The 230,686-nt window shown below is 67.5% G+C and carries 192 protein-coding genes, 1 tRNA gene, 8 pseudogenes and 1 riboswitch (1 of these 202 cut by a window edge); of the genes and pseudogenes, 122 read left to right on the forward strand and 79 right to left on the reverse strand.

Annotated elements, in window-relative coordinates:
- Positions 1–63: 63 nt before the first annotated feature.
- Positions 64–270 carry a hypothetical protein gene (locus tag WJ35_RS21715; protein WP_224019383.1) on the reverse strand — a complete coding sequence of 69 codons (207 nt, stop codon included), beginning with the start codon at positions 268–270 and terminating at the stop codon, positions 64–66.
- Positions 271–616: 346 nt separating this feature from the next.
- Between WJ35_RS21715 and WJ35_RS21720 the strand changes: the two genes are divergently transcribed.
- Entirely contained in the window at positions 617–1,624 is a 1,008-nt protein-coding gene (locus WJ35_RS21720; protein WP_014724538.1) for an iron-containing redox enzyme family protein, read from the forward strand.
- A 269-nt stretch (positions 1,625–1,893) separates the two neighbouring features.
- On the opposite strand, the gene argG is transcribed toward WJ35_RS21720, so the two are convergent.
- The 3 genes from argG to WJ35_RS21735 form a co-directional block, all read right to left on the reverse strand.
- The gene (gene argG / locus WJ35_RS21725) at positions 1,894–3,231 is read right to left on the reverse strand and encodes an argininosuccinate synthase (RefSeq protein ID WP_069239974.1); all 1,338 of its coding nucleotides are present in this window, start codon (positions 3,229–3,231) and stop codon (positions 1,894–1,896) included.
- Positions 3,232–3,521: 290 nt separating this feature from the next.
- Positions 3,522–4,592 (reverse strand): FUSC family protein, encoded by a 1,071-nt coding sequence (locus tag WJ35_RS21730; RefSeq protein ID WP_069239975.1) that lies wholly within the window; start codon positions 4,590–4,592, stop codon positions 3,522–3,524.
- A 138-nt stretch (positions 4,593–4,730) separates the two neighbouring features.
- Entirely contained in the window at positions 4,731–6,263 is a 1,533-nt protein-coding gene (locus tag WJ35_RS21735; RefSeq protein ID WP_069239976.1) for a sensor domain-containing diguanylate cyclase, read from the reverse strand.
- Positions 6,264–6,781: 518 nt separating this feature from the next.
- On the opposite strand from WJ35_RS21735, the gene WJ35_RS21740 reads away from it, so the two are divergent.
- From WJ35_RS21740 to WJ35_RS21755, 4 genes are all read left to right on the forward strand, one after another.
- Complete coding sequence (locus WJ35_RS21740; protein WP_069239977.1) at positions 6,782–8,317, forward strand: amino acid permease; 1,536 nt, start codon at positions 6,782–6,784, stop codon at positions 8,315–8,317.
- Positions 8,318–8,611: 294 nt separating this feature from the next.
- A complete protein-coding gene (locus WJ35_RS21745) occupies positions 8,612–8,857 on the forward strand; it encodes a DUF3717 domain-containing protein (RefSeq protein WP_069240596.1) in 246 nt (81 codons plus the stop codon).
- Positions 8,858–9,072: 215 nt separating this feature from the next.
- On the forward strand, positions 9,073–9,990 hold the full coding sequence (locus WJ35_RS21750) for a LysR family transcriptional regulator (RefSeq protein WP_069239978.1): 918 nt from the start codon (positions 9,073–9,075) through the stop codon (positions 9,988–9,990).
- A gap of 81 nt (positions 9,991–10,071) precedes the next feature.
- Positions 10,072–10,875: an alpha/beta fold hydrolase gene (locus WJ35_RS21755; RefSeq protein ID WP_069239979.1), complete on the forward strand. Its 804-nt coding sequence runs from the start codon at positions 10,072–10,074 to the stop codon at positions 10,873–10,875.
- Between the two features lie 46 nt (positions 10,876–10,921).
- Here WJ35_RS21755 and WJ35_RS21760 read toward each other — a convergent pair whose 3' ends face one another.
- Complete coding sequence (locus WJ35_RS21760) at positions 10,922–11,269, reverse strand: hypothetical protein (RefSeq protein WP_069240597.1); 348 nt, start codon at positions 11,267–11,269, stop codon at positions 10,922–10,924.
- Here WJ35_RS21760 and WJ35_RS31505 point away from each other — a divergent pair.
- A complete protein-coding gene (locus tag WJ35_RS31505) occupies positions 11,259–11,408 on the forward strand; it encodes a hypothetical protein (RefSeq protein WP_155121955.1) in 150 nt (49 codons plus the stop codon). The two genes, WJ35_RS21760 and WJ35_RS31505, sit on opposite strands and share 11 nt — an antisense overlap.
- 71 nt (positions 11,409–11,479) lie before the next feature.
- Here WJ35_RS31505 and hutC read toward each other — a convergent pair whose 3' ends face one another.
- The gene (gene hutC / locus WJ35_RS21765) at positions 11,480–12,175 is read right to left on the reverse strand and encodes a histidine utilization repressor (protein ID WP_059627519.1); all 696 of its coding nucleotides are present in this window, start codon (positions 12,173–12,175) and stop codon (positions 11,480–11,482) included.
- Between the two features lie 554 nt (positions 12,176–12,729).
- Here hutC and WJ35_RS31870 point away from each other — a divergent pair.
- The 6 genes and pseudogenes from WJ35_RS31870 to WJ35_RS21785 all read left to right on the forward strand — a co-directional run bounded on the left by WJ35_RS31870 (position 12,730) and on the right by WJ35_RS21785 (position 16,058).
- Positions 12,730–12,867 (forward strand): HHHH-motif protein, encoded by a 138-nt coding sequence (locus WJ35_RS31870; RefSeq protein ID WP_014724546.1) that lies wholly within the window; start codon positions 12,730–12,732, stop codon positions 12,865–12,867.
- Positions 12,868–12,928: 61 nt separating this feature from the next.
- Positions 12,929–13,414 (forward strand): DUF3761 domain-containing protein, encoded by a 486-nt coding sequence (locus WJ35_RS21770; protein ID WP_059475514.1) that lies wholly within the window; start codon positions 12,929–12,931, stop codon positions 13,412–13,414.
- A gap of 271 nt (positions 13,415–13,685) precedes the next feature.
- Positions 13,686–14,024: a DMT family transporter gene (locus WJ35_RS21775; RefSeq protein WP_059462408.1), complete on the forward strand. Its 339-nt coding sequence runs from the start codon at positions 13,686–13,688 to the stop codon at positions 14,022–14,024.
- 319 nt (positions 14,025–14,343) lie between these two features.
- The gene (locus WJ35_RS21780) at positions 14,344–14,583 is read left to right on the forward strand and encodes a hypothetical protein (RefSeq protein WP_027792420.1); all 240 of its coding nucleotides are present in this window, start codon (positions 14,344–14,346) and stop codon (positions 14,581–14,583) included.
- Between the two features lie 51 nt (positions 14,584–14,634).
- Positions 14,635–14,868, forward strand: a pseudogene (locus tag WJ35_RS32325) (transglutaminase family protein); the annotation flags it as partial.
- Positions 14,869–15,230: 362 nt separating this feature from the next.
- Positions 15,231–16,058, forward strand: a complete 828-nt coding sequence (locus WJ35_RS21785; RefSeq protein WP_011881462.1) for a class I SAM-dependent methyltransferase — start codon at positions 15,231–15,233, stop codon at positions 16,056–16,058.
- 333 nt (positions 16,059–16,391) lie between these two features.
- Here WJ35_RS21785 and WJ35_RS21790 read toward each other — a convergent pair whose 3' ends face one another.
- From WJ35_RS21790 to WJ35_RS21800, 3 genes are all read right to left on the reverse strand, one after another.
- Complete coding sequence (locus WJ35_RS21790; RefSeq protein ID WP_059567480.1) at positions 16,392–17,351, reverse strand: hypothetical protein; 960 nt, start codon at positions 17,349–17,351, stop codon at positions 16,392–16,394.
- A 103-nt stretch (positions 17,352–17,454) separates the two neighbouring features.
- Positions 17,455–19,098 carry a DUF2334 domain-containing protein gene (locus WJ35_RS21795; RefSeq protein ID WP_014724553.1) on the reverse strand — a complete coding sequence of 548 codons (1,644 nt, stop codon included), beginning with the start codon at positions 19,096–19,098 and terminating at the stop codon, positions 17,455–17,457.
- Between the two features lie 12 nt (positions 19,099–19,110).
- A complete protein-coding gene (locus WJ35_RS21800; RefSeq protein ID WP_224056520.1) occupies positions 19,111–19,494 on the reverse strand; it encodes a hypothetical protein in 384 nt (127 codons plus the stop codon).
- An 817-nt stretch (positions 19,495–20,311) separates the two neighbouring features.
- Between WJ35_RS21800 and WJ35_RS21810 the strand changes: the two genes are divergently transcribed.
- Positions 20,312–22,270 (forward strand): glycosyl transferase family protein, encoded by a 1,959-nt coding sequence (locus WJ35_RS21810; RefSeq protein ID WP_014724560.1) that lies wholly within the window; start codon positions 20,312–20,314, stop codon positions 22,268–22,270.
- A complete protein-coding gene (locus WJ35_RS21815) occupies positions 22,267–23,961 on the forward strand; it encodes a bacteriophage N4 adsorption protein A (protein WP_059463469.1) in 1,695 nt (564 codons plus the stop codon). The genes WJ35_RS21810 and WJ35_RS21815 overlap by 4 nt, the downstream gene beginning before the upstream one ends.
- A 39-nt stretch (positions 23,962–24,000) precedes the next feature.
- Here WJ35_RS21815 and WJ35_RS21820 read toward each other — a convergent pair whose 3' ends face one another.
- Entirely contained in the window at positions 24,001–24,981 is a 981-nt protein-coding gene (locus WJ35_RS21820; RefSeq protein ID WP_014724562.1) for a hypothetical protein, read from the reverse strand.
- 479 nt (positions 24,982–25,460) lie between these two features.
- On the opposite strand from WJ35_RS21820, the gene WJ35_RS21830 reads away from it, so the two are divergent.
- Genes WJ35_RS21830 through WJ35_RS21840 form a run of 3 tightly spaced genes read left to right on the forward strand, consistent with a single transcriptional unit; the run spans position 25,461 to position 28,188 of the window.
- Complete coding sequence (locus tag WJ35_RS21830; RefSeq protein WP_069239981.1) at positions 25,461–26,705, forward strand: cyclic nucleotide-binding domain-containing protein; 1,245 nt, start codon at positions 25,461–25,463, stop codon at positions 26,703–26,705.
- Positions 26,706–26,724: 19 nt separating this feature from the next.
- Positions 26,725–27,489, forward strand: a complete 765-nt coding sequence (locus tag WJ35_RS21835) for a flagellar motor protein (RefSeq protein WP_060235389.1) — start codon at positions 26,725–26,727, stop codon at positions 27,487–27,489.
- 18 nt (positions 27,490–27,507) lie between these two features.
- Positions 27,508–28,188 carry an OmpA/MotB family protein gene (locus tag WJ35_RS21840; protein ID WP_069239982.1) on the forward strand — a complete coding sequence of 227 codons (681 nt, stop codon included), beginning with the start codon at positions 27,508–27,510 and terminating at the stop codon, positions 28,186–28,188.
- Between the two features lie 196 nt (positions 28,189–28,384).
- Here WJ35_RS21840 and wecB read toward each other — a convergent pair whose 3' ends face one another.
- Positions 28,385–29,602 carry a non-hydrolyzing UDP-N-acetylglucosamine 2-epimerase gene (wecB, locus tag WJ35_RS21845; protein WP_069239983.1) on the reverse strand — a complete coding sequence of 406 codons (1,218 nt, stop codon included), beginning with the start codon at positions 29,600–29,602 and terminating at the stop codon, positions 28,385–28,387.
- A gap of 1,015 nt (positions 29,603–30,617) precedes the next feature.
- Between wecB and glmS the strand changes: the two genes are divergently transcribed.
- Both glmS and WJ35_RS21855 read left to right on the forward strand, forming a co-directional pair.
- A complete protein-coding gene (gene glmS, locus WJ35_RS21850; protein ID WP_060233326.1) occupies positions 30,618–32,435 on the forward strand; it encodes a glutamine--fructose-6-phosphate transaminase (isomerizing) in 1,818 nt (605 codons plus the stop codon).
- Between the two features lie 239 nt (positions 32,436–32,674).
- On the forward strand, positions 32,675–33,085 hold the full coding sequence (locus WJ35_RS21855; RefSeq protein WP_069239984.1) for a TIGR02594 family protein: 411 nt from the start codon (positions 32,675–32,677) through the stop codon (positions 33,083–33,085).
- Positions 33,086–33,156: 71 nt separating this feature from the next.
- Here WJ35_RS21855 and WJ35_RS21860 read toward each other — a convergent pair whose 3' ends face one another.
- The 5 genes from WJ35_RS21860 to WJ35_RS21880 all read right to left on the reverse strand — a co-directional run bounded on the left by WJ35_RS21860 (position 33,157) and on the right by WJ35_RS21880 (position 38,809).
- On the reverse strand, positions 33,157–34,605 hold the full coding sequence (locus tag WJ35_RS21860) for an efflux transporter outer membrane subunit (protein ID WP_069239985.1): 1,449 nt from the start codon (positions 34,603–34,605) through the stop codon (positions 33,157–33,159).
- 10 nt (positions 34,606–34,615) lie between these two features.
- Positions 34,616–36,190, reverse strand: a complete 1,575-nt coding sequence (locus tag WJ35_RS21865; protein WP_060235644.1) for a DHA2 family efflux MFS transporter permease subunit — start codon at positions 36,188–36,190, stop codon at positions 34,616–34,618.
- Between the two features lie 31 nt (positions 36,191–36,221).
- The gene (locus WJ35_RS21870; RefSeq protein ID WP_069240598.1) at positions 36,222–37,313 is read right to left on the reverse strand and encodes an HlyD family secretion protein; all 1,092 of its coding nucleotides are present in this window, start codon (positions 37,311–37,313) and stop codon (positions 36,222–36,224) included.
- A 50-nt stretch (positions 37,314–37,363) separates the two neighbouring features.
- Positions 37,364–37,795 carry a MarR family winged helix-turn-helix transcriptional regulator gene (locus WJ35_RS21875; RefSeq protein ID WP_069239986.1) on the reverse strand — a complete coding sequence of 144 codons (432 nt, stop codon included), beginning with the start codon at positions 37,793–37,795 and terminating at the stop codon, positions 37,364–37,366.
- Positions 37,796–37,909: 114 nt separating this feature from the next.
- Positions 37,910–38,809 (reverse strand): LysR family transcriptional regulator, encoded by a 900-nt coding sequence (locus tag WJ35_RS21880; RefSeq protein ID WP_069239987.1) that lies wholly within the window; start codon positions 38,807–38,809, stop codon positions 37,910–37,912.
- A gap of 110 nt (positions 38,810–38,919) precedes the next feature.
- On the opposite strand from WJ35_RS21880, the gene WJ35_RS21885 reads away from it, so the two are divergent.
- The gene (locus WJ35_RS21885) at positions 38,920–39,348 is read left to right on the forward strand and encodes a MarR family winged helix-turn-helix transcriptional regulator (protein ID WP_069239988.1); all 429 of its coding nucleotides are present in this window, start codon (positions 38,920–38,922) and stop codon (positions 39,346–39,348) included.
- 383 nt (positions 39,349–39,731) lie between these two features.
- Here WJ35_RS21885 and WJ35_RS21895 read toward each other — a convergent pair whose 3' ends face one another.
- A complete protein-coding gene (locus tag WJ35_RS21895) occupies positions 39,732–40,817 on the reverse strand; it encodes an AraC family transcriptional regulator (protein WP_069239990.1) in 1,086 nt (361 codons plus the stop codon).
- A gap of 77 nt (positions 40,818–40,894) precedes the next feature.
- On the opposite strand from WJ35_RS21895, the gene WJ35_RS21900 reads away from it, so the two are divergent.
- Positions 40,895–42,928, forward strand: a complete 2,034-nt coding sequence (locus WJ35_RS21900) for an NADPH-dependent 2,4-dienoyl-CoA reductase (RefSeq protein WP_060235324.1) — start codon at positions 40,895–40,897, stop codon at positions 42,926–42,928.
- A gap of 309 nt (positions 42,929–43,237) precedes the next feature.
- On the opposite strand, the gene WJ35_RS21905 is transcribed toward WJ35_RS21900, so the two are convergent.
- Positions 43,238–43,642, reverse strand: coding sequence for a DUF2471 family protein (locus tag WJ35_RS21905; protein ID WP_069239991.1), 405 nt, complete (start codon positions 43,640–43,642; stop codon positions 43,238–43,240).
- 127 nt (positions 43,643–43,769) lie between these two features.
- Positions 43,770–44,663, reverse strand: coding sequence for a LysR family transcriptional regulator (locus WJ35_RS21910; RefSeq protein WP_069239992.1), 894 nt, complete (start codon positions 44,661–44,663; stop codon positions 43,770–43,772).
- An 88-nt stretch (positions 44,664–44,751) separates the two neighbouring features.
- Between WJ35_RS21910 and WJ35_RS21915 the strand changes: the two genes are divergently transcribed.
- On the forward strand, positions 44,752–45,606 hold the full coding sequence (locus tag WJ35_RS21915; RefSeq protein WP_069239993.1) for an NAD(P)H-dependent oxidoreductase: 855 nt from the start codon (positions 44,752–44,754) through the stop codon (positions 45,604–45,606).
- Between the two features lie 94 nt (positions 45,607–45,700).
- Here the strand turns inward: WJ35_RS21915 and catC are convergent, their stop codons facing one another.
- Genes catC through WJ35_RS21930 form a run of 3 tightly spaced genes read right to left on the reverse strand, consistent with a single transcriptional unit; the run spans position 45,701 to position 48,103 of the window.
- The gene (gene catC, locus WJ35_RS21920; protein WP_069239994.1) at positions 45,701–45,991 is read right to left on the reverse strand and encodes a muconolactone Delta-isomerase; all 291 of its coding nucleotides are present in this window, start codon (positions 45,989–45,991) and stop codon (positions 45,701–45,703) included.
- 43 nt (positions 45,992–46,034) lie between these two features.
- Positions 46,035–46,937 (reverse strand): catechol 1,2-dioxygenase, encoded by a 903-nt coding sequence (gene catA / locus WJ35_RS21925; RefSeq protein ID WP_069239995.1) that lies wholly within the window; start codon positions 46,935–46,937, stop codon positions 46,035–46,037.
- A gap of 32 nt (positions 46,938–46,969) precedes the next feature.
- Complete coding sequence (locus WJ35_RS21930; RefSeq protein WP_060233748.1) at positions 46,970–48,103, reverse strand: muconate/chloromuconate family cycloisomerase; 1,134 nt, start codon at positions 48,101–48,103, stop codon at positions 46,970–46,972.
- Positions 48,104–48,194: 91 nt separating this feature from the next.
- Here WJ35_RS21930 and WJ35_RS21935 point away from each other — a divergent pair, with 91 nt between their 5' ends.
- Positions 48,195–49,085, forward strand: coding sequence for a LysR family transcriptional regulator (locus tag WJ35_RS21935; RefSeq protein ID WP_059967176.1), 891 nt, complete (start codon positions 48,195–48,197; stop codon positions 49,083–49,085).
- A 76-nt stretch (positions 49,086–49,161) separates the two neighbouring features.
- Here WJ35_RS21935 and andR read toward each other — a convergent pair whose 3' ends face one another.
- Positions 49,162–50,121, reverse strand: coding sequence for an anthranilate 1,2-dioxygenase regulatory protein AndR (andR, locus tag WJ35_RS21940; RefSeq protein ID WP_060233750.1), 960 nt, complete (start codon positions 50,119–50,121; stop codon positions 49,162–49,164).
- A 219-nt stretch (positions 50,122–50,340) separates the two neighbouring features.
- On the opposite strand from andR, the gene andAc reads away from it, so the two are divergent.
- From andAc to WJ35_RS21965, 6 genes are read left to right on the forward strand one after another with little or no spacing between them, the layout of a single operon-like run.
- Positions 50,341–51,612 (forward strand): anthranilate 1,2-dioxygenase large subunit AndAc, encoded by a 1,272-nt coding sequence (gene andAc / locus WJ35_RS21945; protein ID WP_060233752.1) that lies wholly within the window; start codon positions 50,341–50,343, stop codon positions 51,610–51,612.
- A gap of 14 nt (positions 51,613–51,626) precedes the next feature.
- Complete coding sequence (gene andAd, locus WJ35_RS21950; protein ID WP_010089037.1) at positions 51,627–52,103, forward strand: anthranilate 1,2-dioxygenase small subunit AndAd; 477 nt, start codon at positions 51,627–51,629, stop codon at positions 52,101–52,103.
- A gap of 19 nt (positions 52,104–52,122) precedes the next feature.
- Positions 52,123–52,449 carry an anthranilate 1,2-dioxygenase ferredoxin subunit AndAb gene (andAb, locus tag WJ35_RS21955; RefSeq protein ID WP_045564530.1) on the forward strand — a complete coding sequence of 109 codons (327 nt, stop codon included), beginning with the start codon at positions 52,123–52,125 and terminating at the stop codon, positions 52,447–52,449.
- Complete coding sequence (gene andAa, locus WJ35_RS21960; protein WP_069239996.1) at positions 52,439–53,659, forward strand: anthranilate 1,2-dioxygenase system ferredoxin--NAD(+) reductase; 1,221 nt, start codon at positions 52,439–52,441, stop codon at positions 53,657–53,659. The genes andAb and andAa overlap by 11 nt, the downstream gene beginning before the upstream one ends.
- Before the next feature lie 34 nt (positions 53,660–53,693).
- Positions 53,694–53,858 (forward strand): hypothetical protein, encoded by a 165-nt coding sequence (locus WJ35_RS31510; protein ID WP_155121956.1) that lies wholly within the window; start codon positions 53,694–53,696, stop codon positions 53,856–53,858.
- Complete coding sequence (locus WJ35_RS21965; RefSeq protein ID WP_069239997.1) at positions 53,848–55,134, forward strand: DUF445 domain-containing protein; 1,287 nt, start codon at positions 53,848–53,850, stop codon at positions 55,132–55,134. The genes WJ35_RS31510 and WJ35_RS21965 overlap by 11 nt, the downstream gene beginning before the upstream one ends.
- 91 nt (positions 55,135–55,225) lie before the next feature.
- Here the strand turns inward: WJ35_RS21965 and WJ35_RS21970 are convergent, their stop codons facing one another.
- Positions 55,226–55,525 (reverse strand): addiction module antidote protein, encoded by a 300-nt coding sequence (locus WJ35_RS21970; RefSeq protein WP_069239998.1) that lies wholly within the window; start codon positions 55,523–55,525, stop codon positions 55,226–55,228.
- A 3-nt stretch (positions 55,526–55,528) separates the two neighbouring features.
- The gene (locus tag WJ35_RS21975) at positions 55,529–55,867 is read right to left on the reverse strand and encodes a type II toxin-antitoxin system RelE/ParE family toxin (protein ID WP_069239999.1); all 339 of its coding nucleotides are present in this window, start codon (positions 55,865–55,867) and stop codon (positions 55,529–55,531) included.
- Positions 55,868–56,223: 356 nt separating this feature from the next.
- Between WJ35_RS21975 and WJ35_RS21980 the strand changes: the two genes are divergently transcribed.
- The 11 genes and pseudogenes from WJ35_RS21980 (at position 56,224) to WJ35_RS22030 (ending at position 72,391) form a co-directional block, all read left to right on the forward strand.
- Entirely contained in the window at positions 56,224–57,864 is a 1,641-nt protein-coding gene (locus WJ35_RS21980; RefSeq protein WP_060233758.1) for an acetolactate synthase large subunit, read from the forward strand.
- A gap of 29 nt (positions 57,865–57,893) precedes the next feature.
- A complete protein-coding gene (locus WJ35_RS21985) occupies positions 57,894–59,327 on the forward strand; it encodes an aldehyde dehydrogenase family protein (protein WP_060233760.1) in 1,434 nt (477 codons plus the stop codon).
- Positions 59,328–59,480: 153 nt separating this feature from the next.
- Positions 59,481–61,064, forward strand: coding sequence for a Na+/H+ antiporter (locus WJ35_RS21990; RefSeq protein WP_069240000.1), 1,584 nt, complete (start codon positions 59,481–59,483; stop codon positions 61,062–61,064).
- 583 nt (positions 61,065–61,647) lie between these two features.
- On the forward strand, positions 61,648–62,739 hold the full coding sequence (locus tag WJ35_RS21995; protein ID WP_069240001.1) for a hybrid sensor histidine kinase/response regulator: 1,092 nt from the start codon (positions 61,648–61,650) through the stop codon (positions 62,737–62,739).
- Between the two features lie 162 nt (positions 62,740–62,901).
- Positions 62,902–64,578 (forward strand): methyl-accepting chemotaxis protein, encoded by a 1,677-nt coding sequence (locus tag WJ35_RS22000; protein WP_069240002.1) that lies wholly within the window; start codon positions 62,902–62,904, stop codon positions 64,576–64,578.
- Positions 64,575–65,087, forward strand: a complete 513-nt coding sequence (locus WJ35_RS22005; protein ID WP_069240003.1) for a chemotaxis protein CheW — start codon at positions 64,575–64,577, stop codon at positions 65,085–65,087. The genes WJ35_RS22000 and WJ35_RS22005 overlap by 4 nt, the downstream gene beginning before the upstream one ends.
- On the forward strand, positions 65,084–66,595 hold the full coding sequence (locus tag WJ35_RS22010) for a CheR family methyltransferase (RefSeq protein WP_069240004.1): 1,512 nt from the start codon (positions 65,084–65,086) through the stop codon (positions 66,593–66,595). The genes WJ35_RS22005 and WJ35_RS22010 overlap by 4 nt, the downstream gene beginning before the upstream one ends.
- Positions 66,596–66,640: 45 nt before the next feature.
- Positions 66,641–67,336 carry a chemotaxis protein CheW gene (locus WJ35_RS22015; protein ID WP_069240599.1) on the forward strand — a complete coding sequence of 232 codons (696 nt, stop codon included), beginning with the start codon at positions 66,641–66,643 and terminating at the stop codon, positions 67,334–67,336.
- A pseudogene (locus tag WJ35_RS22020) lies at positions 67,333–69,891 on the forward strand (hybrid sensor histidine kinase/response regulator). The gene WJ35_RS22015 and the pseudogene WJ35_RS22020 overlap by 4 nt, the downstream one beginning before the upstream one ends.
- A complete protein-coding gene (locus WJ35_RS22025) occupies positions 69,888–70,904 on the forward strand; it encodes a chemotaxis response regulator protein-glutamate methylesterase (RefSeq protein WP_069240006.1) in 1,017 nt (338 codons plus the stop codon). The pseudogene WJ35_RS22020 and the gene WJ35_RS22025 overlap by 4 nt, the downstream one beginning before the upstream one ends.
- A 51-nt stretch (positions 70,905–70,955) precedes the next feature.
- A riboswitch (Fluoride riboswitch) is annotated at positions 70,956–71,060 on the forward strand.
- An 89-nt stretch (positions 71,061–71,149) separates the two neighbouring features.
- Positions 71,150–72,391, forward strand: a complete 1,242-nt coding sequence (locus WJ35_RS22030; RefSeq protein ID WP_155121983.1) for a voltage-gated chloride channel family protein — start codon at positions 71,150–71,152, stop codon at positions 72,389–72,391.
- An 81-nt stretch (positions 72,392–72,472) separates the two neighbouring features.
- Here the strand turns inward: WJ35_RS22030 and WJ35_RS22035 are convergent, their stop codons facing one another.
- Entirely contained in the window at positions 72,473–73,186 is a 714-nt protein-coding gene (locus WJ35_RS22035; protein ID WP_011881512.1) for a riboflavin synthase, read from the reverse strand.
- Between the two features lie 137 nt (positions 73,187–73,323).
- Positions 73,324–75,186, reverse strand: coding sequence for an ABC transporter ATP-binding protein (locus WJ35_RS22040; RefSeq protein WP_069240008.1), 1,863 nt, complete (start codon positions 75,184–75,186; stop codon positions 73,324–73,326).
- A 448-nt stretch (positions 75,187–75,634) separates the two neighbouring features.
- Between WJ35_RS22040 and WJ35_RS22045 the strand changes: the two genes are divergently transcribed.
- Entirely contained in the window at positions 75,635–76,516 is an 882-nt protein-coding gene (locus tag WJ35_RS22045; RefSeq protein WP_045564543.1) for a Dyp-type peroxidase, read from the forward strand.
- 166 nt (positions 76,517–76,682) lie between these two features.
- On the opposite strand, the gene WJ35_RS22050 is transcribed toward WJ35_RS22045, so the two are convergent.
- On the reverse strand, positions 76,683–77,084 hold the full coding sequence (locus WJ35_RS22050; RefSeq protein ID WP_069240009.1) for an OsmC family protein: 402 nt from the start codon (positions 77,082–77,084) through the stop codon (positions 76,683–76,685).
- 292 nt (positions 77,085–77,376) lie between these two features.
- Complete coding sequence (locus WJ35_RS22055) at positions 77,377–78,297, reverse strand: LysR family transcriptional regulator (protein ID WP_069240010.1); 921 nt, start codon at positions 78,295–78,297, stop codon at positions 77,377–77,379.
- A 436-nt stretch (positions 78,298–78,733) separates the two neighbouring features.
- Between WJ35_RS22055 and WJ35_RS22060 the strand changes: the two genes are divergently transcribed.
- From WJ35_RS22060 to WJ35_RS22075, 4 genes are all read left to right on the forward strand, one after another.
- Positions 78,734–79,615 (forward strand): helix-turn-helix domain-containing protein, encoded by an 882-nt coding sequence (locus WJ35_RS22060; protein ID WP_230459747.1) that lies wholly within the window; start codon positions 78,734–78,736, stop codon positions 79,613–79,615.
- A 54-nt stretch (positions 79,616–79,669) separates the two neighbouring features.
- Complete coding sequence (locus WJ35_RS22065; RefSeq protein ID WP_060233775.1) at positions 79,670–80,986, forward strand: Nramp family divalent metal transporter; 1,317 nt, start codon at positions 79,670–79,672, stop codon at positions 80,984–80,986.
- A 181-nt stretch (positions 80,987–81,167) separates the two neighbouring features.
- On the forward strand, positions 81,168–81,956 hold the full coding sequence (locus WJ35_RS22070; RefSeq protein WP_060233777.1) for an SDR family oxidoreductase: 789 nt from the start codon (positions 81,168–81,170) through the stop codon (positions 81,954–81,956).
- A gap of 41 nt (positions 81,957–81,997) precedes the next feature.
- The gene (locus WJ35_RS22075) at positions 81,998–83,014 is read left to right on the forward strand and encodes an NADP-dependent oxidoreductase (protein ID WP_060233779.1); all 1,017 of its coding nucleotides are present in this window, start codon (positions 81,998–82,000) and stop codon (positions 83,012–83,014) included.
- 350 nt (positions 83,015–83,364) lie between these two features.
- Here the strand turns inward: WJ35_RS22075 and WJ35_RS22080 are convergent, their stop codons facing one another.
- The 3 genes from WJ35_RS22080 to WJ35_RS22090 all read right to left on the reverse strand — a co-directional run bounded on the left by WJ35_RS22080 (position 83,365) and on the right by WJ35_RS22090 (position 85,624).
- Positions 83,365–84,417 (reverse strand): AI-2E family transporter, encoded by a 1,053-nt coding sequence (locus WJ35_RS22080; RefSeq protein WP_010089077.1) that lies wholly within the window; start codon positions 84,415–84,417, stop codon positions 83,365–83,367.
- A 183-nt stretch (positions 84,418–84,600) separates the two neighbouring features.
- On the reverse strand, positions 84,601–85,185 hold the full coding sequence (locus WJ35_RS22085) for a YSC84-related protein (RefSeq protein WP_069240011.1): 585 nt from the start codon (positions 85,183–85,185) through the stop codon (positions 84,601–84,603).
- A 52-nt stretch (positions 85,186–85,237) separates the two neighbouring features.
- Complete coding sequence (locus WJ35_RS22090) at positions 85,238–85,624, reverse strand: DUF883 family protein (protein ID WP_069240600.1); 387 nt, start codon at positions 85,622–85,624, stop codon at positions 85,238–85,240.
- Positions 85,625–86,358: 734 nt separating this feature from the next.
- Between WJ35_RS22090 and WJ35_RS22095 the strand changes: the two genes are divergently transcribed.
- The 5 genes from WJ35_RS22095 (at position 86,359) to WJ35_RS22115 (ending at position 91,102) form a co-directional block, all read left to right on the forward strand.
- Entirely contained in the window at positions 86,359–86,712 is a 354-nt protein-coding gene (locus WJ35_RS22095) for a YciI family protein (RefSeq protein WP_069240012.1), read from the forward strand.
- A gap of 125 nt (positions 86,713–86,837) precedes the next feature.
- A complete protein-coding gene (locus tag WJ35_RS22100; RefSeq protein ID WP_069240013.1) occupies positions 86,838–87,260 on the forward strand; it encodes a YciI family protein in 423 nt (140 codons plus the stop codon).
- A 439-nt stretch (positions 87,261–87,699) separates the two neighbouring features.
- Complete coding sequence (locus tag WJ35_RS22105) at positions 87,700–88,968, forward strand: RNA polymerase sigma factor (protein ID WP_069240601.1); 1,269 nt, start codon at positions 87,700–87,702, stop codon at positions 88,966–88,968.
- A 438-nt stretch (positions 88,969–89,406) separates the two neighbouring features.
- Positions 89,407–89,697 carry a hypothetical protein gene (locus tag WJ35_RS31515; RefSeq protein ID WP_155121957.1) on the forward strand — a complete coding sequence of 97 codons (291 nt, stop codon included), beginning with the start codon at positions 89,407–89,409 and terminating at the stop codon, positions 89,695–89,697.
- 448 nt (positions 89,698–90,145) lie between these two features.
- Positions 90,146–91,102, forward strand: a complete 957-nt coding sequence (locus WJ35_RS22115; protein WP_069240014.1) for a transposase — start codon at positions 90,146–90,148, stop codon at positions 91,100–91,102.
- 127 nt (positions 91,103–91,229) lie between these two features.
- Here the strand turns inward: WJ35_RS22115 and WJ35_RS22120 are convergent, their stop codons facing one another.
- Entirely contained in the window at positions 91,230–92,756 is a 1,527-nt protein-coding gene (locus WJ35_RS22120) for a mannose-1-phosphate guanylyltransferase/mannose-6-phosphate isomerase (RefSeq protein WP_060233789.1), read from the reverse strand.
- 428 nt (positions 92,757–93,184) lie between these two features.
- On the opposite strand from WJ35_RS22120, the gene WJ35_RS22125 reads away from it, so the two are divergent.
- The 10 genes and pseudogenes from WJ35_RS22125 to WJ35_RS22170 all read left to right on the forward strand — a co-directional run bounded on the left by WJ35_RS22125 (position 93,185) and on the right by WJ35_RS22170 (position 105,927).
- The gene (locus WJ35_RS22125) at positions 93,185–94,561 is read left to right on the forward strand and encodes an undecaprenyl-phosphate glucose phosphotransferase (RefSeq protein ID WP_010089091.1); all 1,377 of its coding nucleotides are present in this window, start codon (positions 93,185–93,187) and stop codon (positions 94,559–94,561) included.
- Between the two features lie 55 nt (positions 94,562–94,616).
- On the forward strand, positions 94,617–96,029 hold the full coding sequence (locus WJ35_RS22130; RefSeq protein WP_069240015.1) for a UDP-glucose dehydrogenase family protein: 1,413 nt from the start codon (positions 94,617–94,619) through the stop codon (positions 96,027–96,029).
- A 37-nt stretch (positions 96,030–96,066) separates the two neighbouring features.
- Complete coding sequence (locus WJ35_RS22135; RefSeq protein WP_010089093.1) at positions 96,067–96,510, forward strand: low molecular weight protein-tyrosine-phosphatase; 444 nt, start codon at positions 96,067–96,069, stop codon at positions 96,508–96,510.
- Entirely contained in the window at positions 96,504–97,682 is a 1,179-nt protein-coding gene (locus WJ35_RS22140; protein ID WP_060233790.1) for a polysaccharide biosynthesis/export family protein, read from the forward strand. The genes WJ35_RS22135 and WJ35_RS22140 overlap by 7 nt, the downstream gene beginning before the upstream one ends.
- A gap of 49 nt (positions 97,683–97,731) precedes the next feature.
- Positions 97,732–99,957 (forward strand): polysaccharide biosynthesis tyrosine autokinase, encoded by a 2,226-nt coding sequence (locus WJ35_RS22145; protein ID WP_010089095.1) that lies wholly within the window; start codon positions 97,732–97,734, stop codon positions 99,955–99,957.
- Between the two features lie 18 nt (positions 99,958–99,975).
- On the forward strand, positions 99,976–100,935 hold the full coding sequence (locus WJ35_RS22150) for a glycosyltransferase family 2 protein (RefSeq protein WP_045564559.1): 960 nt from the start codon (positions 99,976–99,978) through the stop codon (positions 100,933–100,935).
- Positions 100,936–100,978: 43 nt separating this feature from the next.
- Positions 100,979–102,115: a glycosyltransferase family 4 protein gene (locus tag WJ35_RS22155; RefSeq protein ID WP_069240016.1), complete on the forward strand. Its 1,137-nt coding sequence runs from the start codon at positions 100,979–100,981 to the stop codon at positions 102,113–102,115.
- Entirely contained in the window at positions 102,112–103,578 is a 1,467-nt protein-coding gene (locus WJ35_RS22160) for a glucose-6-phosphate isomerase (RefSeq protein WP_069240017.1), read from the forward strand. The genes WJ35_RS22155 and WJ35_RS22160 overlap by 4 nt, the downstream gene beginning before the upstream one ends.
- Entirely contained in the window at positions 103,575–104,759 is a 1,185-nt protein-coding gene (locus WJ35_RS22165; RefSeq protein WP_060233793.1) for a glycosyltransferase family 4 protein, read from the forward strand. The genes WJ35_RS22160 and WJ35_RS22165 overlap by 4 nt, the downstream gene beginning before the upstream one ends.
- A pseudogene (locus WJ35_RS22170) lies at positions 104,759–105,927 on the forward strand (glycosyltransferase family 4 protein). The gene WJ35_RS22165 and the pseudogene WJ35_RS22170 overlap by 1 nt, the downstream one beginning before the upstream one ends.
- A 149-nt stretch (positions 105,928–106,076) precedes the next feature.
- On the opposite strand, the gene WJ35_RS22175 reads toward WJ35_RS22170, so the two are convergent.
- On the reverse strand, positions 106,077–107,303 hold the full coding sequence (locus WJ35_RS22175) for an MFS transporter (protein ID WP_069240018.1): 1,227 nt from the start codon (positions 107,301–107,303) through the stop codon (positions 106,077–106,079).
- 142 nt (positions 107,304–107,445) lie between these two features.
- Here WJ35_RS22175 and WJ35_RS22180 point away from each other — a divergent pair, with 142 nt between their 5' ends.
- The gene (locus WJ35_RS22180; protein WP_069240019.1) at positions 107,446–107,913 is read left to right on the forward strand and encodes a winged helix-turn-helix transcriptional regulator; all 468 of its coding nucleotides are present in this window, start codon (positions 107,446–107,448) and stop codon (positions 107,911–107,913) included.
- A 79-nt stretch (positions 107,914–107,992) separates the two neighbouring features.
- Here the strand turns inward: WJ35_RS22180 and WJ35_RS22185 are convergent, their stop codons facing one another.
- From WJ35_RS22185 to WJ35_RS22195, 3 genes are all read right to left on the reverse strand, one after another.
- Positions 107,993–109,444 (reverse strand): MFS transporter, encoded by a 1,452-nt coding sequence (locus WJ35_RS22185; RefSeq protein ID WP_011881545.1) that lies wholly within the window; start codon positions 109,442–109,444, stop codon positions 107,993–107,995.
- Positions 109,445–109,841: 397 nt separating this feature from the next.
- The gene (locus tag WJ35_RS22190) at positions 109,842–110,615 is read right to left on the reverse strand and encodes an AraC family transcriptional regulator (protein ID WP_069240020.1); all 774 of its coding nucleotides are present in this window, start codon (positions 110,613–110,615) and stop codon (positions 109,842–109,844) included.
- 32 nt (positions 110,616–110,647) lie between these two features.
- Entirely contained in the window at positions 110,648–110,989 is a 342-nt protein-coding gene (locus WJ35_RS22195) for an FKBP-type peptidyl-prolyl cis-trans isomerase (RefSeq protein ID WP_010096657.1), read from the reverse strand.
- Positions 110,990–111,424: 435 nt separating this feature from the next.
- Between WJ35_RS22195 and WJ35_RS22200 the strand changes: the two genes are divergently transcribed.
- From WJ35_RS22200 to WJ35_RS22210, 3 genes are all read left to right on the forward strand, one after another.
- Complete coding sequence (locus WJ35_RS22200) at positions 111,425–112,342, forward strand: metal-dependent hydrolase (protein ID WP_069240021.1); 918 nt, start codon at positions 111,425–111,427, stop codon at positions 112,340–112,342.
- 466 nt (positions 112,343–112,808) lie between these two features.
- Entirely contained in the window at positions 112,809–114,272 is a 1,464-nt protein-coding gene (locus WJ35_RS22205) for a sigma-54 dependent transcriptional regulator (RefSeq protein WP_069240022.1), read from the forward strand.
- A 542-nt stretch (positions 114,273–114,814) separates the two neighbouring features.
- Entirely contained in the window at positions 114,815–115,063 is a 249-nt protein-coding gene (locus WJ35_RS22210; RefSeq protein WP_014724625.1) for a hypothetical protein, read from the forward strand.
- Between the two features lie 217 nt (positions 115,064–115,280).
- On the opposite strand, the gene WJ35_RS22215 is transcribed toward WJ35_RS22210, so the two are convergent.
- Positions 115,281–116,063, reverse strand: coding sequence for an ABC transporter substrate-binding protein (locus tag WJ35_RS22215; RefSeq protein WP_010090202.1), 783 nt, complete (start codon positions 116,061–116,063; stop codon positions 115,281–115,283).
- 238 nt (positions 116,064–116,301) lie between these two features.
- Here WJ35_RS22215 and WJ35_RS22220 point away from each other — a divergent pair, with 238 nt between their 5' ends.
- Together WJ35_RS22220 and WJ35_RS22225 are read left to right on the forward strand one after the other, a co-directional pair.
- Positions 116,302–116,721 (forward strand): MbcA/ParS/Xre antitoxin family protein, encoded by a 420-nt coding sequence (locus WJ35_RS22220; protein WP_060233824.1) that lies wholly within the window; start codon positions 116,302–116,304, stop codon positions 116,719–116,721.
- On the forward strand, positions 116,712–117,419 hold the full coding sequence (locus tag WJ35_RS22225; protein WP_069240023.1) for an RES family NAD+ phosphorylase: 708 nt from the start codon (positions 116,712–116,714) through the stop codon (positions 117,417–117,419). The genes WJ35_RS22220 and WJ35_RS22225 overlap by 10 nt, the downstream gene beginning before the upstream one ends.
- Before the next feature lie 34 nt (positions 117,420–117,453).
- Here WJ35_RS22225 and WJ35_RS22230 read toward each other — a convergent pair whose 3' ends face one another.
- A complete protein-coding gene (locus WJ35_RS22230) occupies positions 117,454–118,179 on the reverse strand; it encodes a metallophosphoesterase (protein ID WP_069240024.1) in 726 nt (241 codons plus the stop codon).
- Positions 118,180–118,315: 136 nt separating this feature from the next.
- Between WJ35_RS22230 and WJ35_RS22235 the strand changes: the two genes are divergently transcribed.
- Complete coding sequence (locus tag WJ35_RS22235) at positions 118,316–118,969, forward strand: DUF1345 domain-containing protein (RefSeq protein WP_069240025.1); 654 nt, start codon at positions 118,316–118,318, stop codon at positions 118,967–118,969.
- A 9-nt stretch (positions 118,970–118,978) separates the two neighbouring features.
- Here WJ35_RS22235 and WJ35_RS22240 read toward each other — a convergent pair whose 3' ends face one another.
- Positions 118,979–119,689 carry a class I SAM-dependent methyltransferase gene (locus WJ35_RS22240; protein ID WP_060044589.1) on the reverse strand — a complete coding sequence of 237 codons (711 nt, stop codon included), beginning with the start codon at positions 119,687–119,689 and terminating at the stop codon, positions 118,979–118,981.
- A 300-nt stretch (positions 119,690–119,989) separates the two neighbouring features.
- Between WJ35_RS22240 and WJ35_RS22245 the strand changes: the two genes are divergently transcribed.
- A complete protein-coding gene (locus WJ35_RS22245) occupies positions 119,990–121,621 on the forward strand; it encodes a DUF3459 domain-containing protein (RefSeq protein ID WP_060234086.1) in 1,632 nt (543 codons plus the stop codon).
- Positions 121,622–121,650: 29 nt separating this feature from the next.
- On the opposite strand, the gene WJ35_RS22250 is transcribed toward WJ35_RS22245, so the two are convergent.
- The 5 genes from WJ35_RS22250 to WJ35_RS22270 form a co-directional block, all read right to left on the reverse strand.
- Entirely contained in the window at positions 121,651–122,235 is a 585-nt protein-coding gene (locus WJ35_RS22250; protein ID WP_060233828.1) for a thiamine phosphate synthase, read from the reverse strand.
- Positions 122,236–122,293: 58 nt separating this feature from the next.
- Positions 122,294–123,637 (reverse strand): hemolysin family protein, encoded by a 1,344-nt coding sequence (locus WJ35_RS22255; RefSeq protein ID WP_060233830.1) that lies wholly within the window; start codon positions 123,635–123,637, stop codon positions 122,294–122,296.
- Positions 123,638–123,713: 76 nt separating this feature from the next.
- Positions 123,714–124,481, reverse strand: a complete 768-nt coding sequence (locus tag WJ35_RS22260) for a sensor histidine kinase (protein ID WP_060233832.1) — start codon at positions 124,479–124,481, stop codon at positions 123,714–123,716.
- A gap of 64 nt (positions 124,482–124,545) precedes the next feature.
- On the reverse strand, positions 124,546–125,469 hold the full coding sequence (locus WJ35_RS22265; RefSeq protein WP_069240026.1) for a DMT family transporter: 924 nt from the start codon (positions 125,467–125,469) through the stop codon (positions 124,546–124,548).
- Positions 125,470–125,510: 41 nt separating this feature from the next.
- Complete coding sequence (locus tag WJ35_RS22270) at positions 125,511–126,368, reverse strand: LysR family transcriptional regulator (protein WP_060233835.1); 858 nt, start codon at positions 126,366–126,368, stop codon at positions 125,511–125,513.
- 109 nt (positions 126,369–126,477) lie between these two features.
- Here WJ35_RS22270 and WJ35_RS22275 point away from each other — a divergent pair, with 109 nt between their 5' ends.
- From WJ35_RS22275 to WJ35_RS22285, 3 genes are all read left to right on the forward strand, one after another.
- Positions 126,478–126,861 carry a tautomerase family protein gene (locus WJ35_RS22275; protein WP_010089110.1) on the forward strand — a complete coding sequence of 128 codons (384 nt, stop codon included), beginning with the start codon at positions 126,478–126,480 and terminating at the stop codon, positions 126,859–126,861.
- A gap of 124 nt (positions 126,862–126,985) precedes the next feature.
- Entirely contained in the window at positions 126,986–128,647 is a 1,662-nt protein-coding gene (locus WJ35_RS22280; protein ID WP_069240027.1) for a CHAD domain-containing protein, read from the forward strand.
- A 65-nt stretch (positions 128,648–128,712) separates the two neighbouring features.
- A complete protein-coding gene (locus WJ35_RS22285; RefSeq protein WP_069240028.1) occupies positions 128,713–129,546 on the forward strand; it encodes a TOBE domain-containing protein in 834 nt (277 codons plus the stop codon).
- Between the two features lie 39 nt (positions 129,547–129,585).
- Here WJ35_RS22285 and WJ35_RS22290 read toward each other — a convergent pair whose 3' ends face one another.
- The 4 genes from WJ35_RS22290 to WJ35_RS22305 form a co-directional block, all read right to left on the reverse strand.
- Complete coding sequence (locus WJ35_RS22290) at positions 129,586–130,287, reverse strand: sulfate/molybdate ABC transporter ATP-binding protein (protein WP_069240029.1); 702 nt, start codon at positions 130,285–130,287, stop codon at positions 129,586–129,588.
- Positions 130,288–130,369: 82 nt separating this feature from the next.
- Positions 130,370–131,047, reverse strand: a complete 678-nt coding sequence (gene modB / locus WJ35_RS22295; RefSeq protein WP_069240602.1) for a molybdate ABC transporter permease subunit — start codon at positions 131,045–131,047, stop codon at positions 130,370–130,372.
- Between the two features lie 10 nt (positions 131,048–131,057).
- The gene (modA, locus tag WJ35_RS22300; RefSeq protein WP_069240030.1) at positions 131,058–131,855 is read right to left on the reverse strand and encodes a molybdate ABC transporter substrate-binding protein; all 798 of its coding nucleotides are present in this window, start codon (positions 131,853–131,855) and stop codon (positions 131,058–131,060) included.
- A 168-nt stretch (positions 131,856–132,023) separates the two neighbouring features.
- Entirely contained in the window at positions 132,024–132,722 is a 699-nt protein-coding gene (locus tag WJ35_RS22305; protein WP_060233846.1) for a phosphatase PAP2 family protein, read from the reverse strand.
- 248 nt (positions 132,723–132,970) lie between these two features.
- Here WJ35_RS22305 and WJ35_RS22310 point away from each other — a divergent pair, with 248 nt between their 5' ends.
- Positions 132,971–134,083 carry a PHB depolymerase family esterase gene (locus tag WJ35_RS22310; RefSeq protein WP_069240031.1) on the forward strand — a complete coding sequence of 371 codons (1,113 nt, stop codon included), beginning with the start codon at positions 132,971–132,973 and terminating at the stop codon, positions 134,081–134,083.
- Between the two features lie 81 nt (positions 134,084–134,164).
- On the forward strand, positions 134,165–134,341 hold the full coding sequence (locus WJ35_RS22315; RefSeq protein ID WP_069240032.1) for a DUF3563 family protein: 177 nt from the start codon (positions 134,165–134,167) through the stop codon (positions 134,339–134,341).
- A gap of 111 nt (positions 134,342–134,452) precedes the next feature.
- On the opposite strand, the gene WJ35_RS22320 is transcribed toward WJ35_RS22315, so the two are convergent.
- The 5 genes from WJ35_RS22320 to WJ35_RS22340 all read right to left on the reverse strand — a co-directional run bounded on the left by WJ35_RS22320 (position 134,453) and on the right by WJ35_RS22340 (position 137,910).
- Positions 134,453–134,872: an organic hydroperoxide resistance protein gene (locus WJ35_RS22320; RefSeq protein WP_010089118.1), complete on the reverse strand. Its 420-nt coding sequence runs from the start codon at positions 134,870–134,872 to the stop codon at positions 134,453–134,455.
- A gap of 149 nt (positions 134,873–135,021) precedes the next feature.
- The gene (locus tag WJ35_RS22325) at positions 135,022–135,474 is read right to left on the reverse strand and encodes a MarR family winged helix-turn-helix transcriptional regulator (RefSeq protein WP_069240033.1); all 453 of its coding nucleotides are present in this window, start codon (positions 135,472–135,474) and stop codon (positions 135,022–135,024) included.
- A gap of 115 nt (positions 135,475–135,589) precedes the next feature.
- The gene (locus WJ35_RS22330) at positions 135,590–136,414 is read right to left on the reverse strand and encodes a BPSS1780 family membrane protein (protein ID WP_060233850.1); all 825 of its coding nucleotides are present in this window, start codon (positions 136,412–136,414) and stop codon (positions 135,590–135,592) included.
- On the reverse strand, positions 136,405–137,403 hold the full coding sequence (locus WJ35_RS22335; protein ID WP_060233851.1) for a homoserine kinase: 999 nt from the start codon (positions 137,401–137,403) through the stop codon (positions 136,405–136,407). Before WJ35_RS22335 ends, WJ35_RS22330 begins: the two co-directional genes overlap by 10 nt.
- A 111-nt stretch (positions 137,404–137,514) precedes the next feature.
- The gene (locus tag WJ35_RS22340; protein ID WP_010089122.1) at positions 137,515–137,910 is read right to left on the reverse strand and encodes a hypothetical protein; all 396 of its coding nucleotides are present in this window, start codon (positions 137,908–137,910) and stop codon (positions 137,515–137,517) included.
- Between the two features lie 131 nt (positions 137,911–138,041).
- Between WJ35_RS22340 and WJ35_RS22345 the strand changes: the two genes are divergently transcribed.
- The gene (locus WJ35_RS22345) at positions 138,042–139,568 is read left to right on the forward strand and encodes an AMP nucleosidase (RefSeq protein ID WP_010089123.1); all 1,527 of its coding nucleotides are present in this window, start codon (positions 138,042–138,044) and stop codon (positions 139,566–139,568) included.
- 119 nt (positions 139,569–139,687) lie between these two features.
- Here WJ35_RS22345 and WJ35_RS22350 read toward each other — a convergent pair whose 3' ends face one another.
- Together WJ35_RS22350 and WJ35_RS22355 are read right to left on the reverse strand one after the other, a co-directional pair.
- A complete protein-coding gene (locus WJ35_RS22350) occupies positions 139,688–139,978 on the reverse strand; it encodes a hypothetical protein (protein WP_060233853.1) in 291 nt (96 codons plus the stop codon).
- 390 nt (positions 139,979–140,368) lie between these two features.
- Complete coding sequence (locus tag WJ35_RS22355; protein ID WP_010089133.1) at positions 140,369–141,121, reverse strand: TIGR00730 family Rossman fold protein; 753 nt, start codon at positions 141,119–141,121, stop codon at positions 140,369–140,371.
- Between the two features lies 1 nt (position 141,122).
- Here WJ35_RS22355 and polA point away from each other — a divergent pair, with 1 nt between their 5' ends.
- The 3 genes from polA to WJ35_RS22370 all read left to right on the forward strand — a co-directional run bounded on the left by polA (position 141,123) and on the right by WJ35_RS22370 (position 146,705).
- Positions 141,123–143,876, forward strand: coding sequence for a DNA polymerase I (gene polA, locus WJ35_RS22360; protein ID WP_060233855.1), 2,754 nt, complete (start codon positions 141,123–141,125; stop codon positions 143,874–143,876).
- 278 nt (positions 143,877–144,154) lie between these two features.
- A complete protein-coding gene (locus WJ35_RS22365; RefSeq protein ID WP_069240034.1) occupies positions 144,155–145,489 on the forward strand; it encodes an NAD(P)/FAD-dependent oxidoreductase in 1,335 nt (444 codons plus the stop codon).
- A 340-nt stretch (positions 145,490–145,829) separates the two neighbouring features.
- Positions 145,830–146,705 (forward strand): dienelactone hydrolase family protein, encoded by an 876-nt coding sequence (locus WJ35_RS22370; RefSeq protein ID WP_060233857.1) that lies wholly within the window; start codon positions 145,830–145,832, stop codon positions 146,703–146,705.
- A 54-nt stretch (positions 146,706–146,759) separates the two neighbouring features.
- On the opposite strand, the gene WJ35_RS22375 is transcribed toward WJ35_RS22370, so the two are convergent.
- Positions 146,760–147,629: a sulfurtransferase gene (locus WJ35_RS22375; RefSeq protein WP_010089138.1), complete on the reverse strand. Its 870-nt coding sequence runs from the start codon at positions 147,627–147,629 to the stop codon at positions 146,760–146,762.
- Positions 147,630–147,735: 106 nt separating this feature from the next.
- Entirely contained in the window at positions 147,736–148,842 is a 1,107-nt protein-coding gene (locus WJ35_RS22380) for an aromatic ring-hydroxylating oxygenase subunit alpha (RefSeq protein ID WP_010089139.1), read from the reverse strand.
- 270 nt (positions 148,843–149,112) lie between these two features.
- On the opposite strand from WJ35_RS22380, the gene WJ35_RS22385 reads away from it, so the two are divergent.
- The 4 genes from WJ35_RS22385 to folE2 all read left to right on the forward strand — a co-directional run bounded on the left by WJ35_RS22385 (position 149,113) and on the right by folE2 (position 153,205).
- A complete protein-coding gene (locus tag WJ35_RS22385) occupies positions 149,113–149,406 on the forward strand; it encodes an exodeoxyribonuclease VII small subunit (RefSeq protein ID WP_029226105.1) in 294 nt (97 codons plus the stop codon).
- Complete coding sequence (locus WJ35_RS22390) at positions 149,403–150,287, forward strand: polyprenyl synthetase family protein (RefSeq protein WP_060233859.1); 885 nt, start codon at positions 149,403–149,405, stop codon at positions 150,285–150,287. The genes WJ35_RS22385 and WJ35_RS22390 overlap by 4 nt, the downstream gene beginning before the upstream one ends.
- A gap of 81 nt (positions 150,288–150,368) precedes the next feature.
- Complete coding sequence (gene dxs, locus WJ35_RS22395) at positions 150,369–152,273, forward strand: 1-deoxy-D-xylulose-5-phosphate synthase (protein WP_069240035.1); 1,905 nt, start codon at positions 150,369–150,371, stop codon at positions 152,271–152,273.
- Between the two features lie 149 nt (positions 152,274–152,422).
- Positions 152,423–153,205, forward strand: a complete 783-nt coding sequence (gene folE2, locus WJ35_RS22400) for a GTP cyclohydrolase FolE2 (RefSeq protein ID WP_230459762.1) — start codon at positions 152,423–152,425, stop codon at positions 153,203–153,205.
- 107 nt (positions 153,206–153,312) lie between these two features.
- On the opposite strand, the gene tsaD is transcribed toward folE2, so the two are convergent.
- A complete protein-coding gene (gene tsaD / locus WJ35_RS22405) occupies positions 153,313–154,353 on the reverse strand; it encodes a tRNA (adenosine(37)-N6)-threonylcarbamoyltransferase complex transferase subunit TsaD (protein ID WP_060233865.1) in 1,041 nt (346 codons plus the stop codon).
- 125 nt (positions 154,354–154,478) lie between these two features.
- Between tsaD and WJ35_RS22410 the strand changes: the two genes are divergently transcribed.
- The 6 genes from WJ35_RS22410 (at position 154,479) to WJ35_RS22440 (ending at position 161,294) form a co-directional block, all read left to right on the forward strand.
- Positions 154,479–155,693: an NAD(P)/FAD-dependent oxidoreductase gene (locus WJ35_RS22410; protein ID WP_069240036.1), complete on the forward strand. Its 1,215-nt coding sequence runs from the start codon at positions 154,479–154,481 to the stop codon at positions 155,691–155,693.
- A gap of 105 nt (positions 155,694–155,798) precedes the next feature.
- A complete protein-coding gene (gene rpsU / locus WJ35_RS22415; RefSeq protein ID WP_004190342.1) occupies positions 155,799–156,011 on the forward strand; it encodes a 30S ribosomal protein S21 in 213 nt (70 codons plus the stop codon).
- A gap of 163 nt (positions 156,012–156,174) precedes the next feature.
- Complete coding sequence (locus WJ35_RS22420) at positions 156,175–156,621, forward strand: GatB/YqeY domain-containing protein (protein ID WP_060233869.1); 447 nt, start codon at positions 156,175–156,177, stop codon at positions 156,619–156,621.
- A 74-nt stretch (positions 156,622–156,695) separates the two neighbouring features.
- Entirely contained in the window at positions 156,696–158,576 is a 1,881-nt protein-coding gene (dnaG, locus tag WJ35_RS22425) for a DNA primase (protein ID WP_069240037.1), read from the forward strand.
- Positions 158,577–158,664: 88 nt separating this feature from the next.
- A complete protein-coding gene (gene rpoD / locus WJ35_RS22435) occupies positions 158,665–161,076 on the forward strand; it encodes an RNA polymerase sigma factor RpoD (protein ID WP_080434861.1) in 2,412 nt (803 codons plus the stop codon).
- Positions 161,077–161,215: 139 nt separating this feature from the next.
- A tRNA-Ile gene (locus WJ35_RS22440) sits at positions 161,216–161,294 on the forward strand.
- 214 nt (positions 161,295–161,508) lie between these two features.
- Here WJ35_RS22440 and WJ35_RS22445 read toward each other — a convergent pair.
- From WJ35_RS22445 to WJ35_RS22455, 3 genes are read right to left on the reverse strand one after another with little or no spacing between them, the layout of a single operon-like run.
- The gene (locus WJ35_RS22445) at positions 161,509–162,807 is read right to left on the reverse strand and encodes a TniQ family protein (RefSeq protein ID WP_060091823.1); all 1,299 of its coding nucleotides are present in this window, start codon (positions 162,805–162,807) and stop codon (positions 161,509–161,511) included.
- Complete coding sequence (locus WJ35_RS22450) at positions 162,804–163,841, reverse strand: AAA family ATPase (RefSeq protein ID WP_060091825.1); 1,038 nt, start codon at positions 163,839–163,841, stop codon at positions 162,804–162,806. Before WJ35_RS22450 ends, WJ35_RS22445 begins: the two co-directional genes overlap by 4 nt.
- Before the next feature lie 8 nt (positions 163,842–163,849).
- The gene (locus tag WJ35_RS22455) at positions 163,850–166,555 is read right to left on the reverse strand and encodes a DDE-type integrase/transposase/recombinase (protein WP_060091827.1); all 2,706 of its coding nucleotides are present in this window, start codon (positions 166,553–166,555) and stop codon (positions 163,850–163,852) included.
- 136 nt (positions 166,556–166,691) lie between these two features.
- On the opposite strand from WJ35_RS22455, the gene WJ35_RS22460 reads away from it, so the two are divergent.
- The 4 genes from WJ35_RS22460 to istB all read left to right on the forward strand — a co-directional run bounded on the left by WJ35_RS22460 (position 166,692) and on the right by istB (position 175,894).
- Entirely contained in the window at positions 166,692–166,952 is a 261-nt protein-coding gene (locus WJ35_RS22460; protein ID WP_038742734.1) for a DUF6471 domain-containing protein, read from the forward strand.
- 986 nt (positions 166,953–167,938) lie between these two features.
- A complete protein-coding gene (locus WJ35_RS22465; protein WP_230459748.1) occupies positions 167,939–173,524 on the forward strand; it encodes a DUF3320 domain-containing protein in 5,586 nt (1,861 codons plus the stop codon).
- 101 nt (positions 173,525–173,625) lie between these two features.
- On the forward strand, positions 173,626–175,104 hold the full coding sequence (gene istA, locus WJ35_RS22470) for an IS21 family transposase (RefSeq protein WP_233621336.1): 1,479 nt from the start codon (positions 173,626–173,628) through the stop codon (positions 175,102–175,104).
- A complete protein-coding gene (gene istB / locus WJ35_RS22475; protein ID WP_011875575.1) occupies positions 175,097–175,894 on the forward strand; it encodes an IS21-like element helper ATPase IstB in 798 nt (265 codons plus the stop codon). Before istA ends, istB begins: the two co-directional genes overlap by 8 nt.
- Positions 175,895–175,943: 49 nt before the next feature.
- Here the strand turns inward: istB and WJ35_RS31520 are convergent, their stop codons facing one another.
- Positions 175,944–176,105 (reverse strand): BPSL0761 family protein, encoded by a 162-nt coding sequence (locus WJ35_RS31520; RefSeq protein ID WP_155121959.1) that lies wholly within the window; start codon positions 176,103–176,105, stop codon positions 175,944–175,946.
- Positions 176,106–176,997: 892 nt separating this feature from the next.
- Positions 176,998–177,295 (reverse strand): annotated as a pseudogene (locus WJ35_RS32335) (endopolygalacturonase); the annotation flags it as partial.
- Positions 177,296–177,745: 450 nt separating this feature from the next.
- Between WJ35_RS32335 and WJ35_RS22480 the strand changes: the two are divergent.
- Positions 177,746–179,302, forward strand: a complete 1,557-nt coding sequence (locus WJ35_RS22480; RefSeq protein ID WP_069240603.1) for a methyl-accepting chemotaxis protein — start codon at positions 177,746–177,748, stop codon at positions 179,300–179,302.
- A gap of 519 nt (positions 179,303–179,821) precedes the next feature.
- Here WJ35_RS22480 and WJ35_RS22485 read toward each other — a convergent pair.
- Both WJ35_RS22485 and WJ35_RS22490 read right to left on the reverse strand, forming a co-directional pair.
- A complete protein-coding gene (locus tag WJ35_RS22485; protein ID WP_034194994.1) occupies positions 179,822–180,811 on the reverse strand; it encodes a patatin-like phospholipase family protein in 990 nt (329 codons plus the stop codon).
- 138 nt (positions 180,812–180,949) lie between these two features.
- A complete protein-coding gene (locus tag WJ35_RS22490; protein ID WP_041494097.1) occupies positions 180,950–181,390 on the reverse strand; it encodes a hypothetical protein in 441 nt (146 codons plus the stop codon).
- Positions 181,391–181,412: 22 nt separating this feature from the next.
- Here WJ35_RS22490 and WJ35_RS22495 point away from each other — a divergent pair, with 22 nt between their 5' ends.
- Complete coding sequence (locus WJ35_RS22495) at positions 181,413–181,697, forward strand: hypothetical protein (protein WP_043292103.1); 285 nt, start codon at positions 181,413–181,415, stop codon at positions 181,695–181,697.
- A gap of 265 nt (positions 181,698–181,962) precedes the next feature.
- Here the strand turns inward: WJ35_RS22495 and WJ35_RS32340 are convergent, their stop codons facing one another.
- A complete protein-coding gene (locus tag WJ35_RS32340; RefSeq protein WP_311732193.1) occupies positions 181,963–183,633 on the reverse strand; it encodes an NERD domain-containing protein in 1,671 nt (556 codons plus the stop codon).
- On the opposite strand from WJ35_RS32340, the gene WJ35_RS22505 reads away from it, so the two are divergent.
- Positions 183,538–185,088 (forward strand): phospholipase D family protein, encoded by a 1,551-nt coding sequence (locus WJ35_RS22505; RefSeq protein WP_011881684.1) that lies wholly within the window; start codon positions 183,538–183,540, stop codon positions 185,086–185,088. The genes WJ35_RS32340 and WJ35_RS22505 overlap by 96 nt on opposite strands.
- Before the next feature lie 96 nt (positions 185,089–185,184).
- Here WJ35_RS22505 and WJ35_RS22510 read toward each other — a convergent pair whose 3' ends face one another.
- The gene (locus WJ35_RS22510; RefSeq protein ID WP_069240039.1) at positions 185,185–187,671 is read right to left on the reverse strand and encodes a mechanosensitive ion channel family protein; all 2,487 of its coding nucleotides are present in this window, start codon (positions 187,669–187,671) and stop codon (positions 185,185–185,187) included.
- Between the two features lie 263 nt (positions 187,672–187,934).
- Positions 187,935–188,894: a TIGR03571 family LLM class oxidoreductase gene (locus WJ35_RS22515; RefSeq protein ID WP_069240604.1), complete on the reverse strand. Its 960-nt coding sequence runs from the start codon at positions 188,892–188,894 to the stop codon at positions 187,935–187,937.
- 1,107 nt (positions 188,895–190,001) lie between these two features.
- On the opposite strand from WJ35_RS22515, the pseudogene WJ35_RS22520 reads away from it, so the two are divergent.
- The 5 genes and pseudogenes from WJ35_RS22520 (at position 190,002) to WJ35_RS22540 (ending at position 194,721) form a co-directional block, all read left to right on the forward strand.
- Positions 190,002–190,926, forward strand: a pseudogene (locus WJ35_RS22520) (NAD-dependent protein deacetylase).
- On the forward strand, positions 190,923–191,561 hold the full coding sequence (locus WJ35_RS22525) for a DUF938 domain-containing protein (RefSeq protein WP_060233928.1): 639 nt from the start codon (positions 190,923–190,925) through the stop codon (positions 191,559–191,561). The pseudogene WJ35_RS22520 and the gene WJ35_RS22525 overlap by 4 nt, the downstream one beginning before the upstream one ends.
- Positions 191,562–191,658: 97 nt before the next feature.
- The gene (gene gndA, locus WJ35_RS22530) at positions 191,659–193,071 is read left to right on the forward strand and encodes an NADP-dependent phosphogluconate dehydrogenase (protein ID WP_060233929.1); all 1,413 of its coding nucleotides are present in this window, start codon (positions 191,659–191,661) and stop codon (positions 193,069–193,071) included.
- Between the two features lie 199 nt (positions 193,072–193,270).
- Positions 193,271–193,612, forward strand: a complete 342-nt coding sequence (locus WJ35_RS22535) for a DUF4148 domain-containing protein (protein WP_069240040.1) — start codon at positions 193,271–193,273, stop codon at positions 193,610–193,612.
- 374 nt (positions 193,613–193,986) lie between these two features.
- The gene (locus WJ35_RS22540; protein ID WP_069240041.1) at positions 193,987–194,721 is read left to right on the forward strand and encodes a peptidoglycan DD-metalloendopeptidase family protein; all 735 of its coding nucleotides are present in this window, start codon (positions 193,987–193,989) and stop codon (positions 194,719–194,721) included.
- A gap of 49 nt (positions 194,722–194,770) precedes the next feature.
- On the opposite strand, the gene WJ35_RS22545 is transcribed toward WJ35_RS22540, so the two are convergent.
- Positions 194,771–195,409, reverse strand: a complete 639-nt coding sequence (locus WJ35_RS22545) for a Pr6Pr family membrane protein (protein WP_069240042.1) — start codon at positions 195,407–195,409, stop codon at positions 194,771–194,773.
- Positions 195,410–195,640: 231 nt separating this feature from the next.
- Here WJ35_RS22545 and WJ35_RS22550 point away from each other — a divergent pair, with 231 nt between their 5' ends.
- From WJ35_RS22550 to WJ35_RS22570, 5 genes are all read left to right on the forward strand, one after another.
- A complete protein-coding gene (locus tag WJ35_RS22550) occupies positions 195,641–196,177 on the forward strand; it encodes a cytochrome b (RefSeq protein WP_069240043.1) in 537 nt (178 codons plus the stop codon).
- 156 nt (positions 196,178–196,333) lie between these two features.
- Positions 196,334–196,702 (forward strand): DUF2946 domain-containing protein, encoded by a 369-nt coding sequence (locus tag WJ35_RS22555; RefSeq protein ID WP_069240044.1) that lies wholly within the window; start codon positions 196,334–196,336, stop codon positions 196,700–196,702.
- A gap of 81 nt (positions 196,703–196,783) precedes the next feature.
- The gene (locus WJ35_RS22560; protein WP_069240045.1) at positions 196,784–198,913 is read left to right on the forward strand and encodes a TonB-dependent copper receptor; all 2,130 of its coding nucleotides are present in this window, start codon (positions 196,784–196,786) and stop codon (positions 198,911–198,913) included.
- A gap of 227 nt (positions 198,914–199,140) precedes the next feature.
- Positions 199,141–200,235, forward strand: coding sequence for a triacylglycerol lipase (locus WJ35_RS22565; RefSeq protein WP_069240046.1), 1,095 nt, complete (start codon positions 199,141–199,143; stop codon positions 200,233–200,235).
- Between the two features lie 3 nt (positions 200,236–200,238).
- A complete protein-coding gene (locus WJ35_RS22570; protein ID WP_060233935.1) occupies positions 200,239–201,270 on the forward strand; it encodes a lipase secretion chaperone in 1,032 nt (343 codons plus the stop codon).
- A 35-nt stretch (positions 201,271–201,305) separates the two neighbouring features.
- Here WJ35_RS22570 and WJ35_RS22575 read toward each other — a convergent pair.
- Positions 201,306–202,837: pseudogene (locus tag WJ35_RS22575) on the reverse strand (PLP-dependent aminotransferase family protein).
- A 109-nt stretch (positions 202,838–202,946) separates the two neighbouring features.
- On the opposite strand from WJ35_RS22575, the gene WJ35_RS22580 reads away from it, so the two are divergent.
- The 4 genes from WJ35_RS22580 to WJ35_RS22595 all read left to right on the forward strand — a co-directional run bounded on the left by WJ35_RS22580 (position 202,947) and on the right by WJ35_RS22595 (position 207,427).
- Positions 202,947–204,065 (forward strand): ABC transporter ATP-binding protein, encoded by a 1,119-nt coding sequence (locus WJ35_RS22580; RefSeq protein WP_060233936.1) that lies wholly within the window; start codon positions 202,947–202,949, stop codon positions 204,063–204,065.
- A 71-nt stretch (positions 204,066–204,136) separates the two neighbouring features.
- Positions 204,137–205,183 carry an ABC transporter substrate-binding protein gene (locus tag WJ35_RS22585; RefSeq protein WP_060233937.1) on the forward strand — a complete coding sequence of 349 codons (1,047 nt, stop codon included), beginning with the start codon at positions 204,137–204,139 and terminating at the stop codon, positions 205,181–205,183.
- A 98-nt stretch (positions 205,184–205,281) separates the two neighbouring features.
- The gene (locus WJ35_RS22590) at positions 205,282–206,553 is read left to right on the forward strand and encodes an ABC transporter permease (protein WP_080427787.1); all 1,272 of its coding nucleotides are present in this window, start codon (positions 205,282–205,284) and stop codon (positions 206,551–206,553) included.
- Between the two features lie 34 nt (positions 206,554–206,587).
- On the forward strand, positions 206,588–207,427 hold the full coding sequence (locus WJ35_RS22595; RefSeq protein WP_069240047.1) for an ABC transporter permease: 840 nt from the start codon (positions 206,588–206,590) through the stop codon (positions 207,425–207,427).
- Positions 207,428–207,487: 60 nt separating this feature from the next.
- Here the strand turns inward: WJ35_RS22595 and WJ35_RS22600 are convergent, their stop codons facing one another.
- Positions 207,488–209,221 carry a S53 family peptidase gene (locus WJ35_RS22600; RefSeq protein ID WP_069240048.1) on the reverse strand — a complete coding sequence of 578 codons (1,734 nt, stop codon included), beginning with the start codon at positions 209,219–209,221 and terminating at the stop codon, positions 207,488–207,490.
- A 701-nt stretch (positions 209,222–209,922) separates the two neighbouring features.
- Here WJ35_RS22600 and WJ35_RS22610 point away from each other — a divergent pair.
- From WJ35_RS22610 to WJ35_RS22620, 3 genes are read left to right on the forward strand one after another with little or no spacing between them, the layout of a single operon-like run.
- Positions 209,923–210,246 carry an ArsR/SmtB family transcription factor gene (locus tag WJ35_RS22610; RefSeq protein WP_014724723.1) on the forward strand — a complete coding sequence of 108 codons (324 nt, stop codon included), beginning with the start codon at positions 209,923–209,925 and terminating at the stop codon, positions 210,244–210,246.
- A complete protein-coding gene (locus WJ35_RS22615) occupies positions 210,243–210,674 on the forward strand; it encodes an SRPBCC family protein (protein WP_046424693.1) in 432 nt (143 codons plus the stop codon). The genes WJ35_RS22610 and WJ35_RS22615 overlap by 4 nt, the downstream gene beginning before the upstream one ends.
- Positions 210,671–211,111, forward strand: a complete 441-nt coding sequence (locus WJ35_RS22620; protein ID WP_011881709.1) for a DUF1801 domain-containing protein — start codon at positions 210,671–210,673, stop codon at positions 211,109–211,111. Before WJ35_RS22615 ends, WJ35_RS22620 begins: the two co-directional genes overlap by 4 nt.
- 120 nt (positions 211,112–211,231) lie before the next feature.
- Here the strand turns inward: WJ35_RS22620 and acnA are convergent, their stop codons facing one another.
- From acnA to WJ35_RS22645, 5 genes are all read right to left on the reverse strand, one after another.
- Complete coding sequence (acnA, locus tag WJ35_RS22625; protein ID WP_060233940.1) at positions 211,232–213,949, reverse strand: aconitate hydratase AcnA; 2,718 nt, start codon at positions 213,947–213,949, stop codon at positions 211,232–211,234.
- A gap of 56 nt (positions 213,950–214,005) precedes the next feature.
- Positions 214,006–215,457 carry a bifunctional 2-methylcitrate dehydratase/aconitate hydratase gene (locus WJ35_RS22630; RefSeq protein WP_060233941.1) on the reverse strand — a complete coding sequence of 484 codons (1,452 nt, stop codon included), beginning with the start codon at positions 215,455–215,457 and terminating at the stop codon, positions 214,006–214,008.
- Positions 215,458–215,479: 22 nt separating this feature from the next.
- On the reverse strand, positions 215,480–215,992 hold the full coding sequence (locus WJ35_RS22635; RefSeq protein WP_060233942.1) for a hypothetical protein: 513 nt from the start codon (positions 215,990–215,992) through the stop codon (positions 215,480–215,482).
- A gap of 186 nt (positions 215,993–216,178) precedes the next feature.
- Complete coding sequence (locus WJ35_RS22640; protein ID WP_060233943.1) at positions 216,179–217,186, reverse strand: HpcH/HpaI aldolase/citrate lyase family protein; 1,008 nt, start codon at positions 217,184–217,186, stop codon at positions 216,179–216,181.
- A 166-nt stretch (positions 217,187–217,352) separates the two neighbouring features.
- On the reverse strand, positions 217,353–218,336 hold the full coding sequence (locus WJ35_RS22645; protein ID WP_010089177.1) for a malate dehydrogenase: 984 nt from the start codon (positions 218,334–218,336) through the stop codon (positions 217,353–217,355).
- A 298-nt stretch (positions 218,337–218,634) separates the two neighbouring features.
- Here WJ35_RS22645 and WJ35_RS22650 point away from each other — a divergent pair.
- The 7 genes and pseudogenes from WJ35_RS22650 (at position 218,635) to gltA (ending at position 224,539) form a co-directional block, all read left to right on the forward strand.
- A pseudogene (locus WJ35_RS22650) lies at positions 218,635–219,439 on the forward strand (GntR family transcriptional regulator).
- 179 nt (positions 219,440–219,618) lie between these two features.
- Positions 219,619–220,035, forward strand: coding sequence for a succinate dehydrogenase, cytochrome b556 subunit (sdhC, locus tag WJ35_RS22655; protein ID WP_010089179.1), 417 nt, complete (start codon positions 219,619–219,621; stop codon positions 220,033–220,035).
- Positions 220,036–220,038: 3 nt separating this feature from the next.
- A complete protein-coding gene (gene sdhD, locus WJ35_RS22660; protein WP_010089180.1) occupies positions 220,039–220,407 on the forward strand; it encodes a succinate dehydrogenase, hydrophobic membrane anchor protein in 369 nt (122 codons plus the stop codon).
- A gap of 3 nt (positions 220,408–220,410) precedes the next feature.
- The gene (gene sdhA / locus WJ35_RS22665) at positions 220,411–222,186 is read left to right on the forward strand and encodes a succinate dehydrogenase flavoprotein subunit (RefSeq protein WP_060049230.1); all 1,776 of its coding nucleotides are present in this window, start codon (positions 220,411–220,413) and stop codon (positions 222,184–222,186) included.
- A gap of 21 nt (positions 222,187–222,207) precedes the next feature.
- A complete protein-coding gene (locus tag WJ35_RS22670; RefSeq protein ID WP_010089182.1) occupies positions 222,208–222,909 on the forward strand; it encodes a succinate dehydrogenase iron-sulfur subunit in 702 nt (233 codons plus the stop codon).
- Between the two features lies 1 nt (position 222,910).
- Positions 222,911–223,183 (forward strand): succinate dehydrogenase assembly factor 2, encoded by a 273-nt coding sequence (locus WJ35_RS22675; RefSeq protein ID WP_010089183.1) that lies wholly within the window; start codon positions 222,911–222,913, stop codon positions 223,181–223,183.
- Positions 223,184–223,237: 54 nt separating this feature from the next.
- Positions 223,238–224,539 (forward strand): citrate synthase, encoded by a 1,302-nt coding sequence (gene gltA / locus WJ35_RS22680; RefSeq protein ID WP_010089184.1) that lies wholly within the window; start codon positions 223,238–223,240, stop codon positions 224,537–224,539.
- 90 nt (positions 224,540–224,629) lie between these two features.
- On the opposite strand, the gene WJ35_RS22685 is transcribed toward gltA, so the two are convergent.
- Positions 224,630–225,601, reverse strand: coding sequence for a helix-turn-helix domain-containing protein (locus WJ35_RS22685; protein WP_060234089.1), 972 nt, complete (start codon positions 225,599–225,601; stop codon positions 224,630–224,632).
- Positions 225,602–225,674: 73 nt separating this feature from the next.
- On the opposite strand from WJ35_RS22685, the gene WJ35_RS22690 reads away from it, so the two are divergent.
- The 3 genes from WJ35_RS22690 (at position 225,675) to iaaH (ending at position 229,120) form a co-directional block, all read left to right on the forward strand.
- A complete protein-coding gene (locus WJ35_RS22690; RefSeq protein ID WP_060234090.1) occupies positions 225,675–226,064 on the forward strand; it encodes a VOC family protein in 390 nt (129 codons plus the stop codon).
- Positions 226,065–226,171: 107 nt separating this feature from the next.
- A complete protein-coding gene (locus WJ35_RS22695) occupies positions 226,172–227,422 on the forward strand; it encodes a DUF1479 domain-containing protein (RefSeq protein ID WP_069240049.1) in 1,251 nt (416 codons plus the stop codon).
- Between the two features lie 276 nt (positions 227,423–227,698).
- Positions 227,699–229,120 (forward strand): indoleacetamide hydrolase, encoded by a 1,422-nt coding sequence (gene iaaH / locus WJ35_RS22700; RefSeq protein ID WP_080484416.1) that lies wholly within the window; start codon positions 227,699–227,701, stop codon positions 229,118–229,120.
- Between the two features lie 21 nt (positions 229,121–229,141).
- On the opposite strand, the gene WJ35_RS22705 is transcribed toward iaaH, so the two are convergent.
- Positions 229,142–230,047, reverse strand: a complete 906-nt coding sequence (locus WJ35_RS22705) for a LysR family transcriptional regulator (protein WP_069240051.1) — start codon at positions 230,045–230,047, stop codon at positions 229,142–229,144.
- 138 nt (positions 230,048–230,185) lie between these two features.
- On the opposite strand from WJ35_RS22705, the pseudogene WJ35_RS22710 reads away from it, so the two are divergent.
- Positions 230,186–230,686: pseudogene (locus WJ35_RS22710) on the forward strand (MFS transporter); it runs 881 nt beyond the window's last position.

The following is a 230,686-nucleotide window of genomic DNA, read 5'->3' on the forward strand; positions in this document are numbered from 1 at the left end:
TGCAATGTGAATATCGGATATATTCCTTTTCATCCGTCGTGCGGACGATTCCTTAACTGATATTCATCCGCACATGGTCATGAACGCGGCCCGTGCCGAAAGCGGCTGACCGTCCGCATGTTTTGCAATCGCAATCTTGAGATCGGCCCCGCCGACGATCAGCGCGTGACGATCGGCGCCGGCGCGCGGGTCGACCGTCTGCAAAGCGTCGACTTCCTTGACGGCGACCTTGGTGCCTCGTGGCACGATGACAGTAAGCGGTTCACTCATAGCAACCTCCGACGATGAGAACGGGCGCAAGCGCCCCGCCGCCATTAGCGCGGCACGCAGCCGTGCCGCGGCCAGGCGGCACCGGAGCGGCGGCATCTCCGATCTTCAAATGGGTTGGGATGATTCCAAGGAAGGGGCCCCTATTTATATTCTTGTAAAAACTAACTTTATTTTAAACGTCCGCTGATTTCTTGAATTGGCGGAATCATGGAGATAATCTAGTACAACGTTTGCGCAATACAAGATTGATTTAATCGCCCGTGCGATTATTTTCTCTTAATCAGCGCATGCGTCGATCGTTTCGAAAAATGCATCGGACGATGGTCGAACAACCGGAGACGAAGACATGGGCGAGATGACGGAAATCTGCGTGCGGCCGAGGCTGCGGCATTGCACGCTCGTGGCGCTGGCCGGCGAGCGGCTGGCGATGATCGTAGGCGACGAGCGTTTCGAGCTCGAGCAGGTGCAGGGCAGCCGCGACGCGTTCCTGCGCATGAAGCGCTACCTGGACGGGCGACATACGCTCGATGACATCGCGCAGCGTTCGGACGTGTCGATCGGCAGCGTGCGGACGATCGTCGGGCAACTGGACGAACTGGGCCTGCTGCGCCGCGAACAGCCGGCCGCCACGATCGCCGTGGCGGATTTTCTCGAGCGGGTCGAGCGCAGCACGCGGATGTGGCGCGCGCAGATCGGCTATCACCGGTTGTTCGGCATGCTCGAGCGGGGCGAGGCAAGCCGCGACCTGATCGCCGGGCTGCTGCTCGAGACCTACCACTTCGTCCGGCTCGCGCCGCGTCACGTCGGCGCTGCGATCGCGCATTGCCGCGACCAGGCGACGGCCGAGCTGCTGTGCGGCTACCTGGCCGACGAGTACGCGCATCACAGGCTGATCGCTGCGTCGGTCGAGAAGCTGGGCATTCCGCGCGAGCAGATCCGCGACGCGCATCCGGTGATCGGCACGCTGTCGCTCGTGAACATGCTGTGCGAGGTCGGCCGCGCGTCGTCGCTCGGTTACCTGTGCTGCCTGAAACTGATCGAGGCGAGCCCCGAGGACGAGGCCGGCGCGCGCGGCGCGTGGCGCGAGATCGCGCGCGCCGCCGTGCTCGATGCGGACGTGTTCGACGGCCTGATGCGCCATATGCGCATCGACGTCGGCGCGGGCCATGCGGGCCTGCTGGAGCAGGCGCTTGCGCACACAACCGACGTGTCGGCCGACGCCGCGCACGTCGCGATCAACCACATGCACGACGTGAAGCACGCGTTCGATCAGTTTCATGACCAGGTGATCCAGTACTACACCGACATGTCGAACTACGTGCCGCGGCTCAAGGTCGATTTCTTCTCGCTATGAGGCGGGGGGTGCAGGCGATGAGCCTGCGACGGTGTCGAGGTCTTCAATCTCGGCGGCGCAGCGGCCGGGTTCGGGCTGATCGGCACGACCGCGCAGTTGCCGCGTCCGAGCCGAAACGACTGCAGCGGGGTGCGCAGGAAAGCGATCGCTTTGCCGGCCGATGGGACAGCGTCTGCAACGGACGCCAATGAAGGGGAAGAAAGGGAAGAAGGAAACCACAAGCTGCCGGCCGGCTTCCCGCCGCCCGGCAGCCCACAACAACGACCGGCTTACTCGCCGCTGTCGCTCTTGATCTGCGGCAGCGCCGAAGCCTCACCCGGCGTCAGCAGCCCGACCTGCGTATAAACACGCAGCTTGTCGCGCGTATCGGTGATGTCGAGGTTACGCATCGTCAACTGCCCGATCCGATCCTTCGGCGAGAACGTCGACGCGACCTTCTCCATCGACAGACGTTCCGGGTGATACGTGAGGTTCGGCGACTTCGTGCTGAGAATCGAATAATCGTTGCCGCGACGCAGCTCGATCTTCACTTCGCCGGTAACCGCGCGCGCGACCCAGCGCTGCGCCGTTTCACGCAGCATGATCGCCTGCGGGTCGAACCAGCGGCCCTGATACAGCAGGCGGCCGAGCCGACGCCCATTCTCGCGATACTGCTCGATCGTATCCTCGTTATGGATACCGGTAACGAGACGCTCATAAGCGATATAAAGCAGCGCCAGCCCCGGAGCCTCATAAATCCCGCGGCTCTTCGCCTCGATGATCCGGTTCTCGATCTGGTCGCTCATGCCCAGGCCATGCCGCCCGCCGATGCGGTTCGCCTCGAGCAGCAGCTCGACCTGATCCTTGAACTCGACGCCGTTCAGCGCGACCGGCTGGCCGGCCTCGAACCGCACCGTCACTTCTTCCGCGGCGATCTTCACGTCATCGCGCCAGAACGCGACACCCATGATCGGGTTCACGATCTTGATGCCGCTTTCGAGGCTTTCCAGGTCCTTCGCCTCGTGCGTCGCGCCGAGCAGGTTCGAGTCGGTCGAATACGCCTTCTCGGCCGACATCTTGTACGCGAAGCCCGCCTGGTTCATGAATTCGGACATTTCCGCGCGGCCGCCGAGCTCGTCGATGAACGTCTGGTCGAGCCACGGCTTGTAGATCTTCAGGTCCGGGTTCACGAGCAGGCCGTAGCGGTAGAAGCGCTCGATGTCGTTGCCCTTGTACGTGCTGCCGTCGCCCCAGATGTTGACGCCGTCTTCCTTCATCGCGGCGACCAGCATCGTGCCCGTGACGGCACGGCCGATCGGCGTCGTGTTGAAGTACGTGACGCCGGCCGTCGTGATATGGAACGCGCCGCTCTGCAGCGCCGCGATGCCCTCGGCCACGAGCTGCGCCCGGCAGTCGATCAGTCGCGCGCCCGCCGCACCGTATTCGATCGCGCGCTTCGGGATCGAATCGTAGTCGTCTTCGTCGGGCTGGCCGAGGTTCGCCGTGTACGCGTACGGGACGGCGCCCTTGAGTTTCATCCAGTGCAGCGCGGCGCTGGTGTCCAGGCCGCCGGAGAAGGCGATACCAACCTTCTGGCCGGTCGGGAGGCTTTCGAGAATCGTGCTCATAGGAATTACCGTGGATTGAAGTCCGGGAGGGGTTGTATTTCGCGGAATATGCGAGTATCGGCTGTCCGGGAGCTTGGGGCAAGGGTTGATTTCGGGCCGACAGCCGCGTCCGGCCTGCCGCAGCGGCCTTGTGTGCCGCCGGCGGGCCTCGGAGCGGGTGTGGTTCGACGCCAGTTCAGGGGCCGGATCGGTGGCGGACGGCCGGTGCGGCGGCGCATGCAGGCGCAGATGCACCAAACGGGTGCGCAACGCCAACGCCAACGTCAACGCTCAAAAGCCGCAGCCCGGAGTCAAATATTCCACGACCGCGCGCTATCCAGCAGCCGCTCCCTTAGCTGATCCACTTCCCCGGCCAGCTTCGCCGAAATCGACACGTACCCGGACAACTGCGGCGGCGGCGCATCGTGCGGCACGTCCTGGCGTCGCCGCGCTCCGCCGAGCCGGCTCGGCGTGCCGAACTTCAGCGCGCGGCTCGCGCCGACGAGCATGTCGCGGATGTTCCGGTTCGTCGCCTTCATCGCGACGCGCAGGTAGTCGCGCGCGGCCGTATCGTCGCGGGGCGGCAGCACGCTCGACAGGATCTCGAGATAGCCGATGCACAGCCGCAGGCTGCGCTGGATCGCCTCGAGCTGCTGCATCGAGATCTCGCATTCCTTCGACACGGACGGCATCAGCGAGCGCAGCTGCACGAGCAGCGCGCTGAGCGCGGCCATCTCCTTCAGGTGCGCTTCGTCGCTGACCTGCCGGTCGCCCGCGATCCGCGCATGCACGGCGGCGCACGCGCGCAGCGCGTCGGCGAGCTTGTAGCGCCACGAGTAGGTCGCGTAGAGCGGCAGCGCGAACGAGAACGCCAGCGCGATCGCGATGCCGACCAGCACGTTCACCGCGCGCCACAGGCCGTCGACGATCTCGTTGTCGCCGTGCCCGGCGACGATCACCATCGTGATCGCCGACAGCAGCGCGATATAGCCGGCCTTGCCGATCGCGTGATACGCGCAGACGCCGCAGGCGATCGCCATCACCGCGTAGATCGCGAGCGGCGCGTGGACGGCCGAGTGCAGCAGGATCAGCAGCAGCCCGGCGAGCGCGCCGATCGACGTGCCGAGCGCGCGCTCGGCGGCCTTCTTGCGGATGTTGCCGTGATGCTGCAGGCCGCCGACGACGATCAGCACGGTGATCGTCGACCATTCGCCGTGCGGAATCCGCAGGCCGGTCGACAGGCCGATCGACACGAGGATCGCGAGCGCGACGCGTGCGGCGTGGATCAGTTTCGCGTGCCGGTAGCGGCGGTACGGGTCGAGCAGTGGACGGAGCGCTTGGCGCAGGAGCGACGGAAGTGGGGCGGGAAGCGGGGCGGTCATGACGAAGCGAGGAGGGCCGGAAAGGCGGACCGGCCTGCGCGGACCGGCGCGGGCCGCTCGCGCAGCTGGCGTTACGCTAGCCGAACGCGGCCGGCCTGTCCACGGGGACGTGGCGCGGCACGGCGGCCGGCCGCGGCGTCACGCGTCGGCCGCACTCGTCGCGGCGTCCGACACGCGATTGCGGCCGCCCGACTTCGCGCGGTACAGCGCTTCGTCGGCCAGCCGCAGCAGCGTCGCTGCGCTCACGCGGCCGCCGACGGCGGTCGCGACGCCGATGCTCACCGTCAGGTGCCCGTACGGGCTGCGCTCGTGCGCGATGTCGAGCCCGGCGATCGCGCGCCGGATCGCCTCCGCGACGACCGCCGCGCCGCGCGCGTCGGTGTCGGGCAGCGTGACCACGAATTCCTCGCCGCCATAGCGCGCGACGTGATCGCTCGGGCGCCGCAGGCAGCGCAGCGCGCATTGCGCGACCTGGCGCAGCACGTTGTCGCCCGCCTGGTGGCCGTAGTAGTCGTTGAACGATTTGAAGTGATCGACGTCGATGAACAGCACGGACAGCGGCCGGCTGCTGCGGGTGGCGTGCTGGGCCTCCTGCGCGAGCACGGCGTCGAACCGGCCGCGGTTGTCGAGGCCGGTCAGCGCGTCGGTATGCGCGAGGCGGTACAGCTTCGATTCGGCGACCTGCCGGCGCTTCAGCTCGCGCGACAGCAGCAGCGAGCCCGCCGCGATGATCGCGGTGAAGGCGGCCATCAGCACCCCGATCCAGATCGCGCGCTCGCGCCACGTCGCATAGATGTCGTCCTCGGCGGGCGCGACGTTGACGATCAGCGGCAGGTTCGCGAGGTGCTTGTACACATAGATGCGCCGCACGTCGTCGATCACGCCGACGCCGACGATCGCGCCTTCGCGGTTGCGTCGCGCTTCGATGAACAGCTGCGCGTCGCGCAGGTTCAGCCCCACCATGCGCGCGTCGTACGGCAGGCGGCACACGAGCGCGCCGTTGTCCTCGATGATCGCCGCGGTGCCCCGCTTGCCGACCGCGATGCCGTCGAGCAGCGCGCGGAAGTAGTCGATGCTCAGCGTGCCGACGACGATGCCGCCGAACGAGCCGTCGGGGCGGTCTATCCGGCGGCTGAGCGCGATCGTCAGCGCGCCGTTGCGCAGCCGGGACGCATACGGGCGGCTGATGTAAAGCCCCTGCGCGAGCCCGTCGCGATGGACGGTGAAATAATCGCGATCGGAAAAATTGCCTTGCCGCGGCGGCGAGACGCCCGAATCGATCACGATATTGCCGCGCGTATCCATCACGAAAATGGCGCCGAGATACGCGCCGTTTGCCGCGCGGTCGAACAGCATCCGATGACGCTGGGTGGCCGGCAATGCTGCCAATTCGGGATCGGCGAGCCCGTCCACGACGTTTTGCAGCGATAGATCATACAATTCGATATTGCGCGAAATATCGCGCTCGATGAGCAGCATCAGGTTGCGGGCGTTTTCGATCGCGTGGTCGTATGCGTCGCGACGTGCCTCGATCAAAAGCGATGCCGACAATCCCCAGCTGAATACCAGTAGCGCGATACCTGCGACCAGTACGCCCCGGGGCGACAGAATGCGGGACACGACCGACGGGGTATAGCGGCGCAATGCGACAAGCAGCGGGCGTAGCTTCATCCTGGAGGGGTGGGGGTGCGGGCATTTCGTCGTCGACGATTGCGCACGTTGATTATTTCGGAGTGAATCGCATTATCTCGCGAAATCGGAATTCTCGCCGCGCGAGGCAAAACATGCATCTCAACTGTCGATTTGAAAACGGTTACGCATCATTACCCTGGTCGGATGAATGACGTTGATTCAAATCAATTTTCAGTATCGGTTATTTCGTCTGATTATTGTGAATGTCCGCGGCAAAATGTCGTTTTCAGCCAGTATTTTCGCCATCGTGAAATAGGGGCGTACCACGTCCGCGGATTGCCCGCCACGCCGCGTGCAAAACGTTGACTGCGCCGCCGCGCCGGCATCGCCGCGCGTTCCGCGGCCGGGCCGTCGCGGGCGAATCAGGTAGAATCCGCGCTTCGCCGCAGCCGCGCGGCGTGCAACGCATATCGGGGCCGTATCGCAGGCGGCACACCGCGTCCCGATTCCGCATGCGCCGGCCCTGGATGCCGGCCCGCTCAACGTTCGTCCGTTTTATGTCCGCACTTCCGAATCCCGACCAACCCGGTTCGTCCGCGAACCCACCCAAGCTTCACCGCGCGCTGAAGGCGCGCCACCTGACGATGATCGCGATCGGCGGCTCGATCGGCACCGGCCTGTTCGTCGCGTCCGGCGCGTCGATCTCGCAGGCCGGCCCCGGCGGCGCGATGGTCGCGTACATGCTGATCGGCCTGATGGTCTATTTCCTGATGACGAGCCTCGGCGAGATGGCGGCGTTCATGCCGGTGTCGGGCTCGTTCGCGACCTACGGCGCGAAGTACGTCGACGAAGGCTTCGGCTTCGCGCTCGGCTGGAACTACTGGTACAACTGGGCGGTGACGATCGCGGTCGAGCTGGTGGCCGCGCAGCTCGTGATGCACTACTGGTTCCCGGACGTGCCGGGCGTCTGGTGGAGCGCGGCGTTCCTCGCGGTGATGTTCCTGCTCAACGCGCTGACGGTGCGCGGCTTCGGCGAGGCCGAATACTGGTTCGCGCTGATCAAGGTCGTCACCGTGCTCGCGTTCATCGGCGTCGGCCTGCTGATGATCTTCGGCATTCTGAAGGGCGCGCCGCACAACGGCTGGGGCAACCTGACGATCGGCGACGCGCCGTTCGCGGGCGGCTTGCCGGCGATGATGGGCGTCGCGATGATCGCGGGCTTCTCGTTCCAGGGCACCGAGCTGATCGGCGTCGCGGCCGGCGAATCGGAGAATCCGCGCACGACGATCCCGCGCGCGGTGCGCCAGGTGTTCTGGCGCATCCTGCTGTTCTACGTGCTGGCGATCTTCGTGATCGGCGTGCTGATTCCGTACACCGACCCGAACCTGCTGAAGAGCGACGTGACCGACATCGGCGTGAGCCCGTTCACGCTGGTGTTCCGCCATGCGGGCCTCGCGTTCGCGGCCGGCGTGATGAACGCGGTGATCCTGACCGCGGTGCTGTCGGCCGGCAACTCGGGCATGTATGCGTCGACGCGGATGCTGTACAACCTCGCGACCGAAGGCCGCGCGCCGAAGCTGTTCGCGAAGCTGTCGCCGGGCGGCGTGCCGCGCAACGCGCTGTACGCGACGACGGCCGTCGGCGCGCTGTGCTTCCTGACGTCGCTGTACGGCGACAAGACCGTCTACCTGTGGCTGCTGAACACGTCGGGGATGACGGGCTTCATCGCGTGGCTCGGCATCGCGGTCAGCCACTACCGGTTCCGCAAGGGCTACGTCGCGCAGGGCTATTCGCTCGACCAGATGCCGTACGAGTCGAAGTGGTTCCCGTTCGGCCCGCTGTTCGCGTTCGCGCTGTGCATCGTGATCGCGCTCGGCCAGGACTACCAGGCGTTCCTCGCGAACCGGATCGACTGGATGAGCGTCGTCGCGACCTACGTCGGCATCCCGCTGTTCCTCGCGGTGTGGGCCGGCTACCGGCTCGTCAACAAGAGCCGCTTCGTCCGCTACGAGGACATGGAGATCGCGCCGTGGATCGCCGCGAACCGCGGCGGCGTTGCGCCGCGCGTCGAGAACCGCGAGACGGTCGGCTGATTTCGCCGTCGCCGGCTGCCGCACCGTGACGCCGGCGCGGCCGTGTCGTGTGCGATACGCCACTAAAACGGGAAGCCGCACGTGCTTCCCGTTTTTTTTGTCGGCTTTCCGCTGCGCGGGGTCAAAGCCGGTTATATTTCCCGACCCTACCGGGCTCACGTCCCGGCCGGCGCGATGCGCGCCGCGCGGATCGGCATCCGGCGCGCGCGTCGGGCGGCGGCCGGCCGCGCCCGCCGTTTTCATCGTTCCGCCGCGGCCTGCACGGCCGGCGGAACGCGCAACCCAGAGGAATCCATGAGCGCATCACCCGCCGAGCGGAAGGCCGGACCTGTTTCCATCGTGCGAATCGAAGCCGCGATCAATGCGTGGCGCGCAGTGTATCCGCCGGCCCCGGACGGCGAGGACGGCTACGCGCTCGATGCCGGCAGCGACTGTCTCGCCGAGCTGTACGGCACGATGATCTGCTACCGGTTGCCCGACGTGCCGCTCGATTCGCTGAGCGACGCGCAGCGCGATGCGCTGTACGCGACCGAGGCATGACGGGCCGCCGCGCTGCTGCGTTGTCGCGGCGCGGTGTCGGTGATGGAACGGGAAGCCGCGCGGCTTCCCGTTTTGCTTTGTGCGGCGGCGCCCATTGCCCGCGCCGGCTGAGGTATCGTGACGGCATCGCGAGCGGGCGCTCACGGCGTGGCGAGCGCGGGCATCTGCGCACGGTGCCGCGCGCGTGCCCGTCGCGCGTCCGGGAGGAATCGAACATGGAGTTGAGACATCTGCGCTACTTCGTCGCGGTGGCCGAGGAGCGGAATTTCACGCGCGCGGCGGAGCGGCTGCACATCGCGCAGCCGCCGCTGAGCCGCCAGATCCAGCAGCTCGAGGAACTGCTCGGGGTGCCGCTGTTCGAGCGCAACGCGCGGCCGCTGAAGCTGACCGACGCGGGGCGCTTCTTTCATTCGCATGCGGTGCAACTGCTCGCGCAGACGGCCGAGCTGGAATCGATGACCAAGCGCGTCGGCAAGATCGAGCGCAGCCTGTCGATCGGCTTCGTCGGCTCGACGCTGTACGGGATGCTGCCGAAGATCATCCGGCGCTATCGCGACGAATTCCCGGCGGTCGAGCTGAGCCTGCAGGAGCTGTCGACGATGGACCAGATCAAGGCGCTGAAGGAAGGGCGCATCGACGTCGGGTTCGGGCGCATCCGCCACGAGGACCCGAGCGTGCGGCGCGTCGTGCTGCGCGAGGAGCGGATGATCGTCGCGCTGCCGGTCGGCCATGCGCTCGACGGCGCGAAGGAGGTGCTGTCGCTGCACGACCTCGTCAACGACACGCTGATCATTTTTCCGAAGGCGCCGCGGCCGAGCTACGCCGACCAGGTGCTCGCCGCGTTCCACGACCGCGCGCTGAAGCCGCGCAGGATCTACGAGACCCGCGAGCTGCAGATCGCGCTCGGGCTCGTCGCGGCGGGCGAGGGCATCTCGGTCGTGCCGCACAGCGTGTACGGGCTGAAGCGCGACGACATCAGCTACAAGCCGCTCGACGATCCGAACCTCGTGTCGCCGATCATCATGAGCATGCGCATGCTCGACGAATCGGAGGACATCCGCGCGATGCAGGCGCTGATCTACCGGCTGTACGACGAGTCGCAGATCGAGTATCTGCATCCGCAGCCCGAATGAGCGCGCCGCCGCCGGCGGCTTGCTCGACGCCGCGCGTGCGGCCGCCATCATGCAGACGACTGACCACCCACACGTGCACCCATGACCGACATCGTAATCGACGAAAGCTGGATCGAGACGCCGCAAGGGCGTCTCTTCGCGAAACGCTGGCGCGGCGCGCAGCCAGCCGCGCACGAGCGCGCCGCACCGGTCGTGCTGCTGCACGATTCGCTCGGCTGTGTCGAGCTTTGGCGCGACTTCCCCGCGCAGCTCGCGCGTGCCGCTGCGCGCGACGTGATCGCGTACGACCGGCTCGGCTTCGGCCGTTCGGACCGTCACCCAGGACAACTCGCCGCGACGTTCGTGCGCGACGAGGCCGAGCACGACTTCGCCGCGGTACTGGAAGGGTTCGGCGTCGACCCGTTCGTCGCGTTCGGCCACAGCGTCGGCGGCGGGATGGCGGTTGCGTGCGCGGCCGCGCATGCGCGGCGCTGCCGGGCGCTGATCACGGTCGCCGCGCAGGCATTCGTGGAAGGTCGCACGCTGGACAGCATTCGCGACGCCGCCCGGCAATTCGACGCACCGGGGCAGCTCGACCGTCTCGCGCGCCATCACGGCGACAAGGCCGAATGGGTGTTGCGCGCGTGGGTCGATACGTGGCTGTCGGCGGCGTTTCGCGACTGGAGCCTGGACGACGTGCTGCCGCACGTGCGCTGCCCGACGCTTGCGATTCACGGCGCGCAGGACGAGTACGGCTCGGATGCGCATCCGAAGCGGATCGCCGCGCGTGTGGCGGGGCCGTCGTCGTGGCTGTTACTCGACCGATGCGGGCACATCCCGCACCGCGAGCGTCCCGCCGACGTGCTCGCGGCCGTCGCGACGCTGCTGCACGACGCGCACGCGTAAGCGCGCGCCCGCTGCGACGCACGCGGCGAGCCGCGCCCGCCGACGCTCAGAACGCCAGCTGGATCGCGAGGTCGATCGCGAGCAGCGCGATCGAACAGCCGATGCCGAGGACCACATTCGGCAGCCGATGCTCGAAATCGCGGTCCCTGCGCATCGCCGCGCCGAGCAGGTACAGCGCTTCGACGACGATCTGCAGGCCGACGAACAGCAGCATCAGCAGGTATTCGTAGCCCATCTCCTTGAAGCCGGCGAAGTGCATCCCGTGATCGCGGACCCACTGGCCGACGCGCAGCAGCTCGTAGACGAACAGCAGCGCGGGGAACAGGTAGCTGACGAAATAGGTCGGCACGCTGGCGTGCCGCAGTTCGAGGTGGAAATGATGCGTGGCAGCCATCACGAATTCCTCCTTGCAATGCATGATTGCGGTCGCGACGGCGGCGCGGCGAGGTGCGGGCCAAACGGATGTCCCGATGCTGCGTGCGCAGCCGTACGTCATCAGCATACTGCTGCGCGGTGAATTTGGCATGCGCTGACGGCGTTCGTCGTAACAAACCTGTTGTGCAGTGCGCAAACGGGGTAGCGCGCGGCGAGGTCGCGTGCGTGCTCAGAAATGCCCGGTGAAGCGGTACCGGCTGCCCGGATGCCACAGATTGACCGTCGACGCGACGACGCCTTGCGACCACGTGCGCCGGTGCAGCATCAGGCACGGCTCGCGCTCGTCCATCGTCAGCAGGCGGCGCGTTTCCGCATCGGGCATCGCGGCCTCGATCCGGTATTCGACGCGCTGCAGCGGCGCGACGCGCGTCAGGTACTGGTTCGGCGTCGTCGTCGTGAAGTCCTGCAGCGCATAGTCGGGCGCGCAGGCCGGATTGACCCAGCGCTCCTCGAGCTGCACGGGCGTGTCGTTCTCGAAGTGCAGCACGCGCGAATGGAAGATCGGCTTGCCGGCGTCGAGCTGCATCTCGTCGGCGAGCTTCGCGTCGGCGATCGTCGCGCCGACCTGCAGCACCTGCGCGCGATAGCCGTGGCCGCGCGCGCCGACTTCGTCCGAGATGCTGCGGATCGCGACGAGCGTCGACTCGTACTTCGGCGTCGCGACGAAGGTGCCGGAGCCGCGGGTGCGCGTCAGCACCTGCTCGGCCGTCAGCTCGCGCAGCGCGCGGTTGACGGTCATCCGCGCGACGTTGAATTCGCGCGCGAGTTCGTTCTCCGACGGCACCTGGTCGCCTTCCGCCCATTCGCCGGCGTGGATCCGCGCCAGGATGAAGTCCTTGATTTCCTGATAGATCGGTGTGGTCATGGCATTGCTGTTCGAGAGACGGCAGCCGCGTGCCGTCGCGTGCCGGCGGTCGTCCGCGGTTCGTCCCGGGTTCATCCGGTGCCCGGGCGGAGTGTACCGGGTTCGATGCCGCGCCGGCCCGCTTGCGGGCCGGTGCTTCGGGTAAGTCCGGCGTCCACGCGATGTGCTCGCGACCGGCTGCACCGGCGGCAACAGCCGCATCGGGCACGCGGCGGCTGCAAAAGTATAGACAAATGCATGGTTGCGCCTCTGACAGGAACGCCATGAAGAAACGCGCGCTCGGTATTGCCCTTGCCTGCATCGCGGTCGGTGCGCACGCAAAGGATGGGTCGACGATCCGCTTCGTCGCCGCAGGGTGGCGACAGTCGAATGGCGGACGAGTGCGCCGTCGAAAGTATCGGAAGCCTATGTCGCGTCGATCGTTCGCTTCGTGTTGTCGTTACGTGTGGGTGTCAAACATCGTCAATTCAGTCCTGACTGGTACACCGCGTAGGGTCGGCGGGCGTTAAGCCGGTATCAGCCGAATCGGCGGCTGACCTATCCGGGAGCGTTCCATGAACCGCATCGTGAAGATTTTGACGGCCGGCGCACTCGCATGTGCCGTGCTCGTGCCGGCCCTCGCCGAAGCGCATTCGCACCGCGTGTGCCATTTCGATCATCACCACCATCGCGTGTGCCGCTGGGTGCGCTGAGCATGGCTTTGCCCGGCTACGGCCGGGATGATTTCGCGATACAGGCAATCAGGAGAGGATGATGAAAAAGACGATGTTGATCGCCGCGTTTGCCGCGAGCTTCGGCCTGTCGGGCGCTGCGTTCGCACAGGTGCAGGCGCCGGCCAGCGCGCCGGCTGGCACGACCGGCCTGTGCAAGGACGGCTCGTTCTATGCGGGCGCATCGAAGAAGGGCGCGTGCGCAGGACACAAAGGCGTGAAGGCCTGGTATGGCGCGTCGGCTGCTGCTGCGGGCAGCGCATCGGCCAGCGCATCGGCAGCAGTGCCCGCGACGGCTGCGTCGGGCGGTGCTGCGTCCGGCGCCGCGCCGGTGAAAAGCGCGTCGGCCGCCGCCGCCGCAGCCGCGCCGGGCGGCGGCGCGGGCAAGGTATGGGCCAACGACAGCACGAAGGTCTATCACTGCTCGACCGACAAGTATTACGGCAAGACCAAGCACGGCAGCTACATGTCGGAAGCCGATGCGAAGGCGAAGGGCTTTCACCCGTCGCACGGCAAAGCCTGCTCGTAAGGCGATGGCGCGGGTAGGTTCCGCGCCGAGTCCGTCGACGCGCCGTTGGGCGTCGTGCCCCGCCGTTGTGGCGGGGCTTTTTTGTTTCGTTGCGGATCGTCGGGGGCAGCCTCGGGTTGAGTCCGGAGCCATGAAGCGTCCGACGATGACACGTTGAGCATCGTTGACAACCGTTCCTCGTTTTGGGACGATATTTTCAGTCTCGGGGTACCGCTACCTCTTACGCTTGCTCTAACGTTCGGTATAAACGTTGGGCTGGCGAGGTACGTTCATGTCCCCCACCCAAGCCGCATGGCTCATTCTTGCTGCGAGCGTCGCCGCTGAATCACTCGGCACTGCAGCCCTCAATCTCTCCGTTGGCTTTACTCGCCTGCTTCCGACAGTACTGACCGTGACGTTCTACGTGGCAGCTGTCATTCTGATGGCCGTCGCGACGAAGAGAATCGAAATGAGTTTGGCATACGCAGCCTGGGCTGGAAGCAGCGTCGTGCTGACGGTAGTGATAGGTTTCGTCTGGTTTGGAGAGTCGATGAACGTCGTTAAGGCGATTGGATTGATCGCTGCGATATCCGGCATCGTTTTGCTGAACTTCAGCAGCAACGGCGCATAGCCCGCCCACGGACGCTTCGGAGAACGCTGGATGACTGCGCAGGGACGGGTTATGCGTCGTGCATGAACGCCAGTGTCCGGGCCGGTTGCCGCGCTCGGGTGTGGGGCGCAGTACGGCCAAGAACGGTCGATCGACACAGCGCCTAGATCGCTGACAATCGGGGCGCATTCACCAAATTGGTAGTTGCGGTCCTGAACGCTCCGGTACGTAGAATTTTGAATTTCACGTGGTGGCGCATGCATGACTACCTAACCGAATAGTTGCGTAGGCCGTCCGATGCTGACTCATGCTAGTCTCCGAAGACGAAAGGGAGGCTTTCATGCAACGAACGATCGCGTACCGCGGCTTCGAGATTCAGGTCGAATTGACTCCGGCTGCTGATGAGGACACCTTCGACGTGACCTTTCAGATTAAAGGCGCCACAAACCTCGAAGTGCTCGGCGCGCGGGGAGGCCGCATCTCGTTGCGCAACGGCCCTTTTACTGAGCGATGGGCCTATCTGGTAGCCGAAATCGCCGGCCAAGCTGCTATCGACGTGTTACTCGGTCCCGTCGACTGATTCAATGTTTGTTTCCCGATGCAATACTCTCAGTGATCGCATAGGGGACGGCGCTATTACACTGGCTATATCAGCGATGTGGGCTTGCCGCCCGTTGCGGCGCCGATGGATTTCGCGGGGTAGTTCGAAGCCTATGTGGGCGGTAGCTGGCCGACCTTCGATCCGCGAAACAACGCGCCGCGTAATGGACGTGTTTTGACGGCATACGGGCGCGATGCCGCGGATGTCGCGATCAGCAATGCATTCGGGGCCGCCGTGCTAACGCACTTCATGGTGCACTGCGACCAGGCAGGACCGAGCCACGATCCTGCCGACGCTGAGCCGGCGCGGAAATGTACGGATAGGATGCGTCGCGTGGCAACGTCGCCGTTCGAATCGAACGGTGAATTGCGCAGAGCTGAGCGTTCGTGGCGCAACGTCCTAAGACTGGTCAAAGCATTGAGGTCCCCCCCAGCGGCCGCTTTGGAGAAGGTTGAATGCCCGTTGTGGGTCAATCCGAGACCATCGCACGTTGCAACGCGTCTGCCGACCGCATTCGGCCATTTTGATACGTTCGACATCGCGGTGTGGTTCGTCGACAATCCGCTGGGGGGGCAGCCTCCAGCGTCACAAGTGCCCCAACTCGCGAACAATCGGATGGCGCAAGAATGACCTCGCATGCAGAAATATATTTGAGAGATTTTCATCGGCGCCGGGCGGGAGCAACGCGTCGAGCCTATGGTAATCGACCTGCCCGATCTGCGCAGGCGGCATACCCTTCCTCCTATCACGCACTGGCGAATCGTGTGCCGAATGAAGCGATGTCGCGGACTGTCCTCGACCTGGCATGTGGCGATGGGCCATTGCTGCAAATTCTGAACGACAGGGGGCATGCAGCCACGAAGCTGATTGGCATAGACATGAGCGATGGCGAGTTGAGCGTGGCTCGGGGAATATTGCCGCACGAAATACGATTGCTCAACGAGCGCGCACAAGAAATGTCGCTCGATAGCGGTTCAGTAGACTACGTGCTGTCGCACATGGCTCTCATGTTGATGGACGATATCGAACAAGTGGTCCGAGAGATCCGCCGGGTATTACGTGACGGCGGCAGTTTTTCCGCTATCGTGGGGCGGAGCTTTTTGACCGGCAAGGTCGGCGAAGTCTTTCTGGACATCTTCAAGCCAATCGCGAAGGCTCGGCTCACCGAGTTGCGACTCGGCGACGCGCGCACGCGCAGTGAAGCCGGTTGGCAAGAACTGCTAAAACGCGATTTTGTTGATGTGGCTTTTGAAGACATCGACATCGACTGGACACCTACACCCGAGCAGCTGTGGTTGGACATGCTGGACACCTACGATGCCGACCGGATGTCGGAAGCGGCGCGCGCGCAGTTCAAAAGTGAACTGTTGTCGGCGTTCGCGCCCATGCAAAGCGACGACGGTACGTTGCAAACTGGATGGGGCCTGCGTCTGGTTCAGGCCACTGCTGCCTAGCGGCGAGTTCGAGGGACGGCTCAGGTAGCACTGAGGTCGCTTGTAGATGCTCTCAGCCTGGGCTGATCTGCGACGGTCGCACGTTGCAGGGGTAACCGGCTGCATCCGACCAGACGCGAATGCTATCGGCGCCACGCCTGACGCTGAATGGCCGTTAGAGGCAAATCTGACAGGCCGCACCGTGTCGAAAGCCCACATCCACGGAACTCCACGAAGGTTACTTTTCGCCGTTTCGCGACGCGACGCGACGCGACGCGACGCGCCGCAATGCGCAATGCGCGATACGGGATACGCGATACACGACACCGACTCACCGGCACGCTAGTCACCCCCTCACTGCCCAACCCCGCCCGCCGCGACCGCTCGCGGCCGCCCCTTGCGGCCCGCGAGCTCCCGCGTAAGCGCATCCGACACATAATGCGGGCCGTCGAACAAATACACCGAATACCCGCGATAAACAGCCAATTGCGCGGCCAGCTCATCCGCAGTGGCCGCGCGAAACCCACCACGCTCCGCGGGTCGGAACGCCTCCGCGATCAGCCGCACGCGTCGCTTGCCCAGCCGCGCGGCCAAGTCATCGACGTACGTACGCGCGACATACGGTTCGCGCGCATACACGCCGCAACCGTCCTGAAACAACACACCGACATCCGCGGGCAGCCACGTGACGAGCCAGTCGGCCAGCGCCTTCCCGCCGATGTTGCTCTGGTCGTACACGCTCACCCACAGCGGTCGCGGCAACCGGTTCAGGATCGCCGCGAGCTTCGGCGCGTCCTGCCAGGTCGGATCGATTTCGACGGGGAAGTAATAGCCGGTGACATGCAGCGGAACCGGCGCGCGTGCGACCGCGACCGACTGATCGGCAAGTGCCGACAGCTGCGTGCGCGCACGCCGTTCGTCCTGGTAGCCGGCCAGGCCGAGGATCACGTTGCGGGCCCACGGCTCGCGGCCGATGCGTTGCCAGTCGGGAAGATGCGAGGCCGTGCGCATGCCGGTGCCGGCGAGATACGCGGTATCGTCGACGGCACTCCACTGGATCAACAGCTCATGCACGCCGAGCTGCTGCCAGTTGCCGGCCGGATTGATCGTCGCGTTGTCGAGCTGCCAGACGATGCCGTCGGCGTGCACGTCGTGCGCCGTCCAGCTGCAAGCGGTCATTGCCAGCGACGCGGCAACGGCCGCGAACGGCGTCGCATGCGCCACGTGCACGCGCCGGCGCGGCCCAGCGGCCTGCCGGAGCCGGCCGATACGCTGCCGAAACCTGCGCAACGCGCGGATGGCATAGATGGTCATCGCTTGCCTCCAGATAAGCCCTCCCGCGCATCATCGTAGCCCATCCGAAGCACACGCGCGATCCGCATCGTCATTGCGGATCGCGCGCTTGCGGCCAGCCGCGTTACTTGGCCGTCGTGCCGTCCACCCAGGTATAACCGAGGTTCGTGATGCCGGTCACGAGACTCTGGAAATCCTGCAATGCAGGCAGCCGGAGGTCGGGTTCGAGCCAGTACGGATGGAAGAAGAACGACGCGAAGCCGTCGCGCACGGCCAGCCCGTACTGTGCATTGGTCACGAGCTGCTGCCACGTGTACGTGATGCACGAGAACTGGTCGATACTGCAAATGTTGTACTGGATGCTGCCCAGGTTCTCCGGAATGATCCGCTGTCCGTAGTAATCGGAGTTGATGATGTACGGGAAGAACTGCCCGGCCGAAAAGTCCTGGTTGGGTGCGCCGGTGCCGAGCTGTGGATTGGTCGCCGTGTAGTAGACGGCCCGCTGGAACGTGGTCGGGAACGTCGCGGCCGTCGCCGCCGCCGCCTTGGGCGACACCTGATACTGCGGCGCAGCCCAGCCGACGATCTTGTAGCCGTTGGCCGTGAACTCGAGCAGCCCGTTCGTCATTCTGTCCTCCGCCCATTGCACCGAGTCCTCGTCGACCGGCCGGTTCTGCACCGCATACCAGAACTCATAGTCGCTGCCGCTGACGGCAGTCAGCAGATTCGGCGTCGAGTCGTACTGGTGCGTGTAGCCATGCATCACGATCGAGCCGCCGCGCGGGATTGCGTAGTTCAGCGCATTCTTGAGCCCCGTTGCCTGCGCGAGATGGATGGTCTGTGGCACGCCGCCGTTGTAATAACCGTTCGGGTCGGTATACAGCGGAATGGTCGCCATCGTGAACTTGATCCTCTTCGAGTACAGGTAGTCGGTGAGCTGCTTCATCGAACTCGTCGTCGTATAGGCGTCGAGGTCCTCGAGACGCACGAGCGCACGATGATTCACCGGTGCGTTGGTCTGCAGGATGTCGTGCAGCATGTCGCAGATCACGAGGTAGCGATCCGTCGGCCCGATGTAGGAGAACGGAACGTCGGCGAAGTACCAGAGGCGGCCCGAGCGCATCACGTACGGCGCGGTTGCGCCGCTCTGGCTGTTCTTCATCGTGACGAGCACCTGCGCCTTGGTCGCATCGACCACCTGCGTCAGGCCGACGTCCGGGTCCGCGCTGACGGCGCCGGTCGACGCGTTGTACGCGTAGTACTTCACCATCGGCAGGTTCTTGTAGGTGATCGTGTCGTAGAAGCCGGGGTTCGGATTGCTCGACGAAGGCGTCGCGTTCAGCCCGGCCAGCCCCTGAAAACTGAACCCGAAGGTCTGGTTGAACGTGTACGCCGTGTTCCATGCGAGCTGCCACAGGTTGTACTTGAACCAGACGACCGTCTTCGTGGCGGTCATCACGTCGCTCATGAACGCGGTCGGAATCGGGTTGTTGTAGTAATCGCCGATGTAGAACGTCACGTCGTGATTGCCGACCATGCCCGACGTGTAGTTCTGGATCGGAACCAGGTCCACGGTCGTATTGAAGTGGCCGAGCAGATTGCGCAACATGATGCTGTACATCAGTCCGAGCTTCGAATACGGGTCGTTGGCCGGGTTGTCGTAGAGCACGAGCGTGCGGGCAGTGGTGGTCTGCGCGTGGGCCGTGCCGGGCGTCGCGATTTGCACGAAGCCGGCCAGCAGCGCGATGACGATCAGGATCTTCTTCATGGCCGTTTCTCCCTATTCGCGTTCCACGTTGCCGCCAGCCTTCTTGACGGATTTGGGGCTGAACGGCGGGCGGCCGGTCTCCTTGTAGGCCTTTTCCCAATCCTCGTCGGACATGCCGGCCTTCACGCGCACGTGCGCGGAGCCGTTCGGCAACGGCGGTGGCTTCACCTTGCCGCTGGACGAGCTGCTGGCTTGCTGCGCGTTCGCGGCCTGGAGCGGGCCCGTCACGACGAGCGCGGACGTCAATGCAACGAGCAGCCCGACGGCGCTCACCCCGGTTCGGAAAGAGTGGTTTCGATGCGAAGGCATGGTGTTCATCCTTTGATAGGCAAATTGCGATCGCCTCGTTCGGGAAACGAGCACGACCAGCCCCCCCGATCCGTAGCTGGACTTCATGTCGTGATTTGTTGTGCGCCTGATACCGGATAAGCAAATGAAACCGGTCGGCTGTGTTTCAAGCCAGATCCATACCATCCACCGCAAACGCGCGCCGTGCCGGGACGCCGACATCAGCGCCGCGCGGCAAGCCGGAATTGCAGCGATAAACGTTGCACGCGCGTAACGCGGGCACAACGCGGGGCCCGACCGCGAGTGCCGCGGCGAACGTCGCGCGACGCACGCGCGGCGCGCTGCGCACCGCCGCGCGCGGGCCGGCTGGCGGGCGGTTCGAATGGCGGCCCATCATGCCGCCGAGCGCGCCGTGCGCGCCGTTCGTCCGAGCCGCGCGCGGTCGTGGCCGGCGTCGCTGCGCGGCCGACCTGTCGGGCGGCTTTCACGCGCGGCGCGACCGCACGTTTCAGTGCTGAAACATTTGGCCTGCCTTCGCGGTGCCGGCCGCCTGCCGCGCATGCCGGCACCCCGCGAGCGACAAGGATTGCGCGCCGATGGCGCACGACTTGCTTGACGAGTCGTGCGTGCGGACGGCGGTGTACGGGGGGCCGTGCGACGCGACCGACGCCGGCGGTTTCGCGCGGCCATGACCGCAGCAGTGTGCGGCGTCTCGTTGGAATCAGCGTCGGAAAATTTGCGCGAGCGCGTCGATGGCGCCTGATGCGTGAGCGTGCGATTCGGCCGCGCGGGCGCCGCTTCAGAGCCGCACGCGCAGCGGGCAGGAACGGAAGGGCAGTTGTACCGGGGGCGAGGTGGGGCTGCTTATCGGCCTTGCGTCGGCAGGCGCAAACAGCACTGACAAGCGACAATCGCGGAAAACATGATGAACCATACAATATGGAGTGCGTATCTGTCGGCACTCGACGTCGTCGCCATCGTGACCGCGATCGTCATCCTGATCAGCACGCTCGACGATCTCACGCTCGATGCCTGTTACTGGTCGTTCGAAATCCGCCGGGTCCTGCGTCGCGAGAAGGCGCCAGCCATCGACATCGGCATGCTGCGCGCGCTCGACGAGCGTTATCTGGCGCTGATGGTGCCGGCCTGGAAAGAGTACGACGTGATCGCGAAGATGATCGAGAACACGCTCGCGACCATCGAGTACGAACGCTATGTGATCTTCGTCGGCACCTATCACAACGATGCCGAAACTACGGCCGAAGTCGAACGGATGGTTCGACGCTACCCCGGGCGCGTCACGCGCGCGACGGTGCGCAACGACGGGCCGACCTGCAAGGCCGACTGCCTGAACTGGATTCTCGATGCGATCCTGCGTTACGAGGACGTCCACCGCATCCAGTTCGCCGGCGTCGTGATGCACGACTGCGAGGACGTGATTCACCCGGCCGAATTGAAGTACCTGAACCACGCGGTCACGCAGAGCGACCTCGTGCAGCTTCCCGTGCTGTCGTTGCCGCGCAAATGGAACGAGTTCGTCGCCGGCTGTTACCTCGACGATTTCAGCGAAACGCATCAGAAGGACGTGCCGGTGCGCGCGCGTCTGACCGGCGTCGTGCCCGGCGCGGGCGTGGCGTCGTGCTACAGCCGCCGCGCGATCGACGCGGCGATGAAGGCGAGCGGCGGCAACGCGTTCAACACCAGTTCGCTGACCGAGGACTACGACTTCAGCTTCCGGCTGAGGGACCTCGGGATGACGGAGACGTTCGCCCGCTTCCCGCTGTCGGACGTCGCGCGCGATGCGCAGGCGCGCAACGCGCGCAAAGGCGCGGCACGTGAGAACCTGCTCGCGACGCGCGAGTATTTTCCGAAGACGTTCAGAACAGCATACCGGCAGCGCGCGCGCTGGGTGCTCGGCATCGCGTTTCAAGGCTGGGAGCAGCTCGGCTGGAAAGGCGACCTGCTCACCCGCTACATGTTCTTCCACGATCGCAAGGGCATCGTGACGTCGCTGTTCTCGGTGATCGCCTACGTCGTGCTGCTCAATTTCGTGCTGCTTGCCGTCCTCGAGAAAACCGGCCATGCGCTCCCGGCCAGCGTTCATTTCGCGACGAACGGCCCGTGGATCGCGCCGCTGCTGTGGGTGAACACCTTCATGCTGGTCGCGCGCGCCGGACAGCGCGTGCACTTCGTCAGCAAGCTGAACGGCCCGCTGCAGGGGGTGCTGTCGGTCCCGCGGATGTTCGTCAACAACATGATCAACTTCTACGCGGTTTGCCGCGCGTGGCGCATCTATCTCGGCCACCTGGTGAGCGGCAAGCCGATCGCGTGGGACAAGACCAGCCACACCTATCTGTCGAACGAAGCGCTCGGGAAAGTGCGGCGCAGGATCGGCGAGATCCTGGTCGGCTGGGGCGTGCTGTCGCTCGAGCAGCTGCAGGCATGCCTCGACAAGCAAGTGACGTGCGGCAAGCGGCTCGGCGAGCTGTTGCTCGACGCGAGCATGCTGTCGACCGAATCGCTCGCCGACGCGATCGCCGAGCAGGCCGATCTGCCGCGCGTGAGCCTGGGCAACGTTGCTGTCGGCCATTTCGCGGACTCGCTGGCCTTCGAGTTGCAGTACGCGTATCGCGCGATTCCGTTTTCCACCGCCGACGACGGCACGCTGAACATCGCGGTCGGCCGCCCGCTCACTCAGGACGAACAGGAGGTCGTGCGACGCGGCGCGCGTACCAACGTCGCGTACTTCATCGCGTGCGATGCGGAAATTTCCGCCGAACTCGCGCGGCACTCGCGCTTCGTCGAGATCTCGCGGCTACGCGACGGCGACGGCGCGTCGATGCAGGCATCTGCGGCGATTCGGCCGTCGGGAGAACAGGCATGAAACGCTCGACCCGTCCGATCACCGCCGGCCTCGCGCGCTGCGCGCGGCTCAGCGCACTGGCGCTCGCCATGTCGCTCGCGTGGCAGCCGCCCGCGCACGCTGCCCGGCCGCTCGTCCCCAAAGCGTTCCGGCTGGCCGACGGCGCCTACAAGGCAATCGACGCCGGCGACCTGCCCCGCGCGGAGGCGTATGCGTTGCGCGCACTGCAGATCCAGCCGGGCAGCGAGCAGCTCGGACTGTTGCTCGTCGACGTGTACCGGCGCGAAGGCAAGGTCGACGACGCCGACGCGCTGCTCGAATCGCTGAGCACACGCTTTCCGAACAGCGCGGCCGTGCTCGCGCAGCACGGTTATCTCGCGCAGCGCCAGATGCGCTACGACGTCGCGTGCCGCGACTTCTCGGCCGCCGTGGCGGGCGGCAAGTGGAGCGCGGAGCAGCAGCGCAACCTGCGGCTCGCATGGTCGGACAGCGCGCTCGCGGCGAACCGTCCGCATGAAGCGGGCATCGCGCTGGCGCCGCTCGCCGATGAAAAATCCGCGGTGATCCAGGTGCGCATCGCGCAATTGAGCCTGCAGGCCGGCGATCACGACACGGCGATCCGGATGGCCGAACTGGCCGCCAGCGACGCGGCGACGGACACCGAACGCAACATGGCCGCCGCGATCGCCGCGCAGGCGCGGCAGGTCGATCGGCCGCCGCAGGCACCGGCCGACGACTCGGCGATGCAGCATCTGCAACACGCGTACGACCTGCTGCGCGAGCACCGCGATCGCGATGCGCTCGACGCGTTCCAGCAAGGCTTCGCCGGCGGCGCCGGCAACGCGATGAACTATGCGGATGCCGGCTATGCGGCGAAGCGGATCGGCCTGAACGACGAATCGGTGCAGATGTTCGAGCACAGTCTCGATGCCGACGAAAGCGAGCACGCGTTCGACACGCAGCGCAAGTTCGGCTATCGGCGCGAAGTCGAGCAACTGCAGCGCACGTGGGGTTTCGTGCTGAGCGCGCCGTATCAATCGGCCGCGTTCGGCCCGCAAGGAACGATCAGCGTGCTGCAGCCGGGCGTCGAGGCGTACTGGCAGCCGCCGAAGATCGGCTACCAGAACGGGCGCATCCTGCAGTTCTTCGTGCGCGGTTACGGCACCGCGTACGACGGCAACGGCAACGTGACCGGCATGCCGACGGTGCAGGGGTCGGTGGGCGTGCGCTACAAGCCGATACCGGATCAGAACGTGGTGATGACCGCCGAGCGGCTGTTCCACATCGGCAGCCTGTCGATGACGGACTGGCTGATGCGTTTGGGATATTCGTCGGAAGCGGGCACCGACCTGCGCGTGACCGAGCCGAGCTGGCGCAGCTGGCAGGCCTATGTAGAAGGCGCCTATTTCATTCACGCGGGGCGCTACATCGTTTATTCGGAGCTGCGCTACGGCCACACGTGGCGTCTGCCGATGCTCGGCAATCGTCTGACCGTCTATCCGCACGTCGCGGTGGCGGGCGATCACGACAACCGTGAGAAGGACGAGACGGCGATCGGCGTGGGGCCGGGCATCCAGTTCCGGTACTGGTTCCGCGAAGGGCGCTATACGGCGCCGGCGAGCTACGTCGATGTGACGGTGCAATACCGGTTTCCGTTGACGTCAGCGGCCCGCGCACGTGGTCTCGTGGTGCGCGCGACATTGTGGTTCTGAGCGGCTGCGCTGACGCCTGGACGGATCGCTACGACGCGATCAGCTGGGCGATTTGAGCGTGATGATCGTTTGACGCAGCAGCTTGAAGTAGCCGCTCGTCGAATACGGGAGCATCTCCTCGACGTAGTTCCACCAGAAGAACCCGCCGATGAAGCGCGGATCGGTCATGCTGTTGACCATCGGGTAGTAGGTGGTGATGAGGTTCTGCTGCACCGACGTCGGCGCGGCGATGTCCGACGTGCCGATTTCGCCGAAGCCGACCTTCGCGTTCGGGAAGATGCTTTCCAGCGCCGCGAAGTCGTTCTTCCACGACGGGCTCAGGCCCGGGCAGTCCTGATACGGGTAGTAGCTGAACAGCGCGTAGTCGGCTTGCTGGCGCACCGTGGACGACAGGAAATTCGTCGGCCAGGTCTTCCAGTAATCCTGCGGCTTCGCCCAGCAGTTGTTGCCCTTGCTGTCGTCGTTGTAGTACAGCGTGATGGCCGTCTTGCCGCCGTTCGATTTCACGATCGTATTGGCCGCGGCGACCATCTGGCCGATCTGCTGCTCTTCCGAGTTGACCACCGTGTTGGTGCCGTTCGGGTCGTTGCGCAGCCATTCGCCGTTGATTTCGTTCGCGATTTCCCACACGTCGACGGTGTTCTTCAGCTGCGACACCAGTTCCTGCGTGCGCGCCTGGTACGCCGACAGCGTCGTCGGGAAATAGTACGAATCGTAGATTTCGCCCATCACGTATGCGACCGAGTGCAGGCGCAGCAGCGGCGCGTAGTAGTCGGCCGCCGACGTGCCCGGATCGAACACGACGCGCACCGTCGGGCGGTACGGCAGGTTCTGCAGCGACGCGACGATCGCATCGAGTTTGGTCAGGTCGTCCAGCGTGACCCCATAGACGGGGTTCTTCAAAGGCTCGACCTGGGCCTGGGCCGACTGGGACAGCGGCATCAGACCGGCACAAGCCACGCATGCGGCGATTGCAGTACGCGAGATAGTTTTCGTCAGCTTAATCAAAACTCGTTCCATCCTATGTTCAGAGGAAGCGAGATTTTAGACGAAAATAAAAGCTAATTATCCGACGATATTGGAAGTAAAGGGGTTCAATGGGCTGTGGCGTCATGCGCGGATGCACGCGCGCCGAGATAAACGAAGCATCCGCAGGCGAATTCGCAAACGCGTTTTCCGCACGGTCGCGAGCGACGTTCACGCTGTGGAGCGTGTCGTCGCGAGATGCGCTGCGTGCGCGCTCGCGCGACGATCCACTGGTTCGGCTCGCCCGACGCGCACGCATGCATCGTCGAGCGCCGGCGCACGCATCGCACGAAGTGGACCGTGCGCGAGGCGGCACGCAAACGTTTGGCGTTGATCTCGGCCGGAAAACCGCAGGAAATTGCTAAAGGATGCGTGTGGCGATGACGTTAAACGGGAACGGGGAAGACTGTCGATCGCATGCCTCCGACGTGCGACGCGCAGTCCGCAACAATCAGCGCAGCAGGGGAACCAACTTGAACCGTCAGCAATCTTGGACGCGTACGGCCGCGCCCGGCGAGATCATCTACTCGGAGGGCTTCGCCGGCGAGCCCGTCATCTATCTGATCGCGGAGGGCAAGATCGAGCTGTCGACGCGTTGCGAGGACAAACGCATCGTCATCGGCACGCTCGGGCGCGGCGACTTTTTCGGCGAAGCGGCGCTGCTCGGGGCAGAGCCGCGCGCGCACACCGCGAAGGCGCTCACGTTCTGTCAGCTCACCGTCGTGCCGGCGGAGGTGCTGGACGACGAAATCGGGCGCGTGTCCGCGCTGCTTCGCCATATCGTGCGCACGATGATCCGCCGCGTGAAGCGCAAGGACGACCAGCTCGCGACCTACACGCACGCGGATTTCCTGCCCGGCGTGCTGTCCTATGCGCACGTGCTCTCGCTGATGGCGGGCGGGGAGCGCCGCGGCGGCGACGAAGCGTGGGCGCGCCGGCCGATGCAGGCGTATGCCGAGCAGGCGTCGGTGCCGCTCGCCGACGTGATCAGGAAATGCCGCGCGGTCGCCGGGCATTCGCGTCCGCACGTGATGGCGATGCTCAAGCGCATGGAGAAGCTCAATCTCGTCACGATCGAGGCCGCGCAGGCGGATCAACTGAGCGGCGGGGCCGCCGATTACGCGGCGTCCGCCGACGCGCGCCAGGTCGTGACCTTCGACGCCGCCCGCATTACCGACCGCGCGCAGCAGGTCGCGGATCACGAGCTCGACCTGTCGATCAGCAGCGAACTCGAGCTGATCGAGCTCGCCGATCTCGAATCGCTGATCGGCGTCGAGAAGAAGCTGCTGCTCAACAAGCTGTCTCACGGCGAGATCGCGGACGAAGTGTTCGCGTTCCGCAAGTCGAAGGTGCTCAATTACGTCGAGCAGAAGGGCGTCGCGTACTTTACGCGGCGCAACGTCCGGCGCGGCGGCGAGCTCAACGCGCTGGAGGACCTGGCCTGGGTCGACCAGCGCACGCTGTTCGAGGTCGTCAGCGCGTTCGATACGTACGACCTCGCGAAGCTGCTCGCGAGCGCGGACGATCAGGCGGTCGTCGACCGGCTGTTCTCGGTGATGACCGAGACGCGCCGCAACGAGGTCTCGTGGGTCATGCGCCGCGACATCAAGATCGATCCGGTCGAGGTCGGCGACATCGAACAGCGGCTGCTGGATGCCGTGCGCGCGCTCAAGGGGCCGGCCGCCGCCGCGGCGAACCTTCCCGATCAGGCGGCGTGAGCGCCGGCCGGAGAGAGACATGGATCTGTTGACGCTGTTCGGCGTCGTGTTCGGTGGCGCGGCCATCGTGTTCGGCTTTTCGCTCGAGGGCGGGCATTTCGCGACGCTGTTCCAGCTCGAGGCGTTCGTGATCGTGCTCGGCGGCACGCTCGGCGCGGTGATGATACAGAACACGTGGGCGCGCTTTTTCGATGCGGTGAAGCAGCTGCGGCTCGCGTTCGTGCAGGCGCGGCGGGTCGATCGGCAGAGCCTGACGGATCTGCTGGAGTGGGGCGACCGCGCGAAGCTGAACGGCCTGCTCGCGTTCGAATCGATGGACGTCAGCGGGATTCATCCGTTCGCGCGGCGCGGGCTCGAACTGCTGGCGAACGGGGTGTCGACCGCGGTGCTCGAAGACGCGCTGCAGCGCGAGCTCGATGCCTACGAGCGCAGCCACATGGCGGCGGCGCGCGTGTGGCAGCAGGCGGGCGGCTATGCGCCGACGTTCGGCATCCTCGGCTCGGTGATGGGACTGATCCAGGTGACGAGCCATATTCTCGAACCCGCGCAGCTCGGGCCGGGGATCGCGGTGGCGTTCGTCGCGACGCTGTACGGGCTGGCGCTCGCGAACCTCGTGTTCCTGCCGCTGTACGGCAAGCTGCGTGCGCAGGTGGACAGCGAGCTGCGGTTTCGCAAGCTCTATCTCGACGGGCTGCTGGCGATCTCGCGCAAGGAGTCGCCGCATACGATCGAGACGCGCCTGACCGGCGATATTCGCGGCCGGGCGGCCGAGTCGCTCGCGTGACGCCCGTGGAGCATCGACATGACGGCACGAACTGAGGCCGCGCGCGCGGGCGCAACGGCGACCGGTCGCGACGACGATGAAGGCGACGACGCGCAGTCCGGCCGCTGGCTGATCTCCTATGCGGATCTCGTCACCACGCTGATGGTGCTGTTTCTCGCGCTGTACGTGCTGCAGCTCGCGAAGTACAACGCGCTCGACGCGCGCTATCAGACGCTCGCGCGGCACGACGACGCCGCGCGCGGCACGGCGGCCATCACGCTGCCCGAGCGCGTGCCCGCGTGGCTCGCGTCGCTCGATGCACTGAAGACGGCCGGCCGCATCGCGCTCGTGCGCGCGCCGCACGGGATCGAGATCGGCATCAACGCGAAGATCCTGTTCAACGTCGGCGACGCGCGGCTGCTGCCGGATGCGGCGCCGGTGCTGACCCAGATCGCGCGCGCATTGAGCGAGCATGCGAGCGGCGACATCCTCGTCGAAGGCCATACGGACAGCGTGCCGATCTCGACCGCGAAGTATGAATCCAACTGGGAGTTGTCGTCGGCGCGGGCGGGGGCCGTCGTGCGGTATCTGGTCGAGCGGGGCGTCGAGCCGCATCGGCTCGCCGCGATCGGCCGCGCCGATACGCAGCCGCTCGTCACCGGCGACGACGCGGCCGCACGCGCGCGTAATCGGCGCGTGACGATCTTCGTCGCGTACTGAACGGCGGCTGCGGCTGCGGATGCGATTGCATTGCGTGTGCTGATGCTCCACATCCGAGATCGACGCCGCGTTGCTGCCGGTGCCTGCCGGTGCCTGCCGATCCGTCGAACGCACGCGCACGCGCCGCTACGCTCAATAGCGGCGACCTTCCGCGCTGCCCGGAACCGGCAGACCGAGCCCCCAGACGCCAACCCGCTCAGGGCGAGCGCAACGCCTGCAATCCGAGCGTGAGCGCGTTGAGCGGCAGTTCGGCCGCGCCCATCGAGAAGCTCGTCGTATTCGCGCTCGACGCCGGCGTATGCATCAGCGCATGGACGATCCGCTCGCACGCATGGCCGTCGCCGTACGGATTGCTCGCATGCGCCATCGCGTCGTACGCGCTGTCGCTGCCGATCAGCCGCGACGCTTCTTCCACGAGGCGCTCCGCGTCCGTGCCGACGAGCCGCGCGTTGCCGGCCTGGACCGCCTCCGGGCGCTCGCACGTGTCGCGCGTGACGAGCACCGGCTTGCCGAGCGCCGGCGCCTCCTCCTGGATGCCGCACGAGTCGGTGATGATGAAGTGCGCGCGCGACATCAGGAACACGAACGCGAGATATTCCTGCGGTTCGATCAGGTAGATGTTGGCCTCGCCGCCGAGCAGCGCGAGCGCCGGCTCCCGCACGTTCGGATTCAGGTGCAGCGGGTAGACGAACTGCGCGTCGCGATAGCGGTGCGCGAGCGTGCGCAGCGCCTCGCAGAAATTCCGGAACGGCTCACCGAAGCTCTCGCGGCGATGGCCCGTGATCAGCACCATGCGGGCCGTCGGGTCGAGGAACGGAAAGCGCGCGGCGACCTCGCGGCTGAGCGCGTCGTCGCGTTCGAGCATGTGCTTGACGTCGTGCAGCGCGTCGATCACCGTGTTGCCCGTCATCACCACCGAGCCGACCGGCACGCCTTCGCTCAACAGGTTGTCGCGCGCCTGGCCGGTCGGCGCGAAATGCCAGGTCGACACCGCGTCGGTGATGCGGCGGTTCAGCTCCTCGGGCCACGGCGACCAGATGTCGCCGCTGCGCAGGCCCGCCTCGACGTGCGCGACCGGCAGATACCGGTAGAACGCCGCGAGGCTCACGGCCAGCGTGGTGGTCGTGTCGCCATGCACGAGGACGATGTCCGGGCGCAGGTCGTCGAACACCGCGCCGATCGCATGCAGGATGCCGGTCGTCACGTCGCTGAGCGTCTGGCCCTGACGCATCAGATCGAGATCGTAGTCGGGCTCGATGTCGAACAACGACAGCACCTGATCCAGCATTTGCCGATGTTGTGCGGTGACGCACACCTTCGCGTCGACATCCGCGCGCGCCTTCAGCGCGCGCACGAGCGGCGCCATCTTGATGGCTTCCGGCCGGGTTCCGAATACAAGCAAGATCTTCTTCATTGATATCCCCGTATAGCTTTTCTGAGCGGAAGGAACCGGCTCCCGACATCGACCTGCTCGCACGCCACCGGCCGACGCACGTCGCGATTGCGTCGGTTCGCACCGCACGAGGTGCGGCGGCGTTGCAACGGCGAGCGCCGCGTGTTGGCCCGCGTGATCTGCGCCGCGCCATCGCCGGACGACCGTGGTGTCGTCGCGATTCCGGTTACGTCATGAGTGTTCTTTGCCGTGCCGTTCGTCGCGACCGCTCCCCGTTGCCAATACAGCAATATTCAAACCACCCGCCGCGTGGCCCGGCCCCGACGCCCGCGCCGCATCGGCAACGCGTCGAACGTTTCACAATTGCTACGAGCGCGGCGCGCCGGCGCGCGGCGGGGACGCTGAGTTGCACCCGTGGCGTCGCCCCGTACGACGCGTGGCGTCGTTCGTTGCGTGCGGCATCGCGTTGCATGACGGCCCGCGCGTGAAACGACCGGACGGCCGCGCGAGATCGCGAAATGTTGCGCATCTGAAACATGTGCGGTGTCCATTCGCAGCCGGCGCGACATCGCGGATGCTGACGGCACGGCGCGGCGACGCAGTCGCGATGCGATGACCGACGCCTGCGCAGCCCTTACCCCGCGCGGCTTGCAGGCCTTGCGTCGATGCGCGACGCGACGCGGTGGATCGTCTCGCCGACGGTCGAGAGCGATGATGCGGCGATGAATCAAAAACGGACGGCGCGGCGCGTCGGCGAGCGCGTCGGCGCATCGCCGGCCCTTGCCGCGTGGGCGAAGTCGGTCGATGGCTCGACGCTTGCTTGTTCGATGGTGCAGGCGTGCGGCGGCCGACGCAGCTCGGCGATACCGATACGGCGGAGCCGGAAACAGCGCTCGGTGTGCCTACGTTCGGATGTGGCGCGACGCACGAGATGCACGCGCATGTGCGCAGTTGCGACGGACCTGCGGGTGCGACCACGGTGGACGAAAAACCGCGGCGCACGGCCGATGGACGAACAGGGGCAAGGAGACGGGTCATGTGTGGGATCGTCGGCGCGGTCGCGCAACGGAACATCGTTCCGATTCTGATAGAAGGCTTACGCCGCCTCGAATACCGGGGCTACGACTCGTGCGGCGTCGCGACCGTCGTCGACGGCGCGGCGCGCCGCGAACGCAGCGTGTCGCGCGTCGCGGATCTCGAAGCGCACGTGGTGAGCGCCGGGCTTTCCGGCAGCACGGGGATCGCGCACACGCGCTGGGCGACGCACGGCGCGCCGGCGACCTGCAACGCGCACCCGATCTTCTCGCGCGACGAAATCGCGCTCGTGCACAACGGCATCATCGAGAATCACGAATCGTTGCGCTCGCAACTGTCAGACGAACATTACGAATTCGACGGCCAGACCGACACCGAGGTCGTCGCGCACCTGATCCACAGCAAGTATCGCGGCGACCTGCTCGCGGCGGTGCGCGACGCGACCTCGCAACTGCACGGCGCGTATGCGATCGCGGTGTTCAGCAAGTCCGAGCCGCAGCGGCTCGTCGGCGCGCGGGTCGGCTCGCCGCTCGTCGTCGGGCTGAAGGACGGCGAGTGCTTCGTCGCGTCGGACGCGCTCGCGCTCGCCGGCATCACCGACCGCTTCATCTTCCTCGAGGAAGGCGACATCGTCGAACTGACCGCCGGCCACGCGCGGATCTTCGACCGCAACGGCGTGCAGGTCGAGCGCCCGGTGCAGACGGTGACGTCGGGCGACGGCTTGGTCGAGCTCGGCCCGTATCGCCACTTCATGCAGAAGGAGATCTTCGAGCAGCCGCACGCGGTCGCGGCGACGATTCCCGATGCGGGCCTGTTCGATCCCGCGGTGTTCGGGCCGGACGCGCGGCGCATCTTCGAGCAGATCGACAACGTGCTGATCCTCGCGTGCGGCACGAGCCATTACTCGGGGCTCACCGCGCGCCGCTGGCTGGAGACGATCGCGCGGCTGCCCGCGCAGGTCGAGATCGCGAGCGAATACCGCTACAGCGACGCGCTCGCGCTGCCGAACACGCTGGTGGTCGTCGTGTCGCAATCGGGCGAGACGGCCGACACGCTCGCGGCGCTCAAGTATGCGCAATCGCTCGGCCATCCGGACACGCTCGCGATCTGCAACGTGCCGACCAGCGCGATGATGCGGCAGACCAGCCTGCGCTTCCTCACGCGCGCGGGCCCGGAGATCGGCGTCGCGTCGACGAAGGCGTTCACGACGCAGCTCGTCGCGCTGTTCATCCTGTCGGTCACGCTCGGGCGGCTGCGCGGCTGCGTCGACGACGCGCAGCTCGCGCGCTATGCGACGCAGCTGCGGCGGCTGCCCGACGCGCTCGCCGACGTGCTCGCGCTCGAGCCGCAGATCGAACGCTGGGCGGAGGAATTCGCGTGCCACGAGAACGCGCTGTTCCTCGGGCGCGGGCTGCATTATCCGATCGCGCTCGAAGGCGCGCTGAAGCTGAAGGAGATCTCGTACATCCACGCGGAGGCGTATCCGGCGGGCGAACTGAAGCACGGGCCGCTCGCGCTCGTCACGCACACGATGCCGGTCGCGACGATCGCGCCGAACGACATGCTGCTCGAAAAGCTGAAGTCGAACATGCAGGAAGTGAGGGCGCGCGGCGGGCAGCTGTACGTGTTCGCGGATGCCGATACGCGCATCGACAACGGCGACGGCGTGTCGGTGCTGAGGATGCCGGATTACTACGGGCTGCTGTCGCCGATCCTGCACGTCGTGCCGCTGCAGTTGCTCGCGTATCACGCGGCATGCGTGCGCGGCGCGGATATCGACAAGCCGAGGAATCTGGCGAAGTCGGTGACGGTGGAGTGACGGGGACGGGCGGTGCGTGTGCGGCGCCTCAGAGCGGAGCGGTAAGCGTGTTGCGGCCGTGGGCGCAGGCGATGAAGTCGTTCGCATGTTTCGTTACCGGGGCCGCGAGCCGCAAAACGCCGCTGCGACGGCCGCCCGATTCATGCGAAGATTGGCCGACCGTTCCGAGAACCGAACCCGAGGCCCCCGTGAACCGATCGAATCCCGAACGCAACGCACACACCGGCCACCCGCCGTGGATGCACATCGCTTTGGCCGAGCTCGGCATCCGCCGCTTCCCGCCCGGCAGCAGCAACCCGCGCATCGTCGAGTACAACAACCACACGAACCTCGTCGGCTATGACGACAAGATTTCGTGGTGCTCGTCATTCCTGAACTGGTGCATGGCGCATGCGGGCTTGCGCGGCACCGGCTCCGCGCTCGCGCGCTCGTGGCTCGAATGGGGCAGGGCGCTGGAGCGGCCGGTCTACGGCTGCGTCGCCGTGCTGACGCGAGACGATCCGGCGAGCTGGAAGGGGCACGTCGGGTTCTATCTGCGTCACGACGACGAGAACGTCTACCTGTTCGGCGGCAACCAGCTCGAAGAAGTGCGCGAGCTCGCGTATCCGGTGAGCGAGGTGATCGGATACCGGTGGCCTGACGTCGGCTGAATGCGCGGCATCGCCGAGTCGACGGGCGGGCGTGGAGCGTTTCGATGCGGCGAAGGTCGCCGGCGCACCGGTCAGCGGGCCGCAGCGGTGGCCGCGACGGCTTCCGGCTCCGTCCCGCCCGCCGCATCGTTGCGGCTCCAGCCGCCACCGAGCGACCGATACAGCGCAACCGCCGACAGCGCGTGCTCGCGCCGCACCTGATTCAGCGCGTCCGAATCGCGCAGATACACTTCCTGCGCCGACAGCACGTCCAGGAAATCCGTCGCGCCGCCCTTGTAAAGCTGGTTCGCGAGACCGAGCGCGTGATTGGACGCCGACAGCGCGCTCGCGAGCCGCTGCGTTGCCGCGTCGCTGCTGACGAGATCCGCGCGCGCATCCTCGATTTCACGCAGCGCCTGCAGCATCGTCTGCCGCAAGCCGAGCTCCGATTCGCGCATGCGGCTTTCGCTCCGAGCGATGTCGGCGGTGATGCGCCCGGCGTTGAAGATCGGGCTCGTTGCGCTCAGCGCCGCGCTGAACAGGTTGTCGGTCAGCGTCGGCAGGCCGAGATAGGACGCGGCGAGGAGGCCGTCGGTCAGGTTCAGCGAGAACTTCGGATAGCGCTCGGCCTTCGCGACGCCGACCTGGGCCGCGCGCTGCTCGACGCGCGCGTAGGCGCTCAGCACGTCGGGGCGGCGCAGCAGCGCCTGCGACGGCAGCGTGGCGGGCGATCCGTCCGGCGGCGCGGGGATGTCGCCGGCCTGCGCGAGCACGAGCTTGTCGACCGACTCGGGCGTGCGCCCCGAATACACGGCGATCAGGTTGAGCTGGTGCGAGATCTGCGCCTGCGTCGGCGGAATCCGCGCTTCGAGCGCATCGAGCTGGTTCTGCGCGCGCGTGACGTCGAGCTCGGTCGACAGCCCGAACGCCTGACGCTTGCGCGTGAGGTCGAGCGCGCGTTGGCGGATCCGCGCGTTGTCCTGCAGGATCCGCAGTTCCTGCTGCGCCCACCGCAGGTCGACGTAGGCCGACGCGGTGTCCGCCGCGAGCGCGAGCCGCATCGCGTCTTCCGCGTGCTTCTGCCCGACGAGTTCGGCTTGCGCGGCGAGCAGGTCGAGCCGTTCGCCGCCGAACACGTCCGGCGACCAGCTCAGCGCGAGGCCCGCGCCGGCCTGCTTCACGTAGCCGAGCGGCGGCGGCGTGTTCTGGCGCGCGTAAGCGCCGTGCGCGTTCGCGTCCAGTTCCGGCAGCAGCGCCGAGCGCTTCTGCACCGTCAGCGCCTGCGCCTGCTTCACGCGCTCGGCGGCCGCCTGCAGGTCGAGGTTGGCGTCGAGCACGGTGGCGATCAATGCGTCGAGCACCGGGTCGTGGAACTGCGCCCACCACGTTGCGGCGTCGACGTCCGCGCGCGGCACGTCCGTGTCCCACGCGTGCGGCGCGAGCGATTCGACCGATTCATGCAGCGCGGGATGCTGCGCGGGCTGCACCGCGCAGCCGGCAGCGAGCGCGCTGACGGCGAGGGCGACGAGAAGCTTTTTCATGACGATGACCTCAGTGCGCGTCCGGCGGCGGCGCGCTCGTGGAAATGGGTTTGGAAAACAGCACCGCGATCAGCGCGACGAGGAAACACAACGCCAGCGCGTAGAACGCGTCCGCGTAAGTGAGCGTCAGCGCTTCGCGAAAGATCAGCCGGTGCAGGTTCGCGAGGCCGGCCTGCGCGGCGTTCAGCGTGTCGCCGGCTGCGGCCGTCCAGTGCGCGGCCTGCCCGTCGAGCAGCGCCGCGACCTGCGGCTGGCCGGCACTCACGTGCTCGTTGAGGCGCAGGTAGTGGAAATTCAGCCGGTCGTTGAGCATCGTCGCGCTGACCGCGATGCCGATCGCGCCGCCGAGGTTGCGCATCAGGTTGAACAGGCCGCTCGCCGATTTCAGCCGCGACTGCGGCAGCGAGCCGAGCGCCATCGTCACGATCGGCGGCACGCTGAACTGCTGGCCGATGCCGCGCAGCGCCTGCGGCAGCAGCAGTTCGCGCCAGCCCCAGTCGTGCGTGATCGGCGTGTACAGGTAGACGCCGAGGCCGAAGCAGGCGAGCCCGAACACCAGCAGCACCCGCATGCTGAAGAAGCGCGTCGCGAACGCATACGCGCCGAGCGCGAGCATCTGGAACGCGCCGACCGACAGCAGCGCGATGCCGATCTGCAGCGAGCTGAAGCCGCGCACCTGCGCGAGAAAGAGCGGCGTCAGGAACACCGACACGAAGATGCCGATCCCGGTCACGAACGACAGCAGGCTGCCGATCCCGAAGTTGCGCACGACGAGCGCGCGCAGGTCGACGATCGGGTCCTTCGCGGTCAGCGCGTGGACGAGGAACAGGAAGCCGCAGATCGCGGAGATCCACGTGCACAGCACGATGACGTCGTCGCCGAACCAGTTCTTGCGCGGGCCTTCCTCGAGCACGTATTCGAGGCAGCCGAGGAAGCCGGACATCAGCGCGATGCCGGGATAGTCGCCGCGCTTGAGCAGGCCGAGGTCGGGCTGGTCGATATGCACGTAGCGCGGCACCAGCGCGGCCACGACGATGCCCGGCGCGAGGTTCAGGTAGAACAGCCAGTGCCACGACCACTGGTCGGTGATCCAGCCGCCGATCACCGGGCCGATTGCCGGCGCGAGCGACGCGAGCGCGCCGATGGTCGTCGATGCGACCAGCCGCTGCTTGCCGGGAAACAGCACGAACGCGGTCGTGAACACGGTCGGGATCATCGCCGCGCCGAGCGCGCCCTGCAGCCCGCGAAACAGGATCATCGAGTTGATGTCCCACGCGAGGCCGCACAGCATGCTGGTGATCGTGAAGCCGACCGCGGACGCGACGAACAGCCAGCGCGTCGACAGCACCTTCGACAGCCAGCCCGACATCGGGATCACAAGGATCTCCGCGATCAGGTACGCGGTCTGCACCCACGACAGCTCGTCCTGGCTCGCGGACAGCCCGCCGCCGATGTCGCGCAGCGACGACGCGACGATCTGGATGTCGAGGGTCGCCATGAAGAACCCGACGCACATCAGCGCGAACGCGAACACGCGCTGCCGCATCGGTTGCGACGCCGGGTTGCCGATAAAGCCTGTAGTCATGATCCGCTCCGTCATTCGCTCGGCATGCCGCTCAGTCCGCGCGCGCCGTATGCACGGTCACGACCGCGGACAGGCCGGGACGCAGCACGTTCTCGAGGCCCGGCTGCGCATCGAGATGCACGCGCACCGGCACGCGCTGCACGATCTTCGTGAAGTTGCCGGTCGCGTTCTCCGGCGGCAGCACGCTGAAGGTCGCGCCGGTCGCGGGCGCGAGGCTCTCGACGCGGCCGTGCACGCGCAGGCTCGATGCGTCGAGCGACACGTCGACGCGGTCGCCCGGGCGTATCTTCTTCAGCTGGTCTTCCTTGAAGTTCGCGTCGATCCACAGGCCCGACGCGGGCACGATCGTCAAGAGCGGCACGCCGACGTTCGCGAGCATCCCGACCCGGCCGGTGCGGTTGCCGACGTAGCCGTCGACCGGCGAGCGGATCGTCGTGTATTCGACGTTGAGCGCCGCGACCCGCTGCGCGGCGAGCGCGGTGTTGACGCGCGCGCGGGCGTCGGCGAGCTGCGCGCCGAGCACGTCGAGCTGCCGCTTCGCGGCGAGCAGTGCGGCGTCGCTGCGGTCGACCGCGGCGCTCGCCTTCGAATAATCGGCATCGGCCCGCTCGACGATCTGGTTCGACACCGCGTCGGACTTCACGAGCTCGCGGTAGCGCACCTTGTCGGACGATGCGCGCGTCAGTTCGGCAGCCGACGCGCTTTTCTCCGCGGTTTGTTGGCCGATCACCGCGTACTGAAGCTGCTGCTTCGCTTCGAGTTCGGCCACCGCGGCGCGCGCGCCTTCGACGTCGGCCGTCGCCTGCGCGAGCTTCGCGTCGTAGTCGCGCGCGTCGAGCCGCACCAGCACGTCGCCGGCCTTCACGCGCTGGTTGTCGGTTACGAGGATCTCGTCGACGAAGCCGTTCACCTTCGGCGCGAGCACCGTGACGTTGCCGCCGACGTACGCATCGTCGGTGCTCTGCTCGAAGCGCAGCACGAACAGCCAGTCGAGCGTCGCGGCCGCGACCGCGACGACCACCGCCGCGACCGCGATCCGCATCCACGGCACGCGGCGTTGCTGCTTCGCGGGCCGGTCGGCTGTAGCCGCGTCGCGCGACGCAGCGGTTTGGGTCGTTTCCATCGATGCATCCATGTATATGCACGTATCGGGGCGATCGGCGAGGTCGTCGATCAGCGCGTCGCCAGGTCGTGCGTGATCGTGAACAGTTCGTCTCTGAGGCGTGCCGCGCGTGCTGTGCCGAAGCGTTGCTCGAATGCGTGCTGGGCGGCGCGCCAGTGCACCTGTGCTGCGGCGATCTTCGCTTCGCCCTCTGCGGTCAACGAGAACGTTCGGCGGCGGCACCGCGGCTCGACGCGGCCGCTGACGAGCGCCGCGCCGACGAGCGGCTTGAGCGCGCGCAGCAGCGCGGTGCGCTCGATCACCAGCACGGCCGACAGCGCCGCCATCGTCAGGCCGGGGCGTTCGCGCAGCAGCGCGAGGATGCTGTACTGCGACGCGGTGACGCCCGCCTGCGACAGGTAACGCTCGTAGAACTGCGAGATCCGGCGGGCGGCCTGCCGGACAGCGAAGCAATCGTCGTCGCTGAGTGGGGTGTTGTGCATGTGCACATGCTAGGGCGCGGCGCGCCGCGAAGCGAGCAGCCGCGCGGGATCAGATTGGTGTCGCGGCCGTACCAATCGGGCGCGCGATGCGCGGCGCGTGCGCGCCGGCACCCATCAGCGTGCGCCGTCGCCGTAGGCGGCTGCGTAGTCGATGAACGCCTTCACCTTCGCCGGCAGCAGCGCGCGGTTCGCATAGGCGAGCTTGATCTCGACGAACGCGTCGACGAGGTCGGCATCCTCGAGCAGCCGGACGAGCGCGCCGGACGCGAGCTCCGTCTCGACCAGCGCGCGCGGCACCACGCCGATTCCGAAGTGGCGCAACACCATCTCCCGGTTGAACACGGGGCTGTTGGACGCGACGTCGAAGCGCAACGGCACGGTCAGCGTGTCGCCGCCGACGCGGAACGCCAGCGCGGGCCGGCGCAACGACGGCGACATCGGCACGAACGCGTGGCCGGCGAGTGCGGCGGGAGTCTCGGGCCGCGGATGCGTGCGCAGATACGCGGGCGTCGCGACGATCACCACCGGGATGCGTTCCACGAGCCGCACGACGGTCGTCTCGCTCGTCAGCATGTAGGGCACGACGATGCCGATGTCGAAGCCTTCGCCGACCAGATCGACCGGGCGCTCGGTCAGCGTCACGTCGAGGCGCACTTTCGGATGCGCGGCCTTGAAGCCGGCGATCAGCGGCACGAGGCGGTTCAGCGCGACGGTCGTGTGCGCGACGAGCCGCAGCAGGCCGTCCGGCTCGCGGGTCTGCGTCTGGGCTTCCGCCTCGAGCGCGTCGAGTTCGTCGAGCACGGCCGCGCACCGCTCGTACAGGCGCTCGGCCGTTTCGGTCAGCGACACCTGCCGCGTCGTGCGGTGCAGCAGGCGGCTGCCGAAGCGCGCCTCCAGCTCGGCGATCGCGCGCGACACGACCGGGCGCGCGAGGCCATGCACGTCGGCGGCGCGGGTGAAGCTGCGCAGTTCCACCACCGACCGGAAAAGCCGCAGCTTGTCGAAGTAGTCCATGCCCGTTTCCTCGAAGCGATGGCGGGGCACGTGACGTACGCGGCCGGCCCAGCCATGTCACGGCGCAGTGTACATTGACTTTATGCATATGCACATATAGATTGCCGTGCATGAACGACACCCAGATTGTGCAGGCCTGCAACTGTCTCGCGCTGCGGCAGGCCGCGCGCTTCGTCACGCAACTCTATGAGCGGCATCTCGCGCCGGTCGGAGTCACGGCCGCGCAATTCGCGATCATGGCCAATCTGTCGCACCGTCCCGAGCAGCGGATGAGCGAGCTGGCGGACACGCTGGTGATGGATCGCACGACGCTGCTGCGCGCGCTGAAGCCGCTGCAGCGCGACGGGCTCGTCGCGGCGGGCGCGTCCGAGCACGACGCGCGCGCGCATGCACTGAGCCTCACGGCCGCCGGCCGGCGTACCTACGCGCGCGCGAAAATCGCGTGGCAGGCTGCGCAGGACGAGTTCGAGGCGCAGTTCGGCCGTGCGCGCGCGAAGGCGCTGCGCAGCGAGTTGTTCGGCGTAATCGGGCAGCGATAGGGCGCGGGTGCGGCGGGCTGCGAAGGCGCCGGGCCGCACGCGCGGTGCGATGTCGTGACTGCACCGCGCGGGCGCGCAGATGCGCCGATGCGATGTCGCGCGTGGTCGATGACGTTGCGCGCGCGATGCGCCGGTCGCTGTTGCGTTGGTCGGGTCGGGCACGTGGGTCCAGTCGGTCAAGCCGATGAGGTCGCTCGAACCACTCGAACCACTCGAACCACTCGAACCGCTCGAACCGCTCGAACCGCTCGAACCGCTCGAACCGCTCGAACCGCTCGAACCGCTCGAACCGCTCGAACCGCTCGAACCGCTCGAACCGCTCGAACCACTCGAACCACTCGAACCACTCGAACGCGCCCGCGTGCCGGCACGCATAGTCCGGCTCAATCCTGCGTCGTATCGCCCGCAGCCGCTTGCCGAAACGCGCTCGGTGTCTGCCCGGCCCAGCGCCGGAACGCGCGCGTGAAATTCGCCGGGTCGGTGAACTGCAGGCGCTCGGCGATCGTCTTCAGGTCGAGGTCCGACGCCGCGAGCAACTGCTTCGCATCCCGATAGCGCGCCTCGTCGAGCAATTGCCGGTAGCTCGCGCCGGCTTCCTCGAGCCGCCGCCTGAACGTGCGCGTCGATACGAGCAGCTGCTGCGCGAGCGTCTCCGGCCCCGGATAGCCGCCTGCCGCGTGCGCCAGCTCCGCCCGCACGCGCTCGACGAGATCGCCTTCCTCCTGCCGGACCTGCGCGTATTCCCGCTCGACCTGCACCAGCGCCTGCCGGTGCGCGACCTCGTCGGCCAGCGGCAGCGGCCAGTCCAGCACGTCGCGCGCGATCCACAGCGCGTTGGCCGCGCAGCCGAAGCGCACCGGCGGCAACTGGCGCCGGTAACGGGCGAAGTAGGCGGGCTCCGGCCACGCGAACTGCAGTGCGATGTCCGGCGACGCGCGCCCGGACAGTTGCGCGATGTTCCGCGCGAGCCCGGACAGCACGAATTCGAACATCACGTGATGCTGCAGCACGGGGCTCGCCTGCACACCGTGCAGTTCGAGCGTCGCGCCGTTTTCGTCCTCGGCATAGGTCAGGCGATATTGGCGGTTGCGCATCCGGAAGTAGCGGATCGTCACCTGCAGCGACGCGCGGATGTCCCGCGCGGTCAGCGTCGCGTAGCCGAGAAAGCCGTGCACGGTCGGCTTGAGCTGCAGCCCGAACGCGAGACCGATGCCCGGATCGCCGCCGATTTCGATCGCGTTCAGCACGAGCCGCCCCCATTGCGACGGCGCGACGCGCGCGTCCGGCTCGGCCAGCACCGCGTCGCGCAGGCCCGTGCCGGCGCGCACCGCGGCAAGGTCGACGCCGCGGGCGTCGAGCACCTGCAGCAGCAGGCGCGGATAGGCGACCGGAATCGTCGGCCGGCGCAGCCCGAGGCGGTCCTTGGCAAGCGGGGAAGTCATGTCTGTTTGGCCGGAAATGACAAGCATTATGGCTGTTTGCCCCCTCACGTTCAACGTCGTGCGCGCCCTACGATGACGCTCACCGCTTTTCCGGCCACGCCATCATGACGACATCGTTTCCCCACCTGCTTGCCCCGCTCGACCTCGGTTTCACGACGCTGAAGAACCGCGTGCTGATGGGCTCGATGCACACGGGTCTCGAGGACAGCCGCAAGACGCTGCCGCGCCTTGCCGAATACTTCGCGGAACGCGCGCGCGGCGGCGTCGGCCTGATGGTCACCGGCGGCTTCGCGCCGAACGTGGCCGGCTGGACCAAGCCGTTCGGCGGCACGCTGATGACGTCGTCGGCCGCGCGCCGGCACCGCGCGATTCCCCGCGCCGTGCACGCCGAGGGCGGCAAGATCGCGCTGCAGATCCTCCACACCGGCCGCTACGGCTATCACCCGTTCGCAGTCGCGCCGTCGAAGATCAAGTCGCCGATCTCGCCGTTCACGCCGCACGAACTGACCGCGCGCGGCGTCGAGCGGCAGATCGGCGCGTTCGTGCGCTGCGCGACGCTGGCGCGCGAAGCGGGCTACGACGGCGTCGAGATCATGGGCTCCGAGGGCTACCTGATCAACCAGTTCATCTCGCTGCATACCAACAAGCGCACCGACCAGTGGGGCGGCGCGTACGAGAACCGCATCCGCCTGCCGATCGAGATCATCGAGCGCACCCGCGAGGCGGTCGGCCGCGATTTCATCCTGATCTACCGGCTGTCGATGCTCGACCTGATCCCGGACGGCAGCGACTGGCGCGAGGTCGTGCAGCTCGCGAAGGCGGTCGAGCGCGCGGGCGCGACGATCATCAACACGGGGATCGGCTGGCACGAAGCGCGCGTGCCGACGATCGCGACGTCGGTGCCGCGCGGCGCGTTCGCGTGGGTGACGAAGAAGATGAAGGGCGAGGTCGGCATTCCGCTCGTGACGACCAACCGGATCAACCGGCCGGAAGTCGCCGAGCAGATCCTCGCGGACGGCTGCGCGGACATGGTGTCGATGGCGCGCCCGCTGCTCGCCGATGCCGAGTTCGTGAACAAGGCCGCACGGGGCCGTGCGGACGAGATCAACACCTGCATCGGCTGCAACCAGGCGTGCCTCGATCATGCGTTCAAGAACCGGATCGCGTCGTGCCTGCTGAACCCGCGCGCGTGCCACGAGACGGAACTGACATACACGCCCGCGCCGAAGGCGAAGCGCATCGCGGTGGTCGGCGCGGGGCCGGCCGGGCTCGCGTGCTCGACCGTGCTCGCGCAGCGCGGCCATCGCGTCGACCTGTTCGACGCGGCGGCCGACATCGGCGGCCAGTTCAACATGGCGAAGCGGATTCCCGGCAAGGAGGAGTTCCATGAGGCGTTACGCTATTTCCGTCGCCAGATCGAGCTGACGGGCGTGGCGCTGCACCTGAACCGGCGTGTCGACGCGAACGACCTGATCGCGGGCGGCTACGACGAGATCGTGCTCGCGACCGGCGTCGCGCCGCGCGATCCGAAGATTCCGGGGCAGGACGGGCCGAACGTGCTCAGCTACATCGACGTGCTCGCGGGCAACCAGCCGGTCGGCAAGCGGGTCGCGGTGGTCGGCGCGGGCGGGATCGGCTTCGACGTCGCCGAGTTCCTGGTGCAGGACGGCGCGTCGCCCGCGCTCGATCTCGACGAATGGAAGGCGGAGTGGGGCGTGACCGATCCGGCCGCGACGCGCGGCGGCGTGACGCGTGCGCAGGTCGCGCCGCCGGCCCGCGAGGTGACGCTGCTGCAGCGCAAGGCCGCGCCGCTCGGCAAGGGGCTCGGCAAGACGACCGGCTGGATCCACCGCGCGACGCTGAAGATGAAGCAGGTGAAGATGATCGGCGGCGTGAACTACGAGCGGATCGATGCCCGCGGGCTGCATGTGTCGTACGGCGAGAAGCGCACCGATCCGGCGCTGATCGAGGTCGACACGATCGTGCTGTGCACCGGGCAGGAGCCGCAGCGCGCGCTCGTCGAGCCGCTGCGGGCGGCGGGGCGCGCGGTGCACCTGATCGGCGGCGCGGAACTGGCCGCCGAGCTCGACGCGAAGCGCGCGATCGATCAGGGCGCGCGGCTGGCGGCGCGGCTGTAATCGGCGCTCGGTTCGACGTTTCGATGGCGCGCGCGGCGGTGCGGCGGTTTGGCTGGGCGATGGGCGCGCGTTTGTTTCGATGAAGCGGCGATCTCCGCGCAGGGCGGTGGCGCGGATTGGCACCGTCGCGGCGCCGCGCGATACGGAGCAGCGCACGCAATACGCGCAATTCGGCCAACTCAGCCCCGGCCCCAACTCGGCTAACTCGGCCCGACACGGCCCACGCCCGCGATGCCGAGCGCGACCGACCCACTCTCGGCGCGTTCTGCCCGCCGGCTTCCCGCCAGCCCGACCGACCCGCCACCCGCCTTACGCCGCTTCGGCCCGCTCTTCCCGTTCCGCTTCGAGCATCGCCTTGACGATCAGGTAGACGGCCGGCAGGTCGTCGTCGTCGCGGCGCCAGTCGACCGGCTCGTCGACATCCGCGGCCACCATCCGGCTGTCGCGCAGCCGGATGAACGCGTCGACCACCGCCGGATCGTTCCGGTTCAGAAACCCCGCATTGGAGAACGCCAGGTCCTCGACGTCGAGCAGCGCCTGCCAGCTGAGCGTGCGGACCGCGGCCGGGTGGGTGCGACGGCGCAGGCCGAGCGCGCGCTGCGCGGGCCCGCCGACGACGCGTTGCAGGTCGACGGCTGCCCGCTGCGCGGCGCGCTCGAAGTGGACGGGATTGAAGCCGGGTTGTTCGGGATCGAAAGCGGATGGCTGGAACATGGTCGCCTCACAAAAGTCCGTCCGCCATGGTTGACGGAATTCGGGTCGAATGATGCAAAAACACTGTGAATATATACAGTGTTCGATCCGGTTTCAAGTCCTTCGTGCGGGCAGTGGTACGACCGTGTCACACCGCCGCGGCGATCGTCTCGCGCAGCCACTGGTGCGCCGGATCGCGATGCGAGCGTTCGTGCCACAGCATCGACATTTCATAGCCGGGTACCTCGACCGGCGCGTCGACGACTCGCAGCGCGGGTGCGTCGCGCACGAGACGCTCGGGCAGCATCGCGACGAGGTCGGTGTTCGCGACGGCCGACATCACGAACAGGAAATGCGGCACGGACAGCACGACGCGGCGCGTGGCGCCGCGCTTCGCGAGCGCGTCATCCGTCACGCCGACGAAGCCGCCGCCGTCGGGCGACACGATCACGTGTTCGAGCGTGCCGAACTGCGCGAGCGTGGGCCGGCGCCTGAGCTTCGGATGCCCGGCGCGGCCGACGAGCACGTAGCGCTCGACGAACAGCGGCAGACGCCGCATGCCCGCCGGCGAACCTTCGGTCGTGTGAAACGCCAGGTCGATTTCGCTGCGTTCCGCCTGTTTCTCGATGCGTGGCGGCGCGAGCTCGACGACCGCGAGCCGCGTGCCGGGCGCGGCGGACCGCAGCGTGGCGAGCGCCGGCAGCACGATCGTCGATTCGCCGTAGTCGGTGGCGGCCACGTTCCAGGTGTGCGTCGCGGTCGCGGGATCGAACGGCGTGGCGGGCAGCACCGCGCGTTCGACCGCGTCGAGCGCTTCCCGCAGCGGTTCGCGCAGCGCCTCGGCGCGCGCGGTCGGCCGCATCCCGCGCGGGCCGGGCAGCAGCAGCGGATCGCCGAACACGTCGCGCAGCTTCTGCAGCTGCACGCTGACCGACGGCTGCGACATGCTCAGCTTTTCGGCCGCGCGCGTGACGTTGTGCTCGGACAGCAGCACGTCGAGCGTGACGAGCAGGTTCAGGTCCAGTCGTCTGAGATTGTTCATCGCTATACCTGGAATTCCGGAAATTCATTTCCAATATACCTGGCGGCGCGGCATCCTGCCGACATTCAAGCAACGGAGTGTCTTGGCCATGAACGTGCTGATCGTTTATGCCCATCCCGAACCGCGGTCGCTGAACGGCGCGCTGCGGGATTTCGCCGTGCAGCGTCTCGAGGCTGCCGGGCATGCGGTGCAGGTGTCCGACCTGTACGTGATGAACTGGAAGGCGACGCTCGACGGCGACGATGTCACGGACCGGCCGCCCGCCGCGCGTTTCGATCCGTCGCTCGATTCGAAGCGCGCATTCGCGCAAGGGACGCAGCGGGACGACATCGCGCGCGAACAGGCGAAGCTGAAGTGGGCCGATGCGGTGATCCTGCAGTTTCCGATGTGGTGGTTCTCGATGCCGGCGATCATGAAGGGCTGGGTGGAGCGCGTGTATGCGTACGGGTTCGCGTATGGCGTCGGCGAGCACTCGGATACGCATTGGGGCGACCGGTACGGCGAAGGGTCGCTCGCGGGCAAGCGCGCGATGCTGGTCGTCACGACAGGCGGGTGGGAGTCGCACTACGGCCCGCGCGGCATCAACGGGCCGATCGACGACGTGCTGTTTCCGATTCAGCACGGGATCCTGTATTACCCGGGGTTCGACGTGCTGCCGCCGTTCGCGATCCACCGTACCGGAAAGATGAACGACGTGCGCTTCGACGAAACACGCGCGGCGCTCGGCAAGCGTCTCGATGAGCTATGGACCGCGCAGCCGATTCCGTTCCGGCGGCAGAACGCGGGGGACTACGAGATTCCGGCGCTGACGCTGAAGGCGGAGATCGCGCCCGGCAGCGTGGGGTTCGCGGTGCACGTCGCGCACGAGGAGGCGCACGATGCACCCGACGCGCCGCCCAACAACGCGCGCGATCCCGCGTCCGCAGCGGCGAACGCCGCGTGAGGCAGGCGTTCGTCGGGTCGTAACGGACTGCGGCCCGTGCGCCGCCGGACAAGCGCCGGCACGGGCAGCACGGGCTTCACGGGCTGCACGGATCTCAGCGATCGTCGTCCCGAACCGACGACGGATGCCGGCACAGCGCCCGCACCTCGACGCTCATATACGGAAACAGCGGCAACTGGCTCAACACGTCATGCAGCTGCTGCACGCTCTCGACGTCGAAAATGCTGACGTTCGCATATTGCCCCGCGATCCGCCACAGATGCCGCCAGACGCCGTCCTGCATCAGGCGCTGGCACATCGCCTTCTCTTCGGCCTTCAACGTAGCCGCCTTCACCGGGTCCATGTCGTGCGGCAGGTTGACGGTCATTTCCACATGAAACAGCATCCTGCGCTCCTTGTATTGTCGGTTCGTCGAACGTTACGGCCGCTCAGGCCTGCGCGCGTGCGCGTTCGACATCGCTCGCCGGTACGTGCTGCCGTTCCTTGACCAGCGTGAAGTCGAAGTCGATCAGCGCGAACTGGCCATCGACGTCGTAAGGCTTGCCTTCCGCGCCTTCGGCCTGCTTGATCTTCGGGATCAGCCCTTCGCGCGTCGCGAATGCGAAGTCGTCCCAGATGTGCGGATCGCCTTCGATGTTGATCTGCGTCGTCAGCTTGCGATAGCCGTCCGCGGAAACGAAGAAGTGAATGTGCGCGGGACGATGGCCGTGGCGCCCGAGCTGGTCGAGCAGCTGCTCGGTCTTGCTGCCCGGCGGCACGCTGTAGCCGACCGGCAGCACGCTGCGGAAGCTGTAGCGGCCCTCGGCATCGGTGCGGATCGAGCGGCGCAGGTTGAACGCCGGCTGCGACTGATCGAAGTACGAGTAGTTGCCGAGATGGTTCGCGTGCCACACCTCGACGAGCGCGTTCGCGAGCGGCTTGCCGTCGTCGCCGAGCACCCGGCCGCGCATCACGAGCGTCTGGCCCGGATCGGTGCCGTCGTCGAGGCGCGCATGGCCGACCGATTCCGGCGCGCCCGCGACATACAGCGGCCCTTCGATCGTGCGCGGCGTGCCGCCGTGGATGCCGGCCTTCGCTTCGGCCTCGTCCATCCGCACGTCGAGGAAGCGCTCGAGGCCGAGGCCCGCGGCGATCAGGCCGAATTCGCTGCCGGCTTCGTTCAGGTAGTTGAGCGCGGTCCAGAACTCGCTCGGCTGCACGTCGAAATCCTCGATCGTGTAGCACAGGTCCTTCACGATCCGGTTGACGATCGCGCGCACGCGCGGGTTGCCGGGCTTCTCGGCGGCATCGTCGAAGGTCTTCAGCAGCGCGTCGATGGCGTCCTTGTTCATGCGTGTCTCCAATATCGGTGTATGGCGGGGGATCAGCGGGCGCCGCGTCGCATCCGTTCGATGCGGGCCCAGTCGAAGGTGATGCCGAGGCCGGGCGCAGCCGGCAGGTGCAGCTTGAAATCCTCGTAACGCAACGGCTCGACGAGAATCTCCTCGGTCAGCAGCAGCGGGCCGAACAGCTCGGTGCCCCATTGCAGCGCGCCGAACGTGCTGAACAGCTGCGCGGACGCCATCGTGCCGGCCGCGCCTTCGAGCATCGTGCCGCCGTACAGCGCGATGCCGGCCGCCGCCGCGATCGCCGCGACGCTCGCCGCGCCCTGCAGGCCGCCCGACTGCGCGATCTTCACCGCGAACACGTCGGCGGCGCGGTCCTGCGCGAGCGCGAACGCGTCGACGGGGCCGTGCAGCGCCTCGTCGGCCATGACCGGTATCTGCGCGAGCTGCGTGAGGCGCTTCAGGCCCGCGCGGTTGGTCGCGGCGATCGGCTGCTCGACGAGGCTCACGCCGGCTTCCGCGAGACGCGGGCCGGCCCAGATCGCATCGGTTTCGGTCCACGCCTGGTTCACGTCGATCCGCACATCGCCGCGCTCGCCGAGCGCGCGCTTGATCGCGATCACGTGCGCGACGTCGTCGGCCACCGCGTTCGAGCCGATCTTCAGCTTGAACGCGCGATGGCGGCGCGCTTCGAGCATCGCTTCGGCTTCCGCGATGTCGCGCTGCGTGTCGCCGCTCGCGAGCGTCCACGCGACGTCCACCGCATCGGTCGTGCGGCCGCCGAACAGCTCGGAGAGCGGCACCCCGAGGCGGCGCGCCTGCGCGTCGAACAGCGCGGTCTCGAGCGCGCACTTCGCGAAGCGGTTGCCCTGGAACAGCTTGCGCACGCGCGCCATCGCGGCGCCCGGACGGGTCGCGTCCATGCCCTGCAGCAGCGGTGCGAAATAGGTGTCGATGTTGACCTTGATGCTTTCCGGGCTTTCCTCGCCGTACGCGAGGCCGCCGATCGTGGTCGCTTCGCCGACGCCTTCGATACCGTCCGAGCATCGAACCCGGACCAGCACGAGGGTCTGGCAATTCATCGTGGCGACCGACAGCTTGTGCGGGCGGATCGTCGGCACGTCGACGAGCAGCGTCTCGACGCGCTCGATGGTGGCGGCAGTTGCTATCATGCGATTCCTCCTGTTGGTGCACATGGTAGGAACTTCCGCCCGGCGGCGTCCAACACTCTTTCCGACTACTTCCATACTTTCGAGGTATGCAATGGAATTGCGTCAGCTCCGGTATTTCATTGCCGTCGCCGAGGAAATGAACATCACGCGGGCCGCTGAGCGCCTGCACATGACGCAGCCGCCGTTGAGCCGCCAGCTGCAGGCGATCGAGGACGAAATCGGCCTGCCGCTGTTCGAGCGGGGCGCGCGGCCGCTGAAGCTGACCGAGGCGGGCCGGGTGTTCTACGCGCAGGCGAAGCGCCTCGTCGACCAGGCGGACGAGCTCGGGCCCTTGACGCGGCGGCTCGCGCAGATGTCGGAGCGGATCGTGATCGGCTTCGTGCCTTCGACGCTGTACGGCGCGCTGCCGGACGTGATTCGCGCGTTCCGCGAGACGCGGCCGGACGTCGAGCTGTCGCTGATCGAAATGTTCACGCTCGAGCAGCTCGGCGCGCTGAAAGGCGGGCGGATCGACGTCGGGTTCGGCCGCCTGCGGTTCGACGACGATCAGCTCGTGCGCGAGGCGCTGATCGAGGAGAAGCTGATCGCGGCGCTGCCGGCCGGGCATCCGCTCGCCGATCCGGATCGGCCGCTCGCGCTGGCCGACGTCGCGAACGAGACGCTGATCGTCTATCCGAGCACGCCGCGGCCGAGTTTCGCGGACCAGCAGTTGTCCGCGCTGCGCGACGGCGGGCTCGCGCCGGCCGGCGTGCACGAGGTGCGCGAATTGCAGACGGCGCTCGGGCTCGTCGCCGCGGAAGTCGGCGTGTCGCTGGTGCCGGAAAGTGTCGAGGGCGTGCGGGTGAAGGGCGTCGTCTACCGGCGGCTGCCGGAGCCGGTCGCGACGTCGCCGATCATCATGAGCCGCCGCGTGCATGACGAAAGCCCCGCGACGGCGGCGTTCTGCGCGATCGCCCGCACGATGATCGCGCCGGCGGGCTGACGACCGCTGTTGCGCCGTATACCGCAACTAACGGTCGATTTCGGAGCCCTGCGCAGGCGCAGCCACGGACGCCGCCTCAGCGCTTTCCGTCGAGCGTCTCCGACGGCAATTCGCCGAACGTCTCCCGATACGCGATCGCAAACCGGCCGAGGTGCGTGAAGCCGCAATCGAGCGCGATGTCGGCGATCCGCCGCTCGCTGCCCGCGGCGCGCAGCAGGTCACGCGCATGCTCGAGCCGTGCGTGGCGCAGGTACTGCATCGGACTCATCCCGCGAAACTGGATGAACGCATCGCGCAGCGTGCGCTCCGGCACGCCGGCCGCGCCGACGATGTCGGCGAGCTGCAGCGGCTGCGCGTAGTGGGCCGCGACGAATTCCTGCGCGCGCCGCATGAAGCCGGGCACGGGGTCGTGGCGCGACGGGGGAACGACCGACGGCGGATGCCCTTCGATCAGCAGGTCGATCAGCAGGTGTTCGAGTTGCGATGCGACGCGCGGATTCGCGCTCGCGCGTTCGAGCAGGGCCGGCGAGCCCGCGACCAGCATCAACTGCTGCCGCCACGCGGCGAGCGCCGCGTCGCTCACGCGCAGCACGGGGTCGAGCATTGCGCGCGGATCGCCGGTCAGCGCGCCGACGGTGGCCGCATCGATGCGCAGCACGAACTGCTCGCAGTCGGCCGACAGCTGCGCGTCGAAGCGCTCGCCGGGCGCGCACAGCACGCCGGTCTGCCCGTCGACGCCGACCTGCCGGCCCATCGCACGCACGTCGGCCTGTCCGGACAGGCAGAACATCAGCAGGTAATAGCCGTCGACCGCGTCGACCTGCACGCGCATCGGTTCGCCGAACGCGATCGTGCCGATCCCGAGCCCGCCGATCCGCACGAAATCCATATGCGACGCGCCGTGCACGCGGCCGCTCGGCAGCAGCGCGTGCGGCTGCATCACGCGCGAAATCCGCTCGCGCGTCTCGTCGAGATCGCGGGATTCGAACAGCCGGTGCGCACGCAGCGCGAGCGGCTCGAACGACGTTGGGGGCATGGGCATCAGTCTGGTTTTGGGGCGCGTGCTTCGATCCGACGAATGGGGCGGGATCGCGTGCCGGCGTCACGCGTGCCGCCATCCTAGCGCAGAAACCTGCCGGAAGTGGATACTGCGCCGCCGCATTCGCAGATTCCGGATAGACGTCGAATATTAGCGTTTCAAAAATAGGCTCCATCAAGACACCGACACCCCAACCGGATCGACAAGGAGTCCGACATGGAGCAGACAGAATCGCCAGTCCTGTTCGCGGCGCGCGAAGACGCGTCCGACGTGACGTTTCCGCACGGCGACGGCTCGCGCGTGCCGTACAAGGTGTTCAGCTCGCGCGCCGTCTACGACCGCGAGCAGGAACGCATCTTCCGCGGCCCGACGTGGAATTTCGTCGCGCTGGAAGCGGAGATCCCGAACCCGGGCGACTTCAAGAGCACGTTCGTCGGCGACACGCCGGTCGTCGTCACGCGCGCCGAGGACGGCGCGCTCGCCGCGTGGGTGAACCGCTGCGCGCACCGCGGCGCGCAGGTGTGCCGCAAGGCGCGCGGCAATGCGAGCTCGCACACGTGCGTCTATCACCAGTGGAGCTTCGACAACACCGGCAACCTGCTCGGCGTGCCGTTCCGGCGCGGCCAGAAAGGGATGACCGGGATGCCGGCCGATTTCGATCCGAAGCAGCACGGGCTGCGCAAGCTGCGCGTCGACAGCTATCGCGGGCTCGTGTTCGCGACCTTCAGCGACGACGTCGCGCCGCTACCCGACTATCTCGGCGAGCAGATGCGCCCGTGGATCGACCGGATCTTCCACAAGCCGGTCGAATATCTCGGCTGCACGCGCCAGTATTCGAAATCGAACTGGAAGCTGTACCTGGAGAACGTGAAGGACCCGTATCACGCGAGCATGCTGCATCTGTTCCATACGACCTTCAACATCTTCCGCGTCGGCATGAAGGCGCGCTCGATTCCCGATGCGAACCACGGGCTGCACAGCATCATCACGGTGACGAAGACCGGCGACGACACGTCGGCGGCCCACAAGCAGCAGAACATCCGCTCGTTCGACGAAGGCTTTCATCTGGAGGACGAATCGATTCTCGATCTCGTGTCCGAATACGACGAGGACTGCACGAACCACATCCAGCCGATCTTTCCGCAGCTCGTGATCCAGCAGATCCACAACACGCTGGTCGCGCGGCAGATCCTGCCGAAGGGGCCGGACAACTTCGAGCTGATCTTCCACTTCTTCGGCTACACGGACGACACGCCCGAGCTGCGCGCGCTGCGCATCAAGCAGGCGAACCTCGTCGGGCCGGCCGGCTACATCTCGATGGAGGACACCGAGGCGACCGAGCTCGTGCAGCGCGGCACGGTGCGCGACGGCGACGCGACGTCGGTGATCGAGATGTCGCGCGGCAATCCGGACCAGCAGGACACGGTGATCACCGAAAGCCTGATCCGCAAGTTCTGGGTCGGCTACCAGAAGCTGATGGGCTATTGAAGCGGGAGCGCGAAATGACGGAAGACATGAAGACGTGGTTCGAGATCGCCATGCTGCAGAACCGCTATATCAGCCACCTCGACAACGACCGCCTCGAACAGTGGCCGGAGCTGTTCACCGAGGACTGCACGTACGAGATCGTGCCGAAGGAGAACGCGGACCTCGGGCTGCCGGTCGGGATCGTGCATTGCACGAACCGGCGGATGCTGCGCGATCGCGTCGTGTCGCTGCGGCACGCGAACATCTTCGAGGCGCACACGTACCGGCACATGACGTCGGGGCTGATGGTCGTCGCCGAGCGCGACGGCGAGATCGACACCGAGAGCAGCTACGTCGTCGTGCAGACGCGCAGCAACGGCGAATCGAACGTGTACCAGGCCGGCAAGTATTACGACACGGTGGTGCGCACGCCCGACGGCCTGCGCTACAGGACCAAGCGCGTGATCTACGACACGTCGCGCGTGCAGACGCTGCTGGCCACCCCGATCTGAGCGGAATGTGAGGAACGACATGACTGAAGCAACGCTGACCGAGTGGCACCCGCTCGGCGCCATCGACGAATTCTCCGAAGACGAACCGGCGGCGCGCGTCGCCGGACAGAAGCCGATCGCGGTGTTCCGGATCGGCGACGAACTGTTCGCGATGCACGACCTCTGCACGCACGGCCACGCGCGGCTGTCGGAAGGCTATGTCGAGGACGGCTGCGTCGAATGCCCGCTGCACCAGGGGCTGATCGACATTCGCACCGGCGCGCCGAAATGCGCGCCGATCACCGAGCCGGTGCGGACCTATCCGATCCGCATCGTCGACGGGCAGGTGGAAGTCAATGTCGGCTGATCCTGTCGTGATCGTCGGCGCCGGCCATGCCGCGCGCCGCACCGCCGAAGCGCTGCGCGCACGCGACCCCGACGTACGCATCGTGATGATCGGCGCGGAGCGCGAGCTGCCTTACGACCGGCCCGCGCTGTCGAAGGACGCGCTGCTGAGCGACGGCGGCGAAGCGCGCGCGTTCGTGCGCGACGCCGCGTGGTACGACGCGCAGCGGATCGCGCTGCGGCTCGGCACGCGGGTCGACGCGATCGAGCGGGACGCGCAGCGCGTGCGGCTCGACGACGGCGCGACGCTGCCGTACCGGCGGCTCGTGCTTGCGACCGGCTCGCGGGTCCGCAGGTTCGGCGGGCCGGTGGACGCGGGCGTGCCGCTGCATTACGTGCGCACGGTCGCCGATGCGCGGGCGCTGCGCGCGGCGCTCGCGCCGGGCAAGCACGTCGCGGTGCTCGGCGGCGGCTTCATCGGCCTCGAAGTCGCGGCGGCCGCGCGTCAGCTCGGCTGCGCGGTGACGGTGATCGACCCGGCCGCGCGCCTGCTGCAGCGCGCGCTGCCGGACGTGGTCGGCGCCTACGCGCACCGGTTGCATGACGAACGCGGCGTCGGTTTTCAGATGGCGACGCTGCCGCGCGCGATACGTGCCGCGGCGGGCGGCGGCGCGATCGTCGAGACCGATCGCGGCGACGTGCATGCCGACGTTGTCGTGGTCGGCATCGGTGTGCTGCCCAACGTCGAGCTCGCGCAGGCGGCGGGCCTCGACGTCGACAATGGCGTGCGCGTCGACGCGGGCTGCCGCACGAGCGATCCGGAGATCTTCGCGGCGGGCGAGGTGACGATGCACTTCAATCCGCTGCTCGGCCGCCATGTGCGGATCGAGTCGTGGCAGGTCGCGGAGAACCAGCCGGCCGTCGCGGCGGCGAACGCGCTCGGCGCGGACGAGGCCTATGCCGAGCTGCCGTGGCTGTGGTCCGATCAGTACGACTGCAATCTGCAGATGCTCGGGCTGTTCGGCGGCGAACGGACGACGGTCGTGCGCGGCGATCCGTCGAAGGGCGCGTTCTCGGTGTTCGGGCTGGGCGACGACGGCAGGCTCGTCGCGGCCGCCGCGGTCAATCTCGGGCGCGACATCGGCGCCGCGCGCCGGCTGATCGCGGCCGGCGCGATGCCCGACCCGCAGCAGCTCGCCGATCCGACGGTCGGCTTGAAGACGTTTCTGTGACGCGCTGCGTGGGCTCGGTGCGAACGCGCTCCGTATGACCGCGCTCGCGCCGGGCCGGCGCCGCGCGACGCGGCAAGGCGGCTCGCATCCGACCGAGGGCAAGCGGTTCCGCGCGCGTGTGGCGCGCGGGTTTGTCGCCGGCGGGCGATCGGTGCATATTAGCGGCATTGCCGTTTCACCGATCGCCCATGACGCCTGACAAAGCCCTCGAACTGAACCGCAGCAAGCGACGCGCGCTGTCGCTGCTGCTCGTCGCCGTCGCGGTATTCGTGACGACGATCTTCCTGCCGCGCGGCATCTGGATCGACGGGATCAAGGCGGTGGCCGAGGCCGCGATGGTCGGCGCGCTCGCCGACTGGTTCGCGGTCGTCGCGCTGTTCCGGCGCGTGCCGATCCCGTTCGTGTCTCGCCACACCGAGATCATTCCGCAGAACAAGGACAAGATCGCCGACAACCTCGCGGTGTTCGTCCGCGAGAAATTCCTCGGCCCCGACGCGCTTGCCGCGCAGATTCGCCAGCACGATCCCGCGCAGAAGCTCGGCGCATGGCTCGGCGAGCCCGCGAACACCGACGCGCTCGGCAGCTACGCGACGAAGCTGATGAGCTTCGCGCTCGACATGACCGACGATGCGCGGATCCAGTCGTTCGTGCACGACGCGTTCCGCGCGCTGGTCGACCGGATCGACCTGTCGCAATCGGCCGGCGCGATCCTCGACACGCTGACGAAGGACGGCCGCCACCAGGCGCTGCTCGACGACGCGATCGAGCAGATCGTCGGCATCCTCGACAAGGAGGAGAACCGCGAGGTGATCGCGGGCTTCATCGTCGAATGGCTGAAGACGCAATATCCGAAGGTCGAGAAGATCCTGCCGACGAACTGGCTCGGCGAGAACGGCGCCGAGCTGATCGCGAACGCGGTGAACCGCGTGCTCGAACAGGTCGCCGCGGACCCGGAGCACGAGCTGCGGCAGCGCTTCGACGCGACGGTCGTCAAGCTGGTCGAGCGCCTGAAGCACGACCCCGTGTTCATCGAGAAGGGCGAGGAGATCAAGCGCTACATCCGCGACGGCGATGCGTTCAACACCTACCTGAAGGATCTGTGGGACCAGCTGCGCGCATGGCTGAAGGCCGATCTCGCGCGCGCCGACTCGACGCTGCACCGGCAGGCCGCGACGCTCGGCGGCTGGCTCGGCGCGCGGCTCGCGGAAAGCCCGGCATTGCGCGCATCGCTGAACGAGCACGTCGAGAAAGCCGTGTACGAGATGGCGCCGGATTTCGCCGACTTCCTGATGCGCCACATCCGCGACACGGTGCGCAATTGGGACGCGCGCGAGATGTCGCGGCAGATCGAGCTGAACATCGGCAAGGACCTGCAGTACATCCGCATCAACGGCACGCTGGTCGGCGGGCTGATCGGGCTCGGGCTGTATCTCGTGTCGCTCGCGCCGCGCTGGGCGGGCGGGTGGCTGCATTGACGCGGTTGCCGCGCGACAGTCACGCGATAGTCACGCGATAGTCACGTGCCAACCGCCGCCGCATCGGGCGCGCACCGCCGCGCGCCGCGCGTCACGCGCGCGCTTTCGCGCCGTGCAGTTGCAGGCCGAGCGCCTTGATGACCTTCAGGATCGTGCCGAAGCTCGGGTTGCCGTCGTGCGACAGCGCCTTGTACAGACCTTCGCGCGACAGTCCCGCATCGCGCGCGACCTGCGACATGCCGCGCGCACGCGCGATCACGCCGAGCGCGTGCGCGATGAAGGCCGGGTCGTCGCCAGCCTCCTGCAGACAGGCTTCGAAGTATTCGGCCATGTCGTCTTCGGTCTTCAGGTGTTCGGCCGAATCCCATGGCCGGGTCTTGATCTTGTCCATCGATTACTCCGTATCGAGATGCTCGAGCATCGCGTGCGCGGCGCGTATGTCCGCCTGTTGCGTCGACTTGTCGCCGCCGCAAAGCAGGATCACCCAAGCCGATCCCCGCTGCACGTAGTAGACGCGATACCCCGGGCCGTGGTCGATGCGCATTTCGACGACCGGCGCGCCGACGGACTTCCAGTCGCCCGGATTGCCCGTCGCCAGCCGGTCGATGCGCGCCTGGATACGCCGCCGTGCGACGCGATCCTGCAGACCGGCGAACCATGTGTCGAAGACTTCGGTCGTTCTGATGCTGGACGTCGGAGCACTGTAAGGCACGTTACTCGATATGTCAACCATGGTTCACAAGCTCAACTGGGGTTCCGATGCCGTCACAGTAGAGCGGCGCGCGCCGTTTGACGCGAAGTTGGCCGTCAGGCCGATGCTGCGCCGGGGCCCGGATCGGCCGTTCGGCCGAAGCAGGAATCCCGCGAATCCGTCTACAATCAAAAACGTCCCTGCCGCCCGTGCGCGTTCGTCCTGCGCGCCGGCGGATCCGTTCGTCCTCCTGCATCGGGAGGCGCCGCCGTGCGTTGCGCGGCGGCCAGCACCGTGGTCAGCATCCCGTAGGTAAGCGTGCGCGTGCCGTAGGCCGGCGCGCGTTCTGAACGCCGCACGTCCGCAAACCGGGCACGCGGCAGCGACGGAGAGTCCCCATGAAAGCATCGGATCTGTTCGTGAAGGCGCTGGAAGCCGAAGGCGTCGAGTATGTGTTCGGCATTCCCGGCGAGGAAAACCTCGATCTGCTCGAATCGCTGCGGCGATCGCGGATCAAGCTCGTGCTGACCCGGCACGAGCAGGCGGCCGGTTTCATGGCCGCCACCTACGGCCGCCTGACGGGCAAGACGGGCGTCTGCCTGGCGACGCTCGGCCCCGGCGCGACCAACTTCGTGACGGCGGCCGCGTACGCGCAGCTCGGCGGGATGCCGATGCTGATGATCACCGGGCAAAAGCCGATCAAGTCCAGCAAGCAGGGCCATTTCCAGATCGTCGACGTCGTCGACATGATGCAGCCGCTCACGAAGTTCACGCGGCAGATCGTGTCGATCGGCAACATTCCGTCGGCCGTGCGCGAGGCGTTCCGGCGCGCGGAAGAGGAGCGGCCGGGCGCGACCCACCTGGAGCTGCCGGAGGACATCGCGCACGAGGAGGGCGACGGCAAGCCGATCCCGGCAAGCTACAGCCGGCGCCCGGTCGCCGAGGAGAAGGCGGTCGCGCATGCGGTCGACGCGATCCAGGCCGCGCGCCATCCGCTGTTGATGATCGGCGCGGGCGGCAACCGCAAGACGACCTGCAAGATGCTGCTCGAATTCGTCGACAAGACGGGCATCCCGTTCTTCACGACGCAGATGGGCAAGGGCGTGATCGACGAGACGCACCCGCTGTGGCTCGGCAACGCGACGCTGTCGGACGGCGACTTCGTGCACCGCGCGATCGAGCACGCGGACTGCATCATCAACGTCGGCCACGACGTGATCGAGAAGCCGCCGTTCTTCATGCGCGCCGACGACAAGACCGTGATCCACGTGAACTTCCTCGGCGCGCAGGTCGACCCCGTCTATTTCCCGCAGATCGAGGTGGTCGGCGACATCGCGAACGCGGTGTGGCAGATGAAGGAGGCGCTCGCGCCGCAGCCGCACTGGGATTTCGCGCGCTTCGCGATGATCAAGGCGCATTTCGACGCGCACCTGCAGAAAGGGCAGAACGATCCGCGCTTCCCGATGTATCCGGTGCGGATCGTGAACGACCTGTACCGCGCGCTGCCGGCCGACGGGATCGTGTGTCTCGACAACGGCATGTACAAGATCTGGTTCGCGCGCTACTGGCGCGCGCACGAGCCGAACTCGCTGCTGCTCGACAACGCGCTCGCGTCGATGGGCGCGGGCCTGCCGTCGGCGATCGCGACGAAGATCGTGCATCCGCAGCGCAAGGTGATCGCCGTGTGCGGCGACGGCGGCTTCATGATGAACTCGCAGGAGCTCGAAACGGCGGTGCGGCTGAAGCTCGACATCGTCGTGATGATCCTGCGCGACGACGCGTTCGGAATGATCCGCTGGAAGCAGGAGAACATGAATTTCCCCGACTTCGCGATGACGCTGCAGAACCCCGATTTCGTAGCGTACGCGCAGAGCTACGGCGCGCACGGCCACCGGGTCGAGGCGGCCGACGATCTCGAGCCGCTGCTGCGCGAGTGCTTCGCGTCGCCGGGCGTGCACCTGATCGACGTGCCGATCGACTACTCGGACAACGAGCGCGTGCTGAACCGCGAGATCAAGCGTCTGTCGGCGCAGCTCTGAATTCACCGTTCACCGGAAGGAGGCGTTCCATGCTGAAGGAAACCTATCCGTATTACCTGGCCAACGTTGCCGTGTACGCGAACACCGATCTCGACGTGACGGACAAGTACAGCGGCGAAGTCGCGACGCGCGTCGCGCTGGCCGACGCGAAGGCGATCGATGCGGCGATCGGCGCGGCGGTTGCCGCCGCGAAGCCGATGCGCGAGCTGCCCGCGTACAAGCGCCAGGCCGTGCTCGACCACTGCGTCGCGCGCTTTCGCGAGCGCTTCGACGAGCTGGCCGAGGCGCTGTGCATCGAGGCCGGCAAGCCGATCAACGATTCGAAGGGCGAAGTGACGCGGCTGATCGACACGTTCCGCGTCGCGTCGGAGGAGTCGGTGCGGATCGACGGCGAAGTGATCAACCTGGAGATTTCCGCGCGCGCGCAGGGCTACACGGGCTACACGAAGCGCGTGCCGATCGGCCCATGCTCGTTCATCTCGCCGTTCAACTTCCCGCTGAACCTCGCCGCGCACAAGGTCGCGCCGGCGCTCGCGGCCGGCTGCCCGTTCGTGCTGAAGCCCGCGAGCCGCACGCCGATCGGCGCGCTGATCATCGGCGAAGTCCTCGCGGAAACCGACCTGCCGAAGGGTGCGTTCTCGGTGCTGCCCGCGCATCGCGACGGCGCGGACCTGTTCACGACCGACGAGCGCTTCAAGCTGCTGTCGTTTACGGGCTCGCCGGCGGTCGGCTGGGCGCTGAAGGAGAAGGCCGGCAAGAAGAAGGTCGTGCTGGAGCTGGGCGGCAACGCGGCGGCGATCGTCGACGCGGACCAGCGCGACCGGCTCGACTACGTGGTCGAGCGGCTCGCGTTCGGCGCGTACTACCAGTCGGGGCAGAGCTGCATCGGCGTGCAGCGGATCATCGTGCACGCCGGCATCTACGACGCGCTGCGCGAGAAGCTGATCGCGAAAACCCGCTCGCTGAAGATGGGCGATCCGAAGGATCCGGCGACCTTCGTCGGCCCGATGATCTCCGAATCCGAATCGCGCCGGCTCGCGGGCTGGATGGACGCGGCCTTCGCGGCGGGCGCGCAGGTGGTCGCGGGCGGCAAGGTCGACGGCGCGATGTTCGAGGCGACGCTGCTCGAGAACGTCGGCCGCGAGCAGGACCTGTACCGGAAGGAGGCGTTCGGCCCGGTCGCGATCCTCGAGAAGTTCGACGACTTCGACGATGCGCTCGCGCGCGTGAACGACAGCGATTTCGGGTTGCAGGCCGGCGTGTTCACCGATTCGCTCGCGCACGCGCAGCGCGCGTGGGACGAGCTCGACGTGGGCGGCGTCGTGATCAACGACGTGCCGTCGTTCCGCGTCGACAACATGCCGTACGGCGGCGTGAAGGACTCGGGCCTCGGCCGCGAGGGAATCCGCTATGCGATCGAGGACATGACCGAGCCGCGCCTGATGGTGGTGCGGCGCAGGTAGCGCGGCGCGGGGGAAATCGGGCGGCGCGCGAATGCGCCGCCCATCCGTGAACGATCTCGACTGCGTGCACGGCATCGTGATGTAATCGCGCGACACGGCGCGCCGGGGCATGGCTCCGGCCGCCGGCGGATTATTTCTTCACGAGGTCGATTCATGTCCCCCGTCTCGGCATTCAAGCTGGTTCTGCTGTCTTTCCTCGCGATCGTCGCGCTTGAATGCATCGCCAAGCGGTTGCGCTTGCCGCCCGCCGCGGCGCTGCTCGTCGGCGGCGCCGCCATCGCGTTCATTCCCGGCCTGCCGCCGATCAACCTCGACCCCGATCTCGTGCTGGTGGTGTTCCTGCCGCCGCTGCTGATGGACGGCGCGTATTTCTCCGTGTGGGAGGAGTTCAAGCGCAACCTCGGCGGCATCCTGCTGCTCGCGATCGGCGCGGTCGCGTTCACGACGCTCGCGGTCGGGCTCGCCGTGCACTGGGTCGTGCCGTCGCTGCCGTGGGCCGCCTGCTTCGCGCTCGGCGCGATCGTGTCGCCGCCCGACGCGGTCGCGGCGAAGGCCGTGCTCGAACGCGTCGCGCTGCCGCGCCGGCTGATGGTGCTGCTCGAAGGCGAGAGCCTGCTGAACGACGCGGCGGGCCTCGTGCTGTTCCGCTTCGCGGTCGTCGCCGCGCTGACCGGCGCGTTCAGCTTCCAGCACGCGCTCCTTGGCTTCGCGGAGCTGGGCGTGGGCGGCGTCGTGGTCGGTTTCGTGATCGGCTGGTTCGTCGTGCGATTCCTGAAGCTGCTCGACGACGACTACCTCGTGATCACCGTCGCGGTGCTCTCCGGCTGGATCGGCTATATCGCCGGCGAAATGCTCGAGGTGTCGGGCGTGATCGCGACCGTGGTGGTCGGCATGATGCTCGGCTGGCACCAGCACGAGGTGTTTTCGGCGGCGGTGCGCACGCGCGCCACTGCGTTCTGGCAGGTCGTCGTGTTCCTGCTCGAGGCGCTCGTGTTCGTGCTGATCGGGCTGTCGCTGCGCGGCGTGATCCACCGGCTCGGCGGTTTCGAGCCCGTGCTCGGCACGATGATGCCGGTCGTGCTCGCGGTGCTGGCCGCGGTGGTCGTGTCGCGCTTCCTGTGGATCTATGCGGTCGAGGTGCTGAAGTGGCCGGTGCGCGGTATCGTGCGGCGCGGCGCGGCGCCCGACTGGAAGGCCGCGACCGTGATGAGCTGGGCCGGGATGCGCGGCGTCGTCACGCTCGCGATCGCGCTGTCGCTGCCCGACGCGATGCCGGGCCGCGACCTGATCCTCGTCGCCGCGTTCGCGGTGATTCTCGTCACCGTGCTGCTGCAGGGCACGACGATCGGCCCGCTGATCCGGCTGCTGCGCCTGCGGCAGCAGCACGCGCACGCCGAGCATCACCTGACCGAGCCGCAGGCGTGGGCGCACGTCGAGGCCGCGCAGCTCGCGGCGATCCAGCCGCTCGTGCGCGACGCGAACGGCGTCGTGATCCATCCGCGCCTGCTCGAGCAATACACGTATCGCGCGGCGCTCACCGAGCGCACGAAGGATGCGCCGCAATATCCGCCGGAAGTTCGCGCCGCGCACTACGACGTCGTGCTCGCCGCGATCGCGGCCGGCCGCGCGGAATTGTTGCGCCTGCATCGTTCCGGGCAGATCCACGACGAAATGCTGCACGCGCTCGAACGCGATCTCGACCTGCAGGAAGTGTCCGCGCAGCACGCGCGCGGTTGAGCGGCGGCAGGCGCGCGGGTGGTGAGCGCGGTTGTTTAGGACGCCGATGGCGCGGGGGTTGCCGGCGGCATCAGAGCCGCAGCCGTCACCGTCGCCCATCTCGTCGCATCGCGCGTCATCCCGCAGCATCGGTGGCTTGCCTGGGCTCCCGCCGTCGTCCCATCGAATTCCTCAGTGTGTCCATGGTCCGGCCCCAACGCGCGGCGGCCCGGACCGCCGCATACGCACCCGTAAACCGTCTCCCGCCGGCCTCGCAAACGTTTTCATGCTTCGCGCAAGGAAATGATCCGATTTATCCAAATCAGGTTATTTCACCATATTTGGCAAAGCTGAACCTGAAGGAGATAGATGATCTGTTGCAATCTCAATTAGAATCGCTCAGTAATCTTTATTGAGAGAATGTGTGCGAATGTAATTCGGTGTTGCTTGGGAAAATCGGCGCTGCAATCCTCGTGTGTAAAGGCTGACGAGCGACAACGCCATCATCGTGAAGAATGTGGTCGAATTATCGAGATGGCGAGTGAGTTGAATAATCAACTTGCGAGAATGAATCGGGTGGTGATTTTCGTTTGAAACGGTATTTATGAAAGAATCGCGCGATCAAAATGCGCCGGATTGTCTCGAATCGGGGCTGTCGATCCTGCTTGTCGACGATCAAGCTTTCGTCGGCGAGGTGATTCGCCGGGCATTGCGCAGTGAACATGACATCGATCTGCATGTTTGCACCGACGCGCAGCGGGCGATGGCCGTCGCGCGCGACGTGAAGCCGACGGTCATCCTGCAGGACCTGGTGATGCCGGACATCGACGGCCTCGACCTCGTGCGCGCGTGGCGCGCGGACGCGGCCACCGCACGCGTGCCGATCATCGTGCTGTCCGCGAAGGAGGAGCCGGTCGTCAAGCGCGAGGCGTTCATCGCCGGCGCGAACGACTATCTCGTCAAGCTGCCTGACGCGATGGAGCTGACGGCGCGCATTCGCTACCATTCGAATTCCTACCTGATGTCGCGCCAGCGCGACGAAGCGCTCGATTTCCTGTCGCACGACATGCGTTCGCCGCAGACGTCGATCCTCGCGCTGCTCGACGCATACCGGGCCGAGCATGGCGAGATGCCGCCGATCATGGAGCGCATCGCCGGCCACGCGCGGCGCGCGCTCGCGCTGGCCGACGGCTTCATCCACCTGACCCGCGCGCAGTCGGAGCGCCGCGCGCACGAGGTCGTCAGCCTCAACGAGATCGTGCTCGACGCGGCCGACCAGCTGTGGGAAAAGGCCGCCGGGTTCGGCAGCCGGGTCGTCACGCAGGTGCCGGATGCCGAATGCGTGACGATGGGCGACCGGCTGATGCTGACGCGCGCGGTCGCCAACCTGATCGACAACGGGCTCAAGTACGGCCCGGCCGGAACGGACGTGCATTGCACGCTGGCCGGCGACGACAGCGCATGGCTGATCGGCGTCGAGGACGGCGGCGCCGGCATCGCGCCGGCGCAGCGCGCGTCGGCGACCGAGACGTTCGTGAGGCTCGAGTCCGCGCACGGCGCGGCGCGCGGCGGCTTCGGGCTCGGGCTCGCGTTCGTCCGCGCGACGGCCGCGCGGCATCGGGGACAGATATTGATGCGCGATACCGCGCGCGGCTTCATGGTCGCGCTTCGGCTCCCCGCACAAGTGGAGCGGTGAACCCGCGGGCCGAGCGGCCTCGCCCGGCGTGCGGGCGGCGCCCGCAGGCCCTGCCGCGCGCGTGCGCGCCTGCTCCCCACGCGCACCGGTCGCGCCGCCTCCGGCGGGCGCCGGCCGGCGCGGACCTTTTCTCAACGCAGACTTTGAAAGCCCACAACGAACATGGCCACCGTGACGCACCGCGCGACCAATGAAAGCTTGCATCCGACGATCGGCGCCACCCGGCTGACCCTCGGCAACCGCATCCTGCTCAGCTTCGGCGTGCTGTTCGTGCTGATGCTGCTGACGGCCGGACTGTCCTACGAGCGCCTGCGCGCGATCAACGCCGAAGCCGTCAGCATCGAGCGCGATTCGCTGCCCGGCGTGTATCTCGCGTCGTCGCTGCGCGGCGCGGTCAACGAGTCGTTCCTGCTGCTGCAGCAGGCGACCTTCGTCGAGACCGATCCGGACGCCGCGCGCCGCGACCTCGCGAAGATCGCCGACGTGACGAAGGAGATCGACAAGCTGTCGATCGACTATCAGAACACGACGTTTCGCGAAGACGACCGCGCGCGCTTCTCGGCGTTCCGCTCCGCGTACGACCGCTACCTGCCGCTCCTGAACGACGCCGTGCAGAAGAGCCGCGCGTCGCACGACGAGGCCGTCGCCGCCTACGCGAAGGTCGAGCCGGCGTGGGCCGAGGTCGTGCGCAGTGCCAATATCCTGGTGCAGGAGAACCGCACGTTCGCGGACCAGTCCGCGAAGCTGATCCGCGAATCGGTGCAGGGCACCGAGGTGGTGCTGGCGGTCGCGCTGACCGTCGTGCTGCTGGCCGCGCTCGCGCTCGGCTATGCGCTGTATCGCGCGATCACGGTGCCGATGGCGCGGCTCGTCGAAGTGCACGACGCGATGCGCACCGGCAACCTCACGCACCGGCTCGACCTGCGCCGCCACGACGAGTTCGGCACGCTCGAGACGGGCTTCAACCGGATGGCCGACGAGCTGACCGAGCTGGTCGGGCGCGCGCAGCAGTCGTCGCTGCAGGTGACGACGTCGGTCGCCGAGATCGCGGCGACGTCGCGCGAGCAGCAGGCGACCGCGAACGAGACCGCCGCGACGACGACCGAGATCGGCGCGACCTCGCGCGAGATCTTCGCGACGTCGCGCGACCTGCTGCGCACGATGAACGAGGTGGCCGGCGTGGCCGAGCAGTCGGCGACGCTCGCGGGCGTGAGCCAGAGCGGCCTCACGCGGATGGGCGAGACGATGCGCAGCGTGATGGACGCGGCAGGCTCGGTGAACGCGAAGCTCGCGATCCTCAACGAGAAGGCGCTCAACATCAACCAGGTCGTCGCGACCATCACGAAGGTCGCGGACCAGACCAACCTGCTGTCGCTGAACGCGGCGATCGAGGCCGAGAAGGCCGGCGAGTACGGCCGCGGCTTCGCGGTCGTCGCGACCGAGATCCGCCGCCTCGCGGACCAGACGGCGGTGGCGACCTACGACATCGAGCAGACGGTGAAGGAGATCCAGTCGGCCGTGTCGGCCGGCGTGATGGGGATGGACAAGTTCTCCGAGGAAGTGCGCCGCGGGATGCTCGACGTGCAGCAGGTCGGCGGGCAGCTGTCGCAGATCATCGCCGAGGTGCAGACGCTCGCGCCGCGCTTCCAGATGGTCAACGAAGGGATGCAGACGCAGGCGAGCGGCGCCGAGCAGATCACGCAGGCGCTGTCGCAGCTGTCGGAAGCCGCGCAGCAGACGGCCGAATCGCTGCGCCAGTCGTCGCAGGCGATCGACGACCTGACGCTGGTCGCGAACCAGCTGCGCACCAGCGTGTCGCGCTTCAAGGTCGACGCGTGACGCGCGCGGACGCGCTGCACGGCGCGCCGGCGCTGTTCCTGCTGTTCGAGCTGGACGGCGAACGCTATGCGCTCGACGCCGCCGCGATCGACGCGGTGCTGCCGCTCGCGACCGCGAAGGCGGTGCCCGGCGCGCCCGCGTGGGTCGCCGGGCTGCTGATGCGCGACGGCGCACCGGTGCCGGTCGTCGACGTGCCGATGCTGGCGCTCGGACGGCCCGCGCACGCGCTGCGCTCGACGCGGCTCGTGATGGTGCGCTATCGCGGCGGCCGGAGCGGACGCGAGCGCGTGATCGGGCTGATCGTCGAGCGCGCGACGCAGACGATGCGGATCGACCGCGCGGCATTTCGCATCAGCGGCGTGTCGAGCGAGCGCACGCGCTGGCTCGGCCCGGTCGCGAGCACGCCGGACGGCATCGTGCAGCAGGTGTCGGTTGCCGGCCTGGTCGACGACGTCGCGCACCTGTATCTGTTCGACGGCCAGCCGGCCCACGAAGGGGCGCCCGGATGAATGCGTTCGCCGTGCTGTTTCGCGACTGGCTGCGCCGCGAGACCGGCATCGATCCCGAGTCGCTCGGCCACGATTTCCTGAGCCGTGCGCTGACCGAGCGCGTGCATGCGCTGAAGAGTGACGGTGAACGATTGCCGTCGGCCGCGCGGGCGCCCGTGACGACGGAGGCGCTGCGCGCGTACTGGGCGCGCCTGCACGCATGCGCTGACGAGCGGCGCGCGCTGATCGAGCGGTTCGTCGTGCCGGAAACCTGGTTCTTCCGCGAGCGCGAGGCGTTCGCGACGCTCGTGCGGCTCGCGGTCGAACGCCTCGCCGCGCATCCGGGCCGCGTGGTGCGCGTGCTGAGCGCGCCGTGCTCGACCGGCGAGGAGCCGTTTTCGGCGGCGATGGCGCTGCTCGACGCGGGGCTCGACCCGGCGCGCTTCGCGATCGACGCGATCGACCTCAGCGCGCGCGCGATCGAGCACGCGCGGGCCGGCTGTTATGGAAGGAACGTGTTTCGCGGCACGCAGACGGCGTTTCGCACGCGTTTCTTCACGCCGACGGCCGACGGCTGGCTGCTCGACGAGCAGGTGCGATCGCGCGTGCAGTTTCGTCAGGCAAATTTGATGGAAGCGTGCGCCGACACGGGCGTGCGCTACGATTTCGTGTTCTGCCGCAACGTGCTGATCTATTTCGAGCGCGACGCGCAGGATCGCGTGATCCGGTCGCTGCAGCGCCTCCTGACCGACGACGGGATGCTGTTCGTCGGCCCGGCCGAGACCGGCGTCGCGATGCGCCACGGGATGCGCTCCGCGCGGATTCCGCTCGCGTTCGCGTTCCAGCGCGCCGATGACGGGGCGGCGGCGGATGAGTGCGTGGCTGGGCATGTGGGTGGGGATGGTTCTTACGGGCGTATGGCGCGGGGCGGGGCGTTGGGGGCGGGGCCGACGTCAGGGGCGGCGTCAGCGATGCCGTTAGCGTCAGCGTGGACGTGTGCGTCAGTGTCCGCAACGGCATCAGGATTGCCATCGTCATCACCCACGTCCGCCACGCGTGCGCTGCACGCCGTCGTGCCGCCGCCGTCGGGTCTGGATGCCGCACGCGCGGCACCGCCGACGGCATTCCAGCCACGCGCCCCCAGCCCGTTCGAACCGGTCGCGCCCCCACCAGCCGATCCACTCGCGCGCGCACGATCCCCATCGCCCGCGCCTGCCAACGCCGTCGACGCGCCGACGCTGGAGCACGCGCAGGCACTTGCGAACGCGGGCGCGTTCGACGAAGCCGAGCGCGTGCTCGCGCGGTTCACGGCACGCGCCGGGCTGCATGCCGACGCGTTCTACCTGCGCGGGCTGATCGCGGATGCGCGCGGCCGGGCCGCCGAGGCAGGCGACTTTTACCGCAAGGCGCTGTACCTGCGGCCGACGCACCAGGAGGCGCTCACGCATCTCGCGACGCTGCTCGACGTCGGCGGCGATGGCGCCGGCGCGCGCTGGCTGCTCGAGCGAGCGCGGCGTGCGGTCGGATAACGAAAACGACACCTGGGACCCGAGAGCGGAATGATCGACGAAACCCTGAACCGCGAAGCTGCCGCCGCCGGCGCGGCGCCGATCGACGTCGACGACTGCTGGAACCGGATCGGCACGCGCGGCGACCGGTCGTGCGAGCGGCTGACCGAGTACCAGCGCTGCCTGAACTGCCCCGTCTACGCACACCATGCTGCGCGCTTGCTGGAGCGTCCGCTCGACGCGGCCGAGATGGCCGACGGCGCGCGACGGCTCGGCGCGCACGGCGCAGCGCGCGAGCATGGCGACGCCGACGCGCGCCATGCGGCGCTCGCGTTCCGCGTCGCCGACGAATGGCTCGCGCTGTCGATCGGCGTGCTGCGCGAGATCGCCGACACGCGCCCGATCCATTCGCTGCCGCACCGCCGCCACCCGTCGGTGCGCGGCGTCGTCAACATCCGCGGCACGCTGCGCATCGCGATCTCGCTCGGCGCGCTGCTCGGGCTCGGCGCGGCCGGCGGCGGCACCGGCGGCGGCTTCACGCGGCTGCTGGTGGTCGCGCATCACGGCGAGCCGGTCGTGTTTCCGGTCGACGAAGTGGAGGGCGTGGTGCGCTTCGGCGCATCGGAGTGGGTGCCGGTGCCCGCGACGGTCGGGCGCGCGAGCGCCGGCCTGTCGCGCGGCGTGCTGGCGTGGCGCGGCAAGTCGATCGGCCTGCTCGACGACGACCGCCTGTTCGAAGCCGTGACACGGAGCATGCGATGAGCGCCGATGACGACCTGAGCCGCCTGTCGCTGCTCGAACTGTATCGCGAGGAGACGCGCACGCAGACCCAGGCGCTGTCCGAGCGCCTGCTCGCGCTCGAATCCGGCGCGCCCGACGCGGCGGCGCTCGAAGCCTGCATGCGCGCCGCGCATTCGCTGAAGGGGGCCGCGCGCATCGTCGGCGTGCCGCAGGGCGTCGACATCGCGGGGCGGATGGAAGAGTGCTTCGTCGCCGCGCAGGGCGGCGCGATCGCGCTGAGTGCGGCGCACGTCGACGCGCTGCTCGCCGGCGTCGACCTGCTGCTGCGCGTCGCCGATCCGGACGCGCCGCCCGTGTCGGCCGCCGAGATCGACGCGTTCGCGCTGGCGCTGACGAGTGCCGATGCCGCGCAGGCGGTGCCGGTGGCACCGGCTTCGGCACCGGTCTCAGCGCCGACGTCAGCCGCGCCGCAGCGCGGGTATGACGGCGCGGTGAACGAACCGGTGGACGCTGGCGCGGCGACGCCGCCCCATGCAGCGCAGCCATACGTAGCGCAGCCGTACGCAACTCCGGCGCGTGCAACGCCGCTGCACGCCGAGCAGCCGTACGCAATGCCACCGTATGCAGCGGCGCCACACTCAACGCAGCCGCACGCAACGCCACCGTACGAAGCGGCGCCGCATGCAACGCAGCCGTACGCAACTCCGGCGCGTGCAATGCAGCCGCACGCAACGCCGCCTAACGCAACATCGGCCCATGCGACACCGCCGCACGCAACGCCACCGCCCGCGACCGATCCCACACACGCCGCCCAGGCGGCCGCCACCGCCACCGCCGCAATGCGCCGCGTCCGCGCCGATACGCTGAACCGGCTGCTGAGCCTGTCCGGCGAGTCGCTCGTCGAATCGCGCTGGCTCAAGCCGTTCGCCGAATCGATGCTGCGCGTGAAGCGCGCGCAGCGCGACGCCGCGCGTTCGCTCGACACGCTGGTCGAGCGCTTCGCCGGCGAGCTCGACGCGGGCGTGCTCGCGTCGCTCGGCGAAGTGCGGCACATGCTCAACGACCTGCAGCGCTCGTTCGCGGAGCGGATGGACGCGCTCGACCGCTTCGAGCGGCGCAGCACGCATATCGCCGAGCAGCTTTACGACGAGGCGCTGCAATGCCGGATGCGGCCGTTCGGCGACGCGACGCGCGCGTATCCGCGCATCGTGCGCGACCTCGCGCGCTCGCTCGGCAAGCAGGTGCGGTTCTCGATCGTCGGCGAGGCGACGCAGGTCGACCGCGACATCCTCGACCTGCTCGACGCGCCGCTCGGCCACCTGCTGCGCAACGCGATCGACCACGGCGTCGAGCCGCCCGACGTGCGCCGCGCGCGCGGCAAGCCGGCCGACGCGAGCGTGACGCTCGAGGCGCGCCACAGCGCCGGGTCGCTGCTCGTCAGCGTCAGCGACGACGGGCCGGGCGTCGATCTCGACGCGTTGCGCGCGGCCGTCGTGCGCCAGCGTCTCACCGACGACGAGACGGCCGCGCGGCTGTCCGACCCCGAGCTGCTCGAATTCCTGCTGCTGCCCGGCTTCTCGATGCGCGACGCGGTGACCGACGTGTCCGGCCGCGGCGTCGGCCTCGACGCGGTGCAGGAAATGGTGCGCGGCGTGCGCGGCGCGGTGCGGATCTTCAACGAACCGGGCGCCGGCATGCGCTTCGTGCTGCAGCTGCCGCTCACGCTGTCGGTGATCCGCAGCCTGCTCGTCGAGGTCGGCGGCGAGCCTTACGCGTTCCCGCTCGCGCACGTGCGCCGCACGCTCGAACTCGCGCGCAACGACATCGACGTGCTCGAAGGCCAGCCGCATTTCCCGTTCGACGGCCGGCGCGTCGGGCTCGTCGCCGCGCACCAGCTGCTCGACGCGGGCGAGCCCGATGCGCCGCGCGCGCGCACCGCGGTGGTGGTGGTCGGCGGCGAACCGGAGCCGGTCGGCGTGGCGGTCGACCGCTTCCTCGGCGAACGGATGCTCGTCGTGCAGCCGCTCGACAGCCGCCTGCACAAGATTCAGAACATCGCGGCCGGCGCGCTGCTCGAGAACGGCGACCCGGTGCTGATCGTCGACGTCGAGGACCTGATCCGCTCGGTCGACAAGCTCGTGCGCGGCGGGCAGCTCGCGACGCTCGTGCGCGGCCCGCAGCATGCGCTCGCGGACCGGCGGCGGCGCGTGCTCGTCGTCGACGATTCGCTGACCGTGCGCGAGCTCGAACGGAAGCTGCTGGAGAAGCGCGGCTACGACGTGACGGTCGCGGTCGACGGGATGGACGGCTGGAACGCGGTGCGCGGCGAGGCGTTCGACCTCGTCGTCACCGACGTCGACATGCCGCGCATGGACGGCATCGAGCTCGTCACGCTGATCAAGAGCGACCCGGCGCTCAAGCGCGTGCCGGTGATGATCGTGTCGTACAAGGATCGCGACGAGGACCGCCGGCGCGGGCTCGACGCCGGCGCCGACTACTACCTCGCCAAGAGCAGCTTCCACGACGAGGCGCTGCTCGACGCCGTGCACGACCTGATCGGAGACGCACGCGGATGAACATCGGCATCGTCAACGACCTGCCGCTTGCCGTCGAGGCGCTGCGGCGCGCGATCGCCTCGCGCCCCGAGCATCGCGTGCTGTGGGTCGCGACCGACGGCGACGAGGCGGTGGATTTCTGCGTCGCGCAGCCGCCCGACCTCGTGCTGATGGATCTGGTGATGCCGAAGCTCGACGGCGTCGCCGCGACGCGCCGCATCATGGCGCGCGCGCCGTGCGCGATCCTGATCGTGACGGCGAGCGTCAGCGCGAGCACGTCGTCCGTCTACGACGCGATGGGCGCGGGCGCGCTCGACGCGGTCGACACGCCGACCCTGGCGCTCGGCCTGACCGTCGACGCGGCGCAGCCGCTGCTCGCGAAGATCGACCAGATCGGCCGGCAGCTCGAAAGCCGCGCGGCAGCGCCCGCGCCGCCCGTATCCGCGCCGGCGCGCGGCCGGCCGACGCTGGTGGCGATCGGCGCGTCGGCGGGCGGGCCGACCGCGCTCACCGCGCTGCTGCGCGCGCTGCCGGACGCGTTTCCGGCGGCGATCGTGATCGTCCAGCACGTCGACCAGGCGTTCGCGGCCGGGATGGCGCAATGGCTCGACGGCTATACGCGCCTGCCGGTGCGCGTCGCGCGCCAGGGCAGCGTGCCGCAGCCGGGCGAAGTGCTGCTCGCGGCGACCAACGACCATCTGTGCCTGTCGCCGCGCGGCGTGCTCGGCTATACGCGGCATCCGGCGGAAACGCCGTACCGGCCGTCGATCGACGTGTTCTTCAACAGCGTCGCCGACGGCTGGCGCGGCGACGCGATCGGCGTGCTGCTCACCGGCATGGGGCGCGACGGCGCGCTCGGCCTGAAGGCGATGCGCGCGAAGGGCTGCCATACGATCGCGCAGGATGCGGCGACGAGCGCGGTCTACGGGATGCCGAAGGCCGCCGCCGCGATCGGCGCGGCGAGCGCGATCCTGCCGCTCGACCGGATCGCGCCGCAACTGATCGCGCGCGTGATGGGCCCGCCGCGCGGCTGATTGCGCGGCCGGCCTCGCGCGTTGCGCGGGGCGTCGGCCGTCGCGTAAAATGCGCGCTTCGGAGATGGCATGCCTCCCCGGGGTCCGGGCTTGCTCGCCACGAGCACGCACAGGCCCTCAACCGCCGGTCGTCCGGCTGATGATGCCTGCGCATTCCTGGGTTTCGGGAGGTCGCAGGCCGTTCATGCACCGTCCATGCGGCATCCCGCCGCCCAGGTTTGATGTTCTGTCGAATCTGGAATCACCTGATGCTCAACACTTCCGCCGACTTCCTTGCGACCGTGCGCTACGTGTGCCGCTGGCTCGCGCTTTCGGCGCTGCTCGGCGCGCTCGCCGGGTCGGCGTCCGCGCTGTTGCTGATCGCGCTCGACTGGGCGACCGGCACGCGCGTCGCGCATCCGTGGCTGCTGTGGGGGCTGCCCGCCGCCGGCTTCGCGACCGGCTGGATCTACCACCGCTTCGGCCAGTCGGTCGCGCGCGGCAACAACCTGCTGATCGACGAAATCCACGATCCGAAGGCGCTCGTGCCGAAGCGGATGGCGCCGCTCGTGCTGGTCGCGACCGTCTTCACGCACTTGTTCGGCGGCTCGGCGGGGCGCGAAGGCACCGCCGTGCAGATGGGCGGCGCGCTCGCCGATCGCGTCACGCACGCGTTGCGCCTCGATCGCGAGCACCGGCGCGTGCTGCTGATGGCCGGCATCGCGGCCGGCTTCGCGTCGGTGTTCGGCACGCCGCTCGCCGGCGCGGTGTTCGGGCTCGAAGTGCTCGCGATCGGGCGCGTGCGTTACGACGCGCTGCTCGCGTGCGTCGCGTCGGCGATCGTCGCGGACGTCGCGTGCCGGCTGTGGGGCGTGCATCACATCGCGTACGCGATCCCGTTCGTGCCGCCCGTCAGCGCGGCGGGGCTCGGCGCGACGGTCGTCGCGGGCATCGCGTTCGGCGTGGTCGGCCGGCTGTTCGCGCATGCGACGCATGCGCTGTCGGCGCTGTTTCGCCGGCGCATCCGCTACGCGCCGCTGCAGCCGGTGGTCGGCGGTCTGCTCGTGGCGGTCGCGGCGAGCGCGCTGAACGTGCCGCGGTATCTCGGCCTCGGCATCCCGACGATCGAGGCGGCGTTCCATGGCCCGCTGCCGGCCTATGATTTCGCGGGGAAATTCGCGTTCACCGTCGTCACGCTCGCGTCGGGCTTCAAGGGCGGCGAGGTGACGCCGCTGTTCTACATCGGCGCGACGCTCGGCAATGCGCTCGGCCAGGTGCTCGCGCTGCCGGTGCCGGTGCTGGCCGGGCTCGGCTTCGTCGCGGTGTTCGCGGGCGCGGCCAACACGCCGGTCGCGTCGACGATCATGGCGATCGAGCTGTTCGGCGCGGATATCGGCGTGTATGCGATCGTCGCGTGCGTGGTCGCGTATCTGTTTTCGGGGCGCGCGGGGATTTATCGCGCGCAGCGCATCGCGGTGGGCAAGGGCGCGCAGGTCGAGATCGACTGACGTCGGCGCGGCGGGCGGCCGACCGGCCGTCAGGTGTCGACGCGATGCCGCCGCCGGCGCTCGCCGGGGCGGCCGCGCGCGTTACGGCTTCGGCAGCTTCGCGACGTTGCGCGCGAGCAGTTCCTCGATATCGACGCCCTTGTCGGCCAGCAGCGTCGTGACGATGCCGGTCAGCTCGCCGAGCGTCTCCTGGACCGATTCGCGGATCGTGTCCACCACGACCTGGGTGCTGCGCTCGATCTCGATGTTGACCTTGGCGCCGACGCCCTTCGCATCGAAGGTGGTCGCGCGGCGCGTTTCGGGAATCAGCCACACTTCGAACCAGCCTGCGGCGCGGTCGACGTCGGCCACGGTCAGGCTGCAGCCGTTGATCGCGATATAGCCCTTCGCGAACACGTAGCGCTTGAACTCGGCCGGCACGCCGATGCGGATCATCCGGTTGTGTTCGGACGCCGCGATGTGCAGGACCGTGCCCGTGAAGTCGACGTGGCCGGACAGCGGATGCCCGCCGATTTCCGCGCCGTCCTTCGCGGCCCGCTCGACGTTCACGCGCGCGCCGGTCGCCAGCTCGGCCAGCGTGGTGATCCGCAGGCTCGGCAGCATCACGTCGAAGTCGATCAGCGTCGGCGAATGGATCGTCGTCACCGTCAGGCACACCCCGTCGACCGACACGCTGGCGCCGATCTCGATGTCGGCAGTGAAGCGCTCCGGGAATTCGATGCTGAACGTCCTCAGCTCGCCGTGGTCCTCGATGGCCTTGATGACGCCAACACCCTGAACAATGCCTGTAAACATGATCTGCCTTTCGTCGCGAATTGCCTGGTCCGTATGATAAGTGATCGCGGGAACCCGCATCGCGAGCAGGGTCGGCGGCGCGGCCCGCGCGCGCGGACCGCCCCCGCGCCGTCGGGCCGCTGACCGGCCTGCCCGCGTTACACGGCCGCCCGGTGTTCCGGCGACTCGGCGCCGTCGCCGAGCGTGCGCGGCGGCGCATCGATCAGGCCCTTCGCCAGCTCCAGCGCCTGCCGCTCGAACAGCCGCCGGTAGAGGCCGCCGTCGATCCGGATCAGCGCGTCGTGGCTGCCTTCCTCGATCACCTTGCCGCGATCGAGCACGAGCAGCCGGTCGAGCGCGCGCACGGTCGACAGCCGGTGCGCGACGACGAGCGTCGTGCGGCCTTCCATCAGCCGCTCCATCGCCTGCTGGATCAGCACTTCGCTTTCGCTGTCGAGGCTCGACGTCGCTTCGTCGAGGATCAGGATCGGTGCATCCGCGAGGAACGCCCGCGCGATCGCGACGCGCTGCCGCTCGCCGCCCGACAGCTTGACCCCGCGCTCGCCGACCAGCGTGTCGTAGCCGTCCGGCAGCGCCGCGATGAAGTCGTGCGCGCTCGCCTGCCGCGCGGCGCGCTCGATGTCGGCGCGGCTCGCGCCGGGGCGCGCGTACGCGATGTTCTCCGCGAGCGTGCGGTGGAACAGCACCGGCTCCTGCTGGACGATCGCGATCTGGCTGCGCAGCGTATCCTGGCGAGCATCGGCGATGTCCTGGCCGTCGATCGTGATGCGGCCGCCAGACACGTCGTACAGGCGCTGGATCAGCTTGATGAACGTCGTCTTGCCGGACCCGGAATGGCCGACCAGGCCGACCCGCTCGCCGGGCGCGATGCGCATCGAGAAGTCGTCGTACAGCGCGACCGGATGGCTGCCGTAGCGGAACGTCACGTGCTCGAAGCGGATCTCGCCGCGCGTGATCCGGATCGGCTGCGCGTCGGGCTTGTCGTCGATGCCGAGCGGCTGGCGCTCGAGCGCGACGAGTTCTTCCATGTCGTTCACCGAGCGCTGCAGGTTGCGGATGTGAAAGCCGATATCGCGCAGGTAGCCCTGCAGCATGAAGAACATCGTCAACGCGAACGCGATGTCGCCGACGCTCGCCGCGCCGCTGGCCCACAGCTTCAGCGCGACGCCGATCATCGCCGCCTGGATCGCGACGAGCATCGCGCCCTGCAGGCCGCCGTTGAAGGTGCCGCGCATCCACGAGCGCCGGGTGCGCTTCTGCCACTTGCCGATCACGCGCGACAGCCGCGCTTCCTCGCGCACTTCCGCGCCGAACGCCTTGACGACCGCGTTGCAGCTGACCGCGTCCGCGAGCGCGCCGCCCATGCGCGTATCCCACAGGTTGCCGAGCCGCGCGGCGGGCGCGACGAAGCCGAGCGACATCGCAACCGTCACGGCGATGTACAGCAGCGAGCCGAGACCGACCACGAGCCCCATCATCGGCCAGTGCGAGCCGAGCAGCGCGGTCGCGCCGACCAGGATCGTCAGCGACGGCAGCAGCGCGATCAGCAGCGTGTCGTTCAGCAGGTCGAGCGCCCACATCCCGCGCGTGATCTTGCGCACCGTCGAGCCGGCGAAGCTGTTCGCGTGCCAGTCGGTCGAGAAGCGCTGCACGCGCTGGAACGACGCGGTCGCGATCTCGCCCATCATCTTCAGCGTGAGCGCGATGATGTTCAGATAGACGCCTTGCCGCAGCAGCGTCGCGCCGATGCCGAGCGCGGCGAGCATGCCGAACGCCGACAGCGCCGCGTGCCAGGCGGCCGACCGGTCGGTGAGGCCGAGCGCCAGCGCATCGACGAGGCGGCCGGCGAACAGCGGGGTGAGCACGTCGGCGAGCGCCGCGAGCAGCGAGAACGCCACGACGGCGGCGATGCGCGCCGGTTGCCGGCGCCAGTAGTGCAACGTGAAGCCGAAGACGGCCTGGAACGCATGGCCGCCCGATTGGGTGGTTTTTCTGGTCATGTGTCATTGCCCGGCGCATCGCGCGACGGGACTTTCCGGATCAGAGAACGTCGAAAACGCGACAGCCGGACCCGCGTGCGCGACGCGGATCGAAAGAGTGGGCTGTCGGGAACGTGCGCGGGCCTTCAGGCGCCGGCGCGGACGGCTGGCTGGATCAGCTGAGCCGTGAGACCACGTTCGGGAAGGCGGACTGCATTCGGAACATCAGCACCTCCCTGAAGTGAATGGTTGAAAAGGCGTCGAAAAGACGTGGGGCGATTCTATCAGCAGTCGCAAGGCGGCTGCAATGTCTGACGAATGCCGCGTAGCCGCGCCGATACGGGCGTCCGCATCGATTAAACTGCGTGGCTGCGCGCCGTGCGAAGGCCGGACGACGGCCCGGCGCGCGCCGGCCCAAGCGGCCGCCAAACGCAGATTCGCAGATTCACGAAACATTCCTGGGGAAACGATGAGCGACGTTCAGCAAGGCATTCTGGCTCCGATCGATGCGGCGGCCCGATACCTCACTTTCACGATTTCCAGCAAAGACAACGTCGCGGCGGCGCTTGCCGCGCTGCGCGAGGTCGTCGACGGGCGCGAGACGGTCGTCGGCTTCGGCCATTCGCTCGCGTCGGGCCTGGGCCGCTCGATCGCGGGCCTGACCGAGTTTCCGGCCTTCACGGTGCAGGACCGGCCGCTGCCGGCGACGCCGGCCGACGTGTGGGTCTGGCTGCGCTCCGACGATCGCGGCGAGATCACGCTGCGCGCGCGGGCGATCGAGCGGCTGCTCGCGCCTGCGTTCGCGCTGCAGGACGCGGTCGATGCATTCCGCTACGCGAACGATCGCGACCTGTCCGGCTATGAGGACGGCACCGAGAACCCGACCGGCGACGACGCGCTTGCCGCGGCGATCGTGTCCGGGCAGGGCGCGGGGCTGGACGGCTCGAGCTTCGTCGCGGTCCAGCAGTGGCTGCACGACTTCGACCGGATGGAGCGCATTGCGTCCGACGACATGGACGACATCATCGGGCGCCGCCGCTCGGACAACGAGGAGCTCGACGACGCGCCGGAATTCGCGCACGTGAAGCGCACCGCGCAGGAGAGCTTCGAGCCGGAAGCGTTCATGCTGCGCCGCTCGGCGCCGTGGTCGGACGCGCGCCGCGCGGGGCTGTACTTCGTCGCGTTCGGCCATTCGTTCCGCGCGTTCGACGTGCAGATGCGCCGGATGAGCGGCGCGGACGACGGGATCGTCGACGGGCTGTTCCGCTTCACGCGCCCGCTGACCGGCGCGTATTTCTGGTGCCCGCCGATGAAGGGCGGCAAGCTGGACCTGTCCGCGCTCGGCCTGTAAGCAGCGCGGTAGCAGCGGAGTGAACGGGCGGGCCGCGCATCTTGCGCGGCCCGCCCGTTTCGTTGATGGCGCGAGTTCGCGTGGCGGGTGGTGCGGCGGTGGTTTGGCAGGGCGCGGCCGTGCGCTGCATGGCGCGGCATGATGGCGCAGCCCGGCCCGGCGCGCGTCAGCGCAGCGTGGTCTCGATGCGCGTGCCGCGCTTGATGAACAGCGTCACCGGCGTCTTCTCGCTGATCTCGGCGAGGCGCTGCCGCTGCGCGTCGTCGAGCGGGCCGTCGACGGTCACGACGCGGCGCACGTACTGCAGCCCCTCGCGGTCGGCGTGCAGCTCGGCGCGCACGTCGATGCGCGCGGCCGGCCACGCCTTGCGCTGCAGGTACATCCGCAGCGTCGCGGCCGTGCATTGCGCGAGCCCGGCCAGCACCAGTTCGAACGGCGCCGGCCCCACGCCCTGGCCGCCTTCGCGCGGCGCCTCGTCGCCGGTCAGCGCATGCGAGCCGGCTTGCAACTGGACGACGTAGTCAGGGGCGTCGGCGGCGAGCGTGGCGGCAGCGTGGATGAGCGACATGGCGAGTCTCCAAAGATCGGGATGGGAACGGCCGCGACGCGGCGCGGCAAAGGGCTCGTCAGCATACCGTCTCAGCCGACATCGCGTGCGCAGCGTGCTGCGGGGAGAGCGGGTCGCGATCGCCGGGGGCGTCGAGTGCTGTGGGCGTATCGGGACATCGGAGACATCGGAGGCGTCGGAGGCGTCGAGCACATCGACCGCATCAGCGTATCAAGCACATCAACCGCGTCGAGCACACCGGACACATCAAAAGCACTGACCGCGTCAACCGCCCAAGCAGCGCCACGCAGCGCTACACAGCACCCCCCGCAATTTCCCGCACCAACCCCGCGACCCGCGCGCGCACCCACTGATGCGCCCGGTCGGTCTCGCGCGATTCATGCCAGTACGCGAGGATCGGAAACGGCTTGAGCCGCAGCGGCAGCGGCTGCACCGCGATCGGCAGCATGGTCGCGATGCGCAGCGCATACGTGCGCGGCAGCGTCAGCAGCAGGTCGCCGGCCGCCGCGATCTGGCACGCGGCGAAGTAGTGCTGGCAAATCAGCTGGATGTGACGGAAGCGCCCGTCGTTGCCGAGCAGCACGTCGAGCGATTGCGGCTCTCCGAGCGACGACACGGCGACGTGCCGCGCCGTGAAGTAGCCGTTGCGCCGCAGCGGCCCGCGCATCAGCGGATGATCGTGCCGCATCGCGACGACGAGCGAGTCGTCGAGCAGATGCTCGGTCGCGATGCGCGGGCCGGTCTGCACGCGGCGATCGACGACCAGATCGAGATTGCCCGACGCGAGTTCGCGTTCGATCTCCGACAGCGCGACGCGGCGGCTCACGAACCGCAGGCCCGGCGCGTCGCTCGCGAACGCCGCGACGATTTGCGGCAGCGCGATCGATTCGAGCACGTCGCGAATGCCGATCGCGATGCTCAGCTCGAGCGTCGCCGGATCGAACGCCGACGGATCGCGCGCCGCGCGCTGCAGGCCCGCGACGTGCAGTTGCACGTCGGCGATGACCGCGCGCGTGCGTTCGGTCGGCACGACGCGGTTGCCCTGCCGCACGAACAGCGGATCGTCGAAATGCGCGCGCAACCGGTTCAGCGCGTGCGTGACGGCCGGCTGCGTCAGGTGCAACGCACGCGCGGCCGCGCCGATCCCGCCATGCACGTAGACGGCGTCGAGCACGCGGAACAGGTTCAGGTCGAGACGATGATCGGCGGGCAAGGACGAGCTCGGCGAAGAGGGCGGTGCAGCGATTCTAAAGGATGCGGCGGCAACCCAAGCGCACCCGCGCATGCGCCGGCCGGCCCGGCGGCGCGCCGTTTGCCGCGCCGTCACGCGGCACAGCCTGTATCAATCCGCCATCATGATGTCGCGGTCGGCCACCGGCGCGCGGGAATCGGATCGTTCGGCTACGATGCCGTCGCTTCATATTTCGAGATAGCCGTCCTGTCGCACGCATCCACACCAAATATAAGCCTGACAGTTCGACGGTATCGGCAGAAGTCGAAACAGTCCGGGGGCCTTGCCAGTGCAAGCAGCAGATCAGCGGTGCGTAGTTGTCTATTTGAGTACGGGGTTTTCGTTGGCGCAGGCCGCGCGTCTCGGCGAGGCTTTCAATCTGGCGAATCGCCTGCAGCCGCTCGGCGCGGATTATGAGGTGAAGTACGTGTCCGAAAGCGGCGGGTTGCTGCAGTCGTCGTCCGGCGTGAGGATCGCCGCCGACGCATTCGACGACGAGCACGGCCGCAGCGCGTATGCATTCCTGCATCTTCATGGCGAGCGCGTGACGATCAACTGGGACGCCGCCTTGCAGCAGCGCCTCGGCAACGTCCGTCGCCAGGCGCGCTGGATCGCCGACGCGGTCGATCTGCCGGGCCTCGCCGCGGCGCCGCCGCTCATGCACGCGGCGCGCGCGCAGGCGGCCGACGGCACGCGCCGGCCGGCCGCGACGATCGAGCCGCCGGCCGGCGCCGTCGACGTGTTCGCGGTCGTGCTCGACATGTTCCGCGCCGATCTCGGCGACGGCGCCGCGCAGCAGATTGCCGACAACTTCATGCGTCCGGTCGAGCAACGCTATACGCAGTCGATGTGGGCGATCCGGGAACTGAGCGCCAGCCCGTCGATCCGGATGTCCGCGCAACGGCTGCGCACGCTCAGCGCGAACCGCATCTCGATCGCCGACGTCGCGCGCACGGCCGCGATGAGCGAGCGCAATTTCCTGCGGCGCTTCAAGAAGGAAGTCGGCGTGACGCCGACGGAATTCGTCCTGCATGTGCGCCTCGAGCGTGCGTGTCACATGCTCGTTCATACGAGCCTGCCGGCCGACAAGGTCGCCCGGCGCATCGGGCTGGGCAGCGGCGAGCGCATGGCGAAGCTGTTTCGCCAGCGCCTGTCGATGTCGCCGACCGAATACCGCATCGCCGAGCGCGAGCGGCTGCTGATCGACGGCGCGCAGCAGCCCGAGGCGCGCGCCGAATCCCGGCCCGCGCAAGCGGCCGGCGACTGGGCCGGCCCGGCGGCGCACGCACACCTGCGGTAAAAAGCGGGGGGTGACCGTAAAATGGCCGGGTTGCCCATCCGATCGCCCGTGTCCATGCCCTTTTTTCCCACCACCGCCACCGCCCCGTTCTGCCCGTCGGAAGTGAAGGGCAGCATCACGATCGACGCCCGCGCGTCGCGGCTGACGAAGCTCAGGCGCTTCTTCGGCCCCGGCCTGCTCGTCGCGATCGGCTACATGGACCCCGGCAACTGGGCCACCGACATCCAGGCCGGCTCGCAGTTCGGCTATTCGCTGCTATGGGTCGTCGCGTTCTCCAGCCTCGCCGCGATCTTCCTGCAGATGCTCGCCGCGCGCCTTGGGCTCGTCGCCGGCAAGGATCTCGCGCAGGCCAGCTACGACCGCTACGGCCCGTTCGGCCGCGTCGTCCAGTGGGTGACCGCCGAGGTGTCGATCGTCGCGTGCGACATCGCCGAGGTGCTCGGCTGCGCGCTCGCGTTCAAGCTGCTGCTCGGCGTGCCGGTCGCGTGGGGGATCGTGCTGACCGCGCTCGACACGATGATCGTGCTCGGCCTGCAGGGCAAGGGCTTCCGCCAGATCGAGGCGATCGTGCTCGGGCTGATCGGCACGATGGCGTTCTGCTTCGTCGCGCAGGTCACGATGATGCCGCCCGACTGGCACGCGGTGTTCAACGGGCTCGTGCCCGGCGATCCGGGCCACGACCGCAAGGACGCGATCGTGCTCGCGCTCGGCATCGTCGGCGCGACGATCATGCCGCACAACCTGTACCTGCATTCGTCGGTCGTGCAGACGCGGCGCGTCGTCGGCGGCGCGCGCGGCACGATCCGCGACACGCTCGCGCTCGTGCGCATCGATACCTGCGTATCGCTGTTCGTCGCGATGCTCGTCAACGCGGCGATCCTGATTCTCGCGGGCGCGGCGTTCCACGCGACCGGCCGCACCGACGTCGCCGACATCGAGCAGGCGTACCGGCTCATCGCGCCGATCGTCGGCGGGGCGGCGGCGCTGCTGTTCGGCATCGCGCTGCTCGCGTCCGGGCAAAGCTCGACGCTCACGGGCACGATCGCGGGCCAGGTGATCATGGACGGCTTCCTGCACATGAAGATCCCGTGCTACCAGCGCCGGCTGATCACGCGCGGGCTCGCGCTGATTCCCGCGCTGATCGGCGTGCTGTGGCTCGGCGACGGCTCGGTCGGCCGGCTGCTCGTCTGGAGCCAGGTGCTGCTGAGCCTGCAGCTGCCGTTCGCGATGTGGCCGCTGATCCGCTCGGTCAGCGATCGCGCGGCGATGGGCGAGCACGCGATCGGGCGCGGAATGCAGGTGGCCGCGTGGGCGCTGTTCGCGGTCATCACCGGCACGAACCTGCTGCTGATCACGGGCGTCGCCGGGTGAGCGCGGGCGGGGCGGCTGGGTGTGCGCTGCTTCGCCGGTCATGAACGCGGCCCATGACTGGCCATAACGAATATTCATTTCATCGATCTGCGGCGTTCGCGTACGCCGGCCGTGCGTTTGCCGCCGGGCGCACGCTGCGCAGGGCTGCGGCGGCGCCGGATCATTTACGGGAGTCGGACAGATGACTGTGGTTTCTTCACGCCTCGCAGGCAAGTGCGCGTACATTACCGGCGCGGCAGGCGGCCTCGGCCGCGCGATCGCGCGGCGCATGGTCGAGCAGGGCGCGCGGGTGTTCCTGACGGACGTCGCCGACGCCACGGTGCTCGACGCGTTCGCGCAGGAGCTCAACGCCGGGCATGCCGCGCCGGTCGCGTTCGCCGCGACGCAGGACGTGCGCGACGACGCGCGCTGGCAGGCGCTGCTCGCGCAGGCGAACGACGCGATGGGCGGCCTGTCGGTGCTCGTCAACAACGCGGGCGTCGGCTCGATCGGCGCGCTCGACCAGCTCGAGCTGAAGGAGTGGCGGCGCGTGATGGAGATCAACGTCGAGAGCATCGTGCTCGGCTGCAAGTACGCGCTGCCGTATCTGAGCGCGAGCCGGCCCGCGTCGATCATCAACATCTCGTCGGTCGCCGCGTTCAAGGTCGAGCCCGAATTCACCGCATACAACGCATCGAAGGCGGCGGTCGCGAGCCTCACGAAGTCGGTCGCGATCGATTGCGCGCGCAAGGAGCTCGACGTGCGCTGCAACTCGATCCATCCGGCGTTCATCCGCACGGGGATCGTCGAGCCGCTGTTCCGCCAGCTCGGCGAACGCGACGCGACGCGCCGGCTCGCGCGCGGCATTCCGATGCGTCGGCTCGGTGAACCCGACGACGTCGCGCATGCGGCCGTGTATCTCGCGTCCGACGAGAGCCGCTTCGTGACGGCCGCCGAGCTCGTGATCGACGGCGGCATGTGCGCGGTCTGACGCGCGCGATCCGAACCCAACACCAAAAGGAGGGGAACATCGTGTCGACGCTCGTCAACCGCCAACTGCTGCTGAAGACGCGCCCGGAAGGGCAAGTCGGCCGCGAGCACTTCTCGCTCGTCGAGACGCCAGTGCCGGCGCTCGCCGACGGCGAAATGCTCGTGCGCGTGCTTGTTCTGTCGATGGACCCGACCAACCGCGTGTGGATGAGCGACGTCCCGCAGTACCTGCCGCCCGTCGCGATCGGCGAGGTGATGCGCGCGCTCGGCATCGGGCGCGTCGTCGCGTCGCGCGCCGCCGGGTTCGCGCAAGGCGATCTCGTGCAGGGGCTCGTCGGCTGGCAGGACTATGCGGTCGTGCCGGCTGGAGAGGCCGCGCAGCTCGTCAGGCTGCCCGCACAGGCGGGCCTGCCGCTGCCGACGCTGCTCGGCGCGTGCGGGATGAGCGGGCTGACCGCGTACTACGGCCTGACCGAGATCGCGCCGGTGCAGCCGGGCGAGACGCTCGTCGTATCGGCCGCGGCCGGCTCGGTCGGGTCGATCGCCGGACAGATCGGCAAGATCCGCGGCGCGCGCGTGGTCGGGATCGCGGGCGGGCCGGACAAGTGCCGCTACCTGTCGGAGACGCTCGGCTTCGACGCGGCGGTCGACTACAAGGCCGACGACTTCCGGCAGCAGCTGAAGGCGGCGACGCCGGACGGCGTGCACGTGAACTTCGAGAACGTCGGCGGCGACGTGATGCGCGCGGTGCTGTCACGGATGGTGATCGGCGGGCGCATCGCGCTGTGCGGCACGATCGCGAATTACAACAGCGGCCGCGCGGCCGACGACGTCAGCGTGCTGATCTCGAAGCGCCTGACGATGCGCGGCTTCCTGATCCTCGACTATCGCAACAGCCGCGAAGCCGTGCAGACGCTCGCCGGCTGGCTGCGCGACGGCCGGCTCAAGGCCGAGGAAACCGTCGCCGAGGGGCTCGAAAACGCGCCCGACGTGCTGAACCACCTGTTCGACGGCGATCATCGCGGCAAGCTCGTGCTGCGGGTCGATCCGCACGCGTGACGCGCAGCGTGCGTGCGTAACGGCGTCGTGTCAGCCGTTGCGCGGAACTTCGCTGCGGCTGCTGTGGGTGACGTTGGTGTGTTGGCGAACGAGGCGGCGTGACGTGCGCGTCACGCCGTTTTTTTTCGACTTCGAGCGGGAAAGCGGGGGAGCCGGACGATCACGCACGTACGCCCGATGTTATCGCTGGTACTGCCGCTGCGCGCGTCCACCGGTAGTGCAGCCGGGCGCATCGCATCGGCCAGTAGGGCCGCGTGGTGCGACGACGGCTGCCGGCTCGCGACCTCACGACGACCGGCGCGGCGCCCCCCACGATCGCCCCTCTTCGCCCGCGACCGGCGCACCCCGCGTCATTCCCCCTGTTCGGCGCGCGCGAAGATGTCCCAGCTTGCCATGAACAGCGCGGCAATGAGCGGCCCGATCACGAAGCCGTTGATGCCGAACAGCGCCATTCCGCCGAGCGTCGAGAGCAGCACGACCCAGTCTGGCATCTTGGTGTCCTTGCCGACGAGGATCGGCCGCAGCAGGTTGTCGACGAGCCCGATCACGCCGCCGCAGAACGCGACGAGGATCACGCATTTCCAGATCTCGTCGATCATCAGGAAATAGATGGCGGCCGGCACCCAGACGAGGCCCGCGCCGATCGCGGGCAGCAGCGACAGGAACGCCATCAGCGCGCTCCACAGCACGACGCCCTCGATCCCGAGAATCCAGAAGATCAGCCCGCCCAGCGCGCCCTGCACGAGCGCGACCGCGATGTTGCCCTTCACGGTTGCGCGCACAACCGTCGTGAACTTCGACAGCAGCAGGTGCTTGTGCTCGTCGTCGAGCGGCAGCGCACGGCGCACGCGGCGGCCGATCTCGCCGCCGTCGCGCAGCAGGAAGAACACCATGTACAGCATCACGCCGAAGCTGATCACGAACTGGAACGTGTTCTGGCCGATGACGAGCGCCTGGGCCGCGACGAACTGGCTGATCTGCGCGGCGCCGTCGGTCAGCTTCTTCTGGATGCCGGTGAGGTTGGTCACCCCGTATTTCGCGAGCAGCCGCTGGATCGACGTCGGCAGCGCATGGATGATGTCCTGGTAGTACTGCGTGTAGTTCGGCTGCGCGGTCTTGATCTCCTGGTAGACGTACGCGATTTCCTGCACGAGCGTCGCGGTGACGAACACGAGCGGCAGGATCACGATCAGGATGATCAGGCTCAACGTCAGGAGTGCGGCGAGATTGCGCCGCTTGCCGAAGCGGGCCGCGAGCCAGCGCTGGACCGGCTGGAACAGGATCGCCAGGATGGTGCCCCAGAAGACCGCGCCGAAGAACGGCGTGAGAATCCAGCAGAGTCCGACGGTGACGACGAACAGGAGCAGATAGAAGAATTTTTGGTGGTCGTTTCCGCTAACCATGGTGGCAACCGCGTGAGGGTGAAATCCGTCGGCCCGGCGCGTGTCCGGGACGGCCCGAACCGGAGTATGCCCGCAAAGGCGCGGAAGTCATAGTTGCCGCGGACGGCGCGCGCATGAAAACGCCGCGGGCGAAGCCAGCGGCGCTGGAGGAGCGACGCGGGTGCGGCGCGCGGCCGCCCGGCGTCAGAGGTTGAGCTTCGTGACCTTCGTGCCGTTCACCGACAGGTCGCCCATCAGGCCGGCATTGGTCAGCACCAGCACCTGGACAGGCGCGGTGGCCGTATTGGTGTCGACCGCGCCGTTCGCGCCGACCTTGACGACCGCGACCGACGCGTCGGCGCCTGCCGACCAGCCGTCCGCCTTGCGGAACGAGTCGAGCGAATCCTGCGTCATGAACAGGAACACGATCGCCTTCGACTGCGCGCCGGCCTGAAGGCCGACCGACAGCGACGACGTGTTGTAGTAGCCGATCGTGCTGCCGCCGACGCGCAGCGCGCCGTTGCCGGACTGGCCGCCGATGATGAGGCCCGCCTGCAGCACGTTCGGGAACACGAGAACGCCGCGCGATTTCGCGACGAGCTCACGCGAGCCCGGCACCGTCGAATAGAGGCGCGACAGCGTCGCGTTGACGCTCGCGTCGATCGATTCGCGCTTCGACGCGTTCGCCGCGGCGGGCGGGTTCCTGTCGGGGGTGGTGGTGCAGCCGGCGAGGGTGAGACTGCCGAGCATGACGGCCGCGGCGGCTTTCAGTGCGAGGGACTTCTGCATGGCGATTCTCCTTCGTTGTCGGGTTGAGGACGAGCGGGACGAGCAGCCCGGTTCAGCGGCGGGCAAGGAGCAGGCCCACCACGAATGCGAGGCCGGCGACGGCGCCCGCGGTCCGCCACGGGTTGTCGTGCACGACCTGCGACACGCGCTCGGCGGAATCGCGCAGCCGGGCGGCCGCGGATTGCGATGCGACGTCGAGCGTGCTGCGCGCTTCGTCGAGACGCGACTGCACGCGCTTGCGCAACGCGGCGATGTCGCCGTCTCCATCGTTCTTCAATAAATCCTCGAGTTCGTCGAAGAGTTCGCGCAGATCGTCCTGCATATCCGCGTTCAGGTTACGCGCAGCGGAACGGGTGCTGCGCCCCACGCGGCGTCCGGTGCGGCGGATGTCGGACAGGCCGCGGTCAAGCTTGTGTTCGAGCGAGTCGGTGAGCGCCATGATGTTCATCCTCCTTCGATTTGATTTACACGCCACTTTGAAGATAAAACGAAACCCAGCATCCGATGAGATTCATATCGTTCGATTGAGTTTCGATACAAACTTTCAATTCGTCGGCGAGCTTCCCTGAGCGCCTTGCGCCACGCGGGCGGGACGGCGGTTAAAAAATGTCGCGATCGGTCGCGGCGGCGTAGCGGACGTCAGCGATGAAGCGATCGTCCGGTAAATATGGCCCGCCGCGATGGACCCGGTAAATAGTGCCGTTGCACGCATGGTGCTGATGCAATTGCACTAATCGACGCTGATGCGTGCAGCAGGTTGCGTGCCTGCTGTTGGGGTGGTCCCGCTATGCCACGGCCCGTGGCGCGTAACGCGTGGTCGCGCGCTGCCGTTCGTTGTGCAGGCGTGCGTAACGCGTCGCTCGTTGCGTGCCGGTTTTGTAATCCGGGCAAGGCCGGCGATGCAACGGCAGAATGCGCGCGCGGAGAGCGGGCTGGCCGGTGGGGCGTCGCACGGGCGGCGTGTCGAGTAGTGCGCATCACGTCGATCCGTTTGCCGCAGCAAAATCCGGACGCCAGCCACGCCGGTTGAAGGCAAAATCGCTTGCAGCGTGAGAAATCGCCATTGGAGCCGCGCCGGTCGCCGCGCGCGGCAGCGGCTGCTACGCTTTGCATCCGCCGCGTCATTCCGGCCCGCGCGTTCAATACTGCGTACGGCCGCCACGGGAGAGCACGATGTCCTACATGCTGTTGATTGTCGAACCGACCGGCCAGCGCGCCGGGCGCACGCTCGCAGAAGGGCAGTCGCTCTACGCGCGGATGCAGGATTTCGCGCAGGGCCTGAAGGCGCGCGGCGTGCTGCGCGCGGTCGAGTCGCTCGAAACGTCGGAGCGCGGCACGCGCGTGCAGGTGCGCGACGGCGAGACGCGCCTGATCGACGGGCCGTTCGCGGAGGCGAAGGAGATGGTCGGCGGCTTCTTCCTCGTCGACGTCGACACGCACGCGGAAGCGGTCGAGATCGCGCGCCAGTGCCCTGCCGCGCAGTGGTGCACGGTCGAGGTGCGTGCGGTTGGCCCGTGTTTCCTGTGACGAGCGCCGCGTCGGTATTTACCCTGATTCGGCGTGCAACACGTCGATCCGTCCGCGTGCGGCGCGTCGTAGGGTCAAGGCGCCGATGAGCGGCTGCCTTTTCCACCGATGACAAGGAGCGAACGATGCGATTCATGATCATGATCCGGGCGAACGCCGTCAGCGAATCCGACGCATTGCCGGACAACCGGCTGGTCGAGGCGATGACGGTCTATCACGAGGAACTGGCGAAGGCCGGCGTGCTGCTCGATGCGAACGGCCTGCGGCCGAGCGCGCGCGGCTGGCGCGTGCGTTACACCGGCGGCAAGGGCACGGTGGTCGACGGCCCGTTCGCGGAAACGAAGGAACTGATCGCCGGCTACACGCTGATCCAGGTGCGCTCGCGCGACGAGGCGCTCGAATGGACGCGCCGCTTCCCCGCGCCGTTCGGCGCGGAGATGGACTGCGAGATCGAGGTGCGCCAGCTGTTCGAGCTGGACGATCTCACGCCGAGCGACGCGGTCGAGCGGTTCCGCGAGCTGAACGTCGGGCACGGCCGCGGCGTTTGATTCCACGTCGTCGGGTGATCGCCATGGACGACATGACCTTCATCGCTTTGCCGGCGGCGCGGGGCGAACGCGTGGCGGCGTTCGATGGTGCGTTCGGTTGCGTGTCGGGCGCTGGGGGCTTGGGGGCTCCGAAGGCAGTGCTGACCATGAGGACTGCGAGGAGCGTGAGGACAGCGCCGCCCGTAAGGACAGTGCCGAGCGCATGGACCGTGAGGACCACGGCGACCACGGCGACCATCGCGGCCACCGCGGCCACCGCGACTACCGCGACTACCGCGACTACCGCGACTACCGCGACTACCGCGACTACCGCGACTACCGCGGCCACCGCGGCCACCGCGACCACCGCGACCACCGCGACCACCGCGACCACCGCGACCATCGCGACCATCGCGACCATCGCGCCCCGGCCACCCACCCCCGCCCAAGGACTCTCGGCGTGACCCGCGAGGCGACCGATCGTGCGATCGAGGCCGTCTGGCGGATCGAGGCGCCGAAGATCATCGCGCGGGCCGCGCGCGTGGTGCGTGACGTGGGCGTTGCGGAGGAGCTGGCGCAGGACACGCTCGTCGCGGCGCTCGAGCACTGGCCCGTCGACGGCGTGCCGGACAACCCGGCCGCGTGGCTGATGACGGCCGTGAAGCGCCGCGCGCTCGACCGGGTCCGCCAGGAATCGCTGCATGCGGCGAAGCGCGACCAGCTCGGCCGCGAGTTCGACGCGCTCGGCGCGCACGTGGTGCCCGACATCGCGGAGGCGCTCGCCGATGCGCAGCACGACGACATCGGCGACGACCTGCTGCGGCTGATCTTCACCGCATGCCATCCGGTGCTGTCGACCGACGCGCGCGTCGCGTTGACGCTGCGGCTGCTCGGCGGGCTGACGACGGACGAGATCGCGCGCGCGTTCCTCGCGCCGGAGCCGACGATCGCGCAGCGGATCGTGCGCGCGAAGCGCACGCTCGCGGCGGCGCACGTGCCGTTCGAGGTGCCGGCGGCCGATGCGCGGCCGGCGCGGCTCGCGTCGGTGCTCGAGGTGATCTACCTGATCTTCAACGAAGGCTACGCGGCGACCGCCGGCGACGACTGGATGCGTCCCGCGCTGTGCGACGAGGCGCTGCGGCTCGGCCGCGTGCTCGCGGGGCTCGCGCCGGACGACAGCGAGGTGTTCGGCCTCGTCGCGCTGATGGAGCTGCAGGCGTCGCGCATGCATGCGCGCACCGACGCGCAGGGCCGCCCGGTGCTGCTGCTCGAGCAGGATCGCAGCCGCTGGGATCCGCTGCTGATCCGGCGCGGCCTCGCGGCGCTCGAACGCGCGACGAAGCTCGGCGGCGTGCGCGGGCCGTATGCGCTGCAGGCGGCGCTGGCGGCCTGTCATGCCCGTGCGCGGCAGGCGTCGGAAACCGACTGGGCGCAGATCGTCGCGCTGTACGACGCGCTCGCGGAGGTCGCGCCGTCGCCCGTCGTCGAGCTGAATCGCGCGGTGGCGGTGGGCATGGCGTTCGGACCGGCCGCGGGGCTCGAGCTCGTCGACGCGCTGCGCGATGACCCGTCGCTCGCGCGCTATCACTGGCTGCCGAGCGTGCGCGGCGACCTGCTCGCGAAGCTCGGGCGCACCGACGAGGCGAAGGCTGAATTCCGCCGTGCGGCGGAATTGACCCGCAACGCGCGCGAACGCGAATTGCTGCTCGGACGCGCGGCGGATGCATGACTTGCGGTTGCCCCATGTCGTGCACGCGACGCCACCGCGCATCGCCGCGCCCCGCGAGCAACAGCGCGTGACAGGCGAAGCGGCGCGCGACATTCAGACGTTCCATCCGGGCATTCGTACGCAACGTCAACTGCGCTATGCCGCCGCTCGCGCCGTGCGATCCCGTCGGCGTCGCGGCGAAGCGGGCTGCAAGCATGGCGCTGTCGAAGCGCTTGCGCGCGCAACGGCATGGTGCCGCGCGCAGGCCGACGCATGACGCATATGTATATGTATTAGCTGCCGGTGACGTTCCGATCGACGCCGCGATGCGTGCGACGGGACCAGCATCGTGTCGGCCGCTGAACCATATGCTCTCGCGGCATCGCGACGTTGTGCCGAAGACTGCATTGCGTGGACCCGGCGCGAAGTGATGCCGGCTGCCGTGCGATCCGCGCGCGCATGGCTTCAACCATCTGGCTGCCGACACGCATGTCACTCATGCCCGATACGCGCATGAGCCGTGTGTTCCGCGTCCGTCCCATTCGGCATGAAGCCCCACCCGGTTGCCGGCCCGCCACCGCAATCCGGCCGCTCAATTTGCACACCAGGAAACAACATGCATTGCGCGTCAACCCCGCTTTTCACGACTCGCAGAGAAACAATAAAAAGATTGTGCGCAAAGATAATTCCATTTCGGCCAATTTGAATGATTTACCGATCCGAAAATATCTTGTTACGAATTTTCCGTGAATTACCGATTTTGGCCGCCACGTGCCGAGTTTGTTACCGCGTCAGGGTCGGAGCACCCGCTGCGCCATACCGGGCGGACCTGCCGTATCGCCCGCACAGCCCCGCCGGACGGGGCTTCCCAGCACGCTGCATAAGGATCGATCAAAAAAATTCAAGCATAAATGGTTTGCGCATCCTTGGCAGGTTGTTTCATTGCGTAACATAAAGTCATTGTCATATTGAGATAAACCCTAGGGATGGTATGCTTCGTCCACAAAATTTTCCGCAATGGAGTGAGACCGGGATCCGTGCGCCATTGCCGGGAATGGCGGCACCGTTGAAGGGCGGTGCCGCGCCGGCATGCACAACATTCGGATAAACATAATGTGCAACCGGGCCGCCGCGTCACGCGATGCGTGACGCGGCGGCGACAATCGCAGCCCGGCCTGGCTGCGTGGAGAGATCTACTATGTTCTTCGATGAGCTAAACGATGAAGAGTGGGTTCGTCTTTCGACGCTGATCGCCGATGAACCGATTCGGCTGAATCGTCGTGGCCGTCCGCGCGCGGAACCGCGCGTTGTCGCCAATGCGGTGCTCTGGATCCTGACGACCGGCGAGGCGTGGTCCAAGCTGCCCGGCCGCTATCCGTCCGGGCCCACGTGTCGCCGCCGCTACGAGGAGTGGCTCGCGAACGGGACGCTGCTGCAGATGATCGACGTGCTGACCCAGTTCAGCGGCCGCACGTTCGCGTACGTCCCGCCGCCGCCGGTGCCGGTCACGCCCGCGCGCCGCGCCGAACCCGCGCCGGACAACGACCGCCTGCGCGGCGTGTTCTGGCAAAACCCGGAATCGTGGCAACTACCGGTTGCGCGCGCAAACGTTTGGGATGGCGAAGGTGCGATGGCGCTGGCCACGATGTCGAGCGACGCCGCCGTCGAATCGGCGCGTGCGTCCGCATCGCCGTTCACCGTGCCGGGCGCACGCCCGGCCGGGCTGCGTCAGGGCCGGCCGTCCGCCGCGAGCTTCGCGTCGGCCGAGCCGCAAGTGGACACGTATCGCGGCTATACGGTCTACGGCATCGCGCAGCCGGTGCAGAACCTGATGTATCGCGCATGGGCGGAGATCGTGCACGACGAGCGACGCGTCGAGCGTTCCGGCCTGATCGGCCCGCGTTTCACCGACGCCGAGGAAGCGGAGCAGTATGCGCTCGAATGGGCGCGGCAGTGGATCGACCGGCACGGCGCGAGCGACGAGCCGGCGCGCGCGCCGCAGAGCGCGCAGGTGCTTGCCGGGCTGTCCGCGCTCGCGCGGGCGGAGTCGGACATCAAGCGCTTCATCGCCGAGCGTCGCGGCGCCGCGCTGGCCGAAGGCCGCAACGATCCCGTGCAGCCCGATCGCCGCGAGTACGCGTATCGCGTGGGTTGATCGCGGTCCTGACCAAAAAGCGGGCGCCGTGTGTCACACGGCGCCCGCTTTTTTTGTGGTCCTCGAGCGCAACGTTGCCTGCCGGGCGCGCCATTGAAGCGAAGCCGCGCGCCCGGCAGGCGTTGCGTCATTGGCGTCCGTAGGTATCGTCGAAGCGCACGATGTCGTCCTCGCCGAGGTACGAGCCCGATTGCACCTCGATCAGCTCGAGCGGCATCTTGCCCGGGTTTTCCAGCCGATGCGACACGCCGAGCGGGATGTACGTCGATTCGTTTTCCGACAGCAGGAACGTGTCGTCGCCGCGCGTGATGCGCGCGGTGCCGCGCACGACGATCCAGTGCTCGGCGCGGTGGTGATGCATCTGCAGCGACAGCCGCGCGCCGGGCTTCACGACGATGCGCTTCACCTGGAACCGCTCGCCCGTGTCGACCGAATCGTAATGGCCCCACGGGCGATGCACCTTGCGGTGGTCGGTCGCTTCCGCGCCGCGCGCCGCCTTGATGCGGCCGACGATCTTCTTCACGTCCTGCACGCGCGATTTGTCGGCGACGAGCACCGCGTCGGGCGTCTCGACGACGACGAGGTTCTGCGTGCCGACGCAGGCGACGAGCCGGCCTTCCGAATGCGCGAACGTGGAGGCGGCATCCTCGAACAGCACGTGGCCGCGGCCGACGTTGTCGGCGTCGTCCTTCGGCAGGATCTGCCAGATCGCGTCCCACGAGCCGACGTCCGACCAGCCCGCGTCGAGCGGCACGACGACGCTCTCGCACACCGGCTGCTCGGCCGCGAGCGGCTCCATCACCGCGTAGTCGATCGAGTTGGACGGCGACGCGGCGAACGCGTCGCGATCGACGCGGAAGAAGTCGCCGTCGGCCTTGCCTTGCGCGACCGCCTGTTCGCAGGCCGCGTAGATCGCCGGCTCGAAATGGCGGATCGCTTTCAGCCACACCGACGCGCGCACGATGAAGATCCCGCTGTTCCACCAGTACTCGCCGGATGCGACGTACTGCTGCGCGAGCTCGAGATGCGGCTTCTCGACGAAGCGGTCGAGGCGCCGCACGTCGAGATCGCCGGATGCGTCGCCGCCGAGCGGGGCGCCGACGCGGATGTAGCCGTAGCCGGTTTCGGCATGGTCCGGCACGATGCCCATCGTCGCGATCCTGCCTTGCGCCGCGCAGCGCACGCCGGCGGCGACGGCCGCGTGAAAGCGCGGCAGGTCGGCGACCGCATGGTCGGCCGGCATCACGGTCATCACCGCATCGCCGCTGTCGGCGACGATGCGCAGCGCGGCGAGCGTCAGCGCGGGCGCGGTGTCGCGGCCGAGCGGCTCGAGCACGATCGACGCGCGCTTGCCCGTCAGGCGCAACTGTTCGGCGGTCGTGAAGCGATGGTCCTCGCCGCAGACGATCAGCACGTCGTCGCTGAGCGGATGGCCGCTCGGCAGGCCGTCGAGGCGGCACGCGGTCGCCTGCAGCAGCGAATGGTCGCCGAGCAGGCCGATCAGCTGTTTCGGATAGTGCTCGCGCGACATCGGCCACAGGCGCGTGCCGGAACCGCCGGCAAGGATCACCGGCTGCACCGCGACGCGCGCGCCGGCAGGCGCGGCGGCGGAAGAAGATTGGCGCGTATCGGCTGTCACGGCCGGAGCATTCATGATCGCACTCCTCGTTTGATGTCAATGCCTGCCGTTGTAGCATGAAGTAAATCGACAATAAAACCGTGGGGGCTCGTTCGATATTCGTCGATCGCCCGTAAGAGAAAAATTTTCCGGACGCCGGAGGGCGCAAATAAAAAATAAAAAAATAATTCGGAAAATTCGGGTCTGATGCCCGCCCATCATGGCTGGCGTGGCGATTCGGCGGATTCGTGAACATCTTTATCTTTTCTTGATCCGGGAAAAGGTGCCGATATAAATCGGCTTCCGGCGGGCAGGAATTACCGATTAATTTTCGAAATACTTGTGCGCTTGCCGGAGGAATTTTCTTACCTGTTCAATAACGCCATGCAATGTTTGATGCGAATGCGCGGCACGGGCTGCGCAAGGAGCGGTTCGGCAAACGCCTGTCCAGAGAGGAAGCGAACATGTTGAGCGTGCTGGCGAGAATCATCGATATCGCGATGGTCGTGGCGGGAGCCGTGATCGCCGCCGCGCTGCACGACGGGCGCAGCGTATGGCTCGACGATCTGCAACGCACGATGGTGCTGTTCGACTGCGTGCTCGTCGTCGTGTTTTTCCCGGCGTTCGGGATCTACCAGTCGTGGCGCGGCAAGCGGCTGATCGGGCTGATGGGGCGCGTCGCGTTCGCGTGGCTCGTGGTCGAGCTCGCGGGCATCCTGATGAGCTTCAGCTTTCACCAGTCGGGCCAGCTGTCGCGGCTCTGGCTCGGCTACTGGGCGCTCGCGACGATGGGGCTGCTCGCGGCGTCGAAGGCCGGCGTGCATGCGGTGCTGCGGCAACTGCGGCGCGGCGGCTACAACCACCGCGCGGTTGCGCTGGTCGGCGGCGCACCCGCGACGCGGCGGCTGATCGCGCAGATGCGCGCACGGCCGGAGGCCGGCTTCAATCCGGTGTGCGTATACGACGAAAGCGCGTCGCCCGGTGAAGCGATGCGCGACGACGTGGCGATCGAGCGCCGCTTCGACACGCTCGTGCGCCTCGTGCGCAGCCGCGTGATCCGCGAGCTGTGGCTCGCGCTGCCGCTGTCGGAAGAGCCGCAGATCAACCGGATCGTGACGGTGTTCCGCCACGACTTCGTGAACATCCGCTTCATCCCGGACGTGCGCGCCGTGTCGTTCTTCAACCAGGAAGTCGTCGAGCTGCTCGGCGTGCCGGCGATCAACCTCGCGGCGTCGCCGATCACCGACGTGCGGATCCTGCCGAAGTTCGTGTTCGACCGGCTGTTCGCGCTGAACGCGCTCGTGGTGCTCGCGCCCGTGATGCTGCTGATCGCGCTGCTGATCAAGGCGACCTCGCCGGGGCCGGTGTTCTTCCGGCAGAAGCGCAAGGGCATCGACGGCAACGAATTCGAGATCTACAAGTTCCGCTCGATGAAGGTGCACCAGGAGACGGCGGGCAAGGTCACGCAGGCGACCAGGAACGACACGCGGGTGACGCCGGTCGGCCGCTTCCTGCGCCGCACGAGCCTCGACGAGCTGCCGCAGTTCATCAACGTGCTGAAGGGCGAGATGTCCGTCGTCGGCCCGCGCCCGCACGCGCTCGCGCACGACGACATCTACAAGGATCTGGTCAAGGGCTACATGTTCCGCTACCGGATCAAGCCGGGCATCACGGGCTGGGCGCAGATCAACGGCTTTCGCGGCGAGACCGACCAGATCGAGAAGATGATGGGGCGCGTGAAGCTCGATCTCTACTACATGCAGAACTGGTCGTTCTGGCTCGACATCAAGATCGTCGCGCTGACGCTCTGGAAAGGCTTCACCGGCAGCAACGCGTATTGAGCGGGCAGGCTGCCCGCCCCGAATTTCGAATCACTGGTCAAGAGGTCGACACATCATGAATCTGACTATCATCGGCAGCGGTTACGTAGGTCTCGTCACCGGCGCCTGTCTCGCCGACATCGGGCACGACGTGTTCTGTCTCGACGTCGATCAGCGCAAGATCGACATCCTCAACGACGGCGGCGTGCCGATCCACGAGCCGGGCCTCAAGGAGATCATCGCGCGCAACCGCTCGGCGGGCCGCCTGCGCTTCTCGACCGACGTCGAGGCCGCGGTCGCGCACGGCGACGTGCAGTTCATCGCGGTCGGCACGCCGCCCGACGAGGACGGTTCTGCCGACCTGCAGTACGTGCTCGCCGCCGCGCGCAACATCGGCCGCTACATGACCGGCTTCAAGGTGATCGTCGACAAGTCGACCGTGCCGGTCGGCACCGCCGAGCGCGTGCGCGCGGCGGTCGCCGACGAGCTCGCGAAGCGCGGCGGCGACCAGATGTTCTCGGTCGTGTCGAACCCGGAATTCCTGAAGGAAGGCGCGGCCGTCGACGATTTCACGCGGCCGGACCGCATCGTGATCGGCTGCGACGACGACGTGCCGGGCGAGCGCGCGCGCGAGCTGATGAAGAAGCTCTACGCGCCGTTCAACCGCAACCACGAGCGCACGCTGTACATGGACGTGCGTTCGGCCGAGTTCACGAAGTACGCGGCGAACGCGATGCTCGCGACCCGCATCTCGTTCATGAACGAGCTCGCGAACCTCGCGGACCGCTTCGGCGCGGACATCGAGGCGGTGCGGCGCGGGATCGGCTCCGATCCGCGCATCGGCTACCACTTCCTGTACGCGGGCTGCGGCTACGGCGGCTCGTGCTTCCCGAAGGACGTCGAGGCGCTGATCCGCACCGCGGACGACCACGGCCAGTCGCTGCAGATCCTGAAGGCGGTGTCGTCGGTGAACGCCGGGCAGAAGCGCGTGCTCGCCGAGAAGATCGTCGCGCGCTTCGGCGAGGACCTGACGGGCCGCACGTTCGGCATCTGGGGCCTCGCGTTCAAGCCGAACACCGACGACATGCGCGAGGCGCCGAGCCGCGCGCTGATCGCCGAGCTGCTGTCGCGCGGCGCGCGCGTCGCCGCCTACGACCCGGTCGCGCAGCGCGAAGCGCAGCGCGTGATCGCGCTCGATCTCGCGAGCCACCCGAGCTGGCTCGAACGCCTCGCGTATGTCGACGACGAATCGCAGGTCGCGCGCGACGCCGATGCGCTCGTGATCGTCACCGAATGGAAGGCGTTCAAGAGCCCGGATTTCACCGCGCTCGGCCGGCTGTGGAAGTCGCCCGTGATCTTCGACGGCCGCAACCTGTACGAGCCCGACGCGATGAGCGAGCAGGGCATCGAATATCACCCGATCGGCCGCCCCGGTTCGCGTCAGGCCGTGGCCGCGCGTGCGCCGGCCGCCGCGCGCGCGAGCGCGTAACGCGCGCGCCGCTACCCGTCACCCGAAGCGACACGCCATGTTCCGAAACATCCTGATCGTCTGCCACGCCAACGTCTGCCGCAGCCCGGCGGCGGAGCTGCTGTTCAAGTCGCATGCCGCGTCGCGCGGCGGGCCGCGCGTGGCGTTTCACTCGGCGGGCGTCGATGCGAACGTCGGCGAAGGCATCGATCCGGTGATGCGCCGGCTGCTCGCCGAGCGCGGCGTCGATGCGACGACGCATCGCTCGCGGCGCCTGTCCCGCGACATCGTGCGCGAAGCCGACCTGATTCTCGTCAGCGAGCGCGCGCAGATCGCGGCGGTCGAGTCGGTCGACCCGTTCTCGCGCGGCAAGGTGCACCTGCTCGGCAAGTGGGAAGACGCCGAGATCGCCGATCCGCACGGCGGCCCTGAAGCCGGCTATCGCCGAAGCTACACATTGATCGAACGTCTGGTTCAAGGATGGCTGCAAAAACTATGCTGAATCGTACGCTGCGCCCCGTGGCGCTCGCCGTTGCGCTGACGACGCTCCTGTCGGCCTGCGCGACCGCGCCGGGCAACTACCTCGATGCGTCGCGCCTGAAGGAAGAGGAGCGCGCGCAACCGTCCGAGACCTATACGGTCCACTACATCGACGCGAAGCTGATCATGGACCAGCTCCAGCAGCAGCGCGCGTCGCACCCGCTGCCGCCGTCGCGCTTCACGGACCCGTCGCAATACGTGTACCGCATCGGGCCGCAGGACATCCTCGGCGTGACGGTGTGGGACCACCCCGAGCTGACGACGCCGCAGGGCCAGTCGTTCTCGAGCGGCGGCAACACGACGCAGACGGTGGCCGGCGCGCTGCAGCAGCCGTATACGACGGCGCTGCCGGGCCAGGCCGATCCGTACGGCCAGACGGTCGGCGCGGACGGCACGATCTTCTTCCCGTTCGTCGGCCGCATCCGCGCGGCGGGCAAGACGATCGCGCAGGTGCGCGAAGAGCTGGCCACGAGCCTCGCACGCTACGTGAAGAATCCGCAGATCGACGTGCGCGTGCTGTCGTTCCGCAGCCAGAAGGTGCAGGTCACCGGCGAGGTGAAGCAGCCGGGCCCGCTCGCGGTGAGCGACGTGCCGCTCACGCTCGTCGACGCGATCTCGCGCTCGGGCGGCTCGACCGCCGAGGCCGACCTGCAGCGCGTGCGCCTGACGCGCGACGGCAAGTTCTACACGCTCGACGCGAACGGCGTGCTCGATCGCGGCGAGGTGTCGCAGAACGTGATGCTGCAGCCGGGCGACATCGTCAACGTGCCGGACCGCAGCGACAGCCGCGTGTACATCATGGGCGAAGTGAAGACGCCGGTCGCGGTGCCGATGATGAAGGGCAAGCTGACGATCGCCGATGCGCTGACGTCGGGCGGCGGCATCCTCGATACCGACGCGAACCCGCGCAAGATCTACGTGATGCGCGGGACGCGCGACAACCCGACCAAACCGGAAGTGTTCCGGCTCGACATGACGCAGCCTGACGCGCTGATGCTGTCGAGCCGCTTCCAGCTGCAGCCGCTCGATGTCGTGTACGTCGACACGGCGGGTTCGGTGCAGTTCAACCGCGTGCTGCAGCAGGTGCTGCCGACGATCCAGACGATCTTCTACATGAGGCAGATCACGCGTTGACGAATCGCGGGACGGCCCGGCCGTCCCTGCCCAACTCAAGCGGGAACGTATGGTGAACACGCAAGCGAAACAATCCTACGCGGGCCTGGCCGCGAAGACCGAGGAAGAAGACGTCGTGCTCGGTCAGTTGATCCAGGTGATCTTCGACGATTTCTGGACGCTGCTCGGCATCGCGGTGACCGTCGTCGCGCTCGCCGGCCTCTACTGCTTCATCGCGAAGCCGGTGTACCAGGCCGACGTGCACGTGCGGGTCGAGGGCAACGACAACACGTCGCAGGCGCTCACGCAGACGCAGACGGGCGCCGTCATCAACAGCGGCCCGCAGCAGGCGCCGACCGACGCGGAAATCGAGATCATCAAGAGCCGCGGCGTCGTCGCGCCGGTCGTCGAGCAGTTCAAGCTGAACTTCTCGGTGATGCCGAAGACGATCCCCGTGCTCGGCAGCCTGGCCGCGCGCTTCGCGACGCCGGGCGAGCCGGCCAACGCGTGGCTCGGCCTGAAGTCGTACGCGTGGGGCGGCGAGGTCGCCGACATCGACACGGTCAACGTCGTGCCGGCGCTCGAAGGCAAGAAGCTGACGCTGACCGCGGGGCCGAACGGCAGCTACACGCTCGCCGACCAGAACGGCGGCCGGATTCTCTCGGGCCGCGTCGGCGAAGCCGAGCAGGGCGGCGGCGTGACGCTGATGGTGTCGAAGCTGGCCGCGCGTCCGGGCACGCAGTTCACGGTGGTCCGGTACAACGACCTCGACGCGATCGCCGGGTTCCAGACCGGCATCCAGGTGACCGAGCAGGGCAAGCAGACCGGCGTCGTGCAGATCTCGCTCGAAGGCAAGGACCCGGAGCAGACCGCGGCGATCGCCAACGCGCTCGCGCAGTCGTACCTGAACCAGCACGTGGTCGCGAAGCAGGCCGAGGCGACCAAGATGCTCGACTTCCTGAAGGGCGAGGAGCCGCGCCTGAAGGCCGATCTCGAGCGCGCCGAGGCCGCGCTGACCAACTACCAGCGCACGTCGGGCTCGATCAACGCGAGCGACGAGGCGAAGGTCTACCTCGAAGGCAGCGTGCAGTACGAGCAGCAGATCGCCGCGCAGCGCCTGCAGCTCGCGTCGCTCGCGCAGCGTTTCACCGATTCGCATCCGATGGTGATCGCCGCGAAGCAGCAGCTCGGCCAGCTGCAGGCGGAGAAGGACAAGTTCTCGAACCGCTTCCGCAGCCTGCCGGCGACCGAGGTGAAGGCAGTCCAGCTCCAGCGCGACGCGAAGGTCGCCGAGGACATCTACGTGCTGCTGCTGAACCGCGTGCAGGAACTGTCGGTGCAGAAGGCGGGCACGGGCGGCAACATCCACCTGATCGACTCGGCGCTGCGTCCGGGCGCGCCGGTCAAGCCGAAGAAGGTGCTGATCCTGTCGGCCGCGGTGTTCCTCGGGCTGATCCTCGGCACGGGCATCGTGTTCCTGCGCCGCAACCTGTTCCAGGGCATCGAGGATCCGGACCGCATCGAGCGCGCGTTCAACCTGCCGCTGTACGGCCTCGTGCCGGAAAGCGCCGAGCAGGTGCGCCTCGACGCGCAGGCCGAGAAGAGCGGCAGCCGCGCGCGGCCGATCCTCGCGAGCCTGCGTCCGAAGGACCTGAGCGTCGAGAGCCTGCGCAGCCTGCGCACCGCGATGCAGTTCGCGCTGATGGACGCGAAGAACCGCGTGATCGTGCTGACCGGCCCGACGCCGGGCATCGGCAAGAGCTTCCTCGCGGTCAACCTCGCGGTGCTGCTCGCGCACTCCGGCAAGCGCGTGCTGCTGGTCGACGCCGACATGCGCCGCGGCCTGCTCGACCGCTACTTCGGCCTCACGCCGCAGCCCGGCCTGTCCGAGCTGCTGAGCGACCAGTCGCCGCTCGAGGACGCGATCCGCGAGACGCCGGTGCAGGGCCTGTCGTTCATCGGGGCCGGCACGCGCCCGCCGAACCCGTCGGAGCTGCTGATGTCGGCGCGTCTGCCGCAGTACCTCGAAGGCCTCGGCAAGCGCTACGACGTGGTGCTGGTCGATTCGCCGCCGGTGCTGGCCGTGACCGACGCGACGATCTTCGGCCGCATGGCGGGCTCGACGTTCCTCGTGCTGCGCTCGGGCATGCATACCGAAGGCGAGATCGGCGACGCGATCAAGCGGCTGCGTACCGCGGGCGTCGACCTGCAGGGCGGCATCTTCAACGGCGTGCCGCCGAAGGCGCGCGGCTATGGCCGCGGCTATGCGGCCGTGCATGAATACCTGAGCGCCTGACCGGCTGGAGGCTCGACGATGAAAATTTCCGTGCTCGTTCCGACCTACCGGCGTCCGGCCGATCTCGCGCGCTGCCTGCATGCGCTGCAGCGCCAGGCGCGGATGCCCGACGAGGTGATCGTCGTCGCGCGCCCGGAAGACGACGCGACGCACGAGCGGCTCGCCGATCCGTCGGTGGGCGGCACGCTGCCGCTGCGCGTCGTGCCGGTCGACGTGCCGGGGCAGGTCGCCGCGCTGAACAAGGGCCTCGACTCGGTGCACGGCGACATCGTCGCGATCACCGACGACGACGCCGCGCCGCATCCCGACTGGCTCGCGCGCATCGAAGCCGCGTTTCTCGCCGATCCGCGCGTCGGCGCCGTCGGCGGGCGCGACTGGGTGCACGAGAAAGGCCGCCTGCTCGACGAATCGCGCGAGCGCGTCGGCCAGCTCACGCTGTCCGGCAAGATCATCGGCAATCATCATCTCGGCGTCGGCGGCGTGCGCGAAGTCGACACGCTGAAGGGCGCGAACATGAGCTTCCGGCGCGCGGCGATCGAGCGGCTGCGCTTCGATACGCGGCTGCGCGGCGCGGGCGCGCAGGTGCACAACGACATGGCGTTCAGCATGCGCGTGCAGCGCGCCGGCTGGACGCTCGTCTACGACCCGGCGATCGCGGTCGATCACTTTCCGGCCGAGCGCTTCGACGACGACCGGCGCGACGCCGCGTCGCTGAACGCGATCAGCAACGGCGCGTACAACCTGCATCTGACGCTGCGCGAGCATCTGCCGCCGATCCGGCGCGAGATCGCGTGGTGGTGGTGGATGCTGGTCGGCACCCGCGTGTACCCGGGGCTTGCGCACCTGCTGCTGTCGCTGCATACCGCGCAGCGCGACCGCGTGCGCGACCACTGGCGCGCGGTGCGGCGCGGCGCGCGCGACGCCCGCCGCGCGACCCTGGCCTCCCACCGTGCGGCGATGCCGCCGGTGACGTCTTGAACGGCCCGCGCGCGTTTCGCGCGGCCAAATCTGGAGGGCTCGCATGACTCCCACGAAAGTGCACGTCCATCTGTTTTACGGCGCCGATCCGCGCACGTACCGCAAAGGCGACGACATCGGCTGCCTGTACGGCTATCACCACGCCGAATCGGACGAATTCACGCTGACCTATTCGCAGGACGCGCGCGAGAGCCGCGTGGTCGGCTTCGCGCGCCGCGCGCTGAAGGCGGCGCTCGGCTTCGACGTCGTGCATGCGTGGCGCAACCGCGCCGCGCTGATCGGCACCGACGTGATCTGGACGCACACCGAGCAGGAGCACCTCGCCGCGTCGCTGATCCTGAAGCTGGCGGGCGAGCGGGGCAAGCGTCCACTGCTGCTCGCGCAGAGCGTGTGGCTGTACGACAAATGGAGCGGCTACGGCCGCCTGCGCCGCTGGCTGTATCGCAAGCTGCTCGCGCGCGCCGACGTGCTGACGACGCTCGCGCGCGACAACGCCCAGCTGTGCCGCCGCTATCTGCATCGCGACGCGCTGTTCGTCCATTACGGGCTCAACACGCAGGATTTCCCGATCGCCGAGCCGCGGCAATGGACGCCGAGCCGGCCGCTGCGCATCGCGGCGATCGGCAACGACCGCGATCGCGACTGGCGCACCTTCCTCGCCGCGTTCGGCGGCGACGACCGCTACGACGTGCGGCTCGCGACGCGCCGGCGCGTGCCGCGCGAATGGCGCGCGCCGAACGTGACGATCGGCTCGGCGTCCGGGCTCGCGAAGCAGCACGAGCTGTATGCGTGGGCCGACGTGATCGTCGTGCCGCTGCGGCCGAACTACCATGCGTCGGGCATCACGGTGATGCTCGAGGCGGCCGCGGTCGGCAAGCCGATGATCGTGTCCGACGTCGGCGGGCTCGTCGACTACTTCCCGCACGATACGGCCGCCTACGTGCCGCCGTTCGATGCGCAGGCGATGCGCCAGGCGGCCGACGGCTTCGCGGCGGACCCGCGCCGCGCGCTCGCGACCGCGCAGGCCGCGGCTGCGCGGCTGCGCGAGCGTGACCTGACGACGCAGGCGTTCGCCGCGCAGCACGTGCGGATCACGCGCGACCTGCTGCGCCAGCGCCGCACGCCGGCGGCGGCCGGCATGGCGCTGCCGCTCGCGGATTCGCAGCCTTCGTCGCGATGAGTACGATCGCCGCCGAACGCGCGCCGTCGCGCAGCCGCAGCTGGTTCGCGGAGCCGAAGCACTGGGCCGGGCAGGCCGGGCTGTGGACCTTGACGGCCGTGCTGATCGCCGCGCACCAGGGATCGGTGCTGACGCTCGCGTTCCCGGTTCTGTCGATCGCGGTGGGCCTGTGGCTGTATTTCAAGAGTCCGGCGCGCTACGTCGGCTTCATGTGGTGGGTGTGGTTCCTGAGCCCCGAGGTGCGGCGTCTCGCCGACTGGTCGAAGGGCGCGTTCACGCCGACCAGCCTGATCCAGGTCGCGCCGCTCGCGGTGACGATGATCGCCGGCCTCGGCCTCGTGCGCCATTACCGCGTGCTCGCGCAGCGGCGCGGGATACCCGTGCTGCTGATCCTGTTCGGGCTCGCGTACGCGTACCTCGTCGGCATCGTGTCGAGCGGCGTGATGGCCGCGACCTACGACCTCGCGAACTGGGTGTATCCGCTGCTGATCGGCTTTCACATCATGGTCAACGCGCGCGACTACCCCGAATATCGCGACGTGCTGCTGTCCACCTTCATGTGGGGCATGCTCGTGATGGGCGCATACGGCGTCGTGCAGTACTTCCTGATGCCGCAGTGGGACGTGCTGTGGATGGTCGGCTCGCAGATGGGCTCGCAGGGCGAGCCCGTGCCGTACGGCGTGCGCGTGTTCAGCACGATGAACTCGTCGGGGCCGTTTGCGTTCGCGATGATGGGCGCGCTGGTGTTCGTGCTCGCCGCGCCGCAGAAGATCCGCTGGGTGGCGGGGGCGATGGGCTTCATCTCGTTCGCGCTGTGCCTCGTGCGCTCGACGTGGGGCGGCTGGGTGATCGCGCTCGCGATCCAGCTCGTGCAGTCGAGCAACCGCGTGCGGGTGCGGATCATCGTCAGCGGGCTCGTGCTGGCCGGGCTGTGCGTGCCGCTGCTGACCGTCGGGCCGGTCGCCGACCGTCTCGGCGCGCGCCTGCAGTCGATCACGAACCTGAAGGACGACCGCAGCTACGACGACCGCAACAAGTTCTACGCGACCTTCGCGCAGACGGCATTTACCGACGTCGCCGGCGAAGGCATGGGCGCGACCGGCGCATCGACCAAGCTGTCGAGCGACAGCGGCGAGCTCGGCAAGTACGGCAGCTTCGACAGCGGCGTGATGAACGTGCCGTTCGTGCTCGGCTGGCCCGGCACGCTGCTGTATCTCGCGGGGCTCGTGCTGCTGCTCGGCCGCACGCTGCGCGCGGCGTTCAGGCTGCGCAAGGACAAGTTCGTCGGCGCCTGCCTGAGCCTGTGCCTGTCGGTATTCGCGATGCTCGTGTTCACGAACTCGCTGATCGGCACCGGCGGGCTGCTGCTGTTCACCGCCATTTTTTCGATTCTTTCCGCGGCGCACTGGCAGAAGGCCCGGCGCCAGTCATCCGCCGCGACCTTAACGGGAGCCGACCATTGAGAATCGTGATCGTCACGCATGTCGTGCGTCATAACGACGGGCAGGGCCGCGTCAACTACGAGATCGCCCGCGCGGCGCTGGCCGAGGACTACGAGGTGACGCTCGTCGCGTCGCACGTCGCGCCCGAGCTGCTCGCGAACCACCGGGTGCGCTGGGTGCCCGTGAAGGTCGGGCGCTTCTGGCCGTCGAACCTCGTCAGGCAGCAGGTGTTCGCGCTGAAGAGCGCGTGGTGGCTGCGCGCGCATCGCGGCGAATACGACGTGCTGCACGTGAACGGCTTCATCTCGTGGATCAGGGCCGACGTGAACACCGCGCACTTCGTGCACGGCGGCTGGTTCAAGAGCCCGTATTACCCGTTCGGGCTGACCAAGGGCCTGTGGTCCGCCTACCAGTACGTCTACACGCGCGTGAACACCGCGCTCGAACGCTGGGCGTACCGGCGCTCGCGCGCGATCACCGCGGTGTCGCAGAAGGTGGCCGACGAGATCCGCGGGCTCGGCATCGACGGCGGCAAGATCAGCGTGATCTACAACGGCGTCGACGCCGGCGCATTCGCGGATGCGCAGCCCGACCGCGCGGCGTTCGCGCTGCCGGCCGGCGCGTTCCTGCTGCTGTTCGTCGGCGACCTGCGCACGCCGCGCAAGAACCTCGGCACCGTGCTGAAGGCGCTGACGACGCTGCCGGAGAACGTGCATCTCGCGGTCGCGGGCTACCTGCCCGGCAGCCCGTATCCGGACGAGGCGCGCGCGCTCGGGCTCGGCAAGCGCGTGCATTTCCTCGGGCTCGTCAGGAACATGCCGACCCTGATGCGCTCGGTCGACGCGTACGTGTTTCCGTCGCGCTACGAGGCGATGAGCCTGTCGCTGCTCGAGGCGATGGCGGCCGGCCTGCCGGTCGTCACCGCGCGCACCGCGGGCGGCGCCGAGATCATCACGCGCGAGTGCGGGATCGTGCTCGACGATCCCGACGATCCGGCCGCGCTTGCGCAGGCGATCGGCACGCTCGCGGCGTCGCGCGACGCGTGCCGCGCGATGGGCGCGGCGGCGCGCGACCTGATGTCCCGTTTCGGCTGGGCGCACATGGGCGCCCAGTATGTCGCGCTTTACCGGCGCATCGGCCAACCCTCGCAGCCGACCGCCTTCGGGCATGTCGAGCATGCAGTCACGCAGGAGCAATCGTGATGTCTCATTCCACCCGGCCGATCAAATCGCTGCAGATCGGCATGCACTGGTTTCCCGAACGTGCGGGCGGCCTCGACCGGATGTATTACTCGCTCGTCGGCGCGCTGCCCGGCGCGGGCGTCGAGGTGCGCGGGCTCGTCGCGGGCTCCGAGCGCAGGTCGCGAACGACACCGGCGGCGCGATCCGCGGCTTCGGCCCGGCCGAGCAGCCGCTCGCGCGCCGGATGCTGGCCGCGCGCCGCGCGCTGCGCGACGTGATCCGCACCGAGCGGCCCGACGTGATCTCGTCGCATTTCGCGCTGTATACGTTCCCCGGCCTCGACGTCACGCGCGGGATTCCGCAGGTGTCGCATTTCCAGGGGCCATGGGCCGACGAGAGCCAGGTCGAGGGCGCCGCGTCGCTCGGGCAGCGCGCGAAGCGCTATCTCGAGCATGCCGTGTATGCGCGCTCGTCACGGCTGATCGTGCTGTCGCAGGCGTTCGGCCAGATCCTGACGAGCCGCTACGACATCGATCCGGAGCGCGTGCGCGTGATCCCGGGCTGCGTCGACACCGCGCAGTTCGACACGCCGCTCGCGCCCGCTCAGGCGCGGCACAAGCTGCAGCTGCCGCAGGACCGGCCGATCGTGCTCGCGGTGCGGCGGCTCGTGCGGCGCATGGGGCTCGAGGATCTGATCGACGCGGTCGGCCTCGTCAAGCGCCGCCATCCGGACGTGCTGCTGCTGATCGCCGGCAAGGGCAAGCTCGCCGAGGAACTGCAGCAGCGGATCGACGCGGCGGGGCTGCAGGACAACGTGAAGCTGCTCGGCTTCGTGCCCGACCATCATCTCGCGGCGCTGTATCGCGCGGCGACGGTCAGCGTCGTGCCGACGGTCGCGCTCGAGGGCTTCGGGCTGATCACCGTCGAATCGCTCGCATCCGGCACGCCGGTGCTGGTCACGCCGATCGGCGGGCTGCCGGAGGCGGTCGCCGGGCTGTCCGACGATCTGGTGCTGCCGTCGACGGGCGCGGACGCGATCGCGGAAGGGCTCGGCGCGGCGTTGTCGGGCGCGATCGCGCTGCCGGACGAAGCCGCGTGCAAGCGCTATGCACGCGATCATTTCGACAACGCGGTGATCGCGCGGCGCGTCGCCGGCGTCTACGACGAGGCGATCCGCGCGGCCAGCTGAGCGCGCGACGCGTGACGCGTGACGCACCGCGACCGGCGCGCAGGGCGACCTCGCGCCGGGGCACGGACCGGCTCGCCCGACTTCGGCGAGCCGTTTTTTTCGTTCGTTGCATGGCCGCCGCGCGGGCGGCGCGACGTGTTCGGCGTGTGCTATCGGCGCTCGAGCGTCGCGGCCCATACGCACGACGCGGCCACGCTGACCGCCGCGCCGAGTGCGCAGACGCCGAGCCAGCCCGCGTGCGCATATGCGATCGTCGACGCGAGCGCGCCGAGCCCGCTGCCGACCGAGTAGAACAGCATGTAGCAGCCGACGAGGCGCGCGTGCGCGTCCGGGCGCGCGCCGAGGATCATGCTCTGGTTGACGACGTGAATCGCCTGCCCGCCGATGTCGAGCAGGACGATGCCGACGATCAGCAGCGGAATCGACGACGTCGTGAACGCGAGCGGCAGCCACGACGCGACGAGCAGCACCAGCGCCGCGCCGGTCGTCGCCTGGCCGAGGCCGCGATCGGCGAGCCGTCCCGCGCGCGCGGCGGCCGCCGCGCCCAGCGCGCCGACGAGGCCGAACGCGCCGATGGCCGTATGCGACATCGCATGCGGCGGCGCGCTGAGCGGCAGCACCAGCGCGCTCCAGAAGATGCTGAAGGCAGCGAACATCAGCAGCGCGAGCATGCCGCGCACCTGCAGCACGCGGTCGCGGCGCAGCAGGAATCCCATCGATGCGAGCAGCGCCGCATAGCCGATGCGCTCGCGCGGCGCGTCGATGGCCGGCAACAGGCGGGCGAGCGCCGCGAGCATCGCGAGCGCGGCCGCGCCCGACACCAGATACACCGCGCGCCAGCCGGCGAGGTCCGTCACCACACCCGCGAGCGAGCGTGCGGCGAGCAGCCCGATCACGACGCCGCCCTGCGCGGCGCCCACCACGCGCCCGCGCTCGCCGTCGCCCGCGAGCGCCGCCGCGCAGGCGATCAGGCCCTGGGTCATCGCGGTGCCGAGCAGGCCGAGCGCGACCATGCCGGCCAGCAACGCGATGCGTGTCGACGCCGTGGCCACGCACGCGCATGCCGCCGCCAGCAGGACGAGTTGCACGGCGAGCAGCCGCTTGCGGTTCAGCAGGTCGCCGAGCGGGACCACGAACAGCAGCGCGAGCGCGCAGCCGAGCTGCGTCGCGGTGACGACGCCGCCGACTTCGGCATGCGGTATCGCGAAGTCGCGCGCGATCGAATCGAGCAGCGGCTGCGCGTAGTAGACGTTCGCGACGCTCGCCGCGCAGCAGGCGGCGAGCAGCGCGACGGTCGCGGTCGGCACGCGGGCCTGGTTCGCGGCGCGCGGCGGCGCAGCCGACGCGGCCAGGTCGGAGCAGCAGGACGATTCCATCGGCGTTCTCACTCAAGTAGTTGCAAATAGAAACCTGTTGGAGTGTAGAAAAACAAGTTTTAAAATGCAACTGAAAAGCGTCGGGCGACGGGCCCGCGCATCGAGGGCGGCCCACGCGGCCGAAAGGAAAGCGGAGAGCAATATGGCCAGACAGAGAAGTCTGGCGGATTCGCCGTGCCCGGTGGCGCGGGCGACCGACATCGTCGGCGACCGGTGGGCGCTCCTGATCGTGCGCGACGCGTTCGACGGCGTGCGCCGCTTCGGCGATTTCCGTGCGAGCCTCGGCGTGGCGAGCAACATCCTGTCGGACCGGCTCAGGATGCTGGTGGAGGCCGGCGTGTTCGAGGTCGTGCCGGCGTCGGACGGCACCGCGTACCAGGAGTACGCGCTGACGAAGAAGGGCGAGGGGCTGTTTCCGGTGATCGTGATGCTGCGCCAGTGGGGCGAAGCGAACCTGTTCGAGCGCGGCGAGCCGCATTCGGTGCTGGTCGACCGCAAGACCGGCCGCGCGCTGCGCAAGATCGCGTTGCGGCACGACGACGGGCGCGCGGTGAAGGCGGCGGAAACGTTCGTGCGCAAGGTCGTCGACGATTCGAACGGGCCGCGCTGACGCGCGGCTGCGCATCGCGCAATCGCGGTTGGCGTCTGCGATCGGCCGGCTCGTCGTGCGCCGACGATGGACCTGCCGATCAGTCCGCGGCCGACACCGGCCGACGTGCGGCCGCCGCGTCGCGATGTGGGTCGCGATGCGCGTCGCGCCGCACCAGCGTCGCGAGCAACGCGGCGGCGATCAGCAGCGCTACCGACACGGCGGTTTCGACGCGCAGGCCGTGGACGGTCTGCGCTGCGCCGCCCGCGCCGGTGAGCGCGCCGAAGGCGGCGACGCCCATCGCGCCGCCCGCCTGACGCGCGGTGTTCAACACGGCCGACGCGATGCCCGCGCGCGCGGGCTCGACCGACGCGAGCACGGCCGTCGTCATCGCCGGCACCGCGAAGCCCATGCCGGCCGGGATCAGCAGGAACGGCACGAGCAGCAGCGGCAGCGGCGTCTGCGCGTCGACGAAATGCAGCGATCCGTAGCCGACGGCCGCGACCAGCGCACCGGCCAACATCGGCATGCGCGGGCCGTCATGCGCGACCGCGCGGCCGCTCGCCAGATTCGACAGCAGGAAGCCGCCCGTCAGCGGCAGGAACGCGAGGCCCGCCTGCAGCGCCGTTTCGCCGCGCACGCGCTGCAGATACAGCGCGAGCACGAACACGGTGCCGTAATAGGTGAGGTTCACGCAGACGCCGAACAGCACGGCCGCGCTGAACGTGCGGCGACGGAACAGCGACAGCGGCAGCATCGGCGCCGTGCTGCGCGCCTCGACCGCGACGAACGCGAGCGCGGCGAGTGCCGCCACCGCGAAGCCGCCCGCGACGACCGGATGCACGAAGCCGAGCGGCCGCCATTCGATCACGGCGGCGGTCAGCGCGGTGAGCATCGCGATCGCGATCAGTTGGCCGCGTACGTCGAGCAGGCGCGCGGCGGCCGGCGGCGGCGCCGCATCGGCGCGCCGCGCGGGCACCCACGCGAACGTGGCCGCGAGCCCCGCCGCGCACAGCGGCAGATTCACGAGGAAGATGCCGCGCCAGCCCCAGGCGGCGATCAGCAGCCCGCCCACCACCGGGCCGGCGGCGATCGAGATCGATCCCGCGGCCGTCCATGCACCGACGGCGCGCGCGCGTAGCCGCGGGTCGTGCCGGCACGCGTCGTTGAGCAAGGCGAGCGAATTCGGCAGCATTGCCGCCGCGCCGATGCCCTGCGCCGCGCGGGCGGCGATCAGCATCGCGGGCGAGACGGCAGCGCCGCACGCGAGCGACGCGACCGAGAACAGCACGAGGCCCGCGACGTACAGGCGGCGCGCGCCGAAGCGGTCGCCGAGCGCGCCGCCCGTCAGCATCAGCACCGCGAAGGCGAGCGTGTACGCATCGACGACCCACTGCAGCGCGGCGACCGGCAGGTGCAGATCGCCGGCGAGATGCGCGAGCGCGATGTTGACGATCGTAACGTCGAGCTGCGTGACGACGAAGCCGACGCTGACGGTCGCCACGACGCGTGCGAGCGCGGGCGGCAGGGCGGGGGAGCGTGACGTGTCCATGCGCGTATCGTAGGACGCGTCGGGTGCGGGATGTTTCGGCCTGCGGTGAAGTATCGATGTTGCTGAGGATGAGGATGCGAGGCGGCTGGCCGCGCGATGCGACGGCTTGACGGCAGCGCGTGTGCCCGATGCCACCGCCGATCAGGACGTGAAGCACGCAACGCCATGCGGATGTCGCGCGATGCGGCGGCTTGACAGCAGCGCGTGTGCCCGATGCCACCGCCGATGAGGACGTGAAGCAAGCAACGCCATGCGGGTGGCCGCGCGATGCGACGGCTTGACGGCAGCGCGTGTGCCCGACGCCACCGCCGATCAGGACGTGAAGCACGCAACGCCATGCGGATGTCGCGCGATGCGGCGGCTTGACAGCAGCAGCGCCCGAGCCGCCCCAAACCTTTCAGTGCCGCTCGCTGCGCCAGCGGCCCGGCGCGACGCCGAACCGTTTCGTGAACGCGTGCGTAAACGCGCTCTGGTCGGCGAAGCCGACCTGCCCGGCGATGTCCGCGAGCGGGTGCCGGCCGCCGGCGAGCAGGATCACCGCCGCGTCGAGACGCAGCCGCTGCAGGTAGCGGTGCGGGGTTTCGCCGAACGCGTCGACGAACAGCTGATGAAACCGGCGCATCCCGTAGCCGCAATGCGCGGCCAGATCGGCGATGCGCAGCGGCTCGGCGAGCCGCGCGCGCAGCCACTGGTCGATGCGCGCGAAATCGAGGCCCGCCGCGGGCGCGGCGAGGCTGGCGTCGTCGAGCAGCGCGTCGCACAGGCGCGCCGCAGCGTGCCACTGGAAACGATGCGCGGCCGCGCGCTGCGCGTCGCCGGCCGCGGCGTCGAGCCGTTCGGCGGCGGCCGCGACCTGCGCGACCAGCGCCGTCAGGCCCGGGTCGATCGACACGGCGCGTGCGCCGTCGAACAGCCGCCGCGGCACCGCGAGCGACGATGCGGGCAGGTCGAGCACGAGCTGGCGGTTGTCGCCGAGGCCCGCGTAATCGTGGCGCGAACCGGCCGGAATCAGCCACGCGGCGTGCCGGTCGATGCGCTGGCCGACGCCGTCCACCGCCATCACCATCGCGCCGTCCACGCCGAGCACGACCTGGTGGAAGTCGTGCATGTCCGACGCTTCCGACGCGTCGTAGCGGCGCAGTGCAAGGGTGGGGGACGCGACGCGTTCCATCGGGCGGACGGCGGACGGTGGACGGTGGGGCGTCAGACGTCGAGCAGCTCGACCTCGAACACGAGCGTCGCGTTCGGCGGAATCACGCCGCCCGCGCCGCGCGGACCGTAGCCGAGTTGCGGCGGAATCGTCAGGCGGCGCACGCCGCCGACCTTCATGCCCTGCACGCCTTCGTCCCAGCCCTTGATGACCATGCCGCCGCCGAGCACGAACGCGAACGGGTCGTTGCGATCCTTGCTCGAATCGAACTTCTGGCCGTCGGTCAGCCAGCCCGTGTAATGCACGCTGACCGTTTGACCCGCTTGCGCCTCGGCGCCGGCGCCTTCGGTGAGATCTTCGTACTTGAGGCCCGTATCGGTCGTGATGACTGCCATGACTGCTCCTGTCCTGAATGGGGTTGGGTGAAACCGCTATTGTAGGCGAGCACGGCGCTCGACCGGCCCGTTTGAATCGATCCGGATCGATCGGCGGCCGCATGGCCCGCCTCGGGCGCACGGCCGGCGCGCGCCGTATGAATCCGATTCCGCGTAGGCGCGTGCATCCCCTGCGTCGCCGCCGGCGCGGGCCGTCCGGCGACGCCGTTCCGCGTTCGAATTTCCCCGTCGATGCACGCCGTTTCGGCGCCGTTCGTTCCGTCGCTTGCATTGCAAGGTGTTTGGAAGTGTGCGTCTACCGCGCGGCTTGCGCGTGCGGGGCGCTGCGACCTATCTTTACATCTGTCAATGTCAAGATTTTCGATGGCGTGGACCGGCCCGGAACGGCATCGCACGAGACCCGTGCACGAAGCATGGGACAGGAGACGAACCAACATGAAATCAGCCGCTTCCGCCACCGCGGCCAACGTGATGCCGGTGCGCCGCGACCTGCGTTTCGACCTGCCGGTCGAGCGCGCGAAGGACTGGCACGGCAAGGGGCCGCACGTCACCCATTTCTTCAACGCGCTGTCGCTGCTGTTTCCGGCGGGCGAGCGCTTCTTCATGGATGCGGTGCGCCATTACCGCGACCGCATCGACGATCCGGTGCTCAAGCGCCAGGTGCTCGGCTTCATCGGCCAGGAGGCGATGCACACGCGCGAGCACGTCGAATACAACGAGCTGCTGCAGGTGAACCGGCTGCCGGCGCGCAAGCTCGACAGGCGCGTCTGGGCGGTGCTCGGCTACCTGAAGCGCACGCTGCCGCATTCGGTGCAGCTCGCGCACACGGTCGCCGCCGAACATTACACGGCGATGCTCGCCGACTGGATCCTGCGCGATCCGTCGCGGCTGGCCGGCTCGGTCGACGGCTACCGTCAGATGTGGATCTGGCATGCGCTCGAGGAAACCGAGCACAAGTCGGTGTCGTTCGACGTGTGGAACGCGGCGATCCGCCCCGGCCCGCGTCGCTATCTGATCCGGATCGGCGCCTATCTGCTGACGACGCTGACGTTCTGGCCGACCGTGTTCCTGCTGCACGTCACGCTGTTGTCGCGCGATCGAGCGATCCGGCACCGGTTGCGCGGGACGCTGAGCATGATCGCGTTCCTGTACGGGCCGCGCCGCGGGTTGTTTCCGTGCATCGCGCGCGAATGGCTGAGCTTCTTGCGGCCCGGTTTCCATCCGTGGGATCAGGACAACCGCCACCATCTCGCCCGCGTCGACGCGCTCGTCGCCGCATCGCGCGCGGCCAGCCTCCCGTCGGTCGGCCGCGGTCGCGCCGGTGCGCTCGGGCCGATCGCTTCGACGCGCTGACGCGGGGTGAGGGGCGCTTTGGGGCGCGAACGGGTGCGCTGCGGCGCCCTGACCGGCGCGTGTTGCGTTCCTGCATCATCGACGCCTTCATCCGACGATTGACCGAGGTCAATCGGAAAACGGTTACGCATGCGCGGCTCGCGCTGCGCATTGCGAGCGCCGCCGCGCCCGCGTCGGTCCGACCCACGCCCGTCCCGCATCCGTCCAGCGCCTGGCCCGCTCCCGACCGGCGCACTCCCGGACCGCTCGCGCGCGCCCCGGAAAATCCCACCAATCGGGATAACCCCCATCCAGCCGCCCCTCGGCGGTATCGATATACCGTTCATCGACCGATTCGCGGGCCGCGCGATTATTGCCTTGGGGGATTCTATTCGGACGGAAATGCGGCCAATATGTGGGTTCGAACAGCTGCGTCGCACGCCGCGACGAGCCGGCGCACGATACCAACGCCAAGCGGGGAACAACGATGGTTGCAAAATCACCCGATGCAAACCCGACGGCGGCCGAAACGCCGCTCTTGTCCGTTACCGCGCCCGAGGCCGGGCGCAAGCTGTTCGTGATTGCGAATTCGCCTGACGAGCCGCTGCTCGCGCAGCTGCGCGCGCTCGGCTGGGAGATCGCGGTCGCGAAGTCGGCCGGCGCCGCGCAGAACATGACGTCCAGCGCGGGCGTCGCGGCGGGCCTGATCGATTTCACCGGCTTCACGTCGCGCGATTTCCCCGCGCTGAAGGCGTGCCTGAGCCTGCCGGCGATCGGCTGGATCTCGGTCGCGCAGGCCGGCGTGACGATCGGCCAGGCGGTGCGCGAGCTGATCCGCAGCTATTGTTTCGATTACGTGACGCTGCCGCTGCCGTACGAATGGATCTCGCACGTGCTCGGCCATGCGCGCGGCATGGCGGCGCTCGACCGCGTCGACGGCGCGGCCTATGCGGCGTCGATCGGCGAACACGGGATGATCGGCAACTGCGAGGCGATGCAGCAGCTGTTCAGCACGATCCGCAAGGTCGCGAAGACCGACGCGAGCGTGTTCATCTCCGGTGAATCCGGCACCGGCAAGGAGCTCACCGCGCTCGCGATCCATGAACGTTCCGCGCGCGCCAAGGGGCCGTTCGTCGCGATCAACTGCGGTGCGATTCCGCATCACCTGCTGCAATCGGAGCTGTTCGGCTACGAACGCGGCGCGTTCACCGGCGCGAGCCAGCGGCGCGCCGGGCGGATCGAGTCGGCCGACGGCGGCACGCTGTTCCTCGACGAGATCGGCGACATGCCGCTCGAGAGCCAGGCGAGCATGCTGCGCTTCCTGCAGGAGGGCAGGATCGAACGGCTCGGCGGCCAGGAATCGATTCCGGTCAACGTGCGGATCGTGTCGGCGACGCACGTGGATCTCGACGGCGCGGTCGAGTCCGGCCGGTTCCGCGCGGACCTCTATCACCGGCTGTGCGTGCTGCGCATCCACGAGCCGCCGCTGCGCGCGCGCGGCAAGGACATCGACATCCTCGCGCATTACGTGCTGCAGAAATACAAGGCGGACAGCGGCCGCAAGATCAGCGGCTTCACGTCGGCCGCGCTCGACGCGATGCGGCGCTACGAGTGGCCGGGCAACGTGCGCGAGCTGATCAACCGCGTGCGGCGCGGCATCGTGATGGCCGAGAGCCGGCTGCTGACGCCGCACGACCTCGGGCTCGAGACCCCGGGCGAAGCCGAGCCCGTGACGCTCGAACAGGCGCGCGCGCTGGCGGAGCGCACCGCGATCGAGAATGCGCTGCTGCGCAACGATCACCGGATCAACAAGGCGGCCGCCGAACTCGGCATTTCGCGCGTGACGCTTTACCGGATGATGATCGAGCACGGGCTGAGCGATCACGACAACGGCGACGGCGGCAAGGACGGCTCGCCGGCCGGCGACGCGGACAACCAGCGCGTCGGCTGAACGCGGCGCGTAACGGCGCTGCGGCGGGTCCCGGCCGTGCGCCCGTGCGCGGGCGATTCGCGGTTCTGTGTAAAGCCCGTGAAACGTTTCGTGCCGGCGTGCGCGCGAACCGGCGCGGCGATCGCCCGCCATGGCGCGCCGCACGCGCCGGGCAAATTTTCCACACCCGCGCCGAGCATCGGCCTGCGGCGTATTCCGCGTCGCAGTGCGGTCGCCGTTTCCCCATCGTGTGTTTCAGTTTTGAAACGTCAGGCCTGCTGGCGCCGGTTCGCGGCGCAAGTCGTCCGACGAAAGCCCCGTGGCGACGGGCCTGCGCTCGCCTGGCGCGCTCCTTGCGAATGTCGAGGTGCGAAAGTCGACGACGGGCATCCGGCCGGTTCGGCAGCACGACGGACGAACACGGCCGGAATCGAGCTCACGGGGAGGGCGGCGGCGCGCGCGACAGACGCGCGCCGCGTGGCAAGGGCCGTCGTCGAGTCGCCGGAGCGCCGGGGTCTTCCGGGCGCCGAAACAAGCAGCACAGCGACTACGGGGTACCAAAAATGAACCATCGTCACACGCCGCTGCCGGCTGGCCGCGATCGCAGCGATGCGTTGCATCGCCGCTCGAGCGCGCAGCGCGCGGCCGGCCGCCATGCATCGACAGGCCAGCTTTGCGCGCTCGGCGCGAGGCGGATCCGGCTGATTCCCGGCCATCCGCGTCGCGCCGGTGCTTTCACGCTCGCCAATCCGATCCGGATGGGCATGTGTGCGCGCGCGCGGGTGCCGCGACGCCCGATCTTCACGTTCTGACGTCGAGCGCTCGCGGCGTGGGGGAATCGTCCGCGATGCCGGCGATACGCGGCAGCGTGCCGCGCGAGACGAGCGACGAAACCGGTGCGGCAGTGGACGGCAGTAGCGCGCTGCCTTCATGTTTTGACGTCGAGCGTCCGCGCTTGCTGGCGGGAACGAACTGTCCGCGATGCCTGCGATACGCGGCAGCATGCCGCGCGCCGCCGCATCAGCCCCATCACCCGCCGTAGATGTCGAAATCGAAGTACTTCGACGCGAGCCGCCTGTAGGTGCCGTCCTTGACCATGTCGAGGATCGCGCGGTCGATCTTCGCCTTCAGGTCCGCGTCCTCCTTGCGCAGGCCGATGCCCGCGCCGACGCCCAGCACCTTCTCGTCGACGAGCTCCGGCCCGACGAACTGGTAGCCGGCGCCGCGCGGCGACTTCAGGAAGCCGATCGCCGCCTGCACCTCGTCCTGCAGCGCGGCGTCGAGGCGGCCGGCCAGCAGGTCCGCATAGACGCCGTCCTGGTTCTGGTACGACACCACGTTCGCCCCTTGCTTGGCCCAGTACGCCTTCGCGTACGCTTCCTGCGTCGTGCCCTGTTCGACGCCGATCGACTTGCCCTTCAGCGAATCGGCGCTCGGCACGAGCGGCGAGCCCTTCTTTACGACGAGACGCGTCGGCTGGTTGTAGATCTTCGTCGTGAACGCGATCTGCTCCGCGCGCTGCGCGGTGATCGACATCGACGACAGCACCGCGTCGAACTTCTTCGCCTTCAGCGCCGGGATCATCCCGTCGAAATCGTTCTCGAGCCACACGCACTTCGCCTTCAGGCGCGCGCAGATCTCGTTGCCGAGATCGATGTCGAAGCCGACGAGCTTGCCGTCGGGCGCCTTCGACTCGAACGGCGCGTAGCTCGCGTCGGTGCCGAAGCGCAGCGTGGTCCAGTCCTTCGCGGCGGCGGGGCCTGCCGATACCGCGAGCAGGGCGATCGAAACGGCGGCAATCAGTCTCTTCATGGTGCGTTCCTTGGCGTGGTCTGTCCGGTTCCGCGACGGCGCGGTGGGTGCGTAGCCGCATCGCATGCCGCCGCACTGTCCGCCCACCCATTAACGCAGAAAATAAAATCTCAGTCCAGAATGGACAAAAAATATCGGAATGATCGGCGCAGAGGCGGCCGCCGCAAAGGGGACGACCCTTGCACAAATACGGAAATGGACTAATCTTGTTAGTAAATTCGTTTTGAGACTAACGCTCATGTCCCGGCCCGCTCACATCCCGCATCCCGTCCCGCCGCAGGCTTCGGTCGCCCAGATGTCGGCGGCCGGCCTGCGCGCGTTCTTCAACATCGCGCGCGACTGGGCGCTGACGACCGACGAGCAGATCGTGCTGCTCGGCTCGCCCGGCCGGTCGACGTTCTTCAAGTGGAAGGCGGCGCCGGAATCGGCGCGCCTGCCGCGCGACACGCTCGAACGGCTGTCGCTGCTGCTCGGCATCTACAAGGCGCTGCAGATCCTGCTGCCGCAGTCGGCGGCCGCCGACGCGTGGGTCAAGCGCCCGAACGACGCCGCGCCGTTCGGCGGCAAGCGCGCGCTGGACCGCATGCTGGCGGGCAACGTCGGCGATCTCGTCGCGGTGCGCCAGTATCTCGACGCGATGCGAGGCGGATGGGCGTGAACACTCCCGACGCGTTGATGAACTGGCCGACGACGGCCCTCGACTGGACGCCCGCCTATCGCGTCATTCCCACCCGCTTTCCGGCGATCAACCTGTTCGACCGCGTCGCGTCGGCGGACGATTTCGACGCGCTCTACGCGCTCGAATCGCTGACCAACGACCGCATCCGCAACGAGGTCGGCACGCTCGACCTGGTGCCGCCCGACGAGCGCCGCTACGGGCTCGGCTGGGGGCCGATCATGGCCGCGTTCACGCACCTGAATCCGCAGGGCAGCCGCTTCTCGGACGGCCGCTACGGCGTGTTCTACTGCGCGCGGTCGCGCGACACGGCGATCGCCGAGACCCGCTATCACAGCGGGCTGTTCCTGGCCGCGACGAAGGAGCCGCCGATGCGCCAGCAGATGCGGCTGTACACGGTGGTCGCGCAAGGCGACGTGGCCGACGTGCGCACGTGGCCGCGGCGCGATCCGGCGCTGCTGCATCCGCGCAACTACGCTGCGGGGCAGGCGCTCGGCCGCGCGGTGCGCGACGCGGGCGGCGCGGGGGTCGTCTATCCGTCGGTGCGCGATCCGCTCGGCGAATGCCTGGCGGCGTTCCGCACCACGATCCTGCGCGACTGTCATCACGCGGCCTATCTCGAATACAACTGGAACGGCAGCGCGGTCGATGCGGTGTTCGAACTGAATCAGGTCGGTTAGCGTAACGCGCTGCGTGCGCACGGGAACCGCGGCGTCACGGCAGCGGCAGATCGGCCGCGCGACGTGCGCGTGCGTCGGCCTGACTGAGCGACCAGCTCCGGCCGGTGCGCGGCTCGACGAGCGTGAGCCGTCCGGCCGGCGCGAACGCGCCCGTGTCGATGAACCACTGCGCGCCGATCCGCAGCGGCGCGCGCACCGGCGTATGGCCGCTGCACGTGAGCGACAGCCCGTGCTGCAGGCCGGGGTCGGCGAGCCCCTGGACGAGATCGCGGCCCCAGATCAGCCGCTCGCGCACGTCGGGCGCGTAGCGGCCCGTATCGAGATCGGCGTCGGCGCCGAAGAATTCCGCATGCAGCACGTTGAAGCGCTCCGGCCCGTCGCCGACCACGCGCACGAGCGGCAGCGCGTCGACGCGCGCCGCGTGTTCGCGCAGCCGCTCCGGCGGCAGGTCCGCGCCCCAGTCGCCGCCGATGCCGCGCCACGCGTCGGGCGCCAGCTTGCCGTGCGCGACGAGGCTCAGCACTTCCTCGTGATTGCCGCGCACCACGTGGCACCACGGGCGATCGAGCAGGTCGAGCGCGGCTTCGGATTCGGGGCCGCGGTCGACGAGGTCGCCGACGCAGAACAGGCGGTCGCGGGCCGGATCGAAGCGGATCTCGTGCAGCAGCGCGCGCAGCGCATCGAGGCATCCGTGAAGGTCGCCGACCACGAAGTCGCGGCCCGTCGTATTGGCGGGATGGCGGCACAGGGAGGAAGTCATCCAGATATCTTAGGCGCTCGCGACCATCGCAACCTGGTGCCGGAATGGCGATAATCGGCGCCGTGCGCCCCGGCGCGTGCGCAGCGGGCAGCCGCGTGCCGGCCGAACCCTTTCCATCCGCTTTCGGAATGCAACGATGACGCTTTATCCGCAGGTATTACGCAACCGGCCGCGCCTGGTGGCGGCATTCGCCGCGGGCGTGCTGTGCGCGCTGGTGCTGCCGCTTCCGCTGCGATCGACGGTGCGCGCGCTGATCGGGTGGGATGTCGCGGTGTGGCTGTATCTCGCGCTGATGTGGGTGCGCATGGTGACCGCGCACCACCACCAGGTGCGCGAGATCGCGATCCGCGAGGACGAGAACGCGACCACCGTGCTGACGATCATCTGCTTCGCGACCGTCGCGAGCGTCGCGGCGATCGCGATCGAGCTCGCGACGGCCAAGGGCGTGGGCTTTCGCGCGGGGCTCGGCCATTACGCGGTGACGGTCGCGACGCTGTTCGGCGCGTGGTTCCTGATCCCGACGATCTTCACGCTGCATTACGCGCGGCTCTATTACGGCTCGCCGTGCGCCGACCGCGCGCTGCGCTTTCCCGACGACCATCCGGAGCCCGACTACTGGGACTTCCTGTATTTCTCGTTCACGATCGCGGTTGCGTCGCAGACCGCCGACGTGGCGCTCGGCAGCCGCCCGGCGCGGCGCGCGGTGCTGTCGCAGTCGATTCTTTCGTTCTACTTCAACATGGCGGTGCTGGGCCTGTCGATCAACGTCGCGGCCGGGCTGCTGGGCTGAGGCGCGCGCTCACGCGGCTCGCCGCAGCGCGATCCACGCGCCCCAGAACAGGCTCGCAAAGAAGCGCAGCGGCGCATCGAACCCGGCGTCGTGCAGCAGCGCAAACACGGCTTCCTCGGACGCCGGCGGGTCCGCGCCTTGCAGGATCTTCGCGAGCTGCGCGCGCACCGCGTCGGGTGTCGCTCCGGCCATGCGCCAGCGTTGCTGCCAGGCATCGAGCAGGCGAGGGTGGTCGGCGTAACGGCGATGGTTGCCCGCGATGACGAGCGGCGCGCCCGGCTTCAGGCGACGTGCGATCGCATCCAGCAGCGCGGCCTTCGCCGCGTCGCCCGGGACGTGATGCAGGACGCCGATCAGCGTCGCGCCGTCGAACGCGGGAGCATCCGGCAGCGCGTCGACCCCGGCTTCGACGAACTGCGTGCGCGCGCCGCAACCGGCCGCTTCGACGCCGGCGCGCGCGAGCGCGAGCATCGGCGCCGACGGATCGACGGCCGTGAATTGCCAGCCCGGCTCGAGCGCACCGGTCACGCAGATCTCGCGGCCCGTGCCGCCCGCTCCTGCGATGAGGATCCGCGCATCGGGCGCGCCGATCGCCGCCGCGAGCATGCATGCGGACAGTTCGTGGCACGCGTCGTAACCGGCGAGCGCGATGCGCGACTGTTCGGCGTATTCGTGCGCGCGGGCAGGATCGAATTTTGCGGCGCTGGCGGGGAGCGACATCGCGGATTCCTCGGGTTCGTGGCGCGGACGACCTGCCCGCGCGCGTTGGCCCGAGCGTAAGCGGGCGGGCCGCGGCCCACAAGACCAGCGGCCATTCCGGTATGCAGACTACCCGCCATCGGGGCCGATCGCCCCGCGTTCGCTCAGGGTCGATTCGTATTAAAAATGGATCGTTCGGATTGCGTCGCAGTCGCCAAAACGGCGCATACTTTTCATCCCCCCTGCCTGGCCGTCGCATGCCGGGCGCCATGCGCCGCGTCGAATGCGGCCATGCTGCTCGGCCCGCACGAGGAGCGCATGATGTCCGATTGTCCGCACGATCCGTATGCGCATCACTACATTCACTGCCTGTCGTCCGGCGCGCAGCCGTGCGGCGCGATCGGCGCATCGCCGCGCACGCATTTCCGCGTATGGGCGCCCGGCTGCACGCAGGTCCAGCTCGAACTCGACACCGGCAGCGGCATGACGCTGGTGCCGATGACGCCGGCCGGCCCCAACTGGTTCGAGGTCTTCGCCGACTGCGGCGCGGGCGCGCGCTACCGCTATCGCCTCGACGACGCGGTCTCGATTCCCGACCCCGCGTCCCGCTCGCAGCCCGAAGGGCTGAACGGCCCGAGCGAGGTCGTCGATCCGCGCACGTTCACGTGGCGGCACACGTTCTGGCGCGGCCGCCCGTGGGAAGACATCGCGCTGTACGCGATCCAGCCGCACGCGGCCGGCGGGTTCGACGGCGTGCGCCGCCGGCTGCCGCAGCTCGCGCATCTCGGCGTGACCGCGCTCGAACTGCTCGCGTCGCCGCACGACAGCCTGCCGTTCGCGCCGCTCGCGATCGACGGCGGCCCCGACGCGCTGAAGGCGCTGATCGACGACGCGCACGGCTACGGTCTCGCGGTGCTGCTCGAACTCGACTACGCGCGGTTCGGCAGCGGCACGGATGCGTTGCGCCATTACGCCGCGCCGTTCTTTCACTCCCGAGACGATCCGCTGCAGGCGCCGCCGCTCGCGCTCGACCATCCGGAAGTGTGCGATTTCTTCTGCGACAACGCGCTGTACTGGCTCGACGAATACCGCTGCGACGGCCTGCGGCTGCGCGAGGCGGACCGCATCGGCATCACGTGGCTGCGCGAGATCGCGGACCGCGTGCGCGCAGCGGTGCCGGCCGACCGGCTGATCCACCTGGTGCTCGGCAGCGAGCGGCATCCGGCGCATCTTGCCGACACGCATTTCGACGCGCAATGGAACGGCTGCGGTGAACGCGCGCTGCACCGGCTGACGGGCCGCGACGCGTCCGGTCATGAAGGCATCTCGTCGCATCAGTCTATCCATACGCTCGCGCGGGCGCTGACGGCCGCCGGCGCCGCGTTCCAGCCGGCGGCGCCGAGCGACGGCGGCCCGGCGGATACGGCACTGCCGCTGACGTCGCTCGTGCTGTCGGACGGCGCATGGCGCGACAGCGGGCAGGATCGCGAAGCGGGCCTCGCCGCGCTCGCGCTGTCGCTGCTGACGCCGCAGATTCCGCTGATCTTCGACGAAACCGCGCGCGATCTCGAACGCGCGCATTTCGTGCAGTCGGCGCTCGCGGTGCGCGCGAAGCTGATCGCGCCGCGCCTGGCCGATTGCCGGCCGCAGGATGCGCACACGCTGCGCACGGGCAGCACCGGCGAGGCCGATGCGCTGCTCGCGTCGTGGCGGCTTGCCGACGGCGAGACGCTCAGCATCGCGCTGAACCTGTCGCCGGATGCGGTGCCGTTCGACGCGCCGGCGGGGATGGTGGTGTTCGAGACGCCGGGCCGCGCGCGCGACCGGGTCGACGCGGGCGAACTGCCGCCGTATTCGCTCGTCGCGTGGCTGACGGGCGACGTCAACCAGTATGCGCTGACGCACGATGCGCGCCGGATCGACGACGGCGCATGGCGCGGGGTGCTTGCCTGAGTGTCCGGGTTCCGCCGCGCGCGAACCCGCTACCAGAAGCCGCGGATGCCCGCGATGCCGTGCGCGCCGTGGCGGCGCGCGTCGGCGAGCTGGTCGCGGGTCATCCCGCCCAGCGCATAGACGGGCACCGCGACCTGTGCGGCCCATTCCGCGAAGCGGGCCCAGCCGAGCGCCGGCGCGCCGGGGTGGCTGAGCGTCGGCAGCACCGGCGACAGCGTGACGAAATCCACGCCGATGCGCTCGGCGTGCTTCAGGTCGTCGAGCGTATGGCACGCGGCGGACACGAACCGCGCGGGCGGCAGCGGCCGCCGCGCGGCCGCACGCAGCGCGGCGCCGTCGAGGTGCCGGCCGGCGCCGCCGAGTTGCGTCAGCGTCTGCGCATCGATCCTGCCGTTGAGCACCAGCCGCGCGCCGCTCGCTTCGCAGCGCGCCAGCGCGTCGGCCGCGAGCCGCGCGAACGCCGCCGCATCGAACGACTTCACGCGCAGTTGCACCAGCGTCTCGCCGCGCGCGAGCACGGCCGACAGCCGGTCGAGGAACGCGCGGCAGTCCGCATCCGACGCGGAGGCCGGTTCCGGCGTGATCACGCAGCAGGGCGGCAGCGGCGTGCTCATCGCGCGACGCGCCGGCGGCCGGGGCGGCAGCGGCGGCCGGGGCGGCAGGCGCGCGCCGTCATTCGTCGGCTTCCTTCGCGACCTTCGGATACACGCGCACGAGCACGATGCGCGGCCCGTTCATCTTCTTCACGACGACGTCGAAGCGGTCGAACGACACCCGCTGGCCTTCGCTCGGCAGGTCGTTCAGCGCCTGGATCACGAGGCCGCCGACGGATTCCGCGCGCCCCTCGTCGATGTCGATGCCGAGCGCCTGCTCGAGCGACACGACGGGCAGGCTGCCCTTGCCCATCAGCGTGCCGTCGTCGAGGCGGGCCCAGTCCGAGTCGCCCTGGCGGAACTCGTCGTGGATCTGGCCGACGAGCGCGCCGAGCAGGTTGTCGAGCGTCAGGAAGCCGATCGGCTTCTCGCCCTTCTTGCCGACCAGCGCGAAATGCGGCGCGCCCTTGCGGAAGCGGCGGAACAGGTCCAGCGCCGGCGTATCCGGCTTCACGTACTGCACCGGCCGCACGTAGTCGGACAGGTCGTCGAGCGCCGCGCCCGCGTGGCGCGCGAGCAGCAGGTCCTTCAGGTGGATCAGCCCGCTCACCTGTTCGCGCGACGCGTCCTCGAACAGCGGATAGCGGCTGAACCGGTGCCGCGCGACGATCTCCATGTTGTCCGGCAGCGGGATGTCGCGGCGCAGGCCGATCATCTCGTGGGCCGGCCGCATCAGGTCGGACACGGTCATCGACGAGAAGTCGAGCGAATGCGCGAGCGTGTTCCACTCGTCGTTGCTGTACGCGCCGCGGGCCGGCTGCGACGGGTTGCCGGCGGCGCTGCGGCGGCTGCGCAGGATCAGCTTCAGCTCGTCGGTCGAGTAGTGCGCGTCGCCGCCGTGGTCGGCCGACAGGCCCGCGAGCTTCAGCACCGCGTTCGCGCTGGTGTTGAGCACCCAGATCGCCGGGTACATCGCCCAGTAAAACGCGTAGAGCGGCAGCGCGACCCACAGGCCGACCTTCTCGGCCTGGCGGATCGCCATCGATTTCGGCGCGAGCTCGCCGACGACGATGTGCAGGAACGAGATCAGCGAGAACGCGAACGCCAGCGAGATCAGGTGCACGAGCTGCTCCGACTGCACGCCGATCAGGTCGAGCAGCGGGCCGATCAGTTGCGCGAACGCAGGCTCGCCGATCCAGCCGAGGCCGAGCGATGCGAGCGTGATGCCGAGCTGGCACGCGGACAGATACGCATCGAGACGCCCGTGCACGACGCCGAGGATGCGGCCGCGCAGGCCGTGCTTGCGGGCAAGTGTCTTGACGCGCGTCGCGCGCAGCTTGACGAGGCCGAATTCGGCCGCGACGAAAAAGCCGTTGAGGGCTACCAGGAACAACGCGCCGATCAGCGCGAAGATCTGAACCAAGGATTCGCTCCGGAAATGTCAGGCCCGTCAGTATAGGGCCGGAAAGGCAAACGTAATATTGGGCGTCGCTGCTGGCTTACACGGGCGCCTCGCACGGGAGGTCGAGCGCGAGGGTGACCGTCGCGCCGTCGGCGAACCGGTCGTGCGTGAACGTGCCGCCGTGCGCGAGCGCGACGCGCTGCGCGAGCGCGAGCACCCATGCGACGCGCTTCGCGTCGCGCTCGCGCAGCATCTCGCGGCGCGCGAAGGTCTCGAACACGTGCGGGCGGGCCGGATCGGCGAGCGCCGCGGCATCCACGCCGCAGGCCACGTGCGCGACGAGCCGCGCGCCGTCGCGCGCGCACGAGAACGCCACGCGGCCGCCGGCGGAGCTGGCCTCGATGGCGGCGATCAGCATGGTCCAGAGCGCCTGCGCGAGTCGTTCGCGGTCGGCGGTGAGCGACGGCGCGCCGTCGAGGGTCGCCACGTCGAGCGTCACCTGCCGTGCGTCGGCAAGCGCGAAGCGGGCGAGGGCGAGCACGTCGTCGAGCAGCGGGCGCAGCGCGAACGGCTGCGGCGCGAGCGCGAGCGTGCGCGTCTCGGCGCGCGGCGCGTCGAGCGCGTCGTCGATCAGCTTCACCTGCTGGTCGATGCCGGTGCGGATGCCGGCGAGCGCGCGCTGCAGGCCTGGATCGGCGTTGGCCAGCTGGCGCTCCAGCACATACGCCCAGCTGTGCATCGCGTTGAGCGGGCTGCGCAGGTCGTGCGACGCGGTCGACAGCGCCTGGTCGCGGAGGAACAGCGCCGCCTGCGCGGCATAGTGCGCTGCGCGTTCGCGCAGCAGGTCGGCGGGGTCGGGCGTCAAGGGGCGGGCCTGTCGGAAGCGGTTGGATGTGAACCGGGAACCGCCATTATAGGGATCGGGCGTGTCACGCCGGCACTGCGTCCTCGTCCTTTTTCTCCACGTCGCCGCGCGGCAGCAGCTGGCACGCGAGCAGGCCGGCGAGCATCAGCGCGCAGCCGACGAGCGCGCGCAGCGTCAGCGTTTCGCCGAGCGCCGCCCAGCCCGCGATCGCGGCGAACACGCCTTCCATGCTGAAGATCACCGCCGCGTGAGCGGGCGCCGCGTCGCGCTGTGCCACCACCTGCAGCGTGTAGCCGACGCCGACCGACAGCAGGCCGCCGTACAGCAGCGTCGGCAGCGCGCCGCGCAGCACCGCGCCGTTGAGCGGCTCGACGGCGAGGCCGACCGCGAGGCACAGCACGCCACAGGTCGCGAACTGCAGGAACGCGAGCACGAGCGGATCGTGGCGTCGCGCGAGGTGGCCGACCGCCATCACGTGCGCGGCGATGATGACCGCGCCGGCCAGTTGGAACCAGTCGCCGTACAGGATCGAGAAGTGCTCGTCGATGCTCAGGAAATACAGCCCGATCGCCGCGAGCAGCGCGCCGAACCACGTGCCGGCGCCGATCCGGTGGCGCGCGAACACGCCCATCAGCGGCACGAGCACGACGTACAGCGAGCTGATGAAGCCGGCGTTCGCGATCCGCGTGTATTGCAGGCCGATCTGCTGCAGCGAGATCGACGCCGCGAGCAGCGCGCCCAGCGCGAGGCCGGGCAGCAGCAGCGCGGGCGCGCGGCGGAGCGCCGCGAGGTGCGTGCGCGACGCCGCGTTGAGCGCCAGCAGCGGCACGAGCACCAGCGCGCCGAGCAGGAACCGCAGCCCCGTGAACAGGAACGGCCCGATCACGTCGAGGCTCAGCCGCTGGGCGACGAAGGCCGATCCCCAGATCGCGGCGGCGCCGAGCATCAGCAGGTTGGCACGGACATGCTTGCGGGCTTCGGGTGTCATCGGAATAGGGCGGAGGCGTGCGGCGGGCGGAACCCGCTAGTTTACGCCGAGATTGCAAGGCTGTCGGCAAATCGCCGCAGCGCGGCCGCCGAGCGGGCGTCGCGCACGCGCGCATAGAGCACGACCTGCGAGTGCGGCAGCGGCGGCAGCCCGAATTTCGCGCCGACGTCGACCAGCGTGCGCGGCGCGACGCGGCGCGCCAGCGGGCAGACCGCGAGCCCCGCGGCGGCGGCCGCCGCGACCGCCGCGACGCCGCCGCCCGTGAAGCGTTCGCGCCACGGCTGCCCCGCGTGGTCGAGCGCGCGCAGCGCGGCGGCCCGCACCCCGCACGGGCCGGCCAGCACCGCGAGCGGCAGCGGCTCGCCCGCGCGCGGCGCCCAGTCCGGGGCCGCGAGCCATGCGAGCGGCTCGGTGAACAGCAGCGTGCCGTCGTCGCGCGGCGGGTCCTCGCCGGGCTCGTGACGCACGATCGCGGCGTCGAGGCGGCGCTCGTCGTACAGCGCGAGCAGGCTGGCGGACGTGCCGAGATGCATCTCGAGCGACAGGCCCGGGTCCTGCCGGTGCAGGGACGTGAGCACGGCCGGCAGGTCCGGCACCGCGACGTGCTCGCTGACGCCGAGCGACAGGCGGCGCGTGCCGGCCGCGATCGCGCCGAGCGCGTCGTCGTGCGCATCCAGCAGCGCGCGGGCCGCGGGCAGGAAGGCCTCGCCGTCGGCCGCCAGCTTCACGACCCGCGGCGTGCGCTCGAGCAGCGGCTTGCCGAGGTGAGCTTCAAGCCGCTTCAGCTTCAGGCTGACGGCCGATTGCGTGGTGCCGAGCGCGTCGGCCGCGCGCGTGAAGCTCGCGAGGTCGGCAACCAGCACGAACGCCCGCACCGCATCCAGGTCGAGGACTTTCATTTCCAACGTAAATAAATGAAATATATATTGATGACTGTTCATTATAGTTCGGCGTCTTTAACCTGACGTGGCGCTTCCATCCCTCAACGTCACCGCCAGGAGAACCACCATGCCATTCACCCGTATCGCATTGCGCGAAGGCAAGCCGGCCGAATACCGCGCGGCGCTCGTCGACGGCGTGCACCGCGCGCTGATGCGCACCTTCAACGTGCCCGAGGACGACATCTTCATGGTCGTGACCGAGCATGCGAACGAGAACTTCGTGTTCGGCCGCCATTACCTCGACATCGAGCGCAGCGACGATCTCGTGATGATCCAGATCACCGCGAACAACACGCGCACGCTCGAGCAGAAGCAGGCGCTGTACCGGACGATCGTCGACAACCTCGCGCAGCGGCCCGGCGTGCGGCCGCAGGACGTATTCATCGGCCTCGTCGAGGTGCTGAAGGAGGACTGGTCGTTCGGCAACGGCATCGCGCAATACGTCGTTTGACCTGCGGCATCGCGGCGGGACCGGATCGTCGTCCGCGCCCGTTCGTGCCGTGTACTATGGAAGCTGCTTCACGGACGACGCCGGCGCACGATGCGCCGGCGGTTTTTCATGTGCAGGAGCCTCCATGTCGCGGGTGCTGGAAGTCGTGTTGTCCTTGTCGCTGGAAAGCTGGCCGGTGAAGGCCGCAAGCCGCGTCCGCGGCGGATCGCGCGACTTCGGCGCGGAGCTGGTGCGCGCGTGGCGAATCTGCCCGCAAGTGCGGATGCGTCGCGGCCACGAGCGCGTGACGATCGAGCCGTGCCGGATCGACGAGGCCGAGCCGGACGCCGGCGGGCGCTGGTGCACGTGGGTCGAGTCGACGGCGCACGGGCCGCGGGTCGTCGCGTCGCGCACGAGGCCGTTCGCGCCGGGCGTCGTCGAGCGCGAGGTGTTCGACGCGGAGCACGCGGGGATTGCCGTCGCCGCGCAGTGCGCCGACGCGCGGCCGGCAGATGCGGAAGCGGAAGCGGATGCGGAGAATGACGCCCAGCCGGGCGCCGCAGACGACGGCGCGACGGCCACCGCCGTCGACGAAGCGGCGCGCGCTGCCGCGTCCGGGGCCGGCCCGCTGCGGCTCGTCAGCGAACGCCGTCGCGGGCGATGGGCCGACGACAGCGGCGTGGTGGTCGAGATGACGCTCGACGACGTGACGCTGCACGGCGCCGACGACGGCGGCGCGCCGCCGCGCCGCCACGTCGAGTTGCGCCTCGCGGCGCCCGACTGGGATACGCCGGACGCGCGCGCCGCCGCGCTGCAAGCGCTGTTCGCCGCCGCGCGCGAGCTGAGCGGCGCGTGGCCCGCGTTCGTCCAGCTGACGAGCGTGATCGACCGCACCTGCGCCGGCGAGCCGGCGATCGCCGGGCCGGTCAAGGCGCAATCGGTCGACCTGACCGGCCTGCGTACGCAGCGCGCGGCGCTGTTCGCGCTGTCCGGCGACATCGCCGCGCAGTGGCTCGGCAACGAAGGCGGCGTGCTCGACCACGAGGATCCCGAGTTCGTTCACCAGATGCGCGTCGCGCTGCGCCGCCTGCGCACGCTGATGCGCTTCTTCCCGCGCTATGCGAACGAAGGCTGGAAAGACGCGTTCGGGGCGGACCTGCGCTGGCTCGCCGCGCTGCTCGGCACGGTGCGCGACTGGGACGTGTTCTCGACGGAAACCCTGCCCGCGCTGATCGCGGCCGACGGCGACGGCGCCGAATGGACGGGCACCCTCGACGCGGCGCGTGCGCAGTGCGCGGCGGCGCGCGTCGAGCTGCGCCAGGGGCTGCATTCGGCGCGGTACGCGCGGCTCACGCTCGGCTGGCTCGAATGGCTGAGCGCGTTCGTGCTGCCGTCCGCCGACGGCGACGATGCGCCGTCATTGAAGCGGCACGTGACCAAGCGCGTGCGCCGGCTGTTCGGCCACCTGTACGGCGCGCCGTCGCTCGCGACGCTCGACGCCGCCGCGCGCCACCAGGTGCGGATCGACGCGAAGCGGCTGCGCTACGCGCTGGAATTCTTCGCGTCGCTGGCCTCGCACCGCACGCGCACCAAGACGGTCAAGACGCTCGCGCGCGTGCAGGGCGTGCTGGGCGAGGCGAACGACACGGTGGTCGCGCTGCATCGTCTCGAGCAACTCGCGGCGCCGCCGTATCAGACCGGCTTCGTGCGCGGCTACGGCGCGGCGCTCGAACGGCGCGCGGTGCAGGACGCAGAAGCGCTGCTCGCCAGCCTGCGTCCGCCGAAGCTCGACGGCCGGGCGCGCTGAGCGGCGCGCGCCCGCGTCCCTATTCGCGTTCCTATAATGGCCGCCCGTATTCTTCCGACAGACCGATGACCGACGCGTCGCCTCCTTCTTCCTCCGCCGAACCGCTCGAACTGGGCGGCGAGCTGTGGCTGCGCGCGGGCGCGCAGATGCTCGGCGGCTCGACGCGCATCGCGCTGCTGGCGGCGATCGGCGAGACCGGCTCGATCACGCGCGCCGCGAAGGCGGTCGGCATCAGCTACAAGGGCGCGTGGGAAGCGATCGACACGATGAACAACCTCGCCGGCGAGCCGCTCGTGCTGCGCGCCACCGGCGGCAAGGGCGGCGGCGGCACGACGCTGACGCCGCGCGCGGCGTCGCTGATCGCCGCGTTCCGGACGATCGAGCGCGAGCATCGCCGCTTCATCGATGCCGCGAGCGCGGCGGTGTCCGGCTTCGACGTCGACTGGGCACTGATCGGGAGAATCGGCATGAAAACCAGCGCGCGCAATCAGCTGTTCGGGAAGATTGCGTCGATCCGGCGCGGCGCCGTCAACGACGAAGTGACGCTGACGCTGCCCGGCGGCCAGACGATCGTCGCGGTCGTCACGCATGAAAGCACCGAGGCGCTCGGCCTGCAGGTCGGCGCCGACGCCTGTGCGCTCGTCAAGGCGTCGTGGGTCATGCTCGCGGCCGACGACGGCGCGCCGGTCAGGGTGTCGGCGCGCAACCAGCTGCATGGCGCCGTCGAGACCGTGAAGGGCGGCGCGGTGAACAGCGAGGTGACGCTCGCGCTCGACGGCGGCGGGACGCTGACCTCGGTCGTGACGAACGACAGCGTCGACGCGCTGCGGCTCGCCGCCGGGCGGCGGGCGATCGCGCTGTTCAAGGCGTCGAGCGTGATTCTTGCAGTGACGGGCTGAGGCCCGCGCCCGTTACACGCGTCTGTTACACGTGTGTCGTTACACGACGCGCGTCGGCCACGCGGCGTGCGCGCTCGCTGTCCGCACGCGCCCGTCGCTCAGTTGCACGACCTGGTCGCCGAACGCGGCGACGTCGTCCGGATCGTGCGTGATCAGCACCATTGGAATATCGAGCCGCGCCTGCAGCTCGGCGAGCTCGTGGCGCATCCGCTGGCGCATCGCGCCGTCGAGCGCCGCGAACGGTTCGTCGAGCAACAGGATGCGCGGCTGCGCGATCAGCGCGCGTGCGAGCGCGACACGCTGCTTCTGGCCGCCGGACAACTGCGCCGGATACTGGCTCGCGAGCGCTTCCAGCTCGAACGCGCGCAGCCAGTACGCGACTTCCGGCGGCAGCGCTTTCGCGCGCGGATTGCGCAGCCCGGGCGTCAGCCCGAACGCGATGTTCTGGCGCACGTTCAGGTGCGGAAACAGCGCGTAGTCCTGGAACAGGTACGCGACCCGGCGCGCGCGGGTTGGGACGTCGATGCCGCGCGCGGCGTCGAACAGCGGCTCGCCGTCCAGCGCGATCGTGCCGGCGTCGGGCGTCAGCAGCCCCGCGATCGCCTGCAGCGTCAGGCTCTTGCCCGCGCCGGACGGCCCGAACAGCACGACGCGCTGCGACGTTGCCGCGAACGACACGTCGAGCGCGAAGCGGCGCTCGGGGCTCGCGTACGTCTTGCGGATAGCCACGGCGAGGCTCATGCAAGCCTCCGTCGCGCACGCGTAGCCGTTCGAGCGCCCGTCGCGCGCGGCGCCGTACTGCGATGCGGATGCGGCGTGCGTGTCATGTCGGTTCGCTCCGGGCCGCGCGCGCGGGCACGAGCCGGCCCGCCGCGAGCAGCACGACCACGCACGTGATCGACGTCACCAGCACGAGCAGGTTGGCGGTGCCGTCGTCGCCTGCCTGCACGGCCGCATAGACGGCGACCGACAGCGTCTGCGTGCGGCCGGGCAGGTTGCCCGCGATCATCAGCGTCGCGCCGAATTCGCCGAGCGCGCGCGCGAACGCGAGCAGCGCGCCCGCGAGGATGCCGCGCGCGGCGAGCGGCAGCGTCACGCGGAAGAACACCGCGGCTTCGCCGAGGCCGAGCGTGCGCGCGGCGCGCTCGAGCTGCGGATCGACGCCTTCGAACGCCGCGCGCGCGGACTTCAGGATCAGCGGGAACGCGACGACCATCGATGCGATCACCGCGCCTTGCCACGTGAACACGAGCCGGATGCCGGCCGAGTCGAGCCATGCGCCGAACACGCCGCGCCGTCCGAGCAGCACGAGCAGGTAATAGCCGAGCACCGTCGGCGGCAGCACGAGCGGCAGCGTCAGCAGCGAGTCGACCACGTCGCGCGCGGGCGAGCGCCAGCGCGCCAGCGCGAACGCGGCGGCGACGCCGAGCACGATGTCGAGCGCGGTTGCCCAGCCGGCCACCTTCAGAGACAGCAGCAGCGGAATCCACGCGTCCTGCATCATGCGGCGCTCACTTGCCCGCGGGCTTGAAGCCGAACGTCGCGAGCACCGCCTGACCTTGCGGCGACGTGACGAAATCGACGAACGACTGCGCCTGCGCGGCATGCCGGCTGTCCTTCACCACCGCGATCGGGTAGGTGATCGCGGTCTGGGTCGGCACCGTCAGCGCGACCTTCACGCGGCCGGGCATGACCGCCGCGTCGGTGCCGAACACGAAACCGGCGTCGACCTCGCCGCGCGCGACGTAATCGAGGCTCTGGCGCACGTTGGCCGCCAGCACGCCCTTCGCGCTGATCGCGTCCCAGACGCCCGCCGCGCGCAGCGCGCCTTCCGTGTAGCGGCCGACCGGCACCGACGCCGGGTCGCCGTACGCGATGCGTTTCACGCCGGGCGCGGCCAGGTCGCGCAGCGACGCCGGCGCGGCGGTGCGGCTGTCGGCCGGCACGATCAGCACGAGCGAGTTCGCGGCGAAATCGCGCCGCGTGCCGGGCGCGATCACCTTCTCGTCCGCCGCGCGGTCCATCGCCTTCTGGTCGGCGGACGCGAACACGTCGGCCGGCGCGCCCTTGACGATCTGCTGCATCAGCACGTCCGATGCGCCGAAGTTGAACAGCACCTTGGTGTCCGGATGCTGCTTCTCGTACGCGTCGCCGACGGCCTTGAACGCGTTCGTCAGGCTGGCGGCTGCCGACACGACCAGTTCGTCGGCGGCGCAGGCGGGCGCGTTGAACGCGATGCCGCCGGCGAGCGCGGCGAGCGGCAGCAGGCGAATCAGGGTGCGACGGAGCGGGCGGACGGGTGAGCGCATGGCGAATCTGGTTCGGATGACGGAAACCGTAATCGTAATATAGGGCGGGTTATAACGCTCGGCATAATGCACATGCGGCGGACGGCATGGTCATGTTGCGGAAGCGGGAAGCGGGAAGCGGGCCCGGCGGCGCGAGCGGCGCAGCCGGCTGCGGCGACGTGTCGCGGGTTACGCGTGCAGCGCGCCGGGCAGTGAGTCGGTGCGCTGCAGCGACGACGGCTGCGACGCGGGGCGGTAGTTCGGATTGGCCTTCCAGCGCGCGCGCACGAACGGCCGCTCGTGGCCGGACAGGTGCAGCGCGACCTGGGTCACCCAGCGATGCGACGGCACGGTGACGCCGTGCAGCGCGACGGTGACCAGCACGAAGCTCGCGATGACGGCCGGCGCCGACCAGCGGTGCGGCTCGGCGCGCCACGAAGCGGCGATGAAGACCAGCGCGGCGAGCGCGCCGACGATGCAGCCCGTGACCGACTCGGACGGCGAATGTGCGGCGAGCGCGACGCGCGACACGCCGACCGCGACGCCTGCCGCCAGCCCGAGCGCGATGCCGAGCAGCCGCAGCGGCGCGCGCGCGCGGATCAGCGCCAGGAAGATCGCTACCGGATAGACCGACGTGGAGAGCATCGCGTGGCCGCTGAAGCCGGTGAAGTCCCATGTGCGGATGCCGATGCCCCAGCCGAGGAACGCGATCTTCGTGAGGGCGACGACGCCGATCGCGCACGCGAGCACCGCGAGCCATCCGGCGGCGCGCTGCCACGAATAGCCGAGTGCGAGCCAGACGGCGATCGTGATGGCGAGCGGCAGCGTCAGGCCGGCACCGCCGAACGCGGTGATCGAGATCCACAGGTGAGACGGCAGGTCGAACATCGGGAAAGGAGAGCGAGCAGAGGCGGGACGAATGCTTAATTAACGCGTGAGCCGGGGAGAGCGACTACAACGGATACAAGCGGCGAAACACCAGTATAGCGTCGCGCCTGATCGAGGCCCGTTTTTCGCCGGTCGATGGAACTACCGCGGCGCAGGAAAAATCTCATGAACAGTGTTATGGTGCATTGCACAAACTTGAACGATGCGCTCCTGCGTCGTGCCCTTTTTTCTGAATGCGAGCTCGATCGATGACCAAAAGTCTGACGAAGATGTGGCTGGGCGGCATAAAACGCATGCTGTCTCCGGCTGCGCAGCGCGCTGCGCGCGATGCGCAGCGGATCGCACGTGAAACGCTGGAGGCCGCCGCGGCGCCCATTGCGGCCGAGCTGTCGCCGGTGCGCGAGTCGCGCGTGCGTCCGCGCGCGGCGGCATGGGCAACCGGCGAGTGGACGCGCGGCGAACATCCGATGGCGCCCGCGATCGGGCGTCTCGTCCGGCAGCTCGCGTACGCGCTGTACGTGCCGCCCGGCCGCCGGCGCGACGGCATGCCGCTCGTCGTGATGCTGCACGGCTGCACGCAGACCGCCGACGGATTCGCGCAGGGCACCCGGATGAACCTGCTGGCCGACCGGTACGGATTCGCGGTGCTGTATCCGGAGCAATCGCCGCGCGCGCATTCGCACGGCTGCTGGCACTGGTACGAGGACACCGAACGCGCGGGCCGCGGCGAGGCCCACGCGGTCGCGTCCCTCGTCGATGCGCTGGTCGACGCGCGCGGCTTCGACGCGTCGCGCGTCTATGTCGCCGGGCTGTCGGCCGGCGCGGGCCTTGCGTCGCTGCTCGCACTGCATTTCCCGGACCGCTTTGCGGCCATCGCGCTGCATTCCGGGCCGGCGTTCGGCGAAGCGAATTCCGGCATCACCGGCATGGACGTGATGCGGCGCGGCCTGCGCCAGAACCCGGTTGCGGCCGTGGACGCGCTCATCAGCGCGAACGACGCGCATCCCGGCATGCCCGCGCTGATCGTGCACGGCGACGGCGATCACGTGGTATCGCCGAAGAACGCCGATCAGCTTGCGATCCAGTTCCTGCGGCTGAACGGGCTGGCGGACAGCCGCGGCGCATTGCGGGGCGGCGAGCGCGTGGAAACGCGGTCGGCCGGCGCGCAAATCACCGAGGTGCGACGGGAAGGCGTGCCGGTCGTGCGCCTGTGTCACGTCAAGGGGCTCGACCACGCATGGGCGGGCGGCGACGAAGCCGTGCCGTTCCATGCGGCGGTCGGTCCCGACGCGAGCGCGATGATCTGGTCCTTCTTCGACGCCCATCGCCGCACTGTGGCGGCAGAACGACGCACCGTCTGATCGGTGCTGGTCAGATGCTAGGGTTTTCCCTATAATTCGGGAAAACCCTAGTCCAAGACCTTTAGATTTGCGAGATCGATCATGTTCATGCTGAGCCGTCTGTTCCTGATGCTGACCAAGAATGCCGAGCAGGCCGCCAAAGAGCGCGCCGATGCTTACCTCGCCGGCGCTTCCGACCTGTACGACCTCGAGTTCCGCATGCGCAAGCTCGATCGCGAAGCGGCGATGAACCGTCCGTTCTCGATCGGCGCCCGCTAAGCGGCGCGACGCGTGCCGGCGTCGTCGCCGGCATGGAGAACCACGCAGAGAAGGGCGTGTGCGGCTACTGGGCCGCACACGCCCTTTTTGCATCCGCTGCGGCGCGTTGCGTCAGATGACCGTCAGGCGCACCGGCACGTTGTTGCGCGTCGCGTTCGAGTACGGGCACACCTGGTGCGCCTTGTCGACGAGCGCCTGCGCGGCGGCCTTGTCGAGGCCCGGCAGCGATACGCGCAGTTCGACGTCGAGCGCGAACCCGCCCGCGTCGTTCGGGCCGATACCGACTTCGGCCGTGACCTGCGTGTCGGCCGGGATCGCCTGCTTGCTCTGGCCGGCGACGAATTTCATCGCGCTCAGGAAGCACGCCGAATAACCCGCTGCGAACAGCTGCTCGGGATTCGTGCCTTCGGCGCCGGTGCCGCCCAGCTCGCGCGGCGCGGCGAGCTTCACTTCCAGCTTGTTGTCTGCGGATACTGCGCGGCCGTCGCGGCCGCCCGTGCTCGTTGCGCTCGTCTTGTACAGAATGTTCATGGTGCAGCTCCTGTCGGTAGAAGTGAGGAGAGCGGACCGGCGACATGCTGCCGCCGGCCACCCGATCAATATAGAACACAAATGATTAGTGCGCAAATTAATTTCGGCGACACGGTCGGGCTGAGCACGAACATCGTGCGGTCGCTTCGTCAATCGCCGTTGGAGGCCGCCAGCGCGTCGCGCAGCTGCTTCAGATCCGTGCGCAGCCGGACCAGGAATTCCGGCGTCTGCTGCATCGCGCAAAACAGGTCGGCGGGCACCGAGCGCGCCTTTTCCTTGAGCGCGCGGCCGTCCGTTGTCAGCCGCACGTTCACGACGCGCTCGTCGGCCGCGCTGCGCACGCGTTCGACGTAGCCGAGCGCTTCCAGCCGCTTGAGCAGCGGCGTGACCGTGGCCGGATCGAGATCGAGCCGCGCGGCGATGTCCTTGACCGCGATGTCGTCGCGTTCCCACAGCACGAGCATCGCGAGATATTGGGGATAGGTCAGCGACAGCTTGTCGAGCAGCGGCTTGTACGCTTTCGTCATCGCGTGCGAAGTCGAGTAGAGCGCGAAGCACAATTGCTCGTCGAGCGTCTGCGGCAGGGTGGGCGGGCGGTCCATGATGCGGCGTGCGGTGTTGGCGCAAAATATTTGCATGCAAATGATTCTGCGCGCAAATGATTCGCTTGAACAGGGGAGCGAAGCCGGCGACGGATGCGCCGGCCGTGGGGGAGGGTCAGCGGCCCGACGACGGCGTGGCCGGCGCGTTCGGCTCTTGCACGCCGAAGCAGCCGCGATAGGTCGCGTAGAACGAACAATAGACCATCGCGCCGATGATGGCCATCAACACCGGCATCATGAGCTTGAGCGTATCGATGCCCGCGCCGACCGCCTGCAAGACCAGCGACAGGACGAGCGACGTGCCGAGCATGACGCCGAACCACACCAGGCCGTAGACGACGAACGCGCCCCGGTTGCGCCAGCAGCTGACGATGCTGAAGAACATCGCCTTCACGGGCGGGATGTCGTGCCATGCGCTGAGCACGGGCGCGAACCAGAACAGCATCGAGACGGGCACGTAGACCAGCGACGCGACCAGCAGCGAGAGGAGCGTGCCCGGCGGCACCGCGAGCGCGTCCGGGCTCGTGTTCGTGCTTGCGTCGCTCGTTGCGCCGACCATCGCGTTCAACATCGCGCCGCTGTCCACCATCGCCGCTGCCGCGACCACGAGCACCATCGCCGCGACGTAGATCGCGCCGAGCACCAGCAGCCGCTGGGTCGCGACGGCGCCGTACGAATGGAAGCCGTCGACGAGAATCGTCGGCAGCACGTGCTTGCCGGCCACGGTGTCGCGGCACGCGGCCATGAAGCCGACCGCAAGGCCGGGAATGAGCAGCGGCGGCAGCGCCGCGCCGATCACGGGCACCCTCGATACGAGCGCAATGGCCAGCATGTACGTCACGAACAGCGTGATGAATGCCAGCGGGTTCCGGCGGAACAGCCAGATGCCTTGACGGAACCAGACGTAGCCGGTCTTCGCGGGGACTTCGATCAGTTGCATGCGGGTTGGGTCTCGGGAAGCGCGGGCATATGCGCGATACGCTCGCGCAGGATGCGTTCGAAATGGCCGGGATCGTGCGGCTTCAGCATTTCGGCCGCACGGGGCAGGTAGAAGTCATACAGGCGCGACACCCAGAAGCGGTACGCGCCGGCGCGCAGCATGTCGCCCCAGTGGCGGCGCTCCTCGGCCGTGAACGGCCGCACCGTCTGGTACGCGCGCAGCAGCGCGTCCGCGCGTGCGTGGTCGAGCACGCCCGTCGCGAGGTCGACGCACCAGTCGTTGACGGTCACCGCGACGTCGAACAGCCACTTGTCGCAGCCGGCGAAATAGAAGTCGAAGAAGCCGCCGAGCCGCACGTTGTGGCCCGTGCCCGGCGCCGCGTGCGCGAACAGCGCGTTGTCGCGGAACAGGTCGCAGTGGCACGGCCCGCCTGGCAGCGCCGCATAGTCGGCGGACGCGAAGAAGCGCGCCTGATGCGCGAGTTCGCCTTCCAGCAGCGCGAGCTGCCCGGCGGTCACGAACGGCGCGATCGCCGGCACGTTCTCCTGCCACCACGGCAGGCTGCGCAGGTTCGGCTGCGTGCGCGGATAGTCGCGGCCCGCGAGGTGCAGCCGCGCGAGCATCTGCCCGACCTCGATGCAGTGCTCGACGCCCGGCGCCAGCTCGGCCGCGCCGTCGAGCTTCGTGACGATCGCGGCCGGCTTGCCGTGCAGCTCGCCGAACAGCGCGCCGTCGCTGCGCGGGACCGGGTCCGGCACCGGCACGCCGTGGCCGGCCAGGTGGCGCATCAGGTCGAGATAGAACGGCAGTTGTTCGGCCGTGAGCTTCTCGAAGATCGTGAGGACGTATTCGCCGCGGGTTGTCGTCAGGAAGAAGTTGCTGTTCTCGATGCCGGACGGAATGCCGCGGAATGCGACGACGTCGCCCAGTGCGTAGTGGCGCATCCAGTGCGCGAGATCGGAGTCGGAAACAGCGGTGAATACAGCCATGCGAGATGCGTCGAGTCAGGTTGGGCGGGCACGCGTGCCGCGTGCGTCGCGAAAGGGAAGCGGGGAGAGCCCGTGCGCCGCTGCCGGGGCCGGCGCGGCGCGGGCAGAGCGTCAGTAGTGCAGGTTGATCGACGGCAGGCGCGTGATCGGAATGCTCGCGTCGTGCGGCTTCGGCGACGTGTCCGGCGACGCGCTCATCTGGTAGCGGGTGCCGAAGTTCGACTTCACGTCGATCTCGACGGGCTTGCCGCGATCGCGATATTCGGTGACTTCGGTGCCGTTCTTGCTTTTTTCATGGAAGCTCGGCGTGCGGCGGACGTCGGCGAAATCGACCTTCGACGTGACTTCGGCGCCGGGCCGGTTGATCTTCCGGAGATCCGGCAGGCCGGCGGCTTCGTTGGCGTCGGCCTGGGCCTGAGCATCGGCGCTTGGCGTGCCGCCAGCGGCGTATGCGACGCCGGCGACGGCAAACGCGGCGGCAGCGGCGACGAGAATGAGCGGCTTCATTGTGACTCTCCCAATTAACTGCTCAATTTTAGCAAATACTGCGCGTTGTCCGGCTGCCGGCTTGGCGGGGCGCGACCGTCTGCGCGACAAGGTTCCGTGGTAATGTCGGCTGATCAGACGAGGTGATGAACATGAAGAACGATTTGAGCCGCAGACACCGGATGCTGACCCCGGAAAGCCCGCCCGTCGAAGGATTCGACGACCCGATCGCCGCGGTCGCCCGGCTGTCCGCGATCTACGAGGCCAACGCCGGCTTCCTGCGCGATGCCTTCGCGCGCTATCGCCGCCACGAACCGATCACCGAGCGCGTGCGCGCATGCTATCCGTTCGTGCGCGTGCGCACCGAGGTCAACACGCACGTCGATTCGCGCCGCTCGTACGGCTTCGTCGCCGGCCCGGGCGTGTTCGAGACGACGGTGACCCGCCCCGATCTCTTTGCGAACTACTATCGCGAGCAATTGCGGCTGCTTGCGAAGAACCACCAGGTCAAGATCGAGGTCGGCGTGTCGTCGCAGCCGATTCCGATCCACTTCGCGTTCCCCGAAGGCATCCACCTCGAAGGCGAGCTCGATCGCGACAGCCTGCTCGCGATGCGCGACGTGTTCGACACGCCCGACCTGTCGTATCTCGACGACCGCATCGTCAACGGCACGTTCGAGCCGGCGCCGGGCGAGCCCCATCCGCTCGCGCTGTTCACGGCCGCGCGCGTCGACTTCTCGCTGCACCGGCTGCGCCACTACACCGCGACGTTGCCGACGCACTTCCAGAACTACGTGCTCTATACGAACTACCAGTTCTACATCGACGAGTTCGTGAAGCTCGGCCGCACGATGATGACGGAAAGCGACGATCCCGAAGTGCGTGCTTACCGTAGCCAGTACAGCGCGTTCGTCGAGCCGGGCGATGTCGTCACGTACAACGAGAACCTCGGCAGCGAGCCGTCGGAAGGTGCGGCGCCGCCGCGTCTGCCGCAGATGCCCGCCTACCATCTGAAGCGCGCGGACGGCAGCGGAATCACGATGGTCAACATCGGCGTCGGTCCGTCGAACGCGAAGACGATCACCGACCACATCGCGGTGCTGCGTCCGCATGCGTGGGTGATGCTCGGCCACTGCGCGGGCCTGCGCAACACGCAGCGCCTCGGCGACTACGTGCTCGCGCACGGCTATGTGCGCGAGGATCACGTGCTGGACGCCGACCTGCCGCTGTGGGTGCCGATTCCGGCGCTCGCCGAAGTGCAGCTTGCGCTCGAGCGCGCGGTCGCGGACGTCACGCGGCTCGACGGCGCGGAGCTGAAGCGCGTGATGCGGACCGGCACGGTCGCGAGCGTCGACAACCGCAACTGGGAGCTGCGCGATCATCGCGAGCCGGTGCAGCGGCTGTCGCAAAGCCGCGCGATCGCGCTCGACATGGAAAGCGCGACGATCGCCGCGAACGGCTTCCGCTTCCGCGTGCCGTACGGCACGCTGCTGTGCGTGTCCGACAAGCCGCTGCACGGCGAGCTGAAGCTGCCGGGGATGGCTGATCAGTTCTATCGCGCGCAGGTCGACCAGCATCTGCAGATCGGCGTGAAGGCGATGGAGATCCTGCGGACCAACGGGCTCGACAAGCTGCATAGCCGCAAACTGCGCAGCTTTGCGGAAGTGGCGTTCCAGTAACGGTGGGCGCAGCGGCCTTCCGGCCGCGCAAAGACGAAAGACGCTCGCGAACCTAGGTTCGCGAGCGTCCTTTTTGCTGGAGCGCCGGGCGCGCACGGCGCCCGGACGTCAACGGCGGCTCAGCACTCGCCCTTCTTCGCGTGTCCCGGCGGGCAGTGGTAGCCGCCGTGGCCGCGATGGCGCTCGTGATCTTCCCACTCGCGGCGTTCCCAGTAGCGGCGGCCGTCCCAGTAGCGGTCGCCGTGCCAGCCGATCACGACTGCGGGCGCCGGCGCGACCAAGACGGGCGCCGGCGCAACGACGACCGGGGCGGGCGTGCCGATGTTCACGTCGACGTTCACGGCATGGGCGATGCCGGACAGCGAGATGCCGAGACCTGCGAGGGCGGCGGCGAGCAGCGAGCGTTTCATGTTGTTTTCCCGAATGGCGTGGAGATCGCGGCGCGACGAAGCGGATCGCCGGAGGCAGCGGACCTGTTCCGCGCCGCAATGCGCACCGTTGGATCGCAGTGTGCCGTTGCACCGAGGGAAAAGCGAGCGGGTTCTGTTACCGCAGATTGACGGCGCGTCGCCGACGCGGGGCCGGGCGGGATCAGGTGATTTGACAATGGCGCGCGGCAATGCTGCATTTGCTGTAGCGCAGCATGCGGCGAACGGCAGCCGGATTTGACGTTTTCGCGCCGCGCAGCTTCACGCGGCGTTACAAAATGACGCAAATCGCACGCTGCCGGGCGCGGCGTGGCGGGCAACCGCGCAGCGCGTGCCCGGCGAGCTCAGGTGGCGAGGCTCGGGCCGGGCGATTTACAGATAGAACATCCGGTCTTCTTCCGGACGCGGCGGATGCGCTTCCTCGCCTTCCTCTTCGCCGCGGTCCTCGTAGAACGCGAGCACGGCGTCGAGCACCTGGTCGGGATCGTCGATCACCTGCATCAGGTTCATGTCTTCCGCATTGATGAGGCCGTTCGGGATCATCTGGTCGCGGAACCACTGCAGCAGCCCCTGCCAGAACGTGCTGCCGACGAGGATGATCGGCACGAGGCGCGACTTCTTCGTCTGGATCAGCGTGAGCACTTCGGACAGCTCGTCGAGCGTGCCGAAGCCGCCCGGCATCACGATCACCGCATCGGAGTTCTTCACGAACGTGACCTTGCGCGTGAAGAAGTGGCGGAAGCGCAGCGAGATGTCCTGGTAGTGGTTGCCGGCCTGCTCATGCGGCAGCTCGATGTTGAGGCCGACCGACGGCGCCTTGCCGGCGTGCGCGCCCTTGTTCGCCGCTTCCATGATGCCGGGGCCGCCGCCCGAGATCACCGCGAAGCCGGCGTCGGACAGCTTGCGCGCGATCTGCACCGCGAGCTTGTAGTGCGGCGTATCGGGCTTGAGACGGGCAGAACCGTAGATGCTGACGGCCGGGCGGATCTCCGACAGGTACTCGGTCGCCTCGATAAACTCTGCCATAATCGTGAACATCTGCCACGATGCGCGCGCCTTCTTGGCGGTCGCGCGTTCTTGATCTGCGAGCGAACGCAGACTCGGAATCACTTTTCTCTTGTTCATAATGCCTGAAGAACGAAATCTGGAAGGTAAGACCCTGCTATTGGTTGACGGTTCGAGCTATCTGTATCGGGCTTACCATGCGATGCCTGATTTGCGTGGCCCTGGCGGGGAGCCGACCGGAGCGCTCTACGGAATCATCAACATGCTGCGCCGTATGCGCAAGGAAGTCAGTGCAGAGTATAGCGCTTGCGTGTTCGATGCAAAGGGCAAGACGTTCCGCGATGACCTCTATGCCGACTATAAGGCAAACCGTCCGTCGATGCCGCCCGATCTCGCATTGCAGGTCGAGCCGATCCACGCGGCGGTGCGCGCGCTCGGCTGGCCGCTGCTGATGGTCGACGGGGTCGAGGCCGACGACGTGATCGGCACGCTCGCGCGCGAAGCCGAGCGGCACGGGATGAAGGTGGTCGTGTCGACGGGCGACAAGGATCTCGCGCAGCTCGTCACCGACGGCGTCACGCTCGTCAACACGATGACCAACGAGATACTCGACCGCGACGGCGTGATCGCGAAGTTCGGCGTGCCGCCGGAGCGGATCATCGACTACCTGGCGCTGATCGGCGACACCGTCGACAACGTGCCGGGCGTCGAGAAGTGCGGGCCGAAGACGGCCGTGAAGTGGCTGACGCAATACGACAGCCTCGACGGCGTGATCGAGCACGCGGGCGAGATCAAGGGCGTCGTCGGCGACAACCTGCGCCGCGCGCTCGACTTCCTGCCGCTCGGCCGCAAGCTCGTGACCGTCGAGACCGCCTGCGATCTCGCGCCGCATCTCGAATCGATCGAGGCGACGCTCGCGACCGACGGCGAGGCGCGCGACCTGCTGCGCGACATCTTCGCGCGCTATGGTTTCAAGACGTGGCTGCGCGAGATCGACAGCGCGCTCGAGGAAAGCGGCAGTGCCGACGCGCCGGACGGCGAGCCGGCGCCGGTCGTGACGGCTGGCGCCGTCCGCGAATACGACACGATCCAGACCTGGGCGCAGTTCGACGCATGGTTCGCGAAGATCGACGCGGCCGCGCTGACCGCGTTCGACACCGAGACGACGTCGCTCGACCCGATGACTGCGCGGCTCGTCGGCCTGTCGTTCTCGGTCGAGCCCGGCAAGGCCGCCTACCTGCCGGTCGCGCACCGCGGCCCCGACCTGCCCGAGCAGTTGCCGCTCGACGAGGTGCTTGCGCGCCTGAAGCCGTGGCTCGAATCGGCCGATCGCAAGAAGGTCGGCCAGCACCTGAAGTACGACGCGCAGGTGCTCGCGAACTACGGGATCGAACTGAACGGCATCGAGCACGACACGCTGCTCGAATCGTACGTGCTCGAATCGCACCGCACGCACGACATGGACAGCCTCGCGCTGCGTCATCTGGGCGTCAAGACGATCAAGTATGAAGACGTCGCAGGCAAGGGCGCGAAGCAGATCGGCTTCGACGAAGTGGCGCTCGCGCAGGCCGCCGAATACGCGGCCGAAGACGCGGACATCACGCTGCAGCTGCATCACGCGCTGTACCCGCAGGTCGCGCGCGAACCGGGCCTCGAGCGCGTGTACCGCGAGATCGAGATGCCGGTGTCGATCGTGCTGCGCAAGATGGAGCGCACGGGCGTGCTGATCGACGACGCGCGCCTGCAGGCGCAGAGCACCGAAATTGCGACGCGTCTCGTCGAGCTCGAGGCGCAGGCGTACGAACTGGCCGGCGGCGAATTCAATCTCGGTTCGCCGAAGCAGATCGGCCAGATCTTCTTCGAGAAGCTGCAGCTGCCGGTCGTGAAGAAGACGCCGAGCGGCGCGCCGTCGACCGATGAAGAGGTGCTGCAGAAGCTCGCGGAGGATTATCCGCTGCCGAAGCTGCTGCTCGAGCATCGCGGGCTGTCGAAGCTGAAGTCGACCTATACCGACAAGCTGCCGCGGATGGTCAACCCGGAAACGGGGCGCGTGCACACGAATTATGCGCAGGCGGTCGCGGTCACGGGCCGCCTCGCGTCGAACGATCCCAATCTTCAGAACATTCCGGTGCGCACCGCCGAAGGCCGGCGGATTCGCGAGGCGTTCATCGCGTCGCCCGGCCACCAGATCGTGTCGGCCGATTATTCGCAGATCGAACTGCGGATCATGGCGCACATCTCGGGCGACGCGTCGCTGCTGCGCGCGTTCTCGAACGGCGAGGACATCCACCGCGCGACCGCGGCCGAAGTGTTCGGCGTGACGCCGCTCGAAGTGACGGCCGACCAGCGCCGGATCGCGAAGGTGATCAACTTCGGGCTCATCTACGGGATGAGCGCGTTCGGGCTCGCGTCGAACCTCGGCATCACGCGCGACGCGGCGAAGCTGTACATCGACCGGTATTTCGCGCGCTACCCGGGCGTCGCGCAATACATGGAGGACACGCGCGCGATCGCGAAGGAGAAGGGCTACGTCGAAACCGTTTTCGGCCGCCGTCTGTGGCTGCCGGAGATCAACGGCGGCAACGGCCCGCGCCGCCAGGCGGCCGAGCGCGCCGCGATCAACGCACCGATGCAGGGCACCGCGGCCGACCTGATCAAGCTGTCGATGATCGCGGTGGACGACTGGCTCACGCGCGACGGCCTCGCGTCGCGGATGATCATGCAGGTGCACGACGAACTGGTGCTCGAGGTGCCCGAGGCCGAGCTGCCGCGCGTGCGCGAGAAACTGCCGGAAATGATGTGCGGCGTCGCGAAGCTGAAGGTGCCGCTCGTCGCCGAGGTCGGCGCCGGCGCGAACTGGGAAGAGGCCCACTGACCTGCGCCGCTACGCGCCCCCTGTGACCTGCGACATATTGTTGCAGAGGCGTCACTTCTTGAAACTGTTTGCTTGTGGTCAATGCGCAAGCTCCCGGACAATGCATGTCAGGCATCGCCTGACGGCGAAGCGCGACGCGCTTCGCGCGCCGGGAGCGGGCGCGTGGATGTGGTTCGAACTGCACATCAATGATGTTCGAACTGGTTCGCCACGGAGTCGCGCGGCCGCGATCGGTATCGCGCGGGCGCGGCCGGTTTTGAACAGCAAGGGGGAATCAGATGCATCGGATCATCATCGTAGGCGGGGGCGCGGGCGGCCTGGAACTGGCGACGCGGCTCGGCGATCGGTATGGCGCGCGCGGCAACCGTCCCGCGCAGGCGCTCGTCACGCTCGTCGATCGTTATCCGACGCACATCTGGAAGCCGCTGCTGCATGAGGTGGCGGCCGGCAGCATGGATCCCTTCACGCAGGAGCTCGAATATGCGGCGCAGGCGCGCTGGCACGGCTTCGAGTTCCAGCAGGGCGAGCTGGTCGGCCTCGATCGCGCGACGAAGCGGATCACGCTGTCGCCCGTCAACGACAGCGACGGCGCGGAGCTGCTGCCGCAGCGCACGCTCGACTATGACACCCTCGTGATCGCGATCGGCAGCACGACGCACTTCTTCGGCGTGCAGGGTGCGCAGGAGAATGCGATCGCGCTCGACACCGTCGCGGAGGCCGAGCGGTTCCGCAAGCGGCTGATCGCCGCGTGCATGCGCGCCGAGCACCAGGCACCGGCTGAGCCCGCACCGGGCGCGGCCGCCGAGCCGCGCATCCAGGTGGCGATCGTCGGCGGCGGCGCGACCGGCGTCGAGCTGTCGGCGGAGCTGCGCAATACCGCGCAGGTGCTGTCCGCGTACGGCCTGCACAAGCTCGACCCGCGGCACGACGTCGGCATCGTGCTGATCGAATCCGGTCCGCGGATTCTCCCGGCGCTGCAGGAGCGCGTGTCGACCGCGACGGCCGAGCTGCTCGAAAAGCTCGGCGTGCGGCTGATGCTGAGCGAGCGCGTGACCGAAGTCGCGCCGGGCGTCGTGCGCACTGCGAGCGGCAAGTCGGTGCGCGCCGACCTGACCGTCTGGGCGGCCGGCATCAAGGCGCCGGCCGTGCTGGCGCGGCTCGACGGCCTGCAGGTCAACAAGCTCGGCCAGCTGGACGTGCGCCGCACGCTGCAGACCGCCAATGACGACAACGTGTTCGCGCTCGGCGATTGCGCCGCATGCGCGTGGCCCGGCAACGAACGCAACGTGCCGCCGCGCGCGCAGGCCGCGCACCAGCAGGCGAGCTTCCTGCTCAAGGCGATCGGGTGCAAGCTGGAGGGGCGGCCGCTGCCCGAGTTTACCTATCGCGACTTCGGCTCGCTCGTGTCGCTCGGCCACTTCAGCGCGGTGGGCAACCTGATGGGCGGGCTGATCGGCGGCAACATGCTCATCGAAGGGCTGTTCGCGCGCTTCATGTACATGTCGCTGTACCGGCTGCACATCGCGGCGCTGCACGGCTATCCGCGGATGATGCTCGATACCGTTGCGCACTGGCTGCGGCGCACGACGCTGCCGCGCGTCAAGCTGCACTGACGACGGCGTGATGCGGTCCTGGCGGGCGGGGAATGCGCGACGAGCGGATTTCCCGCCCGTCGCCGTTTTGGGGCGTACGCGCGCAACCGGCTTCAGTCGTTTCGGCGACGCGTGCCGAGTGCGTCGAGTCTGATCGGGCGATGCGTCGATTGTACGCGGCGAAATGGATTCTTGCGTTCGGACAGTTGACGTGACAACGGATTATTGGGCATCGTGTGCGGGTTTCCGCTAGCGGCCGTGTGCCAACCACCGCAGCGCCCGCGTCGCGGGCCGGCGCGATGCCCCGTCATGTCGAAGCCGTCGTCGGCGTGATGGCGGCGCTCAATCGAGGAGTGCATTCATGTTGAAACCCGAAGTCGACAGCCTGGTTCCCCACGTTCCGTTTTCGCGCCGCAAGTTCATGCAGGCTACGCTCGGCGGCACCTTCGCGGCGGCGGTGCTGCCCGTGTCGGCGCAGACGATCACGACCGACAGCGCCGGGCTGGACGCCGGCACCATCGAGATTCGTTCGGGCGACGCGAGCGTGCCGGCTTATCGCGCGCAGCCGGCGGACAAGACCAACCTGCCCGTGGTGATCGTGATTCACGAGATCTTCGGCGTGCATGCGCACATCGCCGACATCTGCCGCCGTTTCGCGAAGCTCGGCTATCTGGCGATCGCGCCCGACCTGTTCGCGCGGCAGGGCGATGCGTCGAAGTATCCGACGATCAAGGAACTCGTCGACCACGTCGTCAGCAAGGTGCCGGACCGGCAGGTGACCGAGGATCTCGATGCGACGCTCGCGTGGGCGGGCAAGAACGGCGGCGACCTGGCGCGCGTCGGCGTGACGGGGTTCTGCTGGGGCGGCCGTCAGGCGTGGTTGTATGCGGAGCACAATCCGGGCGTGCGCGCGGCGATCGCGTGGTACGGGTTCGTCGAAGGCAAGACCGACGAGATGACGCCGTTCAATCCGGTCGATCATGCGTCGATGCTCAAGGTGCCCGTGCTCGGCCTGTATGGAGAGAAGGACGCGAACATCACGCAGGCATCGCTCGCGGACATGCGTGCGCAGATCCAGAAAAGCGACTCGAAGCTCGCGCGCGAGTCGGAGATCGTCGTGTATCCCGATGCGGGACACGCGTTCTTCGCGGATTACCGGCCGAGCTATGTGAAGGCCGATGCCGAGGACGGCTGGAAGCGCGCGATCGCGTGGTTCCACAAGTATGGCGTGATGTAAACGGAACGCGGCGGCCGAGGCCGCCGTGTCGTCGACGTGCGTCCGTCGGATGGCTTACGGATTCGGGCCGGTCGCGATCGGTCGCGACGGATCGGCGCACCATTCGCTCCACGAGCCGGGGTAGAGCGACGCGCCGTGCAGGCCCGCGATTTCCATTGCGAGCGCGTTGTGGCAGGCGGTCACGCCCGAGCCGCATTGCAGGATCGCGAGGTTCGGCTCGGTGCCGGCCAGCAGCGCGGAAAACGTCTCGCGCAGTTCGTGGCCGGTCTTGAAGCGGCCGTCCGCGGCCAGGTTGTCCTTGAAGAAGCGGTTGCGCGCGCCCGGGATGTGGCCGCCGACCGGATCGATCGTTTCGTTCTCGCCGCGATAGCGGTCCGCCGCGCGCGCATCGATCACGACGCGCGCATGCGACGTCAGGTTAGCGAGCACGGCCTGCGCATCGACCGTCGATTCGAGCGGCGCCTGCGCGCGGAAGTCGCCGCGCGACGGATGCGGCGTTTCGGGCGTCAGCGGCTGGCCGGCCGCTTGCCATGCCTGCAGCCCGCCGTCGAGGACGGCAACCGAATCGTGGCCGAGCCAGCGCAGCAGCCACCACAGGCGCGCCGCATAGGAGCCGCCCTGCGCATCGTAGGCGACGACCTGCTGGCCTTGCTTGAGCCCCCGGTCGACGAGCGTGGCGACGAGCGCGTCGCGCGTCGGCAGCGGGTGGCGGCCGTTGGTGCCGGTCTTCCGGCCGGACAGGTCGCGATCGAGATGCAGGTACTGCGCGCCGGGGATGTGTCCGGCTGCATACGCGGCTTCGCCCGCGCCGGTATCGGCGAGATCGAAGCGGCAATCGAACAGCGCGACGCTGGCGGGCGCGGCAGCGAGGCGTTCGGCGAGATTGGCCGCGGAGATGAGCGTGGTGTAATGGGTATGTGGCATGACGGCTCCTGATTGAGCAAACGGCCTGATGTTCTAAGTCTAAACAAAAAAAGACGGGTCGCAGCCCGTCTTTTCGTCATGCATCTTGATGCTTGAACATGCGGCGTCAGATGTCGCCCAGTTGGCGGCGCAGGAACTCGTGGAAGTGCTGCATGCCGTCTTCCATCGGGCTCTGGTACGGGCCGACCTGCGATTCGCCGCGCTCCATCAGCGCGCGGCGGCCGGCATCCATGCGCATCGCGATCTCGTCGTCCTCGATCGCCGTCTCCATGTATGCCGCGCGTTCCGCCTCGACGAACTCGCGCTCGAACAGCGCGATTTCCTCGGGATAATAGAACTCGACGATGTTGGTCGTCTTCTGCGGCCCGCGCGGAATCAGCCACGACACGACGAGCACGTGCGGATACCACTCGATCATCAGACCCGGGTAGTAGACCATCCAGATCGCGCCGAACTCCGGCGGCACGCCGTTGCGGAACTTCAGCACCTGCTCGTGCCACTTCTTGTACGTCGCGCTGCCCGGCTTCGCGAGCGCGTTGTGCACGCCGACCGTCTGCACGCTGTACCAGTCGCCGAACTCCCACTTCAGGTCGTCGCACGACACGAAGCTGCCGAGGCCGGGGTGGAACGGGACGACGTGGTAATCCTCGAGGTAGACCTCGATGAAGGTCTTCCAGTTATAGTCGCACTCGTGGACTTCGACGTGATCGAACTGGTACTCCGAGAAATCGAAGTGGTGTTTCGTGCCGAGGTTCGCGAGATCGCGCGCGACGTTGCGGCCTTCCGCCTCGAACAGCAGCCCCTGCCAGTTCTGCAGCGGCGACTTGCCGAGGTTCAGGCAAGGCTTGTCGGGGAAGTGCGGTGCGCCGAGCAGCTGGCCTTCCAGGTCGTACGTCCAGCGGTGCAGCGGGCACACGATGTTCTGCGCGTGGCCGCGTCCGTTCAGCATGATCGCCTGCCGGTGACGGCACACGTTCGACAGCAGTTCGACCTGGTTCGCCGGGTTGCGGACCAGCACGCGGCCTTCCTTCTCGGACGGCAGCGCAAAATAATCCCCCGCCTCGGGCACCATCAAATCGTGCCCGACGTAGCGAGGTCCTTTCTTGAAGAGTGTTTCGATTTCGCGCGCTAGCAGCGCCTCATCGAAGTATGCAGTGACTGGAAGCTGGCTGTGGGCCGACTTCAACTGAAGCGCATCGCTCAGATTGGACATTCCCACTCCCGGTGATAGCGTGAAAGCAGTGAACAACCCAACCATCGAAAAATCGATTTAGGGAAACGGAGAATTATACCCGGTTCCCTCGGCAAGGCCAGTATTAAGTGCCTGATTTGTGTCAATTTTTTGTCGGGCGGCCATCCGGAAGGGCACAATTTGCACCAAAGGTGGGGCCGGAGCGCACGCCGGACGCACCAAGTCGGCAGGTCGGAAAATTCTCTTTTGCCGTAGAATGTCCGACTTGTTTTGAAATTTGACACTTTGTCCATGGCGAAAACCGCATCCCCAGGCGCCACGCCGCCCGGCAATGGCACCGAGCCGTTGCCGGACAATTACGAGATGGCGCTCGCGGAGCTCGAGACGCTGGTTGCCCGGATGGAAGGCGGCGCGTTGAGCCTCGAGGATTCGCTCGCGGCCTATCGCCGTGGGGCCGCACTTGTTGCGTTTTGCCAACAGCAGCTCGAAAAAGTAGAGCAGCAGGTGCGCGTGCTTGACGGCGCGACCCTGAAGCCGCTTTCGGCCGGAGCGGCCGCCACGGACGGCGAAGACGACGATCTATGACATTCGAACAATGGATGCGGTCTGTGCTTGACCGTGTCGAGGATGCACTCGGCCACTACCTGCCGGCCGAAACTGTGGTGCCCGCACAACTCCACGAAGCGATGCGCTACGCGGTCCTCGGGGGCGGCAAGCGCGTGCGTCCGCTGCTGTGCCATGCGGCGGGCGAGCTGACCGGCGCCACCGAGGCGGCGCGCAATGCGGCGGCGGCGGCGCTGGAGATGATCCACGTCTATTCGCTCGTGCACGACGACATGCCGTGCATGGACGACGACGCGCTGCGGCGCGGCAAGCCGACCGTGCACGTGCAGTACGACGAGCCGACCGCGCTGCTGGTCGGCGACGCGCTGCAGTCGCAGGCGTTCGTCGCGCTGACGGACGCCGACGCGCTGGCGCCGGCGCAGCAGGCCGCGCTCGTGCGCGAGCTGGCGCTGGCGAGCGGCTCGATCGGCATGGCCGGCGGGCAGGCGATCGACCTGGCGAGCGTCGGCATGAAGCTCACGCGCGAGCAGCTCGAGACGATGCACCGGATGAAGACGGGCGCGCTGCTGCGCGCCGCCGTGCGGATGGGCGCGCTCGCGGGCGAGACCCCGTCCGCGGACGCGATGGCCGCGCTCGACGTCTACGCCGGCGCGGTCGGCCTGGCGTTCCAGGTCGTCGACGACATCCTCGACGTGACGACCGATTCGGCGACGCTCGGCAAGACGGCCGGCAAGGACGCCGCGAACGACAAGCCGACCTACGTGTCGATTCTCGGCCTCGATGCGTCGCGCGAGCTGGCCGCGCAGCTGCGCGCCGACGCGCACGCCGCGCTGCAACCTTTCGGCGCGCGCGCGCAGCGTCTCGCCGAACTTGCCGACCTGGTGGTGAACCGGGTCAGCTGACGCGAAAGCCCGCCGCCGCGCACACGCTACGGTGCGTGCAAAAGAATGCGGGCGCGTTTGATTTCCTACAATGGAACGACGATGTACGACTTGCTGAAAACTATCGACGATCCGGCCGACTTGCGCCGTCTCGATCGCCGCCAACTTCAACCGCTCGCCGACGAGCTGCGCGCGTTCGTCCTCGACAGCGTGTCGAAGACGGGCGGCCATCTGTCGTCCAACCTCGGGACGGTCGAGCTGACGATCGCGTTGCACTACGTGTTCAACACGCCGAACGACCGCATCGTCTGGGACGTGGGTCACCAGACCTATCCGCACAAGATCCTGACGGGCCGCCGCGACCAGATGCATTCGCTGCGCCAGCTCGACGGCATCTCGGGCTTCCCGCGCCGCTCGGAATCGGAATACGACACGTTCGGCACCGCGCACTCGAGCACGTCGATCTCCGCCGCGCTGGGCATGGCGATCGGCAGCCAGCTGAACGGCGACGACCGCTTCTCGATCGCGGTGATCGGCGACGGCGCGATGACCGCCGGCATGGCGTTCGAGGCGATGAACAACGCCGGCGTGAGCGAGGACGCGAAGCTGCTCGTGATCCTCAACGACAACGACATGTCGATCTCGCCGCCGGTCGGCGCGCTGAACCGCCATCTCGCCCGCCTGATGTCGGGCCGCTTCTATGCGGCCGCGCGCGCGGGCGTCGAGCGCGTGCTGAGCGTCGCGCCGCCGGTGCTCGAGCTCGCGCGCAAGCTCGAGGAGCACGCGAAGGGCATGGTCGTGCCCGCGACGCTGTTCGAGGAGTTCGGCTTCAACTACATCGGGCCGATCGACGGCCACGATCTCGATTCGCTGATCCCGACGCTGCAGAACATCAAGGAACTGCGCGGTCCGCAATTCCTGCACGTCGTGACCAAGAAGGGGCAGGGCTACAAGCTTGCCGAGGCTGATCCGGTGCTGTACCACGGCCCGGGCAAGTTCAATCCGGCCGAAGGCATCAAGCCGTCGGCGACGCCCGCGAAGAAGACCTATACGCAAGTGTTCGGTGAATGGCTGTGCGACGAGGCGGAACGCGATTCGCGCGTCGTCGGCATCACGCCCGCGATGCGCGAAGGCTCGGGCATGGTCGAGTTCGAGAAGCGCTTCAAGGATCGCTACTATGACGTCGGCATCGCCGAGCAGCATGCGGTGACGTTCGCGGGCGGCCTCGCGACCGAAGGGCTGAAGCCCGTCGTTGCGATCTACTCGACGTTCCTGCAGCGCGCGTACGACCAGCTGATCCACGACGTCGCGCTGCAGAACCTGCCGGTCGTGTTCGCAATCGACCGTTCGGGCCTCGTCGGCGCGGACGGCGCGACGCACGCGGGTGCATACGACCTCGCGTTCATGCGCTGCATCCCGAACATGACGGTCATGGTGCCGTCCGACGAGAACGAATGCCGCCAGATGCTGCACACCGCGCTGCAGCAGCCGAACCCGACCGCGGTGCGCTATCCGCGCGGCGCGGGCACGGGCGTCGCGACGGTGAAGGAATTCACCGAGATCCCGCTGGGCAAGGGCGAAGTGCGCCGCCGCACGTCGCAGCCGCAAGGCAAGCGAATCGCGATCCTCGCGTTCGGCACGATGGTCGCGCCGTCGCTCGCCGCGGCTGAGGAGCTCGACGCGACCGTCGCGAACATGCGCTTCGTGAAGCCGGTCGACGCTGTGCTCGTGCGCGAGCTGGCCGAGACGCACGACGCGCTCGTCACGATCGAGGAAGGCTGCGTGATGGGCGGCGCGGGTTCTGCGTGCGTGGAAGCCCTGATGGAGAGTGGGGTTATCCGACCCGTACTACAATTGGGCCTCCCTGACCGCTTCATCGATCACGGTGACCACGCGAAGCTGTTGTCGCAATGCGGCCTCGACGGCGCGGGCATCGCGAAATCGATTCGTGAACGCTTCCTCAGCCCGGTAGCCGATCTCGCCGGCGAGGCGAAGCGCGTCGCATAAACTGGCGCAACCGGTCTTCACTGATGCGACAAACATGGGCCTGCGGGCCCATGTTGCTTTTGTGCTGCCGCATGACGCGGCGTGCGCGTCGTCGGACGCGCGGACAACAAGGATTGAACAAGATGAACCAGATGAATCCCGCCTTCGTGATGCCCGACGTGCAGAGCACGGTGGATACCCGCCAGATTCCGATTCAGCGCGTGGGCGTGAAGGCGGTCCGGCATCCGTTGACGGTGCGCACGGAAAGTGGCGACATTCAGCCCTCCGTCGGTCTCTGGAATCTCGACGTCCATCTGCCGGCCGACCAGAAGGGCACGCACATGTCGCGTTTCGTCGCGTTGCTGGAAGAGCATCGCGCGCCGCTGACGACCGGCTTGTTCCGCGATGCTCGCGTCGATGCTGGAGAAGCTCGAAGCCGAGGCGGGCCGCATCGAGGTGACGTTCCCGTACTTCGTGAACAAGACCGCACCCGTGTCGGGCGTGCAGAGCCTGCTGGACTACGAAGTGACGCTCGCGGGCGAAAGCCGCGGCGGTGTGCGACCCGGCTGTTCCTGAAGGTGCTGGTGCCGGTCACGAGCCTGTGCCCGTGCTCGAAGAAGATCTCGCAGTACGGCGCGCACAATCAGCGCTCGCACGTGACGATCGATGCCGAACTCGCGGCCGACGTGCCGGTCGAGGCGCTGATCCGGATGGCCGAGGAAGAGGCGTCGTGCGAACTGTGGGGACTGCTGAAGCGTCCGGACGAGAAGTTCGTCACCGAGCGCGCGTACGAGAACCCGAAATTCGTCGAGGACCTGGTGCGCGACGTCGCGCAGCGGCTCGATGCCGACGAGCGCATCGTGGCCTACGTGCTCGAAGCCGAGAACTTCGAGTCGATCCACAATCACAGCGCGTATGCGCTGATCGAGCGGGACAAGCGGCTGGCCGCATAACACGCCGTTTCGCGCCGTTTCGTTCGCTCAGGCAGAAAGAGAAAGGCCGCTCAGTTCGAGCGGCCTTTCGTTTGTGCGGGCAGCGTGCGCGACGCGGGTCGGCGCGCTCAGCGCGCGAGCGACGCGAGATCCCAGCGCGGCTTCACGGTGAACGCATAGTCGGCGTTCGCCTGCTCGGGCCAGCGCGCGAGCCGCAGCGCGCCCGCGAGCGCGATCATCGCGCCGTTGTCGGTGCACAGCGCGAGATCCGGGTAGTGCACGTCGAAGCCGCGCTTCGCGGCGGCGGCCGACAGCGCGGCGCGCAGTTGCCGGTTCGCGCCGACGCCGCCCGCGACCACGAGACGCTTGAGCTTCGTCTTCTTGAGGGCCGCGAGCGACTTCGCGACGAGCACGTCGACGGCCGCGTCGACGAAACCGCGCGCGAGGTCCGCCTTCGCGCGCTCGAGTGCGTCGCCGGTCAGTTTCGCGGCCTCGAACTTCTTCATCTGCGTCAGCACGGCGGTCTTCAGGCCGCTGAAGCTGAAGTCGAGATCGCCGGAGTGCAGCATCGGGCGCGGCAGCACGACGGCGCCCGGCGTGCCGGTTTCCGCGAGCTTCGACACTTCCGGGCCGCCCGGGTAGCCGAGGCCGATCAGCTTCGCGGTCTTGTCGAACGCTTCGCCGGCGGCGTCGTCGAGTGTCTCGCCGAGCGTTTCGTACACGCCGACGTCGGTCACGCGCATCAGTTGCGTATGGCCGCCCGACACGAGCAGCGCGACGAACGGAAACGGCGGCGGCTCCGCGACGAGCAGCGGCGACAGCAGGTGGCCTTCGAGATGATGGATGCCGACGGTCGGCTTGTTCCACGCGAGCGCGAGCGCGTTCGCGATGCTCGCGCCGACGAGCAGCGCGCCGGCCAGCCCCGGGCCTTGCGTGAAGGCGATCGCATCGATGTCTTCGCGCCGCGTGCCGCTTTGTGCGATGACTTCCTCGAGCAGCGGCAGCGCGCGGCGGATGTGGTCGCGCGATGCGAGTTCGGGCACGACGCCGCCGTAGTCGCGGTGCATCGCGATCTGCGAATGGAGGGCGTGCGCCAGCAGCCCGCGCTGCGTGTCGTAGAGCGCGAGGCCGGTTTCGTCACAGGAGCTTTCGATGCCGAGAACGAGCATGGTATGGGTCAGGGCGCGCCGTGTCGCGAGACGTCGCCGGAATGTCAACGTAACCAAAAAGTATAGCAGGCGCACGCTTCCTGCCGCTGGCCGCGGCGCGGGCCAGGCCGGGTACAATCCGCGCCATGGAAACTTTTGACATTGCCGTGATCGGCGCGGGCGCCGCCGGCATGATGAGCGCGGCGGTGGCCGGGCAGCTCGGCCGCCGCGTCGTGCTGGTCGACCACGCGCCGCGACTCGCCGAGAAAATCCGCATCTCGGGCGGCGGCCGCTGCAACTTCACGAACCTGTACGCGGGCCCCGACAATTACTTGTCGGCCAATCCCCATTTTTCCCGCTCGGCGCTCGCGCGCTATACGCCGCGCGATTTCCTCGGGCTGCTCAAGCGCCATCGGGTGACCTGGCACGAAAAGCACAAGGGCCAGCTGTTCTGCGACCACGGCAGCGACGCGATCATCGACGTGCTGAAGCGCGAGTGCGACGCCGGCGGCATCGCATGGCGCCGGCCGGTCGTCGTCGACGCGGTGCGCCATGCGCCGGCCGACGGCTTCACGCTGGACACAGCGGGCCCGATCGCGGCGCGCGCGCTGATCATCGCCACCGGCGGCCTGTCGATCCCGAAGATCGGTGCGACCGACTTCGGCTACCGGATCGCGAAGCAGTTCGGCCACAAGCTCGTCGATACGCGGCCCGCACTCGTGCCGCTCACCTTCGCGCAGCACGACTGGGCGCCGTTCGCCGCGCTGTCCGGCGTGTCGCTCGAGGTGCGCGTGTCGACCGGCGAGCGCAAGCGCGGCGGCGAATTCGTCGAGGATCTGCTGCTGACGCACCGTGGGCTGTCCGGGCCCGGCATCCTGCAGATTTCGAGCTACTGGCAGCCCGGCGAGCCGATACGCGTCGACCTGCTGCCGCAGCGCGACGTCGTCGCCGATCTGCTCGAGGCCAAGCGCGCGTCGAAGCGCCAGGTCGGCTCGCTGCTCGCGGAGTGGGTGCCGTCGCGCCTCGCGCACGCGTGGCTCGACACGCATCGGGTGGCCGCCGACATGCGGCTCGCCGATCTGCCGGACAAGGCGCTGCGGCAGGTCGGGGAGGCGCTCGGCGGCTGGACGCTGACGCCGAACGGCACCGAGGGCTACAAGAAGGCCGAGGTGACGCGGGGCGGCGTGGATACCCGCGAGCTGTCGTCGGCGACGCTGATGAGCGCGCGGGTGCCCGGCCTGTTCTTCGTCGGCGAAGCGGTGGACGTGACCGGCTGGCTGGGCGGCTACAACTTCCAGTGGGCCTGGGCGTCGGGGACGGCCGCGGGAGAAGCCGCGGCGGAGTTCAGCCGCGCCGCGTGACGTGCGGCGCAGCGCCGCGCGCGGCGGGGCCCGGCCCTTATCCCTCGCGAGGTCGCTCTGCTATACTCGTGAATCTTCCCTGCAAACTTTTTTACGTGTCGGGTCATGACGATCATTCGCGTTAAAGAAAACGAGCCGTTTGAAGTTGCCATGCGTCGCTTCAAGCGCACGATCGAAAAGAACGGTCTGCTGACCGAACTTCGTGCGCGCGAGTTCTACGAGAAGCCGACGGCCGAGCGCAAACGCAAGAAGGCTGCAGCAGTGAAGCGTCACTACAAGCGCATCCGCAGCCAGATGCTGCCGAAGAAGCTGTACTGAATGATGTCGCGCCGCGCGGTTCGCTGAGCGGCGCACCGGCGGTTCCGTCGCGAGTCGCCGATGCCGGATTCGAGCAACCCGCTTGAGACAGTGTCCCAAGCGGGTTTTTGTGTTGACGTCCGTCAATGGGCGTCGAATTCACGTTTCCATTCCCGGGTGAAAGATGAGTTTGAAAGACCAGATCAGCGAAGACATGAAGGCGGCGATGCGCGCGAAGGAAGCCGAGCGTCTCGCGACGATTCGCCTGCTGTTGGCCGCGATCAAGCAGCGTGAGGTCGACGAGCAGATCACGCTCGACGATGCCGCCGTCACGGCCGTGATCGACAAGATGATCAAGCAGCGCAAGGATTCGATCAGCCAGTTCCAGGCGGCGGGCCGCGACGATCTCGTTGCGAAGGAGCAGGCCGAGCTGACGGTGCTGAGCGGCTACATGCCCGCGCAGCTGTCGGAGGCCGAGGTGGCCGCCGAAGTCCAGGCCGCGGTCGCGCAGACCGGCGCGGCCGGCTCGCAGGACATGGGCAAGGTGATGGGCGTGCTGAAGGGCAAGCTCGCCGGCCGTGCCGACATGACCGCCGTTTCCGCGCTCGTCAAGGCCGCGCTCTCGAAGTAAAGTCCGTGCCCGGCGCGCGCTGACATCGCGCGCGCCGGGTCGCTCCGCATCGTTTTTTTCCGTTCGATCCCACGGTGATTCCGCATTCGTTCCTGCAGGATTTGCTGAACCGCGTCGATATCGTCGACGTGGTGGGCCGGTACGTGCAGCTCAAGAAGGGCGGCGCCAATTTCATGGGGCTGTGCCCGTTCCACAACGAGAAGAGCCCGTCGTTCACCGTCAGTCCGACCAAGCAGTTCTATCACTGCTTCGGCTGCGGCGCCCACGGCACGGCGATCGGCTTCCTGATGGAGCATGCGGGGCTGTCGTTCCCGGAAGCCGTGCAGGAGCTCGCGCAGTCGGTCGGCCTGACCGTGCCCCACGAACCGTCGCCGATGCGCGGCGGTGGAGGCGGCGGCGACTATCCGTCGCAGCCGGAGCCGGCCGTATCGAAATCGGTGGCGACCGCGCTCTCCGACGTGATGGCCGCCGCGTGCGACTACTACCGCAAGCAGCTGCGCGGCGCGCCCGCGGCGATCCAGTATCTGAAGAAGCGGGGGCTGACCGGCGAGGTTGCGGCCCGGTTCGGCCTCGGCTATGCGCCGGACGGCTGGCAGAACCTCGAGGCGGCGTTTCCCGACTATCGGGACGATGCGCTGGTCGAGTCCGGGCTCGTGATCGTCAGCGAGAAGACCGACGCGCAGGGCGTCGCGCGGCGCTACGACCGCTTCCGCGAACGGATCATGTTCCCGATCCGCAACGTGAAGGGGCAGGTGATCGGCTTCGGCGGCCGCGTGCTCGGCAGCGGCGAGCCCAAGTATTTGAATTCGCCCGAAACGCCGCTATTTAACAAGGGCAGCGAGCTGTACGGGCTGTTCGAGGCGCGGCTCGCGATCCGCGAGCGCAAGTATGTGCTCGTCGTCGAAGGCTACATGGACGTCGTCGCGCTCGCGCAGCTCGGCTTCCCGAACGCGGTCGCGACGCTCGGCACCGCATGCACGCCGATCCACGTGCAAAAGCTGATGCGGCAGACCGACACGGTGATCTTCAGCTTCGACGGCGACGCGGCCGGGCGCCGCGCGGCGCGGCGGGCGCTCGAGGCATGCCTGCCGCACGCGGCGGACAACCGGACGATCCGGTTCCTTTTTCTGCCGACCGAGCACGACCCGGACAGCTACGTGCGTGAATTCGGCGCGGACGCGTTTTCCGAGCAGGTCGAGCGGGCGATGCCGCTGTCGCAGTTCCTGCTGAACGAGGCGATCGCCGGCAAGGCGCTCGACCAGCCGGAGGGCCGCGCGAAGGCGCTGTTCGATGCGAAGCCGCTGCTGCAGGCGCTGCCCGCGAATGCGTTGCGCGCGCAGATCATGCACATGTTCGCGGACCGGCTGGACATTCCGTTCGAGGAGGTGGCGGGGCTGTCCGACGTCGATACGCGGCTCGCTGCGCCGCCGCGCCAGGCGCCCGCGCGCAGCGATCGGCGCCGCGTGACGGACAACGAGAAGCGCGCGTTGCGCAACCTCGTGATGCATCCGCGCGTTGCCGTGCAGCTCGACGACGAGCAGGTCGCAACGCTGCGGGCGCTGCCGCGGATCGGCGAGCTGTTCGGCGAAGTCGTCGATCATGCGCGTGCGCTGGGTGACGGTGCGGAGTTCAGATTGTTGTCGGATGTGCTGAGGACGTCCTCGAATGCAGCGACTTACGAGGAAATCTTCCGCGAAATTCTGGACTATGATGAAAACGTCCGCGATCTGCTGTTACAGAATCCGGACGACGAGACGGTGCCCGAACGGCAGCGTGAGCAGGAACGGATCGCGGGGGAGGAGCTTCAGGCGGCTGTGCTCAAGATGCGCTACGACGCATGTTGCGACCGGCTTGACCGGCTTTCGCGGCAATCCACCTTCACACCCGAGGAGCGGGCTGAATTGACGGAATTGAACCAGCAGCGGGCCGACATGAAGCGTCGGCTCGGGCTGTAGGCGGCCGGGGCGCCAAGAGAGGGCTCCCCAGCGTGCTATAATATAAGGTTTCCAGCGGTTTGTTTTCTAAGCAGAGGCGAGATTCGCGATGGCAAAGACGACAGGCGGAAAGAAAGCAGCGGGCAAGGGCTCGACGGAGCCGACCAAGAAGGTCACAGCGGCCAAGTCTGCTTCTTCCGCCAGGACGGTGTCTTCCGCCACGACGGCCACGGCAAGAAAAAAAACCGCGGCCGGCACCGCTCAGGCTGCGCCGGCGCAGGCAGCCAGAACACGGGCTGCCGCCAGACCCGACTCCGGGCCGGCCAAGCCGGTGGCGAAGCGGGCAAGTGCGAAAAGCGCAAGGGACGCGGCTGCCGCGGCGGACGAAACGGCAGTACGTAATACTCATGCACCCACGGTTCAACCGGCTGTCGTCCAGCAGCCGCGAGTCGATTTAGCCGGTACGGCGAACTCCATGACGAAAAAGCTGAACGAAGTATCCGTCGATGACGACGCAAATCAGAGCGACGAGCAGCCTGCTGCGGCTGCCGCTGGCAAATCCAAGGTGCGCGATCGCCGCGCCAAGGAGAAGGCGCTGCTGAAGGAAGCGTTCGCGACGAGCACGCCCGGCACGGCCGAGGAGCTCGAAGAGCGTCGCGTGAAGCTGCGCGCGCTCATCAAGCTCGGCAAGGAGCGCGGCTTCCTCACGTATGCCGAAATCAACGACCACCTGCCGGACAACTTCACCGAGACCGAAGCCCTCGAAGGCATCATCGGCACGTTCAACGACATGGGCGTGGCGGTCTACGAGCAGGCGCCGGACGCGGAAACGCTGCTCTTGAACGACAACGCGCCGGCGGCGTCGTCGGACGATGAAGTCGAAGAGGAAGCGGAAGTTGCGCTGTCCACCGTCGATTCCGAATTCGGCCGCACGACCGATCCGGTGCGGATGTACATGCGCGAAATGGGCACGGTCGAGCTGCTCACGCGCGAAGGCGAAATCGAGATCGCGAAGCGGATCGAGGACGGCCTGCGCCACATGGTGATGGCGATTTCCGCGTGCCCGACGACGATCGCCGACATCCTCGCGATGGCCGAGCGCGTCGCGAACGAAGAGAGCCGTATCGACGAGCTCGTCGACGGCCTGCTCGATCCGAATGCGTCGGACACCGACACCGACGGCTTCTCCGCGAAGGCGGCGGAAGAGATCGAGAACGAGGACGACGAAGCCGAAGAGGAAGAGGAAGAAGAGGAAGAGGAGGACGATGACGGCGCCGCGCAGGCGACCGCCAACGCCGCCCAGCTCGAAGCCCTCAAGCGCGCATCGCTCGAGAAGTTCGCGCAGATCAGCGAATGGTTCGACAAGATGCGCCGCGCGTTCGAGAAGGAAGGCTACAAGTCGAAGTCCTACCTGAAGGCGCAGGAAACGATCCAGTCCGAGCTGATGACGATCCGCTTCACCGCGCGCACCGTCGAGCGCCTGTGCGACACGTTGCGTGCGCAAGTGGATGAGGTGCGTCAGGTCGAGCGTCAGATCCTGCACATCGTCGTCGACAAGTGCGGGATGCCGCGTTCGGAATTCATCGCGCGCTTCCCCGGTAGCGAGACGGATCTCGACTGGGCCGAGAAGGTCGCAGCCGAAGGGCATTCGTACAGCGCGGTGCTGTCGCGCAACATCCCGGCGATCCGCGAACAGCAGCAGCGCCTGCTCGACCTGCAGGCGCGCGTCGTGCTGCCGCTGAAGGACCTGAAGGAAACCAACCGCCAGATGGCGGCGGGCGAATTGAAGGCGCGTCAGGCGAAGCGCGAGATGACCGAGGCGAACCTGCGTCTCGTGATCTCGATCGCGAAGAAGTACACGAACCGCGGCCTGCAGTTCCTGGACCTGATCCAGGAAGGCAACATCGGCCTGATGAAGGCGGTGGACAAGTTCGAATACCGTCGCGGCTACAAGTTCTCGACGTATGCGACGTGGTGGATCCGCCAGGCCATCACGCGTTCGATCGCGGACCAGGCGCGCACGATCCGGATTCCGGTTCACATGATCGAGACGATCAACAAGATGAACCGCATCTCGCGGCAGATCCTGCAGGAAACCGGTCTCGAGCCGGATCCGGCAACGCTCGCCGAGAAGATGGAAATGCCGGAAGACAAGATCCGCAAGATCATGAAGATCGCGAAGGAGCCGATCTCGATGGAAACGCCGATCGGTGACGACGACGATTCCCATCTCGGCGACTTCATCGAGGACAACAACACGGTCGCGCCGGCGGATGCCGCGCTGCATGCGAGCATGCGCGATGTCGTGAAGGATGTGCTCGATTCGCTGACGCCGCGCGAGGCGAAGGTGCTGCGGATGCGTTTCGGTATCGAGATGAGCACCGATCACACGCTCGAGGAAGTCGGCAAGCAGTTCGACGTCACGCGTGAGCGGATCCGTCAGATCGAGGCGAAGGCGCTGCGCAAGCTGCGTCACCCGAGCCGTTCCGACAAGCTGAAGTCGTTCCTCGAAGGGAACTGATCTCCAGCGTTTCACTTGCGAACGCCGCCGGCATCCACGCGATGCCGGTGGCGTTTGTCCTCTCCCCGCCGCTTTGTTGTTACAATGCCGGCCCGGCGTCTTCGCCGCAACTGCGCGCCGCACGCCTGGTTTCACATCGGGGCCCCTAGCTCATGCTTGGTTAGAGCAGCGAACTCATAATTCGTTGGTGCCGGGTTCGACTCCCGGGGGGCCCACCAGATTTCCTTTCCGGTCGATGCGTTGCGTTGTTGTGCCGTTAAGCATAAAGTGGCCACTTGGACACGTTATGCTTTATTTTCCGATGGGACGCATTTTGCTTTATCGGGAATCGGTGGTAGCGTGAAAAGCTTTGTGCGCGGTATGCAGCCGCGAATGGGCGTAAAAAAGCCGGCATGCACGCCGGCTTTTTCGCTGTGAAGGGGGGACGGGCGCCTAGCTCACGCCAAGCGCCTCCTTGACCTCCTGGAGCACGTCTATGACGCCGCGGATGCTGCCCAGGACTTCCTTGGGCACTCGAGCATTAAGCTCCCGCAGATTGATGGCCTTGCCGTCGGCGATGATGTCCCGGCATGCCGCCTCGATGACGGTGCGGGCATTGACTACGCTCTGTTCTTTCCGGCGCTGCATATAGTGCCTCCAGCGTTCGGCGAGGACGCGCGCTTCCTTGTTCGCATTCTGGTACAGCAGCCTGGTGTCGACGTCGAGGCGGCGTGATGCCTCCGCTACGCTGATGATGGACGGAAGTCTGCTGAACGTGTGCAATTCGTCGCGAACCTTCTCCCAGTCGATTGAGCGGGCGGTCGCCCGTTTTGTCTCAGCGGGGAACAGCATCGCGAGCTGGTGGACTTCTGCCGTGCGGGGAGTCCAACCGTCTAAATTGCCCGTTAGCAACCGCGGGAGTGGCAATCCGGTCTGTGACGCGATGCGCAAATGTGCTGGTAACGCAGGAGCGCCGCCTTCCTTCAACCAGTGATGCACCGTAGTCTTGCTCAGGCCCAGACGCCGGGCAAAAACTGCTCCCTTTCCGTTGTCGACCTGGGTAACAAGCGTTTGTATTGCGTCAAGCATCCCCTGCCGGACAGGCGGCGCTTCGAATGACGCTTGAGCTTCCAGCATCGCCCCGACCTGAGTCGCCTTCCAGAGCTCCTCCGGAGAAGCAGGCGCAGGCGGCTCTCCATCGCCGAGAAAAGCCCCGCAGTGCGCGCACCAGCCGGGAACGACGTAGGCCGACTTGTGCCGCGCGTCAGCGCGTCCGCAATCCGGACAGATGTGCACCAACTCGACCTTGTGCTGGGCGCATACATTCACTGCACCCACGTCCCATGCCAGGCGGAAATAGGGCGTTTTGCCGCTGCCCCGGTCCTCTGCGAAGCATGCCGGACACCAACGTGAGCACGTCGCGGCCAGGCTGGTTTGAGCAATAACGTCACGCCATGGCAACAGTGTGAGTCTGTCGAGTCGTTCGACGCTCGTAAGAGCTGAGAGCGCGGCAGACCAGTTGCTCGCTGCTTCTCCGACGCCGCCGATGTTCCCCACATGCCATTCATGCTTCGCCGAAAGCTCCCAGCCAACAGTTTTGGCGACTTGCCGGCAAAGCGCTGCCGCCGACACGCTGTGCGACACGGCCAGCCGGCAGAAGTAGCTGAGCAGGCTTTCAACCTCGGGCGTGCCGAGGCCGATGGGTTCGAGAGCGTGCAGTGTCGAGCGTGGATTTGAAATTGTGTAACTCATGCGGCACTCCTTCTGCCAGCTGATGCCTGACGCTGCGGCCGACGCATGATGCGGGTGAGGCCGGGATTGATGGCCTCCTCGCCGTCGAGGATTTCGGTCAATATCCGGTCGCGCTGTGCTTCGGTGAGCAGCGCTCGCCGTAGCGCGTCCTCTGACCAACGCCCGTCGGCTTCGGCCAGCCTGGCTGCTCGAGTGAGCACGCTGCTCAACGTGCCGATGCAGCCCAGCGTGTTCTCGTGGAGCGCTCCTGCGTAACGTGTCAGTTCGCCGCCCCAGAGTTCAGGAAGCATCTTTTCGAATGCCTGGATGCAGGCGAAGAACGCTCGAACATCCTCGGGACGGTCCTGCCGATAGCGTTCGAAATGCAGGACATGCGAGCGTCGGGCGAGTTGGCCGGACAACGACATGAGCCGGTACAGGTCGTAGGAGCCGACCAACACCATCTGCGTGCCGCACTGGTTCACCAATGACTTCAGCGTATCAAGCTGAATCTCCAGCTTGGAACTGCCGCGCGTCTGGTGAATGATGTGAGCGGCTTCGTCAATGACGAGGAACTGGACTTGCCGCTCGCGCAGCCCACGTTCGACGGCCGTTCTCAGCGCCGCGAGGCTGTTGCCACTGGCACCGCGCGGCCGGACCATGCGTCCAGACTGCTGGTCGATACCATAGGCCGCTTTCGGCGAGTCGAGGTCGTCGCCAAGCTGAGCGAGAATCTGCCGATAGAAAAGTCTCCACGAGAACTCGTTCTCACCAGAGGCAGGTGCCTCGACGAAGATGGCCGGAATCGTTCCGGCGTCGGCTTCCATTGCCGCGGAGGCGCGCTCAACTGCCGCCTCGACCATGTATCTGGCCAGCGTGGTCTTGCCGGCGCCAGTCGGGCCGCAAACGAGGAGCGTGCTGTCCTGGCTGCCGGGGTAAATCAAGGTTTCCAGTTCAGACATGACTTGCGCGATGCGCGGGTGTCTGATGCGCTTGCCGAGCAGCATGCTCGCCGAATTCGGAATCGGCGAAAGTGGTGCGGAGTGTTGTTTCATGAATCACCTCAAAACGTGTCAAGGTCGGGAATGTCGTCCCACGCTGCTGCCTCAGGCAGCGATTGGACCGGATTGATTGGTGTCGATGACCTTGTCTCTGCCGGCGATTCGGCAGCGCTAGATGTTTCCTCGGTGAGGCTAAATCGGCGTAGCGGCGTGACGGGAGCAATGCTCGCGAACTGCAAACTGTTGTACAGCGACTTGTTTTCAACCTGGCGCTCGAAGGCAACGGCCAACGCGCCCTCCGGCGTGAAGGTGCGCATGAATTGCTTGAGCCGTTGCGCATCCTGCTCGTCACTGACAGATGTGCGGTAGCGTCGGTCGTATTCCTGCGTCAGAGCTTTCCGTTCATTTTCGGTAAGTTGACCAAGGCCGTTCAGGCTCGGGCAAACAGCCTGAACCCATTGGTCCTTCACGCGTACATAGACGGACGATGCATCCCACGGGTCGTACCGGACCGGGAGCCGTTGACCAGCGACTTGGAACGACTGGAACGCAGGGTTGTGGTAAAGCCTCTCGTTCACTTTTACGCCGCGCTGCGGATGAACTCGACGCAAGCCTTCTCGGTCAACCGGAGGGCATGTGGCAATCAGGAAGTCGCGGTTGAACTGGATGTGCAGGTGTTCCCGCGAACCGCTCTCGCGCAAGCCGCGCAGAAATGCTTCGCGCGGGGACTCGCCCAGAACGGGATGCTGCTCCTGGTCGTAGTATTCCGTAGCCCAATACTCGACCCCGTAATAGAGTGGTTCGAGCGTCCACTCGGCGAGATTCTTGGGCAGATGCGAACCGGAAACCATCCGGACGTGCTTTGTGGCCTTCGTGTTGCCCGCGAGGCCGTGGATGTAGTCGACGTTCAGTCGGCCGAACATACGCTCGAGTACCGCGCCGTGACGGGGGTTGCCGGACGGGCGAAAGCGTAGATGACAACCCATTGCCTTGAGAAAGGACTTGAATGCGTCGGACCGGAAGTCGCTGCCGTTGTCGACGAGGACCAGTTCCGGCAGTCGATTGAATCGCCGGACCATGTCGCGAATCACCATCATCACAGAGTGGTAAGACGGCGGGTCATACGTCAGGAACATGCCCACAATGCGCCGCGTATAGGCGTCCACGGCAAGGGACAACCATGGCCTGCCGAGATTCTTGCCCGTTCGGCTGGAGAGGAGCTCAATGTCCAGCTCCGTGTGGTCGATATGTACGAACTGGAAGGGGCGGCTGCCATTTATCGGTGTGTGATAGTGAAGAGCGTCCACGAACGCATCCTTCTGGTATGCCAGGCGTTTCCCTTCTCGAATCCGGATGTCGTGATTGGTCGCTTGCGACTTGATGTGCTTAATCAAGGTCGGGTACGAAGGCGCCTGCACGTTTTCCTGCGCGCACACCACCACCAGATGTCGATGGCAGGTCTTGTAGTTAATCGCCTTGCTGTTCCGCCAGTGCTCGTCGATGACGCGGTCCATCAGGTCAGTCTGCTCATCACTCAGACGGGCGGTGTGATTTCCGCGCGCACTTATGTGCGGCACCAGAGCGAGAATCTCATGGTCACCATTGGCTCGCGCGATGGCCTGACAGGTGTTCCAGCGACGCAATGTGCGCGCGGAAACCGTCGCCGTTGCCGATTCCGACTGGAGTAGCGTCTGGCGCCGAAGTGCTTCCGCGTACTCGTCTTCCGTATATCGGCTCAGACCGAGGTTGGCAGGCGGTGCTGCCTCGAGGACCCGGATGCGATTTTCGTCATGAGCAGCAAGGAGCCAGTCACGCTGAAGCTCCATGGTCGTATGGTCCTGTCTGTTGCAGACCACGCTCTTTTCGCCGACCAGCGTGATGGTCAGTTCCTGACCTTCGAATTCGAACCGGGTGCCGACGGCGACATGAAGCGCGAAGCGCTCGTAGCCGGGCGGCGTTGCGCGATGCGACTCCGCATACAGGAACTCGCGTAGCGTTGTGTCCCGGTAGATTCGAAATCGCCGGGGATTGCGCAACGACTCGCGGTCAAGGTCTGTCACAACGAGCTGGTCAGCGATAGCCTTGTTCAACTGGTCGGCACTGAGCGCGTACGGCGGCTCCAGCAATTCATAAAAGTGAAGCGCACCATGTTCCTTCAGGCCGGCATCGAGGCGAGCGAGGACATCCTCAGGACACGGTTCTGCCGCCGGGAGATAATAGTCGGCAAGATGCTGCAGATTTTCGATACGGCGCCGGGGAATGGCAGCATCGCTGCGAATCCGATACCGAATACCACGTTCGGCGAGCTGCTCCTCGATTTGCGGCGAACACCAGTTCCCATCGGCATGTCGCTGGTAGCGATAGGGGTACTTCTCGGCCAGCCGGGTCAGCTTTGCCTCGGACTTCCATTCCTCGAGCGTAATGCCGTCCTGGCAAATGACGAGAAAGTCCGGGGTGTGATGAATCGCACGGATTTCACCAGTGGCGTCGTCGAGCAGGGTGAGCTGCAACTTGCACGGCTGCGGATAAAACTCCAGCACATGTTTGTCGTATTCGAAACCGATAGCGGCAGCGAACTCGATGCCGTAGCTCTCTGTGGCGATTTCGCACGCCATCTTCCGGCTTGCCACGTAGGTAATGACATTGCCTCCCCGGGAGGCCACATCGCGCACGGGCGCGTGGATGCGAGCTTCCTGGACCAGCTTGCGGCCCGCGGGTGGCGTGCCCAGATGGTCTAACAGGTCGGTCAGTTGCGCCTTGTTCAGCATTACGTCCTCACAGAAATTGCTTACAAAGGACGTGTAGTGCCCCGGGTATCTGACCAGTCGTATACGACCGATTAAACTGTGCGAGAATTCGCGCTTCCTCGAAAATTAGCGGCCAATTCAAGGTAAAGGTGCAAGGATGGATGAGGTACCGCTCAAGAGAACCGCATCCCAAGCCGACTCGTACGGCTCGTGGGAGGAGACGGCGAAGGAATTGATAGTGGAAGAGATGTCCCGGAAGCGCCTGACCTACAAGGAACTGGCGAGGCGACTGGAACAGTACGGGATTGATGAATCGCCGAACCAGATAAATCGGAAGGTCAACCGGAAGCGATTCTCGGCGGCTTTTCTGCTGGCCTGCCTGGCGGCGATGGAAGTCAAGTCCATTCGGATTATTTAGGGACTGACTGTGAGCGCTCTGAGCGTCTGCCCAGAATCCGTGCGGATTTAACCACCTGAGCCGATTTGCCCGTCGCATGGCACCCTCACTACGTACCCTCTCATAAAAAGGGGACGATGCCGTGGTCCAAAGGGCCATAGCACATTAGGTGCGACATGCTCAGGTCGGCGTTGCGCCGACTTTCAACCTAGCAAATCTGGTGGACACGTTCAAGATTCATTGACGCGCAATGTGCCTCGGGCGCGTCGCCATGACCGCGCATCGCAGCTACGAACACGTCTTGTCCCCAAAAATTGTCGACAAATCCGTGGATAGGTTTTTGATGAGTTTGCTAACTCATTGACGTGGCTGGATTTTCTGGTGATGAGCGCTGGGTGAGCGTCGAGTGGAACATATACACATCCGTCTGTTGATGGCGATGACCTTCACAGATGCCGTCGCGATTCGAACATCGTCCTCGGCGACATCAACCCGGTGCGATATGCACGGGCGAGACGGATACTCCACGTCTCCGGGCGCGGTCACAACGCAGCCCATGTGCTTCGGACACGTCCTCACATGTGAGCAGCAGTCGTTCGCCGACCAAGTCGCCAATGAACGGTTGCTGCTTGACGGAACGCACGCGTAGGTGATGTCACCAGACAACCTGGGAGCCACAGGTGCCATCCAGCGTGAAAGTCTCCCGACCATTGCCTACGTGCCGGGGGATGTCTTGAGAAGCTCGAGGTGCAAGCTAAGCAGCGTAGCTATGCAGAGGTTTGGCCGGTTTCCCGGGATGACGGTCAAAAAAGAGTAATATTTCCACTTAACTTAGGGAAAGCACCAAAAAAAGTTTCCACGCAATTCGCATTTGCAAGAAGAGAATAAACTCCTTGCGGGAGCATCACAGGTAATAGCGCAATCAATATCGTGGTTCAACCTGGGTGGCGTCGCCCACAGTAATGGCGACTCGGTTGAACCCAGTACAAATAATGAGGAACGGGGTGATGACGCAAGGACAAGCAGACGACGCTGAGGATTTGACGACCGACATCGATGTGACGCAACCGAGCGTTCAGGTTATTGCCGACCTGACGATAGGATATGCGGCGATTCAGAATAACGTTCCGGTCATTCGTGAAATTCTGGTCACGAACGATGGGGAGGCGACGCTCTCTGATGTCGAACTGCTCGTCAGATGTGTACCGGCCTTTGCCGAGAGCGCACGTTTCCGCTTCGAAGCATTGGCGCCTGGCGAGAGCCGCCGTCTTGCTCCCGTCGACCTGCGTCCTCACCACCAGTATTTCAGCCAGCTCGACGAATCTGAGCGGGCCATCGTCACGGCATCGTTGCGTGTTCAGGAAAAGGAGCTCGTAACGGCGACGCACAACATCGATGTACTCGCCTACGACCAGTGGGCTGGTACGCGCTCGTTGCCCGAACTGCTGGCCGCGTTTTGCATGCCGAACTCGCGGGTCGTAGACAAGCTGCTCGCTCGAGCATCGGGGTTGCTGCGCCAGACATCGGCCGACCTGTCCATGGACGGGTACCAGTCCAAGAATCGCGAGAGGGTTTGGAAGCAGGTGTCGGCTATCTACAGCACGATAGTCGCAGAGGACATTCAATACTCCAACCCGCCAGCATCGTTCGGAAACGACGGCCAGAAAATCCGGACGCCGGAACGCATTCTGGATGGCAAGATTGCGACCTGCCTGGACCTTGCCATGCTGTTCGCGTCTTGCTTGGAGCAGGCTGGACTGCACCCTGTTGTGCTGTTCAAGGAAGGCCATGCCTGGGTGGGTGTTTGGCTGATTGAGACTAGTTTCCCGACTGCATTGGTTGACGATGTTCAGGCGGTTCGCAAGCGGGTGAAATCTGGCGAGCTCATGGTCTTCGAAACCACTGGCGTAGCAGGTGGACAGAAGCCGTCCCTTCGCTGGGCCTGCACCCGTGGTGAGGAACACCTGAATGACGAAGCCGACTTCGCGTATGCCGTCGATGTCCGGCGCGCACGCGAAGTTCAGATTCGTCCGCTCCCATCCCGGTCATCGCAGGTAGATGTGCAGAATGTCCCGATTGCCAAGGTCGACACGCCCATCATCGAGGACGTACCGCCATTGCCACGACTGGACCCCGTCGTCATCCCCCTCCGCGATGATGTCATGCCGGAAACTCCAGAAGGCCGCCTGGCGAAATGGAAGAGCAAGCTGCTCGACCTGACGCTCCGCAACAAGCTTCTGAATTTCAAGCCGACGAAATCTTCGCTGCGGGTCATCTGCCCCGACCCGAGTGCCCTGGAAGACCGGCTTGCGGACGGAAATGAATTCCGCGTTCGTGCGAAGCCGAAGCTGATGTCCGGTTCGGACGGTCGCGACGCCAATGTGTATGCCGGTCGGAACGGCACGGCCGCAATGGATGACCTCGCAACTGACGCACTCGGCCGGAACGAAATCGTCACGGATGTCGAGGAAGAGGCGCTGGAAGGCCGGCTTCTCGAAATATTCCGGACTGCCAGCACAGGCATGGAGGAAGGCGGTGCCAATACGCTGTTTCTGGCTTTCGGGATGCTGGAATGGCAGGAGAGCAAGGATGCCGAATCCAGCCACCTGGCTCCGATTCTGCTAATCCCCGTCACGCTGACCCGCCAGTCTGTCCGAAGTGGTTTCCGATTAGCCCGTCACGATGACGACGCGCTCGTGAACCCGACGTTGCTGCAAAAGCTGCAGCAGGACTTCAGCCTGAAGCTGCCGTCGTTTGACGTCTTGCCTGCCGATGACCATGGTATCGACGTCAACGGAATTCTGCAGACCTTCCGCCTGCATGTAGCTGAGTTGAAGGGATGGGAGGTCAAGGAACAGGTCCATCTGGGTATCTTCTCGTTCACGAAGTACCTGATGTGGAAGGACCTCCAGGACCGTCAGAAGCAGCTCCAGGAAAACAGCGTTGTTGCCCATCTGATTAACAACCCCGGCAAGGCATTTGCTGACAGCGCAACGGGCTTCGAACCTGGCACCCTGGATGAGAAATTCCGGCCTCAGGACCTGTTCACCCCGTTGCTGTCGGACTCGTCGCAGTTGCGTGCCGTTTGCGTCGCCGCCGAAGGCAAGAATCTAGTCATTGAAGGTCCGCCGGGTACGGGCAAGAGTCAGACCATCTCGAACCTGATTGCGCACCTGTTGGCTACCGGGAAGACCGTGCTGTTTGTCTCGGAGAAAATGGCCGCGCTGGAGGTGGTGCATCGCCGGCTCAGCAGCCTCGGTCTGGGACCGTTTTGTCTCGAGTTGCATTCGTCCAAGGCAAAGAAAGCAGATGTTCTGAAACAGCTCGGCGTCGCGCTCGATGCAGCCGGCACACGCACAGTGAAGGACTGGGAGCGAGAGTCAGAACGGCTACTGACGCTTCGAGCAGACCTCAACGGAGTCGCGCGTGCGCTGCATCACATCCATCCGAACGACCTGACCATTTACGATGCCATCGGAACCAGCCTGCAGTATGCGGAATGTCGACCAGGCGCGATGCCATGGGCCGATGCAGATGTACATGACCGTACTCAACTCGAGACACTGCGCGAGACCTGCCGCCAGATGGGAGCATTGGCTAGCCAGTTGACCAGCTTGCAGAACCACCCTCTGGCGGTCATTCACAGGACTGAGTGGACTCCGACGTGGCAACAGGAGTTTCTCGATGCGGTTTCGGTGTGCGAAGCCCAAATCAGGAAGCTGGACGAGGCCGCGTCAAACCTGCTAAGTCAGCTGGGCCTTCCCGGGATTGCGTTCTCCCTGCATGGATTGAGCAAGTTCGATGTACTGGCCGACGTGCTTTCCGCCGCACCCACTGTGCCGGTCGATGTTGCCCGGTCGGCGCATGACGAGTCCGCTCGCAACCGATTGACCAACTTGCGGCAGCATGGCGTGGCGCGCAATCAAGCGTGGGAACCGCTGAGCAAACACTACGTGGATGACGTTGCCACCCTGAACGCGTCCGAACTGAAGCTGCAATGGGCGGCAGCAACCAATACCTGGTGGCCGAAGAGCCTGTTTGCCCAGCGCGCGGTTACCGGAAAACTGCGTCTGTATCGGCAAGACCAGCGTCGCCCGCAAGGTGGAGATGTGCCTGCTGTCATCACGGCACTGACAGCCGTCAACGCCGAAGACAAGGTCATCGAGGCCATGTCGAACGACGCGATGCAGCTGCTGCATGAAACGTTCGCCGCGTCGAAGACGGACTGGACTGCCGTTGAATCCGCCGAGCGGTGGGCAACATCCTTTGCGGACGCGGTAACGGCGATTGCCGGCAATGACATCGAACTGGCTCAAACGCTTCGCACGAAGCTGCAGCCATTTGTTTCCGACAACCGGAGCATGCTGAAGGCAGACATGTCTCTTGGCTCAAGTCTATTGTCATACCGCGATTGCTATCGAGATTTCGCGGCTCAGCTCCGCCGTGTTGTTGAGCTCGGACACTGCCAGGCCGAACTTGATTTGGACCCGACTGCAGCCGGCGTGACTCCTCGACTGTTGAGCCTGCTTCAGGGATGGCAATCTGCCTCGCGACAATTGCAGCCGTGGTGCCTGTGGCGGAAGTCCCGCGCCAATGCAATTAGCAGCGGATTGCAGGGAATTGTGGACGCACTGGAGGCTGGCGAGGCACCGTTGTCTAGCGTGGCGGTGTTCTTCGAATACAGCTACCAGAGCTGGTGGCTGCGAAAAGCGATTGACCGGGAGCCCGTACTCTGTAACTTCGCGAGTGCCGAGCATGACCGTAAGATTGCCGAGTTCAAGGAGGCCGACGAGCGTTTCCAGAAACTGACCCAACAATATATTGCGGCCAAACTGGCGGGACAGATTCCGGCGGGCGTAGAGGTTGCGCCCGGCGCAGATTCTGAGTTGGGGAAATTGCGACGCGAACTGCAGAAGCAGCGCAAGCACATGCCGATTCGGCAACTGGTGCAAAACCTGCCGAGCTTGATGACTCGGCTAAAGCCATGCCTGTTAATGTCACCCTTGTCGGTCGCTCAGTATCTGGATGCATCGCACGCCCAGTTCGATGTGGTCATCTTCGACGAGGCGTCGCAGATTCCGGTGTGGGATGCCGTTGGCGCAATTGCTCGTGGTAAGCAGTTGGTCTGCGTCGGCGACCCGAAGCAACTGCCGCCGACCAGTTTCTTCTCCCGGTCGGATGACTCGGAGGATGGAGCGGATAGCGACGATGTCCAGGACTTGGAGAGCATCTTGGACGAGTGTCTCAGTATCGGCCTGCCTGAGCTTCGGTTGAATTGGCACTACCGAAGCAAGCATGAAGGGCTGATTACCTTCAGCAATGTCACGTACTACGACAACGAACTGGTCACGTTCCCGTCGCCAGTGACAAACGACCAGAGCGTGTGCTTTGAGCGCGTACAGGGTGTCTACGACCGCGGCGGCTCACGCACCAATCGGGCGGAAGCCGATGCCATCGTCAAGGCGATTGAGCGGCACTATCTGGACTCGGCGAAGCGGCATCTGACGCTTGGCGTAGTGACCTTCAACCAAGCGCAGCAAAGCCTGATTGAGCGGATGCTGGATGAGCGCCGCCGGGCATCTCAGCAACTGGACCAAGCTATTGCGCAGGCGGCGCAGGAGCCGCTGTTCATCAAGAACTTGGAAAACGTCCAAGGTGATGAGCGCGACATCATCTTCTTCTCCATTACCTATGGCCCAGATGCATCGGGCAAGGTCAGTCTCAACTTTGGGCCGTTGAACCTGGAGGGTGGCCATCGGCGTCTTAACGTGGCCGTATCGCGTGCCCGCGTCGGCGTCATGATTTTCAGCACGCTGCTTCCCGAGCAGATTGACCTGTCGCGCGTCCGAGCCGCCGGCGTACGAGACCTGAAGAACTATCTGGAGTTCGCCATTCGAGGCCCACGCGCCTTGGTTGAGCAAAGTATGCCGACTGGACGGGAGCCCGATAGCCCGTTCGAGCGGCAAGTGATTTCCGCCCTTCGTGAGAAAGGTTGGACGGTCCACCCGCAGGTCGGCGTGTCCGGATACCGGATTGATATTGGCGTGGTCGACCCACGTGCGCCGGGTCGCTATCTGCTGGGTGTCGAATGCGATGGTGCCATGTATCACTCCGGCGCTACGGCGCGCGACCGTGACCGCCTCCGACAACATGTCCTGGAGGGGTTGGGCTGGGAACTGTACCGCATCTGGTCTACCGACTGGTGGCTGAATCCGGAAGAGCCGATGCGAAAGCTTGTGGCCAGACTGGAAGAGTTGGTAGCGACGGTGCCCACCGAGGACGAACCGGCGGTTGAACAGCCAGAAGAAGCTGCGCACGAGGAAGAGTCGCATACCTTGTACGCCGGAGCCCAATCGGTCGTGGAGCCGGTTGCTCCTGTCGCGCGGCTTCCCGAATACGAACTGACCAGCCTGGATAAAGGCAATCCAGACCTTTTCTACGAGGGCGGCTCGATGTCGATTTTGGTCAGCCAGCTACTCCAGGTAATTGAGACGGAAGGGCCAGTATCGCAGGCAGTGGTATTCAAGCGCGTAACGCGGGCCTGGGGACTGTCTGTTGATGTCCACGCAGAACTGACCCACCTAAGGCAGTAATTTTCATCGAATTTTGACCCACGTGATTGAATGCCCTGCTCAATCTTTGAGCAGGGGATACAGAGGTGATCACGGTGGGCATATTGGCCAAGATCAGGCGGATGTATTTCCGCGAGAAGGTCCCGCTGCGCGAGATTGCGAGGCGCACGGGCCTGTCCCGGAACACGGTGCGCAGCTGGCTTCGGCAAACGGATGCCGTTGAGCCGAAGTACCCGAAGCGCGTCAGCCCGAGCGTCGTCGACGAGTGGGCCGCGCAACTGACGGGCTGGCTGCGGGCAGACAGTCATCGCCCGAAGCGTGACCGGCGCACGGCCCGGTTCATGTTCGAGGCCATCCGCGGCGAGGGCTACGCCGGCAGCTACGGCCGCGTCAGCGCCTTCGTGAGACGCTGGCACGAGGAGCAGGCTGAAGCCCCGCGCAGGAAGGCCTATGTACCGCTGGCCTTCGAACCCGGCGAAGCATTCCAGTTTGACTGGAGCTGCGAATACGCCTTCATCGGCGGGTTGCGGCGACGCCTGGAGGTCGCCCACGTCAAGCTCAATGCCAGCCGGGCGTTCTGGCTGGTCGCCTATCCGACCCAGAGTCACGAGATGCTGTTCGATGCGCACGCCCGCGCATTCGCCGCGTTCGGCGGCGTGCCGCGCCGCGGCATCTACGACAACATGAAGACCGCCGTGGACAAGGTCGGCCGCGGCAAGGAGCGCGCGGTCAACGCCCGCTTCGAGGCAATGTGCGGCCATTACCTGTTCGAGCCGGAATTCTGCAACCGTGCCGCCGGCTGGGAGAAGGGCATCGTTGAGAAGAACGTGCAGGACCGGCGCCGCCAGATCTGGCACGAGGCTGCGCTACGACGCTGGGAAACGCTGGAGCTTCTGAACGAATGGGTCGCGGGCCAGTGTCGTCAGGCCTGGCAGATGCGGCACCCGCAGTGGCCCGAGCTGACGGTCGAGGACGTGCTGCAGGACGAGCGCACCAGGCTGATGCCCAATCCACGCCCGTTCGACGGCTATGTCGAGCAGACCCTGCGGGTGTCGTCGACCAGCCTCATCCACTTTCAGCGCAACCGCTACAGCGTGCCCACCGAGTATACGAACCAGCTGGTGAGCGTGCGCTGCTATCCGGCATATCTCAGCGTCGTCGCCGACGCCCAGGAGATCGCACGCCACGAACGCAGCTTCGAGCGGCACATGACCTTCTACGACTGGCGCCATTACATCACGCTGGTTGAGCGCAAACCCGGCGCGTTGCGCAACGGCGCTCCGTTCGTCACGATGCCACAGCCGCTGCAGCAGTTGCAGCGACACCTACTGAAGCACCCGGGAGGCGATCGCATCATGACGCAGGTGCTCGCCGCGGTGCGCGAACACGGACTCGATGCCGTGCTGCTTGCCGTGCAGGCAGCGCTGGACTCGGGACGCCCCAGTGGGGAGCACGTTCTGAACGTGCTGAGCCGGTTAAAGGCGCCCACCACGAGTACCAACCTCGCGACGACGAAACTCCAGCTTACCGAAGAGCCGGCTGCCGACGTGAGCCGCTACGAAACCCTGCGCGCCAACCCACCGGAGGACCGTCATGTCTAACGACATCGCCGCCCAACTCAAGGGGCTCAAACTGCATGGCATGGCGAGCACCTGGCCAGAGCTGCTGGCGCAGTCGCGTCACACGGAGTTCGACCCGGAGCGCTTCATGAAGCAGCTGCTGATGGCTGAGACGGCGGAGCGACAGGTGCGCTCGATCGCCTATCAGATGACCGCCGCTCGCTTCCCGGCTCACCGCGACCTGAAGGGCTTCGACTTCGCGCAGGCGCACGTCGACGAAGCGCTGGTTCGAGAACTCAGTGACCTGTCGTTCCTCGCAAGCGCACACAACGTCGTGTTCATCGGTGGCCCCGGCACCGGCAAAACGCACCTCGCCTCAGCGATCGGAATTGAGGCCGTGCAGCGCCACGGCAAGCGCGTGCGCTACTTCTCGACCGTCGAGCTGACCAACGCACTGGAGCAGGAGAAGTCCATCGGCAAACAAGGCCAGATCGCCCATAAGCTGATGTACGTCGACCTGGTAATCCTCGACGAACTGGGCTACCTGCCGTTCAGCCAGACCGGTGGCGCATTGCTGTTCCACTTGCTCTCGAAGCTGTATGAACACACGAGTGTCGTGATCACCACCAACCTCAGCTTCGGCGAGTGGGCGACCGTGTTCGGGGACGCAAAGATGACGACGGCGCTGCTGGACCGCGTCACCCATCACTGCCACATCGTCGAAACGGGCAATGAATCCTGGCGCTTCAAGTCCAGTTCTGCCAAGGCGAAGGCAACCAGAAAGAGAGCAGCAAAAGCCGCAGGCAGTGAGGAGTTATCCACACCGGAATAGATGTACTACGCTGTCTCGGGGTGGGTCAGATTTAGATGAAAACGGTGGGTCAAGATTCGGTGAAAATCAACATTTTGGACTCCAACGGTTGCCCCTCGTCGGGCACTTTGGCCGTATGACTACGGTTGGCTATGTCGCCGGCAGATGCAAGCATCTGTAAAAACTCGCGCGTCTCGATGACCGATTTCGAGCGCTCATATGGGGTTGTCATCCGCCGCTCCGACAAGCAGTTGCTTTGTAACGTCGCAGTGCGATGCCACGCTGTTCAGCTCACACCACCGTTGCCACACGTAGTCTGCGTCTCTTGACCAGCCGGCCGCTCCAATGAGTTGGTAAATGCGCCCTGAGCAAGTCTTGCCGCGTAAGGTGTGACGGTCGAACGCGACGATTCTGGAACTGACGCGCCCCGTGTGGTCGCGCTCGTCTGCACCGACAAAGTGTCGCGCACCGTCCTCGGTCTCCAGAATTCTCCATCGCTTTAGCGAGACTTCGGGTTCGTCGGTCACGGACGCGATTGTCCAGATTGGCATGGAAATCTCCTTGTTCCCGGCGGGCTCTTAGCGGGCGTGCGAGCTTTCCCTCCGAGGCCGCTCCTCGAGCGGTTCTTCCATGCTAGTGGCAATTTTGTTGCGTTAGAGCGGAAAACATAGACTATTTTATCGGTGATTTTCGAGGACAGCTTATGCTTTATTTCGTACCGATGGGGCAGCTTATTGTTTACTGCGGAGAGGCTGACGGACGGTAGAGAAGCTGTTCGCGGACAGCTTATGCTTTATTCTGCGGGCAGGTTACGACGGATGAAATGCACAAGTTGTCCACCTGGACACGTTTCGCTTCAGCTTTATCGGAAATTGGCTGTACGTTTGAAGGTTTGGTTCGCGGTGGCAATCGACCGCGATTCGACGCGAAAAAGCCGACCCAGTGGGTCGGCTTTTTCGTTTCTGATAAATCGGCATGCCCAGTTCAGTCCGGGCACCTTCTAGCCCCTCTGACGTCTGTCCATGATGCCTCGGATGCCGGTCATGGCCTCACGGGCATCCGGGTTGAACGACTGCGCCGGCGACCGATCGACCGGCACGCAGCAGTTGCTCGACGATGGCCGTTTTCAGGGCGACGTTGTTCGGGTCGTACAGGCCTGCGACGGCGTGCACCCGCCAGCGCAATCGTAGACGCCCGTGTTGCCTTTGTCGGTCGACGAGCAGGTGGCCGTGTTGCACGAGCGGGCAAACGGCGGCATCGCGTGGCCGTTCAGGATTGAGGTGTTGCCTTCGCCGGTCAGCGGGATATGGCTGGCGTTGCGTGCACCGGCGCGCCGAAGTTCAGGCAGTCGACGGCGCCGTCCTTGGCGTAGTCGGCCGGGTTCGGACTAAAGAAGACCGTGCAGTTCGCGCTCAGGTGAAAAGTCGACGTTCGTCCGGTTGCGTATCGAAATCGTTGTCGGTCACTGCTGTCTCTGTCCTGGTCTTGTGATCGTGTCGATGAGGCGATACCATCGGCAGGATTGATGTTATACGATGACACGATGATATTATCGCTGAATGCACCAGCGTTCCCGCCAGTGTCTGGCAGAGAACAAGCCGTCATACTGCGCTTACACGCGGTATATAAGGTTATTTTGGTTGCAGGTGTACTTTTGGCTCGCCTCAAAAGGCAGGAATTTCCTATGGGGCAGCGCAAAAATCCTGTATAGAAAGTACGATGTCATACGTTAAAATGCGCGACCGATGCGTCGGGCGCCACGTAACACACTCAATCCGCCCAAAAATGCCCGGAACGTACAGGCCCGATGCCCGGGACGTCCCACGACATGCCGTCAAGCGGCCAATGACCAAGCAGAGACAGGAAAGCAAGATGCGCAACATGACGGTACGAGCCAGCCTGCTCGTGGCACTGACGATGTTTGGGGTGGTGATCGTGATTGGCGGCATCGCCGGCGTCGTGTCGCTGCGGATGGCCAATGCGAACGCGCAGCGCCTGCACGAGATTGCGCGGCAAACCATCCTCGTCAACGACGCCTACAAGGACAGCACCCGCACGCGTTCGGCGCTGGTGCGCGCCTATAGCGCGCTGAAAGAGCGTAACGACACGGCGACGCGCGATTCGGCCTTGCAGAGCGCGAACCGCACCTTGGAACGCTCCGCGAGCGAAACCCGCGCGTATCGCGACGCAAGTGCGTTCGACGGCATGGATGCGGAGCTCAAGCGCCGGCTCGTGGCGTCGTCGGACGGGCTCGCCGCGCTGCTCGCGCGCGCGGCCGACGCGCTGCGCAATAACGACACTGCCGCCTACGTGACCATCAATGACCGCGACGTCACCCGCGCGGGCATGGTGTACTCGCAAAACGTCGAGAAGCTGCAGACACTCGCGAACACCCTCACCGAACAGGCGCTCAACGACGGCAACGCGCGCTACCAGTGGATTGTGGGCTTCGTGGTGGTCGGCGTCGGGCTGGCGCTTGCGCTGGTGGTCGTCGCGCACGTCGCGCTCGCGCGCATCGTGACGCGCCCGCTCGGCGAAGCGGTGGCGGTGCTCGACCGCATCGCGTCGAACGATTTGACCGTGCGTGTGCCGGAGGCGGGCCGCAACGAAATCGGCCTGCTTTTCGCGGCCATGCGGCGCATGCTCGACGGACTCTCGCGCACCGTGAGCGGCGTGCGAGACAGCTGCGACGCGATCCACACTGCCGCGCGCGAGATCGCCGCCGGCAATCTCGATCTGTCGAGCCGCACGGAGCAGCAATCGGCGTCGCTCGAGGAAACCGCCGCGAGCATGGAGGAACTGACCTCGACGGTCAGACAGAACGCGGCGAACGCCACCGAGGCGAGCACGCTCGCGACCGGCACGGCGGACCTCGCGCGCCGGGGAGGCGACGTGGTCGGCCGCGTGGTCCGGACCATGCAGGACATCAGCGCAAGCGCGCTCAAGATCGCCGAGATCACGAACATGATCGACAGCATCGCGTTCCAGACCAACATTCTCGCGCTGAACGCGGCCGTCGAATCGGCGCGCGCGGGCGAACAGGGGCGTGGCTTCGCGGTGGTCGCGGGCGAGGTGCGAACGCTCGCGCAGCGCAGCGCGAACGCCGCGCGCGAGATCAAGGAACTGATCGGCGCCTCGATGAACGAGGTGCAAAACGGCAACGCGCTCGCGGCCGAAGCGGGCGCGGCGATGGAGGAGATCGTGGGCGCCGTGCGCAACGTGGCGACCATCTTGGTGGAAATGACGTCGGCCACGAGCGAGCAGAGCGCCGGCATACAGCAGGTGGGCATCGCCGTGAGCCAGATGGATCAAGTCACGCAGCAGAATGCGGCGCTCGTCGAGCAGGCCGCCGCCGCCGCGGATGCGCTGGAGCATCAGGCGCAATCGATGAAGGATGCCGTGGCGGTATTCCGCCTCGGCGAAGCTTGACGGGTTTTACCAACGATAAAAAAGGACGAACGGTGGAGCGCCGCCGCGTGGCGCTGGCACTCTCGGGCAACTGCTCGATGCAGCGGGCGAGCAGCCCGAACGCTGCATGCACGAGCATCGCTTTTGTCTCGTCGACGGAGGTGTGTCGACGGACGCTCTCATGTCGAATAGTGACAGTGCTTCCACCTCGACTTCACCTGCTGCGCTTGCTCCATGCCACCGCTTCTCGATTCCATGAAACAGCAGCTTCGTCCACCGATCACGCGCTCGTCGTGATCGCGCGTCCTGGATGGTCTGTGGCACCTCAGCATGTCGATGCCCGACGGAGTGCCCGATTCATTGGCCGCACGAATTCTGAAGGATGTGTTTGCGCCGATGTTGCGTCGCGGCGTCGCCTGACCGGTCTTCGCGACGAACGAGATGCCGATGCAGGCCCGCCGCCGATCGTCGCAGTATCCGTCCACATCTCTGCGAACCCCGGAAGCATCGCGGCGAGGCCTGACTATCGAGCCGCCATCGTCAGCGCCAGAATTGCTCCACCCATTGGCAAACACGCTGCCACTCGGCCGTGCGCATGTACGCCTGGGTTTCCTTCTCCAGCTCCGGCGCCTTATGCCAGTCGTCGAGGCCGATGAATTGACTGAGCACGAAATTGCCGCGCTGGTAGTTGGCGTTCAGGATCTGCCCGGCCTGTTGTGCGGCGACCATCGCCGTCGTATCCATCGTCAGCCCGAGCAGCGCGGCTGCCGGTACGTTCCCGCTTTCGGCCGGCCACAGCCATGTCGAAACGCCCCAGTCCAACGGGTTGCCGACCGCACTCGGCGGAATGCCCGCCGGGCTGGTTCCGGTGCCGAGCGACAGCAGGCGCATGTCGTCGAGACTGCCTGCGCGACGGCTGGCCAGCGCCTCGGCGATCGCCGACAAAGAAGGATTGTTGGCGAACACGCCGCCATCGGCGAAATAGCCGAGCCCGGCGATTTCGTACGGCGGGAAATAGGTCGGTGCAGCCGACGTGGCAAGAGCGGCATCGAACAGGCTGACATTGCGATAGGTGTTGCCGTTTCCGTTGGACAGCGTGCACGGCGCCCAGCTCTTGACTGACGGATCCCACAGGCGTGCCGAGTTGATTGCGACGAAGCGCGACAGATCGGCCAGCCTGCCGTTGCCCACCAGCGATCTGGCGATCTGCTGCAGCCCGGTGTTGACATACTGGCATTGGAAGAAGCCGGGTCCGGCGAAGACCGTGCCCTGTTCGACGGCTTGCTTTTGTGCGAGCCATGCGTCGTTTTCCTGAAAGATCACCGAACCCTTCGTCCTGTAGATGTCGACGATCTCGGAAATGGATACGCCGTTCGCGAGCCCGAGGGCGATCAGGCCGCCCGTCGAGGTGCCGGCAAAGCCGTCGGCGCGCGCGATGATCTGACTGCGCCGGTCGAGATCCTGGATGAGCAGGGCAGTGATCAATCCCCGGATACCGCCACCATCGCAACTGAGAATCTTGAAGGTCATGGTGTTGCCTTTTTCGATCGTGAGATGAATGTGAACGGCGCAACCCGGCGGGCGTCCCGCCCGTGTCGCCGGGCGGGCGCCTGCTTCCTGCGCTGGGTCGAAGCCGGAAATTCGAGCAAACGGACGAAGCGTTCTGCGTTATTGCTCGTCGAACTTCACATCGAGCACGGTGTACGCGTCCCACGCATATAAATACGCGTTGTCCTTCGAATAGATCGAGAGTTTCTGATGATTGAAATCGGAAATCAAAACCGAGCCTTGCCGCGTCCAGCCGCGCGCGCCGATCCAGTTATAAAAACCGACGTAGGCATTGTTGCTGACCGACATATACCGGCTGGTGCCGAGGATCCGGTAATACGTCACGCCGTTATAAGGGTACTGTTCGAGCGTCAGCGCTTTCGCGGCGGAATCGACCAGAATGGCCCATTCGCCGCTGTTTTGCCCCAGCCAGCCCAACTGCACGCCATCGTGATAGAGCGCCATTTTGAATGTATCGACGGCGCGGGCAGAAACAGGGACGGTATTGGCGAATTCGGCAAAGGTCCCGTGCGGCTGGTTTTCAATCGGATTGAGGTTCATTTTTTCACCTTGAAGAGGTTGGATGCTTCCCCGTGCCTTCGAGAACAGCTGCATGCGCCGCGGACGCATGCGCGCCGGCATCGTCAAAGGCCGCGATTCCGGCGAATTTCGTGGTGCTCCGATCTGGCTCGGCAATAGCGGATCGACCATGGCGGCGGACGACGCCGATGCTCACGTCCGCGACGGCGGGACATGCGGGAGCATGGCTTCATGGAAGGCCCAGGATTCGATTTCCTTCTGTGTGGTGGTCTCGGGTATCGCTGTTTTATTGTCGATCGATTTGATACCAGTGATTTATAGGAAATGAAATGCCGGATGACAAGGTGTGCAAAAGAGGAAAATCCAATCGAAATTAAAACAATGCCGATCGAATTGCGTATATCTGAAACATTCGAACCTGGCCGGCTTATCGGTGGTTGGGCATGCTTGGGATGATCGAGGTGCGATGAAATCGCTCGCGTTCGGAGGCGGACGGAATTCTGTCCGCTTGGCCTTAGCTATCCTGCTTGTGGTTCGAGGTGCAGACGAATCTCGGCCCCGAAATTCCCGTTTCAGAAATCGGTATCGCCCGATCAGTTTTCCCGATCGCGAACACAGGTGTTGCCCTGCGCGTGGAACGCGGGCGGACATTCGGGGGCGGCGAGCGTGCCGGTCCTGCCGTTGCATCCGAGGCGGTCGACGCCTGCGGGACAGGTGATCGCCGACGTGGCCGGCGCGGCCATCGCGGCGACGACCGCAACGGGCGCGCGCATCTCGTCCGCGCGCGTGCGCGCCGCTGTTGCCATATCGTTCGGCGAAGCCGACGCCACCGGTGCGCGCGATTCATGCGCGGCCTGCCGCACGGCACCGTGGCGCTCGCTGCGCGGCGCCTTCGCCGGCGCACGTGCCGTGTGTCCGACCGGCTGCGACGCCGCTGTGGGCGTCGCAGCGACGGTGGCGGCCCGATGCCGATGGGCGGCCGCATAGGCGATGGCGGCTGCGGCGATCGCCACCGACGCATAGCGCAGCACGGTGCGGCGCCGTTTCGGTCGCCGCGCGATTGCGTCGCCGGAGCCGAACGGCGTGTGTCCGCCGGTGCGCGCCGTCGCCAACGGCGCGTGCCGCGCGGTGTCCTGCGAGACGTGGCCGCGCTCGGCTGCCGGCCGCGGCGCGACGGTGAACGTTGTGTTTTCGTCGGCTGCCCGCGACGCGGGCCGCACCGGTGCAGGTGCGCGCGATGATGCCGGCTCAGCGGCTTCCACCACTTCGGCTGCCTTTACGATGCTCGCGACCGGCATCGCGACCACCTCCCAAGTCGGCGCGCTGGCGCGCTCGACGGTTCGCGCGGCCGTGGCGCCCGGTATCGCCCGCGGAATCAGCTCGCGCTCGTGCGCGAACGCACGCAGCCACGCCAGCGGCCACGGTTCGCGGCCGCGCGTCGACAGCAGGAGCTCGAGCGCGTCGGCGCCGCAGATCTCGACGCGCGGATCGACGCGAATGTGCAGATTCGATCCCGGCGGGATTTCCGGTTCGAACAACACCGCGCCTTTCGGATAGGAGACCGCTTCGCCGTCGGGCCGATGTTCCGACATCGCGTTGCGCAATGCCTGGTTGTTGCGCAGCGCCTGCAGGTAACCATTGCCCACGCGCCTGGTCGATCCGTCGGCATAGTTAAGCGTCCATTCGCCGTTTTCCTGACCGGTGACGGGCGCGCGGAAGCCTTTGACTTCGAGTTGCAACGTCGTCGTCTCGGTGCCGACGAGGATGTCGACCTGTCGCCCGTTGACCGAGATGTCGCAGAGGATGACCGCCGCCTGTTCGCGTTCCGCGAGCCAGCGAACGACGCGCTCGAGCGCCTGCTGCTCCGACGAATTCAGTTCCTCGGTGCTGCCGAAATAAAGTTCGATATTGTGCATTGTCGATTCGATCGCGCGGCAGCATTTGCTGCCGCTGAACGGTTGGCCCCGGACCGTATTCAAGCACGATTCGCGGGATCGGCGGCGGCTCGCCGCGCGCGGCCGCCACCGCATCCGCTGGCAACGTTTCCATCGAGAAATGTCGGGAGCGGCGCGATCGCAATCAAGTATCCTGTGACGCAGCCGGCGCCGCGTTTCATCCGTCAGCCGGAACAAACACAAACCGATTTCGCCCGACGGCGGGCGTCCATCATGACCATGCTGCGTTCGTGGGGTGCGATTCTCTCGTTGCTGATGCTTGCCGCGTGCGCGAGCCTGCCGCCGCAGGTCGACCGCACGCCGACGCATGCCTACACCGATACCGGCAACACGCGCCTCGGCGTCGCGTTCCGCGCGCAGGCCGCCACCCACCCTGGGCAGGACGCGTTTCATCTGCTCAGCGATCCGGTCGACGCACTCGATGCGCGCGTGCTGCTCGCCGATCGTGCCGATCGTTCGCTCGACCTTCAGTACTACATCTGGCACGACGATCTGACCGGTCACGCGCTCGCGGACGCGATCATCCGGGCCGCCGATCGCGGCGTGCGCGTGCGTGTGCTGCTCGACGATCTCGGCACCAACGCCGACGACCGCAAGCTGCTCGAAATCAGCTCGCATCCGCACATCGAGATCCGTCTGTTCAATCCGGTCGCGACGCGCGAGTTCAAGAAGATCGGCACGGTGCTCGAATTCTCGCGGGTCAACCGGCGCATGCACAACAAGGCGATGATCGCCGACAACCAGGCGGCGATCATCGGCGGCCGCAATATCGGCGACGAGTATTTCGGCGCGTCGTCGATGCTCGAGTTCGGCGATCTCGACGTGGTCGTGCATGGCCGCGTGGTCAACGACATCTCGACCGAGTTCGATACGTTCTGGAATTCGCCGTATGCGTATTCCGTCGGCGCGCTGGTCGGGCACGACGCGACGCCGGGCAGCCTCGATCGCGAGCGCGAGCGGCTGCGCGATTATCTGCGCGCGATGGAGGACAACCCGTACGTGCTCGAAGCGCGCGAGCGGCTCGACCGGATCGTGCATGGCGAAGGCACGGAGCTGTCGTGGGGACGCGCGACCGTGCTGTATGACGATCCGGCGAAGATCGCACGCGCGCCGAACGACAGCGAAGGGCACCTGCTGCCGCAGCTGCGCGCGCTGGCGCTGCGGCCCGAGCACGAGCTGTTGATCGTGTCGCCGTATCTGGTGCCGGGCGCGGCGATGATCGAACGGCTGCGCGCGCTCACCGCGCGCGGCGTCCGCGTGACGATCCTGACCAACTCGCTCGCATCGACCGACGTCGCGGCCGTACACGCCGGTTACCGGCGCTATCGACGCGAGCTGGTGGAAGCGGGCGTGCGGCTGTACGAGCGCCGGCCGTCAGGCGACAAGAGCATTTCGAAGCGGCTGATCATCGGCTCGTCGCGCGCGTCGCTGCATGCGAAGACCTATGTGTTCGATCGCAAGAGCGTGTTCATCGGCTCGATGAATCTCGACCCGCGCTCGCTGAGGCTCAATACCGAGATCGGCGTTTACTGCGAGAGCCCGGCGCTCGCGGCACAAGTCGCGGCGGACCTGGAGCCGCGGCTCGATCGCATCGCGTGGCGGGTCGAAGCGACGACCGATCCGTCCGGCACACGGCGCCTCGAGTGGATTCAGACCGACGAGGACGGCAAGGTGACCGAATTCGACCACGAGCCGGAAGTGTCGACGGCACGACGCGTCGAGGTGTGGTTTCTCGGCTTGTTCCCGATCGAATCGCAGCTGTGACGCGGCGTGCGTGAAACGTGCACGGACAGCCGGCTCGGCCAAGTGCCGGGCGGAACGGCGCGCATCCGGGCACGCGCGCGTCGCGCCCGGCGCGGATCACTGCGGTGCGGGCCGCGGCGGCGGATTGACCGCTGCCGATGGGGCGGCAGCCGTATCCGGGCCTTCGGCGCCTTCAGCGCCACCGTGTTGTGCGCCCGCGTCATACGCGACGACGCTGCGCTGCGGGTTCGCAATGCGGATGCCGCGTTCGCGGAACAGCACCGCGATGCGCCGGTTGAACTCGCGCTGCACGCCCCAGCGTGCCGAATCCTTGCACTGGATCTGCCCGGCGAGCGTGACGGTCGCGCCATCGACCTGATCGACGCCCCAGTAGCTGAAATCCGACAGAATGCCGTCCTTGTAGTTCGGATCGTCGCGCAGCGCGGCGCCGATCTCCTTCAGCGTCGCGATTGCCGGATCGATGTCCTGGCCGTACGCGATGCTGACCTTGACGGCCGCGTTGCCGAGCCCGCGATTCGTATTGTTGACGGTCGTGACCGAACTGAACGGGATCGTGTACAGCGAGCCGTCGCCGCCGCGCAGCCGCACGGTGCGGATCGACAGGTATTCGACCGTACCCGATACGCCGGCGAGCGTGACCCAGTCGCCCACCTGCATCGCGTTCTCCATCAGCAGAAAGATACCGGTGATGAAGTCCTGCACGAGCTTCTGCGCGCCGAAGCCGACCGCGAGGCCGATCACGCCGGCGCCGGCGAGCAGCGGGCCGATGTTCACGCCGATCTGGCTGAGGCCGGTCAGCACGACGACCAGCGCGATCATGATCAACAGCAGCGAGCGCAGCATCGGCAGCAGCGTGCGCAGCCGCGCGGCGCGCACGAGATTGCCTTCCCGCGTCCACTGCTGCAGGCGGCGCTCGATCGCGATGTTGGCGGCCTCCCAGACGAACAGCGCGACGAGCGCCGCGATCGCGATCGTCATCAGCGCGGACGCCAGCCGATGGCCGATCGTGCCGGTCTTGAACGCATGGAAGATCGGCACGCCCCAGATCTGCAGCAGCAGCACGACGGTCACGATCGCAATCACCGTCGACACGATCCTGCGCAGCAGCGGGTAGTAGCGGTACGCGTGCAAATGGACGAGCGTACGGTCGTCGTCGCGGCGCTGGAACAGCCGCGCGAGCGCGCCGAACACGACGATCGATACGATCCGCATGCCGATCATCACCGCGATCGAGCGGCCGCCGAGCGCGATCAGCACGCGGTAGCCGTTGTGGACGTCGAGCGCCCACACGAACCACAGTGCCATCACGGCGAACACCGCGACGGGCGCCCACGCGTCGGCGAGCGCGTGGGAGAACATCGCGAACGCGCGGTGCTCGTCGCCGGTCGCACGGATGCGCGCGGCGACCGGCTGCCGGCATCGCAGGATCAGCGCGGAGATCATCAGGTGGCCGACGAGCGCGACCGCTTTCAGCAGCGCGACGTGGCCGGCCTCGCTGAGGCCGAAGCTCGCGGCGAGCTCGATCGCGGCCGTACAGATGCCGACGACGATCGCGATTCGCGCGATCGCGCGCTGCGCGTACGCGGCCCACGCGTCGCTGATGTGCAGCAGCCGCAGTTGTCGCGCATCGGGCTGGAAAAACAAGCGACTGACGATCGTCACGAGACGGCAGATCACGTAGATGTCGATCAGCGAGCCGAGCGCGGTGTCGGTCGGCGTGCCGTCGCCGTCGAGCACCGACATCGTCAGGCTCGCGACGCCGGCGAACACCAGCAGCGGCACCGCGCGCACCACCAGACTGACCAGCGCGCGCGGCATCCGGTGCAGCAGCGTCGTATGGCGCCGCGCGTGGCCGCGGCTTTGCGTCTCGGGCGTGGCGGACGTGCTCGATACGCTCGAGGCGCTCGGGGTGCCGGCCGCGAGCGGTGTCGACGCGGCGGGGTCGATCGACTCGGGCAACTCGGTCGACTCGGGCGGCTCCGTGTCGGACGGCGCGGCGTCGGCCCGTCGCGACGACTCCGCGCGACGCGCGCCCAATGCGCGCAGCGTGCGTCGCAGCAGCCTTCTCGCGAGCCATTCGGCGCCCAATGCCGGCACGAGCACGGCGACGATGGTCAGGAGCGCGTGCAGCAGGTCCGCACGTTCGTCGGCGCGTACCATCCGTTCGTGCCACCAGTTGCCGACCGAAGCGACGTCGAGCAGCGAGCGCAGCGATTCGTTCAGCGCGCCGCCGATTTCGCCGGCCCAGCGCGAGCCCTGGCGCACCAGCATCGACGCGAGCCCGTTGGTCGTGAGCGCGGCGGGCGCGGCCGCCGACGCAGCGCTGGCCGGCGCCGCCGCGCTCGCCGGCAACGCTGGCGTGCTCAGTACGCCGACGGCGGCGATCGCGCGCAGCGTCGTTTCGACCTGTTCGCGCTCGCGCGGGTTTTGCAGCACGGAGAGCGCCTGTTGCGCCTGTTGCGGCGTCAACGCAGGCACGGCGCCCGACGCGGCGGACGCGGCAGCGGGAGCCGAGGCCGGGGCGGCCGCATGGGCAATGGAGACGACGGCGGCGAGCAGCCAGCCGAGCAGGAAATGTCGCATGGATGGGCATGCGGGCGCGCATTCGGATGCGGCCCGGCGGTCTGGACGATGGACGGACGTTAACATGATCGCGACCGGAACCGAATAGTTCCATCGGCGGCGAGCGGGCGCGAATGGGGCAACCCAGGCGGCGCATGCGAGCGCATCGGCTCAGGCGATGAAAGCGTCGCGGTGCGGCCCGCGCGCTCGATCGTTGCGCGACCATGGGGTTCATCCGCCGGGAATGCAACGTGCTGCGCGGCACTTCCCGGATCACTGACGAATCATTCGCGACCGTCGTGAAAAACCGGCAGCACGTGTTCCGCGATTTCCTCGACGACTTCGCGCACCGGGCGCGCCGAGCCGAGGTTCAGCGTCACGTGATGCGTGCCGGCTGCGCGCATGCGTTGCAGGACCTCGATCAGCGCCGCGCGTCCGGTTGCGTAACCGAGCGGCAGGGCGGTGGCGGGCGCAGCGCGGTTCGCATCGAGATCGAGCCGCATCGCCACGCCGAACGCGCGAAACGCCGGTTGTGCCAGCCGCTCGACGGCCGCTCGCCACATCGAATGACGCGCATGCTGCGTCTCCGGATCGCGGTGATACGTCATCCAGCCGATCGCGTTGCGCGCGATCCAGTCCACGCTTTGTCCTCCCGAGCCGACCGCGAGCATCGGCACCGCGGCGTCGCCGTGCGGCAGCAGCGCGAACGCCGGCGCGCCGGGCGGCGTCTCGTCGGGCGGCACGCGCGACGGAACGTCGAGCCCCGCCGCGACGACTTCCCAATGGCGGCGATAGCGGTCGCGCCGCGTTTGCGCGTCGACGCCGAACGCCGCATATTCGGACGGCCGGTCGCCGGAGCCGAGGCCGAGGACGAAGCGCCCGCCGGACAGCGCGGCCACCGACAGCGTGCCCTTCGCGATGTGCAGAGGATGCCGCAGCGGCAGCACGATCGCACCGCTCGCAAGGACGATCCGGCGCGTGCGCGACGCGAGCGCGCCGAGCAGCACCCACGGGTCGAGATGTCCGACCGGGTCGGGATAGTCGGCACTGTTCAGCGGCACGTCGCGCACCCACAGCGCGCGAAAGCCGAGCGCGTCGGCCAGGGCGGCGAGTTCGAGTTGTTCGTTGAAATCCGCGACGCTGTCGCCGGCGCGCAGCAGCGGCAGCGTCAGGCCGATCGACAGCCGCTCGTCCGAGAAGACCCGGCTCGCGGCGCCGGTGCGGTCGGTAGCGGTCGGCGGCATGGTCATTCCTCGAATGAGTGGACGAAGCGGACACGCGTGCGGCCGTGTCCGGGGTTGGCGATGTACCGACGGGCATCGCGTTGAGCACGCATCGTGCATCGTGCGTCGGGCCGGCTGCGGAGCGCGCCGCGCGATTCGTGCTGCCGCGGCGACGATCGCAGGATTGTAAGCGGATCGTCGGTATCGCGTCGGCACCGGTGAACCGCGCCCGCCAACGCGAACGATCGCCACGACAGTGCGGTCACCGTCCGCCGCTCGCGCGGACGGCCTCGCTGTTTCATTTTCGAATCATTCACGCGTTGGCGTCGCTGCGCGCATTGCATCGCCGCGATATCGGGGCCCGTGCAGCCTTGCGCCGCGCAGCATGGTGCGCTCCTTGCATGTCTTGTGCACGCCAAAAGTGCGCGCGCCGCCGCCGTGGCGCGCGGCCTTCGCTTCAGCGGGTCGGACGCATCGAACACGGGGACAAGACAATGAGAACAGATCGAAGCGCAACCTGTCGTGTTGCAAACATGAATCGCAGTCCTGTCCGTGATCGTGCACGCGCGTCGCCGCTGCTGGTGGCGACGTAGGCGCGCGCCCGTCCGTTCCGTCCGGACGCACGCCGACAGCCAGTGTGCAGGCGTGACGCACGGGATCGACCGCTGCCGGCCGGCATGACCCGCGGCGGCATGCTGCGGGACGACCGACGGCAGCGAAGCGTCGTCGTGCCGCCCGCCGCGCGCAGCAGGCGCGAGCCGGACGCCACGCGCTCGCTGCGGCGCGGCGAATCGCCAAAAACCGCGAAGTGTGGACGCGCAGGCCGCCACGCCATACCGGGAAATCGCAGGTGCAGTTCAGGGGTAGGGTTCGCCGGCCGAGCAGCGGCGGATCCGACGAGTTTGTGCTGTCAGTTGATCCACAACCCCGATGGATCAATTGTTCAAGCGCCCATCACCCTTTGGAGGATGGGCGCCTTTTTTTGCGCCATCGCGGTCGTGTGCCGGCCTCCGGCCGGATCGCGCAGCGTTCTGTATCATGTGCTGGCGTGCTGGAGCGCCGCTGCGGGGCGCACGACGTTCCGGCGCGCCCCATCACGTTCGATCACGCTCGATCCCGCCCGCCGACATGAACGACACCCGCCTGCACGATCCCGACCAGCACGACCTGTACGACCCGCCATCTGCCGGCATCGACCCGGCCGCGCTCGATGCGCTCCACGCGTTCGTCGAGCGCCATCCGCGCCTGCTCGTGCTGACGGGCGCGGGCATCAGCACGGATTCCGGCATTCCCGGCTATCGCGACCGCAACGGACAGTGGATGCGATCGGCGCCGATCCAGCTTCACGAATTCCTCGGTTCCGACGCCGCGCGGCGGCGCTACTGGGCGCGCAGCATGATCGGCTGGCCGGTCGTCGGCAACGCGCGGCCGAACCGGTCGCACGCCGCGCTCGCGCGGCTCGGCGCGGCCGGCCGGATCGAGCGCCTCGTCACGCAGAACGTCGACGGCCTGCATCAGCGCGCGGGCAGCACGGACGTGATCGAACTGCACGGCGGCATCAACGGCGTGACCTGTCTCGATTGCGGCGCACACCATGCGCGGGCCGCGATCCAGGCCGTGCTCGAAGCGGAGAACCCCGAGCTGCTGGGCGCGCAGGCGCAGCCCGCCGCCGACGGCGATGCGCATCTCGAATGGCATGCGCTCGACGCCTTCCGCATTCCGGCCTGTCCGGCGTGCGGCGGCCTGCTCAAGCCGGCGGTCGTGTTCTTCGGCGAGAACGTGCCGCGCGAGCGCGTCGCCCGCGGCCGCCGCGGCGCTCGATGCGGCGGATGCGCTGCTGGTCGTCGGCTCGTCGCTGATGGTGTATTCCGGCTACCGTTTCTGCGTATGGGCGCAGGCGCAGCACAAGCCGGTCGCGGCGCTCAACCTTGGCCACACGCGCGCCGATCCGATGCTGACGCTGAAGGTCGAGGTGCCGTGCGCGTCCGCGCTCGACGCGCTGAACGCGCGGCTGGGCCTTGCCGATTTCGAAACGGAGCGTTGCGCACCATGACCGGCACGACTCCTGACGGTCCGTCGCTGCGGCTTTCCGCGCCCGCGGCCGAGCGCAACCGCGGGCCGATCCTCGACGTGCTGCGCCGTGTGCTGCCGGCCGGCGGCGACGTGCTCGAAATCGCCAGCGGCACCGGCCAGCACGTCGTGCATTTCGCGGCCGGGCTGCCCGCGCTGCGCTGGCACCCGAGCGATCCCGACGCGCAGGCGCGGCGCTCGATCGCGGCGTGGATCGCGCATATGGGGCTGCCGAACGTCGACGCGCCGCTCGCGTTCGACGTGCGCGACGCGGCGTGGCCGTTCGCGGCGCTCGACGCGATCGTCTGCATCAACATGATCCACATCGCGCCGTGGGCATGCGCCGAAGCGCTGTTCGCCGGCGCGTCGCGCGTGCTGCGGCCGGGCGGCGTGCTGGTCCTGTACGGCCCGTATCGCCGCGAAGGCCGGCACACCGCGCCGTCGAACGCGGCGTTCGACGCGCAGCTCAGAAGCCGCGACCCGTCGTGGGGCGTGCGCGATCTCGAGACGGTCGTCGCACTCGGCCTCGATCGCGGGCTCGACTGCATCGAGGTCGTCGAGATGCCCGCCAACAACCTGAGCGTCGTGTTCCGGCGCCTGCCGCACGCCGACCAATGACACTTGCCCGCGCATCGCGGCCGGGTTTCCCTTATCCTTTCGCCTGTGCGCGCGGCCCCGATCGGGTCGCGCCCTGTTTTTTCCGGAGAATTGACTAATGGGCAAACAAGCAATCGGTGTGATCGGACTCGCGGTGATGGGCCGCAATCTCGCACTCAATATCGAGAGCCGCGGCTACGCGGTATCGGTGTACAACCGCAGCCGCGAGAAGACCGACGAACTGATCGCCGAATTCCCCGGCCGCAACCTGGTGCCGACCTACACGCTCGAGGAATTCGTCGCGTCGCTCGAAACGCCGCGCCGGATCCTGATGATGGTGAAGGCGGGCGCCGCGACCGACGCGACGATCGCCTCGCTCAAGCCGCTGCTCGAGAAGGGTGACGTGCTGATCGACGGCGGCAACACGCACTTCACCGACACGATCCGCCGCAACCAGGAACTCGCGCAATCGGGCCTGCATTTCATCGGCACCGGCGTGTCGGGCGGCGAAGAGGGCGCGCTGCGCGGCCCGTCGATCATGCCGGGCGGCCAGCGCGACGCGTACGATCTCGTCGAGCCGATCCTCAAGCAGATCGCCGCGAAGGCGCCGTCGGACGGCGAGCCGTGCGTCGCGTACATGGGGCCGGACGGCGCGGGCCACTACGTGAAGATGGTCCACAACGGGATCGAATACGGCGACATGCAGTTGATCGCCGAGAGCTATGCGGTGCTGAAGGACGTCGCCGGTCTCACGAACGACGAACTGGGCGCGGTCTACACCGACTGGAACCAGGGCGAGCTGGACAGCTACCTGATGGAGATCACGTCGAAGATCTTCGGCAAGAGGGATGACGAAACCGGCAAGCATCTGGTCGACGTGATCCTCGATCGTGCGGCGCAGAAGGGCACCGGCAAGTGGACGAGCCAGAACGCGCTGGATCTCGGCGTGCCGCTGCCGCTGATCACCGAGTCGGTGTTCGCACGCGTGCTGTCGTCGCTGAAGACGGAGCGCGTGGCGGCCAGCAAGGTGCTGTCGGGCCCGTCCGCGACGCCGCTGCAGGGCGATCGCGCAGCGTTCGTCGAGGCCGTGCGCCGTGCGCTGTACCTGAGCAAGGTGATCTCGTACGCGCAGGGCTTCGCGCAGATGCGCACCGCATCGGAGGAATACGGCTGGAAGCTGGATCTGGGCACCATCGCGAAGATCTTCCGCGCGGGCTGCATCATCCGTGCGCGCTTCCTGCAGAAGATCACGGATGCGTATGCGAAGGATCCGGCGCTCGCGAACCTGCTGCTCGATCCGTACTTCCAGGACATCGCCGCGAACTACCAGGCGTCGCTGCGCGAGGTCGTGATCGCGGCGGTGAAGGCCGGGGTGCCGGTGCCGGCGTTCGCGTCGGCGGTCGCGTACTTCGACAGCTACCGCTCGGAACGGCTGCCGGCGAACCTTGTGCAGGCGCAGCGCGACTTCTTCGGCGCGCATACGTTCGAGCGCACCGACAAGCCGGGCAGCTTCCACGCGAACTGGTCCTGAGGGAGGCGGCGAGCCGCGATTGTTGCGAAATTCTATTCTTTGAGTAGGGTTTTTGGTTCCAGATCCCGGGATTGTTGGCGTCACGGAAACAGTGTTTTCGCGGTTTCATGGTTTTCCCTAAGTGATCTCGGGACTAGACTCTGTTCCATCGCTGCAGACATGGTGTGTGCGGCGGAGCAAAAAATCACGGAGGTAAGTCATGAAATCGCTGATCGCAACGTTCGCTGCTGCTGCCGTCCTCGCTGTTCCGGCCGTCTCGTTCGCCCAACAAAACGGCCCGGTCACCCGCGACCAGGTCAAGGCCGAGCTGTCGGCGCTGCAACAGGCCGGCTACAAGCTCGGCAGCGACCGCACCAACTATCCGGAAGGCATCCTCGCGGCCGAAGCGCGCGTGCATCCGCAGCAGAACGTCGCCGCGGCCGACACGAGCGGCTACGGCGCGCAGCCGGCCGGCCAGCAAGAGTCGGGTGCACCGGTAGCCAAGACCGGCTGGCAAGTGAAGCGCGTGTCGGACGGCGCACCGATCTACAAGGGTCGTTGATCGCCGACGGTCGGCGGGCCGCTACCGCGGCCCGCGTTGACCGATCTCAGGCAGTACGAACAGCCCGCCGTTCCGCATCCCGGAACGGCGGGCTGTTTTCATGGGCTGCACCGGTCGCGAGCGGGCGGCGGCAGCCGCAAGATTGTTGCGGGATCGGCTACGGGTCGCGGGCATGGGCGCGACCAATGGTATCTTTGCCGGTTGGGACGACGCGAAAAAGGGGCCGATGAGCCCATTCGCGCCGACGTTCCGCAGTGGAAACTGCCGGCCGCATCCGCGGTCGGATACTGGTTGGTCCGGCCGCCGCGCCGGACACCGTGCGACGCACGCCGGAGGGCGGTGGGCGGCGCAACGACGCAAACCCCGGAGGACCCTTGAGAGAAACGATTCCGATCCACGAGGCGCTGACGCGCTGGCTGCCGCAGGCGGCGTTGGTCGTCGCGGCCGCGGCGCTGACGGGCTGCACGATGACGCCGTGGACCGACACCTGGCAGCCGATGCGATCGTCGACGCCGATGTCGGCCGCGACGCCCGGCGTGATAGCGGGCTACTACCGCGTGAACCCGGGCGACACGCTCGCGGGCATCGCGGGCGCGTTCGGCCAGCGCGTGCAGGACGTGGCCGGCTGGAACCACATGGCGCCGACCGACACGGTCAGGCCCGGCCAGGTGCTGCGCGTTGCGCCGCCGCCCGCCGCCACGTCGATCACGCAGGCGCCGTCCGCCTCCGCGCAGCCGGGCTCGCTGGCATGGCCGGCTACCGGCATCGTCGCGATGCCGTTCTCGGCCGGCAAGACGCGCGGGATCGTCATCGCCGCGTCCGGGCCCGACCGGACGGTGCGCGCCGCGGCGAACGGGCGGGTCGTCTACGCGGGGTCCGGCGTCAAGGCGTACGGTCCGCTCGTGATCCTGAAGCACGAGAGCGGCCTGATCACGGCATACGGCCACAACGGCAAGCTGCTCGTCAACGAAGGCGACGCGGTGCGGACCGGCCAGCCGGTCGCCGAGATGGACACCGATGCGAGCGGGCGGGCGACGTTCGAATTCGAAGTCCGGCAAAACGGCAAGGTGGTCGATCCGATGAACTTCCTGGCGCGCAACGGCGGCTGACGCCATCGCATGACGACGTGTGCGCCGCGCGGCGCACACGTTCCCGCCTTCACCCGTCCTCGAGCTGCGCGGCGCCGAGCCGCGCCGGACGATTGCCGAGCCAGCGAATCCCCAGCGCGAGCGCCGCGGCGCCGAGCGCGATCAGCGAACACTGAACGGCGACGGGCAGATAGCCGTGCGGCCGCGGGTCGACGAACGGGTACGGATACCAGTTTTCCCAGGCGCCGCGCAGCAGCGTGTACGCGAGGTAGACGACCGGAAAGCCGAGCCACGTCACCGCGCTCTGCCACGGAATCGGTGAGCGCGGCTCCACATACAGCCAGTCGCCGAGCACCACGAGCGGCACGATCCGGTGCAGCACCCAGTTGTGGTAGGCCGGCGTGATGTGCAGGAGCGCGTCGGGCTGCGCGAGCAGCAGTTCGTAGACGATCGCGGTGATCAGCATGTACAGCACCGCCGCGCCGCGCATCGACTCGTAGCGTGCGGAGCCCGTGCGCGGAATGCGCGACAGCCCCGCGAACAGCATCGCGGCTGCGTACAGGCTGCTCAGCTGGGTGAAGTAGCTCAGATAGTTGCCGACGTGAAACATCGGCATGTCCAGGCGGCCTGCGATGCCGTGCAGCGTCGTCGAAAGCGCGAGCAACGCGGCCGTCAGCCGGTAGGCTGCAACGAAGAACGCTTTGCTCATGATGCCTGCGCAACGTCGCACCAAAGCTTCATCGTGCCACAGCCGCGCACGCGCGCGATGCGGACTTTCCATATGGCCGCCATGCCGCCGCGCCGCTCCGATTCGTCGGATATTTGATCCAGTCGTGCAACACCCGCTGCCCGCGACGCTACAATCGCGACAGCCGCCGCGCGCCGGGCAGCCGCGGCCCGTGCCGGCCGCGCATACTCCACGAGCAACATGAGAGCAACGATGAAAAACATAATCGCGAAACAGTCGCGCTACAGCACGCCGGCTATCTTTTTCCACTGGGCCGTGTTCCTGCTGGTGGCGCTGACTTATCTGGCGATCGAGATTCGCGGGCCGAAGGGCAGCGACAGCCGCGCGTTCTGGATGAACGTGCATCTGACCGCGGGGACGCTCGTGCTGGTGCTGTCGGTGCTGCGCGTGGTGTGGCGCATGGTGAGCCGCGCGCCGGACGCGATCATGCAGGCGCCGTTGCTGAAGTGGCTGTCGACGCTCGCGCATCTGGCGCTGTACGCGTTCATCATCGCGCAGCCGTTGCTGGGCATCATCATGATCAACCTGGGCGGCAAGCCGGTCTCGCTCGACTGGCTCGGCATCTCGTTCACGCTGCTCGGGCCCGACAAGGCGCTGCGGCCAGCCATCAAGGACGCGCACGAGCTGATCGGCAACGCGTTCTATTTCGTGATCGGCCTGCACGCGCTGGCAGCGCTTTATCATCATTTCGTCCGGCGTGACGACGTGCTGCGTCGCATGATGCCGTAATCCGCACAGGTTCGACGCGCGCACGCTGCAGGGGCGCATGGTTGTCGATACAACCATGCGCCCCTGCGTCGTTTACGGCCGCGCTCGGCTGGCCAGTGTGCTGAACATTCTGTAACATCGCGGCTGCTTTTACATTCCGTTTACGCACTGCCGCGCATGCTGCATCGACATCGTCATCTGACTGCCTGGCTGGGCATGCTCGCGATCTGGTTCGCGATCGTCGTGCCGCTGGTGTCGCAGTGGCGTATCGCGCAGGCCGCATCGCCCGATGCGGTCGTCTGCGGCACCGGGCACGGCGCACATCTGGCGCGGGCGGCGCAGCAGACGCACGATCACGCGGCGCATCTCGATGCGTGCGGCTACTGCAGCTTCTTCGCGCACAGTCCGGCGATCGGCGGCCCCGTCGCCGCGTCGATCGCCTTCATCCCCGCCGTGTTCGCGGGCGCTGCCGCACCGCGCACGCTTGCGGCTGCCACACGACGCTATCCGCGCGCCTATCCGCGCGCGCCGCCCGAGAACGCCTGACGCGCAGTCTTCCGTCTCTTTCATCGCCGCTATCCGTGCAGTCCGTCGAGGCTGCGTGGAGGGCGTCACTCGGGCTTACTCATGACTAATTTTTCGTCGCGCGCGCCGAACGCGTCGCGCCATCCCGATGCACGGCGCGTGCCGCGCGTGCTCACTCTCACCGTTCCCGCGCTGGCCGCCAGCGCGATGACGGCCGCCGTCGCGGCCGAACCCGTGCGCGTCGCCGGCGCGCCGCCGGACGACGCAGCGTGGCTGTTGCCGCCCGTCGAGGTCGTCGCGTCGCCGCTGAGAACGCCGCTCGTCGTCGTCACCGATCCGAAGAAGCCGCGCCAGCCGCTGCCTGCCAGCGACGGCGCGGATTACCTGAAGACGATTCCGGGCTTCGCGTCGATCCGCAGCGGCGGCACGAACGGCGACGCGGTGCTGCGCGGCATGTTCGGCTCGCGGCTGAACATCCTCGCGAACGGGATGCCGACGCTTGGCGCCTGTCCGGGCCGGATGGACGCGCCGACGTCGTACATCGCGCCGGAAAGCTACGACAAGCTCACCGTGGTGAAAGGGCCGCAGACGGTGCTGTACGGCCCCGGCGCATCGGCCGGCACGGTGCTGTTCGAGCGCACGACGCGGCGCTTCGACAAGCCCGGCATGCGTTTCGACGGCAGTCTCGTCGGCGGCTCGTTCGGGCGCAACGACCAGAACCTCGACGTGACGGCCGGCACGCCGGACGTGTACGGCCGCGTGAGCGCGAACCACGCGCATTCGGACGACTACAAGGACGGCAACGGCCGCACCGTGCCGTCGCAGTGGGACAAGTGGAACGCGGACGCGGCGCTCGGCTTGACGCCGGACGACCATACGCGCGTCGAGCTGACGGCCGGCGGGGGCGACGGCTATGCGCGCTACGCGGGGCGCGGGATGGACGGCGCGCATTTCCGCCGCGAGACCTTCGGCCTGTCGTTCGACAAGCAGCACATCGGCGACGTGCTCGACCGCGTCGAGGCGCGCGTGTACTACAACGAAGCCGATCACGTGATGGACAACTACACGCTGCGGCAGCCCGACCCGACGAGCAGCATGCCGATGCGGATGGCGTCGGAAGTGCGGCGCCGCACGCTCGGCGCGCGGGCCGCGGCGACGTTGCGCTTCGGCGACGACTTCAAGCTCGTCGCGGGCGTCGACGCGCAGTCGAACCGGCTCGATTCGCGCTCGGCCATGGGGCGGCAGAACTATGCGGACAAGCCGTGGAATGCGCAGACGACGATGTGGAACGCGGGCGCGTTCGGCGAGCTGACCTGGTACGCGAGCGACGCGTCGCGCGTGATCGGCGGTGCGCGCGTCGACTATGCGAGCGCGCGCGACAAGCGGCCGACGACGGGCGGCATGATGACGGGCAAGCCGAATCCGACGTTCGACGACGACCGCTCGCGCGTGCTGCCGAGCGGCTTCATCCGCTACGAGCGGGATCTCGCGGCGCTGCCGGTCACGTGGTACGCGGGGATCGGCCATGCGGAGCGCTTTCCCGACTACTGGGAGCTGTTCTCCGCGAAGCGCGGGCCGGCCGGCGCGGTCAATGCGTTCTCGGCGGTCAAGCCCGAGAAGACCACGCAGCTCGACATCGGCGCGCAGTACCGGAGCGAGCGGCTCGATGCGTGGGTGTCGGCGTACGCGGGCTACGTGCAGGACTTCATCCTGTTCAATTACGCGGCCGGCATGATGGGATCGACCACGCAGGCGACCAACGTCAATGCGCAGATCATGGGCGGCGAGGCCGGCGTGTCGTGGCGGCCGGTCGCGCCGTTGCGCGTCGAGACGTCGCTCGCGTATGCGTGGGGGCGCAACGTGGCGACCGGCGATCCGCTGCCGCAGATGCCGCCGCTCGAAGCACGCTTCGGAGTCGAGTACACGCGCGGCGCGTGGTCGGCGGGCGGCCTGTGGCGCGTCGTTGCATCGCAGCATCGCTACGCGCTCAACGAGGGCAACGTGGTGGGGAAGGACTTCGGTCCGAGCGCCGGGTTCGGCGTGCTGTCGCTGCATGCGCAATACAACGTGAGCAAGACCGTGCAGGTGTCGGTCGGCGTCGACAACGTGCTGAACAAGGCCTATACGGAGCACCTGAACCTCGCCGGCAACGCGGGCTTCGGCTACGCGGCCAACACGCCCGTGACCGAGCCGGGGCGTACTGCGTGGGTGCGCGTCAGCGCGAAGCTGTAACGCGCAGCGCGTGTGCGATGCAGCATGCGCGCGCAGCGGCGCGCCCCCGCCCGAAGCGGCGGGGCGCGTCAAGCGATTAGAGAACCGTATCTAGTCGGGACCCAACGTTCGCCACTCGTGATTCACTCCCGCATTCGATGCACATGCCGGCTGCGTTCGAGGCAACGGGCAATGTGCATCGATCCGATCTCATTCGCACCAGAATCACAATAATCAGGAGAACATAGATGGTCAGATCGATGCGTTCCAGGGTGGTGGCAGGGGCAGTGGCATGCGCGATGAGCGCCGCGCCGTTCGCGGGCATGACCGCAGTGATGACGCTCGCGACGACGCGCGCGGCGGTGGCGGCAACCGCGGCCACGGACGATTACGCGACGACGCGTTATCCGATCATTCTCGTGCACGGGCTGACGGGCACCGACAAGTACGCGGGCGTGCTCGATTACTTTTACGGCATCCAGCAGGACCTGCAGCAGCACGGCGCGACCGTATACGTCGCGAACCTGTCCGGCTACCAGAGCGACGACGGCCCGAACGGGCGCGGCGAGCAATTGCTCGCGCAAGTGAAGCAGGTGCTTGCGCAAACCGGCGCGGCCAAGGTCAACCTGATCGGCCACAGCCAGGGCGGCCTGTCGTCGCGCTATGTCGCCGCCGTCGCGCCGGAGCTGGTCGCGTCGGTGACGACGATCGGCACGCCGCACCGCGGCTCGGAATTCGCGGATTTCGTGCAGGGCGTGCTCGCGTACGATCCGACCGGTCTTTCGTCGACGGTGATCGCGGCGTTCGTCAACGTGTTCGGGATGTTGACGAGCAGCACCCACAACACCAACCAGGATGCGCTCGCCGCGCTGCAGACGCTGACCACGGCGCGGGCCGCGACCTATAACCAGAACTTCCCGAGCGCGGGGCTCGGCGCGCCCGGCTCGTGCCAGAGCGGCGCGCCGACGGAGACGGTCGGCGGCAACACGCACCTGCTGTACTCGTGGGCCGGCACCGCGATCCAGCCGACGTTTTCCGCGCTGGGCGTGACGGGCGCGAAGGATACGAGCACGACTCCGGTCGTCGATCCGGCGAATGCGCTCGACGCGTCGACGCTCGCGCTGCTCGGCAGCGGCACGGTGATGGTCAACCGCGGCTCGGGCGAAAACGACGGCGTCGTGTCGAAATGCAGCGCGCTGTTCGGGCAGGTGCTGAGCACGAGCTACAAGTGGAACCACGTCGACGAGATCAACCAGCTGCTGGGCGTGCGCGGCGCGTATGCGGAAGACCCGGTCGCGGTGATCCGCACGCACGCGAACCGGCTGAAGCTCGCAGGCGTGTAAGCGATGGCCGCACGTGACGATCGCGCGCCGCGCTGGCGGCGCGCCGCAGCGGTGGCCGTCGCGGCGCTGGTCGTCGCGGGCGGCGTGTGGATCGGGCGTGGCGCCGCGTTGCATCACGACGCGGGTTCCGCGCGCGCATCGGCGGATGCAATGACGCTCGGCGGCGCGGCCCCGGCGTTGCCGCCGGACGCGGCGAGCGCGGGCCTGCCGTCGTCGCTGGCCGGCTCGAGCGCGCCGCGCCTGCCGCTCGAGGCGGGCGGCCATCTGGCGAAAGCGCGCGCGGTGCGCGATTTCTTCGACTATTGCCTGAGCGCGCAGAGCGACCTGAGCGCGACCGCGCTCGATGCGCTGGTCGCGCGCGAGATCGCCGCGCAGCTCGACGGCACCGTTGCGCAGCCGGAAGCGCTCGACGTCTGGCGCCGGTACCGCACGTACCTGGCCGAACTGGCGAAGCTGCCGGCCGCGGGCGCCGTCGCCGACAAGTCCGACATCGGCGCGCTGGAGCTCGCGCTCGACCAGCGCGTGTCGATCGCGCGGCGCACGCTTGGCGAATGGAACGAACCGTTCTTCAGTGACGAACAGTGGCGGCAGCGCTTCGATCTCGCGCGGCTGAAGATCGCGCAGGACCGCACGCTGACCGACGCGCAGAAGGCCGAGCGGCTTGCCGCGCTCGACCAGCAGCTGCCGCCCGGCGCACGCGCCGAACGGCAGCGCGTCGCGCAGCAGCAGGCCGCGATCGCGCAGATCGCGCAGCTGCAGAAGTCGGGCGCGACGCCGGACGCGATGCGCGCGCAATTGACCCAGTCGCTCGGCCCGGAGGTGGCGGAGCGCGCCGCGCGCATGCAGCAGGACGACGACGCGTGGCAGCGCCGTTACACCGACTATGCGGCGCAACGCGACCAGATCTCCGCGTCGGGGCTGCCGCCGCACGAGCGCGACGCGCAGATCGCGGCGCTGCGCCAGCGGCTGTTCACGAAACCGGGCGACGCGCTGCGCGCGGCGTCGCTCGATCGCGGCGCGGCGGCCTCGCGGTAGCCGCGCCGCGCGCGGCCTGTGCCGGCCCTGCGGCCCTACGCCGCGCGCGTCGCCCGCCGCGGCAGGTGGCGCTCGATCGTCGTCGCGAGCGTGTCGAACGCGGGGCCGATGCTCTCGTGCGCGACGCACGCATAGCCGAGCAGCAGGCCCGGCCGCGCGGCGTCCGCGCTGCTGTAGTAGCTCGTGAGCGGGCGCACGATCACGCCGGCGTCGAACGCGCTCTGCGTGACCGCGCGATCGTCGCAGGCGTCGGGCAGGCCGAGCACGAGATGCAGGCCCGCCTCGTCGCCCATCACCGGCAGCGCGTCGCCGAAGCGGGCATGGATCGCGTCGATCAGCAACTGCCGGCGCTCGCCGTACAGCGTGCGCATGCGCCGCACGTGCGAGGTCAGGTAGCCGTCCATGATGAATTCGGCGAGCACGGCCTGCTGCATCAGCTGGCCCTCGCGATACAGCTCCGACAGCCCGGTGCGGAACGTGTCGACCAGGTGCTCCGGCACGACCATGTAGCCCATCCGCAAGCCCGGGAACAGCATCTTGCCGAGACTGCCGACGTAGATCACGCGGCCGCCGTCGTCGAGCCCCTGCAGCGACGCGAGCGGCCGGCTGCCGTAGCGGAATTCGCTGTCGTAGTCGTCCTCGATGATCCAGCAGCGGTGCTGCCGCGCGTATTCGAGCAGCATCCGGCGCCGCGCGAGGCTCATCACCATCCCGAGCGGATATTGGTGCGACGGCGTGACGAGCACGAGCCGAGGCGGATGCTGCAGGTCGCTCACGCGCGGGTCGAGCCCTTCCTGGTCGACCGGCACCGGCGTGAGCGTCAGCCCGGCCGCCTGCAGCACGCTGCGCACGCCCCAGTAGCACGGCTCTTCCACCCACGCGCGATCGCCGATGTCGGACAGGAGGCGCACCGCGAGATCGATCGACTGGTGGATCCCCGTCGTGATGATCAGCTGGTCCGGCGAGCATTTCACCGAGCGCGCGACGCGCAGGTAGTCGGCGAGCGCGCGCCGCAGCGGCCGGTAGCCGCCGCCGGGCGCGTAGGTCAGCAGCTCAGGGTTCGCTTCCTTCCACAGCCGCGCCTGCAGGCGGCTCCATGTGCGGCTCGGAAATTCCGCTACGTCCGGCACGCCCGGCATGAACGCGCCCCACTGGCGGCGCGACACACCCGCATGCTCGATCAGCTGCCGGCCGCGCATCGACAGGCCGCCCCCTGCGCGTCGTCCTGCCGCGCCGCTGCATCGACGGCGGAAGGCGACGGCGGCGGGCTGCCCGGCGCCAGCATCGCCGCGGCGTCCGGGCGCGTGTCGGCGACATAGGTGCCGCTGCCGGTGGTCGTCAGCACGTAGCCTTCGGCCGTCAGCTGGTCGTACACGTGCAGCACGGTATTGCGCGCGATCGACAGGTCGGCGGCGAGTGTCCGTGAACTCGGCAGCTTGGTTCCTGGCCCCAATTCCCCGGTCAGGATGGCCTGCTGCATCAGCTGCAGCAACTGGCGATACATCGGCTCGGACGAGCTGCGGTCGAGGCGCGCGGAGAGCCAGTCGGCAAGGATCACGGTATCCAAAGTGGTCCTACTAGGAATATTGAAATGGTTCCCTAGTATAGAACCGTGCCAGCCGTATAGTCGTCTGCATCTCAATAAATGCATGGCGCGTTGCAAGGGGACAGCCACGATGAAGACCGATGAAGTGATCGTCAGCTTTCGCGGCGTGCGGAAGACCTACGACGGCGAGACGCTCGTCGTCAAATCGCTCGACCTGGACATCCGCCGCGGGGAATTCCTGACGCTGCTCGGGCCGTCCGGCTCCGGCAAGACCACCTGCCTGATGATGCTGGCCGGCTTCGAGTTTCCGACGGGCGGCGAGATCCGCCTCGAAGGCGAGCTGCTGAACAACGTGCCGCCGCACAAGCGCAACATCGGCATGGTGTTCCAGAACTACGCGCTGTTCCCGCACCTGACGGTCGAGCAGAACGTCGCGTATCCGCTGACGGTGCGCAAGCTGCCGGCCGGCGAGCGCGCCGAGCGCGTCGCGCATGCGCTGAAGATGGTGCAGATGGAGCGCTTCGCGAAGCGCTACCCGGCGCAGCTGTCGGGCGGCCAGCAGCAGCGCATCGCGCTGGCCCGCGCGCTCGTGTTCGAGCCGAGGCTCGTGCTGATGGACGAGCCGCTGGGCGCGCTCGACAAGCAGCTGCGCGAACACATGCAGTACGAACTGAAGGCGCTGCACGAGAAGCTCGGCGTGACCTTCGTGTATGTGACGCACGACCAGGGCGAGGCGCTGACGATGTCGGACCGCGTCGCCGTGTTCGACAAGGGCATCGTGCAGCAGCTCGACACCGTCGACCGCCTGTACGAATCGCCGTGCAACGAATTCGTCGCCAACTTCATCGGCGACAGCAACCGGCTGCGCGGCAGGGTCGCGCGCGTCGACGGCGAGTTCTGCGAGTTCCGGCTCGACGACGGCACGACGCTCGTCGGCCGCAACATCGGCAACGCGGAAGCGGGCGCACCCGCGGTCGCATGCATCCGTCCCGAGCGCATGAGCCTCGCGCCGCAGCACGGCAACGGCCACGCGAACGGCCACGCGAACGGCGCTGCCGCGAACCTGCTGGCGGGCGAGGCCCGCAGCCTCATCTATTTCGGCGATCACGTGCGCATGCGCTGCGCGGTGCCTGGGCAGGACGAATGCTTCGTGAAGGTGCCGCTCGGCACCGGCGCGCTCGATGCGTTCTCGCCCGGCGCGCCGGTCGGGCTGGCATTCGCGCCCGAGCACCTGCGCGTATTCGCCTGAACATGGCTTCACGGTTTTTCGCAGCACGTCGTCCATAACAACGGCGCACTTCCACCACGAGAGGAACCATCATGAATCGAGCAAGCTTTACCGCGCGCCGCACCGCCTTCGCGCTGGCGCTGGCCGTGTTCGGCGCATCCGCGTCGGCGGCGGAGATCACGGTCGTCAACTTCGGCGGCGCGAACGGCGATGCGCAGAAGGTCGCGTTCAACCAGCCGTTCGAGAAGTCGACCGGCACCAAGGTCACGGCCGTCGAATACAACGGCGAGCAGGCCAAGGTGAAGGCGATGGTCGAGGCGAGGCACGTCAACTGGGACGTGGTCGAGGTCGAATCGGGCGACCTGAACCGCGGCTGCGACGAAGGGCTGTACGAGAAGCTCGACTGGTCGAAGATCGCGAAGAAATCCGACCTGATTCCGGAATCGCCGCAGACCTGCGGCGTCGGCTTCTTCGTGTGGTCGACCACGCTCGCGTACAACGCGGACAAGCTGAAGACCGCGCCGGCCGGCTGGGCCGATTTCTGGGACGTGAAGAAATTCCCGGGCAAGCGCGGGATGCGCAAGGGCGCGCGCTACAACCTCGAGTTCGCGCTGATGGCCGACGGCGTCGCGCCGAAGGACGTCTACAAGGTGCTCGGCACGAAGGCCGGCCAGGACCGCGCGTTCAAGAAGCTCGACGAGCTGAAGCCGTACATCCAGTGGTGGGAAGCCGGCGCGCAGCCGCCGCAGTTCCTGGTCGCCGGCGACGTCGTGATGTCGACCGCGTACAACGGCCGCATCAGCGCCGCGCAGAAGGAAGGCAAGAACCTGAAGGTGGTCTGGAACGGCAGCATCTACGATCTGGACTACTGGGCGATTCCGAAGGGCACGCCGAACAAGGCGCTGGCGGAGAAGTACATCGCGTACACGCTGTCGACGAAGCCGCAGCAGGAGTACGCGCAGCACATCTCGTACGGCCCGGCGAGCGTCGCCGCGATCAAGTCGCTCGACGCGAAGACGCTCGCGAACCTGCCGAACTCGCCGACCAACGGCAAGAACGCGGTGCTGCAGGACATCGGCTTCTGGACCGACCACAGCGACGAGCTCGAGCAGCGCTTCGCCGCGTGGGCATCGAAGTAAGCGCGTCGCAGTCGTGACGCAACCGGCCGCGCGGCGCGCACGCGTCGCGGCGCTTCGCGCGGCATGCCGCCGGACTCCGGTCCGGCCGGAGAGGCACATTGAATACGATGACGATCGCCACTTCTTCGTCGACGCAGTCGACTGCCACGCTGAAACGCGAGCTGAAGGCCGCCGAGGCCAGGAAGCGCGCGATGGCGCTGCTGCTGGTCGCGCCGCTCGCGATTTTCCTGCTGCTGATCTTCGTCGTGCCGATCGGCGCGCTGCTGACGCGCGCGGTGCAGAACCCGGAGATCGCGACCGCGCTGCCGAAGACGGTCGCCGCGCTGTCCGGCTGGGACCGCAAGACGCCGCCCGCCGACGCCGCGTACGCGGCGCTCGCCGCCGACATGACGCGGGTTGCCGACAGCGAGGCGATGGGCGCGCTCGCGCGGCGCCTGAACACCGAGATTCCCGGCTACCGGTCGCTCGTCGCGAAGACGGCGCGCGCGATGCCGCTCAAGGGCGATAACGGCGAAGCGCTCACGCCCGCGCAGCAGCGCGGCAAGCTCGTCGAGCTCGATGCGCGCTGGGCCGACCCCGCGTACTGGCAGGCGATCGCGAAGAACGGCAGCGCGTACTCGCCGTTCTACCTGCTCGCGTCGCTCGATCACAAGCAGGACGGCTTCGGCCACGTCGTGCCCGCCGATCCGGACCAGTCGATCTACCTGGCGATCTTCGGCCGCACGCTCGTGATCGGCGTCGCGGTCACGCTGTTCGCGCTGCTGCTCGGCTATCCGCTCGCGTACTGGATCTCGACGCTGTCGGAGCGGCGCGCGAACCTCGTGATGATCCTCGTGCTGATCCCGTTCTGGACCTCGGTGCTGGTGCGCGTCGCCGCGTGGATCGTGCTGCTGCAGAGCGAGGGGCTCGTCAACAAGGCGCTGATCGGCAGCGGGCTGATCTCGCATCCGCTCGCGCTGCTGTTCAACCGGGTCGGCGTGTACATCTCGATGACGCACATCCTGCTGCCGTTCATGATCCTGCCGCTCTTCAGCGTGATGAAGGCGATCCCGCCGACCTACCAGCGCGCGGCCGTGTCGCTCGGCAGCCATCCGTTCGCGGCGTTCTGGCGCGTGTACGTGCCCCAGACGTATCCGGGCGTCGGCGCGGGCGCGCTGCTGGTGTTCATCCTCGCGATCGGCTACTACATCACGCCGGCGCTGCTCGGCGGGCCGAACGACCAGATGGTCAGCTACTACGTCGCGTACTTCACGAACGTGACGATCAACTGGGGCATGGCGTGTGCGCTCGGCGGGCTGCTGCTCGCGGCGACGCTCGTGCTGTACGCGGTCTACAACCGCTTCACCCGCTCGAACGTGAGCCTCGGCTAAGCGCGACACAACGGAAAGGGAAGGGGATTCGACCATGAAACTGCTCGCCAGGCCGCTGTTCGCGCCGCACATGTCGTTCGTCGAGCGCGCGTGGTACGTCGCATTGCGCGTGCTCGTCGTGCTGACGCTGCTGTACCTGATCCTGCCGGTGCTCGCGATCGTGCCGCTGTCGTTTTCGTCGAGCACGTTCCTCGTCTATCCGATCCCGGGCTTCTCGACGCGCTGGTACGAGAACCTGATCGCGTCCGACGAGTGGCGCATGGCGGCGAAGAACAGCTTCATCGTCGCGCCGTCGGCGACCGTCGTCGCGACCGTGCTCGGCACGCTCGCCGCGATCGGGCTCACGAAGGCCGACTTCCGCGGCAAGGGGCTGCTGATGGCGGTGCTGCTGTCGCCGATGATCGTGCCGGTGGTCGTGGTCGGCGTCGGCATGTACCTGTTCTTCGCGCCGCTCGGCCTCGCCAACACCTACACGGGGCTGATCTGCGCGCACGCGGCGCTCGGCGTGCCGTTCGTCGTCACGACGGTGGCCGCGACGCTGCAGGGCTTCAACCACAACCTCGTGCGCGCGAGCCTGTCGCTCGGCGCGAGTCCGGTCACGACGTTCTTTCGCGTCACGCTGCCGGTGATCGCGCCGGGCGTGATGTCGGGCGCGCTGTTCGCGTTCGCGACGTCGTTCGACGAAGTGGTCGTCACGCTGTTTCTCGCCGGCGCCGACCAGACCACGCTGCCGCGCCAGATGTTCACCGGCATCCGCGAGAACATCAGCCCGACGATCGCCGCGCTCGCGACGATCCTGATCATCTTCTCGACGAGCCTGCTGCTCGCGCTCGAATGGCTGCGCGGGCGCAATGCGCGGCGAGCGGTGTCCTGACGGCGAGCGCTTCGCCGGCCGGCGCGCCGCCATCGGCGCGCGCCGGCCTTCACGCGACGCTCAGAAGCCGCCCGACTTGATCAGCTGGTTGAGGTTCGCGATGTTCAGGCTGCCGAAGCCGGTCGTGTAGTCCCAGCCCTGGCCGGCGGTGTAGCCGTAGCCCTGGTAGCCGTTGTTGCCCGACACCACGTCGTAGCGCACCAGCGACGGATTCGACGGAATGCGCGCATAGAACCTGGCGGCCGGGAAGCCGAGCCCGGTGCCGTTTGCCGCGAGCAGCCGCGCCCAGAAGCCGGAGAACAGCGGCGCGGACAGGCTGGTGCCGCCGATCTGCTGCAGCTGCCCGTAGTTGTAGATGTACGCGCCGGTGCTTTGCGCGGCATCGAACGACACGTCCGGCAGCTGGCGGTTGCTGCCCGACTGCCACGACGGGGCGGGCAGGATCGTGCTGACGCCGCCGCCCGTCGCCCACAGCTTGCCGTTGCCGTCGAGCCCTTCGTTCCAGACCGTCTCGTTCGAGAACGCGCCCGACGAGGTCGTGTACAGCGTCGTGCCGCCGATCGCGAGCACGTGCGGCGACGACGCCGGCCACGACACCGTGTAGTTCGAGCCGTCCGGATAGCCGCGGTTGTTGCATTCGTACACGCCTTCGTCGCCGGACGACACCGAGAACGTTTGTCCTTGCGCGGCAGCCGTCGTGAAGATCTGCTCCTCGGCGTCGAGCGTGCCGTCGGCGTTCGCGTCGGTTTCGCACCAGCCGAGCGACACGTTGATCACTTTCGCGACGTTGTCCGACACCGCGCGGTTGAACGCCTGCGTGAGCCCGGTGTTGCCCGACGCGTTCAGGTCCGCCATGTAGAACACGAGCTTGCCGACCTGGCCGCCCGCTGCTCCCACGATCGACTGGCTGTCCAGATCCCATTCGCCCTGGCCGTCCTGGTCGTCGGTGTAGTTGCCGCCGGTGCCGTTGGTCTTGACGCTCTGCGTCGTCACCGCGCCGTAGCCGTTGCTCGACGTGAAGGTCTTCAGGTCCCGCAGCGTCTGCGCGACGCCGCCGATCGTCATGATGCCGACCGTGACGCCGGCCGCGGTCGGCACGCCGGTCGCGCCGTAGAGGGCCGGGAATTCCTTCGGATAGTGGCCGGTCGCGGTGCCCGCGGCGAGCGCCGTCGGCTTTGCGACGTTGCCGATGCGCAGCAGCGGATGCGCGCGCGCGACGTTCTGCAGCCCCAGCACCGAGCCGACGACGTCGCCGAGCGCGCGCGGCACCTGCGCGGTGGACGCGTTCGCGAAGCCCGAGCGGCCCGCGAACTGGAAGTGCACGAGCGACGTGTTGAACGCGGCCTTGACCGTGCCGGCGGTGCCGCGCGCGGAAACGAGCAGCCGGTTCGGCGCGACCTCGATGTCGACGAAGCCGCTCTTGCGCAGATGGTCGACGACCGACTGAACCTGTGCGTCGGTCGGCGCGTAGTTCGCGAGGAACTGGTCATGCGTGAGGAACTTGCCGTACTGCGCACTGCCGGGCCGGTTGACGTCGCGCGCGAGCTGCTTGAGCTGCGCGGCATTGCGCAGCTTCAGGCTGACCACGACGTTGGTCGTTTCGCCCGCTGCCAGTTCGAGCGACGGCGCCGCACTGCGCGCCATCAGCTGCGGGCCGGTCAGGAAGGCCTTCGTGTGCGTGTCGACCCAGTCCGTCGCGCCGTGCGCCGCGCCGGCGGCGAGGACGAGCGGCCATGCGCAGGCGAGACGGCGGGGCGACGGGAGGGATAGGGCGAACCGCGCGTTCCTTTTCATCGGGTGTCCTTTTGAGGAGAGACGACGTTGCTGGAACCCCCGGCCCTTGTGGGGCCGCGAGCGGTGACGAGCGTAGGGTGTCGGGGTCGTTCAGGTAGCTGGCAGTTTCCATAGCTGTCAGTTCTGACACCGACGTGCCGCGCGCGGGCACTGCGTTGGGTGCGCGCGCAACGGCATGCGCGGACGGACGGAACCGGTTTGCGGCGCGCCGGTGCGACCGTCCGCGCCGTTCGAGCGCATGACGCGTTCGTTGCGGTATCGGAATGTGCGCAATTGCGCGGCGCTGCCGTGCGCGCACGCGTCGTTCGCCTCCGCGCCGGAATGCGGCGCGCGTCGCACTATGTGGGCGCGCGACGGCGCGGGGCCGGGACGCGTGCAGCGCGAGCCGCGACGGCGGGAATTCTCGACCCGTTCGGACGTGCCGGTTTCCCGAACTGTGGAACGTCGCATCGCCGAGCCTTGCAGCGTCCTTTCGGTTCGCGAAGCGCGCGAGCCGATTAGAGGAATTGCTCGAACGCATCCGGATGCCGGGTTCGGCCGAGCGTCCGATGTCCACGGCGCGCCGGTGCGGCGGCGTTTGCGCGCATTCGGTCTACCCGGCTTGCGCGTGCCCCGCGCGACATCCGATCGCAACCAATGTTTGACGCGCGCCGTCCCCGAGCTATTCTCCAATCCATAACCACGAAGTTATTGATTCCAGCATGCAAAGCCCGCACGACCTGCTGTTCAGAACACTTGCCGATCCGACGCGCCGCGCGCTGTTCGAGCGACTGTGTGCGGAAGGCGAGCTGACGGTCGCCGCGCTGACGGCCCGCGCCGGCGTGTCGCAGCCGGCCGTGTCGAAGCATCTGGGTGTACTGAAGCAGGCCGGGCTCGTGAGCGACCGTCACGCGGGCCGGCAGACGCACTACAGCGCGCAGCCGCAGGCGCTGACTCCGTTGCTCGACTGGGCCGGCCAGATGACCGCCTTCTGGCAGAACCGGTTCGATGCGCTCGAAGATCTGCTCAGGAGAATGGACCAATGAACCCCAACCCCGCCGCAACCCGTACCGTCGTCGTCGAACGGGAGCTGTCGCATCCGCCCGAGAAGATCTGGCGTGCGCTCACGCAACCGCATCTGCTCGACGCGTGGCTGATGCAGAGCGATTTCGAACCGGTGGCGGGCCGCGCGTTCAGTTTTCGCGCCGACTGGGGTTCGGTCGACTGCACCGTGCTGACGATCGAGCCGCACCGCGCGCTGTCGTACACGTGGGCCGCTCATGGCCTCGAAAGCGTCGTCACATGGACGCTCACGCCCACGCCGCACGGCACGCTGCTGCGAATGGAGCAAAGCGGCTTCCGCACCGACCAGGAGCAGGCGTACCGTGGCGCGCAGCACGGCTGGCCGCAGTTCTTCGCGTCGCTCGAACAGCTGCTCGCGCGCCCGGACGAGGGCGGGGAGGCCGACGCATGAGCGCCGCCGGGCACGACCTGACGCCGTCCGCGCGCATCGACGCGCTGATCGCCGGAATCGCCGACTGGCGCCGCGACGTCTTTGCCGAGCTGCGCGCGACGATCCTCGCGGCCGACGCCGGCATCGTCGAGGAATGGAAGTGGATGGGCAGCCCCGTCTGGTCGTGCGACGGGATGATCGCGGTCGCGAACGCGCACAAGGGCAAGGTCAAGCTCACGTTCATGCACGGCGCGCAGCTGGCCGATCCCGATGGGCTGTTCAACGCGGGCCTCGACGGCAACGCGCGCCGCGCGATCGACTTCATGGAAGGCGACAAGCTCGACCGGCGCGCGCTGCAGCGCCTGATTCGCGCGGCGATCGACTACAACCGCGCGCATCTGAAGAAGAACGCACGCGCCGCTGCGGGTGCGAAGGCGCGCGGCGGCAAGCAAGCCTAGCGCCGCCGGCCGCTGCGTCGCGCGCCTTTGTACAGACGAAAAAAACCCGACACGAGGTCGGGTATCCAAATCGGCCGCAACCGCCGCGAGGCGGCTGCGGCACCTGCAAAAGCGGAGCGCTTACGCTGCGAGCAGCGAGCGCAGCACGAACGGCAGGATACCACCGTGCTTGTAGTAGTCGACTTCGATCGGCGTATCGATGCGCAGCAGCACCTGCACGCGCTGCGTTTCGCCATCCTTGCGGTTGATCACGAGCGTGACGTCCTGCTGCGGCTTGAAGTCGTCGCCGAGGCCTTCGATGTCGAACGTCTCGTCGCCGGTGATGCCGAGCGACTGGATGCTGTCCGCGCCCTTGAACTGCAGCGGCAGCACGCCCATGCCGACCAGGTTCGAACGGTGGATCCGCTCGAAGCTGCGTGCGATCACGGCCTTCACGCCGAGCAGCTGCGTGCCCTTCGCCGCCCAGTCGCGCGACGAGCCGGTGCCGTACTCTTCGCCCGCGAACACGACGGTCGGCGTGCCGGCGTCGACGTACTTCATCGCCGCGTCGTAGATCGACAGCTGTTCGCCGCTCGGCTGATGGATCGTCAGGCCGCCTTCGACGCGCGTGCCGTCCGCCTTCGCCGGGATCATCAGGTTCTTGATCCGGACGTTCGCGAACGTGCCGCGCATCATCACGTCATGGTTGCCGCGACGCGAGCCGTAGCTGTTGAAGTCGGCCTTCTGCACGCCGTTCTCCTTCAGCCACTTGCCTGCCGGCGAGTCTTCCTTGATCGAGCCTGCCGGGCTGATGTGGTCGGTCGTGACCGAGTCGCCGAAGATGCCGAGCGCGCGCGCGCCCTTGACCGTGACGATCGCGTCGGCCGGCTCCATCGAGAATTCCTTGCCGAAGAACGGCGGCTCCGCGATGTACGTCGACTTCGGCCAGTCGTAGACCTGGCCCGACTCGCCCTCGATCTTGCTCCAGAGGTCGCCCTTCTTGGTCAGCTTCGCGTAGTTGTCCTCGAACTTCTTCGGATCGAGCGCGTACTTGAGCAGCGCGTGGATCTCGTCGCTCGTCGGCCAGATGTCGCCGAGGTAGATGTCCTTGCCGCCCTTGCCCTGGCCGACCGGCTCGGTCATCAGGTCGCGCGTGATGTTGCCGGCGATCGCGTAGGCGACGACGAGCGGCGGCGAGGCCAGGAAGTTCGCGCGGATGTTCGGGTGGATGCGCGCTTCGAAGTTGCGGTTGCCCGACAGCACGGCCGCCGCGACGATGTCGTTCTTCGTGATCGCTTCGTTCAGTTCCGGCGTCAGGTCGCCCGCGTTGCCGATACAGGTCGTGCAGCCGTAGGCGGCGACTTCGAAGCCGAGCTTCGCCAGGTAGGGCAGCAGGCCCGTCTTCGTCAGGTACTCGGTGACGATGCGCGATCCCGGCGCGAGCGACGTCTTGATGTGCGGCGCGACGCTCAGGCCGGCTTCGACGGCCTTCTTTGCCAGGAGGCCTGCGGCCAGCAGCACGCTCGGGTTCGACGTGTTCGTGCACGACGTGATCGCGGCGATCAGCACGTCGCCGTTCTTCACGTTGACGCCGTTGCTCGTCGTGTAGCCGGCGTCCAGGTCTTCCGCCTTCTTCGCGAAGCCGTTTTCCGCGACCGGCTTCGAGAACAGCTCGGTGAACGTCGACTTGACGTTGCCGATCTCGATGCGGTCCTGCGGACGCTTCGGGCCGGCCAGCGACGGCGCGACCGTCAACAGGTCGAGCGTCAGCGTCTTCGTGTAGTCGATCTCGCCGGCCTTCGGAATGCCGAACAGGTCCTGCGCCTTGAAGTAGTTTTCGAACGCGGCGATTTCCGCCTTCGTGCGGCCCGTGCCCTTGAAGTAGTCGATCGTCTTCTCGTCGACCGGGAAGAAGCCCATCGTCGCGCCGTATTCCGGCGCCATGTTCGCGATCGTCGCGCGGTCCGGCAGCGCGAGCGTCTTCGTGCCTTCACCGAAGAACTCGACGAACTTGCCGACGACCTTTTCCTTGCGCAGCATTTCGGTGATGGTCAGCACCAGGTCGGTCGCCGTCACGCCTTCGCGCAGCTGGCCCTTCAGCTCGACGCCGACCACGTCCGGCGTCAGGAAGTACACCGGCTGGCCGAGCATGCCGGCTTCCGCCTCGATGCCGCCCACGCCCCAGCCGACCACGCCGATGCCGTTGATCATCGTCGTGTGGCTGTCCGTGCCGACGAGGGTGTCCGGGTAATAGACCGTGCCGTCTTCGTCCTTCTTCTTGTGGACGCCGCGCGCGAGGTACTCGAGGTTCACCTGGTGCACGATGCCGACGCCCGGCGGCACGACCTTGAACGTGTCGAACGCCTGCATGCCCCACTTCATGAACTGGTAGCGCTCGTTGTTGCGCTGGAATTCCAGCTTCATGTTCAGGTCGAGCGCGTCCTTCTGGCGGAAGTAGTCGATCTGGACCGAGTGGTCGACGACGAGATCGACCGGGACCAGCGGCTCGATCTTCTTCGGGTTCTTGCCCGCGCGCTTCGCGACGCCGCGCATGGCCGCGATGTCGGCGAGCAGCGGCACGCCCGTGAAGTCCTGCAGCACGACGCGCGACACGACGAACGGAATCTCGTCGACGCGCTTGGCGGTCGGCTTCCAGTTCGCGAGCTGCTCGATGTGTTCCTCGGTGATCTTCTTGCCGTCGTAGTTGCGCAGCACGGACTCGAGCACGATCCGGATCGACACCGGCAGGCGCTCGATCTTCGTCTTCAGTTCCTTGCCGAGCTGCGGCAGCGAGTAGAACTTGCCTTTGCCGGAACCGCTGTCGAATTCCTTGAGGGTCTTGTGGAGATTGTGGGCCATGGTGATTTTCCTGGGTTTGAGGCTAGGAAAGAAACTCCGTGTTCTGTACCTGACGGCTAGATCACATACAGATCGACGTACTCATTGACCGGCATCGCTTCGAGCTTTGCCTGGTCCAGCGACACGTCGAGAATCGCTTGTTGCTGCTTTGCCGGGAAGCGGCGGGCGAGGTTGGTCCTGAACTTCTCGACCAGGAGCGGGATGCCGTCGGCGCGGCGTCGCTGGTGGCCGATCGGATACTCGACCGCCACTTCGGCAAGCTTTGATCCGTCCGCGAACTCGATCGTCAGCGCATTCGCGATCGATCGCTTGTCCGGATCGTGGTAATCCTTCGTGAACTGCGGGTCCTCGACGCACGTCGTCTTCGCGCGCAGCGCGTCGATGCGCGGGTCCGCGGCGACCGCGTCCTCGTAGTCGGCCGCGGTCAGCCGGCCGTAGAGCAGCGGCACCGCGACCATGTACTGGATGCAGTGGTCGCGGTCCGCTGGGTTGGCGAGCGGCCCCTGCTTGTCGATGATGCGGAGCGCCGCCGCGTGCGTGCGGATCGTGATCCGGCTGATGTCGTCGGTCGATTTCCCGGTCGCGGCGAGCTGCGCGTGCAGCTGCATGGCCGCTTCGGCGGCCGTCTGCGCATGGAATTCCGCCGGGAACGCGATCTTGAACAGCACGTTCTCCATCACGTACGTGCCGTACGGGCGCTGGAAGCGGAACGGCTGTCCTTTGAACAGCACGTCGTAGAAGCCCCAGGTCCGCGCGGTCAGCGCCGACGGGTAGCCCATTTCGCCCGTCTTCGCGATCAGCGCGAGGCGCACCGCGCGCGACGTCGCGTCGCCGGCCGCCCACGACTTGCGCGAGCCCGTGTTCGGCGCGTGCCGGTAGGTGCGCAGCGCATGGCCGTCGACGAACGCGTTCGAGACCGCGTTGATCAGCTCGTCGCGCGTGAGCCCGAGCAGCTGGCCGACGACGGCGGTCGACGCGACCTTGACGAGCAGCACGTGGTCGAGCCCGACCTGGTTGAATGAATTCTCGAGTGCGATGCAGCCCTGGATCTCGTGGGCCTTGATCATCGCGATCAGCACGTCGCGCATCGCGAGCGGCGTCTTGCCGGCGGCGACGGCGGTGCGCGACAGCCAGTCGGCCGTCGCCAGGATTCCGCCGAGGTTGTCGGACGGATGGCCCCATTCGGCGGCGAGCCAGGTGTCGTTGAAGTCGAGCCAGCGGATCGTCGCGCCGATGTCGAACGCGGCCTTGACCGGATCGAGCTGGAACGACGTGCCCGGGACCTTCGCGCCGTTCGGCACGATCGTGCCGGGTACGACGGGGCCGAGCAGCTTGGTGCAGGCAGGGTAGGACAGCGCCTCGAGTCCGCAGCCGAGCGTGTCGATCAGGCAATGACGCGCGGTCTCCAGCGCGAGCGCGCTGCCGATCCCCGCATCCAGCACGTAGTCGACGATGTCGACGAGTACCGGATCCGGGGCAGAGCGGACGCTGGAGGTCGGGGCGGACATCGAGGGGCCTGGGTGAACGGGCTTAGTTCGTTGCCGGCTTCAGCTCGTTCGATTGCGTCGGCGCCGGCGTGCCTTGCGCCATTTCCGGCGTCATGCACTCGTCCGCGAGGCGCTCGCCGCCGTTCGCGTCGCTGAACAGCATCGCCTTGGTCGGGATCACGACCAGCTTGAACCCGGCTGCCGGATCGTAGAACGTGTCGGCGCCCGTCGTCGTTGCCAGGCGCGGCAGCTTGTAGTTCTTCTTCGCCCAGTGAACCGTGACGACCTGGTCGCGCTTCATGTCGCCGGCGAGGTCGAACGTCAGGCCGTCCTTGCACGCCCACTTGGCTGCGCCTTCCGGCACCGGATCGACCTTCGCGGCGGCGGCGGCTTTCGCCTTCTTGCTGCGCGGGATGATGCGCTTGGCCGGCGCCGGGCGCTTGGCCGTTGCCTTCTTCGCGGTCGTGCCCGCTTCCTGGGCGAACGCGCTCGGAGCCGAGACCAGCATCGTGGCGGACAAGGCGCCGATGGCGGTAGCGATCAGGAGTTTCTTCATGGAGTCAGAACCTTTCGATAATCAGTTGACATGGGCCGGCGGCGTCGGGCCGCCGGCCGGGTAGAACTGCACGCGCCCCGGAAGCGCGCAGCGGCCGCTATTTTCACCTATTTGGCCGCGCATATTTCAGGTTTTCAGGCTCCGTTACGTTTTTTGTCGTTTAGCAAACCGGCGATCGGCTCGCGCTCACGGCGCGTCTGCCGCGGCGGCCGGGCCGAACAGCGGGGCCGCCTCGGCGGGCACCGGCTGGCCCGCGGCCCGCGCGCGGCGCAGCACCGACCAGTAATAGCGGTAGCTCGCGCGGTCGTGCAGCGTGTCGCCGTGCCGTGTCGGACCCCAGTCGGCGGCCTGCGCGGCCAGCAGGATCTCGGCGGCGAGCGCGACTTCGTCGGTGCGGGGCGCGAACGCGTCGACGATCGGCCGGATCTGCGACGGGTGGATGCTCCACATCCGCGTGTACGCGAACTCGTCGCGCGCGCGGCGCGCGTCGTTCGCGACGACGCTCATGTCGCGCACCTCGGTCGTCACGTTGTGCGACGGCGTCTTGCCGTGCGCATGGCAGGCCGCGGCGATCTCGAGCTTCGCGCGGCGCACGAGTGGATGCTCGAACTGGCCGGGCGAGCGCATCGCGCCGTCGGGAATCGCGCCGTGATGCGCGGAGACGAAGTCCATCAGCCCGAAGCTCAGCGTGCCGACGAGCGGCAGTGCGGCGAGGGCGGCCGCGTGAGCGAGCGCGCCGTGGGTCTCGACCAGCACGTCGACCGGAATCGGCCGCGCGATGCCGAGCTCGCGGCGCGTGCCTTCGATGAACGCGCACATCTCGGCGGCGTCGGCGGCGTTCGCGATCTTCGGCAGCGTGATGTAGGCCGGCGCCCGCGCCGCGCGCAGGATGATCCGCACGTCGTCGCGCCAGTGGGGGTGGGAGAAATCGTGGATCCGCGCGCCGACCCGCCCGAAGCGGTTGTCGGCGCTGCCGAGCAGGCCGGCGACCAGCTCCGCGTGCGCGGCTTCCTGGCCGACGGCCGCGCCGTCCTCGCAGTCGAGCGTGATGTCGAACACGGGGCCCGTCTCGGCCTGCAGCGCAAGCGACTTGCGCATCAGCTTCTCGCTGCCGGCGTAGTGATCGCAGCATGGCAGGATCGCGGGCGGGGACGCACCGTCGTACAACACTTCTGCAGGTGTGAGCGCGGACATCTTCTCTACGTCAGGAGGCAGGCCAGCGTGGAAAAATCGGATGCGGGCGCGTTCTGGGCCGGTGGCGGCAAAACGCGTCCGGATCGGATCGGGGGCGCAGCGGGCCGGCGGCATGCCGCCGGCCCGCGCCGCAGCCTTGCCGCCCGCGGGCGGCAAGGCCGGCGCCTTACTTCAGCAGGTGGGCGACGCCGTCACGCTCTTCGAGCAGCTCGGCCAGCGTGCCGTCCATCTTCTCGCGCGAGAACGCGTCGATTTCCAGGCCTTCGACACGCTTGTACTCGCCGTTTTCGCACACGACCGGCACGCCGTAGATGATGTCTTCGGGGATGCCGTACGAACCGTCCGACGGAATGCCCATCGTGACCCACTTGCCGTTCGTGCCGAGCACCCAGTCACGCACGTGGTCGATCGCCGCGTTGGCCGCCGACGCCGCCGACGACAGGCCGCGCGCTTCGATGATCGCCGCGCCGCGCTTGCCGACGGTCGGGATGAACGTGTCGCGGTTCCACACGTCGTCGTTGATCAGCTTCAGCAGCGATTCGCCTTCGGCGGTTGCGAAGCGGAAGTCCGGGTACATCGTCGGCGAGTGGTTGCCCCACACCGCGAGCTTCTCGATCGACGCGACCGGCTTGCCCGACTTGGCCGCGAGCTGCGACAGCGCGCGGTTGTGGTCGAGGCGCAGCATCGCCGTGAAGTTCTTCTTCGGCAGGTCCGGCGCCGACTTCATCGCGATGTACGCGTTCGTGTTGGCCGGGTTGCCGACGACCAGCACCTTCACGTCGCGGCTCGCGACTTCGTTCAGCGCGGCGCCCTGGACCGTGAAGATCTCGGCGTTCGCCGACAGCAGGTCCTTGCGCTCCATGCCCTTCGAGCGCGGACGGGCGCCGACCAGCAGCGCGACGTCGGCGTCCTTGAACGCGACCTTCGGGTCGTCGGTGATCACGACGCCCGCGAGCAGCGGGAACGCGCAATCGTCCAGTTCCATCACGACGCCTTTGACGGCGGCTTGGGCTTGCGGGAGGTCGAGCAGTTGCAGGATGACCGGCTGGTCCTTGCCGAGCAGGTCGCCGTTCGCGATGCGGAACAGCAGCGAGTAAGCGATTTGACCTGCGGCGCCGGTGACGGCAACGCGCTTTGCGGGCTTAGCCATTGAAAATCTCCAGGACGGGTGAAGCGTGGGACGCTAGGGAAAACGCCATTCTATGCGCGTTACGCGAAGCGTTGCTTTGAAGCAGGGCGGAGGACTCGCGGTTGCATGCGTGGTGAACCTGGAGACGGGCCGAGGCACGTGGCCGGGGGCGCGCTTTGCCACCCGCGAACCCTTGCTCGACCCGGAGTTTAGGAGCCGAGGAACGCAAAGTCAAACGGTATCATATGTCTTATATAAGACAGATGTTTTGCGGAATTTGAGTGGACGGAAAAGCGCGGTTTGTGATGAAATGCGCGCCATGACATCGAACCAGGCGAACAACGCGAATCCGACCGGCGCAGGCGGCCCAGGGCAGCCGGGCGCGGCCGAGCTCGCGCCGAACGCCGTCACCGACGTTCAGCCCTTTATACCAGCAGATCAAGGCATTGATCACGCAGAGTCTCGAGTCGGGCGAATGGAAGCCGGGCGAGATCATTCCGAGCGAAGTGGAGCTCGCCGGCCGCTACAAGGTCAGCCAGGGCACCGTGCGCAAGGCGATCGACGAGCTGGCCGCGGAAAACCTCGTGGTTCGCCGGCAGGGCAAGGGCACGTTTGTTGCAACGCACAATGAGGATCGCGCGCAATTCCGGTTCCTGCGCCTCTTGGCCGACGACGGCGCGGAGCACGCGCACGTGAGCCGCCTGCTCGAGTGCCGGCGCGCGCGCGCGCCGGCCGAGATCGCCCGCCAGCTCGACCTGAAGCCGGCCGACCCGGTGGTGCAGGTGCGGCGCCTGCTCGAATTCGAGGGCGAGACGACGGTGCTGGACGAGATCTGGCTGCCGGGCGCGATGTTCCGCGGCCTCACGTTCGAGCGGCTCAGCGAGTACAAGGGGCCGCTCTACGCGATGTTCGAGACGGAGTTCGGCACCCGCATGATCCGCGCGTCGGAGAAGATCCGCGCGGTGGCGGCGGAGCCGGCGGTGGCCGACCTGCTGCATGTGCCGACAGGTTTCCCGTTGCTGTCGGTCGAGCGCGTGTCCTATACATATGGTGACCGGCCGGTGGAAGTGCGGCGCGGCTGGTATGTCACAACCGGGTATTACTATCAGAACGACTTGAGCTGACGATGCGGCTATCGGCTCGTGTCCCGTGCATTCGCGCTCCCCACACTGTCCGCGAAGCACGTTTCGGGCCGCCTTTGTTCGTGTTTGCGTAACGCTCCTGAGCAGGTTTTCGCTGCAGCGCGATATAAAAAGGCGCTAAAATTGCGGATTAGTGTCACAACATAAAGTAGGGGTCTAGCATGACTGATGCAGTAAGAAAGCCGAGGCCGGAATACCGGAACATCGGGTTCGGCGACATCACGATGAAATATCGCCTGCCGCTAGCGGCGAAGGTTTCGATTCTCCATCGAGTCAGCGGTGCGCTGCTGTTCCTGTTCCTCCCGTTCCTGCTGTTCCTCTTCGACCAGAGCCTCACCTCCGAGCTCAGCTTCGAAGGCTTCAAGTTCTTTCTCTCCAACGTCATCGTCAAGCTCATCGTCCTCGCGTTGTCGTGGGCGTTCTTCCTCCATTTCTGCGCCGGCATCCGCCACCTGCTGATGGACATCAACCACGATGCCGTCACCAAGGAGCGCGGCAAGTCGACCTCGGTCGTCGTGATCGCCGTCTCGTCGCTGCTGACCGTCGCGATGGCCCTCAAACTGTTCGGAGCATTCTAAGAAATGGCAGCCAACAACCGAATCGGCTCGAAGCGCCTCGTCGTCGGCGCGCACTATGGCCTGCGCGACTGGCTCGCGCAGCGCGTCACGGCCGCGATCATGGCCGTCTACACGATCATCCTGCTGGTGCTGTTCTTCGGCGCGCACGATTTCTCGTACGAAGGCTGGGCGTCGATCTTCGCCGCGCAATGGATGAAGCTCGCCACCTTCGTGACGCTGCTCTCCCTCTTCTACCACGCATGGATCGGCGTGCGCGACATCTGGATGGACTACGTGAAGCCCGTCGGTGTGCGCCTGCTGCTGCAATCGCTGACCATCGTCTGGCTGCTCGCATGTGCGGGCTACGCCGCGCAGATTCTCTGGAGAGTGTAAAGAATGGCTGCAATCAAAACTTCCCTCCCGCGTCGCAAGTTCGACGTCGTGATCGTCGGCGCGGGCGGCTCCGGCTTGCGTGCGGCGCTGCAACTGTCGCGCGCGGGCCTGTCGGTCTGCGTGCTGTCGAAGGTGTTCCCGACGCGTTCGCACACGGTCGCCGCACAGGGTGGGATCGGCGCATCGCTCGGCAACATGAGCGAAGACAACTGGCACTATCACTTCTACGACACGATCAAGGGCTCCGACTGGCTCGGCGACCAGGACGCGATCGAGTTCATGTGCCGTGAAGCGCCGAACGTCGTGTACGAGCTCGAGCACTTCGGCATGCCGTTCGACCGCAACGCGGACGGCACGATCTACCAGCGCCCGTTCGGCGGCCACACCGCGAACTACGGCGAGAAGCCGGTCCAGCGCGCCTGCGCGGCCGCCGACCGTACCGGTCACGCGCTGCTGCACACGCTGTACCAGCAGAACGTCGCGGCGAAGACGCAGTTCTTCGTCGAATGGATGGCGCTCGACCTGATCCGCGACGCGGACGGCGACGTGCTCGGCGTGACGGCACTCGAAATGGAAACGGGCGACGTCTACATCCTCGAAGGCAAGACCACGCTGTTCGCGACGGGCGGCGCAGGCCGGATCTTCGCGGCGTCGACCAACGCGTTCATCAACACCGGCGACGGCCTCGGCATGGCGGCCCGCTCGGGCATCGCGCTGCAGGACATGGAGTTCTGGCAGTTCCACCCGACCGGCGTGGCCGGCGCGGGCGTGCTGATCACGGAAGGCGTGCGCGGCGAAGGCGGCATCCTGCGCAACGCGAACGGCGAGCGCTTCATGGAGCGCTATGCGCCGACGCTGAAGGACCTGGCGCCGCGCGACTTCGTGTCCCGCTCGATGGACCAGGAAATCAAGGAAGGCCGCGGCGTGGGCCCGAACAAGGACCACGTGCTGCTCGACCTGTCGCACATCGGCGCCGAGACGATCATGAAGCGTCTGCCGTCGATCCGCGAAATCGCGCTGAAGTTCGCGAACGTCGACTGCATCAAGGAACCGATCCCGGTCGTCCCGACCATCCATTACCAGATGGGCGGCATCCCGACCAACATTCACGGCCAGGTCGTCGGCACGTCGCGCGACCACAAGGAGCCGATCAACGGCTTCTACGCGGTGGGCGAATGCTCGTGCGTGTCCGTGCACGGCGCGAACCGCCTCGGCACGAACTCGCTGCTCGACCTCGTGGTGTTCGGCCGCGCGGCCGGCAACCACATCGTCGAGCACGTGAAGAACCAGCGCGATCACAAGCCGCTGCCGGCCGATGCAGGCGAATTCTCGCTGGCGCGCCTGAACAAGCTCGAGAAGTCGTCGTCGGGCGAATACACGCAGGACGTCGCGAACGACATCCGTGCGACGATGCAGAAGCACGCAGGCGTGTTCCGCACGTCGGCGCTGCTGAAGGAAGGCGTCGAGCAGATGGCCGGCCTGAAGGAGCGGGTTGCCAACATCCACCTGAAGGACAAGTCGAAGGTGTTCAACACCGCGCGCGTCGAAGCGCTCGAGCTGGAGAACCTGATCGAAGTCGCCCGCGCGACGATGGTGTCGGCGGAAGCCCGCAAGGAAAGCCGCGGCGCGCACGCGCACAGCGACTACGAGCACCGCGACGACGAGAACTGGCTGCGCCACACGCTGTGGTACAGCGAAGGCGATCGCCTCGACTACAAGCCGGTTCAAATGAAGCCGCTGACGGTCGACTCCGTGCCGCCGAAGCCGCGCACGTTCTAAGCCGAGTCAAAGGAATCCGAAATGGCAAAACGCATTTTTGAAGTCTACCGCTACGATCCGGACAAGGACGCAGCGCCGCGCATGCAGACGTACGAGCTGGACCTCCAGCACGAGCGCATGCTGCTGGATGCACTGGTCAAGCTGAAGGCCGTCGACGAGACGCTGTCGTTCCGCCGTTCGTGCCGCGAAGGCGTGTGCGGCTCGGACGCGATGAACATCAACGGCAAGAACGGTCTCGCGTGCCTGACGAACCTGAACGACCTGCCGCAGAAGATCGTGCTGCGCCCGCTGCCGGGCCTGCCCGTCGTGCGCGACCTGATCGTCGACATGACGCACTTCTTCAACCAGTACCACTCGATCAAGCCGTACCTGATCAACGACGCGCCGCCGCCCGAGAAGGAGCGCCTGCAGTCGCCGCAGGAACGCGACGAGCTCGACGGCGTGTACGAGTGCATTCTGTGCGCGAGCTGCTCGACGTCGTGCCCGAGCTTCTGGTGGAACCCGGACAAGTTCGTCGGCCCGGCCGGCCTGCTGCAGGCTTACCGCTTCATCGCGGACAGCCGCGACACGGCGACCGGCGAGCGCCTCGACAACCTTGAAGATCCGTATCGTCTGTTCCGTTGCCATACGATCATGAACTGCGTCGACGTGTGCCCGAAGGGCCTCAATCCGACGAAGGCGATCGGCAAGATCAAGGAACTGATGGTCCGCCGCGCGGTTTGAGATGAGCGACACCGCGCATCAATCCGACCCGCACCGCCGCGCGCGCCTCCGCTGGCGCGCGCGGCGGGGTCTGCTGGAGAACGATCTGATCTTCGATCGTTTCTTCAGCCGATACGAGCATGACCTCACCGATGCAGACGTGGGCGCGCTGACGCGCCTGCTCGATCTGAGCGACAACGACCTGATGGACTTGCTCCTCGCGCGCAAGGAACCAGAGGGCGACCTTGACAGCCCGGAAGTCCGCCGGCTGCTGGAGATGCTGCGCAACGTCTAACCGCGTTACGCCCGTTATCGAATCCCGTTTCTATATTTCGATTGAGGATGTGCCATGACTCCGTCTGATGTAAAAGCCACGCTATCGTTCAGCGACAACTCGCCTAGCGTCGAACTGCCGATCTACAAGGGCACGATGGGCCCGGACGTGATCGACATCCGCAAGCTGTACGGCCAGACCGGCAAGTTCACGTACGACCCGGGCTTCATGTCGACGGCGTCGTGCAACTCGGCGATCACGTATATCGACGGCGACAAGGGCGAGCTGCTGTATCGCGGCTACCCGATCGACAACCTCGCGCAGAACGCCGATTTCCTCGAGACCTGCTACCTGCTGCTGAAGGGCGAGCTGCCGAACGAAGCGCAGAAGAAGGAATTCGTCGCGACCGTCACGAAGCACACGATGGTGCACGAGCAGATGCAGTTCTTCTTCCGCGGTTTCCGCCGCGACGCGCACCCGATGGCGATCCTGGTCGCCGCAGTCGGCGCGCTGTCGGCGTTCTACCACGACTCGCTCGACATCAACGACCCGCGTCACCGTGAAGTGTCGGCGATCCGCATGATCGCGAAGCTGCCGACGCTCGTCGCGATGGCGTACAAGTACAGCATCGGCCAGCCGTTCGTGTATCCGCAGAACAATCTGTCGTACAGCGCGAACTTCATGCGCATGATGTTCGCGAACCCGTGCGAGGAATACCAGGTCAACGACGTGCTCGTCCGCGCGCTCGACCGCATCCTGATCCTGCACGCCGACCACGAGCAGAACGCATCGACGTCGACGGTCCGTCTGGCCGGTTCGTCGGGCGCGAACCCGTTCGCGTGTATTGCGGCCGGTATCGCATGTCTGTGGGGCCCGGCGCACGGCGGCGCGAACGAAGCCGCGCTGAACATGCTCGAGCAGATCGGCACGCCGGACAACATCCCCGAGTTCATCAAGCAGGTGAAGGACAAGAACTCGGGCGTGAAGCTGATGGGCTTCGGCCACCGCGTGTACAAGAACTACGATCCGCGCGCGAAGCTGATGCGCGAAACGTGCTACGAAGTGCTGAACGAGCTGGGCCTGCACGACGATCCGCTGTTCAAGCTCGCGATGCAGCTCGAGAAGATCGCGCTGGAAGACGAGTACTTCGTGTCGCGCAAGCTGTACCCGAACGTCGACTTCTACTCGGGCATCGTCCAGCGCGCGCTGGGCATCCCGACGTCGATGTTCACGTGCATCTTCGCGATGGCGCGTACGATCGGCTGGATCGCGCAGTGGAACGAAATGATTGCGGATCCGGAGCAGAAGATCGGCCGTCCGCGTCAGCTCTTCATCGGCGACACGCCGCGCGAAGCGAAGCCGATCGGCGCACGCTGAGCCGTATGCGGCGCGAATGGCCGGCAGGCCGTTCGCGTCGGGCGATCGCGATGCGAAGACACCCCGGCGGGTTTGCCCGCCGGGGTGTTTTCATTTGTGCGGCGTGGTTGCCGTCGTGGCCGCGCGCTCCAGCGACGGCGGGCGCGTGTCGAGATCCGCCCGCGCGTCGTCCGCGGGCGGATGGCCGTGACGCAGGAAGAACTGCCGGTACGCGCCGGGCGTCATCCCGCGGGTCGCGAGGAACTGCCGGTTGAAGTTCGCGGCGTTCGGAATCCCGCAACGCGCGGCAACGGTCGCGATAGGCCAGTCGGTGCCGACGAGGTGCCGGCACGCATGCGCGATCCGCAGGCGCTGCACGTAGCGGCCGACGCTTTTGCCGAGATGCCGGGCGAACAGCCGCTGCAGCGTGCGCTCGGACATGTGCGCGACGGCGGCGAGCGCGTCGACGCGCAGCGGTTCGTGGAAGCGCCGGTCGATCGCGTCGAGCACGCGGTCGAGGCGCTCGGCTTCGGGCGCGTCGGAGGCGCGCGTGCGCTCGTCGGGCCGGTCGTACGCCGGTGCGGTCGCGAGAGGTTCGCCGCCGGCTTCGGCGAGCTCGGCGAGCGTGTCGAGCGCCGCGGCGAGTCGCTCGCGCGGCAACGGATCGAGCAAGCGTGGCAGCCGGGCCCGCATCGCGCGGGCCGCGTCGGCGCCGAAGCGCAGGCCCGGCGCCGCGCGCCGCAGCAGCGAACGCAGCGGCGCGTATTCGGGGCAGCAATCGACGAGCCGCCGCACCCAGTCGCCGTCGAACCAGACCACCAGCGCGATCTGCGGCGCGTGCGGATCGATGCGCTCGTTCGACGACCACGTGTGCGGCAAGTTCGGCGGCACGAGCACGAGATCGTCGTCCGCATAGCTCGCGATGTGGTCGCCGATGAAGCGCTTGCCGCGGCTGTTGAGCGTCAGCGTCAGTTCGTACTCCGGATGGCGATGCCATTCGAACGGGATGCGCGCGAGCTTGCGGTGATAGACCCGGATCGAACAGCCGGGCGCGAACGTCACGTGCTCGTATTGCGGTTTCATCGCGGTCTCCGGGCTGCGACACGCGTCGCGCCGTGGCATGATCGTGCGTGATCGTCACGACGGAGCGAAGCCGATGTTTTCACACATTTGCGTGGGCGTCAGCGATTTGGCGCGCGCCTACGATTTCTATGCGCCGCTGTGCGACGCGCTCGGCCTGCGGCTGAAATTCCGCGAGCCGGACGGCTGGTGCGGCTGGATGCCGGCCGGCGCGGACCGGCCGCTGTTCTTCATCGGCCGGCCGCTCGACGGCGGCCCGCCCACGCCGGGCAACGGCCAGACGATCGCGTTCGACGCCGCCACGCGCGAACTCGTCGATCGCTGTCACGCGCTTGCGCTGCAGCGCGGCGGCACCTGCGAAGGGCCGCCGGGCCTGCGCCCGCACTATCACCCCGACTATTACGGCGCGTATTTTCGCGATCCGGACGGCAACAAGCTCTGCGTGGTCTGCCACCGGCCGGAGTGACACTCGGTTGTCAGGATTGTATCGATAGTTGACCGGATCGCGGTAAGGGACGGGATGCGGCGGCACTAAGCTGGCGTCACGTTCCAACCCCAGGACTGGAGACCCCGATGCCACTGACTATCGACGACCTGCCGGCCGCGATTCGCGCCGCGAAACGGACGCTGCGCGCGGATCTGCCCGGCTATGCCACCGCGTTCCGCGAACTGGAGGGGGACATCGCGCGACAGGTCGATGCAATTCGCCGCGCGCACGCGCGCGGCGACGACGTGATTCCGGTGCTGCCGTTCGCGCACATCGCGAACGGGACGGTCGATCCGCTCGCGATCGACGCGCTTCGCGCGCGCGGCGCGTGCGTGATCCGCGGCGTGTTCGACGCACAGCAGGCGCGCGACTGGAACGACGAGATCGGCGCCTATCTCGACGCGAATCGCCTGGCGGACCGGCTGCACGCGCGCGCCGAGGACCGCTACTTCGGCAACCTCGCGTCGGGCAAGCCGCAGATCTACGGCGTCTACTGGTCGAAGCCGCAGGTGGCCGCGCGCCAGTCGCCGGCGCTCACGCAGGCGCGCGTGTTCCTGAACCGGCTGTGGCGTCATGCGGACGGCGTGCGTGCGCACTTCGATCCGGAGCAGGTGCCGGCCTATGCGGACCGGATTCGCCGCCGGCCGCCCGGCTCGACGTCGCTCGGACTGTCGCCGCACGTCGACGGCGGGTCCGTCGAGCGCTGGCTCGGCGCGAACTTCCGCCAGGTCTACCGGCACGTGCTGGCCGGCAACTGGCGCGCATACGACCCGTTCGACGCGGCGTTTCGTCCCGATGTCGAGGAGATTTCGTCGCCGGCCGTGTGCTCGATGTTCCGCACGTTCCAGGGCTGGACCGCACTGACGCCGCAGGGGCCCGGCGACGGCACGCTGCAGCTCGTTCCGGTCGCGAACGCGATGGCGTACGTCGTGCTGCGCGCGCTGCAGGACGACGTAGCCGACGACGACCTGTGCGGCGCGCGTCCCGGCCGCGCGCTGTCGATCCTGCCCGAGTGGCATGCGCCGCTGCTCGACGCGCTGGTGCCGATTCCACACATGGAGCCGGGCGATGCGGTGTTCTGGCATGGCGACGTCGTGCACGCGGTCGAGGATGCGCATCGCGGCAGCGGCGACAGCAACGTGATGTATATCGCCGCCGCGCCGGGCTGCGCGAAGAACGACGCGTATCTGCGGCGCCAGCTGCCCGCGTTCCTGCGCGGCGAAAGCCCGCCGGATTTTCCGGCCGATCACTTCGAGGTCGATTTCGACGGGCGCGCATGCGAGCGCGATCTGACGGGGCTGGGCCGCGAGCAGATGGGGTTCGAGCCGGGCGCTTGATGGACCGACGGCGCGCGCGCCGTCGGTCCATCGGCGGCATCAGCATCCACGGCATCCGAGGTATCCGCCGCATCCGCACCATGCCGCTTGCGATTCCATTCGGCCTCCAATTCGTCGTGCGCGCTCGCCGAAGGCCCGACCATTCCCAACCGCAAGCATGATGCCCCACGTGCGCCCGCGCGCGCGCCGGGCTACCATCGCGCTGCGCGCGGCATGCCGGACAGGGCCTTCGGTACGCCGCCCGTTTCCCGATCGATTCCGCGTCCAGCACACAACATGACAACACAGCCGAACCGCGTTTCTTCCTCTCCATTCGTTTCCGCCGCGAGCGTGCGTGGGCTTGCCGATGCGGTGCGCCACGGCGCGTGCCGTGCCGTCGACGTGGCCGATGATGCACTCGCGCGCCTCGCCGCCATTGCGCCGCTCAATGCGATGGTGCACGTCGATGCCGAACTCGCACGCCGCACGGCCGAGCGCATCGATGTGCGTATCGCACAAGGCGACGCGCTGCCGCTCGCCGGCGTGCCGTTCGTCATCAAGGACAACCTCGACACCGCCGACATGCCGACGCTCGGCGCGAGCCCGGCAGTGAACGGCTATCGCGCGACGCACGATGCGCTGACCGTCCGGCGCCTGCTCGACGCCGGCGCGGTGCCGCTCGGCAAGGCCAACATGCACGAGCTCGCGTTCGGCATCACGAGCGGCAACCGGCAGTTCGGTGCGGTCGGCAACCCGCACGACCCGCGCCGTATCGCGGGCGGCTCGAGCGGCGGTACGGCCGCGGCCGTCGCGGCCGGCATTCCGTTCGGCCTCGGCACCGACACCGGCGGGTCGGTGCGCATTCCCGCCGCATTTTGCGGCGTGTACGGCTTGCGGCCGTCCGCGCAGCGCTATTCGTCGCACGGCGTGCTGTCGCTGTCGCACACGCGCGATACGGTCGGGCCGATCGCCCGGCACATCGACGATCTGCTGCTGCTCGATGCGGTGCTGACGCGTGACGACGGCATTGCCGCCGCACCCGGCTGGTCGCAGCTGCGCATCGGCGTGCCGGCCGCGCCGTATTTCGACGAGCTGGATCCCGGCGTCGCGGCCTGCATCGAACGCGCGCTCGCGTCCTGCGCGGCGGCCGGCGCGACGCTCGTGCCGTTGCCCGCGCGGCAGCTGCACGACGCGAGCGAAGCGTGCGGCTTTCCGATTGCGGCATTCGAGGCCAGCCTGTACTGGCGCCGCTTCGCGACGCAACGGCTGGGCATCCCGTTCGACACGTTCGTCGAACGGATCGCGAGCGACGACGTCCGCGCGATCTTCCGTTCGTTCGTATCCGCGCCGATCGATGCACAGTCCTACGCCGATGCGCTCGACTGGCGTCGGCGCATCGTGCGCTGGTACGACGACGCATTCGGTACGCCGGTCGACTGCATCGCGATGCCGACGGTGCCGGGCGAGGCGCCGTTGCTCGACGCCACCGCCGCGATGACGGCCGCGCAGGACGCGGCGCTGTTCGCGCGCGTCGCGCGTCAGACCTCGCCCGCGTCGCTCGCCGGTGTACCGTCGGTGTCGCTGCCGGCCGGCCGCTCCGCGCAAACGGGGCTGCCGGTCGGGCTCATGCTCGAAGGCCCGTGGGGCGGCGACCGCCGCCTGCTGGCGATCGCGGCACGGGTCGACGCACGGCTGCGGGACGACGCGGCACGCGCGTAAGCCTGCGCATGCCGCGCCACTTCAGGCCAGATACGCCTTCATGAAATCGACCCACGCGCGCACTTTCTGCGGCACGTGTCGCGTCGACACGTACAGCGCGTACACGCTTTGCCGCGGAAACCGGTAGCCCGGCAGCGCATCGACCAGCACGCCGCGCGCGAGATCGTCGCGCACGAGCCATTCCGGCAGCAGCGCGACGCCGCTGCCTTGCCGGGCCAGCTCGCGCAGCACCGACGCGTTGTCGACCACCACGCGCGGCTTCGCGCCCGGGCGAAACGCATGCGGGTTGCCGTCGCGATCGGTGAGCGTCCACGTGGCGATCCGCTCGAGCCGCGTATGGCCGAGTTGCGGCAGCCGGGCAAGCAGCTCCGGCGAGCCGATCTGCGACAGGCCGGCCTCGGCGAGCAGCGAAGGCGCGATCACCGGCCGCACCTCGTAGGTCGCGAGGCACGCGCCGCGGTAGGGCAGATCCTGGAACTGCTCGAGGCGGCCGAGCCGGATCGCGACGTCGAAGCGGTCGCGCACGAGGTCGACCTGCGACGTATGCGTCTCGAGCCGCACCCGCAGCGCGGGATGCTGCTGCGTGAACGCGTGCAGCGCCGGCGCGACGACCATCGACGCATATTCGACCGTCGACGCCACCCGCAGGCTGCCGTGCATGCCGCCGTGCTCGCCGCGCGCGTCGTCGATCGCGCTGTCGGCTTCGTCGAGCACGCGCAGGCAGCGCGTGTAGAAGCGCTCGCCCGCGTCGGTCAGTTCGACCCGGCGGGTCGTGCGTGTGAGGAGCGTCACGCCCAGTTCGGCTTCGAGCTGCTTGATGTTGAAGCTGACGGCCGCGCGCGCCTGGTTCAGCGCGGCCGCGGCGGCCGTGAACGAGCCCGCTTCGGCCACGGCGCGGAAGACGGCGAAACGATCCAGGCTCACCATGGCGTGTCGGATGCTGGGCGGAAAACCGACATGGTGCCTCGATTGTCAAAATTTTTCGACCGGTGTGGCCGCCCGGACGGTCTTATCGACGGCCGCGCCGAACCTTACACTGCGGCGTTTCGTTCGAGTTCCGCCGACATGTCCGACCGCTCCAGGATCGCCGCCGTCTATCTGCTCGGCTTCGCGATCGATCTCGCCAACATGTTCATGCTCAACGCCGCGTATCCGGCGCTGCAGCGCGAGCTGCACGCGTCGGTCGCGCAGCTCGCGTGGGTCGGCAATGCGTACGTGCTCGGCCTGACCGTCGTGATTCCGCTCGGTGCGTGGCTCGCGCGCCGGTTCGGCGAACGGCGGGTGCTGTCGGCGTCGCTGCTGCTGTTCGGATGCGCGAGCCTCGGCGTCGCGCTGTCCGCGTCGATCGGCGCGCTGCTCGCGTGGCGCCTGGTCCAGGGGCTCGGCGGCGGCCTGCTGATCCCGGTCGGGCAGGCGATGGCGTATCGCGCGTACCCGCCGGACGCGCGCGGGCATCTGACGTCGGTCGTGATGATGGTCGCGCTGCTCGTGCCCGCGCTGTCGCCGGCGCTCGGCGGCATTGTCGTCGACCGGGTGTCGTGGCGCGCGATCTTCGCCGGCATGCTG

Source organism: Burkholderia ubonensis, from assembly GCF_001718695.1.
Taxonomy (GTDB): domain Bacteria; phylum Pseudomonadota; class Gammaproteobacteria; order Burkholderiales; family Burkholderiaceae; genus Burkholderia; species Burkholderia ubonensis_B.

Coding starts and splice junctions, on each gene's coding strand:
- WJ35_RS21780 (WP_027792420.1), top strand. CDS start 14,344: ATGCAACGAACGATCGCGTACCGCGGCTTCGAGATTCAGGTCGAATTG.
- WJ35_RS22685 (WP_060234089.1), bottom strand. CDS start 225,601: ATGAAACCGCAATACGAGCACGTGACGTTCGCGCCCGGCTGTTCGATC.
- WJ35_RS21720 (WP_014724538.1), top strand. CDS start 617: ATGGGCGAGATGACGGAAATCTGCGTGCGGCCGAGGCTGCGGCATTGC.
- WJ35_RS22510 (WP_069240039.1), bottom strand. CDS start 187,671: ATGCGACATTTCCTGCTCGGCTGGCTGCTCGCCGCCGTCGTCTCCATT.
- glmS (WP_060233326.1), top strand. CDS start 30,618: ATGTGTGGGATCGTCGGCGCGGTCGCGCAACGGAACATCGTTCCGATT.
- WJ35_RS22070 (WP_060233777.1), top strand. CDS start 81,168: ATGACTGTGGTTTCTTCACGCCTCGCAGGCAAGTGCGCGTACATTACC.
- WJ35_RS21870 (WP_069240598.1), bottom strand. CDS start 37,313: ATGGAAACGACCCAAACCGCTGCGTCGCGCGACGCGGCTACAGCCGAC.
- WJ35_RS22370 (WP_060233857.1), top strand. CDS start 145,830: ATGTTGAAACCCGAAGTCGACAGCCTGGTTCCCCACGTTCCGTTTTCG.
- WJ35_RS21735 (WP_069239976.1), bottom strand. CDS start 6,263: ATGAAGCTACGCCCGCTGCTTGTCGCATTGCGCCGCTATACCCCGTCG.
- WJ35_RS22045 (WP_045564543.1), top strand. CDS start 75,635: ATGAGCGACGTTCAGCAAGGCATTCTGGCTCCGATCGATGCGGCGGCC.
- WJ35_RS22140 (WP_060233790.1), top strand. CDS start 96,504: ATGCTGAATCGTACGCTGCGCCCCGTGGCGCTCGCCGTTGCGCTGACG.
- modB (WP_069240602.1), bottom strand. CDS start 131,047: ATGCAGGACGCGTGGATTCCGCTGCTGCTGTCTCTGAAGGTGGCCGGC.
- folE2 (WP_230459762.1), top strand. CDS start 152,423: ATGCCCGACGTGCAGAGCACGGTGGATACCCGCCAGATTCCGATTCAG.
- WJ35_RS21730 (WP_069239975.1), bottom strand. CDS start 4,592: ATGACCGCCCCGCTTCCCGCCCCACTTCCGTCGCTCCTGCGCCAAGCG.
- WJ35_RS22090 (WP_069240600.1), bottom strand. CDS start 85,624: ATGGCGCTCACCGACTCGCTCGAACACAAGCTTGACCGCGGCCTGTCC.
- catA (WP_069239995.1), bottom strand. CDS start 46,937: ATGAACAAGGACGCCATCGACGCGCTGCTGAAGACCTTCGACGATGCC.
- WJ35_RS22175 (WP_069240018.1), bottom strand. CDS start 107,303: ATGGAATCGTCCTGCTGCTCCGACCTGGCCGCGTCGGCTGCGCCGCCG.
- WJ35_RS31515 (WP_155121957.1), top strand. CDS start 89,407: ATGGCTTCAACCATCTGGCTGCCGACACGCATGTCACTCATGCCCGAT.
- WJ35_RS21820 (WP_014724562.1), bottom strand. CDS start 24,981: ATGGAACGAGTTTTGATTAAGCTGACGAAAACTATCTCGCGTACTGCA.
- WJ35_RS21895 (WP_069239990.1), bottom strand. CDS start 40,817: ATGCTTGTCATTTCCGGCCAAACAGACATGACTTCCCCGCTTGCCAAG.
- WJ35_RS22000 (WP_069240002.1), top strand. CDS start 62,902: ATGGCCACCGTGACGCACCGCGCGACCAATGAAAGCTTGCATCCGACG.
- WJ35_RS22225 (WP_069240023.1), top strand. CDS start 116,712: ATGGGCGTGAACACTCCCGACGCGTTGATGAACTGGCCGACGACGGCC.
- WJ35_RS22635 (WP_060233942.1), bottom strand. CDS start 215,992: ATGAAGAAACTCCTGATCGCTACCGCCATCGGCGCCTTGTCCGCCACG.
- WJ35_RS22350 (WP_060233853.1), bottom strand. CDS start 139,978: ATGAAACGCTCGCTGCTCGCCGCCGCCCTCGCAGGTCTCGGCATCTCG.
- WJ35_RS21915 (WP_069239993.1), top strand. CDS start 44,752: ATGAACGTGCTGATCGTTTATGCCCATCCCGAACCGCGGTCGCTGAAC.
- acnA (WP_060233940.1), bottom strand. CDS start 213,949: ATGGCCCACAATCTCCACAAGACCCTCAAGGAATTCGACAGCGGTTCC.
- WJ35_RS22195 (WP_010096657.1), bottom strand. CDS start 110,989: ATGGCAGTCATCACGACCGATACGGGCCTCAAGTACGAAGATCTCACC.
- tsaD (WP_060233865.1), bottom strand. CDS start 154,353: ATGCTCGTTCTCGGCATCGAAAGCTCCTGTGACGAAACCGGCCTCGCG.
- andAa (WP_069239996.1), top strand. CDS start 52,439: ATGTCGGCTGATCCTGTCGTGATCGTCGGCGCCGGCCATGCCGCGCGC.
- WJ35_RS22205 (WP_069240022.1), top strand. CDS start 112,809: ATGGTTGCAAAATCACCCGATGCAAACCCGACGGCGGCCGAAACGCCG.
- WJ35_RS22355 (WP_010089133.1), bottom strand. CDS start 141,121: ATGAACAAGAGAAAAGTGATTCCGAGTCTGCGTTCGCTCGCAGATCAA.
- WJ35_RS22215 (WP_010090202.1), bottom strand. CDS start 116,063: ATGAAGAGACTGATTGCCGCCGTTTCGATCGCCCTGCTCGCGGTATCG.
- WJ35_RS31520 (WP_155121959.1), bottom strand. CDS start 176,105: ATGACAACCCCATATGAGCGCTCGAAATCGGTCATCGAGACGCGCGAG.
- WJ35_RS22515 (WP_069240604.1), bottom strand. CDS start 188,894: ATGCCGCCGACCGCTACCGACCGCACCGGCGCCGCGAGCCGGGTCTTC.
- WJ35_RS21770 (WP_059475514.1), top strand. CDS start 12,929: ATGAAAAAGACGATGTTGATCGCCGCGTTTGCCGCGAGCTTCGGCCTG.
- WJ35_RS21970 (WP_069239998.1), bottom strand. CDS start 55,525: ATGGACAAGATCAAGACCCGGCCATGGGATTCGGCCGAACACCTGAAG.
- WJ35_RS32340 (WP_311732193.1), bottom strand. CDS start 183,633: ATGCGTCGGCGTGCGGTCGACCTGCGGCGGCAGGCTCGCGCACGCGGC.
- WJ35_RS22345 (WP_010089123.1), top strand. CDS start 138,042: ATGAAGAACGATTTGAGCCGCAGACACCGGATGCTGACCCCGGAAAGC.
- WJ35_RS22595 (WP_069240047.1), top strand. CDS start 206,588: ATGAAACTGCTCGCCAGGCCGCTGTTCGCGCCGCACATGTCGTTCGTC.
- WJ35_RS22085 (WP_069240011.1), bottom strand. CDS start 85,185: ATGCAGAAGTCCCTCGCACTGAAAGCCGCCGCGGCCGTCATGCTCGGC.
- rpsU (WP_004190342.1), top strand. CDS start 155,799: ATGACGATCATTCGCGTTAAAGAAAACGAGCCGTTTGAAGTTGCCATG.
- WJ35_RS21935 (WP_059967176.1), top strand. CDS start 48,195: ATGGAATTGCGTCAGCTCCGGTATTTCATTGCCGTCGCCGAGGAAATG.
- WJ35_RS22120 (WP_060233789.1), bottom strand. CDS start 92,756: ATGAATGCTCCGGCCGTGACAGCCGATACGCGCCAATCTTCTTCCGCC.
- WJ35_RS21745 (WP_069240596.1), top strand. CDS start 8,612: ATGAGCGCATCACCCGCCGAGCGGAAGGCCGGACCTGTTTCCATCGTG.
- WJ35_RS22555 (WP_069240044.1), top strand. CDS start 196,334: ATGCTGCATCGACATCGTCATCTGACTGCCTGGCTGGGCATGCTCGCG.
- WJ35_RS21865 (WP_060235644.1), bottom strand. CDS start 36,190: ATGACTACAGGCTTTATCGGCAACCCGGCGTCGCAACCGATGCGGCAG.
- andAb (WP_045564530.1), top strand. CDS start 52,123: ATGACTGAAGCAACGCTGACCGAGTGGCACCCGCTCGGCGCCATCGAC.
- WJ35_RS22095 (WP_069240012.1), top strand. CDS start 86,359: ATGTCCTACATGCTGTTGATTGTCGAACCGACCGGCCAGCGCGCCGGG.
- WJ35_RS22315 (WP_069240032.1), top strand. CDS start 134,165: ATGTTCATGCTGAGCCGTCTGTTCCTGATGCTGACCAAGAATGCCGAG.
- WJ35_RS22100 (WP_069240013.1), top strand. CDS start 86,838: ATGCGATTCATGATCATGATCCGGGCGAACGCCGTCAGCGAATCCGAC.
- WJ35_RS22130 (WP_069240015.1), top strand. CDS start 94,617: ATGAATCTGACTATCATCGGCAGCGGTTACGTAGGTCTCGTCACCGGC.
- WJ35_RS22275 (WP_010089110.1), top strand. CDS start 126,478: ATGCCATTCACCCGTATCGCATTGCGCGAAGGCAAGCCGGCCGAATAC.
- WJ35_RS21740 (WP_069239977.1), top strand. CDS start 6,782: ATGTCCGCACTTCCGAATCCCGACCAACCCGGTTCGTCCGCGAACCCA.
- sdhD (WP_010089180.1), top strand. CDS start 220,039: ATGGCAGCCAACAACCGAATCGGCTCGAAGCGCCTCGTCGTCGGCGCG.
- WJ35_RS22670 (WP_010089182.1), top strand. CDS start 222,208: ATGGCAAAACGCATTTTTGAAGTCTACCGCTACGATCCGGACAAGGAC.
- WJ35_RS22410 (WP_069240036.1), top strand. CDS start 154,479: ATGGAAACTTTTGACATTGCCGTGATCGGCGCGGGCGCCGCCGGCATG.
- WJ35_RS21885 (WP_069239988.1), top strand. CDS start 38,920: ATGAACGACACCCAGATTGTGCAGGCCTGCAACTGTCTCGCGCTGCGG.
- catC (WP_069239994.1), bottom strand. CDS start 45,991: ATGCTGTTTCATGTGGAAATGACCGTCAACCTGCCGCACGACATGGAC.
- WJ35_RS21835 (WP_060235389.1), top strand. CDS start 26,725: ATGGATCTGTTGACGCTGTTCGGCGTCGTGTTCGGTGGCGCGGCCATC.
- WJ35_RS21775 (WP_059462408.1), top strand. CDS start 13,686: ATGTCCCCCACCCAAGCCGCATGGCTCATTCTTGCTGCGAGCGTCGCC.
- WJ35_RS22560 (WP_069240045.1), top strand. CDS start 196,784: ATGACTAATTTTTCGTCGCGCGCGCCGAACGCGTCGCGCCATCCCGAT.
- WJ35_RS22630 (WP_060233941.1), bottom strand. CDS start 215,457: ATGTCCGCCCCGACCTCCAGCGTCCGCTCTGCCCCGGATCCGGTACTC.
- WJ35_RS22265 (WP_069240026.1), bottom strand. CDS start 125,469: ATGACACCCGAAGCCCGCAAGCATGTCCGTGCCAACCTGCTGATGCTC.
- wecB (WP_069239983.1), bottom strand. CDS start 29,602: ATGAAGAAGATCTTGCTTGTATTCGGAACCCGGCCGGAAGCCATCAAG.
- WJ35_RS22325 (WP_069240033.1), bottom strand. CDS start 135,474: ATGGACCGCCCGCCCACCCTGCCGCAGACGCTCGACGAGCAATTGTGC.
- WJ35_RS22125 (WP_010089091.1), top strand. CDS start 93,185: ATGTTGAGCGTGCTGGCGAGAATCATCGATATCGCGATGGTCGTGGCG.
- WJ35_RS22025 (WP_069240006.1), top strand. CDS start 69,888: ATGAACATCGGCATCGTCAACGACCTGCCGCTTGCCGTCGAGGCGCTG.
- WJ35_RS22155 (WP_069240016.1), top strand. CDS start 100,979: ATGACTCCCACGAAAGTGCACGTCCATCTGTTTTACGGCGCCGATCCG.
- polA (WP_060233855.1), top strand. CDS start 141,123: ATGCCTGAAGAACGAAATCTGGAAGGTAAGACCCTGCTATTGGTTGAC.
- WJ35_RS21995 (WP_069240001.1), top strand. CDS start 61,648: ATGAAAGAATCGCGCGATCAAAATGCGCCGGATTGTCTCGAATCGGGG.
- WJ35_RS21985 (WP_060233760.1), top strand. CDS start 57,894: ATGCTGAAGGAAACCTATCCGTATTACCTGGCCAACGTTGCCGTGTAC.
- WJ35_RS21975 (WP_069239999.1), bottom strand. CDS start 55,867: ATGGTTGACATATCGAGTAACGTGCCTTACAGTGCTCCGACGTCCAGC.
- WJ35_RS22180 (WP_069240019.1), top strand. CDS start 107,446: ATGGCCAGACAGAGAAGTCTGGCGGATTCGCCGTGCCCGGTGGCGCGG.
- WJ35_RS22190 (WP_069240020.1), bottom strand. CDS start 110,615: ATGGAACGCGTCGCGTCCCCCACCCTTGCACTGCGCCGCTACGACGCG.
- WJ35_RS22135 (WP_010089093.1), top strand. CDS start 96,067: ATGTTCCGAAACATCCTGATCGTCTGCCACGCCAACGTCTGCCGCAGC.
- WJ35_RS22115 (WP_069240014.1), top strand. CDS start 90,146: ATGTTCTTCGATGAGCTAAACGATGAAGAGTGGGTTCGTCTTTCGACG.
- WJ35_RS22525 (WP_060233928.1), top strand. CDS start 190,923: ATGACCGGCACGACTCCTGACGGTCCGTCGCTGCGGCTTTCCGCGCCC.
- WJ35_RS22490 (WP_041494097.1), bottom strand. CDS start 181,390: ATGAACCTCAATCCGATTGAAAACCAGCCGCACGGGACCTTTGCCGAA.
- WJ35_RS22390 (WP_060233859.1), top strand. CDS start 149,403: ATGACATTCGAACAATGGATGCGGTCTGTGCTTGACCGTGTCGAGGAT.
- rpoD (WP_080434861.1), top strand. CDS start 158,665: ATGGCAAAGACGACAGGCGGAAAGAAAGCAGCGGGCAAGGGCTCGACG.
- WJ35_RS22620 (WP_011881709.1), top strand. CDS start 210,671: ATGAGCGCCGCCGGGCACGACCTGACGCCGTCCGCGCGCATCGACGCG.
- WJ35_RS21795 (WP_014724553.1), bottom strand. CDS start 19,098: ATGAAGAAGATCCTGATCGTCATCGCGCTGCTGGCCGGCTTCGTGCAA.
- WJ35_RS21760 (WP_069240597.1), bottom strand. CDS start 11,269: ATGGCTGCCACGCATCATTTCCACCTCGAACTGCGGCACGCCAGCGTG.
- WJ35_RS31870 (WP_014724546.1), top strand. CDS start 12,730: ATGAACCGCATCGTGAAGATTTTGACGGCCGGCGCACTCGCATGTGCC.
- WJ35_RS21790 (WP_059567480.1), bottom strand. CDS start 17,351: ATGACCATCTATGCCATCCGCGCGTTGCGCAGGTTTCGGCAGCGTATC.
- WJ35_RS22250 (WP_060233828.1), bottom strand. CDS start 122,235: ATGAGCACGCCGCTGCCGCCCTGCTGCGTGATCACGCCGGAACCGGCC.
- WJ35_RS21785 (WP_011881462.1), top strand. CDS start 15,231: ATGACCTCGCATGCAGAAATATATTTGAGAGATTTTCATCGGCGCCGG.
- WJ35_RS22230 (WP_069240024.1), bottom strand. CDS start 118,179: ATGACTTCCTCCCTGTGCCGCCATCCCGCCAATACGACGGGCCGCGAC.
- WJ35_RS21990 (WP_069240000.1), top strand. CDS start 59,481: ATGTCCCCCGTCTCGGCATTCAAGCTGGTTCTGCTGTCTTTCCTCGCG.
- WJ35_RS22310 (WP_069240031.1), top strand. CDS start 132,971: ATGACCAAAAGTCTGACGAAGATGTGGCTGGGCGGCATAAAACGCATG.
- WJ35_RS22160 (WP_069240017.1), top strand. CDS start 102,112: ATGAGTACGATCGCCGCCGAACGCGCGCCGTCGCGCAGCCGCAGCTGG.
- WJ35_RS22505 (WP_011881684.1), top strand. CDS start 183,538: ATGACCATGCTGCGTTCGTGGGGTGCGATTCTCTCGTTGCTGATGCTT.
- WJ35_RS22465 (WP_230459748.1), top strand. CDS start 167,939: ATGACGCAAGGACAAGCAGACGACGCTGAGGATTTGACGACCGACATC.
- WJ35_RS22040 (WP_069240008.1), bottom strand. CDS start 75,186: ATGACCAGAAAAACCACCCAATCGGGCGGCCATGCGTTCCAGGCCGTC.
- WJ35_RS22460 (WP_038742734.1), top strand. CDS start 166,692: ATGGATGAGGTACCGCTCAAGAGAACCGCATCCCAAGCCGACTCGTAC.
- WJ35_RS22695 (WP_069240049.1), top strand. CDS start 226,172: ATGCCACTGACTATCGACGACCTGCCGGCCGCGATTCGCGCCGCGAAA.
- WJ35_RS22145 (WP_010089095.1), top strand. CDS start 97,732: ATGGTGAACACGCAAGCGAAACAATCCTACGCGGGCCTGGCCGCGAAG.
- WJ35_RS21800 (WP_224056520.1), bottom strand. CDS start 19,494: ATGAAGTCCAGCTACGGATCGGGGGGGCTGGTCGTGCTCGTTTCCCGA.
- WJ35_RS22050 (WP_069240009.1), bottom strand. CDS start 77,084: ATGTCGCTCATCCACGCTGCCGCCACGCTCGCCGCCGACGCCCCTGAC.
- WJ35_RS22640 (WP_060233943.1), bottom strand. CDS start 217,186: ATGTCCGCGCTCACACCTGCAGAAGTGTTGTACGACGGTGCGTCCCCG.
- WJ35_RS21860 (WP_069239985.1), bottom strand. CDS start 34,605: ATGAAAAAGCTTCTCGTCGCCCTCGCCGTCAGCGCGCTCGCTGCCGGC.
- WJ35_RS22290 (WP_069240029.1), bottom strand. CDS start 130,287: ATGAGCCTCGCCGTGGCTATCCGCAAGACGTACGCGAGCCCCGAGCGC.
- WJ35_RS22035 (WP_011881512.1), bottom strand. CDS start 73,186: ATGTTTACAGGCATTGTTCAGGGTGTTGGCGTCATCAAGGCCATCGAG.
- WJ35_RS22610 (WP_014724723.1), top strand. CDS start 209,923: ATGCAAAGCCCGCACGACCTGCTGTTCAGAACACTTGCCGATCCGACG.
- WJ35_RS22305 (WP_060233846.1), bottom strand. CDS start 132,722: ATGTTCGACCTGCCGTCTCACCTGTGGATCTCGATCACCGCGTTCGGC.
- WJ35_RS22280 (WP_069240027.1), top strand. CDS start 126,986: ATGTCGCGGGTGCTGGAAGTCGTGTTGTCCTTGTCGCTGGAAAGCTGG.
- WJ35_RS22335 (WP_060233851.1), bottom strand. CDS start 137,403: ATGGCTGTATTCACCGCTGTTTCCGACTCCGATCTCGCGCACTGGATG.
- dxs (WP_069240035.1), top strand. CDS start 150,369: ATGTACGACTTGCTGAAAACTATCGACGATCCGGCCGACTTGCGCCGT.
- WJ35_RS21715 (WP_224019383.1), bottom strand. CDS start 270: ATGAGTGAACCGCTTACTGTCATCGTGCCACGAGGCACCAAGGTCGCC.
- WJ35_RS22235 (WP_069240025.1), top strand. CDS start 118,316: ATGACGCTTTATCCGCAGGTATTACGCAACCGGCCGCGCCTGGTGGCG.
- andR (WP_060233750.1), bottom strand. CDS start 50,121: ATGCCCCCAACGTCGTTCGAGCCGCTCGCGCTGCGTGCGCACCGGCTG.
- WJ35_RS22550 (WP_069240043.1), top strand. CDS start 195,641: ATGAAAAACATAATCGCGAAACAGTCGCGCTACAGCACGCCGGCTATC.
- WJ35_RS22270 (WP_060233835.1), bottom strand. CDS start 126,368: ATGAAAGTCCTCGACCTGGATGCGGTGCGGGCGTTCGTGCTGGTTGCC.
- WJ35_RS22200 (WP_069240021.1), top strand. CDS start 111,425: ATGAAATCAGCCGCTTCCGCCACCGCGGCCAACGTGATGCCGGTGCGC.
- WJ35_RS22420 (WP_060233869.1), top strand. CDS start 156,175: ATGAGTTTGAAAGACCAGATCAGCGAAGACATGAAGGCGGCGATGCGC.
- WJ35_RS21855 (WP_069239984.1), top strand. CDS start 32,675: ATGCACATCGCTTTGGCCGAGCTCGGCATCCGCCGCTTCCCGCCCGGC.
- WJ35_RS22185 (WP_011881545.1), bottom strand. CDS start 109,444: ATGGACACGTCACGCTCCCCCGCCCTGCCGCCCGCGCTCGCACGCGTC.
- sdhC (WP_010089179.1), top strand. CDS start 219,619: ATGACTGATGCAGTAAGAAAGCCGAGGCCGGAATACCGGAACATCGGG.
- WJ35_RS21905 (WP_069239991.1), bottom strand. CDS start 43,642: ATGTTCCAGCCATCCGCTTTCGATCCCGAACAACCCGGCTTCAATCCC.
- WJ35_RS22480 (WP_069240603.1), top strand. CDS start 177,746: ATGCGCAACATGACGGTACGAGCCAGCCTGCTCGTGGCACTGACGATG.
- gndA (WP_060233929.1), top strand. CDS start 191,659: ATGGGCAAACAAGCAATCGGTGTGATCGGACTCGCGGTGATGGGCCGC.
- WJ35_RS22485 (WP_034194994.1), bottom strand. CDS start 180,811: ATGACCTTCAAGATTCTCAGTTGCGATGGTGGCGGTATCCGGGGATTG.
- istB (WP_011875575.1), top strand. CDS start 175,097: ATGTCTAACGACATCGCCGCCCAACTCAAGGGGCTCAAACTGCATGGC.
- WJ35_RS22065 (WP_060233775.1), top strand. CDS start 79,670: ATGCCCTTTTTTCCCACCACCGCCACCGCCCCGTTCTGCCCGTCGGAA.
- WJ35_RS22495 (WP_043292103.1), top strand. CDS start 181,413: ATGCTTCCCCGTGCCTTCGAGAACAGCTGCATGCGCCGCGGACGCATG.
- WJ35_RS22210 (WP_014724625.1), top strand. CDS start 114,815: ATGAACCATCGTCACACGCCGCTGCCGGCTGGCCGCGATCGCAGCGAT.
- WJ35_RS22570 (WP_060233935.1), top strand. CDS start 200,239: ATGGCCGCACGTGACGATCGCGCGCCGCGCTGGCGGCGCGCCGCAGCG.
- iaaH (WP_080484416.1), top strand. CDS start 227,699: ATGACAACACAGCCGAACCGCGTTTCTTCCTCTCCATTCGTTTCCGCC.
- argG (WP_069239974.1), bottom strand. CDS start 3,231: ATGAGCACGATTCTCGAAAGCCTCCCGACCGGCCAGAAGGTTGGTATC.
- WJ35_RS22565 (WP_069240046.1), top strand. CDS start 199,141: ATGGTCAGATCGATGCGTTCCAGGGTGGTGGCAGGGGCAGTGGCATGC.
- WJ35_RS21810 (WP_014724560.1), top strand. CDS start 20,312: ATGAACCATACAATATGGAGTGCGTATCTGTCGGCACTCGACGTCGTC.
- gltA (WP_010089184.1), top strand. CDS start 223,238: ATGACTCCGTCTGATGTAAAAGCCACGCTATCGTTCAGCGACAACTCG.
- istA (WP_233621336.1), top strand. CDS start 173,626: ATGTATTTCCGCGAGAAGGTCCCGCTGCGCGAGATTGCGAGGCGCACG.
- WJ35_RS21840 (WP_069239982.1), top strand. CDS start 27,508: ATGACGGCACGAACTGAGGCCGCGCGCGCGGGCGCAACGGCGACCGGT.
- WJ35_RS21875 (WP_069239986.1), bottom strand. CDS start 37,795: ATGCACAACACCCCACTCAGCGACGACGATTGCTTCGCTGTCCGGCAG.
- WJ35_RS22600 (WP_069240048.1), bottom strand. CDS start 209,221: ATGAAAAGGAACGCGCGGTTCGCCCTATCCCTCCCGTCGCCCCGCCGT.
- sdhA (WP_060049230.1), top strand. CDS start 220,411: ATGGCTGCAATCAAAACTTCCCTCCCGCGTCGCAAGTTCGACGTCGTG.
- WJ35_RS22450 (WP_060091825.1), bottom strand. CDS start 163,841: ATGAAACAACACTCCGCACCACTTTCGCCGATTCCGAATTCGGCGAGC.
- WJ35_RS22385 (WP_029226105.1), top strand. CDS start 149,113: ATGGCGAAAACCGCATCCCCAGGCGCCACGCCGCCCGGCAATGGCACC.
- WJ35_RS22340 (WP_010089122.1), bottom strand. CDS start 137,910: ATGAAGCCGCTCATTCTCGTCGCCGCTGCCGCCGCGTTTGCCGTCGCC.
- WJ35_RS22080 (WP_010089077.1), bottom strand. CDS start 84,417: ATGGTTAGCGGAAACGACCACCAAAAATTCTTCTATCTGCTCCTGTTC.
- WJ35_RS22615 (WP_046424693.1), top strand. CDS start 210,243: ATGAACCCCAACCCCGCCGCAACCCGTACCGTCGTCGTCGAACGGGAG.
- WJ35_RS22545 (WP_069240042.1), bottom strand. CDS start 195,409: ATGAGCAAAGCGTTCTTCGTTGCAGCCTACCGGCTGACGGCCGCGTTG.
- WJ35_RS22240 (WP_060044589.1), bottom strand. CDS start 119,689: ATGTCGCTCCCCGCCAGCGCCGCAAAATTCGATCCTGCCCGCGCGCAC.
- modA (WP_069240030.1), bottom strand. CDS start 131,855: ATGCGCTCACCCGTCCGCCCGCTCCGTCGCACCCTGATTCGCCTGCTG.
- andAc (WP_060233752.1), top strand. CDS start 50,341: ATGGAGCAGACAGAATCGCCAGTCCTGTTCGCGGCGCGCGAAGACGCG.
- WJ35_RS22220 (WP_060233824.1), top strand. CDS start 116,302: ATGTCCCGGCCCGCTCACATCCCGCATCCCGTCCCGCCGCAGGCTTCG.
- WJ35_RS21965 (WP_069239997.1), top strand. CDS start 53,848: ATGACGCCTGACAAAGCCCTCGAACTGAACCGCAGCAAGCGACGCGCG.
- WJ35_RS21880 (WP_069239987.1), bottom strand. CDS start 38,809: ATGGACTACTTCGACAAGCTGCGGCTTTTCCGGTCGGTGGTGGAACTG.
- hutC (WP_059627519.1), bottom strand. CDS start 12,175: ATGACCACACCGATCTATCAGGAAATCAAGGACTTCATCCTGGCGCGG.
- WJ35_RS22690 (WP_060234090.1), top strand. CDS start 225,675: ATGTTTTCACACATTTGCGTGGGCGTCAGCGATTTGGCGCGCGCCTAC.
- WJ35_RS22585 (WP_060233937.1), top strand. CDS start 204,137: ATGAATCGAGCAAGCTTTACCGCGCGCCGCACCGCCTTCGCGCTGGCG.
- andAd (WP_010089037.1), top strand. CDS start 51,627: ATGACGGAAGACATGAAGACGTGGTTCGAGATCGCCATGCTGCAGAAC.
- WJ35_RS22380 (WP_010089139.1), bottom strand. CDS start 148,842: ATGTCCAATCTGAGCGATGCGCTTCAGTTGAAGTCGGCCCACAGCCAG.
- WJ35_RS22455 (WP_060091827.1), bottom strand. CDS start 166,555: ATGCTGAACAAGGCGCAACTGACCGACCTGTTAGACCATCTGGGCACG.
- WJ35_RS22320 (WP_010089118.1), bottom strand. CDS start 134,872: ATGAACATTCTGTACAAGACGAGCGCAACGAGCACGGGCGGCCGCGAC.
- WJ35_RS22010 (WP_069240004.1), top strand. CDS start 65,084: ATGAATGCGTTCGCCGTGCTGTTTCGCGACTGGCTGCGCCGCGAGACC.
- WJ35_RS22285 (WP_069240028.1), top strand. CDS start 128,713: ATGACCGACGCGTCGCCTCCTTCTTCCTCCGCCGAACCGCTCGAACTG.
- WJ35_RS22645 (WP_010089177.1), bottom strand. CDS start 218,336: ATGGCTAAGCCCGCAAAGCGCGTTGCCGTCACCGGCGCCGCAGGTCAA.
- WJ35_RS21900 (WP_060235324.1), top strand. CDS start 40,895: ATGACGACATCGTTTCCCCACCTGCTTGCCCCGCTCGACCTCGGTTTC.
- WJ35_RS21910 (WP_069239992.1), bottom strand. CDS start 44,663: ATGAACAATCTCAGACGACTGGACCTGAACCTGCTCGTCACGCTCGAC.
- WJ35_RS21980 (WP_060233758.1), top strand. CDS start 56,224: ATGAAAGCATCGGATCTGTTCGTGAAGGCGCTGGAAGCCGAAGGCGTC.
- WJ35_RS22150 (WP_045564559.1), top strand. CDS start 99,976: ATGAAAATTTCCGTGCTCGTTCCGACCTACCGGCGTCCGGCCGATCTC.
- WJ35_RS22365 (WP_069240034.1), top strand. CDS start 144,155: ATGCATCGGATCATCATCGTAGGCGGGGGCGCGGGCGGCCTGGAACTG.
- WJ35_RS21930 (WP_060233748.1), bottom strand. CDS start 48,103: ATGATAGCAACTGCCGCCACCATCGAGCGCGTCGAGACGCTGCTCGTC.
- WJ35_RS22330 (WP_060233850.1), bottom strand. CDS start 136,414: ATGCAACTGATCGAAGTCCCCGCGAAGACCGGCTACGTCTGGTTCCGT.
- WJ35_RS31510 (WP_155121956.1), top strand. CDS start 53,694: ATGACCGCGCTCGCGCCGGGCCGGCGCCGCGCGACGCGGCAAGGCGGC.
- WJ35_RS22675 (WP_010089183.1), top strand. CDS start 222,911: ATGAGCGACACCGCGCATCAATCCGACCCGCACCGCCGCGCGCGCCTC.
- WJ35_RS22580 (WP_060233936.1), top strand. CDS start 202,947: ATGAAGACCGATGAAGTGATCGTCAGCTTTCGCGGCGTGCGGAAGACC.
- WJ35_RS22705 (WP_069240051.1), bottom strand. CDS start 230,047: ATGGTGAGCCTGGATCGTTTCGCCGTCTTCCGCGCCGTGGCCGAAGCG.
- WJ35_RS21815 (WP_059463469.1), top strand. CDS start 22,267: ATGAAACGCTCGACCCGTCCGATCACCGCCGGCCTCGCGCGCTGCGCG.
- WJ35_RS22375 (WP_010089138.1), bottom strand. CDS start 147,629: ATGCCACATACCCATTACACCACGCTCATCTCCGCGGCCAATCTCGCC.
- WJ35_RS21750 (WP_069239978.1), top strand. CDS start 9,073: ATGGAGTTGAGACATCTGCGCTACTTCGTCGCGGTGGCCGAGGAGCGG.
- WJ35_RS22445 (WP_060091823.1), bottom strand. CDS start 162,807: ATGAGTTACACAATTTCAAATCCACGCTCGACACTGCACGCTCTCGAA.
- WJ35_RS22245 (WP_060234086.1), top strand. CDS start 119,990: ATGTCCGATTGTCCGCACGATCCGTATGCGCATCACTACATTCACTGC.
- WJ35_RS21755 (WP_069239979.1), top strand. CDS start 10,072: ATGACCGACATCGTAATCGACGAAAGCTGGATCGAGACGCCGCAAGGG.
- WJ35_RS22535 (WP_069240040.1), top strand. CDS start 193,271: ATGAAATCGCTGATCGCAACGTTCGCTGCTGCTGCCGTCCTCGCTGTT.